Annotated in this window: 224 protein-coding genes, 2 tRNA genes, 8 pseudogenes and 1 riboswitch (2 of these 235 running past the window's edge); of the genes and pseudogenes, 114 read left to right on the top strand and 120 right to left on the bottom strand. The window is 62.4% G+C overall.

Features of this window, described 5'->3' with window-relative positions:
- Nucleotides 1-1352, bottom strand: the 5' portion of a protein-coding gene (locus AC0NID_RS26540; RefSeq protein WP_473457399.1) for a PQQ-dependent sugar dehydrogenase. Its footprint begins 1 nt before the window's first position; only the first 1352 of its 1353 coding nucleotides appear in the window; it begins with the start codon at nt 1350-1352; its stop codon straddles the left edge of the window (only 2 of its three bases are visible, at nt 1-2).
- Nucleotides 1353-1578: 226 nt separating this feature from the next.
- Here AC0NID_RS26540 and AC0NID_RS26545 point away from each other — a divergent pair, with 226 nt between their 5' ends.
- The 3 genes from AC0NID_RS26545 to AC0NID_RS26555 are packed head-to-tail and all read left to right on the top strand — an operon-like array spanning nt 1579 to nt 2294.
- A complete protein-coding gene (locus AC0NID_RS26545; protein ID WP_473457398.1) occupies nt 1579-1833 on the top strand; it encodes a hypothetical protein in 255 nt (84 codons plus the stop codon).
- Between the two features lie 51 nt (nt 1834-1884).
- Nucleotides 1885-2073 (top strand): hypothetical protein, encoded by a 189-nt coding sequence (locus tag AC0NID_RS26550; protein ID WP_473457397.1) that lies wholly within the window; start codon nt 1885-1887, stop codon nt 2071-2073.
- A complete protein-coding gene (locus AC0NID_RS26555) occupies nt 2073-2294 on the top strand; it encodes a CorA family divalent cation transporter (RefSeq protein WP_473457395.1) in 222 nt (73 codons plus the stop codon). Before AC0NID_RS26550 ends, AC0NID_RS26555 begins: the two co-directional genes overlap by 1 nt.
- On the opposite strand, the gene rarD is transcribed toward AC0NID_RS26555, so the two are convergent.
- The 7 genes from rarD to cysS form a co-directional block, all read right to left on the bottom strand.
- Nucleotides 2269-3204, bottom strand: coding sequence for an EamA family transporter RarD (gene rarD, locus AC0NID_RS26560; protein ID WP_473457394.1), 936 nt, complete (start codon nt 3202-3204; stop codon nt 2269-2271). The two genes, AC0NID_RS26555 and rarD, sit on opposite strands and share 26 nt — an antisense overlap.
- 130 nt (nt 3205-3334) lie before the next feature.
- On the bottom strand, nt 3335-4951 hold the full coding sequence (gene cimA / locus AC0NID_RS26565; RefSeq protein WP_473457393.1) for a citramalate synthase: 1617 nt from the start codon (nt 4949-4951) through the stop codon (nt 3335-3337).
- A gap of 197 nt (nt 4952-5148) precedes the next feature.
- Nucleotides 5149-6108: a prolyl aminopeptidase gene (pip, locus tag AC0NID_RS26570; RefSeq protein WP_473457392.1), complete on the bottom strand. Its 960-nt coding sequence runs from the start codon at nt 6106-6108 to the stop codon at nt 5149-5151.
- Nucleotides 6105-6581, bottom strand: a complete 477-nt coding sequence (locus AC0NID_RS26575) for a GFA family protein (protein WP_473457391.1) — start codon at nt 6579-6581, stop codon at nt 6105-6107. The genes pip and AC0NID_RS26575 overlap by 4 nt, the downstream gene beginning before the upstream one ends.
- Entirely contained in the window at nt 6578-7069 is a 492-nt protein-coding gene (locus AC0NID_RS26580) for a GFA family protein (RefSeq protein ID WP_473457390.1), read from the bottom strand. The genes AC0NID_RS26575 and AC0NID_RS26580 overlap by 4 nt, the downstream gene beginning before the upstream one ends.
- 4 nt (nt 7070-7073) lie before the next feature.
- Nucleotides 7074-7460: a VOC family protein gene (locus AC0NID_RS26585; RefSeq protein WP_473457389.1), complete on the bottom strand. Its 387-nt coding sequence runs from the start codon at nt 7458-7460 to the stop codon at nt 7074-7076.
- Complete coding sequence (cysS, locus tag AC0NID_RS26590) at nt 7457-8932, bottom strand: cysteine--tRNA ligase (RefSeq protein ID WP_473457388.1); 1476 nt, start codon at nt 8930-8932, stop codon at nt 7457-7459. The genes AC0NID_RS26585 and cysS overlap by 4 nt, the downstream gene beginning before the upstream one ends.
- Before the next feature lie 396 nt (nt 8933-9328).
- Here cysS and AC0NID_RS26595 point away from each other — a divergent pair, with 396 nt between their 5' ends.
- The gene (locus AC0NID_RS26595; RefSeq protein WP_126040534.1) at nt 9329-9484 is read left to right on the top strand and encodes a hypothetical protein; all 156 of its coding nucleotides are present in this window, start codon (nt 9329-9331) and stop codon (nt 9482-9484) included.
- A gap of 83 nt (nt 9485-9567) precedes the next feature.
- Here AC0NID_RS26595 and AC0NID_RS26600 read toward each other — a convergent pair whose 3' ends face one another.
- Complete coding sequence (locus AC0NID_RS26600; RefSeq protein ID WP_473457385.1) at nt 9568-10329, bottom strand: SOS response-associated peptidase; 762 nt, start codon at nt 10327-10329, stop codon at nt 9568-9570.
- Nucleotides 10330-10449: 120 nt separating this feature from the next.
- Here AC0NID_RS26600 and AC0NID_RS26605 point away from each other — a divergent pair, with 120 nt between their 5' ends.
- The 4 genes from AC0NID_RS26605 to AC0NID_RS26620 all read left to right on the top strand — a co-directional run bounded on the left by AC0NID_RS26605 (nt 10450) and on the right by AC0NID_RS26620 (nt 12703).
- The gene (locus AC0NID_RS26605) at nt 10450-10869 is read left to right on the top strand and encodes an NUDIX hydrolase (RefSeq protein ID WP_473457384.1); all 420 of its coding nucleotides are present in this window, start codon (nt 10450-10452) and stop codon (nt 10867-10869) included.
- A 48-nt stretch (nt 10870-10917) separates the two neighbouring features.
- Complete coding sequence (locus tag AC0NID_RS26610; RefSeq protein ID WP_473457382.1) at nt 10918-11295, top strand: TIGR02301 family protein; 378 nt, start codon at nt 10918-10920, stop codon at nt 11293-11295.
- A 314-nt stretch (nt 11296-11609) separates the two neighbouring features.
- Nucleotides 11610-11867 carry a hypothetical protein gene (locus tag AC0NID_RS26615; RefSeq protein ID WP_077381793.1) on the top strand — a complete coding sequence of 86 codons (258 nt, stop codon included), beginning with the start codon at nt 11610-11612 and terminating at the stop codon, nt 11865-11867.
- A 32-nt stretch (nt 11868-11899) separates the two neighbouring features.
- Entirely contained in the window at nt 11900-12703 is an 804-nt protein-coding gene (locus AC0NID_RS26620) for a hypothetical protein (RefSeq protein ID WP_473457381.1), read from the top strand.
- 40 nt (nt 12704-12743) lie between these two features.
- Here the strand turns inward: AC0NID_RS26620 and AC0NID_RS26625 are convergent, their stop codons facing one another.
- The 3 genes from AC0NID_RS26625 to AC0NID_RS26635 form a co-directional block, all read right to left on the bottom strand.
- Nucleotides 12744-13484, bottom strand: a complete 741-nt coding sequence (locus AC0NID_RS26625; RefSeq protein WP_473457379.1) for a nucleotidyl transferase AbiEii/AbiGii toxin family protein — start codon at nt 13482-13484, stop codon at nt 12744-12746.
- Between the two features lie 69 nt (nt 13485-13553).
- Complete coding sequence (locus AC0NID_RS26630; protein WP_097577268.1) at nt 13554-13781, bottom strand: hypothetical protein; 228 nt, start codon at nt 13779-13781, stop codon at nt 13554-13556.
- Nucleotides 13782-13834: 53 nt separating this feature from the next.
- Nucleotides 13835-15166, bottom strand: a complete 1332-nt coding sequence (locus tag AC0NID_RS26635; protein WP_473457377.1) for a dihydroorotase — start codon at nt 15164-15166, stop codon at nt 13835-13837.
- Nucleotides 15167-15270: 104 nt separating this feature from the next.
- Here AC0NID_RS26635 and ygfZ point away from each other — a divergent pair, with 104 nt between their 5' ends.
- The 3 genes from ygfZ (at nt 15271) to AC0NID_RS26650 (ending at nt 18998) form a co-directional block, all read left to right on the top strand.
- The gene (ygfZ, locus tag AC0NID_RS26640) at nt 15271-16149 is read left to right on the top strand and encodes a CAF17-like 4Fe-4S cluster assembly/insertion protein YgfZ (RefSeq protein ID WP_473457376.1); all 879 of its coding nucleotides are present in this window, start codon (nt 15271-15273) and stop codon (nt 16147-16149) included.
- Nucleotides 16149-16781, top strand: coding sequence for an HD domain-containing protein (locus tag AC0NID_RS26645; RefSeq protein ID WP_473457375.1), 633 nt, complete (start codon nt 16149-16151; stop codon nt 16779-16781). The genes ygfZ and AC0NID_RS26645 overlap by 1 nt, the downstream gene beginning before the upstream one ends.
- Nucleotides 16782-16847: 66 nt before the next feature.
- Entirely contained in the window at nt 16848-18998 is a 2151-nt protein-coding gene (locus AC0NID_RS26650; protein ID WP_473457477.1) for a putative bifunctional diguanylate cyclase/phosphodiesterase, read from the top strand.
- A gap of 38 nt (nt 18999-19036) precedes the next feature.
- On the opposite strand, the gene AC0NID_RS26655 is transcribed toward AC0NID_RS26650, so the two are convergent.
- Nucleotides 19037-19927 carry a fatty acid desaturase family protein gene (locus AC0NID_RS26655; protein WP_473457374.1) on the bottom strand — a complete coding sequence of 297 codons (891 nt, stop codon included), beginning with the start codon at nt 19925-19927 and terminating at the stop codon, nt 19037-19039.
- Nucleotides 19928-20035: 108 nt separating this feature from the next.
- On the opposite strand from AC0NID_RS26655, the gene AC0NID_RS26660 reads away from it, so the two are divergent.
- Nucleotides 20036-20983: a LysR substrate-binding domain-containing protein gene (locus AC0NID_RS26660; RefSeq protein WP_473457373.1), complete on the top strand. Its 948-nt coding sequence runs from the start codon at nt 20036-20038 to the stop codon at nt 20981-20983.
- 14 nt (nt 20984-20997) lie between these two features.
- Here AC0NID_RS26660 and AC0NID_RS26665 read toward each other — a convergent pair whose 3' ends face one another.
- The 17 genes from AC0NID_RS26665 to rpoZ all read right to left on the bottom strand — a co-directional run bounded on the left by AC0NID_RS26665 (nt 20998) and on the right by rpoZ (nt 38083).
- Nucleotides 20998-21270, bottom strand: coding sequence for a DUF3303 domain-containing protein (locus AC0NID_RS26665; RefSeq protein ID WP_473457372.1), 273 nt, complete (start codon nt 21268-21270; stop codon nt 20998-21000).
- A gap of 21 nt (nt 21271-21291) precedes the next feature.
- A complete protein-coding gene (locus AC0NID_RS26670) occupies nt 21292-22755 on the bottom strand; it encodes a RimK family protein (protein ID WP_473457369.1) in 1464 nt (487 codons plus the stop codon).
- Nucleotides 22752-23858, bottom strand: a complete 1107-nt coding sequence (locus tag AC0NID_RS26675) for a peptidase C39 family protein (RefSeq protein WP_473457368.1) — start codon at nt 23856-23858, stop codon at nt 22752-22754. The genes AC0NID_RS26670 and AC0NID_RS26675 overlap by 4 nt, the downstream gene beginning before the upstream one ends.
- 230 nt (nt 23859-24088) lie before the next feature.
- On the bottom strand, nt 24089-24880 hold the full coding sequence (locus AC0NID_RS26680; protein WP_473457367.1) for an anti-sigma factor family protein: 792 nt from the start codon (nt 24878-24880) through the stop codon (nt 24089-24091).
- Nucleotides 24877-25395, bottom strand: a complete 519-nt coding sequence (locus tag AC0NID_RS26685) for a sigma-70 family RNA polymerase sigma factor (protein WP_473457366.1) — start codon at nt 25393-25395, stop codon at nt 24877-24879. Before AC0NID_RS26685 ends, AC0NID_RS26680 begins: the two co-directional genes overlap by 4 nt.
- 156 nt (nt 25396-25551) lie before the next feature.
- Nucleotides 25552-28317, bottom strand: coding sequence for a DUF2339 domain-containing protein (locus AC0NID_RS26690; RefSeq protein WP_473457365.1), 2766 nt, complete (start codon nt 28315-28317; stop codon nt 25552-25554).
- Nucleotides 28318-28399: 82 nt separating this feature from the next.
- Nucleotides 28400-28918, bottom strand: coding sequence for a PaaI family thioesterase (locus AC0NID_RS26695; protein WP_473457364.1), 519 nt, complete (start codon nt 28916-28918; stop codon nt 28400-28402).
- Nucleotides 28915-29691: a DNA repair protein RecO gene (gene recO, locus AC0NID_RS26700; protein ID WP_473457361.1), complete on the bottom strand. Its 777-nt coding sequence runs from the start codon at nt 29689-29691 to the stop codon at nt 28915-28917. Before recO ends, AC0NID_RS26695 begins: the two co-directional genes overlap by 4 nt.
- 281 nt (nt 29692-29972) lie before the next feature.
- The gene (locus AC0NID_RS26705) at nt 29973-30908 is read right to left on the bottom strand and encodes an aminoglycoside phosphotransferase family protein (RefSeq protein ID WP_473457360.1); all 936 of its coding nucleotides are present in this window, start codon (nt 30906-30908) and stop codon (nt 29973-29975) included.
- Nucleotides 30909-30911: 3 nt separating this feature from the next.
- Nucleotides 30912-31844 (bottom strand): GTPase Era, encoded by a 933-nt coding sequence (era, locus tag AC0NID_RS26710; RefSeq protein ID WP_473457359.1) that lies wholly within the window; start codon nt 31842-31844, stop codon nt 30912-30914.
- Nucleotides 31845-31913: 69 nt separating this feature from the next.
- A complete protein-coding gene (rnc, locus tag AC0NID_RS26715; RefSeq protein WP_473457357.1) occupies nt 31914-32660 on the bottom strand; it encodes a ribonuclease III in 747 nt (248 codons plus the stop codon).
- Nucleotides 32661-32664: 4 nt separating this feature from the next.
- Nucleotides 32665-33414 (bottom strand): signal peptidase I, encoded by a 750-nt coding sequence (gene lepB, locus AC0NID_RS26720; RefSeq protein WP_473457355.1) that lies wholly within the window; start codon nt 33412-33414, stop codon nt 32665-32667.
- 77 nt (nt 33415-33491) lie between these two features.
- Nucleotides 33492-33905, bottom strand: a complete 414-nt coding sequence (acpS, locus tag AC0NID_RS26725; RefSeq protein WP_473457354.1) for a holo-ACP synthase — start codon at nt 33903-33905, stop codon at nt 33492-33494.
- Between the two features lie 256 nt (nt 33906-34161).
- Nucleotides 34162-34542, bottom strand: coding sequence for a VOC family protein (locus AC0NID_RS26730; protein ID WP_473457353.1), 381 nt, complete (start codon nt 34540-34542; stop codon nt 34162-34164).
- Nucleotides 34543-34640: 98 nt separating this feature from the next.
- On the bottom strand, nt 34641-35219 hold the full coding sequence (gene pyrE / locus AC0NID_RS26735; protein ID WP_473457352.1) for an orotate phosphoribosyltransferase: 579 nt from the start codon (nt 35217-35219) through the stop codon (nt 34641-34643).
- A 122-nt stretch (nt 35220-35341) separates the two neighbouring features.
- Complete coding sequence (locus AC0NID_RS26740) at nt 35342-37570, bottom strand: RelA/SpoT family protein (RefSeq protein ID WP_473457351.1); 2229 nt, start codon at nt 37568-37570, stop codon at nt 35342-35344.
- 111 nt (nt 37571-37681) lie between these two features.
- Entirely contained in the window at nt 37682-38083 is a 402-nt protein-coding gene (gene rpoZ / locus AC0NID_RS26745) for a DNA-directed RNA polymerase subunit omega (RefSeq protein ID WP_126040481.1), read from the bottom strand.
- A gap of 302 nt (nt 38084-38385) precedes the next feature.
- On the opposite strand from rpoZ, the gene AC0NID_RS26750 reads away from it, so the two are divergent.
- Both AC0NID_RS26750 and AC0NID_RS26755 read left to right on the top strand, forming a co-directional pair.
- Complete coding sequence (locus tag AC0NID_RS26750; RefSeq protein ID WP_473457349.1) at nt 38386-38967, top strand: LabA-like NYN domain-containing protein; 582 nt, start codon at nt 38386-38388, stop codon at nt 38965-38967.
- On the top strand, nt 38964-39641 hold the full coding sequence (locus AC0NID_RS26755; RefSeq protein ID WP_473457347.1) for a uracil-DNA glycosylase: 678 nt from the start codon (nt 38964-38966) through the stop codon (nt 39639-39641). Before AC0NID_RS26750 ends, AC0NID_RS26755 begins: the two co-directional genes overlap by 4 nt.
- On the opposite strand, the gene AC0NID_RS26760 is transcribed toward AC0NID_RS26755, so the two are convergent.
- The 3 genes from AC0NID_RS26760 to dapA form a co-directional block, all read right to left on the bottom strand.
- The gene (locus AC0NID_RS26760; protein ID WP_473457346.1) at nt 39610-40350 is read right to left on the bottom strand and encodes a glycoside hydrolase family 25 protein; all 741 of its coding nucleotides are present in this window, start codon (nt 40348-40350) and stop codon (nt 39610-39612) included. The two genes, AC0NID_RS26755 and AC0NID_RS26760, sit on opposite strands and share 32 nt — an antisense overlap.
- A 104-nt stretch (nt 40351-40454) precedes the next feature.
- A complete protein-coding gene (gene smpB / locus AC0NID_RS26765) occupies nt 40455-40934 on the bottom strand; it encodes an SsrA-binding protein SmpB (RefSeq protein WP_006202221.1) in 480 nt (159 codons plus the stop codon).
- A gap of 151 nt (nt 40935-41085) precedes the next feature.
- The gene (gene dapA / locus AC0NID_RS26770) at nt 41086-41967 is read right to left on the bottom strand and encodes a 4-hydroxy-tetrahydrodipicolinate synthase (protein WP_473457343.1); all 882 of its coding nucleotides are present in this window, start codon (nt 41965-41967) and stop codon (nt 41086-41088) included.
- 242 nt (nt 41968-42209) lie between these two features.
- Here dapA and AC0NID_RS26775 point away from each other — a divergent pair, with 242 nt between their 5' ends.
- Both AC0NID_RS26775 and AC0NID_RS26780 read left to right on the top strand, forming a co-directional pair.
- A complete protein-coding gene (locus tag AC0NID_RS26775) occupies nt 42210-44252 on the top strand; it encodes a lytic transglycosylase domain-containing protein (RefSeq protein ID WP_473457476.1) in 2043 nt (680 codons plus the stop codon).
- Between the two features lie 248 nt (nt 44253-44500).
- Nucleotides 44501-45382 (top strand): alpha/beta fold hydrolase, encoded by an 882-nt coding sequence (locus AC0NID_RS26780; RefSeq protein WP_473457342.1) that lies wholly within the window; start codon nt 44501-44503, stop codon nt 45380-45382.
- A gap of 61 nt (nt 45383-45443) precedes the next feature.
- On the opposite strand, the gene AC0NID_RS26785 is transcribed toward AC0NID_RS26780, so the two are convergent.
- Entirely contained in the window at nt 45444-46511 is a 1068-nt protein-coding gene (locus AC0NID_RS26785; protein WP_473457341.1) for a tyrosine-type recombinase/integrase, read from the bottom strand.
- Between the two features lie 240 nt (nt 46512-46751).
- Complete coding sequence (locus tag AC0NID_RS26790; RefSeq protein ID WP_474033339.1) at nt 46752-47891, bottom strand: porin; 1140 nt, start codon at nt 47889-47891, stop codon at nt 46752-46754.
- 458 nt (nt 47892-48349) lie between these two features.
- Between AC0NID_RS26790 and AC0NID_RS26795 the strand changes: the two genes are divergently transcribed.
- The 3 genes from AC0NID_RS26795 to AC0NID_RS26805 all read left to right on the top strand — a co-directional run bounded on the left by AC0NID_RS26795 (nt 48350) and on the right by AC0NID_RS26805 (nt 49941).
- Nucleotides 48350-48440 (top strand) — tRNA-Ser (locus tag AC0NID_RS26795).
- Nucleotides 48413-48694 carry a GIY-YIG nuclease family protein gene (locus AC0NID_RS26800; RefSeq protein ID WP_473522381.1) on the top strand — a complete coding sequence of 94 codons (282 nt, stop codon included), beginning with the start codon at nt 48413-48415 and terminating at the stop codon, nt 48692-48694. The genes AC0NID_RS26795 and AC0NID_RS26800 overlap by 28 nt, the downstream gene beginning before the upstream one ends.
- A gap of 95 nt (nt 48695-48789) precedes the next feature.
- Nucleotides 48790-49941 (top strand): porin, encoded by a 1152-nt coding sequence (locus AC0NID_RS26805; RefSeq protein ID WP_474033340.1) that lies wholly within the window; start codon nt 48790-48792, stop codon nt 49939-49941.
- A 283-nt stretch (nt 49942-50224) separates the two neighbouring features.
- Here AC0NID_RS26805 and AC0NID_RS26810 read toward each other — a convergent pair whose 3' ends face one another.
- Nucleotides 50225-51898, bottom strand: a complete 1674-nt coding sequence (locus AC0NID_RS26810) for a tetratricopeptide repeat-containing sulfotransferase family protein (protein WP_473457332.1) — start codon at nt 51896-51898, stop codon at nt 50225-50227.
- Between the two features lie 135 nt (nt 51899-52033).
- Between AC0NID_RS26810 and AC0NID_RS26815 the strand changes: the two genes are divergently transcribed.
- Nucleotides 52034-53146, top strand: coding sequence for a pyridoxal phosphate-dependent aminotransferase (locus tag AC0NID_RS26815; RefSeq protein ID WP_473457331.1), 1113 nt, complete (start codon nt 52034-52036; stop codon nt 53144-53146).
- Between the two features lie 31 nt (nt 53147-53177).
- On the opposite strand, the gene AC0NID_RS26820 is transcribed toward AC0NID_RS26815, so the two are convergent.
- On the bottom strand, nt 53178-53687 hold the full coding sequence (locus AC0NID_RS26820; protein ID WP_473457330.1) for a MarR family winged helix-turn-helix transcriptional regulator: 510 nt from the start codon (nt 53685-53687) through the stop codon (nt 53178-53180).
- A gap of 152 nt (nt 53688-53839) precedes the next feature.
- On the opposite strand from AC0NID_RS26820, the gene AC0NID_RS26825 reads away from it, so the two are divergent.
- Both AC0NID_RS26825 and AC0NID_RS26830 read left to right on the top strand, forming a co-directional pair.
- Nucleotides 53840-54502 (top strand): TetR/AcrR family transcriptional regulator, encoded by a 663-nt coding sequence (locus tag AC0NID_RS26825; RefSeq protein ID WP_473457329.1) that lies wholly within the window; start codon nt 53840-53842, stop codon nt 54500-54502.
- Nucleotides 54503-54607: 105 nt separating this feature from the next.
- Nucleotides 54608-55771, top strand: coding sequence for an isovaleryl-CoA dehydrogenase (locus AC0NID_RS26830; protein WP_473457328.1), 1164 nt, complete (start codon nt 54608-54610; stop codon nt 55769-55771).
- On the opposite strand, the gene AC0NID_RS26835 is transcribed toward AC0NID_RS26830, so the two are convergent.
- Nucleotides 55768-56136 (bottom strand): type II toxin-antitoxin system HicB family antitoxin, encoded by a 369-nt coding sequence (locus AC0NID_RS26835; protein ID WP_473457327.1) that lies wholly within the window; start codon nt 56134-56136, stop codon nt 55768-55770. The genes AC0NID_RS26830 and AC0NID_RS26835 overlap by 4 nt on opposite strands.
- Nucleotides 56137-56485: 349 nt before the next feature.
- Between AC0NID_RS26835 and AC0NID_RS26840 the strand changes: the two genes are divergently transcribed.
- From AC0NID_RS26840 to AC0NID_RS26855, 4 genes are all read left to right on the top strand, one after another.
- Nucleotides 56486-58093 carry a carboxyl transferase domain-containing protein gene (locus AC0NID_RS26840; protein ID WP_473457325.1) on the top strand — a complete coding sequence of 536 codons (1608 nt, stop codon included), beginning with the start codon at nt 56486-56488 and terminating at the stop codon, nt 58091-58093.
- 1 nt (nt 58094) lies between these two features.
- The gene (locus AC0NID_RS26845) at nt 58095-58637 is read left to right on the top strand and encodes an O-acetyl-ADP-ribose deacetylase (protein ID WP_473457324.1); all 543 of its coding nucleotides are present in this window, start codon (nt 58095-58097) and stop codon (nt 58635-58637) included.
- A gap of 105 nt (nt 58638-58742) precedes the next feature.
- Nucleotides 58743-59120, top strand: a complete 378-nt coding sequence (locus AC0NID_RS26850; protein ID WP_473457323.1) for a hypothetical protein — start codon at nt 58743-58745, stop codon at nt 59118-59120.
- 85 nt (nt 59121-59205) lie between these two features.
- Nucleotides 59206-61173, top strand: a complete 1968-nt coding sequence (locus AC0NID_RS26855) for an acetyl/propionyl/methylcrotonyl-CoA carboxylase subunit alpha (protein WP_473457322.1) — start codon at nt 59206-59208, stop codon at nt 61171-61173.
- Between the two features lie 137 nt (nt 61174-61310).
- Here the strand turns inward: AC0NID_RS26855 and AC0NID_RS26860 are convergent, their stop codons facing one another.
- Complete coding sequence (locus AC0NID_RS26860) at nt 61311-62432, bottom strand: ABC transporter substrate-binding protein (RefSeq protein ID WP_473457320.1); 1122 nt, start codon at nt 62430-62432, stop codon at nt 61311-61313.
- A 476-nt stretch (nt 62433-62908) separates the two neighbouring features.
- Entirely contained in the window at nt 62909-63175 is a 267-nt protein-coding gene (locus AC0NID_RS26865) for an SEL1-like repeat protein (protein WP_473457319.1), read from the bottom strand.
- Nucleotides 63176-63660: 485 nt separating this feature from the next.
- Here AC0NID_RS26865 and AC0NID_RS26870 point away from each other — a divergent pair, with 485 nt between their 5' ends.
- The 5 genes from AC0NID_RS26870 to AC0NID_RS26890 all read left to right on the top strand — a co-directional run bounded on the left by AC0NID_RS26870 (nt 63661) and on the right by AC0NID_RS26890 (nt 67419).
- Nucleotides 63661-64005: a DUF2147 domain-containing protein gene (locus tag AC0NID_RS26870; protein ID WP_473457318.1), complete on the top strand. Its 345-nt coding sequence runs from the start codon at nt 63661-63663 to the stop codon at nt 64003-64005.
- A gap of 294 nt (nt 64006-64299) precedes the next feature.
- Nucleotides 64300-64452 (top strand): hypothetical protein, encoded by a 153-nt coding sequence (locus tag AC0NID_RS26875; RefSeq protein WP_473457317.1) that lies wholly within the window; start codon nt 64300-64302, stop codon nt 64450-64452.
- 32 nt (nt 64453-64484) lie between these two features.
- Complete coding sequence (locus tag AC0NID_RS26880) at nt 64485-64679, top strand: hypothetical protein (protein ID WP_473457315.1); 195 nt, start codon at nt 64485-64487, stop codon at nt 64677-64679.
- A gap of 151 nt (nt 64680-64830) precedes the next feature.
- A complete protein-coding gene (locus AC0NID_RS26885) occupies nt 64831-66291 on the top strand; it encodes an AMP nucleosidase (RefSeq protein WP_473457313.1) in 1461 nt (486 codons plus the stop codon).
- 69 nt (nt 66292-66360) lie between these two features.
- The gene (locus tag AC0NID_RS26890) at nt 66361-67419 is read left to right on the top strand and encodes an endonuclease/exonuclease/phosphatase family protein (RefSeq protein ID WP_473457312.1); all 1059 of its coding nucleotides are present in this window, start codon (nt 66361-66363) and stop codon (nt 67417-67419) included.
- A gap of 7 nt (nt 67420-67426) precedes the next feature.
- Here AC0NID_RS26890 and AC0NID_RS26895 read toward each other — a convergent pair whose 3' ends face one another.
- Together AC0NID_RS26895 and AC0NID_RS26900 are read right to left on the bottom strand one after the other, a co-directional pair.
- Complete coding sequence (locus tag AC0NID_RS26895; protein WP_473457311.1) at nt 67427-68032, bottom strand: DUF922 domain-containing protein; 606 nt, start codon at nt 68030-68032, stop codon at nt 67427-67429.
- 142 nt (nt 68033-68174) lie between these two features.
- Nucleotides 68175-69854 (bottom strand): electron transfer flavoprotein-ubiquinone oxidoreductase, encoded by a 1680-nt coding sequence (locus AC0NID_RS26900; protein WP_473457310.1) that lies wholly within the window; start codon nt 69852-69854, stop codon nt 68175-68177.
- 248 nt (nt 69855-70102) lie between these two features.
- On the opposite strand from AC0NID_RS26900, the gene AC0NID_RS26905 reads away from it, so the two are divergent.
- The 3 genes from AC0NID_RS26905 (at nt 70103) to AC0NID_RS26915 (ending at nt 72644) form a co-directional block, all read left to right on the top strand.
- Nucleotides 70103-70747, top strand: a complete 645-nt coding sequence (locus AC0NID_RS26905; protein ID WP_473457309.1) for a hypothetical protein — start codon at nt 70103-70105, stop codon at nt 70745-70747.
- A 102-nt stretch (nt 70748-70849) separates the two neighbouring features.
- Nucleotides 70850-71737, top strand: coding sequence for a uracil-DNA glycosylase (locus AC0NID_RS26910; protein ID WP_473457307.1), 888 nt, complete (start codon nt 70850-70852; stop codon nt 71735-71737).
- A 100-nt stretch (nt 71738-71837) separates the two neighbouring features.
- The gene (locus AC0NID_RS26915) at nt 71838-72644 is read left to right on the top strand and encodes a helix-turn-helix domain-containing protein (RefSeq protein WP_473457306.1); all 807 of its coding nucleotides are present in this window, start codon (nt 71838-71840) and stop codon (nt 72642-72644) included.
- 6 nt (nt 72645-72650) lie between these two features.
- On the opposite strand, the gene AC0NID_RS26920 is transcribed toward AC0NID_RS26915, so the two are convergent.
- Together AC0NID_RS26920 and AC0NID_RS26925 are read right to left on the bottom strand one after the other, a co-directional pair.
- Nucleotides 72651-73553, bottom strand: coding sequence for a DMT family transporter (locus AC0NID_RS26920; RefSeq protein WP_473457339.1), 903 nt, complete (start codon nt 73551-73553; stop codon nt 72651-72653).
- 163 nt (nt 73554-73716) lie between these two features.
- Nucleotides 73717-76023: a xanthine dehydrogenase family protein molybdopterin-binding subunit gene (locus AC0NID_RS26925; RefSeq protein ID WP_473457305.1), complete on the bottom strand. Its 2307-nt coding sequence runs from the start codon at nt 76021-76023 to the stop codon at nt 73717-73719.
- 154 nt (nt 76024-76177) lie between these two features.
- Between AC0NID_RS26925 and pepN the strand changes: the two genes are divergently transcribed.
- Together pepN and AC0NID_RS26935 are read left to right on the top strand one after the other, a co-directional pair.
- A complete protein-coding gene (pepN, locus tag AC0NID_RS26930) occupies nt 76178-78823 on the top strand; it encodes an aminopeptidase N (RefSeq protein ID WP_473457303.1) in 2646 nt (881 codons plus the stop codon).
- 174 nt (nt 78824-78997) lie between these two features.
- Entirely contained in the window at nt 78998-81322 is a 2325-nt protein-coding gene (locus tag AC0NID_RS26935; RefSeq protein ID WP_473457302.1) for a PAS domain-containing sensor histidine kinase, read from the top strand.
- 85 nt (nt 81323-81407) lie between these two features.
- Here AC0NID_RS26935 and AC0NID_RS26940 read toward each other — a convergent pair whose 3' ends face one another.
- The 4 genes from AC0NID_RS26940 to AC0NID_RS26955 form a co-directional block, all read right to left on the bottom strand.
- Nucleotides 81408-84374: a bifunctional [glutamine synthetase] adenylyltransferase/[glutamine synthetase]-adenylyl-L-tyrosine phosphorylase gene (locus tag AC0NID_RS26940; RefSeq protein ID WP_473457301.1), complete on the bottom strand. Its 2967-nt coding sequence runs from the start codon at nt 84372-84374 to the stop codon at nt 81408-81410.
- Nucleotides 84374-85846 (bottom strand): sensor histidine kinase, encoded by a 1473-nt coding sequence (locus AC0NID_RS26945; RefSeq protein ID WP_473457299.1) that lies wholly within the window; start codon nt 85844-85846, stop codon nt 84374-84376. The genes AC0NID_RS26940 and AC0NID_RS26945 overlap by 1 nt, the downstream gene beginning before the upstream one ends.
- Before the next feature lies 1 nt (nt 85847).
- Nucleotides 85848-86522 (bottom strand): response regulator transcription factor, encoded by a 675-nt coding sequence (locus AC0NID_RS26950; RefSeq protein WP_473457298.1) that lies wholly within the window; start codon nt 86520-86522, stop codon nt 85848-85850.
- A gap of 283 nt (nt 86523-86805) precedes the next feature.
- A complete protein-coding gene (locus AC0NID_RS26955; protein ID WP_473457296.1) occupies nt 86806-88341 on the bottom strand; it encodes a Do family serine endopeptidase in 1536 nt (511 codons plus the stop codon).
- Nucleotides 88342-88532: 191 nt separating this feature from the next.
- Here AC0NID_RS26955 and AC0NID_RS26960 point away from each other — a divergent pair, with 191 nt between their 5' ends.
- Nucleotides 88533-88802, top strand: coding sequence for a CopG family ribbon-helix-helix protein (locus AC0NID_RS26960; RefSeq protein ID WP_473457295.1), 270 nt, complete (start codon nt 88533-88535; stop codon nt 88800-88802).
- Nucleotides 88799-89096 (top strand): annotated as a pseudogene (locus AC0NID_RS26965) (type II toxin-antitoxin system RelE/ParE family toxin). The gene AC0NID_RS26960 and the pseudogene AC0NID_RS26965 overlap by 4 nt, the downstream one beginning before the upstream one ends.
- Before the next feature lie 60 nt (nt 89097-89156).
- Here the strand turns inward: AC0NID_RS26965 and AC0NID_RS26970 are convergent.
- From AC0NID_RS26970 to AC0NID_RS27010, 9 genes are all read right to left on the bottom strand, one after another.
- Entirely contained in the window at nt 89157-89618 is a 462-nt protein-coding gene (locus AC0NID_RS26970; RefSeq protein ID WP_473457293.1) for a cytochrome c-type biogenesis protein, read from the bottom strand.
- On the bottom strand, nt 89615-91606 hold the full coding sequence (locus tag AC0NID_RS26975) for a heme lyase CcmF/NrfE family subunit (RefSeq protein WP_473457291.1): 1992 nt from the start codon (nt 91604-91606) through the stop codon (nt 89615-89617). Before AC0NID_RS26975 ends, AC0NID_RS26970 begins: the two co-directional genes overlap by 4 nt.
- A gap of 81 nt (nt 91607-91687) precedes the next feature.
- Nucleotides 91688-92128, bottom strand: a complete 441-nt coding sequence (gene ccmE, locus AC0NID_RS26980) for a cytochrome c maturation protein CcmE (protein WP_473457290.1) — start codon at nt 92126-92128, stop codon at nt 91688-91690.
- A gap of 3 nt (nt 92129-92131) precedes the next feature.
- Nucleotides 92132-93283, bottom strand: coding sequence for a c-type cytochrome biogenesis protein CcmI (gene ccmI, locus AC0NID_RS26985; RefSeq protein ID WP_473457289.1), 1152 nt, complete (start codon nt 93281-93283; stop codon nt 92132-92134).
- A 221-nt stretch (nt 93284-93504) separates the two neighbouring features.
- Nucleotides 93505-93945, bottom strand: coding sequence for a hypothetical protein (locus tag AC0NID_RS26990; protein WP_473457288.1), 441 nt, complete (start codon nt 93943-93945; stop codon nt 93505-93507).
- Between the two features lie 167 nt (nt 93946-94112).
- On the bottom strand, nt 94113-95561 hold the full coding sequence (locus AC0NID_RS26995; RefSeq protein WP_473457287.1) for an ATP-binding protein: 1449 nt from the start codon (nt 95559-95561) through the stop codon (nt 94113-94115).
- Nucleotides 95545-96210, bottom strand: a complete 666-nt coding sequence (locus tag AC0NID_RS27000; RefSeq protein ID WP_287201884.1) for a response regulator transcription factor — start codon at nt 96208-96210, stop codon at nt 95545-95547. Before AC0NID_RS27000 ends, AC0NID_RS26995 begins: the two co-directional genes overlap by 17 nt.
- Nucleotides 96211-96317: 107 nt before the next feature.
- Nucleotides 96318-96569: a hypothetical protein gene (locus tag AC0NID_RS27005; protein WP_473457285.1), complete on the bottom strand. Its 252-nt coding sequence runs from the start codon at nt 96567-96569 to the stop codon at nt 96318-96320.
- A 174-nt stretch (nt 96570-96743) separates the two neighbouring features.
- Nucleotides 96744-97154, bottom strand: a complete 411-nt coding sequence (locus AC0NID_RS27010) for a DUF3168 domain-containing protein (RefSeq protein WP_473457284.1) — start codon at nt 97152-97154, stop codon at nt 96744-96746.
- Between the two features lie 233 nt (nt 97155-97387).
- Between AC0NID_RS27010 and AC0NID_RS27015 the strand changes: the two genes are divergently transcribed.
- The gene (locus AC0NID_RS27015; protein ID WP_473457283.1) at nt 97388-97603 is read left to right on the top strand and encodes a hypothetical protein; all 216 of its coding nucleotides are present in this window, start codon (nt 97388-97390) and stop codon (nt 97601-97603) included.
- A gap of 266 nt (nt 97604-97869) precedes the next feature.
- Here the strand turns inward: AC0NID_RS27015 and AC0NID_RS27020 are convergent, their stop codons facing one another.
- Nucleotides 97870-98136: a DUF1488 family protein gene (locus tag AC0NID_RS27020; RefSeq protein WP_145717896.1), complete on the bottom strand. Its 267-nt coding sequence runs from the start codon at nt 98134-98136 to the stop codon at nt 97870-97872.
- Entirely contained in the window at nt 98133-98405 is a 273-nt protein-coding gene (locus AC0NID_RS27025; RefSeq protein WP_473457282.1) for a hypothetical protein, read from the bottom strand. Before AC0NID_RS27025 ends, AC0NID_RS27020 begins: the two co-directional genes overlap by 4 nt.
- A gap of 248 nt (nt 98406-98653) precedes the next feature.
- Here AC0NID_RS27025 and AC0NID_RS27030 point away from each other — a divergent pair, with 248 nt between their 5' ends.
- The 3 genes from AC0NID_RS27030 (at nt 98654) to AC0NID_RS27040 (ending at nt 101003) form a co-directional block, all read left to right on the top strand.
- Nucleotides 98654-98968, top strand: coding sequence for a co-chaperone GroES (locus tag AC0NID_RS27030; RefSeq protein ID WP_095496735.1), 315 nt, complete (start codon nt 98654-98656; stop codon nt 98966-98968).
- 103 nt (nt 98969-99071) lie between these two features.
- Nucleotides 99072-100694: a chaperonin GroEL gene (gene groL, locus AC0NID_RS27035; RefSeq protein WP_473457281.1), complete on the top strand. Its 1623-nt coding sequence runs from the start codon at nt 99072-99074 to the stop codon at nt 100692-100694.
- Between the two features lie 144 nt (nt 100695-100838).
- Entirely contained in the window at nt 100839-101003 is a 165-nt protein-coding gene (locus AC0NID_RS27040; protein WP_473457280.1) for a hypothetical protein, read from the top strand.
- Nucleotides 101004-101018: 15 nt separating this feature from the next.
- On the opposite strand, the gene AC0NID_RS27045 is transcribed toward AC0NID_RS27040, so the two are convergent.
- The gene (locus AC0NID_RS27045) at nt 101019-102572 is read right to left on the bottom strand and encodes a trimethylamine methyltransferase family protein (protein ID WP_473457279.1); all 1554 of its coding nucleotides are present in this window, start codon (nt 102570-102572) and stop codon (nt 101019-101021) included.
- Between the two features lie 170 nt (nt 102573-102742).
- On the opposite strand from AC0NID_RS27045, the gene AC0NID_RS27050 reads away from it, so the two are divergent.
- The 4 genes from AC0NID_RS27050 (at nt 102743) to AC0NID_RS27065 (ending at nt 106941) form a co-directional block, all read left to right on the top strand.
- The gene (locus tag AC0NID_RS27050) at nt 102743-103381 is read left to right on the top strand and encodes a TetR/AcrR family transcriptional regulator (protein ID WP_473457278.1); all 639 of its coding nucleotides are present in this window, start codon (nt 102743-102745) and stop codon (nt 103379-103381) included.
- Nucleotides 103382-103568: 187 nt separating this feature from the next.
- A complete protein-coding gene (locus AC0NID_RS27055; RefSeq protein ID WP_473457276.1) occupies nt 103569-105725 on the top strand; it encodes a transglycosylase domain-containing protein in 2157 nt (718 codons plus the stop codon).
- Nucleotides 105726-105815: 90 nt separating this feature from the next.
- Nucleotides 105816-106400, top strand: coding sequence for a DUF1214 domain-containing protein (locus AC0NID_RS27060; RefSeq protein WP_473457275.1), 585 nt, complete (start codon nt 105816-105818; stop codon nt 106398-106400).
- On the top strand, nt 106393-106941 hold the full coding sequence (locus AC0NID_RS27065) for a DUF1254 domain-containing protein (protein WP_473457274.1): 549 nt from the start codon (nt 106393-106395) through the stop codon (nt 106939-106941). Before AC0NID_RS27060 ends, AC0NID_RS27065 begins: the two co-directional genes overlap by 8 nt.
- A gap of 84 nt (nt 106942-107025) precedes the next feature.
- On the opposite strand, the gene AC0NID_RS27070 is transcribed toward AC0NID_RS27065, so the two are convergent.
- On the bottom strand, nt 107026-107262 hold the full coding sequence (locus tag AC0NID_RS27070) for a hypothetical protein (RefSeq protein ID WP_473457272.1): 237 nt from the start codon (nt 107260-107262) through the stop codon (nt 107026-107028).
- Between the two features lie 208 nt (nt 107263-107470).
- On the opposite strand from AC0NID_RS27070, the gene AC0NID_RS27075 reads away from it, so the two are divergent.
- Complete coding sequence (locus AC0NID_RS27075; protein WP_473457271.1) at nt 107471-108490, top strand: hypothetical protein; 1020 nt, start codon at nt 107471-107473, stop codon at nt 108488-108490.
- A gap of 45 nt (nt 108491-108535) precedes the next feature.
- On the opposite strand, the gene AC0NID_RS27080 is transcribed toward AC0NID_RS27075, so the two are convergent.
- The 3 genes from AC0NID_RS27080 to AC0NID_RS27090 all read right to left on the bottom strand — a co-directional run bounded on the left by AC0NID_RS27080 (nt 108536) and on the right by AC0NID_RS27090 (nt 111463).
- Complete coding sequence (locus AC0NID_RS27080; protein WP_473457270.1) at nt 108536-108883, bottom strand: DUF1491 family protein; 348 nt, start codon at nt 108881-108883, stop codon at nt 108536-108538.
- A gap of 101 nt (nt 108884-108984) precedes the next feature.
- Complete coding sequence (locus tag AC0NID_RS27085) at nt 108985-109743, bottom strand: peptidoglycan-binding domain-containing protein (protein ID WP_473457269.1); 759 nt, start codon at nt 109741-109743, stop codon at nt 108985-108987.
- Nucleotides 109718-111463, bottom strand: coding sequence for a sensor histidine kinase (locus AC0NID_RS27090; protein ID WP_473457268.1), 1746 nt, complete (start codon nt 111461-111463; stop codon nt 109718-109720). The genes AC0NID_RS27085 and AC0NID_RS27090 overlap by 26 nt, the downstream gene beginning before the upstream one ends.
- A 538-nt stretch (nt 111464-112001) precedes the next feature.
- On the opposite strand from AC0NID_RS27090, the gene AC0NID_RS27095 reads away from it, so the two are divergent.
- A complete protein-coding gene (locus tag AC0NID_RS27095; RefSeq protein WP_473457338.1) occupies nt 112002-112370 on the top strand; it encodes a DUF5330 domain-containing protein in 369 nt (122 codons plus the stop codon).
- Nucleotides 112371-112484: 114 nt separating this feature from the next.
- Nucleotides 112485-112913, top strand: coding sequence for a SufE family protein (locus AC0NID_RS27100; protein ID WP_473457337.1), 429 nt, complete (start codon nt 112485-112487; stop codon nt 112911-112913).
- A 153-nt stretch (nt 112914-113066) separates the two neighbouring features.
- Here the strand turns inward: AC0NID_RS27100 and AC0NID_RS27105 are convergent, their stop codons facing one another.
- From AC0NID_RS27105 to AC0NID_RS27115, 3 genes are all read right to left on the bottom strand, one after another.
- A complete protein-coding gene (locus AC0NID_RS27105; RefSeq protein WP_126040360.1) occupies nt 113067-113492 on the bottom strand; it encodes a Ros/MucR family transcriptional regulator in 426 nt (141 codons plus the stop codon).
- A gap of 261 nt (nt 113493-113753) precedes the next feature.
- A complete protein-coding gene (locus AC0NID_RS27110; protein WP_473457267.1) occupies nt 113754-113921 on the bottom strand; it encodes a hypothetical protein in 168 nt (55 codons plus the stop codon).
- A gap of 7 nt (nt 113922-113928) precedes the next feature.
- Nucleotides 113929-114297: an SH3 domain-containing protein gene (locus AC0NID_RS27115; RefSeq protein WP_473457266.1), complete on the bottom strand. Its 369-nt coding sequence runs from the start codon at nt 114295-114297 to the stop codon at nt 113929-113931.
- A 117-nt stretch (nt 114298-114414) separates the two neighbouring features.
- Here AC0NID_RS27115 and AC0NID_RS27120 point away from each other — a divergent pair, with 117 nt between their 5' ends.
- Nucleotides 114415-116529, top strand: coding sequence for a S9 family peptidase (locus AC0NID_RS27120; RefSeq protein ID WP_473457265.1), 2115 nt, complete (start codon nt 114415-114417; stop codon nt 116527-116529).
- Between the two features lie 178 nt (nt 116530-116707).
- Here the strand turns inward: AC0NID_RS27120 and AC0NID_RS27125 are convergent, their stop codons facing one another.
- From AC0NID_RS27125 to AC0NID_RS27140, 4 genes are all read right to left on the bottom strand, one after another.
- A complete protein-coding gene (locus tag AC0NID_RS27125) occupies nt 116708-117658 on the bottom strand; it encodes a cytochrome c (protein ID WP_473457264.1) in 951 nt (316 codons plus the stop codon).
- Nucleotides 117659-117667: 9 nt separating this feature from the next.
- Nucleotides 117668-118111, bottom strand: a complete 444-nt coding sequence (locus AC0NID_RS27130; protein WP_473457262.1) for a c-type cytochrome — start codon at nt 118109-118111, stop codon at nt 117668-117670.
- A gap of 247 nt (nt 118112-118358) precedes the next feature.
- Complete coding sequence (locus AC0NID_RS27135; protein ID WP_473457261.1) at nt 118359-118961, bottom strand: superoxide dismutase; 603 nt, start codon at nt 118959-118961, stop codon at nt 118359-118361.
- Between the two features lie 165 nt (nt 118962-119126).
- Nucleotides 119127-120005 carry a branched-chain amino acid aminotransferase gene (locus AC0NID_RS27140; protein WP_473457260.1) on the bottom strand — a complete coding sequence of 293 codons (879 nt, stop codon included), beginning with the start codon at nt 120003-120005 and terminating at the stop codon, nt 119127-119129.
- Between the two features lie 310 nt (nt 120006-120315).
- Here AC0NID_RS27140 and AC0NID_RS27145 point away from each other — a divergent pair, with 310 nt between their 5' ends.
- Together AC0NID_RS27145 and AC0NID_RS27150 are read left to right on the top strand one after the other, a co-directional pair.
- A complete protein-coding gene (locus tag AC0NID_RS27145; RefSeq protein WP_473457259.1) occupies nt 120316-120978 on the top strand; it encodes a haloacid dehalogenase type II in 663 nt (220 codons plus the stop codon).
- A gap of 257 nt (nt 120979-121235) precedes the next feature.
- Complete coding sequence (locus AC0NID_RS27150; RefSeq protein ID WP_473457257.1) at nt 121236-122060, top strand: L,D-transpeptidase; 825 nt, start codon at nt 121236-121238, stop codon at nt 122058-122060.
- Between the two features lie 877 nt (nt 122061-122937).
- Here AC0NID_RS27150 and AC0NID_RS27155 read toward each other — a convergent pair.
- Nucleotides 122938-124482, bottom strand: a complete 1545-nt coding sequence (locus AC0NID_RS27155) for a helicase HerA-like C-terminal domain-containing protein (protein WP_473457256.1) — start codon at nt 124480-124482, stop codon at nt 122938-122940.
- A 365-nt stretch (nt 124483-124847) separates the two neighbouring features.
- Between AC0NID_RS27155 and AC0NID_RS27160 the strand changes: the two genes are divergently transcribed.
- The 4 genes from AC0NID_RS27160 (at nt 124848) to AC0NID_RS27175 (ending at nt 129096) form a co-directional block, all read left to right on the top strand.
- Nucleotides 124848-126290, top strand: a complete 1443-nt coding sequence (locus tag AC0NID_RS27160) for a methylmalonyl-CoA mutase subunit beta (protein ID WP_473457255.1) — start codon at nt 124848-124850, stop codon at nt 126288-126290.
- The gene (gene scpA, locus AC0NID_RS27165; RefSeq protein ID WP_473457254.1) at nt 126287-128410 is read left to right on the top strand and encodes a methylmalonyl-CoA mutase; all 2124 of its coding nucleotides are present in this window, start codon (nt 126287-126289) and stop codon (nt 128408-128410) included. Before AC0NID_RS27160 ends, scpA begins: the two co-directional genes overlap by 4 nt.
- A 72-nt stretch (nt 128411-128482) precedes the next feature.
- Complete coding sequence (locus AC0NID_RS27170) at nt 128483-128713, top strand: AbrB/MazE/SpoVT family DNA-binding domain-containing protein (RefSeq protein ID WP_473457252.1); 231 nt, start codon at nt 128483-128485, stop codon at nt 128711-128713.
- Nucleotides 128710-129096 carry a type II toxin-antitoxin system death-on-curing family toxin gene (locus tag AC0NID_RS27175; protein WP_473457251.1) on the top strand — a complete coding sequence of 129 codons (387 nt, stop codon included), beginning with the start codon at nt 128710-128712 and terminating at the stop codon, nt 129094-129096. Before AC0NID_RS27170 ends, AC0NID_RS27175 begins: the two co-directional genes overlap by 4 nt.
- On the opposite strand, the gene greA is transcribed toward AC0NID_RS27175, so the two are convergent.
- The gene (greA, locus tag AC0NID_RS27180; protein WP_473457250.1) at nt 129093-129566 is read right to left on the bottom strand and encodes a transcription elongation factor GreA; all 474 of its coding nucleotides are present in this window, start codon (nt 129564-129566) and stop codon (nt 129093-129095) included. The genes AC0NID_RS27175 and greA overlap by 4 nt on opposite strands.
- 119 nt (nt 129567-129685) lie before the next feature.
- Here greA and AC0NID_RS27185 point away from each other — a divergent pair, with 119 nt between their 5' ends.
- Nucleotides 129686-131062, top strand: a complete 1377-nt coding sequence (locus AC0NID_RS27185) for a TIGR03808 family TAT-translocated repetitive protein (protein WP_473457248.1) — start codon at nt 129686-129688, stop codon at nt 131060-131062.
- Between the two features lie 10 nt (nt 131063-131072).
- Here AC0NID_RS27185 and AC0NID_RS27190 read toward each other — a convergent pair whose 3' ends face one another.
- Both AC0NID_RS27190 and AC0NID_RS27195 read right to left on the bottom strand, forming a co-directional pair.
- A complete protein-coding gene (locus AC0NID_RS27190) occupies nt 131073-132077 on the bottom strand; it encodes an asparaginase (protein ID WP_473457247.1) in 1005 nt (334 codons plus the stop codon).
- A 79-nt stretch (nt 132078-132156) separates the two neighbouring features.
- Nucleotides 132157-133323, bottom strand: coding sequence for an acetyl-CoA acetyltransferase (locus AC0NID_RS27195; protein ID WP_473457245.1), 1167 nt, complete (start codon nt 133321-133323; stop codon nt 132157-132159).
- A 231-nt stretch (nt 133324-133554) separates the two neighbouring features.
- On the opposite strand from AC0NID_RS27195, the gene betI reads away from it, so the two are divergent.
- The 5 genes from betI to betB are packed head-to-tail and all read left to right on the top strand — an operon-like array spanning nt 133555 to nt 139847.
- Complete coding sequence (gene betI / locus AC0NID_RS27200) at nt 133555-134145, top strand: choline-binding transcriptional repressor BetI (protein WP_473457243.1); 591 nt, start codon at nt 133555-133557, stop codon at nt 134143-134145.
- Entirely contained in the window at nt 134142-135671 is a 1530-nt protein-coding gene (gene betC, locus AC0NID_RS27205; protein WP_473457242.1) for a choline-sulfatase, read from the top strand. The genes betI and betC overlap by 4 nt, the downstream gene beginning before the upstream one ends.
- Nucleotides 135668-136675: a threonine/serine dehydratase gene (locus AC0NID_RS27210; RefSeq protein WP_473457241.1), complete on the top strand. Its 1008-nt coding sequence runs from the start codon at nt 135668-135670 to the stop codon at nt 136673-136675. The genes betC and AC0NID_RS27210 overlap by 4 nt, the downstream gene beginning before the upstream one ends.
- Nucleotides 136676-136678: 3 nt before the next feature.
- Nucleotides 136679-138331 carry a choline dehydrogenase gene (gene betA / locus AC0NID_RS27215; RefSeq protein ID WP_473457239.1) on the top strand — a complete coding sequence of 551 codons (1653 nt, stop codon included), beginning with the start codon at nt 136679-136681 and terminating at the stop codon, nt 138329-138331.
- A 52-nt stretch (nt 138332-138383) separates the two neighbouring features.
- Complete coding sequence (betB, locus tag AC0NID_RS27220) at nt 138384-139847, top strand: betaine-aldehyde dehydrogenase (RefSeq protein WP_473457238.1); 1464 nt, start codon at nt 138384-138386, stop codon at nt 139845-139847.
- An 86-nt stretch (nt 139848-139933) separates the two neighbouring features.
- Here betB and AC0NID_RS27225 read toward each other — a convergent pair whose 3' ends face one another.
- Nucleotides 139934-140833 (bottom strand): LysR family transcriptional regulator, encoded by a 900-nt coding sequence (locus AC0NID_RS27225; RefSeq protein ID WP_473457237.1) that lies wholly within the window; start codon nt 140831-140833, stop codon nt 139934-139936.
- A 99-nt stretch (nt 140834-140932) separates the two neighbouring features.
- Between AC0NID_RS27225 and AC0NID_RS27230 the strand changes: the two genes are divergently transcribed.
- Nucleotides 140933-141814, top strand: a complete 882-nt coding sequence (locus AC0NID_RS27230; protein ID WP_473457236.1) for an NmrA/HSCARG family protein — start codon at nt 140933-140935, stop codon at nt 141812-141814.
- A gap of 104 nt (nt 141815-141918) precedes the next feature.
- Here AC0NID_RS27230 and AC0NID_RS27235 read toward each other — a convergent pair whose 3' ends face one another.
- Complete coding sequence (locus tag AC0NID_RS27235; RefSeq protein WP_473457234.1) at nt 141919-143439, bottom strand: phosphomannomutase/phosphoglucomutase; 1521 nt, start codon at nt 143437-143439, stop codon at nt 141919-141921.
- A gap of 203 nt (nt 143440-143642) precedes the next feature.
- Between AC0NID_RS27235 and AC0NID_RS27240 the strand changes: the two genes are divergently transcribed.
- Nucleotides 143643-143719: transfer RNA gene (locus AC0NID_RS27240), tRNA-Pro, on the top strand.
- A gap of 182 nt (nt 143720-143901) precedes the next feature.
- Here the strand turns inward: AC0NID_RS27240 and AC0NID_RS27245 are convergent.
- The gene (locus AC0NID_RS27245; protein WP_128168690.1) at nt 143902-144123 is read right to left on the bottom strand and encodes a DUF6471 domain-containing protein; all 222 of its coding nucleotides are present in this window, start codon (nt 144121-144123) and stop codon (nt 143902-143904) included.
- A 91-nt stretch (nt 144124-144214) separates the two neighbouring features.
- Between AC0NID_RS27245 and AC0NID_RS27250 the strand changes: the two genes are divergently transcribed.
- From AC0NID_RS27250 to AC0NID_RS27265, 4 genes are all read left to right on the top strand, one after another.
- Nucleotides 144215-144466: a hypothetical protein gene (locus tag AC0NID_RS27250; RefSeq protein WP_473562979.1), complete on the top strand. Its 252-nt coding sequence runs from the start codon at nt 144215-144217 to the stop codon at nt 144464-144466.
- A 280-nt stretch (nt 144467-144746) separates the two neighbouring features.
- Nucleotides 144747-146048, top strand: a complete 1302-nt coding sequence (locus AC0NID_RS27255) for a tyrosine-type recombinase/integrase (RefSeq protein ID WP_473457232.1) — start codon at nt 144747-144749, stop codon at nt 146046-146048.
- A 297-nt stretch (nt 146049-146345) separates the two neighbouring features.
- Nucleotides 146346-147452 (top strand): copper-containing nitrite reductase, encoded by a 1107-nt coding sequence (nirK, locus tag AC0NID_RS27260; RefSeq protein ID WP_473457231.1) that lies wholly within the window; start codon nt 146346-146348, stop codon nt 147450-147452.
- 52 nt (nt 147453-147504) lie between these two features.
- A complete protein-coding gene (locus tag AC0NID_RS27265; RefSeq protein WP_473457230.1) occupies nt 147505-148395 on the top strand; it encodes an SUMF1/EgtB/PvdO family nonheme iron enzyme in 891 nt (296 codons plus the stop codon).
- 149 nt (nt 148396-148544) lie between these two features.
- Here AC0NID_RS27265 and AC0NID_RS27270 read toward each other — a convergent pair whose 3' ends face one another.
- The 5 genes from AC0NID_RS27270 to AC0NID_RS27290 form a co-directional block, all read right to left on the bottom strand.
- The gene (locus AC0NID_RS27270) at nt 148545-149720 is read right to left on the bottom strand and encodes an NnrS family protein (RefSeq protein ID WP_473457228.1); all 1176 of its coding nucleotides are present in this window, start codon (nt 149718-149720) and stop codon (nt 148545-148547) included.
- Between the two features lie 106 nt (nt 149721-149826).
- A complete protein-coding gene (locus AC0NID_RS27275; RefSeq protein WP_473457226.1) occupies nt 149827-150264 on the bottom strand; it encodes a pseudoazurin in 438 nt (145 codons plus the stop codon).
- Nucleotides 150265-150736: 472 nt separating this feature from the next.
- Entirely contained in the window at nt 150737-150880 is a 144-nt protein-coding gene (locus tag AC0NID_RS27280; protein ID WP_167522726.1) for a hypothetical protein, read from the bottom strand.
- A 74-nt stretch (nt 150881-150954) separates the two neighbouring features.
- Entirely contained in the window at nt 150955-151416 is a 462-nt protein-coding gene (locus AC0NID_RS27285; RefSeq protein ID WP_473457225.1) for an RrF2 family transcriptional regulator, read from the bottom strand.
- Between the two features lie 55 nt (nt 151417-151471).
- Nucleotides 151472-151936 (bottom strand): group III truncated hemoglobin, encoded by a 465-nt coding sequence (locus AC0NID_RS27290; protein ID WP_473457224.1) that lies wholly within the window; start codon nt 151934-151936, stop codon nt 151472-151474.
- 193 nt (nt 151937-152129) lie between these two features.
- Between AC0NID_RS27290 and AC0NID_RS27295 the strand changes: the two genes are divergently transcribed.
- On the top strand, nt 152130-152582 hold the full coding sequence (locus AC0NID_RS27295) for a potassium channel family protein (RefSeq protein WP_473457223.1): 453 nt from the start codon (nt 152130-152132) through the stop codon (nt 152580-152582).
- 13 nt (nt 152583-152595) lie between these two features.
- Here the strand turns inward: AC0NID_RS27295 and hemN are convergent, their stop codons facing one another.
- Nucleotides 152596-153945, bottom strand: a complete 1350-nt coding sequence (gene hemN / locus AC0NID_RS27300) for an oxygen-independent coproporphyrinogen III oxidase (protein WP_473457221.1) — start codon at nt 153943-153945, stop codon at nt 152596-152598.
- Between the two features lie 160 nt (nt 153946-154105).
- Between hemN and AC0NID_RS27305 the strand changes: the two genes are divergently transcribed.
- A complete protein-coding gene (locus AC0NID_RS27305; protein WP_473457220.1) occupies nt 154106-154834 on the top strand; it encodes a Crp/Fnr family transcriptional regulator in 729 nt (242 codons plus the stop codon).
- A 22-nt stretch (nt 154835-154856) separates the two neighbouring features.
- On the opposite strand, the gene AC0NID_RS27310 is transcribed toward AC0NID_RS27305, so the two are convergent.
- Nucleotides 154857-155318: a hemerythrin domain-containing protein gene (locus tag AC0NID_RS27310; RefSeq protein ID WP_473457335.1), complete on the bottom strand. Its 462-nt coding sequence runs from the start codon at nt 155316-155318 to the stop codon at nt 154857-154859.
- Nucleotides 155319-155524: 206 nt separating this feature from the next.
- Here AC0NID_RS27310 and ccoN point away from each other — a divergent pair, with 206 nt between their 5' ends.
- From ccoN to ccoS, 8 genes are all read left to right on the top strand, one after another.
- Nucleotides 155525-157135: a cytochrome-c oxidase, cbb3-type subunit I gene (ccoN, locus tag AC0NID_RS27315; protein WP_473457218.1), complete on the top strand. Its 1611-nt coding sequence runs from the start codon at nt 155525-155527 to the stop codon at nt 157133-157135.
- 11 nt (nt 157136-157146) lie between these two features.
- The gene (gene ccoO / locus AC0NID_RS27320; protein ID WP_473457216.1) at nt 157147-157878 is read left to right on the top strand and encodes a cytochrome-c oxidase, cbb3-type subunit II; all 732 of its coding nucleotides are present in this window, start codon (nt 157147-157149) and stop codon (nt 157876-157878) included.
- An 11-nt stretch (nt 157879-157889) separates the two neighbouring features.
- Nucleotides 157890-158039, top strand: a complete 150-nt coding sequence (locus tag AC0NID_RS27325; protein ID WP_473457215.1) for a cbb3-type cytochrome c oxidase subunit 3 — start codon at nt 157890-157892, stop codon at nt 158037-158039.
- Nucleotides 158040-158041: 2 nt separating this feature from the next.
- Entirely contained in the window at nt 158042-158905 is an 864-nt protein-coding gene (ccoP, locus tag AC0NID_RS27330) for a cytochrome-c oxidase, cbb3-type subunit III (protein ID WP_473522358.1), read from the top strand.
- 208 nt (nt 158906-159113) lie between these two features.
- Entirely contained in the window at nt 159114-160679 is a 1566-nt protein-coding gene (gene ccoG, locus AC0NID_RS27335; protein WP_474033343.1) for a cytochrome c oxidase accessory protein CcoG, read from the top strand.
- Nucleotides 160676-161173, top strand: coding sequence for a FixH family protein (locus AC0NID_RS27340; protein ID WP_474033344.1), 498 nt, complete (start codon nt 160676-160678; stop codon nt 161171-161173). The genes ccoG and AC0NID_RS27340 overlap by 4 nt, the downstream gene beginning before the upstream one ends.
- On the top strand, nt 161170-163449 hold the full coding sequence (locus AC0NID_RS27345) for a cation-translocating P-type ATPase (RefSeq protein WP_473459208.1): 2280 nt from the start codon (nt 161170-161172) through the stop codon (nt 163447-163449). The genes AC0NID_RS27340 and AC0NID_RS27345 overlap by 4 nt, the downstream gene beginning before the upstream one ends.
- A complete protein-coding gene (ccoS, locus tag AC0NID_RS27350; protein ID WP_473459198.1) occupies nt 163449-163604 on the top strand; it encodes a cbb3-type cytochrome oxidase assembly protein CcoS in 156 nt (51 codons plus the stop codon). The genes AC0NID_RS27345 and ccoS overlap by 1 nt, the downstream gene beginning before the upstream one ends.
- Nucleotides 163605-163719: 115 nt before the next feature.
- On the opposite strand, the gene AC0NID_RS27355 is transcribed toward ccoS, so the two are convergent.
- Nucleotides 163720-164235 carry a cytochrome b gene (locus AC0NID_RS27355; RefSeq protein WP_473459196.1) on the bottom strand — a complete coding sequence of 172 codons (516 nt, stop codon included), beginning with the start codon at nt 164233-164235 and terminating at the stop codon, nt 163720-163722.
- Nucleotides 164236-164423: 188 nt separating this feature from the next.
- Between AC0NID_RS27355 and AC0NID_RS27360 the strand changes: the two genes are divergently transcribed.
- A complete protein-coding gene (locus AC0NID_RS27360) occupies nt 164424-165122 on the top strand; it encodes a CBS domain-containing protein (RefSeq protein WP_473459206.1) in 699 nt (232 codons plus the stop codon).
- Here the strand turns inward: AC0NID_RS27360 and AC0NID_RS27365 are convergent.
- From AC0NID_RS27365 to AC0NID_RS27375, 3 genes are all read right to left on the bottom strand, one after another.
- Nucleotides 165106-165630 (bottom strand): NUDIX hydrolase, encoded by a 525-nt coding sequence (locus tag AC0NID_RS27365; RefSeq protein ID WP_473459194.1) that lies wholly within the window; start codon nt 165628-165630, stop codon nt 165106-165108. The genes AC0NID_RS27360 and AC0NID_RS27365 overlap by 17 nt on opposite strands.
- Nucleotides 165631-165723: 93 nt before the next feature.
- On the bottom strand, nt 165724-166536 hold the full coding sequence (locus tag AC0NID_RS27370; RefSeq protein ID WP_473459192.1) for a universal stress protein: 813 nt from the start codon (nt 166534-166536) through the stop codon (nt 165724-165726).
- Between the two features lie 155 nt (nt 166537-166691).
- Nucleotides 166692-166958, bottom strand: coding sequence for a hypothetical protein (locus tag AC0NID_RS27375; RefSeq protein WP_473459210.1), 267 nt, complete (start codon nt 166956-166958; stop codon nt 166692-166694).
- Here AC0NID_RS27375 and AC0NID_RS27380 point away from each other — a divergent pair.
- Together AC0NID_RS27380 and fixJ are read left to right on the top strand one after the other, a co-directional pair.
- Entirely contained in the window at nt 166842-168296 is a 1455-nt protein-coding gene (locus tag AC0NID_RS27380) for a PAS domain S-box protein (protein WP_473459204.1), read from the top strand. The two genes, AC0NID_RS27375 and AC0NID_RS27380, sit on opposite strands and share 117 nt — an antisense overlap.
- The gene (gene fixJ, locus AC0NID_RS27385) at nt 168286-168897 is read left to right on the top strand and encodes a response regulator FixJ (RefSeq protein WP_473459190.1); all 612 of its coding nucleotides are present in this window, start codon (nt 168286-168288) and stop codon (nt 168895-168897) included. The genes AC0NID_RS27380 and fixJ overlap by 11 nt, the downstream gene beginning before the upstream one ends.
- A gap of 1 nt (nt 168898) precedes the next feature.
- Here fixJ and AC0NID_RS27390 read toward each other — a convergent pair whose 3' ends face one another.
- Nucleotides 168899-169123 (bottom strand): hypothetical protein, encoded by a 225-nt coding sequence (locus tag AC0NID_RS27390; protein WP_473459188.1) that lies wholly within the window; start codon nt 169121-169123, stop codon nt 168899-168901.
- Between the two features lie 181 nt (nt 169124-169304).
- Between AC0NID_RS27390 and AC0NID_RS27395 the strand changes: the two genes are divergently transcribed.
- Together AC0NID_RS27395 and AC0NID_RS27400 are read left to right on the top strand one after the other, a co-directional pair.
- A complete protein-coding gene (locus AC0NID_RS27395; RefSeq protein WP_473459186.1) occupies nt 169305-169559 on the top strand; it encodes a lipoyl domain-containing protein in 255 nt (84 codons plus the stop codon).
- Between the two features lie 67 nt (nt 169560-169626).
- On the top strand, nt 169627-170013 hold the full coding sequence (locus tag AC0NID_RS27400; protein WP_473459184.1) for a translational machinery protein: 387 nt from the start codon (nt 169627-169629) through the stop codon (nt 170011-170013).
- Between the two features lie 33 nt (nt 170014-170046).
- Here the strand turns inward: AC0NID_RS27400 and AC0NID_RS27405 are convergent, their stop codons facing one another.
- On the bottom strand, nt 170047-170397 hold the full coding sequence (locus AC0NID_RS27405; protein ID WP_473459182.1) for a c-type cytochrome: 351 nt from the start codon (nt 170395-170397) through the stop codon (nt 170047-170049).
- A gap of 543 nt (nt 170398-170940) precedes the next feature.
- Here AC0NID_RS27405 and AC0NID_RS27410 point away from each other — a divergent pair.
- The 3 genes from AC0NID_RS27410 (at nt 170941) to AC0NID_RS27420 (ending at nt 172877) form a co-directional block, all read left to right on the top strand.
- The gene (locus tag AC0NID_RS27410) at nt 170941-171480 is read left to right on the top strand and encodes an Hsp20/alpha crystallin family protein (protein ID WP_473459180.1); all 540 of its coding nucleotides are present in this window, start codon (nt 170941-170943) and stop codon (nt 171478-171480) included.
- Nucleotides 171481-171677: 197 nt separating this feature from the next.
- Entirely contained in the window at nt 171678-172415 is a 738-nt protein-coding gene (locus AC0NID_RS27415) for a phosphoribosyltransferase (protein WP_473459178.1), read from the top strand.
- Nucleotides 172416-172430: 15 nt separating this feature from the next.
- A complete protein-coding gene (locus AC0NID_RS27420; protein WP_473459176.1) occupies nt 172431-172877 on the top strand; it encodes a pyridoxamine 5'-phosphate oxidase family protein in 447 nt (148 codons plus the stop codon).
- 202 nt (nt 172878-173079) lie between these two features.
- Here the strand turns inward: AC0NID_RS27420 and AC0NID_RS27425 are convergent, their stop codons facing one another.
- On the bottom strand, nt 173080-173919 hold the full coding sequence (locus AC0NID_RS27425; RefSeq protein WP_473459174.1) for a universal stress protein: 840 nt from the start codon (nt 173917-173919) through the stop codon (nt 173080-173082).
- Nucleotides 173920-174093: 174 nt separating this feature from the next.
- Here AC0NID_RS27425 and AC0NID_RS27430 point away from each other — a divergent pair, with 174 nt between their 5' ends.
- A complete protein-coding gene (locus AC0NID_RS27430) occupies nt 174094-174492 on the top strand; it encodes a c-type cytochrome (RefSeq protein WP_473459172.1) in 399 nt (132 codons plus the stop codon).
- A gap of 67 nt (nt 174493-174559) precedes the next feature.
- The gene (locus tag AC0NID_RS27435; RefSeq protein ID WP_473459170.1) at nt 174560-176128 is read left to right on the top strand and encodes a bifunctional aminoglycoside phosphotransferase/ATP-binding protein; all 1569 of its coding nucleotides are present in this window, start codon (nt 174560-174562) and stop codon (nt 176126-176128) included.
- Nucleotides 176129-176165: 37 nt separating this feature from the next.
- Here AC0NID_RS27435 and AC0NID_RS27440 read toward each other — a convergent pair whose 3' ends face one another.
- Complete coding sequence (locus AC0NID_RS27440) at nt 176166-178847, bottom strand: bifunctional acetate--CoA ligase family protein/GNAT family N-acetyltransferase (RefSeq protein WP_473459168.1); 2682 nt, start codon at nt 178845-178847, stop codon at nt 176166-176168.
- A gap of 170 nt (nt 178848-179017) precedes the next feature.
- On the opposite strand from AC0NID_RS27440, the gene AC0NID_RS27445 reads away from it, so the two are divergent.
- From AC0NID_RS27445 to AC0NID_RS27470, 6 genes and pseudogenes are all read left to right on the top strand, one after another.
- Entirely contained in the window at nt 179018-180871 is a 1854-nt protein-coding gene (locus AC0NID_RS27445) for a heavy metal translocating P-type ATPase (RefSeq protein WP_473459166.1), read from the top strand.
- A 27-nt stretch (nt 180872-180898) separates the two neighbouring features.
- On the top strand, nt 180899-181348 hold the full coding sequence (gene trxC / locus AC0NID_RS27450; protein ID WP_473459202.1) for a thioredoxin TrxC: 450 nt from the start codon (nt 180899-180901) through the stop codon (nt 181346-181348).
- 13 nt (nt 181349-181361) lie between these two features.
- Entirely contained in the window at nt 181362-182615 is a 1254-nt protein-coding gene (locus tag AC0NID_RS27455) for an MgtC/SapB family protein (protein ID WP_473459165.1), read from the top strand.
- Nucleotides 182616-182699: 84 nt separating this feature from the next.
- Complete coding sequence (locus AC0NID_RS27460) at nt 182700-183086, top strand: hypothetical protein (RefSeq protein ID WP_473459163.1); 387 nt, start codon at nt 182700-182702, stop codon at nt 183084-183086.
- A gap of 88 nt (nt 183087-183174) precedes the next feature.
- Nucleotides 183175-183297, top strand: a pseudogene (locus AC0NID_RS27465) (ornithine carbamoyltransferase); the annotation flags it as partial.
- A 1-nt stretch (nt 183298) separates the two neighbouring features.
- Nucleotides 183299-183394 (top strand): annotated as a pseudogene (locus tag AC0NID_RS27470) (carbamate kinase); the annotation flags it as partial.
- 573 nt (nt 183395-183967) lie between these two features.
- Here AC0NID_RS27470 and AC0NID_RS27475 read toward each other — a convergent pair.
- The 4 genes from AC0NID_RS27475 to AC0NID_RS27490 all read right to left on the bottom strand — a co-directional run bounded on the left by AC0NID_RS27475 (nt 183968) and on the right by AC0NID_RS27490 (nt 189812).
- Nucleotides 183968-187183 (bottom strand): efflux RND transporter permease subunit, encoded by a 3216-nt coding sequence (locus tag AC0NID_RS27475; protein WP_473459159.1) that lies wholly within the window; start codon nt 187181-187183, stop codon nt 183968-183970.
- Nucleotides 187180-188142, bottom strand: coding sequence for an efflux RND transporter periplasmic adaptor subunit (locus AC0NID_RS27480; protein WP_473459157.1), 963 nt, complete (start codon nt 188140-188142; stop codon nt 187180-187182). Before AC0NID_RS27480 ends, AC0NID_RS27475 begins: the two co-directional genes overlap by 4 nt.
- Before the next feature lie 10 nt (nt 188143-188152).
- On the bottom strand, nt 188153-188353 hold the full coding sequence (locus tag AC0NID_RS27485) for a YgaP family membrane protein (RefSeq protein ID WP_126040209.1): 201 nt from the start codon (nt 188351-188353) through the stop codon (nt 188153-188155).
- 151 nt (nt 188354-188504) lie between these two features.
- Nucleotides 188505-189812, bottom strand: a complete 1308-nt coding sequence (locus AC0NID_RS27490) for an NAD(P)/FAD-dependent oxidoreductase (RefSeq protein ID WP_473459155.1) — start codon at nt 189810-189812, stop codon at nt 188505-188507.
- A gap of 227 nt (nt 189813-190039) precedes the next feature.
- Between AC0NID_RS27490 and AC0NID_RS27495 the strand changes: the two genes are divergently transcribed.
- The 3 genes from AC0NID_RS27495 to AC0NID_RS27505 all read left to right on the top strand — a co-directional run bounded on the left by AC0NID_RS27495 (nt 190040) and on the right by AC0NID_RS27505 (nt 192136).
- Nucleotides 190040-190387 carry an ArsR/SmtB family transcription factor gene (locus tag AC0NID_RS27495; protein WP_473459153.1) on the top strand — a complete coding sequence of 116 codons (348 nt, stop codon included), beginning with the start codon at nt 190040-190042 and terminating at the stop codon, nt 190385-190387.
- A gap of 80 nt (nt 190388-190467) precedes the next feature.
- Nucleotides 190468-190854 (top strand): DUF302 domain-containing protein, encoded by a 387-nt coding sequence (locus AC0NID_RS27500; protein WP_473459151.1) that lies wholly within the window; start codon nt 190468-190470, stop codon nt 190852-190854.
- Between the two features lie 193 nt (nt 190855-191047).
- Complete coding sequence (locus AC0NID_RS27505; RefSeq protein ID WP_473459149.1) at nt 191048-192136, top strand: YeeE/YedE family protein; 1089 nt, start codon at nt 191048-191050, stop codon at nt 192134-192136.
- Nucleotides 192137-192158: 22 nt separating this feature from the next.
- Here AC0NID_RS27505 and AC0NID_RS27510 read toward each other — a convergent pair whose 3' ends face one another.
- The 9 genes from AC0NID_RS27510 to AC0NID_RS27550 all read right to left on the bottom strand — a co-directional run bounded on the left by AC0NID_RS27510 (nt 192159) and on the right by AC0NID_RS27550 (nt 200183).
- Entirely contained in the window at nt 192159-193388 is a 1230-nt protein-coding gene (locus tag AC0NID_RS27510) for a c-type cytochrome (protein ID WP_473459147.1), read from the bottom strand.
- Nucleotides 193372-194649, bottom strand: a complete 1278-nt coding sequence (soxC, locus tag AC0NID_RS27515; protein WP_473459145.1) for a sulfite dehydrogenase — start codon at nt 194647-194649, stop codon at nt 193372-193374. The genes AC0NID_RS27510 and soxC overlap by 17 nt, the downstream gene beginning before the upstream one ends.
- A 94-nt stretch (nt 194650-194743) precedes the next feature.
- On the bottom strand, nt 194744-196435 hold the full coding sequence (gene soxB, locus AC0NID_RS27520) for a thiosulfohydrolase SoxB (RefSeq protein ID WP_473459143.1): 1692 nt from the start codon (nt 196433-196435) through the stop codon (nt 194744-194746).
- A gap of 96 nt (nt 196436-196531) precedes the next feature.
- On the bottom strand, nt 196532-197377 hold the full coding sequence (soxA, locus tag AC0NID_RS27525) for a sulfur oxidation c-type cytochrome SoxA (protein WP_473459200.1): 846 nt from the start codon (nt 197375-197377) through the stop codon (nt 196532-196534).
- Nucleotides 197378-197443: 66 nt separating this feature from the next.
- On the bottom strand, nt 197444-197770 hold the full coding sequence (soxZ, locus tag AC0NID_RS27530; protein WP_473459141.1) for a thiosulfate oxidation carrier complex protein SoxZ: 327 nt from the start codon (nt 197768-197770) through the stop codon (nt 197444-197446).
- Between the two features lie 21 nt (nt 197771-197791).
- Nucleotides 197792-198247, bottom strand: coding sequence for a thiosulfate oxidation carrier protein SoxY (gene soxY, locus AC0NID_RS27535; RefSeq protein ID WP_473459139.1), 456 nt, complete (start codon nt 198245-198247; stop codon nt 197792-197794).
- Between the two features lie 25 nt (nt 198248-198272).
- On the bottom strand, nt 198273-198731 hold the full coding sequence (gene soxX, locus AC0NID_RS27540; RefSeq protein WP_473459137.1) for a sulfur oxidation c-type cytochrome SoxX: 459 nt from the start codon (nt 198729-198731) through the stop codon (nt 198273-198275).
- A 126-nt stretch (nt 198732-198857) separates the two neighbouring features.
- The gene (locus AC0NID_RS27545; protein WP_473459135.1) at nt 198858-199439 is read right to left on the bottom strand and encodes a thioredoxin family protein; all 582 of its coding nucleotides are present in this window, start codon (nt 199437-199439) and stop codon (nt 198858-198860) included.
- 9 nt (nt 199440-199448) lie between these two features.
- Nucleotides 199449-200183, bottom strand: a complete 735-nt coding sequence (locus AC0NID_RS27550) for a cytochrome c biogenesis CcdA family protein (protein WP_473459133.1) — start codon at nt 200181-200183, stop codon at nt 199449-199451.
- A 110-nt stretch (nt 200184-200293) separates the two neighbouring features.
- Between AC0NID_RS27550 and AC0NID_RS27555 the strand changes: the two genes are divergently transcribed.
- Genes AC0NID_RS27555 through AC0NID_RS27565 form a run of 3 tightly spaced genes read left to right on the top strand, consistent with a single transcriptional unit; the run spans nt 200294 to nt 202181 of the window.
- On the top strand, nt 200294-200662 hold the full coding sequence (locus AC0NID_RS27555) for a thioredoxin domain-containing protein (protein ID WP_473459131.1): 369 nt from the start codon (nt 200294-200296) through the stop codon (nt 200660-200662).
- Nucleotides 200663-200669: 7 nt separating this feature from the next.
- The gene (locus AC0NID_RS27560) at nt 200670-201056 is read left to right on the top strand and encodes an ArsR/SmtB family transcription factor (RefSeq protein WP_473459129.1); all 387 of its coding nucleotides are present in this window, start codon (nt 200670-200672) and stop codon (nt 201054-201056) included.
- 30 nt (nt 201057-201086) lie between these two features.
- The gene (locus AC0NID_RS27565; protein WP_473459127.1) at nt 201087-202181 is read left to right on the top strand and encodes a YeeE/YedE family protein; all 1095 of its coding nucleotides are present in this window, start codon (nt 201087-201089) and stop codon (nt 202179-202181) included.
- A gap of 3 nt (nt 202182-202184) precedes the next feature.
- Here the strand turns inward: AC0NID_RS27565 and AC0NID_RS27570 are convergent, their stop codons facing one another.
- Nucleotides 202185-203135, bottom strand: coding sequence for an MBL fold metallo-hydrolase (locus tag AC0NID_RS27570; protein WP_473459125.1), 951 nt, complete (start codon nt 203133-203135; stop codon nt 202185-202187).
- Between the two features lie 115 nt (nt 203136-203250).
- On the opposite strand from AC0NID_RS27570, the gene AC0NID_RS27575 reads away from it, so the two are divergent.
- Nucleotides 203251-203712, top strand: a complete 462-nt coding sequence (locus AC0NID_RS27575; protein ID WP_473459123.1) for a DUF302 domain-containing protein — start codon at nt 203251-203253, stop codon at nt 203710-203712.
- Nucleotides 203713-204018: 306 nt separating this feature from the next.
- Here the strand turns inward: AC0NID_RS27575 and AC0NID_RS27580 are convergent, their stop codons facing one another.
- Nucleotides 204019-205014, bottom strand: coding sequence for a zinc-dependent alcohol dehydrogenase family protein (locus AC0NID_RS27580; RefSeq protein ID WP_473459121.1), 996 nt, complete (start codon nt 205012-205014; stop codon nt 204019-204021).
- Between the two features lie 397 nt (nt 205015-205411).
- Between AC0NID_RS27580 and AC0NID_RS27585 the strand changes: the two genes are divergently transcribed.
- A complete protein-coding gene (locus tag AC0NID_RS27585) occupies nt 205412-206059 on the top strand; it encodes a helix-turn-helix domain-containing protein (protein WP_474033345.1) in 648 nt (215 codons plus the stop codon).
- 255 nt (nt 206060-206314) lie between these two features.
- On the opposite strand, the gene AC0NID_RS27590 is transcribed toward AC0NID_RS27585, so the two are convergent.
- From AC0NID_RS27590 to AC0NID_RS27600, 3 genes are all read right to left on the bottom strand, one after another.
- Complete coding sequence (locus AC0NID_RS27590) at nt 206315-206761, bottom strand: PIN domain-containing protein (protein ID WP_473457481.1); 447 nt, start codon at nt 206759-206761, stop codon at nt 206315-206317.
- Nucleotides 206758-207003 carry a type II toxin-antitoxin system prevent-host-death family antitoxin gene (locus tag AC0NID_RS27595; protein WP_473457482.1) on the bottom strand — a complete coding sequence of 82 codons (246 nt, stop codon included), beginning with the start codon at nt 207001-207003 and terminating at the stop codon, nt 206758-206760. Before AC0NID_RS27595 ends, AC0NID_RS27590 begins: the two co-directional genes overlap by 4 nt.
- Before the next feature lie 377 nt (nt 207004-207380).
- Entirely contained in the window at nt 207381-207521 is a 141-nt protein-coding gene (locus tag AC0NID_RS27600) for a hypothetical protein (protein ID WP_473457483.1), read from the bottom strand.
- 33 nt (nt 207522-207554) lie between these two features.
- On the opposite strand from AC0NID_RS27600, the gene AC0NID_RS27605 reads away from it, so the two are divergent.
- The 5 genes and pseudogenes from AC0NID_RS27605 to AC0NID_RS27625 all read left to right on the top strand — a co-directional run.
- Nucleotides 207555-208526 carry an SDR family oxidoreductase gene (locus AC0NID_RS27605; protein WP_473457484.1) on the top strand — a complete coding sequence of 324 codons (972 nt, stop codon included), beginning with the start codon at nt 207555-207557 and terminating at the stop codon, nt 208524-208526.
- Nucleotides 208527-208604: 78 nt separating this feature from the next.
- A complete protein-coding gene (locus AC0NID_RS27610; RefSeq protein ID WP_473457485.1) occupies nt 208605-209021 on the top strand; it encodes an HD domain-containing protein in 417 nt (138 codons plus the stop codon).
- Between the two features lie 143 nt (nt 209022-209164).
- Nucleotides 209165-209605: a CBS domain-containing protein gene (locus AC0NID_RS27615; RefSeq protein ID WP_473457486.1), complete on the top strand. Its 441-nt coding sequence runs from the start codon at nt 209165-209167 to the stop codon at nt 209603-209605.
- Nucleotides 209606-209825: 220 nt separating this feature from the next.
- Complete coding sequence (locus tag AC0NID_RS27620; RefSeq protein WP_473457488.1) at nt 209826-210962, top strand: site-2 protease family protein; 1137 nt, start codon at nt 209826-209828, stop codon at nt 210960-210962.
- A gap of 6 nt (nt 210963-210968) precedes the next feature.
- Nucleotides 210969-211439, top strand: a pseudogene (locus tag AC0NID_RS27625) (tyrosine-type recombinase/integrase); the annotation flags it as partial.
- Between the two features lie 471 nt (nt 211440-211910).
- Here the strand turns inward: AC0NID_RS27625 and AC0NID_RS27630 are convergent.
- The 4 genes and pseudogenes from AC0NID_RS27630 to AC0NID_RS27645 all read right to left on the bottom strand — a co-directional run bounded on the left by AC0NID_RS27630 (nt 211911) and on the right by AC0NID_RS27645 (nt 214052).
- Nucleotides 211911-212392: pseudogene (locus tag AC0NID_RS27630) on the bottom strand (RES family NAD+ phosphorylase).
- Nucleotides 212389-212820 (bottom strand): antitoxin Xre-like helix-turn-helix domain-containing protein, encoded by a 432-nt coding sequence (locus AC0NID_RS27635; RefSeq protein ID WP_473457598.1) that lies wholly within the window; start codon nt 212818-212820, stop codon nt 212389-212391. Before AC0NID_RS27635 ends, AC0NID_RS27630 begins: the two are co-directional and overlap by 4 nt.
- A 90-nt stretch (nt 212821-212910) precedes the next feature.
- A pseudogene (gene repC, locus AC0NID_RS27640) lies at nt 212911-213293 on the bottom strand (plasmid replication protein RepC); the annotation flags it as partial.
- 102 nt (nt 213294-213395) lie between these two features.
- On the bottom strand, nt 213396-214052 hold the full coding sequence (locus tag AC0NID_RS27645; RefSeq protein ID WP_473457489.1) for a TerC family protein: 657 nt from the start codon (nt 214050-214052) through the stop codon (nt 213396-213398).
- A 362-nt stretch (nt 214053-214414) separates the two neighbouring features.
- A riboswitch (TPP riboswitch) is annotated at nt 214415-214531 on the top strand.
- A gap of 99 nt (nt 214532-214630) precedes the next feature.
- On the opposite strand from AC0NID_RS27645, the gene thiC reads away from it, so the two are divergent.
- Genes thiC through AC0NID_RS27675 form a run of 6 tightly spaced genes read left to right on the top strand, consistent with a single transcriptional unit; the run spans nt 214631 to nt 219760 of the window.
- Nucleotides 214631-216460, top strand: a complete 1830-nt coding sequence (gene thiC, locus AC0NID_RS27650) for a phosphomethylpyrimidine synthase ThiC (protein WP_473457490.1) — start codon at nt 214631-214633, stop codon at nt 216458-216460.
- Entirely contained in the window at nt 216457-217428 is a 972-nt protein-coding gene (gene thiO / locus AC0NID_RS27655; protein ID WP_473457491.1) for a glycine oxidase ThiO, read from the top strand. The genes thiC and thiO overlap by 4 nt, the downstream gene beginning before the upstream one ends.
- Nucleotides 217428-217625 (top strand): sulfur carrier protein ThiS, encoded by a 198-nt coding sequence (thiS, locus tag AC0NID_RS27660; protein ID WP_473457493.1) that lies wholly within the window; start codon nt 217428-217430, stop codon nt 217623-217625. Before thiO ends, thiS begins: the two co-directional genes overlap by 1 nt.
- A 4-nt stretch (nt 217626-217629) precedes the next feature.
- Entirely contained in the window at nt 217630-218403 is a 774-nt protein-coding gene (locus AC0NID_RS27665) for a thiazole synthase (protein ID WP_473457494.1), read from the top strand.
- A complete protein-coding gene (locus AC0NID_RS27670; protein ID WP_473457495.1) occupies nt 218400-219005 on the top strand; it encodes a thiamine phosphate synthase in 606 nt (201 codons plus the stop codon). The genes AC0NID_RS27665 and AC0NID_RS27670 overlap by 4 nt, the downstream gene beginning before the upstream one ends.
- Nucleotides 218996-219760: a hydroxymethylpyrimidine/phosphomethylpyrimidine kinase gene (locus AC0NID_RS27675; protein ID WP_473457599.1), complete on the top strand. Its 765-nt coding sequence runs from the start codon at nt 218996-218998 to the stop codon at nt 219758-219760. Before AC0NID_RS27670 ends, AC0NID_RS27675 begins: the two co-directional genes overlap by 10 nt.
- 60 nt (nt 219761-219820) lie before the next feature.
- On the opposite strand, the gene AC0NID_RS27680 is transcribed toward AC0NID_RS27675, so the two are convergent.
- The 3 genes and pseudogenes from AC0NID_RS27680 to AC0NID_RS27690 all read right to left on the bottom strand — a co-directional run.
- Nucleotides 219821-220249: a type II toxin-antitoxin system VapC family toxin gene (locus AC0NID_RS27680; protein WP_473457496.1), complete on the bottom strand. Its 429-nt coding sequence runs from the start codon at nt 220247-220249 to the stop codon at nt 219821-219823.
- Nucleotides 220249-220494 carry a type II toxin-antitoxin system VapB family antitoxin gene (locus AC0NID_RS27685; protein ID WP_473457498.1) on the bottom strand — a complete coding sequence of 82 codons (246 nt, stop codon included), beginning with the start codon at nt 220492-220494 and terminating at the stop codon, nt 220249-220251. Before AC0NID_RS27685 ends, AC0NID_RS27680 begins: the two co-directional genes overlap by 1 nt.
- Nucleotides 220495-220595: 101 nt before the next feature.
- Nucleotides 220596-220834: pseudogene (locus tag AC0NID_RS27690) on the bottom strand (plasmid maintenance toxin (PemK-like)); the annotation flags it as partial.
- Between the two features lie 2 nt (nt 220835-220836).
- Here AC0NID_RS27690 and AC0NID_RS27695 point away from each other — a divergent pair.
- Nucleotides 220837-221043 (top strand): annotated as a pseudogene (locus tag AC0NID_RS27695) (site-specific integrase); the annotation flags it as partial.
- An 81-nt stretch (nt 221044-221124) separates the two neighbouring features.
- On the opposite strand, the gene AC0NID_RS27700 reads toward AC0NID_RS27695, so the two are convergent.
- On the bottom strand, nt 221125-221688 hold the full coding sequence (locus AC0NID_RS27700) for an RES family NAD+ phosphorylase (protein ID WP_473457499.1): 564 nt from the start codon (nt 221686-221688) through the stop codon (nt 221125-221127).
- A 9-nt stretch (nt 221689-221697) separates the two neighbouring features.
- A protein-coding gene (locus tag AC0NID_RS27705) for a hypothetical protein (RefSeq protein ID WP_473457500.1) crosses the window boundary here: on the bottom strand, nt 221698-221832 show its final stretch. Its footprint extends 204 nt past the window's final position; the window shows 135 of its 339 coding nt (coding positions 205-339); the start codon falls outside the window, past its right edge; the stop codon is at nt 221698-221700.

A 221832-nucleotide genomic window follows, 5' to 3' on the forward strand; every position in this document is an offset into this window, starting at 1 on the left:
TACCGCCCTACTGCTCCCGCAAATCGGCGACTTGCCCGGCTGACCCGCCAGATGACATTGCCGACATCGTCGGCGACGAGCAACGCACCGGCCTGATCGATAACAACGCCGACCGGACGGCCCATCGCCTTGCCATCAAGCCCGATGAAGCCAGTGAGCACATCCTTCGGGGGACCGCTCGGTTTACCACTGCGGAACGGCACGAAGATCACCTTGTAACCGCTGCGCACGCTTCTGTTCCATGAGCCGTGCTGGCCGACGAAGGCGCCGTTGCCGTAGGCCGGACCGAGCGGCGCGCCTTTGGAGAAGGTCAGTCCCAGTGAGGCGGTATGCGAACCCAGGGCATAATCGGGCTTGACTGCCCTCGCCACGAGATCGGGGCGCTGCGGCTTGACGCGTTCGTCGACGTTCTGTCCGTAGTAGCTATAGGGCCAGCCGTAGAACGCGCCGTCACGAACCGAGGTCATGTAATCCGGCACGAGATCGTCGCCGATCTCGTCACGCTCGTTCACGGCGACCCAAAGCTCGCCAGTTTCACGGTTCCAGGAGAGCCCGTTCGGGTTGCGCAGCCCCGACGCGAAGACCCGGACGCGGCGGGCGGACAAATCCACTTCAAGGACGGCGGCACGGTTCTTCTCCGCGGCCATGCCGTTTTCTCCAACGTTACTGTTGGAACCGGCGGTGACGTAGAGCTTGCGTCCATCCGAACTCGCGATCACGTCCTTGGTCCAATGGTGGTTAAGGTCTCCGGCTGGCAAGTCGATAATCTTTTCCGGCGGTGTGGTGACTCGGGTCTGGCCGTTGGAGTAGGGGAAAGCGACGATCGCGTCGGTATTCGCGACGTAGAGCTTGCCTTTGGACAGCGTCATACCGAAGGGTGAATTGAGGCCTTCCGCGAACGTCCCGCGCACATCCGCAACGCCGTCGCCATTGGTGTCACGCAGGAGCGTGATTCGGTTCGCGCTTGGGGTCGCGGCGCCGGCACGCTTCATGGCCAGGTCCATGAAGACCTTTTTAAGGCTAAAACCTTCGTCATGCTTGGCAGGAGCGTTGGTTTCGGCAACCAGCACGTCGCCGTTCGGAAGCACATAGAGCCAGCGCGGATGGTCAACGCCGGTGGCGAAGGCGTTCACCGTCAGCCCCTTCGCCGAGGTCGGCATCCCACCTTTCTGCCAGCCTTTCGCATCGGCGATGTTGACGGTCGGGATCAGCGTCGGCCTTGGTTTCGGTAAAGTGGGGTTGGGGCCATAGCCGGTTATTGCCCCGGTTTTCTGCGCCGAAAAGCCGGCGCAGCTCGCCATCACGGCTCCCAATGCCGCTATGAGTACGTTTCGTGGGAAGCCGGCATGCATCGGACGTCCTCCGCATGGATTTTGCGTCGTGCTCTTTGTGTAAACGCACGTCAACGGCGTATTATTCCAAACTGTCTCCAAACGACGGCGTTCGGAGGAGTGCCTCGGATGACAGTCAAAGTGTCAAGAAAGCGTCATACGAAACCGGGAGCGCCGTGCTAGGAATCGCCGGCGCCACGGCGCGGCGCCGTATTCGAGAACCTGGCGAAGCGACCATGAATATCGCTTGCCCGACGAGCATGGGCTGTTCTTCATCTATGATTTCGCGGCCGAAGGCGCGCGAACCAAAGACCCGGCCGCCACGCGCTGGACATGGCGTAGCGACCAGCTCTCCGATATGCGCGCCCGCCATGAGATCGCCACCGAACCTGCGCTGCCGCCGACGGTGCACGACGCCTTCCTGTCGGCTGGTCATGGCTGCCAGATCGACCTCGAGGGCGACTGGCTCCATGGCGACCTGCCGGACCTGCGCCACAACTAATCGGCGGAGGCGCGCGGGCTCGGCCATTTCCGCTTCGCCTTCAACGACACGATGCTGATCGGCGGCCGCAAGCAGCCGCTACGGTCGGTCGACACTATCCGCAAGGCGATCGACAATGGGTCGCGCAAGTTCCGCTCTCCGGCCGAACTGATCGAGGCTGTCATCGGCCAGTCGCTCGACGGCATGGCGACGGAACTCGGTGGCCTTGGCGACACGCTCGACGGCAGCAGGACGAGTTGATGGCCAAGCTGACGACGCAGTCGAACCAGTTGCTCTACATGCTGTCGGTGATGACGGCGGTGCTGTTGCCGATGACGATCATCTCCGGCCTGTTCGGCATGAATGTCGGCGGCCTGCCGCTGGTCGACACGCCGGCGGGCTTCTGGGTGGCGTCGGCGATATCGCTGGTTGTCGCGGCGGTCGTCTATCTCTGTGTCAGGCGGCTGGGGCGCGGGATGTAGCGCCGGCCTTGCGGGCCGAAGAAAACATCGACCAGGAATAAATCGCCAGCGCCGTCCAGATCAGGCCGAAAGCGATGGCCTGGGTGCTGCCGAAGGGCTCGCCGAAAATCAGCACCGCAATCAGGAATACAATGGTCGGCGCAATGTACTGCATGATGCCTATGGTCGAGAGACGCAAGAGCCTGGCGCCGAAGGCGAACAGCAGCAGCGGCACCGCCGTGATCGGGCCGCAGCCGATCAGCAGCGCGGTGTCGGTCGCGTTGCCGGAGACGAAATGGTCCTGATGGGTGGCGATGAGAAAGATGATGTAGGCCACCGCCGGCACCGACAGCAAAAGCACTTCAAGCAGGAAACCCTGGCTCGGGCCGATCGGCAGCGTCTTGCGGAAGAAGGCGTAGGCGGCGAAGGAAAAGGCAAGCGCCAGCGACACCCAGGGTAGCTTGCCGCCCTCAACCGTCAGCACAGTGACCGCAACGGTGGCAAGCGCCACCGCCGCGATCTGCAGCCGGTCGAGCCGTTCGCCGAGCAGCAGCGCGCCGACGACGACGTTGACCAGCGGGTTGATGTAATAGCCAAGCGCGGTTTCGACGGTGCGGTCGACGGCTATCGCCCAGACATAGATGCCCCAGTTGACCGAGATCAGCGCCGCCGTCAGCGCCGCCATCGAAATGGTGCGCGGCGAACGCAGTGCGGACTTGAAATCAGCGGTGCGGCCGGCCCACACCAGAACGGCAGCCGCGATCGGCACCGACCAGACGATGCGGTGCGCGATGACTTCGGCCAGCGGCAGGTGTGCGACCGCCTTCATGTAAAAGGGCAACAGCCCCCACAGGAGATAAGCGCCAAGCGCCAGCAGGAAGCCACGCCGGGCCTTTGAGTCTGCTTCGAGTTGAATTGCTGGGGCGGCCATGGCCTAATGCTATGCGCCAGCCGCCGCGCCAAAACCATCGCAAAGTTCTGATGGATCAATGGACTTTCGCTGATGGTTCAAGAGGCGGGTGCCCCTACTATGCGGCTGCCTTTGCAGAAGAGCCGAGCGCTCACTCCGCCGCGACCAGCCCGGCCATCTCGCGGTTCTTCATCAGCTTGTAGACGATCGAATCCATCAGCGCCTGGAATGAGGCGTCGATGATATTTTCGGAAACGCCGACCGTCCACCAGCGGGCGCCGGTTGCGTCATGCGATTCGATCAGCACGCGGGTGATCGCCTCGGTGCCGCCATTGAGAATACGCACCTTGAAGTCGGCAAGCTCAAGGTCGGCGATCTCGCTCTGGAACTTGCCGAGGTCCTTGCGCAGCGCGATGTCGAGCGCGTTGACCGGGCCGTGCCCTTCGGCCACCGACATCTTCTCCTCGCCGTCGACCAGCACCTTGACGATCGCCTCGGAGACCGTCTTCAGCTGGCCGTTGGCGTCGAAGCGGCGCTCGACCATGCAGCGAAACGAGGTGACACTGAAGAATTCCGGCAGGCCGTGCAGCATCTTGCGCGCCAAAAGCTCGAAGCTGGCGTCGGCGCCCTCATAGGCGTAGCCCTCGGCCTCGCGCTCCTTGACCACTGATATCAGCGCGTCGAGCCGGTGGTCGTCCTTCGGCACGTCGATGCCGCGCCGCTTGAGCTCGGCGAGGAAATTGGCCTTGCCGCCCTGGTCCGAGACCATGACGCGGCGGCGGTTGCCGACCGCTTCCGGCGGCACATGCTCGTAGGTCGCCGGCTCCTTGGCCAGAGCCGAGGCATGGATGCCGGCCTTGGTGGCGAAGGCGGAAGCGCCGACATAGGGCGCCTGTGCTTCCGGCGCGCGGTTCAGCAATTCGTCGAAGGCGCGGGACAGGCGCGATATCCCGGCCAACGCTTCGGCCGAGATGCCTGTTGTGAAGCGGTTGGAAAAGGCCGGCTTCAACGCCAGCGTCGGCACGATCGAGATCAGATTGGCGTTGCCACAGCGCTCGCCGATGCCGTTCAGCGTGCCCTGGATCTGTCGCACGCCGGCCTCGACGGCGGTGAGCGAATTGGCAACAGCCTGGCCGGTGTCGTCATGGGCATGGATGCCGAGATGGTCGCCCGGTATGCCCGCCGCGATGATCTTCTCGACGATGGCGCGCACTTCCGACGGCTGCGTGCCGCCATTGGTGTCGCACAGCACCACCCAACGCGCGCCGGCGTCGTAGGCGGTCCTGGCGCAGGCCAGCGCGTAGTCCGGATTGGCCTTGAAGCCGTCGAAGAAATGCTCGCAGTCGATCAGCGCTTCCTTGCCGGCACTGACCGCCGCCTCGACCGAGGCCTTGATCGCCTTGAGGTTCTCCTCGTTGGTGCAGCCAAGTGCGACGCGGACATGATAGTCCCAGCTCTTGGCGACAAAGCAGATGGCGTCCGACTTCGACTGGACCAGTGCGGCGAGGCCGGGATCGTTCGAAGCCGACACCCCTGCCCGCTTGGTCATGCCGAAGGCAACGAATTTGGCTCTGGTGGTGCGCTTCTCCTGGAAGAAAGCGGTGTCGGTCGGATTGGCGCCGGGATAGCCGCCCTCGACATAGTCGATGCCGAACTCGTCGAGCAGCCCGGCGATGGCGATCTTGTCCTCGACGGAAAAGTCGATGCCAGGCGTCTGCTGGCCATCGCGCAGTGTGGTGTCGAAGAGATGGAGGCGCTGTCTTGTCATGACCGCAAGGTGCTTGTGCACCCCCCTCTGTCCTGCCGGACATCTCCCCCGCAAGGGGGGAGATCGGCGGCTTTGCCGACGGCGCTCTTCCTGCAACGTAGGCGATTGGCGAAAGCGACGGCGACATCCAATCTCCCCCCTTGCGGGGGAGATGTCCGGCAGGACAGAGGGGGGTGGGAAGGATCGCCGCGCATCAGTTAAACCTTCCCCGCGAACCGGTCCGTGGTCCGGATCAGCCCGTCTAGGATGCCCGGTTCCGAATAGGCGTGGCCGGCGCCCTCGATCAGATGGACATCCGCCTTCGGCCACGCCTTGTGCAGCGCCCAGGCGTAGCGTGCCGGGCACGGCATGTCGTAGCGGCCATGGACGATGGTGCCGGGGATGTCCTTTAATTTCCATGCGTCGCGCAGCAGCTGCCCCTCCTCCAGCCAGCCGGCATGGACGAAATAGTGATTCTCGATACGGGCGAAGGCGACGGCGTAGTCGTCTTCGCCAAACGGGCCGCTGGTTTCCGGATCCGGCAACAGCGTGATCGTCTCGCCTTCCCAAAGGCTCCAGGCGCGGGCGGCCTCGACCTGTGCCTTGCGGTCGCTACCGACCAGCCGCTTGTGATAGGCGGCCATCATGTCGCCGCGCTCGGCCTCAGGAATCGGCGCCAGGAAGCGCTCCCACTTGTCGGGAAACATTTCCGAGACGCCGAACTGATAGTACCATTCGAGTTCCGCGCGTGTCAGCGTGTAGATGCCGCGCACCACCAGCTCGCTGACCCGCTCGGGGTGCGTCTCGGCATAGGCCAGCGCCAGTGTCGAGCCCCAGGAGCCGCCGAACACCAGCCATTTGTCGAAACCGCACATGTCGCGCAGGCGCTCGATGTCGGCAACCAGGTGCCAGGTGGTGTTGGCGTCGAGCGAGGCATTGGGCATCGACTTGCCGCAGCCGCGCTGGTCGAACAGGATGACGTCGTAGAGCTTCGGGTCGAACAGCCGCCGGTGCTTTGGCGAAATGGTGCCGCCAGGCCCGCCATGCAGGAACACCGCCGGTTTTGCACCCCTGGTACCAGAGCGCTCCCAATAGACCTGATGGCCGTCGCCAACATCCAGCATGCCGGACTCGAATGCCTCGATCTCGGGATAGAGGGTGCGCAATTCACTGCTCATAATTTCAGGCCCTGCTGCGGCCAGTTGGCCGTCTCGTGATCCGGATGCTGGAAGGAGATGATCGATTCCTGCCGGGTGTAGTATTCGGGATCGTCGTGGATCGGCGCGTCGAAGATCTTCTCCAACCACGGCAGCCGGGCGGCGTAATTGACCTGGATCTGTGGTGCGAGGTCGGAGCGATCATCAAAAGCGCCGATGGCGATCTCGAGCCCGCCGGGCTGCCGGTAGGTCAGCGGCGTGCCGCAACGAGCGCAGAAGCCGCGATCGATGTTGACCGACGACTGGAAATAGCTCGGCTCCTCGCGCACCCATTCGACGCCGTGCTTGGGCACCGTCACCAGCGCGCCGAAGAAGGACCCGAACTGTTTCTGGCACATGCGGCAATGGCAGATGGACGGGCGCCCGAGCGCTCCGTGGATGCGGAAACGCACGGCGCCGCACTGGCAGCCCCCGGTTCGAACGGTCTCGGTCATGATCTTTCCTCCGGCGGCCATTGTTCGGTGTCGTGGTCGGGATGCTGATAAGAGACGAGATCAGCAAGATAGGAGGCCGACGAGATGTCAGCCATCGTTTCCTCGCCCGGCAAGTCGTGGATGTGATCCACATAAGGAAGCTTTGCTTCGGTGCCCCATTGGATGGTCGGCGCGATCTCCTGCGGAGCGTCGAAGGCGGCGATGGCGAGCGCGATCCCGTCGGGCGCCTCGAAGGTCAACGGCGTGCCGCAATCGGCGCAAAAACCGCGCCATGCGGAGTTGGAGGAGCGGAAGCGTTTGGGCTCGCCTCGCGTCCAGTCGAGTTTTGCGCCACCCACGGACACCAGCGGCAGGTAGAAATTGCCGCTCGCCTTCTGGCACATGCGGCAATGGCAGACGGAGGCGTCGCCCAGTGCGCCTTCGACACGGAAGCGCACGGCGCCGCACTGGCAGCCGCCTGTGTAGACCGGTCTGTTGTCGAGACTCATCGCGTCACTCCGGGGCATGGCAGACGGCTTCGACATTGTTGCCGTCGGGGTCGAAGACAAAGGCGCCGTAATAGTTCGCATGATAGTGCGGACGCAAACCCGGCTGACCATTATCCGAGCCGCCGGCGGCAATGGCGGCGGCATGGAAGGCATCGACCTCGGCGCGGCTACGCGCGGTGAAAGCGACGTGCTGGCCGTCTTTCGGCTTGTCCTTGCCGGCATGCAGCCAGAACACCGGCCGGTCGCGGCCATAGCCGCCGACTATGGCGCCGCCGGTATATTCCGTGGGCACCATGTAGAGAAGTGAGCCACCAAGCGGCGCCATCGCCTTGTCGTAGAAGGCCTTGGAAGCGCCGAAATCGGAAACGGTGATGCCAAGATGATCGATCATCTTTTTACCTCCCAGGTCGTCACACGTTCGCCGCTGATGGGGTCCTTGCCATCCTTCAACTGTATTCCTTGTGCCAGCAATTCGTCGCGGATGCGGTCGGCCTCGGCCCAGTTCTTCGCGGCGATGAGCGCAAGGCGATGGGCGATCGCCTTGGCGATGGCGTCTTCATCAACCTTGGCCGGCGCAACATCGAAGCCGAGGAACAAAAGCGACGCCTTCAGCGAAGCGGCAGCATCGTTGCCCTCGGCAGCATCGTTGTCGCGGGCGGCAGCGACGTTGAAATCCGTCGCCTCCCCCGCAAGCTGCGTCATCACCTGGAACGCGGCATAGGTGGCGAGATCGTCCGAGAGGGCATCCACCACATCCATCGGCATTTTCTTTGCCGCCGCTGGCGCCAGATCCGCCGCCCGCTTCCATTTGCGCAGCGTATTTTCCGCCTCTTCCAGCTTGCGCACGGAAAAGTCGATCGGCTCGCGATAATGGGTCATCAGCATCGCGAGCCTGAGGACCTCGCCCGGCCATTTGCGGCCACCGAAAGTCTCTGTCTCCAGCAACTCGTTGATCGAGTAGAAGTTGCCCAGGCTCTTGGACATCTTCTGCCCCTCGACCTGCAAGAAGCCGTTGTGCATCCATACCTTGGCCATCATTTTAGTGCCGTGGGCGCAGCGCGACTGGGCGATCTCGTTCTCGTGGTGCGGGAAGATCAGGTCGAGCCCGCCGCCATGGATGTCGAAGACCTCGCCGAGATAGGCGGCCGACATCGCCGAGCACTCGATATGCCAGCCCGGCCGGCCCCTGCCCCATGGGCTTTCCCAGCCCGGCTCTTCCGGCGAGGACAACTTCCACAGCACGAAATCGCCAGGGTTCTTCTTGTGCGCATCGACGGCGATGCGGGCGCCGGCCTGCTGCTCGTCGAGTTGGCGCTTCGACAACTGGCCGTAGTCCGGCATCGAGACTGTGTCGAACAGAACTTCTCCTGCCGCAACATAGGCATGGCCGCGTTCGATCAGGCGTTGAATCAAGGAGATCATGTCGGCCTTGCCGTCTGGCCTAGGCTCGACGAATTCGGTGGCGCGCGGCTCGACCGTCGGTTCCAGGCAGCCGAGCGTCGCCACGTCCTTGTGGAACTGGTCAGCGGTCTTTTCGGTGACCCGGCGGATCGCCTCGTTCAGCGACAGCTTTCCCGAGCCGATCTTGCCGCCGAAATCGCGCAGGGCGCGGGCGTTGATCTTGTCGTCGACATCCGTGATGTTGCGCACATAGGTGACGTGCGCTTGACCGTAGAGATGGCGCAGCAGACGGAACAGCACGTCGAAGACGATCACCGGCCGCGCATTGCCGATATGGGCAAAGTCGTAGACCGTCGGACCGCAGACATACATGCGCACATTGCGCGGATCGATCGGGAAGAAATCCTCCTTCGTCCGCGTCAGCGTGTTGTAGAGGCGCAGGCCCTTCGATGCGTCAGACATTCCATGCCTTCCCGGTCCGATACTCTTGTTCGAGCTGGAGCCTTCCTTGCGCCGAGACGCAAATCAGGCTCCAGCCTGCTGGCCGGGGCGTTTGTCCACTCTAGAAGGAAGATAGGCGAAAACGTCCGGACCAGCGCGAGGCTAGCCAATAATGCAAATGCCAGAAATGGCGAAAGACGTTCTCATAGGCGGCTTTATCGCCTCACCCACTGTTGCCGTCAAGTCGCAACTTTCGGCAAAAGGGTCGCTGGATCACAGGTAATGACGCACCGAAACATTTTATTAAACATCTCGGCACAGTCATGAAACATTCGCCGGCTAGATCACCAGGTGTCACGATTTGGTCGGATTCGACCAGCAAACGCTGACACGAAGACCTTACCAGGGAAGAGAGAAATGCCCCGAACCAAGCAGGAACCCAGCGGCGCCAAGCAACCGGCGCTCGCCAGCCAATATCGGGCGATCGGCCCGGCCGCGATCGTCGCTGCCCTTCTCCACACAGCGAAGAAGAAAAAGCCGGTGCAGAAGATCATATCGCCGCGCGCTGCCTGATGTGACGTGCGGCCAGCCGGCCGCCAGTAAATGGGGCGCCGGCAATTAAGGGCGCTGAAGCGCCTCACGAATAGCAGATGCTGCTAAAACAAGGTCACCTGACTGTCGTCCGCGCCGGGCTTCTTACGCCTGGCCTTCTCGGGCTCCGGCCCCACGACGCCCCGTTCCTGAATCTCCGGTCTGGTGTTGGCGACTTTGTTGACAAGGTCGGAAACCGGGACAGACTCGAAGAAATCGAGATCTGCCGGTCTGAGCAGGCCGACCACATCACGCGGCTCCAGCGTGCGGCAATCCAGCCAGCGGGCGAAATCCCGAGGTTCTATCACCACCGGCATCCGGTCGTGGATATGGGCGATGTCGGCATTGGCGTTGACGGTCAGGATGGCGCCGGTGTCCATTTCCGAACCGCCCGGCTCGGCATAGGTCTCGATTAGCCCGGCGAAGGCGACAAGCCCGCCATGCTTCGGCCGCACCCAATAGGGCTGTCCCCTCTTGCCGCCCGATTGATGCCATTCGTAGAAGCCGGAAGCCGGCACCAAAGCGCGGCGGTGGCGCATGGCGGTGCGAAACGAGGCCTTTTCCGTTGCTCCCTCCGAGCGGGCGTTGAACAACAGCGGAAACGCACGCGTATCCTTCACCCAGGCCGGGATCAGCCCCCAGCGCACCAGCATCGGCTGCCGGTCGGGAAGGTTCGATCCCGGCGCCCGGGGCAAACCGGCAACCACCATCAGCACCGGCTGCGTCGGTGCGATGTTGTAGCGCGGCGGAAAATCCTCCAATTCCGCCAGCCCCAGAAAGGCGGCGGTCTGGTCAGGCGTGGCGGTCAAGGCAAAACGTCCGCACATGAACTAAGCTCTTCGAATTGGTGCCGTCTGACGGTGACGATGGAACCGGCGCCGCGCAACCGCTAAAGCTGTTCATCGCCGGCTGGTCCACAAGGTGATGCAGCGGTCGAACGGAGAGCCATGGACGAAGTGCGTAAGATACTCCCGGCTGTCTCAGTCGCCATCGTCCGCGGCGATACGGTGCTGCTGGTCAAGCGGGCGCGGCAGCCTTCGCAAGGCTTTTATGCGTTTCCGGGCGGCAAGGTCGAGGCCGGCGAGACGCTGGAAGAAGCCGCGCGACGCGAGTTGCAGGAAGAAACCGGCCTGCAAGCGCACAACTACCGCCCCCTTCGGGAAATCCACATCGACGGCAGCAGCGACGGACACCCGGTCGACTATCTGCTGACGGTGTTCGGCGCCAACTATGCCGGCGGCGAACCCGTGGCCAGCGACGACGCAGAGACCGCCGCCTTCTATACGCTCAGCGAAATGAGGGCGCTGCCGCTTGCCGCCTCGGTGTTTGCCGTTGCCGACGAATTGCTCAGGGATGCAAGAGCATAGCCTCCAAAATCGCCTTGCGGGCAGCAAATTGTTTCGCCACAAAGACTTATGATCCGCGCCGTGTTTTTCCTCGCAGCTTCCCTCGCCGCCAGCACGGCAATCGGGGCGCGACCGGCATTGGCCGCCGAATCGCCGTTCGAGCCCGGGCTGATGCGGCTGGCGGAGGTGCTTGGATCGCTGCATTTCCTGCGCAACCTGTGCGGCGAAAAGGGCGATCAGTGGCGGGTCGAGATGGAAAAGCTGATCGCGTCGGAAAATCCCGACCCGGAGCGGCGCGCCCGCTTCATCGCCAGCTTCAACCGCGGCTACCGCTCCTTCAGCGGCACCTACACGCACTGCACCGCTTCGGCGACGGAAGCAATCAGTCGCTACATGAGGGAAGGCGAGACGCTGTCACGCGATATCGCCTCGCGCTACGGCAACTGACCTCCCACCTCCCGACTTGTGTCCGGACACGTCTTAGTGCAATCCTTGTGTTGCACTTCCGCAACAGCATTAACGAAACGTTATCGCGCGGATGTGGAATTAACTCAAACTGAAGGTTTTCATCCCCCTCGCCGGCCTAATCGGCTAAGTTTGGGTCGGATCGAACGCAGGTTTGCAAAACGCTATCGACATTGTCGAAGACGACCCCAGAAATGTCGTATTTACAAGTACTTACTTAGCCTGCGTGTTAAAAGGGACAGCCCAAGCCTGATCCGCACCTGTCGGATCGCCGCTTGAAAAGGGTGGACATCGCAATGGAACATGGCGTCAACGACATCGACGCGCTGGTCAGGGAAGAGAAGCGCCTGACCGCCGTGGAAAGCCACAGCGAGGCCTGGGCGGAAGGACTTTCGGCCGGAATCGAGCCGGAAATCATCGCCGAGGCGGCCCTCGAAACCGCGTTCGGCGAAATGCTGCGCGCCAATGGCGAGACATCGGCCCTTGCCCTGCTCGACCGCATGCGTGAAAAGGTGATAGCCGGGGCCTTCGAACCAGGACGGCTGCGGCACTGAACCCGCATCAGGCTCTTTTGGAGAGGCAAGCCGTGAATTTTTCGATGTCTGGCCAGCCGCGTGGTTTGGTCTTCAGCATCCGGCTCGCTGTTTTTTGCGCCGCGGTTCCGCTGGCGCTTTGCCTCGCAAGCAGCTCCGTTCATGCGCTGAGCGAAATCAAGCGCGAGGACCTTCCTTCTCCGGTCGCGCCGCCCCCCGACGACGGCATGTCGCCGCCCGGAACGGCGGTGCCGATGCCTGGCCCGCTCGGCACGACACCGCCTGCGGCCAGCCAGCCGACCTCCCCCGACGAGCCGGAACAGGTCGAACCGGAGGGGCCAACGGACGATGGTGGCATGGCCAGCCCGCGTGCCGATCCGGATGAACCCTTGCCCGAGATCGTCTACGATCTCGGCAAGCTGCCGGAACCGGTCAGGCGCATGCACGACCTGATCGTCGAGGCTTGCAAGAGTGGCGACATCGAAACGCTCAGGCCGTTGATCGGCAAGGGCGACACGATGACCCAATTGTCGTTGAGCGAGATCGAAGGCGACCCGATCACCTTTCTGAAAGGTCTTTCGGGCGACGCGGAAGGCCAGGAGATCCTCGCCATCATGGAAGAGGTGCTCAATGCCGGCTATGTCCATGTCGATGCCGGCACGCCGCAGGAACTCTATGTCTGGCCCTATTTCTTCGCCGTGCCGCTGGACAAGCTCGACGCCAGGCAGCGGGTCGAACTGTTCAAGATCGTCACCGCCGGCGACTACGACAGCATGAAGCAGTTCGGCGCCTACATCTTCTACCGCGTCGGCATCACGCCGGATGGACAGTGGGCGTTCTTCGTCGCCGGAGATTGAGCTGGCGTAGTGGAAAACTACACGCCCTGACTCGACCCTGCTATTTATCGGCGCGGATCGGCGGGGCCTTGCCGATACCCGCACCCGGCCAGAGGCGAATGCCCTCATTGCGAAGAGCCGAAATAGCAGCGTCAGCCGCGTTAGTGTCCATTTGCAGGGACTCGGCTGCGTTGCGCAGTTCGTCCCTGTCCTGAAGCTTGTTCACCACCCACACGATTTTGTGCTGGATATCCGACCCATAGGCGGCCTGCGCTTTGCCCAGAGCATCGATCGGGATTTCTTGATAAGCTCTGACCAGCATTCCGAGATCGATGGCATCGCGATATGCGGTGGCACGGTCCTGACATCGATCGGCATTCGCCAACAACTTCTCGGCAAACATATCCGCGGCAATCAGGGCAGGTACATTCAAATTATCGTCGAAATGGCCTTGCAGTTCGATGCGGCCTTCGCGGATGATTTCGAATTTGATCAATTGCCCCTCGAGCCGCACAACCGTTCTCAAACCATACTGATCGATCTGTAAATCCCGCACGGCCTCGACAGGTCCTGGGAAGAACGCCCTGACGCCCCGTTCGGTCGCACGGGTTCGTAGTTCACGATAGCCATCGGCGTCCGCACATAGGAAATCCACATCCAGTGACCGTCGGTATTCGCCGAGTTTCATGACAATCGCTGTCCCGCCGCCGAACCAGCATTGGTTTGCGGTCAGGAATTCGCGATCCATTAGTCCGAGGGCTTTGGCAATGATCCGGTGTTCTGGCCTTTTGAACTCCTTCATGACTTCCGCTCGCTGTGTGTCCTGTTGATGTTATGGAAGCGAGGAGAAGATCAGGAGAGCAGAAGAACTTTACCGGGTGATCAACAGGACGCCGTGACCGAATTCGTTGGCTAGATTCTGTATAAGCAGCTTCTCGCGCGCCGTAAGACGCTTTTGATCGATAAAACGCCAATTGCGCTCATACAGTGCAAATGCTTCTTCGGCGGGAATCGGACGTGCTACGTCACGGTTCCAGGCGAGAGCCTGGAGTTCCGGAAACTCGGCGGGGACGATCATGGGCGCGATATCTGCGTTCATAACCCCAGCAACATAATGCACGGTGCCTAAAAAATCCAACACCGTGGAAACGGCTACACCGCCAGCGCCTCGGAAAACTCCACCGCCCTGCCCTGTCCGGGGGTGACGATCTCGCCTTCCCACATCACACGTTGGCCGCGCACGACAGTGCCGACCGGCCAGCCGGTGACTTCCTTGCCGTCGTAGGGCGTCCAGCCGGTCTTCGAGCCTGCCTGCGCATTGGTGATGGTCTCGCGGCGCTCCAAATCGACAATCGTGAAATCGGCGTCGTAGCCGGCGGCGATGCGGCCTTTCCTGGCCATGCCGAAGATGCGCTGCGGACCGTGGCTGGACAGGTCGACGAAACGTTGCAAGGTCAGCCGGCCGGCATTGACATGGTCGAGCATGATCGGCACCAGCGTCTGAACGCCGGTCATGCCCGACGGCGAGGCCGGATAGGGTTTCGCCTTCTCGGCCAGGGTGTGCGGAGCGTGATCGGAGCCCAGCACATCGACGATACCTTGCGCAATGCCGTGCCAGATGCCGTCGCGGTGGCGCACTGCCCGCACCGGCGGGTTCATCTGGATCAGCGTGCCCAGCCGCGCATAATCATCCGCGCTCAGCGTCAGGTGATGCGGCGTCGCCTCGCAGGTCGCGACATCCTTGTGCTGTTCGAGGAAGGCGATCTCCTCGGCGGTCGAGATGTGCAACACGTGGATGCGGGCGCGAACCTGGCGCGCGATGCGCACCAGGCGCTCGGTGCAGCGCAGTGCCGCGATCTCGTCACGCCATACCGGGTGCGAGGACGGATCGCTCTCGATGCGTTCGCCGAGCCGCTCGCGCAGCCGGAACTCGTCCTCGGAATGGAAAGCGGCGCGACGGCGCGTGTTCCTCAAAATCGAGGCGACGCCCTCGTCTTCCTCGACCAACAGATCGCCGGTGGACGAGCCCATGAACACTTTTATCCCGGCCGCGCCCGGCAGCCGCTCAAGATCGCCTGCGTCTTTCGCATTCTCGCGGGTGCCGCCGACCCAGAAGGCAAAGTCGCAATGCATGCGGCCGGTGGCGCGTTGAACCTTGTCGGCAAGGGTTGCTTCGCTGGTGGTCAGCGGGTTGGTGTTGGGCATTTCGAAAACGGCGGTGACGCCGCCCAGCACCGCTGCCCGCGAACCTGTCTCCAAATCCTCCTTATGCTCGAGCCCCGGCTCGCGGAAATGCACCTGGCTGTCGACGACCCCAGGAAGGATGTGCAGCCCGCGACAGTCGACCGTTTCGGCGGCAGATGCCTGGCCGAGATCGCCGATGACGGCGATGCGCCCGCCATTGATGCCTATGTCGCGACGGCCCTCACCATCGTGGTTGACCACCGTGCCGCCTGTCAGGATGAGGTCGTAGGTCGTGGCCATGCTGATCCGGTCTCTTGCGGGGGAAGTGTCAGCGGCTTACGTAATGGCCGACCGTTTTGCAAGATCAGGTTCCTTTTCCGCCCATGTCCTTTGCCCAGTTGCCCATGTCCTTTGCTCAGTTGAAAGACCGCGCACTCGTTTCCGTGTCAGGCCCAGATGCCGAGCACTTTTTGCAGAACATTCTGACCACCGACCTCGACGCACTGGCTGCCGGCGAAGCAAAGCCCGGCGCCTTGCTGACGCCGCAAGGCAAGATCCTGTTCGACTTCCTGATCTCGCGCGCCGGCGAGAATTCCTTCCGCCTCGAATGCCGGGCCGATGTATCAGGCGATTTCATGCGCCGGCTGATGCTCTATAAATTGCGCGCCAAGGTCGAGATCGCCAAGGCCGGTCAGGGGCTTGTCGCTATTGCGTGGGGAGATGATCCAACCGCTTCACAATTCGATTCAACGCCGGTTGCCGATACACGGTTCCTCGACACCGCCGTCAGCCGCTTTTATGGCGGCACGGCCGAGGACGGCGACCCGGCCGCGTGGCAAGTTCTGCGCATCGCCCATGGCATCGCCGAAAGCGGCAGCGACTATCAGCTCGGCGACGCCTTCCCGCATGATGTGCTGCTCGACGAAACCGGCGGCGTCGGCTTCAGGAAGGGCTGCTATGTCGGCCAGGAGGTCGTCTCGCGCATGCAGCATCGCGGCACCGCCAGACGGCGCGTGCTGATCGTTTCGGCCGAACGGCCCCTGCCCGCTCCTGGCACCGAACTGACAGTTGCCGGGCGACCGGTCGGCACGCTTGGCTCCATCGCCGGCACGACAGGCCTCGCCATAGCCCGTATCGACCGCGTCAAGGCGGCGCTCGACGCCGGCCAGCCGATCATGGCGGATGACGTCGTTGTGTCGCTCGCCATTCCTGCCTGGGCGAAATTCACTTTTCCGCTGGAAACCGCTGGGCCGCAGGAATCCGTCGGCGCGGAGGAAACCTGATGGCGGCCGACCGTGCCGGCGCGCCGCCGCGCGCCTGGCAGCGCATGCTGTCGGGCCGGCGACTCGATCTGCTCGACCCGTCGCCGCTCGACATCGAGATTTCGGACATTGCCCACGGACTTGCCCGCGTCGCCCGCTGGAACGGCCAGACCAGCGGCGAACACGCCTTTTCCGTCGCCCAGCATTCGCTGCTGGTCGAGGCGCTTTTCAGCGAGCTGGTGCCAGACGCCCCGGCCGACGCGCGGCTGGCGGCTTTGCTGCACGACGCACCGGAATATGTCATCGGCGACATGATCTCACCGTTCAAATCGGTGATGGGCGGCAGCTACAAGGAGTGCGAACTCAGGCTGCAGCGCGCCATCCATCTGCGCTTTTCGCTGCCGGTCGAACCGGGTGCGGGCCTGCGCAAGGAGATCAAGCGCGCCGATCAGATCGCCGCCTATTTCGAGGCGACGCTGCTTGCCGGCTTTTCAACCGCCGAGGCAACCGAATTCTTCGGCCGGCCGCGTGGCTTCAATGCCGTGCGCTTCGATTTCACGCCGCGTTCGGTGACCTGGGCGCAAAACGCTTTCCTCAAACGGTATGCGGCGATCGAAAAATCACGGCGCCAAACAGTGCAGCCTGCCGGCTGAAAAAACGGTAAATTAACCGGAAAAGGACACAGTGCCGTGTTCGATCACGGTCTGCAGGCACGCCTCATGTCCGTCACCCATGTCAAGGCTGATTCGCCCGCCCGCGGACGGAGGGCCAAAGGCATAGGCCTGCCGCGACGGATAGAAGACGAACTGCGCAAACAGGATGATCGTTTTTCGGCCGCCGTCGAGAACATGTCGCATGGCTTGGGCATGTTCGATGCCGACGAGCGCATGATCATCTGCAACGGCAATTACATCAGCATCTTCTGCCTGGACCCCGGGATCGTGCAGCCCGGCATCCGGTTTTTCGACATCCTCCAGCACAGCGTCGACATCGGCGTCGCCTCGCACAGCGCCGAAGAACTTTACGCCATCCGCAAGCCCTATATCGACCAGGCGAAACCCTCGACCTACGAGGAAACGCTGTCGGATGGACGCATCATCAACATCTCGCACCGGCCGCTGGCTTCGGGCGGCTGGGTGTCGATCTATGAGGACATCACCGAGCAACGGCGCGCCGAGCAGGAGTTGAAGGAGCAGCACCGCCGTTTCGACGCAGCACTCGCCAACATGTCTCAAGGCCTTTTGATGTATGACGCGGACAGTAGGCTGATCGTGCGCAACGAACGTTTCCTGGAGCTCTATCACGTGATGCCGGCCGACTTTCCGCTTGGCATGAGTCACCGCGACGCGCTTCAGCAGCTTGTGCGCCTGGGTCTCTATGCGGAGATCGACATCGACAGCGAAATCTCGAAAACCGCGGCCTGCCTTCAAGCCGGGGAAATGCGGTCGACCTACCGTCATCTTGGCGATGGCAGAACCCTTTTGGTCGTGCGGCGGCCGATGAGCGGCGGCGGCTGGGTCGTGACCTTCGACGACGTCACCGAGCGCCGGCGCGTCGAAGAGCGCATGACCCATCTTGCGCATTACGACACGCTGACCAACCTGCCCAACCGATCGATGTTTCGCGAACGGCTTGACCAAGCCTTGGGCGAGGCCGCGGACCTGGCGATATTCTCGCTCGACCTCGACCGCTTCAAGGCCGTCAACGACACCTGGGGGCACCCTGCCGGCGACTGGCTGCTGAAATGTGTGGCCGAGCGGCTGCAACGGTGCCTGCGCAACGAAACGGATGTGGTCGCCCGTTTCGGCGGCGACGAGTTCGTCATCATCCAGTTCAATCCCAAAGGTGCCGGCCCAAAAGGCGCCGGTGATGCGGAGAAATTGGCAAAATGCATTGTCGACATCATCGGGAGACCTTTTCGCGACAAAAGCCGCGATATGCATGTCGGCATCAGCCTCGGCATCGCCCTTTTCCCCGATGACGGCAGGGATGCCGACACGCTGCTGAAAAACGCCGACATGGCCCTCTACAGAGCGAAAAGCGAGGGACGCAACGTCTATCGCTTCTTCGAGCCGGGCATGGATGCGATGGTGCGGGCACGACGCGCACTCGAAACCGATCTGGAGGCGGCGCTGCCGCGGCGTGAATTCGAGCTGGATTTCCAACCCATCATGAACATCGCTTCCAGCGAAATCGTCGGCGCCGAAGCCTTGATGCGGTGGCGTTCGCCGATACGCGGCTTGGTGCCGCCAGACGATTTCATCCCGGTCGCCGAAGAAATTGGGCTGATCGTGCCGCTGGGAGAATGGGCGCTTAGGAAAGCCTGCACGGTTGCGGCGGGCTGGCCGCGTGGGCTGCGTATCGCGGTCAATGTCTCGGCTGTGCAGATCAAAAGCGGCACCTTTGCCCGCAGCGTCATCTCCGCGCTGGCATTTTCCGGCGTGCCGGCCGACCGGCTTGAACTGGAAATCACCGAAACAGTGCTGATGGACGAGAGCGATACGGTGCTGAAGACGCTCAGGCAGCTACGCGACCTCGGCATCCGTATCGCGCTGGATGATTTCGGCACTGGCTATTCGTCGCTCGGCTATCTCCGCCGCTTCCCGGTCGACAAGATCAAGATCGACCGCTCCTTCATCCGCGACATCGACAACCGCGACACGGCCGCGATCGTGCGCACGGTCATCGGGCTCGGTGCGCAGCTTGGCATCACCGTTACCGCCGAAGGCGTCGAAACCGAAGCACAACTTGAGTTCCTGCGAAAGGAAGGTTGTGTCGAGGCCCAAGGCTATCTGATCGGCGTACCGTCGAAGGCGACAGACATCCAGCGCCTGCTGAAGGCGAGCGTGGCGCTTAGCCAGTCCGGTTGAGCACTCCTGGGATCAGCCTTTAAGGGCAGGCTTTGGGATCAGTGCAGCGTCCCGATGTATTTTTCGTGGAAGCGCACATAGCCGGCTTCGATCTCGCCGAGATGTCGCTCGATCAGGACATGAAACTGCGGCAGCTGATGGAACGGCACGCCCGGATAGGCATGATGCTCGCCGTGGAAAGGCATGTTCCAGGCCAGCTTGCGAACAAACCAGTTGGTCAGCGTGGTCCTGCTGTTTTCCAGCATGTTGGCCACGAAAGGGCAGCGGCCATGTTCAGCCAGGAGATAGAGGCGCAGGAACGGCTGGCCGAGCAGCGCCGGCACGATCCAGACATAGATGAGCGTGGTTGCCCGGAACCAGATGGCCAGCACAAGCACGAGGGCATAGAAGGCGATCATGGCGCGGGCCTCGGCGCGCACCTTGGGCCGGCCCTTTGGCGGCACGTAACTGTCCCGACACTGGCCGGTGGCGTTGACGTAAAGTGTCTTGAAGTGGCCCCACCATACAGGAATGCCGGAGACGTGGACGATATATTGCCGCAGCGTTTCCGGCTTTGGAAAGGCCAGTTCCGGGTCGTTCTCCGGATCCTGGGTGAAGCGGTGATGGGCGAAATGGAAATAGCGGAACCAGTCGGCGGGCAATGCGATCGCAAGGCTGCAGACACGCGCTACGAAATCGTTCAGCCGTTGTGTTTCGAAAGCCGTGCGATGAACCGTCTCGTGAAGAACCGTGAACAGGAAAACGATAAGGATGCCTTGCGGCAGCATCAGCAGCGGCCAGAACGGCACCTTGGCGGCGATCAGCGAGCCGATAACGACGATCGCGCCCCAATGACCCGCAAGCTGCAGCAGCCCGAGACGATCCGACTTGGCCGTCAGCCGATCGCGCTCTTGCTGCGTCAGCGATGCGATCACGTCGCGATGGTCCATTGGTCTTGCTGCCCGCATTGTCGATCGGATGAACTTAATCCCCAAGATAGCTTTCGCAAAACGAGGATTTCTGCGATTTAGATAAGCTCAACTTATCTATTGGTCGCCATGTTCGCACTTCCATCCTTGCGGGGACTCCAGGCCTTCGAGGCTGCGGCGCGCTGCGGCAGCTTTGCCGCCGCGGCCGAAGAACTTTCGATTTCCCCCGCGGCGGTCAGCCAACTGATCCGGACCATCGAGGACCAGATGGGCCGCAAGCTGTTTCACCGGGTCAACCGCCGTGCGGTGCTTACCGATGCCGGTCGGGAAATGCTGCCTCGACTGACGACAGCCTTCGAGGAGATCGGCGCCGTGTCGCGCGAGCTCAGCGGCGCGGAGTTTCGATCGCGGCTCGTCGTCTCGGTGCCGCCGTCCATGGCGATGGGCTGGCTCTCGACGCGCCTGGCGAGCTTTGTCGCCAGCCATGGCGCGGTCGACATATCGCTGAGAGGCGAAGACGATCCGGTGTCGTTCGACCGCGACATGATCGACATACGCCTTTCCTATGGTCGCTCTCATTATCGCGACCAGGCAACGGAAGACATCGTGAGGGACGCCGTCTATCCCGTTTGCGCACCGGTGATGGCAAGAGGGACCAGCGATCTTGAAGGCGCCGCCGCCCTCGCCCGCTTGCCGCTGATCCATACGGATTGGGGACCGACGGGCGCGTCCTTTCCGTCCTGGCGCAACTGGTTCGAGGTGGCTGGGATCGAACCCGGCCGCGCGAGCCAGCACGGTCTGTCGGCGAATTCGTCGCGGGCGGCGCTCGACCTCGCCATCTCCGGTCTCGGCGTCGTGCTCGCGCAGGGCGTCTTCTGCGCCAAGGCGGTGGAAGACGGCAGGCTGGTCAGGCCCGTCGCACAGGCGCTGGAATTGCGCCAACCCTATTGCCTGACGATCCCGCAACGAAGCTCGAGGCGCGACGTGGTGGCAGCGTTCAGGGCATGGCTGATCGAGGAATGCCTGCGCTCGGTGGGTTCGCCGGCGTTGATCACTCGGCCATCCGAGGGCCGGTGACGGCGGTTGTTTGCTCAGAGATGTCCGCTCAATGCTGCCACCATGTCCTTGTTCGTCGCCACGGGAACGATCTCGAATTCGACCAGATCCGCCCATTCGACGACCCAGCGCTGGAGGAGCGTGACGTCATCGGCCTCCACCAGCAGGAAGCAGCGGCTCATATCCGCCGCGATCCAGCTATGGTGCACGAGAAGCGCGTCCGGCTTCAGGCGGCCCTGGTCGCGGAAGCGACGGTAGATCTCCTTGCGGTCACAGCCGCGAAAATCCTCGGTTACAAAAAACAGCATCTTTGTCCCCTATTCGGATGATTATCGCCCCGGTCGGTCCAGCCGCTCCAGGAACCATTGCGTCAGCCGCACCCAGACCTCGTCTTTTTCGCCGGAATCCTCCCAGCCATGGTCGAGGTTGGGGTTGTCGTTGACCTCGATGACGAAGACGCCGTCCCTGGTCTCCTTGAGGTCGACGCCGTAGAGACCGTCGCCGATGCAACGCGCCGCCCTCACCGCCGTCTCGACGACATGGGCCGGCGCCTGCTTCAGCGTGAAGGTCTTGATGCCGCCCTGGTCGGGCTTGCCGCTGGCCTTGTGGTTGACGATCTGCCAGTGCTTCTTTGCCATCAGATAGTGCACGGCGAACAGAGGCTGGCCGCCGAGCACGCCGACGCGCCAGTCATATTCGGTCGGAATGAATTTCTGCGCGATCAGGAGATCGGAATCCTCCAGCCATTCGGTGGCAAGCGTCTTCAGCTCCTCGAAGGTGGCGCACTTCTTGACGCCGCGCGAAAACGACGAGTCCGGGATCTTCAGCACCAGCGGGAAACCCAGCGTCTGCGCCGCCACTTCGAGGTCGGAGATGCCGGCGATCATCACCGTCGGCGGCACCGGCACCTTGTTGTAGGTCATCAGTTCGTTGAGATAGACCTTGTTGGTGCAGCGGATCATCGACAGCGGATCGTCGATGACCGGCATGCCTTCCTGCTGGGCGCGGCGGGCGAAGCGGTAGGTGTGGTTGGAGATCGAGGTCGTCTCACGGATGAACAGTGCGTCGTAATTGGCGAGCTTGGCCAGATCCTTCCTGGTGATCGGCTCGATTTCGACGCCCATCTTTTCGGCGATCTTGGCCCAGTAGCGCAGCGACGAAATCTGCGACGGCGCCAACTCCTCATGCGGATCAACCAGCGTGGCGAAGGTGTAGCGCGCCGGCGTGCGGCCCTTGGTGTCGCGCCACTCGCGGTTGGTGTAGGTCTCGAGGCACTGAAGGAAGCGCTTTTCTTCCTCCTCGGTCATCCTGGCCAGCGGATGGAAGCCGATCTTGCGGATCGACGCCCATTCGGTGCTGTCGGTGATGTGGACTTCCAGCGCCGGCGCCCGGAACCAGTCGAACAGGAGCTTGGCGAAGCGGTCCCATGTCTTCGACGGGCCGATGCCGAAGAAAATACAGACTTTTTGCGGAAAGGCGCCGCCCAGATCCTTGCGGCATTTGTTGAGCGCAAGTTCCAGTTCCGGCAGCGCGTGCTCGTAGAGCTTGCGCTCGGACAGGTCGATCATCGTCTCGACCGTCGGGATGACCTTGTGGCCGCGCGAGCCGGCGAGCAGCGAGGCATAGTAGCCGCGGCTCTGGTAGCCGTAATTGTTCGACAGGTTGATGACCTTCGGCCGCTGGCCGCGAAACAGCGCCGGGTGCGCAAGATAGTCGCGATTGGTGATGATCTTGTGCGGTGTCGCCACCTGGTCGAGATCGCTCTGCCGGCCGGTAAGGATGACCCAGGTCATTGTCTATCGCGCTTTCCGAGGATGATGGCGGCACGCAATCCGTCGCGGCCGAACTGCGCCATGTTCATGAAGATGCCGTAAGGCACCGGAATGTTGGCAGCATCAAGGATGGTCTCCTGTCTTTCGTCCTCGACCCAGGGATCGTGGATCAGGATATGGTCGCCGTCGTCGCCGATGGCCAGCACCCAGTGCGGAACCTTCTTGCCGAACATCAGGAAGCCGCTGATCAAGACCAGCACCAGCTTTCCCCCGGCGATGGCGGCGCGGATATCATCCATGGTGAATGGGCGGTAATTCACCGGAATGCCGTAACGTTCCGCGCGCCGTCGAAAGTCGACCTGCGCCAGTTCCATCACCCGGCGCTTGTCGTGGCTGCGCACCGACTGCAGGAACAGCGCGCCGTGGAAGGAGACATGGATCTCCGCAGAGAGACCGCTTTCGTGGCCGGCAACGGCGAGGCCGAACGGCTCGCAGCCGCCCGGTCCCGACATCATGAAAACGGTGGTCGCCTCGCGCCACAAACGGATCTCCATGACCGGGTCGGGTACGAAGCCGGAATCGAAATTGGCCATGGCCATCATCAGGCAGCACGGGCCGCAGGTGAATTCGCAGGTCTGCTGATAGAACGGAACCTTGGTGGCGACCGGAATGTCGCCGCGCAAGGTCTTTTCGTAACGCAGCGCAGTAGTGCCGTCCTCGTAATAGCCCGGTTCGCGGCCGATCTTACGGTAGCCGCTCTGCTCGTAAATGCGGATGGCGCGGCTGTTGTCCTCGCGTACCTCGAGGCGCAGCATCATGCGGTCATGCCCGAAGGCGACCTCCTCGGCCCGTTCCAGCAGCATGCGGCCAATGCCGAGTCCGCCGAAAAAGGGGGCAATGGCGATCGAATAGAGCCGCGCGACGCCGCTGCCCTTGCGAAACAGCACGACCGCATAGCCCGCGACGCGGCCTTCGCTTTCGGCGACCAGCATCTCGGCGCTCTCGCGTTCGATCAACTGACGAAAGGATCGGCGGGAGATGCGGTCGCCCGAAAAAACAGCCTTCTCGATGGCGGCGAGGTCATCGACGTCGGACGCGCGGGCCGTGCGAATCTCGGCAGGCATGCGGGCTCGGAAAACCTCGATTGGGTTGTGAAAAAGGCCCTGGTCGAAACCTCGATAACACCAGCTGAAGCGCCAGCATCCGTCAAGCGCTATCGCACCTCGATTCGGGCCGAATTGTGACAGTTTCGGCGGCAGCGCATGGGGGCGCGCGGCACTGTAGATCGGAGCAACGGCTTTGAACAGGATCGCTGTCTTTGAGCGTGGCGCCAGCTTCGGAAAACAGGCGCGGTTCAGCTGGCCAGCCCGGCCAGAAGCTGGCTGTAAGCGCTCTTCGCCACCGCAGTCAGCTGCGCGCGCGGCAGCGAGCCGACGACGGCGCAGCCATAGCCCTTGTCCAGCCAGTAGACGGCCTCGGGGCCGTTCTCTTCCGACCCGTAGGTGCCTTTGGCCTTCTCGGCCGATTCAGCGGTGACGAACAGCGAGATGCGCTCGCCCTTGTCGTCCTCGTAAAGCAGCATCGCAGCCTTGCTCTCGCCAGCCGGCAGCAGCCGGCCGCCGACGAGCTGGAACCCTTCCGCCATCAGGTCCGGTGCGATCAGCTTCAGGCCGACCCGATTGGACAGCCAGGTCTGCAAATGATCCTTGTCCGAGGCAGGCACTTCCACCGCATGCCGTTTTTCGGCGGCATAGATGACATGGGCTGCGATCGCCTGCTCGGCGAGTTGGTCCTCGGCGGGATCTTCAAGGCCGAAACGGTCGATGCCGGCGACATAACCGCCGACACCGCCAATGGCCAGCATCGCCGCTGCCGTCGCCGCCATCCACCAGCGCGAGCGCGACGCCGTCGTCTTGACCGGCGCTTCGCCGAACAGGATCTTCTGCAACCGCGCCGGCACCGGCTCGTCGAGCACACCGGCGAAGGCGGCACGCAGCGCTGCGCGGTCGGCGGCATAGCGGGCGCCCTTCGCCTTCATTTCGGGATTGGCGTCGAGCCAAGCGTCATACGCCAGGCGCTCGTCGCCCGGCAACTCACCGTCGAGGGCCATGTGGATGTCGCGTTCGGAAAAATCGCGCTGGGTCATTTCTCGACGATCCTTATCGCCCGGCGGCGCGCCGTGTCGTCCAGCAGCCCGCGCAATTCCTCACGCCCGCGCGCGATGCGCGACATCAGCGTGCCGGCCGGCACGCCGAGTATGTTGGCGGCCTCGGCATAGGAAAAGCCTTCGATGGCGACCATGACGAGGGCTGCGCGCCGGTCCGGGCTGATTGCCTGCAACGCGTCGATAATCTCGCGCGAGGCGATGTTCTCCACCTGCTCGGCGGGTGCTGCCTGCGCTTCGCCCGCTTCCAGCGGCAGCATCGCCACTTCGCCGCGCCGGTTCACCTTGCGGATCTGGTCGATGAACAAATGATGCATGATCGTAAACAGCCACCTCCTGGGGCTTTCTCCAGTCTGCCAATTGTCGAGCCGCACAAGCGCCCGTTCGAGACAGTCCTGAACGAGGTCGTCGGCGGAATCGCGGTCGCGCAGCAGCGAGCGCGCATAACGGCGCAGGCGCGGTATTTCGCCAAGGATTGCTGCCTTCTTTTCGTCCATGACCGCTGGTTCTGGGGCCGCCCTTCTTATCCCGATTGAACGCGCCTTTCCGGCGCGGCGCAAGCGGCCGGCGCGAAGCGGTCTACCGCCCCGGTCACCCAAGCGTTATAGTAACGCTGGCAAAGGCCGGTTTATTCCCGGTCAGATTGAAAACCGTCAGCCACTGCTCGTCTGAAGCTTTTCCCTGGCTGCTCGTGTCAGCAGCCGCTGGTAGAACAGGCCGATGCCGATCAGCACCGCCCCGAGGCCGATGAAGGACAGCGCCCTCAGCACGCCTTCCAGTTCCGACATGTCGAAGAGGAAGACCTTCAACACGGCGATCGAGATCAGCGCGGCAGAGGCGATGCGCAGCACCTGCGACTTCAACCAGACGCCGGCGGTAAGCAGCGCCACGCCGATGATCAGCCACAGCGCGGAATAGGTGTAGGTTTCAAGTTGGCCGAGGCCGCTCCACAGGCCGATGAACTCACCCTTGAACAGCCGCCGAACCGACAGCGTCGCATAGGCGAAGGCGAGCAGTGCCGCCACCAGCGCCAGCATCGCGGCATACCATTTCGGCCTGACGTCTCTGGCATAGAGCGCGAGCCCTCCAGCGGCGACGGCCGGCAGGAGATAGGCCAGGAACAGCAGGTTGAACACCGGGATCCGGCCGGTCGATTCGTCGGTAAACAGCGGGTTCAGCACCAGGAAATGCTGAACGACGACGAAGGCGGCAGAGACCACGCCCGCGGCAAGCGAACCATAGCGCAACACCGAGCTTGGCGAGCGCATGTCGATGGCGACAAGGATGGCGCCGGCGCCTATGGCGATCAGCGTGTAGATCGCCTGTTCGGTGAGCGTCGCGGCACCCGTGTCGATGACACCGCCATGCATGGCGTGGCGCACAAGCATGGCAATCGTGAGCAGCGCAAACAGCGCGGCGCCCGCTTCCATGGCGAGGCGCGGGCGGCCATTGCCAGCCATTGGTAGCGCGGGGGTGGTGCGGGCGAGCTGCCAGGCGGCAAAACCGAAGGCGAGCGCCGGCACGCCGTATCCGGGCAGCAGCCAGTTGAAGACAGGCGTCGTCGACAGGAATTCGGCGCCGACGATCGTCGGATCGAAGGCGACACGGCCGAGCACCGCGATGACCGCACCGACCGAAATCCAGCCGAGCACCGGATAGGCGCGCCGGCGGGTGGCCAACGCAGGCACGACGGCCGCGGCACCCAAGAGGATGGTGGTCCATCCGGAGCCAAAGGCCATGTAGAGCATCAGCAAGGCGGCGACTGCCGCCCCGCCGAGCGCGAACGAGACGGCAGCACCGCCCTGTAGCGGCGGCTCTTCGCCGCGCGCGATCCACTCGCCGCCGGCGGCGAAGGCCACGACCAGAAGGGCTGCCACCGCCGCGTAGGCAAGATCGCGGTCGAGATTGCCGAAGGTGACCCACAGCGCCAGGAGAACGACCAGCGGCGCGGCAACGCCCCATGCCGCCCACGAGGCGGCGCGGATTTTTGCCGACGCGGCAAGGTTGCGCGCCGCCCAGAAGCCGGTTGCGATGAAGACAAGGCCGAGAAAGATACCGATCCTCAGCATCAGCGTATCGGCCACCGCCGCCGGCAGGCCTTCGACCCCGAGAGCGCCACCCGAAAAGTCGGAAATGATCGAGGTTGGCGGAATGATGCCGAGATAGACCAGCACCGTCGCCAGCCCTGCGGCGTGCAGGAGCGCCAGCGCCAGCGGCCGGTAGAGCGCCACCGCGACCAGCGCGACGATAAGGGCCGCTCCCCGCAGAGTATCGCCGGCGGCGCCGTATGCCGGGTCGATGAACAGCGCCATCGCCGAAAGACCGACGAAGAAGCCAGGTGCGATCGAAGGCCAGTCGAAGCCCCTGGCCGGTTCTGCTTCGCCGCCGCGACGGCCGAGCCAGACGAAGGCAAGCACGGCCAAGGTGATGGCATCGATGAACAGGATGGCGGAGAGGTTGGCGCCAGGCGCATCGGTCATGTAGAAGATGGTCCAGAGGCCGGTGCCGGTGAAGGCCGCCGCCATCAGCAACCTCCAGTCGCGCATGCGGGCAATGACGCCGGTGGCGGCAAGCACGATCGAGAGATAGCCGAACAGCGCCCACGGATTGGGCGCCTGCGAAGCGACCAGAACCGGCGTCACCATGGCGCCGAGCAGGCCGATGCCGGCCAGCGCCTGACCATGAACGAGGGCTGCTGCGATCGTCGCCACGCCGACGGCGCCCAGCAGCGTGAAGGCGAGCGCCGGACCGATGAAGCCGTAAATGCCATGCGCGGCATAGACCGTGCCGAACAGGATGAAGGCGCCGGCCGCCGTCAGGATCGCGGGAATGTAGGCACCGGTCGCTCCCTGCACCGGCACCCTGAAGCCGGTGCGGCGGATGAACTCGCCGGCCGCGACCAGCACCAGCCCGAGCACCGCCGCCATGGCAAGCCGCACGCCGGGGCCGAAAATGCCGGCCTCGATCGTGTAGCGGATCAGGAACAGGCCGCCCAGCGCCAGCGCGATACCGCCGACCCAGACCGCCCAGCGGGTGCCAAGCGCCGTTTCGACATCGGTCTGGCGGGCGGCCTTCGCCGCTGCCGCGTCCTGCCTGGCGGGCTCCGCCGCCTTCGGCGCCGCTTCGCCGGAAGTCCACGGTCCCGATACGACCTCGTTGGCGCCGGCATCAGCTTCCGCGGGTGTTTCCGGCGCATTTGCCGGTAGCGGGGCAATGTCTGTCGCTGCGACCGGGGCCGCCAGCTTGTCTTCCGTCGTTGCCCGTTCGGCCGGTTGGGCCGCGGGCGGCACGACACCGGAAAGCACGAGGCTGCGCAGCGCGCCAAGCTCGCGCTCGATCAGGCCGATGCGGCTCTGCTGGCGCGAAATAATGACGAACAGCGCGATGATCGCGACAAGGCCGATCAGGCTTTCGAACATGGCGGTTCCCCCAAACCAGGCCAGTTTACTGACATTCAGTTTTCACTGACACTTAAAAGCGGCGGCCAAACGACCGGCTCATTCAACGCGCCGCCAGATTGGCAGCCGGAAAGATCGAGCATGTTTCGGTGCCGAAAGCCAGCAGCTTGCCATTGGCATCCTTCAGCGTCGCTTCCGAAACCGCCAGTGTGCGGCCCTTGTGCACGACCCTGCCCTCGCATACCACTTCACCGGTCTTCGGCGTGATCGGCCGCGTCAGGTTCACCTTGAACTCCGCCGTCGTATAGGCCTCGCCCCTCTCGAGCAGCGTCTGCACGGCGCATGCAAGGGCCGAATCCAAGAGTGTCGCGGCCCAGCCGCCATGCACCCCGCCCAGCGGGTTGAGATGGCGCTCGTTCGGCCTGCCGCGAAACACCGCGCGTCCTTCCGATACTTCCGCCAGGCCGAAACTGAGCTGGAAGGAAATCGGCGGCGCCGGGTATTTGTTGTCGATGATGCGCTGGAGCAATTCCAGGCCGGTATATTCGAGGATGTCGGCGTGCGGAATGGTGCCGAGGCCGAGCGGCGAGACCCGGCCGGGATAGAGTTCAACTTCGCTCATGTGATGATTTCTCCGGCGGCGGTGTCGGCGCCAATCTCCTTGCTCGCCGCACGGTGCTTGCGCAGCGCCGCGAGGAAGCCGGCGCGGGCGCCGGGCGGCTCGATGCCGCGCGGCTCATAGACATGGCGGGCAAAAAAGAACCCGGTCAGCCGGAAGGCGTCCTCGATCGCCGCCGGATCGGCGCGCAGGCCGGAGCCGCGCTGCAGGAAGGCGGGCAGCACCAGCATCTTGTCGCGCCATGGCGCGCCTGCCGCGCGCGACACGGCGCGCCCGGATTTCGGCGAGACATAGGCAAGGTCCTCCCTGGCGCCGGTAGCGGCACACTGGCTGAGATCGAGGCCGAAGCCGAGTTCGTCGAGAACCAAGAGCTCGAAGCGTGCCACCAGCTCGCCGGCAGCGTCCGCATCGTCGAGGTGGGCGAGCATCACGGCCAGCGTCTCGTAGAGGCCGCCATGGGCGTCGCGCTCGGGCAACAGGCGCAGATGTGCTGCCATGGTCTGCAGCCCGTAGATGGCGACGGCGCTGTCCATCAGCCGAGCGGCGTTCATCTCGATGGCCTCGGCCTGGAAGGTGCCCAGATGCTCGTCGAGCCGCGCCCGCCACAATAGGTCGACACGGTTGCCGGGCTGCAGAACGGGCTGCTGCTTGCGCGAGCGGCCGCCGCGCACAAGCCCGAGGTGGCGGCCATGCACACGCGTCATGACCTCAAGAATGGCGCTGGTTTCGCCATGCTTGCGGGTGCCGAGAATGATTCCCTCGTCGCGCCATTCCATGCACGGAGCTTGTCACCGGTTCGATGGCGAAATCAAGATTGGAGCCTTGGATGCCCGGGCTCCGAACTCGGATTAACCAAGTGCCTGTGGGCAGCCACGCCGACGAAATGGCGAAGCCTGAAACAAAAAACCGCCTCCTCGGCGGCGGTCGCTGGCGCAAATCAGCACCATGCCCAAATCAGTGGCATAACGGATGGCACAAAGCAAGAACAAACTTGCCCGCCTTCCGCTTTGGTGTCCCGTTCGAAGTCGCCCAACGCCGGAACTGACATTCGGCGTCATCATGCCGCGCGCTGGTGATCGGCAAGCACTTCATCGATCACGCGTCGCGATTTTTCAACTTCGACCGGATCGATGTCTATATGTCCGGCGAGCGTAATCAGCGCCTTCCACAGCGTCCATCCACGGCCTCGCGCCCACATTGCTTCATTGGCGGGAAGTCCGGCGCGGAACACCTCTCGGCTGTTCCCTTCGAACAGCGTCCACGCAATCGCCAGATCGCATGAGGGATCGCCGACGCCGGAAGTTCCGAAGTCGATCACGGCGCTCAACCGGCCTTGCCTGACCAACAGGTTTGCCCAACTGACGTCACCGTGGAACCAGACGGGCGCGCCATGCCATGTCGCGGCAAGCGCTGCCTCCCACACCGCGCTCGCGGCGCTGGTGTCGATCCTGCCGTCGAGGGCGGCAATTGCTTGCCGGGTTTCGCCGTCATAGACGCTCAGTGGTCCGCCGCGAAAAAAATTGTGCTGGCCCGGCGCCGGTCCGCCTGCGGGATCGATCCGTTGCAGGGCGACCAGGAACCGGGCCAGGCTGGCCGCGAACTGCGGCAGGCTGGCAATACGCCCCCGCGTCGCCGTCTCGCCCTCGATCCAGCGGTAGACGGACCAATGCCAAGGATAATTGCCGGCCGGGTTCCCCATTGCCAGGGGAACCGGGACAGGCAGCGGCAGCAGGGGTGCCAGCCTTGGCAGCCAGCGCTGTTCCTTTTCCACCTGCAAGGAATAGGCCGCTGCGCTCGGCAGCCGCACGAGCATGTCGTCTCCGAGACGAAAGGTCCTGTTGTCCCACCCGCCCGATGCAACCGGCCTGACGGCGAGATCCTTCCACCGCGGAAATTGCGTGGCGACCAACCGGCTCACGAGTGCTGTGTCGATAGTGACCTCTTGTTTGAATATGATCTTTTCCGAAAACCGGTTCCCACTTTTCGGGAACATGCTCTAATGCGGAAACTCCAGCCCCATCTCGCGGTAACGCTCGGGGTCGTCGCCCCAGTTCTCGCGCACCTTGACGAACAGGAACAGGTGCACCTTCTGTTCGAGGATGCCTGATATCTCCATGCGTGCCGCCTGACCGATGGCGCGGATCGTCTCGCCCTTGTGGCCGAGCACGATCTTCTTCTGGCTGTCGCGCTCGACATAGATGGTCTGGTCGATGCGCACGGAGCCGTCCTTCTTCTCCTCCCATTTCTCGGTCTCGATATGGGAGGAATAGGGCAGTTCCTGATGCAGCCTGAGATAGAGCTTTTCGCGGGTGATCTCGGCCGCCAGCTGACGCATCGGCAGGTCGGAAATCTGGTCTTCCGGATAATACCAGGGGCCGACAGGCAGGGTCTCGGCCAGATAGTCGAGCAGGTCCTTGCAGCCCGAGCCGGTCAGCGCCGAAACCATGAAGGTGCGCTTGAACGGCACCCTTTCATTCGCTGCCGCGGACAGGGCCAGAAGCGCCTCGGGTTTGACCCGGTCGACCTTGTTGAGGATCAGCACCATCGGCTGCCGGACATCCTTCAGCCGTTCGAGGATGGCGTCGGCGTCGCCTCGGATGCCGCGCTCGGCGTCGATCAGCAACAGCACGATGTCGGCGTCCTTGGCGCCGCCCCAGGCGGTCGTCACCATCGCCGTGTCCAGCCGTCGCTTCGGCCTGAAGATGCCGGGCGTGTCGACGAACACGATCTGCGCGTTCCGATGCGTGGCGATACCGCGCACGATGGCGCGCGTCGTCTGCACCTTGTGGGTGACGATCGACACCTTGGCGCCGACCAGTTGATTGACCAGCGTCGATTTTCCCGCATTGGGCGCGCCGATCAGCGCAACGAAGCCGGAGTGCGTGGCGGCAGCTTCCGTTGCCTGTGGGTCGTCTGCGGTGGCGGTCATGCCGCACTCCCTTCATAAGAGCGCCGCGCGTCCCTTTGGACGCGCAAAGGACGCTCCAAAAGCTTGAACCTATGCATCGAAAATCGCTTCCGATTTTTGCGCCGATGCGCTGAGCCAGACGCCTTCGCGCAGCAGCAGTGCGGTAGCGGCGGCCTGCTCGGCCTCGCGCTTGGAGCGCCCGTTGCCGATCGCCGGCGAATAGGCGCCAACCCTGACGCTGACGGTGAACAGGGGATCGTGGTCGGGCCCCTCGCGGCTGTCGATTGCGTAGACCGGCACGGCGCCTGCCGCCTGGTGTGCCCATTCCTGCAATTCGGTCTTGGCATCGCGGCGGGCAGCACCCGTGGCCTGCGAGCGCGGCCGCCAATATCTGTGGATGAAGGCGCTGGCCGCATCGAGACCGCCGTCGAGATAAAGCACGGCGATCAGCGATTCCAGCGCATCGGCGCGCAGGTTGACCCGCTTGCGTCCGTCGAGGCCGCGCACGTCCGAGCCGGCGCGGATCAGCTCCGGCAGGCCGATCTCATCGGCGATCTCCGCCAGCGCCTCGGCATTGACCAACGCGTTGAGCCTGAGCGAAAGCTCACCTTCGGCAGCGTCCGGAAACGCCGCCAGCAGCATGTCGGCGACGACCAGGCCGAGGACGCGGTCGCCGAGGAATTCGAAACGCTCATAGTCGACGCCGGCGTGGCTGCTGCGGGCGCTGGCATGGGTCAGCGCGCGGAGCAGGCGCTGGCGATCGGCAAAGGCGTGGCCGGTACGCTCCATGAGCGCTTCGGCGAGCGCGTCGGCGGTCAGCCGTTTTGTCGCCGCCATGATCCTAGTTAACGAAATGGAACAGGCGCGACGCGCGCATCAGCGACGGCCATTTCCAGATTTCGAGCGGGCTGGCGCTGCCACCGATCGAGAAGAAAATGAGGTTGGCGCGACCGACCAGGTTTTCGTCGGGCACGAAACCGACGGTGAAGCGGCTGTCCGAGGAATTGTCTCTATTGTCGCCCATCATGAAATAGTGGCCGGGCGGCACGTCGAATTCGCGAGTGTCGTCACCGATCGAGTTGGGTATCAGGTCGAGCGTGTCGTAGCTGACGCCGTTCGGCAACGTCTCGCGATAGACGTCGACCGGCCCGCTCTCCTCGGTAATGTCGCGATTGTCGATCTGCCCGACCTTCTGGCGTTGCACGCCGACGCCATTGATGAAGAGCTGGCCGTCTCTGACCTGGATCTTGTCGCCCGGCAGGCCGATGACGCGCTTGATGTAGTCGACGGAGGGGTCCGGCGGGAACTTGAACACCGCCACGTCGCCGCGCTTCGGCTCGGCGCTCCAGATGCGGCCCGAGAAGATGTCCGGCCCGAACGGCAGCGAATAGCGGGAGAAGCCATAGGACCATTTGGTGACGAAGAGATAGTCGCCTTCGAGCAAGGTCGGCCGCATCGACCCGGACGGGATCGAGAATGGCTGAAAAAGGAGCGTGCGGATGACCAGAGCGAGCAAAAGCGCCTGGACGATGACGCTGACGGTTTCGCCAAGCCCGCCGGATTTCTTCTGGGATTTTTCAGCCACGCTCATGTCGTCCTCGATTATGCGTTGGTTGGTATAGAGTCTCGGCGCGCGCTGGGCAACGTCATGCCGGTCGTCAGATGCAATCAATATGGCGCTTCTTCGACGGGCAACGCCTCGATGATCACAAAGGCTTGAGCAAGCGGAAAGTCGTCTGTGATGGTGAGGTGGATTGCCGCCCTGTGCCCTTCGGGCAGGATTTTGTCCAGCGCCGCCGCCGCCCCGCCAGTCAGCGCCATGGTCGGCTTGCCGCTTGCCAGATTGACGACGCCCATGTCGCGCCAGAAAACACCCTGCGCCATACCGGTGCCCAGCGCCTTGGCGCAGGCCTCCTTGGCGGCGAAGCGCTTGGCATAGGAGGCGGCGCGGGCGGCGCGGTTTTCGGAACGAGCCTGTTCGACCTCGGTGTAGATGCGCTGGATGAAGCGCTGGCCATGGCGCTCCAGCGATTTCTCGATGCGTCTGATGTCGATCAGGTCGCTGCCGATACCGATGATCATTCGGCGGGAACTTCCCATCCGACCGTTCCAGGCTTGCGGCGTCGAAAAAGCACTCTGTTCCCGTCCTGACATCCAAGATGCCGCTCCGACCATCCCAGGCCGGGCGCGACAAGCCATACCTTGCGCTTCGCAGCCGCGGAAAGGCAACAATGAGTTGATATAGCGGTGCGCCGGCCGCAGAACAACCGGAGCTGCGCGTGGCGCCTGCGCGCAGTCGCCTAGCGGGACCGGTGCCTCAGCGGCAACCGCGAGCTATCTACCGACCATAGTCGCTGACCTCGACGAGATTGCCGTCCGGATCGCGGAAATAGACCGAGATCATCGGCCCACGGGCGCCGATCCGCTCGACCGGGCCGACCTCTATCGCCACGCCATTAGCCGCGAGGCGGTCGCATATCTCGGAGAGCGGGCAGCCGGCGACCAGGCAGAAATCCGCCGAGCCCGGGGCAGGCGCTTTAGCCTTCGGCTCGAAAGTGTGGCCGGCCTCATGGACGTTGATCTTCTGCGTTCCGAAAAGCAGCGCCGTCGGCAGGTTCGGTGCGTCGACGCGCTCGAAGCCAAGCACGCGCCGATAAAAGGCGCAGGTGTCATCGACGGAGCGAACCGTCAACACGAAATGATCGATGCCGGTGATCACGGCAGCGCCTCCGTTACTTTTGTTTTATGCATGTCGTTGTCCCAAACCGCTGCGCACCCTCGGTTCAAGCCCATGGGCATGCTCTTGGGCGACATTCATCAGATGTTGCGGCTGCCGGGCTTGATCGCCGGTATGGCGGCGAGCTCAGGCGGCAGCCTGTCGGCCGGGTAGGCCGGAACCTCGTATTCGGCGAGCGCGATCAGCGGCACGCCGACGTCGGTCTTGCCGGCGGAGCGATCGATGATGCAGGCAGCGGCAACGACCTCGGCGCCAAGCGCGCGCAGGCAGTCGACGGTCTCGCGGATCGACAGTCCGGTGGTGACGATGTCCTCGACGATGACGACGCGCGAGCCCTTGGCGATCTCGAAGCGGCGGAGCCTGAATTCGCCTCCTTCCCGCTCGACCCAGATCGCTGGAGCGCCAAGATGGCGCGACGTCTCGTAGGCCGGGATCAGCCCGCCGATCGCCGGACCGACGACATAGTCGATCCTGCCGGGCACGGCGGCGCGGATCTTTTCGGCCAGCGCCTTGCACAGGCGCTCGGTCTTGTCGGCATGCATGAAGACCCGCGCCTTCTGCAGGAAGACCGGGCTTCGCAAGCCGGAGGTGAGGATGAAATGCCCTTCGAGAACGGCACCGGCTTCGCGGAAAATGCCCAGCACTTCGTCAGTGTTCATTGTTCGCTCCATGGCCATGGTGAATGGTGAATGGTAGCGAGTAGCGAGTAGCGAGTAGTGAGAGCACCTTCTTTCACTATTCACTATTCACTATTCACTATTCACTATTCACTATTCACTATTCACCCATTCACGCGCCGTGCATCGCTGACGCTCGAATTGTCCTTGAGCTGCGACAGCAGCCGGTTCAGGTGCTTCAGATCCCAGACTTCGAGATCGATCAGCATTTCGGTGAAATCCGGCGCGGTGCGCACCATCGACAACGTATGGATGTTGGCGTCGTTGGATGCAACGACCTGGGCGATGTCGGCCAGCGAGCCCGGCGCGTTGATGGCCGTGACCGAGACCCGCGCCGGAAACCGCTCCTTGGTGCGCTCGTCTATGTCCCAGCGCACGTCGATCCAGCGTTCGGGCTGGTCGTCGAAGGCCTGCAGCGCCGGCGACTGGATCGGATAGATGGTGATGCCGGTTCCTGGCTGCATGATGCCGACGATGCGGTCGCCGGGAACGGCACCTTCCGGCGCGAAGCGCACCGGCAGGTCGCCGCGAACGCCGCGAATCGGCACGGCGCCGTCCTTCGGCTGGTCCTTGTCCTTGCGTGCGGCGCGGCCGGGAATCTGGAACAGCATGCCGGCGGCGTTGCGGATTTTCGACCAGCCCTCCTCGCGCTGCTTGGGCGCGGCCAGCGTGACGCGCTCGTCCTTGTAGTCGGGAAATACCGCCTTCATGACATCGGCGGAGGCTAGTTCGCCGCGGCCGACCGAAGCCAGCACATCCTCGACGTCCTTGCGCGCCAGCCGGTGCAGCACCGACTTCAGGCTTTCCTTGGTAAAGGTCTTGCCGGAGCGCTCGAAAGCGCGTTCCAGTATGCGTATGCCGAGACCCGAATATTGCTTGCGGATGGCATTCTTGGTGGCGCGGCGGATCGCCGAGCGCGCCTTGCCGGTGACGACGACCGATTCCCAGGCCGCCGGCGGCACCTGCGCCTTGGAGCGGATGATCTCGACCTCGTCGCCATTCTTCAGCTCGGTCATCAGCGGCATGATGCGGCCGTTGACCTTGGCGCCGACACAGGTGTCGCCGACATCGGTGTGCACGGCGTAGGCGAAGTCGATCGGCGTAGCGCCGCGCGGCAGCGCGATCAGCATGCCCTTGGGCGTGAAGCAGAACACCTGGTCCTGGAACAGTTCCAGTTTGGTGTTTTCAAGGAAGTCCTCCGGATTGTCGCCTTCGGCAAGCTGCTCGATGGTGCGCCGCAGCCAGGCATAGGCGTTGGTCTCCTTCGAGATCGCATGCGCGGTGCCGTTCACCTTGCCGCCGGCGTCCTTGTAGATCGAATGCGCGGCAACGCCATATTCGGCGATCTTGTTCATCTGGTAGGTGCGTATCTGCAACTCGACGCGCTGGCGCGACGGCCCGACGATGGTGGTGTGGATCGAACGGTAGTCGTTCTGCTTCGGCGTGGAGATGTAGTCCTTGAAGCGGCCGGGCACCATCGACCATGTGGTGTGGATGGCGCCGAGTGCCCGGTAGCAATCCTCGACGGTGTCGACGACGACGCGAAAGCCGAAAATGTCGGACAACTGCTCGAAAGACAGCGCCTTGGCCTCCATCTTGCGGAACACCGACCACGGCTTCTTCTGACGGCTCTTGACCTCGGCCTTGATCGCATATTTGTCGAACAGCGTGGACAGCGCCTTCTCGATCTCGGACAGCACGCCCTTGTTGCGCTCGAAGATCTCGGCGAGCCGCGCGGTGACGGCGCGGTGGGCTTCCGGATTGATGAAGCGGAAGGCGATCTCCTCGAGTTCCTCGCGCATGCCCTGCATGCCCATGCGCCCGGCCAGCGGCGCATAGATATCCATCGTCTCCTCGGCGATGCGCAGGCGCTTGGCTTCGGGCACATGGTCGAGGGTGCGCATGTTGTGCAGGCGGTCGGCAAGCTTGACCAAAAGCACGCGAACGTCTTCCGAGATCGCCAGCAAGAGCTTGCGCAGGTTTTCCGCCTGCTCGGCCTTCTTGGAGACGAGGTCGAGTTTCTTCAGCTTGGTCAGGCCCTCGACCAGCTTGCCCATTTCCGGACCGAACAGCTCGTCGATCTCGGCCCTGGTCGCCGTGGTGTCCTCGATCGTGTCGTGCAGCAGCGCAACCGCGATGGTCGCTTCGTCCATGTGCATTTCGGTGAGGATGGCGGCGACTTCGAGCGGATGCGAGAAATAGGGATCGCCGGAGGCGCGCTTCTGGTGACCATGCTTCTGCATGGCGTAGACATAGGCCTTGTTGAGCAGCGCCTCGTTGACGTCAGGCTTGTAGCGCTGGACGCGCTCGACAAGCTCATACTGACGCATCATGGGCGGGATCTCGCAAAGCTGAAATGAATCATGCGCCGCACTGGCGTGCGGCGCATGTCATAGATAGCCACGAAACCGCCGACGCGAAAGTGTCGGCAGTCGTCGCAAAGATCAATAATCGTCGCTTTTCTCGGGCGGCACCAGGCCTTCGATGCCGGCCAGCAGGTCTTCTTCGGTCATGCGGTCGAAGGCGATGTTGTCCTCTGCGTCGTCGGCGTCGGTCGCCGCGACGGCGGTACCAGTCTGGTCGGCGATCGCCTCGCCGTCGGCCTCCGGCTCGTCGACCTCGACATGCTTCTGCAGCGAGTGGATCAGGTCTTCCTTGAGGTCGTCGGGCGACAATGTCTCCTCAGCGATCTCGCGCAGCGCGATGACCGGGTTCTTGTCGTTGTCACGAGGAACGGTGATCTGCGCGCCCTGGCTGATCTGACGGGCGCGGTGGCCGGCCAGAAGCACCAGCTCGAAGCGGTTGTCGACCTTGTCGATGCAATCTTCAACGGTTACGCGGGCCATGAGTTTGCCCCTTTCATGCCTGGATTTGACGGAAAACAGGCGCGGTCCATAACCCGAACGCCGTCAAAATACAAGCTTCATGGCAATCCCGGGCCGGGATCGGGAGAATACCGCGCCAATGCCGGATCGGCACGCGCGCTGCCAGCGACGATCACAATTGCTTGCAGTGCAGCATCACACCCTTGGATTGCCGTAAAACTGGCGTTATCTCGAATGATAAGAGGCCAGCAGCATTATTACGAGGCTGGCCGTTAGTCCCTGCGCATTTAGACGACCCCATATTTCAAAAAAGGATATTTTCCATGTTCGACCCGCGGGAAAAAATCGCCCTTTTCATCGACGGCGCCAATCTCTACGCCACGTCGCGCGCGCTCGGCTTCGACATCGACTACCGCAAACTCTTGGCAAGCTTCCAGAAGCGCGGCTACCTGCTGCGTGCTTACTACTACACGGCGCTGGTCGAGGATCAGGAATACTCCTCGATCCGGCCGCTGATCGACTGGCTCGACTATAACGGCTTCAAGGTGGTGACAAAGCCGGCCAAGGAATTCACCGATTCGACCGGGCGCCGCAAGATCAAGGGCAATATGGACATCGAGTTGACCGTCGATGCGCTGGAAATCGCCGATGTCGTCGACCATTATGTCATCTTTTCCGGCGACGGCGATTTCCGCACGCTGGTCGAAGCGCTGCAGCGGCGCGGGCGCAAGGTCTCGATCGTCTCCACCATGGCCTCGCAGCCGCCGATGATCTCCGACGACCTGCGCCGCCAGGCCGATCATTTCATCGACCTGATGACCCTGAAGAGCGAGGTCGGCCGCGATCCCTCCGAGCGGCCGGTGCGCCGGCCCGAACCGGCCGAAGTCGACGAGGACGACTATTGACGGCGGCGGTCTTGACCGCGCCCTTGGCCGCCTCCCCCGAGCCCGATCGCGACTGCCCGCTCTGCCCGCGGCTGCACGACTTTATCGCTGAGTGGCGGCAGCGCGAACCATCCTGGTTCAACGCGCCGGTGCCAACCTTCCTGCCACCAGAGGGCGAGGATGCCGTCAAGCTGCTGATCGTTGGGCTGGCGCCGGGCCTGCGCGGCGCCAACCGCACCGGGCGCCCCTTCACCGGCGACTATGCCGGCGACCTTCTCTACAACACGCTGATCGCACACGGCTTTGCGCGCGGCCAGTTCAAGGCCAGGGCCGACGACGGGCTGGAGCTTGTCGGCACGGCGATCACCAATGCGGTGCGCTGCGTGCCGCCGGAGAACAAGCCGGTCGGCGCAGAGATTGCCACCTGCCGGACGTTCCTGGTACCGACGATCGCGCGGTTCAAAAACCTGCGCGCCGTGCTGGCACTGGGCTCGATCGCGCACCAGTCGACCGTGCGGGCGCTGGGTGGGCGTGTTGCCGCCTATCCCTTCCGGCACGGCGGACAGCTACAAGCCAATGGCGTCACGCTGTTCTCCAGCTATCACTGCTCGCGCTACAACACCAACACCGGCGTGCTGACGGAAGCGATGTTCGTCAATGTCTTCAGCGAGATGGCTGCGTTTCTGGAGAGATAGATTCGGGCGGCGCAAGCAGTTCGGCCAGCGTTTCGTGCCCACCCTGAAGAACGTTCAGATCGACATCGCCGCTGATGCCGTCGACTCGGCCTTTGTCGTGATACTGCCAATAGATCCAGTCGTCATGCCTTGGCTGCAGCGCCAGCGAACGAACCCAGCGCGGGCGGCCGGCGATCTGGCCGGCATAGACCCGCGCGGCCGCGTCGGTCACATAAAGGATCGCCGTCTTGCCGAAGGCTGCCTCGACAGGGCCGAGAAAAGCCGAGAGTTCGACACTCAATTCTTCGGGCGATGGCCGCCGCGGACAATTGCCGACGAACTCGATATCCACCACCGGCGGCAGCAGCGGGAGATCGCGTGGCACGACCGAGATGAAATTCTTCGCCTGATCGGCGCCGGGCCTGCAGAAGGTGAAGAAATGATAGGCACCGACCGCAAGACCGGCCGCACGTGCCTCGCGCAGATTGGCGGCGAAGGCATCGTCGACATGATCGCCCCCTTCGGTCGCCTTGATGACGGCGAAGGCGACATCGTCGGCAGCAACACGCCGCCAGTCGATCTGCCGCTGGTGATGGGAAACGTCGATGCCTCTGACCGGATATTTGCCGCGGTCCGGAGAAAACGTTTGGAAGTAGAAATAGACGCCGGCCGCGACGAGGCACGCCAGGATCAGGCTGGCCGCACCCCAAAGGACGATCCGGTTCTTCAAAAGAGTGCCTATTCCCTGTTGAACCGCCCTGCCTTATGGCTCCGGGCATTCGAAACTCGAAAAGCCAATGGTCGGCTTTTTCGCCTGCTACCGCCGGATGTTTTTCAGCCACGCTCCTTCAGCAGCCGGCCCTTCTCGCGCGACCAGTCGCGCTGCTTTTCGGTTTCGCGCTTGTCGTGCAGTTTCTTGCCGCGGCCGACGGCAAGCAGCAGCTTGGCGCGGCCCTGGTCGTTGAAATAGATTTTTAGCGGCACCAGCGTCATGCCTTCGCGGTCGACGCTCTGCGACAGCTTCGCCATCTCGCGCTTGTTGAGCAGGAGTTTGCGGCGCCGGCGCGGCTCGTGATTGAAGCGGTTGGCCTGCAGATATTCCGGCAGATAGGAGTTGATAAGCCAGATCTCACCGCCCTCGACCGAGGCATAGCTGTCCTGGATGTTGGCCTGGCCCTGGCGCAGCGACTTCACCTCGGTGCCGGTCAGCACCAGGCCGGCCTCGATCGTGTCGAGCACCTCATAGGAAAACCGCGCCTTGCGGTTTTCCGCAACGGTCTTGTTGTTGGGATCGGCTTTTCTGACTTGATTCATGACGTCCAGAGTTCGTTTCGAAACTCGCTCCCGCGAGTCAGATGATGGTGGCACCGAGAACCGGAGCGGAGCGTACATATAGTACGTGAGCACCGGAAGCGCAGGTGGCGCCTTCAGATGGCCGCAGGAGTAGAGTTTCCAAACGGGCTCGCTAATTGATCAAGCCGGCGTGCTTCATGGCCGCATCGATCTTCTCGGCGGTCGACGGTTCGACCGTCACCAGCGGCGAACGCAACACGTTCTCGACCTTGCCGAGCTTCGACAGCGCATATTTCGCGCCGGATACGCCGGGTTCCAGGAAGATAGCCTTGTGCAGCGGCAGCAGGCGATCCTGCAAGTCCAGCGCCTTGGCGTTGTCGCCGGAAAGCGTCGCCTCCTGGAATTCGGCGCATAGTCGCGGCGCGACATTCGACGTCACCGAGATACAGCCGACGCCGCCATGGGCGTTGAAGCCGAGCGCCGAGGCGTCCTCGCCCGAAAGCTGGATGAAATCCTTGCCGCAGGTGGCGCGCTGCTCGGAAACCCGCTCGACCTTGCCGGTAGCATCCTTGACGCCGACGATGTTCTTGAAATCGTGCGCCAGCCGGCCCATCGTCTCGGGCGTCATGTCGACCACCGAGCGCGGCGGAATGTTGTAGATGATGATCGGCAGGCTCGTCGCCTTGGCGACAGCGGCGAAATGCGCATAGAGGCCACGCTGCGTCGGCCTGTTGTAGTACGGCGTGACGACAAGGGCGGCGTCGGCGCCCGCCTTCTCGGCATACTGGACCAGGCCGACCGCCTCTTCGGTGTTGTTGGAGCCGGCGCCGGCGACGACCGGAACCCGGCCCTTGGCCACCTCGATGCAGACCTTGACGACTTGGCGGTGCTCGTCGTGCGACAGCGTCGGCGACTCGCCGGTGGTGCCGACCGGAACCACGCCCGTCGTGCCTTCGGCGATCTGCCAGGCGATGAACGCGCGAAAGGCTTTCTCGTCGAAACGCCCGCTCTGTTCGAACGGTGTCACGAGCGCGGTAAGCGAGCCTCTCAGCATGTCGTCCAACTCCTTGGGACTTCTCTGGTTCTTGGGTATCTGTCGTGCGCGCCTTCTAGCCGAAAGCGAAGCCGCGCACCATAGTCTCGACATTGTTGCGCGACAAGCATGGCGGTAGTGCCAGCAAGCGCAATTCGAACGACCTTGATAGTCCTCTGTTTACGGGCTCTTCACCACGGCTAACTAGGCTTCAGTTGGTCTGTGCCTGTTGCTAATGTGTAAGACAGGAAATAATGAAGACGATGCCGACCAGGCAGCCTCAATTATTCGCGCTGCTTGGCGCAATCTTCCTGCTGACGGCGAGCATTGTGGCCGCCGGCACTATCGATGCGCAGGTCACGTCGGCCATCCCGATGCCAAGCCTGAAAGACGATGGCCGGCAGGATCCAGTTGGCACTCCATCCGCCAGCGTCGCCAGGCTGAAGAGCGGCCTCGACGCGCTGGCGGCAAACGACATTGCCGGTGCGCGTCAAGTGCGCGAGGTCCTGCCGGCCAATTCGCTCGACCAGCACATCCTCGCCTGGGCGATCGCGCTTTATGGCGGCGACAAGGTGCCGAGCGGCGACATTGCCGATGCTGCGAAAATGCTGCCGAACTGGCCGGGCATGATCGCCTTGCGCAAGAACAGCGAGCGCGCGCTCTACCGCGAGAACCCCGCGCCCGAGATCGTGGTGCAGGCATTCGGCGGCAGCCAGCCACAGACAGTCGAGGGCGTGGTGATCCTCGCCCGCTCCTATGTGTCGCAGGAAAACGTCAAGGCGGCGCGCTCGGTGCTGTCGCCTTTCTGGCGCACCGAAAAGCTGGAAGCCAAGGACGAAGCGGCGATCATCCAGGAATTCGGCAAGCTGATCCCAACCGCCGACCACCGTTTGCGCATGGAGCGCATGTTCTACGCCGATCGGGTCAATTCTGCGTTGCGCGTCGCCGGCCTCGCCGGCGCCCAGCAACTGGCCGACGCCTGGGCGGCGGTATCCAAAGGCGACAAGAGGGCTGCCAAACTGCTGAAGGCGGTGCCGGCAGCGCAGCGTTCGGCCGGTTATCTCTTCGCGCAAGCCGAATATCTGCGCAAGCAGAAGAAGTTCTCCGACGCTGCCGCAGTGATGATGACGGCGCCGAGCGACCGCGGCGCGCTGGTCGATCCGGACGCGTGGTGGGCCGAGCGCCGGGTGCTGTCGCGCGAACTGGTCGATCAGGGCGACATGAAAACCGCCTACATAATCGTCGCATCGCACGCCGCCGAAAGTGCCGCCAACGCGGCGGATGCGGAGTTCCATGCCGGCTGGTACGCGCTGCGCGGCCTCAACGACCCGAACACCGCCGCCAGGCATTTCGCACGGATCGCCGATCTCGCCCAGGGGCCGATGTCGCTGTCGCGCGCCTATTACTGGCTCGGCCGAGCGGCCGAAGCCGGCGGTCCCGGCATTGCGAAGGATCATTTCACCCGCGCCGCCGGTTACGGCACTGCCTTCTACGGCCAACTCGCCGGCGAGCGCGTCGGCCGGCAGACCCTCAACATCGCCTATCCCTTGCCTGATACCGCCGATCGCCGGAATTTCGCCAATCGCGAAGCGGTCAGCGCCATCAAGCGGCTGCAGGAGGCGGGCTACGGGCGCTATGCCGACACGCTCTACCGCGACCTCGCCGGACAGTTGACCAGTCCGGGAGAGCTGGCGCTGCTCGCCGCGATGGCGGAAAAGCAGGGCAATCATTTCCTGGCGCTGAAAGTCGGCAAGATCGCCGGCGCGCGCGGCATCGATGTCGGCGCGCTGTCGCATCCGCTCGGCGTCATTCCCGACACCGCCGACATTTCCGGCTCGGGCAAGGCGCTGGCCTATGCGATCGCCCGTCAGGAAAGCGAGTTCAACATCGGCGCCGTCTCTAGCGCCGGCGCCCGCGGGCTGCTGCAGCTGATGCCGGGGACCGCCAGGCAGTTGGCGAGGAAGGCCGGAATGACTTTCTCGCAAGCGCGGCTGACCACAGACGCCGGCTACAATGCGACGCTGGGCGCCGCCTTCCTCGGCGAGCAGCTCGGCCGCTTCAACGGCTCCTATGTGCTGACCTTCGCCGGCTATAATGCCGGCCCCAACCGCGCCGCCCAGTGGGTGGCTAGATATGGCGACCCGCGCGGCAAGGACATCGACGCGGTCATCGACTGGATCGAGCGGATTCCCTACACGGAAACAAGAAGTTACGTCCAGCGCGTGATGGAGAATTACGAAGTCTACAAGATGCGTATTTCCGGCAAATACGACATTGTGGGAGATTTGGTGAACGGACGGGGGTGACGGGAGGGGCATTGAGCCGGACAGCCACAGGCTGGCGATCCTTCGCGCCCCCCTCTGTCCTGCCGGACATCTCCCCCACGAGGGGGGAGATTGGCTGTTTCGCCGACGGCGCTTCTTCTGCGGCGTTGGAGGTTAGCGAAAACGGAGATGCAGCTAATCTCCCCCCCTCGTGGGTCCCTCGTGGGGGAGATGTCCAGCAGGACAGAGGGGGGCGCTGTCCCGCCGGCATCTCAGAAGGTTAGAGCCAAATGTCGAACGATTTTTCCGATTTCTTCTACGCCTCACCGGACGGCCTGCAACTTCATGCTCGCATCTACGGCGAAGCAAACTCCGGCCATTGGCCGGTCGTCTGCCTGCCCGGCCTGACTCGCAATGCCCAAGATTTTCACGAGCTGGCGCTTTATCTGTCGAGGCGGGCGGCGAGAAAAATTGTCGTCTTCGACTATCGCGGGCGCGGGCAGTCCGCCTACGATCCCGATATCAGCCACTACAATGTCGGCATCGAAGCCGGCGATATCCTCGCCGGGCTGGCGGCGCTGGGGATCGAGCACGCGGCGTTCATCGGCACGTCGCGCGGCGGGCTGATCATCCATGTGCTCGGCGCGATGCGGCCGACCATCCTACGGGCTATCGTGCTCAACGACATCGGCCCGGTGGTCGAGGCCGGCGGCCTTGCCCATATCCGCTCCTATCTCGAGCGCGCGCCGATGCCGAAAACCCATGCCGAGGCGCTCAGTGCCCAGCGCGGCACGCATGGCAGCGACTTCCCTGCGCTCGCCGAGGCGGATTGGGAGCGGATGGTGGCGGCCCTCTATCGCGAAACGGATGAAGGGCTGGTGCCGGATTTCGACCCGAAGCTGGTCGGCACGCTGGCTGGCCTCGACCTCACCCAGCCACTGCCAGACCTGTGGCCGCAGTTCGAGGCGCTGGCGGCCATCCCGATGCTCGCCATACGCGGCGCCAACTCGAAGCTGCTGTCGGCCGAAACGCTCGAACGGATGCGAAAGCGTCATCCCCATGTTGAGACGATAACGGTCGAGGGCCAGGGCCATGCCCCATTTCTCGAGACCGGCGGCCTGCCCGGCGCCATTGCCGCTTTTCTGGATCAGGCAGAACTCAAGTTCAAATAAAGTAAATCCCAAGACCTGATCGGTCTTGGGGTGGTTACAGCAGTATAGAAATGGCCTGAGATTACTTGGCTTTCGAGCTCTTCCTCGGCGCCTTTGCGGCTGCAGGCTCCGCCTTATGCCCGCTCGGCGATGCGGAAGGCGTCGTCAATGGGGACGAAAACACAGAGCTTTCGGCACCCCCAGCCGCTCCGCCGCGAGGCGTTTCCAGCACAGTGACGCAGCCATCGAGGTCATTGGTGGCAAGGTGCGCGTAACGCATGGTCATGGAAAGCGTCTGGTGGCCAAGCCACATCTGCACACGCCTGATGTCGATGCCGCCCTGGACAAGACGCGAAGCGCAGGTGTGGCGCAGGATATGCGGCACCACCTGATCGTCGGCGCCAAGGCCGATTTCGGCTTTCGCGTCGTTCCAGATGGCGCGGAACTGCGCCTGGCTGAGCTTGGTGAACGGCCCCTTGGGCCGACGGCCCTCGGTGGGCGGCAGCTTGATCACCTCTTTTACCCGCTCGGTCATCGGAATGGTGCGGCTGCGGCCGGATTTGGTGATCCAGAAACTGACGCGATGCTCCTGGATATCGTTCCAGATCAAGCCAAGCGCCTCGCCGAGACGGCATCCGGTGTCGACGAGAAAGATGGAGAGCCGGTAAGCATCCTCGCTGCGGCTCTTGATGGCGGCAAACAGCCTGGCCTCTTCGTCCCTCTCAAGGAATCGAATCCGCCCCGCCCGCTCCTTCTGGCGGCGGAACTCGGGCAGGCTATGGATATCTCCCATCTTGTGAGCCTTGCGCAGCAGTTTGCTGAGGGCAGCCATCTTCCGGTTGATGGTTGCGTTGCTGTTGCCGCGCTGGCGCAAGGTGCCGATAAGGTTGTCCAAGGTGCTTTGGTCGAAGGCGCTGAAACGCTCCCCGAGGAGAATCTCGTCTATCTCGCCGATGAAGGAGCTGACATTGTATTTATGCCGCCCGTCATCCCAAAGTATGTCCCGGTATGCTGAAAAAAGCTCTCCAACCCTGTACGACTTTACTTCTCTTACCTTGTTGTAACTGTATTTTATCTTGGAAACTTGAGAAGAAAAAACCGAAAAATGATCAGAGGGTTCATCCTCTTGAATCGCTTCGTTCGTCATCATTCGCCACACCCCCGAGTGGATGGATCAGACCTATCCGCTTGGAAGCGCCCTTTCAAGAGTTTTTGATCACGCAGTTGTGATTTCATCCGCCATCAACGGATCCCACGAAATCTTCCCACGGACCTTATTCAGCTACCGTTACCCCCTGTTCCTTCTGTTTGACCCTGTTCCAGTCACGAAACAAAACAGCCCGGGCATTGATGCGCCCGGGCTGAATTTCACTTGTATTAAGTCCAACCCTTAGAACGAGCGCTGGAAGCGGAGCATGCCGCCGAAGCTGTCCTCGTCGTCGGCATTGGTCCAGTTGTCGAAGCCGGGCTCGCCGAACTCGCCTGCGTGCACGTAGTCGACTTCGGCCGTGATCGTCAGACCTGGGACGACGTCGTAAGCAATGTTGGCAGCGATGCCGAGGTTTTCGCCTTCGTCATACGAGATCTGGGTGTTGAACGAGGTCTTCTCGTTGATGGTGTAGGTGCCACCGCCCCAGACCGCCCAGTTGCCGCTCCACAGCTTGTACATGCCGCGGCCGCCAGCAGACTTTGCCCAGGTGACGTCCGTCAAGTTGTCGTCCGTGCCGTAGCCGGCCATGATGAACAGCGACAGGTTCTCCATCGGGGTGATGTCAAGGCGAACCTTGCCGGACACTTCTTCATAGTTGCTGTCGTAAGCAATGACGCCGGTGATCGCGCCCCAGCCCTGCGTCCACTTCAAGCCGCCGACGACATGCGGAACGTAGCTGTCGATCGTGAAGAGATCGCCATAACCTTCTTCGAGCGAGATGACGGCCGAGAAGCCGTTGCCGGCGTCGAAGTAGTACTGGACGACGTTGGTGTCGAAGCCACCGTAGGGAACCAGCGTATCCTGGATGACGTTGCCGGCGTAGCCGATGAACGTATCGAAGGCCGATTCGTCCTTACCGACGCGCAGGCCGCCGAGCTGGATCCAGGCGAAGTTCAGCGAGGCGCCGCTGTTGGCGGCATCGTTGTAGTATTGGTAATCATTGGCGTTGTTGAAGTTGAACCGGGTCTCGGTGTAGGTCTTCAACGTACCGAGCTCGGTTTCCTGGCCGGTCCATGTCCTAAACGTAAAGCGGGCACGCTTGCGGTAGGTGTTCTGCAAGTCGCCGTCCTCGGCGTCGCCGTTCTCCGCACCGGTGAACGCACCGACGTCGCCGACGCCGATGTCGTAACGGACATAGCCGCCGATGCGCAGGCAGGTTTCGGTGCCGGGGATGTAGAAGTAGCCAGCGCCGTAGACGTCGCAGATGCGGACGTATTCAGCGGGCTCCGGCTCGGCAACGACGACGGCGTCGGCGGCGCGCGCACCGGAAACTGCGACCAGCGCCGCAGCTGAGCCGAGAAGAAGGCTCTTGATGTTCATTTTCTGACCTCCAGTCAAAAGTTAAAAAACGGGTCTGGGTATTCTTTGCTGAAGGACAGCGTTCCCTGCCCCATCCCCACTACCGAAAAAGATGCGCACCGCGCCGCTCCTTCGAATTCGACATTACCCATGAGGCGGCGGCGTTCAACCACCATCGTACCGGCAAAAGGTCTGTGCGGGTGCTATCCCCAAGTGTTGTTGCACAAATGACACGATTTGGCCTCACTCGGAAAGCTCCCATTAACCATCGGGCCGTTGGAAACCCCTGGGCGAGCCCTTGCAAACCGGCCGATTCCGGCGATTGCGCGCGATCATGCCCCGAGTCGGCCGGCTAAGGGGATTGCCGCAGTTCCGTCGCATGGCGAAAAAGCGGCGCTTCGGAGGAAATCGGTTTTTTCAATGATAATGGCGCGGGCTTGTTGCTTGTGGCCGCGCTTTTCTTTATCCACCGGCGAAACGGAGAGGTGGCCGAGTGGTCGAAGGCGCTCCCCTGCTAAGGGAGTAGAGGTCAAAAGCTTCTCGTGGGTTCGAATCCCATCCTCTCCGCCACCCTACGCCCTATGTGGTACGTCTATTTCCTGCAACTCCGTAACGGCGATCTCTATGTCGGATCGACCAACGACCTTCGGCGCCGTTTCGAATCGCATCGATCAGGCTTTGTGACTTCGACCAAGGCTTATCTGCCTGTCACTTTGAAGTCCTACATTGCGGTTGAAACCGAGGCCAATGCACGGCAACTCGAGCGCTATTTCAAGACCGGCTCGGGCAAGGCCTTCGCGGGCAAGCGTTTTTGGCCCCACTGATGGCACCAAGATTATCTGTTTGAAATAAAAGAGAAACAGCGCAACGAGCTGCTTTTCGTCGACCTCCGCCTTCGATTCTGACTGGAGGTCAGAAAATGAACATCAAGAGCCTTCTTCTCGGCTCAGCTGCGGCGCTGGTCGCAGTTTCCGGTGCGCGCGCCGCCGACGCCGTCGTCGTCGCCGAGCCGGAACCCGCTGAATACGTCCGCATCTGCGACGTCTACGGCGCTGGCTACTTCTACATTCCCGGCACCGAAACCTGCCTGCGCATCGGCGGCTACATCCGTTACGACATCGGCGTCGGCGACGTCGGCTCGTTCGACGGTGCGAGGGCCTTCGACCGCGAGGACGGGGACGAGCAGGACACCTTCTACAAGCAGGCTCGCTTCACGTTTAAGACCTGGACCGGCCAGGAAACCGAGCTCGGCACCTTGAAGACCTACACCGAGACCCGCTTCAACTTCGGCAACCGAAACAATTACGGCTACATAAACGACGACGGCGACCTCAACGTCGCCGAAAACAAGGGTATTTCGCTGAACTTCGCCTGGATCCAGCTTGGCGGCCTGCGCGTCGGTAAGGACGAATCGGCCTTCGATACGTTCATCGGCTACGCCGGCAACGTCATCCAGGATACGCTGGTTCCCTACGGTGGCTTCGACACCAACGTCGTCCAGTACTACTTCGACGCCGGCAACGGCTTCTCGGCCGTGGTCTCGCTCGAAGAAGGCTATGGCCCCTTCACGATCGACAGCTATGTTCCGCATGTCGTCGGCGGCGTGAAGTGGACGCAGGGCTGGGGCGCGATCACCGGCGTCATCGCCTATGACAGCGCCTACGAAGAGGTGGCCGGCAAGGTTCGCCTTGACATCACCCCGATGGAGAACCTGTCGCTGTTCATCATGGCCGGCTACGGCACGGACGACAACTACACGGACGACACCTGGGCATTGCCCGCAGGCGGCCGCGGCATGTACAAGCTCTGGGAAGGCAACTGGGCGGTCTGGGGTGGTGGCACCTACACCATCAACGAGAAGACCTCGTTCAACACCCAGATCTCCTATGACGAAGGCGAAAACCTCGGCGTCGCTGCCAACATCGCCTACGACATCGTTCCGGGCCTGACGATCACGGCCGAAGTCGACTACGTGCACGTCGGAGAGTTCGACCCTCTCGAACCCAACTGGACCAATGCCGACGACGAAGACAGCTTCGGCGGCCTCCTTCGCTTCCAGCGCTCGTTCTAACAGGCTTTGCCTGACTGAACTCAAACCCGGCGGGCAACCGCCGGGTTTTTTGTGTCACGACGGCACGGCTATCAAGTTGCGTGGATGCATGGGTGCGGCCGACACCGGCCACGGTCATTTTCTGCTGGATCGGCCCGCGCCGCCAATCGCCGACGTCTGCGATTGGCCGCCTACCCACCATGCCTTCGTCATCCCAGGGCGGAGCGAACGCGAAGCGGAGTGCAGACCCTGGGATGACGAAGGGAGGGCTGCGGTCCACGCAATGTGGACCGCAGACCTCAAGTCAAATCTCTGCGAGGTCGCCCAGCGATTGTATCAGCGGCTGAATTTCGTTTTCATAATTCTTCCAGCGCTTGACGGACGATTTGTAAATCGGCTGACGAACCTGCCAGCGGCTGGGCGTATTGACCGAACCGTCCCTGTCGAAAAAGCGCAGACAGGCATCATCCCAAGGCAGCCCGAGATACTCTATGAGGCGGCGCGACTGCGCTTCCTGGTCCTCAACCAGCGTTTCGTAGCGATTTTCGAAGATAAGGCCCGGAAAAACCTCGTTCCAATGCCGCATCAGGCGGTCATATTCGCGATAATACAGGCCTAGTGTTTTCAGGTCGGTGTTGTAGCTGTGTCCCTCGCTGAAGTTGAGGACAAAGCAAGAGACGCAATTGTCGATGGCGTCACGACGGCAATGAATGATGCGCGCGTTGGGAAAGAGAAGGCCGATAAGACCAATCATTTCAAAATTGTGTGGCATCTTGTCCACGACGCGAAGTGCAGCAGGCGCCCGCTCCCGTAAATAGGACAGATGCTCTTCGGCCAGGGTTCTGGACAGGTCTTCCGTGATCGACATGATTGGCCGGTTCAAATCTCCAGCCGATGAGGTTTTGAGGCCGATCGCATTCGCGACCCGCCTTAGTTTGGCAAGCTCCCCTGCCCCATGAACATCGGGATGGCTGGCGCAGATCTGTTCCGTGAGCGTCGTTCCCGAGCGGGGCATGCCAACCACGAACACAGGCACTTCAGAAGGATTTCCATAGCCGGCCCTGGCAGCAAAAAAGTCCGGCGTGAAGGTTTCAATCAGCGAGTCAATCCAGCGACGATGCAAGTCGATATCGAACTTGTAGCCGGAAGCCTGTTTCGCCTTGTTGAAATGGTCGAATGCATCCTCATAACGTCTGAGGTCGTTCAGCACCTTGCCGGCAGCGTGATGGAGCTTGTGAGCACCGTCCGCATCAAGCTTGGGATTGCCGAGTTCACGAAGGATGGATTGGAGCTCCTCGGGCTCTTCGGTGAACTTTTTCGTCTGCACGAGGTCGTTGTAGGCAGTCGGTATTTCGGTGCGACGTTCGATTGCTTCCTTCAGATAGACGGCGGCTTCATCCATGCGCCCCAGGCTGCTGAGCGCGCTGGCCAGTCCGGTCCGCACCTTGGGATGATCGCGCTTGATTTTCAGTGCCTTCTCGTAAAGCGGCAATGCCATGTCGGGTTTGTCAAACTGGGTGTAAGCGCGCCCCAATGCACAAAGTGCTTCGACAAGGCCGGGCTGCAGTTCCAAGGCGTACTGCATATGCTTGATTGCTGGCGTATATTCGCTGACCTTCATATAGGCCTCGCCCAGACTGAGGTGGTAGTAGGGATTTTCAGGCTCCTCGCCGACCGCCCGTGCGAAATATCGCAAAGCCGCTTCGTCGTCATAGCCCAGGCCGACGGTCCCCAGGATGTAAAGGGCGAGGGGATGGTTCGGCGTGCGCGCCAGAACCCGAAGGCATAGGTCCTGTGCCTCGTCGAGTCGCTTTGCCTGCTGAAGCATATACGCCTGTTTCAGCAGCGCGTCGTCGGCCTGCGCACGCGACTGAGCGTTTCCTTGATTCACCATCGGCTTCAGCATCGGCGCCTTCGCTTTCGGCGCGGGGGCGGGTTTGAGGTGCTTGGACCAGGCAGGTGGGAGTCGATTGTTCATGGTCTCTCGCTAGCAAAAAGAGCCGAAGGAATCCAGCACGCTGGTTGCAGCCAGGGCGGGAGCTTGCGCGGCCAACTGTGCCGCGCTAGCAAGAAGGCCCTTTTCGAACGAGCCCCTTTTCGAACGAGCATTGCCATGCGCCAGCGCCCTCCCCTCACGCCGATCATCGCTGCGCTTCCCTCGACGGTGCCATTTGTCGGCCCGGAGGCGCAGGAGCGTGATCGCGGCCGCGCGTTTCGCGCCCGCATCGGCGCCAATGAGAGCAGTTTCGGGCCCTCGCCGCGCGTCATCGCCCGCATGGCCGGCGTCGCCCGCGACATGTGGATGTATTGCGACCCCGACAATCACGATTTGAAGGTGGCTGTCGCCGCGCATCTGGGCGTGAGCGCCGAAAACGTGGTGGTCGGCGAAGGCATAGACGGGCTGCTCAGCCTGGTGGCGCGCATGTATGTGGCGCCGGGTGACGCGGTGGTCACCTCGCTCGGCGCCTATCCGACCTTCAATTTCCATATTGCAGGCGTCGGTGGCCGGCTGGTCGCGGTTCCTTACGAGAACGACCGGGAAAGCCTGGACGGCCTGTTGGCTGCGGTCGTCAAGGAAAACGCGCCGCTGGTCTATCTGTCCAACCCGGACAATCCAATGGGAAGCTGGTGGGAGGTGGCCGAGCTCATTCGCTTCGCCGAAGCCTTGCCGGAAACCACCATGCTGGTGCTCGACGAGGCCTATGGCGAGTTGGGACCGGCCTCGGCGCTACCGCCGATCGATATCTCGCGGCCGAATGTCATCCGCATGCGCACCTTTTCGAAGGCCTACGGACTGGCCGGCATACGCTGCGGCTACGCGGTGGCTGAGGCCCAGGTGATCCGCGATTTCGAGAAAATCCGCAACCATTACGGCGTCAGCCGCATGGCGCAGATCGCCGGCGTCGAGGCGCTGGCCGATCAGGACTATCTCCAAAGCGTGGTGACTCGGGTCGCGGCCGGCCGCCGGCGCATCGCTGAGATAGCCGAGGCCAATGGGCTGAAGCCGCTGCCCTCGGCAACAAATTTCGTCACCATAGACTGCGGCGGTGGCGGCGCCTTCGCGCTGAAGGTGCTGCAGGCGCTTTTGGCGCGGGATGTGTTCATCCGCAAGCCGATGGTGCCGGTGCTCGACCGCTGCATAAGGGTCAGCGTCGGCCTCGACCACGAGCTCGACATCCTTGCCGAGGAGCTGCCTAGCGCGCTGGCGGCGGCACGGGGGAACTGAGGGGCGCAAAGTCGTCGTTTCGGCCCTGCCGCTATTTCCCGCCGTCGCCGAGCAGGCACGTGACCCGCTTCAATGCGTCCGAAAGCTCGGTGGCATCGTTGTCGGCCAGGCCGGCAGTCAGCCGGGTGAGATCGCGATCCACCGCCGCCTGCAGCGTGGCCAGCTCCGAGTTGCCCCGAGCGGTCAGCGACAGGATGCATCTACGCCGGTCGTGCGGGTCGGCGCGCAGTTCGGTCAGGCCCATGGCTGCGAATTTTCTGAGGATCCGCGTGAGATAGGCGGGGTCCAGCCGGAGATCATCGGCAATCCTGGACGCCGTCAATCCGAGGTCGAGATGGAACGCCCGCGCAAGAAATCCTGCCTCCCCGCTCTGGTTGGCAGCGATGGCGGCGGCACGGTGACCCAGCTCGAACAGCACCCGCGCCTCGGTCAAAGTATAGGCGCTCTGCATCAAGGTCTCGTCGAGCAGCCCGATCAAACTGGTGTAAAACCTGTTGAAGTGGCGGATTTCGGTGACCACGGCATTCCGCTCGTCCGGCATGTTAGGCTCCTGCCAGGAGATTTCTACGCCGCAGGATCATCGCTATATTATTTGACCTAGTCAACTATTTAGAAGACGTGACCATTTTCCCATAAGGCTCAGCCTTGAATTAATTGAACGTTCGTTTTATTATGCGTCGGGATGAGGTAACCATGGCGCGCACGACCGGTTCCGACGGAGAAAAAACCGAGGCAGCGGTCCGTGAGGCGGCGGTCAACCTGATCGCCCGTCTCGGCTATGAGGCGATGTCGATGCGCCAGCTGGCCGCCGAGGTCGGGGTCCAGGCCGCGGCGCTCTACCGCTATTTTCCGACCAAGGAAGACCTCCTGTTCACGCTGATGCGCGAGCACATGGAAGGGCTGATCGAGGCGTGGGAGGCGGCGCGCCCCGCTGTGGCCGATCCGGCGGCGCGGCTTGCCGCCTATGTCGAAAACCACATCGCCTTTCACATCGAGCGCCGCCATTCCACCCATGTTTCGAACATGGAACTGCGCAGCCTGTCGCACGACCGGCTGACGCAGATTCTGCGTATGCGCACGGCCTATGAGAAGGAGCTGCGCGCCATCCTGCGCGACGGTTCGGAAGCCGGAGCCTTCACTGTCGACGATACCGGCCTCACCGCCATGGCGCTCATCCAGATGATGACCGGCGTCATCGTTTGGTTCCGACCAGGCGAGCGGCTATCGATCTCTGAAGTAACCGCCACATATCTTTCAATGACAATGCGCCTCGTTGGGGCAAAGGCCCATGGCGCGACAATGAGCTACGGCGCCGCGCATCCCTTGGGACGCTCAAAGGACGCTGTAGCACTTTGATTTGCGCATGATCCTCAGCGGACCGAGGGTCGGCGCAGTAAAAACGAGTTCGATACTCGCAGACGCGAACCTTCGGTTCGGGATCATGCGGCGGGAGGAAACTGCATGTACACGCACACGCTCAATTTCGGGCTTGATGAAGACATCGAGGCGCTGCGCGACCTTGTGCGGCGTTTCGCCCAGGAAAAGATCGCGCCGATCGCCGCCGAGATCGACCGCAGCAATGAATTTCCGGCGCATCTGTGGGCCGAGATGGGGGCGCTCGGCCTGCTCGGCATCACCGCCGATCCGGATTTCGGCGGCACCGGCATGGGCTATCTCGCCCATGTCGTGGCGGTGGAAGAGATTTCCCGCGCCTCGGCCTCGGTCGGCCTCTCCTACGGCGCCCATTCCAACCTCTGCGTCAACCAGATCAATCGCTGGGCGACGCCGGCGCAGAAGGAAAAATATCTGCCTGCGCTTTGCACCGGCGAAAAGGTCGGCGCGCTGGCGATGTCGGAATCCGGCGCCGGCTCCGACGTCGTGTCGCTCAGGCTGCGCGCCGAAAGGCGCAACGACCGCTATCTGCTCAACGGCACCAAGATGTGGATCACCAACGGGCCGGACGCCGAGACGCTGGTCGTCTATGCCAAGACCGATCCGGAGCGGCATTCGCGCGGCATCACAGCCTTCATCGTCGAAAAATCGATGGCTGGCTTTTCCGTCGCGCAAAAGCTCGACAAGCTCGGCATGCGCGGCTCCAACACCGGCGAGCTGGTTTTTTCGGATGTCGAGGTGCCGTTCGACAATGTGCTGCACGAGGAAGGACGCGGCGTCGAAGTGCTGATGTCGGGCCTCGACTACGAGCGCGCCGTGCTCGCGGGCGGCCCGATCGGGCTGATGGCGGCGTGCCTCGACGTGGCGATCCCCTATGTGCACGAGCGCAAGCAGTTCGGCCAGCCGATCGGCGAGTTCCAGCTGGTGCAGGGCAAGCTGGCCGACATGTATACGGTGATGAACGCGGCGCGCGCCTATGTCTATGCTGTCGCCGCCGCCTGCGATCGCGGCCAGACGACCCGCAAGGACGCCGCCGGCTGCGTGCTGTTCGCCGCCGAGAAGGCGACACAGATGGCGCTCGACGCCATCCAGCTGCTGGGCGGCAACGGCTATATCAACGACTATCCGACCGGCCGGCTTTTGCGCGACGCCAAGCTCTACGAGATCGGCGCAGGCACCAGCGAAATCCGCCGCTGGCTGATCGGGCGCGAAATCATGGCGGAAGGAATCTAGTGAGCGCGGGTTCGGACTTTTGTCGAACCTTCGTCGACCCGCCTTCGGGCGACTTCGGCAAGCGTGTCCGAAATCCACTGATTGATGGATTTGCCGTCGCTGGCTGCCGCCTTACCCAACAAGGCATGAATTTCCGGCGTGGTACGCAGAGCGAGCTTGCCGGAATAGGGCTTTTGGGGCTCGGTGCCATGATCCTTGCAAAAGGCAAGATAGTCGTCGACGCTGTCGTGAAACGATTTCACCAGCTCGTCCGCACTTTCGGCCTGGAAAGTCACAATGTCACGAATGCCGAGGACACGGCCATGGAACACCATATCCTCGTCATCAAACTCGATCGATCCAGCATAACCCTTGTAAAGCTTCATGGCTTTATTCCAACATTTGTCAGAAACTCGCGGAGATCCCTGATTGCCCACCGCTTGGTATCGGGTCATGGATGCGGACGATGAAGAAATAATGTCTGGCCGGCGATGGTGAACCTCACTCGAGAACTGCTTCCCTCGGACATCTCCGCTCAGAGTGCAATCAACAACGTCTCGACATCCCGCCATTTGATCGAGCCACTCACTGGGTCCGCAAAGTGTTTTCCGCGCATGACGACCTCCATGGAAAATGCCCCGGCAGGAAGCGCCGGGTTCGCCGTTGGCGGTCGCACGTCATGCGTGACGAAACTCAGATTTGATAGCGAAATATGATATCACCTCAGGTTTGTCAATGACCACCCTCACCTCGCAGATCTCGCCCGCCTCCGACACCTTCCGCGCCAATGCCGAGCGCATGCGGGCGCTGGTCGCCGACATTTCGCAAAAGGCGGCAACCGTCGAGCGCGGCGGCACGGACGAAGCGCGTGAACGCCACCAGAGCCGCGGCAAGCTTCTGCCGCGCGAGCGCCTCGCCCAGTTGCTCGACACCGGTTCGCCATTTCTTGAAATCGGCCAGTTCGCCGCATGGTCGATGTATGGCGAGGAGATTTCGTCGGCCGGCATCATCGCCGGCATCGGCCGTGTCGAAGGCACCGAAGTGATGGTCGTCGTCAACGACGCCACGGTGAAGGGCGGCACCTATTATCCTCTGACGGTGAAGAAGCATCTGCGCGCCCAGGAGATCGCGCTGCAGAACAAGCTGCCTTGCGTCTATCTGGTCGACAGCGGCGGTGCCAATCTGCCCAACCAGGACGAGGTGTTTCCCGACCGCGATCATTTCGGCCGCATCTTCTACAACCAGGCCAACATGTCGGCTTCAGGCATACCGCAGATCGCCTGCGTCATGGGTTCGTGCACGGCGGGCGGCGCCTACGTGCCGGCGATGTCGGACGAGACGATCATGGTGCGCAACCAGGCGACTATCTTCCTTGGCGGCCCGCCGCTGGTGAAGGCGGCCACCGGCGAGGATGTCAGTGCGGAGGAGCTGGGCGGCGCCGACGTGCACACTCGGCTTTCCGGCGTTGCCGACCACTATGCGCTGGACGACGAGCATGCGCTGGCGATCGCGCGCCGCATCGTCAAGAACCTGAATCGAAAGAAGGAGATCGGGCTGGCACTTCGCGAGCCGATTCCGCCGCTTCATGCGGCGGATGAGCTCTACGGCATCGTGCCGACCGATCTGCGCCAGCCCTATGACGTGCGCGAAGTGATCGCCCGCGTCGTCGACGGCTCCGAGTTCGACGAGTTCAAGCAGAATTACGGCACCACGCTGGTGACCGGCTTTGCCCATCTTCAGGGCATGCCGGTCGGCATCATCGCCAACAATGGCGTGCTGTTCTCCGAAAGCGCGCTCAAGGGCGCGCACTTCATCGAATTGTGCTGCCAGCGCAAGATCCCGCTGGTCTTCCTGCAGAACATCACCGGCTTCATGGTGGGACGAAAATACGAGGCGGGCGGCATTGCCAAGGACGGCGCCAAGCTGGTGATGGCGGTCGCCACGGCCCGCGTGCCGAAGGTAACCATGATCATCGGCGGCTCGTTCGGCGCCGGCAATTACGGCATGTGCGGACGCGCCTATTCACCCCGCTTCCTGTGGATGTGGCCGAACGCCCGCATTTCGGTGATGGGCGGCGAGCAGGCGGCCACGGTCCTGGCGGTGGTCAAGCGCGAGGGTATCGAGCGCAAGGGCGGGGAATGGAGCGCCGAGGAGGAGGCGAAATTCAAGAAGCCGATCCTGATGAAATACGAGCATGAGGGCCACCCGCTCTATTCCTCAGCACGGCTCTGGGACGACGGCATCATCGATCCGGCCAAGACGCGCGAGGTGCTGGCGCTCAGCCTCTCCGCCGCGCTCAATGCCGAGATCGAGGAGACCCGGTTCGGCGTGTTCAGGATGTGAGATGAGCGAAATCGATCAGAGGATTCGCCTTCACATCGGCGACATCACGAAGCTGGCGGTCGATGCCATCGTCAACGCCGCCAACACGTCGCTCTTGGGAGGCGGTGGCGTCGACGGTGCCATTCACCAGGCGGCCGGCCCCGAGCTGGAGTTCGAATGCCGGATGCTGAATGGCTGCAAGGTCGGCGACGCAAAACTCACCGAGGGCTACAGGCTGCCGGCACGCCACATCATCCACACGGTCGGGCCGGTCTGGCAAGGCGGCGGCAAAGGCGAAGCCGAGATGCTCGCCTCCTGCTATCGCCGATCGCTCGAATGCGCCGTCGACAAGAATTGCCGGACGGTCGCGTTCCCGGCGATCTCGACCGGTGTATACGGATATCCAAAGGACCAGGCGACGCAAATCGCCGTCGGCACCGTAAGCGCCTTCATCGGCCAGAACGCGGTTCCGGAAACCGTCGTTTTCTGCTGTTTCGACCAGCAAATGGCGGAACTATACCAACAGGCGTTGCTGCGTCTGGTGGAGTGCGGTCTTTACCGATGAGAAATCCCATCCACACCTCCCAGACTTATTTTCAACCATTGTACTGGCCACACGGAAAAATTGCGGCTATTGCTCTTTGCAAATACCAATGGGGATTGGGCGAAGATGAGACTGCAACTTTTTCAGAAAACAACTGTGTCTGTACTTGCGGGACTGCTTATATTAGTGGTTCCTGGCGTTGGCACGGCGGAATCGCTGGCGGGAAGCAAGGGCGACAGCCGTTTCGCCGTCCATTTTCCGCCGGGTTCGACGGGAGACTGCCCGAAAGCCTACAAAGCCTATGTGGCGGCCAGCGGGCATTCCGCCTATGCAACGACCTTCTATTCGCGCGTGACCGATTTGTACGTCATTTGCAGCGCGCGGCTGAACGCGCCATCCAAGAAGGCTGCGGAAGATCTGGCCCTGCGGTCCTGTCAGGCCGGCGTCAAACAATACAAGGTCAAGACCGCAAGCGGGGGCTGCGGAATCGCCGCTTCGAAATAGACGGGCGCCTGCCAGTTAGGTGGGACAGCGGCAGCGCGAAGAAGCAACCACGTCGTCCGTCGCAAACCCTGGCTGCGGAGGCTGCATGTTCGCCAAGATCCTGATTGCCAATCGCGGTGAGATCGCGTGCCGGGTGATCCGCACGGCACGCAAATTTGGTGTGCACACGGTCGCCGTTTATTCCGACGCCGACGCAGGGGCCTTACATGTAGAGATGGCTGACGAGGCGGTGCATATCGGCGCCTCGCCCGTCGGCGAAAGCTATCTGCGCGGCGACAAGATCATCGCCGCGGCTTTGGCAACAGCCGCGGAAGCCATCCATCCCGGTTACGGTTTTCTGTCGGAAAACCCCGATTTCGTCGACCAGGTGACAGCGGCGGGGCTCGTCTTCATTGGCCCATCTGCCGCCTCGATCCGCGCCATGGGGCTGAAGGACGCGGCCAAGCGGCTGATGGAGAAAGCCGGCGTGCCTGTTGTGCCGGGCTATCACGGCGAGGCGCAGGAGATCGTGCTGCTCGCCTCCAAGGCACGCGAGATCGGCTATCCCGTACTGATCAAGGCGCGCGCCGGCGGCGGTGGCAAGGGCATGCGGCGCGTGGAACATCCCGACGACTTTTCCGAGGCGCTGTCGGGGGCGCGGCGCGAGGCGAAGGCCGCTTTCGGCGACGAGCGCGTACTGGTCGAGAAATATATCGACAAGCCGCGCCACATCGAGGTTCAGGTGTTTGGCGACAATTTCGGCAATGTCGTGCATCTCTACGAACGCGACTGCTCGGCGCAGCGCCGCCACCAGAAGGTGATCGAGGAGGCCCCCGCCCCCGGCATGACGCCGGCGCTTCGCAAGGCGATGACGGAGGCCGCCGTGAAGGCCGCCAAGGCGATCAGCTATTCCGGCGCCGGCACGATCGAGTTCATCGTCGATGCCTCGCAAGGGCTGAAGGCCGACCGCTTCTGGTTCATGGAAATGAACACCCGCCTGCAGGTCGAGCACCCCGTCACCGAAATGGTCACCGGCATCGACCTGGTCGAATGGCAGTTGCGGGTGGCCTCCGGCGAAAAGCTGCCGAAGACGCAGAGCGAGATCGCGCTCTCCGGTCACGCCTTCGAGGCGCGCATCTATGCCGAGGACGCGGCGAAGGGGTTTTTGCCGGCGACGGGCACGCTGCATCACATGAAATTTCCAGACATCGTGGCCGAGGGCGCCAGCATGCGGGTCGAGACCGGCGTGCGGGCCGGCGATGCCATCCCGCCCTTCTACGACCCGATGATCGCCAAGCTGGTCCTGCATGGCAAGGACAGGCAGGCGGCGCTCGAGGCGCTGGGCACAGCCCTTTCGCGGACCGAGATCGCCGGCTCGACCGTCAACACCGCCTTTCTCGCTGCACTTGCCGCTGACGCGGATTTTTCGGCGGGCGATGTCGACACCGGTCTGATCGGCAGGCACCAGCAAGCACTGACCGCGGTCCCGCCGCCGAGCAACGAGACCGTCGCCGCAGCCGCGCTTGCGGCATCCGGCGCAGGCGCCCAGGCGCCGACCGACGACCCGTGGTCGTCGCTTGCCGGCTATGCGCATTTCCACACGACCGCGCGGCGCACGCGACTGCGCTACGGCGAGGACGATATTCTCGCGCTTGTGTCGGTGCGGCCGGACGGGCGCTTCCAAGTGGCGCTGGACGCACCTTATGACGGCGCCAACCCGCATGATCTTCGCGCCGGCCCTCGCCTCGCCCGCTGGCCAGGTCACGTCACCATGTTCGAAGGCGCCGTCGGCTACAGCTTCGCGGTGCCCGACCCGCTGGCCAGGGCTGACGAAATCGCAGCCGGTTCAGACAGCCTGCGTGCGCCGATGCCGGGCCTGGTCAAGCTGGTGCGCGCGGCAAAAGGCGACGCCGTCATCAAGGGTCAGCCGCTGCTGATCCTCGAAGCGATGAAGATGGAGCACACGATTTCCGCCACCCATGACGGAGTGATCGCCGAGATTGCGGCCGAAGGCGCACAGGTCACCGACGGGACCGTGCTGGTACGCTTTGCCGAGGAAGCCCACCCCGGCTGACGCGCCGAGTCGCCGGCCCCGGTGCCAAAATAGCTGCATGCGGCGGAACAGCGGCGGGCCGTAAAGCGCCCATTTCCAGACCAGAAATGGAAATGGCCGGGCTTGCCCGGCCATTTCCACCTGAAATACAGCATCGATTACGGCTGGATCGGCGCGTATTTGCCGTCGTGCCATTGGTTGATGTCGTAGCTGGCGTTCTTGAGGTCGCCCTTCTCGTCGAAGGTGACCGGGCCGACGACGGTGCTGATCGGCTCGCCGTTCTTCAAGGCTTCGGCAACCTTGGCGGGATCGTCGCTGCCGGCGCGCTTGATGCCCTCGGCAAAGGCCTGGATCACGGCGTAGGAGAACAGCGTGAAGCCCTCGGGCACGAAGCCGCCGGCCTTGATCTTTTCGATGGCTTCCTTGGCTTCCGGCTTCGCCTGTGGATCCGACGGGAAAACGAACATAGTGCCTTCGCCGGCCGGACCGGCAACCTGCCAGAATTCAGGCGAGGCGATCGAATCCGGCATGATCAGTTGGAACTTGACGCTCTGCTCTGCCGACTGGCGCAGGATGAGGCCGGCTTCGGGGTGGTAGCCGCCGAAATAGACCACATCAGCCTTCAGCTCCTTGAGCTTGGTGACAAGCGCCGAGTAATCCTTTTCGCCGGCGTTGATGCCCTCGTAGAGGATCTCGTTAAGACCGCTCTGGTTCATCGTTGCCTTGACGGCATCGGCCACGCCCTGCCCATAGGCGCTCTTGTCATGCATGATGACGACGTTCTTGCCGGCATATTTCTTGGCGATCCATGGACCGATGAAAGCGCCCTGCGCATCGTCACGCGTATAGAGGCGCATGATCGTCGGCCAGCCGGCCTTCGCCGCCGCGTCCGTCAGCACCGGGTTCGACGACGCCGGGCTCATCATCAGCGCGCCGGCTTCGGCGTAGACGGCGGACGCCGGGATGCTCGAGCCCGAGCAGGCATGCCCATCGATGAACTTGACCCCGTTGGCGACGATACGATTGGCGACCGAAACCGCCTGCTTGGGATCGCACTGGTCATCCTCGATGTCCAGCTTGATCTGGCGGCCATCGACGCCGCCGGCCGCGTTGATCGCGTCCGCGGCAGCTTGCGCGCCTTGCTTGAACTGGTCGCCGATGGTGGCAAGCTGACCGGTCATCGGTCCGACCACCGAAAAGGTGATGTCGTCGGCGAAGGCAACCGGCGCGCTCATCATCAGGCCCATTATGGCCGCGCTCAAAATACCCAATCTTTTCATAGCGATACGACTCCTCCACTCTCGCACGGCCGCCCCGGCCGCACCTCTTCCAGAGTGGGCGGGAGAATTTCATCCTTCGCCAGGCCTGTCTAGGCGCATCGGCGGCACTCGATTGGGCCTGCCAACGCTTCTATTGACCATGGTTTCTTCCAAAAACCGGGTTCCATTTTGGGCTCATGGCCTGAAAGCGCAAAAGCCGCGCCAGCCTTGTTCCGGCCGGTCGCGGCTTTTGTCGGTCGAACCATCCCCGAACGCTCCCGCGCCCGAAAACCGCTCCGCTTCCCTGTCTCCCTGTTGGCCATGATCTTTTCCGAAAACCGGATTCCACTTTTCGGGATCATGGTCAAAGACGCAGCTTGGCCGTATCCGGCCTGCCGCGTTGTGGTCATTGTTGGTACGACCGTCTTGCGCGGCCTTGACCTGTAGCGTCCCTGTTGGTGATCTCGGCGCCTGATGAACTCAGAAGCCCCATGAACTCAGTGCATCGTCATCCATTCGCGGGCTTCGCGCAGCGCTCTGGCGATCTCGGCCTTCGACATGGCAGCCGACAATTCCGAGCGCAGTTCCGCGGCGCGGACCGAGCCCTTGATCGCGGCAATGTTGAACCATTTGTGGGCGGCGACGACATCGGTCTCGCAATCGCGGCCGGTCGCATACATCATGCCCAGTTCGAAAAGAATGTCGGCCTGGGCAGTTGCCCCCATAGCGCCGAAGCCGGCTTCAGGCATTTCAAAACGTGCCATTTCAATCCCCTGTTCTAGCCCCTGTCAGGCTCCCGAGAGCCGCCTCGTTCTGTCCCCTGGTATCCGTTGATATCCCTTGGGGGTGACCGCTCTTTCGATGCTTTCGAGAATGGCGCGCAGGCTTGAATCCGTCGTTAAATGGCGTGCTTAATTTGAGGAAAACAAAGCTAAAACAAGAGGTAAACGCGGAAATTCGTTAAGGATACAAAGCCAGCAATTTCGCCGGTTTGCGCTCAATTTGACGAAAATTTCCGAGACGCGGATCAAGACTCCGCTAACCAAGGGAGACAAAGGCGGAGTTGCGGTCGCTTCATTTCCGGTCGACGGGACCGCTTCAGGCGGTCAAAAATCTGACGTCCAAAATCCTGAAGTCTTCCGCAGCGGCACCGCTTTTGTTTTGCCGGGAGGTGGATTAGCTTACGTTTGCGTAAAGGGCAGATCGGTGGGACGAAACATCCGACCGGATGTCTACAGGGAGGAAGAACATGGTTCGCAAAATCAGCATCGCCCTTGCGGCAACATTGATCATGGCCGGCGCGGCTTGGGCCGATCCGATCGAAGGCAACTGGAAGACGCAAGCCGGCTCGACAGCCGCTATCGCGGGCGGCGGCGGCGGATTTTCCATCACGCTCAAATCCGGCAAATTTGCCGGCAAGCGCATCGGCTCGTTCAAGGTCTCCGGCGACAACAAATATACGGGCACCATAACCGATCCGGAAACCGACAAGACCTATTCGGGCAAGGCCTCTGTCTCGGGCGCTTCGCTCAAGATGAGCGGCTGCGTGCTTGGCGGGCTGATCTGCAAGAGCCAGACCTGGCATAAGCTCTGATCGTTTTTCCTGCCACAAATCGAAAAAGCGGGGCCGCGAAGGCCCGCCCCTTTTTTCGCCGCCTATCTGCACAAGATAGGTGTGCGAGCCGGGCGCCTTCTGCGCCCAACAGCAGTTTCTTGCGCGTCTGCGTTGCAGCAAGATTGAAGGTCGTCGGCCAGATCAGGGCGACGCCCGTGGCCGGCGGGCACTCTGCACTCCGTCAATCAATTTGAACCGCAGATGAACGCCGGCATCAGAGCCGGTTCAGTTGCATCAGGGCATTCTCCTGCGTGTTGAAGGAGACACCACGCAATGCTCGCCCGCCGCTTCACCATCGTCTGCCTGCTGCTGAGCCTGTTCGGCATGATGTTTGCCATCCTCGTCGCCGAAGCCGAAGGCCCGGCCCGCGCCAGGGACGTGGCCAGTTCCTGCCAGTTCGATTGCCTGAACCATTTTCGCCCCTGAACCGACAGACACCTAGAAAGAAGCAACACACCATGAACCGCATCGTCGCCACCGCCCTCAAGACCCTACGGCTTGTGCCGCGGGCGACGCTTATCCTGATGGTTCTTGCAGCGCCGGTTCTGGCCGTACCCACGATGCGCGCCGATGCGGGTTCGACGATCGAAGCGCCGGCGTTGAGGAAGAGCGGCGTCGGCTTTGTGCTGCTGATCAGCTTGCGGCGCGGTTAGGATCAATCGATCCTTCATCGAAACCATTCAATAAGAAAAACGACGTTTTTGACAACGTTCGGGCCGGCACACCCCTCCCAACCGCATGGCCAAGCCTCTATATTGGGTCATGGAAAAGCGAATCTATCCCCAAGCCATCGAATCGGTCGTGATGCCGGAGCCATTTGGCCGGCAGAGTTTCAACGATGCCGAAAAGGCCGTCGCGGCCTTGCAGGTGCTTTACGATCGCAACACCAAATTCCTGCGCGATTCGTTCACGGCGCTCGCCGCAGGCAGCGACAACAACAAGCGCTACCGGGCCTTCTATCCCGAGATCGGCGTCACCACGAGTTCGTTCACCCAGATCGACTCCCGGCAGGCCTATGGCCATATGCCGACGCCTGGGCATTTCTCCACCACCATCACCCAGCCTGCCCTGTTCGAATGTTATCTCATCGAACAGCTGCAGCTGATCATGCGCAATCACGGCGTTCCGGTCACGGTTTCGGAATCGACGACGCCTATCCCGCTGCATTTCGCGTTCTTGGAAGGCTCCCATGTCGACGGCGCCGCTGCCGAACGCATCAGGCGGCCGATCCGCGATCTGTTCGACGTGCCGGACCTCGACGGCACCGACGACCAGATCGCCAACGGCACGTTCGAAGTGGCGTTAGGCGAAGCCAGGCCGCTGGCGGCGTTCACGGCGCAACGCATCGACTACTCGCTGCACCGGATGTCTCACTACACGGCGACCAATCCCCGGCATTTCCAGAATTTCGTGCTGTTCACCAACTACCAATTCTACATCGACGAATTCGTCGCCCGTGCGCACGAGCTGATGGCGAATGGCGGCGGCGGATACGTCGAATTCGTCGAGCCGGGAAACGTCTTCACCAAAGCTGGACAAAGCGCGCCTGCCGGTGGCGTGGCGCCGCCGCGCCTGCCGCAGATGCCGGCCTATCATCTGAAGAAGCCGAACCATGGCGGCATCACCATGGTCAATATCGGTGTCGGCCCCTCCAATGCCAAGACGATCACCGACCATATTGCAGTGCTCAGACCGCATGCGTGGGTGATGCTCGGCCACTGCGCCGGGCTGCGCAACACCCAGGCGCTGGGCGACTATGTGCTGGCGCACGCCTATGTGCGGGAAGACCATGTTTTGGACGACGATCTTCCGGTCTGGGTGCCGATCCCGCCGCTGGCCGAAATCCAGGTGGCGCTGCAGGAGGCGGTCGCCGAAGTCACCGGCCTTTCGGGTTACGACCTCAAGCGCATCATGCGCACCGGCACCGTCGCCACCATCGACAACCGCAACTGGGAACTGCGCGACCAGCGCGGGCCGGTGCAGCGGCTGTCGCAGTCACGGGCGATCGCGCTCGACATGGAGTCGGCGACGATCGCAGCCAACGGCTTCCGTTTCCGCGTGCCCTATGGCACGCTGCTTTGCGTCTCGGACAAGCCCCTGCATGGTGAATTGAAGCTGCCCGGCATGGCGACTGAGTTCTACAAGCGGCAAGTGGCGCAGCATTTGACCATCGGCATCAGGGCGATGGAAAAGCTGGCCGAGATGCCGACGGAGCGGTTGCATTCGCGCAAGCTCAGGAGCTTTTCGGAGACGGCATTCCAGTAGTGCGGCAAGAGTGCGGCAGGCCATTTCGTCATCTCGATTGGGCCGCATTTCTGCCGATAGGCGAAGCAGATGGCACGCATTCGAAACATGATGGCTTCGGTGGCATTCGTCGCAATGCTTGTCTTCTCGGTCCCGCTGGTGGCCGGGTTTTTCGGAACGCTGCATCCAGCCTTCGATTCCTTCGCCCATTTCCGCGTCCATCTTGCCGTGCTGATGGCGCTTTGCGCGCTGCCGCTGCTCGCGACCTCGTTTCGCCTGCAGGCGGCCACGGCGCTGCTCTTTGCGGTGGCTGCCATCGCCACCACGTCGAACGGCCTGCCGGTGCCGCGCCTGTGGCCAGTCCAGGCAGCCTACGAAGCCAAGCCCGGTGACCTTCTGGTCTACCCCAGTGACCAGACGGTCTATCGCCTGCTGCAAATGAACCTGCGGTTTGACAATCCGACGCCTGAAAAGGTGCTGTCGCTGATCGGCCGGACCCAGCCCGATGTGATTACCCTCGACGAGGTGTCCGACATGTGGGAGGCGAAGTTTGGCCTTCTCGCCGGCGCCTACCCCTACCGGATTCTGTGCCCCTACCCCAATAGCGTGTTCGGCGTTGCGCTGCTGTCCAGACGGCCGTTTGCCGCCGGCACGCAACCGCGCTGCGATGGCCGCGGCGCGATGGCCATCGCGACTGTCGATTTCGGCCGAACCAGCATCGACGTCGCTGCCATCCATCTCACCTGGCCATGGCCGCGCAACCAATCGCTGCAGATCGGCGGATTGTCGGGGGAGATCGCCTCGCTCGGCGAGACAGCGATCATGGCAGGCGATTGCAATGCAGTACCCTGGAGCGCCGCCGTCCGGCGCGTCGCAGATCTCGGCAACCTTACCGTGGAAGCTTCGCCGGGGCCGACCTGGCTCTATGACAAGCTGCCGGATTTCTTGCGCTTCGCCGGACTGCCGATCGACCAGGTTTTCAGCAAGGGCGCGGTTCTCATCCATTCCGTGTCGAGGCTGGAAGACACAGGCTCCGACCATCTTCCGGTGATGGTGGAATTCTCGCTCAAGCCGGAAGGGAAAAAGCCGGTCGACGACCAAGAAACCGCGACCGCATCCGTGAAACAGAACGGCGACACTCGAAGCTGAGCGATTTCTATCGCTTGCCTAATAGCGCGCCGACAAGATGCTCGACATGGCCGCCGTCGCTATGCTCGCGCGCGTCGAAGGCGTTCTGTTTCGCTTCGTAGTCGGCATAGACGGCCTTGATCCGACGCCTCGCCTCGCGGTGCGTCTTGCTGCAAAACCAGTTGTCTGCGAACTCCAGCCCCGTGATCGATTTCTCGGTGGCCCGCATCATTGTCCTGGCGATGCGGCCATGGGTATGCTCGTGGGTGCGAACGCCCGCGAAAAACCGCTTCCAGCGCTTCTGAAGCGCCGGCGTCGCGGCTGAGGCCAGATGGGGTAAGGTGTAGGTGAGATCGAGTGTCCCATTGGCCTGCCGCAGGCGGCAGACATCACCGTCCCTGCTGACATCGAGGTCCCAATTTACGGTATAGGCGGTCAGCGCGATGGCGTGCGTCGTGAAGCCGTGCCTCTTCGGACCTTTACGGTCCATGGCCTCGACCAAGGCTGCGCCCGTGGTTCCAGTGATGTTGTAGGTCCGCGTCTTGATCAGCACCTTCGTGTCAGCCGATGCCGACGCCGCGAAGCCGCACAAGGGGCCAATCACCGCAAGGCACGTCAGAACCGCCAGGCGCATGGTCATCTCTCCGGGTCAGAGGGAAAGGGAACCACAAGCGCCGCGCGGCTTCAACTTTTTTTAGACGCCGCGAATGTAGCGGGCCCTCGCCGGCTGCATTTTGGTCGGTGGTCGAGTCGGCCGGCGCGGCGGTTCTGGCAAACTACATGTTCTGGTAGACTGGGCCTTCGCCACCTTGTGGCGGCACCCAGGTTATGTTTCGGTTCGGATCCTTGATATCGCAGGTCTTGCAGTGGACGCAGTTCTGCGCGTTGATGACGAAGCGCACGTCCTTCGCCGCGGGGTCGGCGGCGGCGTTGCCATCCTTGTCGACCCATTCGTAGACGCCGGCCGGGCAGTAGCGTGTCGAAGGCCCGGCGTAGACATCGTGTTCGGAACGCTGCTGCAGATCCATGTCCGCGACCAGCAGGTGGACAGGCTCGTTTTCCTCGTGGTTGGTGTTCGACAGAAAAACCGAGGACAGGCGGTCGAAGGTGAGCACGCCGTCCGGCTTCGGATAGGCGATCTTCTTGTGCTTGGCGGCCGGCTCCAGCGTCGCATAATCGGCCTTGCCGTGTTTCAGCGTCCCGAAGGGCGAGAAGCCGAACAGCGTGTTCAGCCACATGTCGAGGCCGCCAATGCCGACGCCGACGACGGTGCCGAAGCGCGACCACAGCGGCTTGACGTTGCGCACCTTCTTCAAATCCTTGCCGATGTCGGTCGCCCGCCATGCCGCCTCATAGGAAGCCAACTCGTCATTGGCGCGGCCGGCGCCAATCGCCTCGGCGACATGCTCGGCTGCCAGCATTCCGGAGAGCACGGCATTGTGCGAGCCCTTGATGCGCGGCACGTTGACGAAACCGGCAGCACAACCCATCAGCGCGCCACCGGGGAAGGACAGTTTCGGCACAGACTGCCAGCCGCCCTCGGTGATGGCACGGGCGCCATAACCGAGCCGCTTGGCGCCCTCGAATGTGCCCCTGATCGCCGAATGGGTCTTGAAGCGCTGGAACTCGTCGAACGGCGACAGATAGGGGTTCTTGTAGTTGAGGTGGACGACGAAGCCGACCGCCACCTGGTTGTCCTCCAGATGGTAGAGGAAGGAGCCGCCGCCGGTCTTCATGTCGAGTGGCCAGCCGAAGGAATGCTGGACCAGGCCTGGCTTGTGGTTTTCCGGCTTGACCTGCCAGAGCTCCTTGAGGCCGATGCCGTACTTGCCGGGCTCGCGGCCGTCGGAAAGATTGTATTTGGCGATCAGCTGCTTGGCCAGCGAGCCGCGCGCGCCCTCGCCGATCAGCACATATTTGCCCATCAGCGCCATGCCCGGCGCGAAGCCCGGGCCGTGCGTGCCATCCTTCTCGACGCCCATATCGCCGGTGACGACGCCGGTGACCGCGCCAGCCTCATCGTAGAGCAGGCCGGCCGCGGCAAAGCCCGGATAGATCTCGACGCCCAGCGCCTCGGCCTTGGTCGCCAGCCAGCGGCAGACATTGCCGAGCGAGACGATGTAATTGCCGTGATTGTTCATCAGCGGCGGCATCAGGATGTTAGGCAGACGGAACGAACCGGCGGGGCCGAGGACCAGGAAATGGTCCGCCGTGACCGGCGTCTTGAAGGGATGACCCTCTTCGTCACGCCAGCCCGGCAACAGCCGGTCGATGCCGATCGGATCGACGACCGCGCCGGACAGGATGTGGGCGCCGACTTCGCCGCCCTTTTCCAGGACGACGACGGAAAGCTCGGGATTGACTTGCTTGAGACGGATCGCGGCGGCGAGGCCGGCCGGGCCGGCGCCGACGATGACCACGTCAAATTCCATGCTTTCGCGTTCGATATCGCTCATCAACCCCTCACTGGCTGCCGCATTTACGCATCTTGCTGGCTTATCCGCTGCATAGCGCATCAATTCGCGACGCGAAACCGGCGCTGACGTGACAATGCCGATTTCGTCAAAAAGTCGCGCATCGTACTACAGGATCGCGTTTTGGAGTCCGCCTGAACGTCGAGCCGGGCCGGCTCCATTCCAGGGCGAGCCGCCGCGCTCACGTTTTTAATTGTTCGACGGCTTGCTTATCGGCCATACTTCGAGCCATGCGCATATACGGGCCAACCGGCTTTTCATCGACGCGCTTTTTTTCCTCGCCCGGACGGATTTGCCGGGCGCTCCTTTTGGCCTTTTCGCCCCTGGCACCGGTTGACGCCAGTGCCGACCCACAAAAGGTCTGGGCGGCCGGGGCTTATTCCTTTTCCGATGAACTCGGCGGCTTCCGCATCACCGGCGCTTCGGGCATCGGAACCAAGGACGACCCGCTTGTCATCACCGAAGAACTGAATTCGGCGACGCCGGTGACGCTGACCATCCGCACGACAAAGCCGATCCAGCCCTTCGGCAAGGCAGGGGAATTCGCCAACGGCCTCATGTATATGCGCATCGACGTGCTCAACAACAGCGGCCAGGCCTGGGTCGAATTCCAGTTCGAGCTGCAGGAGGTGCTCGATCGGCCGAGCGTGTTCGGCGACGGCCTGTCGTTCGATCAGCGCAACAAGAAGCCTGATAATATCTGGTCGAGCAGCTTTGCCGATTTCGACCGCGATTTCGAACCGTATGACCAGCTGCTGTTCAGGAACGGCAAGATCGACCCGCTGAAGACGGCGAATTTCATTTTCCTGATCACCGACTACACGCCGCGCTGGACGTTCTATCTGGTGCAGGATCCGCGCATACCGTCGAGCTAAGAGTCTTTGTTTTCGTGCATGTCGCTATCCCCAAAGCCGCTCCGCGCTTTTGGGCGACATGCATCACCTTGCAAATTCCTGCCGCGCGGCCGAATGTGAAGCATGACTGCCGTTTCCCGAGACAACCGACCTGATATAGCCGACCTGCTGGCCTTCTATGCCAGCGCCGGAGTCGATGACGCGCTCGAAGGCGAGCCGCTGAACAGGTTTGCAGAGACGGCACCCAAGCTAGTGGAGCGGATGCCAGCGGCAGCCTCGCCATCAAACGGTGAAAACCCTGCACCGCCACGCTCGACGAGCGTGTCACGCGCCGAAATGGGCGAAAGCCAAGCTGCGGCACCGGCAGTGCGCGCATCGTCCGGTACGGCGACGGTGCCCGACGAGCAACAGGTGGCATTGGCGCGCCAGTTGGCGACGACGGCGGCAAACCTCGACGAGCTTCGCCAGCACATGGCGGCATTCGACGGCTGCAACCTCAAATTCACCGCCAAGAACCTGGTGTTCGCCGACGGCAATCCGAATGCTGCTGTCATGCTGGTCGGCGAGGCGCCCGGCCGCGACGAGGACATCGAGGGATTGCCGTTCGTCGGCCGCTCCGGCCGGCTGCTCGACCGGATGCTGGCCGCGATCGGCCTCGACCGGAATTCCGCCTACATCGCCAATGTCATCCCCTGGCGGCCGCCGGGCAACCGCACGCCGACACCGTACGAGACCGAGATCTGCCGGCCGTTCATCGAACGACAGATCGAGCTGGTCAATCCGAAGGTGCTCGTCAACCTGGGCGGCCCCTCGGCAAAGACCCTGCTCAACACCACCGAGGGCATCCTGCGGCTGCGCGGCAATTGGCGCGTCCACACGACCGGCTCCGGCGTTGCCATTCCCGCCATGCCGACGCTGCACCCGGCCTATCTCCTGAGAACCCCCGCGCACAAGAAGCTGGCGTGGCGTGATTTCCTTGAGGTGAAGGCGAAGTTGCGAGCGCTTGGCTGAGGTTGCTGGCCTTTCCTTCCCCGTTGTGGGACGAGGAAAGACCGTACCATTACCCCACAGGTAATTGAAATGCTTTCATTGCCGGCTTAGTCATGCGCCCATGACAATGCCCCAGACTTCCGCCGGCAGCCTCATTCGCGAATGGCGCACGCGCCGGCGCATGAGCCAACTCGACCTGGCCATGGAAGCCGAAATCTCGCAACGGCATCTGAGCTTCGTGGAAAGCGGGCGCGCGGCACCCTCGCGCGACATGGTGCTGCATCTGGCCGAGCAGCTGTCGATCCCGCTGAGGCAGCGCAACCAGCTCCTGCTGGCCGCGGGCTTTGCTCCCAGCTTCAGCGAGCGCTCGCTCACCGACACGGCGCTGGCGCCTGCAATGGCTGCCGTCGAGATCGTGCTCAAGGGACACGAGCCCTTCCCGGCGCTGGCCGTCGACCGGCACTGGAACCTGGTGTCGGCGAACGCCGCCATCGGCCCGTTCCTGGCCAACGTGGCCGAGCCCTCGTTGCTGACGCCGCCGGTCAACGTGCTTCGGCTTAGCCTGCATCCGGGTGGCGTCGCGCCGCGCATCGTCAACCTCGCCGAATGGCGAGCGCATCTTCTCGACCGGCTGAAACACCAGAACGACGCCTCGGGCGACCCCGTTCTGGCCGAACTGGAACGCGAGCTTCGCACCTATCCGTCAGGCCTGAAAGGCGGACGGCCGGTACCGGTCGAGCCGAACGCGATCGTGCACCCGCTGCGGCTTGCCCATGGCGATGCTGTGCTGTCATTCATCAGCACGATCACCGTGTTCGGCACGCCGCTTGACGTGACGCTGTCGGAACTGGCGATTGAATCCTTTTTCCCTGCCGACGAGCAGACAAGGACGGCGCTGGTGCGATTGGCGAAAGAGCGGGCCGAATGATCCTGATCATCCCTGCGGCGGGGCCGCCTGGCGGGTGCGGGCACGTTCCAGTCCAAGCTGGCGCTCACGCCAGATGATGAAGATGCCGGCGGCAACCACGATCGAGCCGCCGAAGAGCATATGGACCGTCGGGACGTCGCCGAAGGCGAGATAGCCGACGACGATACCGAGCAGCATCGACGTGTATTCAAAGGGCGCCACGACCGAGGCCTCGGCATGGCGATAGGCTGCCGTCATCAGAATCTGGGCGAGCCCACCGCAAAAACCAGCGGCTATCAGAAGACCCGTCTGCACCGGCGTCAGCGACTGCCAGCCGAACGGCAGCGAAAACAGCGCCAAGACGCTCGCCGTCACCGAAAACCACAGCACGATGGTCGCCGTCGGCTCGCTCTGGACGAGGTTACGCACGAGCAGCATGGCGACTGCCGAGATCGCTGCCGCGACCAGGGCAGCGATGACGCCAAGCACCTCCTGATCGCCGAGCGCCGCGCCCGTACTCAGCAGCGTCAGTTCCGGCCATGAGATGATCAGCACGCCCACCAGTCCGACCGCAACCGCGCTCCAGCGATAGACGCGGATGACTTCGCCAAGAAAGATCGAGCTGAAAACCACCACCAGCAGCGGCTGTGCGTAATTCAGCGTGATCGCTTCGGGCAGCGGCAGCCGTGTCAACGCGAAGAAGCCGAGGCCCATGGCGCAGACGCCGACAACGCCCCGCGCAATGTGACTGAGCGGCCGCTTGGTCGAAAACGCGGTGCCAAGCTTTCCCTGGAACGCGAGGAAGACGATCACCGGAAAGATGGCGAAGAAGGAACGGAAGAAGACGATCTGGCCCGCCGGCACCGTTCCCGCCGCCTTGATGCAGGACGACATGCCGACAAAGACCGCCACCGACACGATCTTGAGCATGATGCCGGTGAGCGTATTGTGCCCGCCGCGATGGTCTGCTGTTGTCACTTCGAGCCTGATCCATCCCGACAGAATCGGGATAGGGTTCCAACCTGTTGTTTGACCACGATCTCCAGCGAAAACCGGTATCCACTTTTCGCCGATGCGGAGCTTCGGTTCGGGATCATGGTCTGGCAGTTGCCTGTATTGCCGCCCAGATGCGTGCCGGCGTCGCCGGCATGTCGATGTGTTTGATGCCGTAGGCGCGATAGAGCGCATCGGTCACCGCGTTGAGCGCGGCCGGCGTCGCCCCGATCGTGCCGGCCTCACCGGCGCCCTTGATGCCCATCGCATTGGTGATCGAGGGCACGTTTCGGGTCTCGAAATGGAAGAACGGGAAATCGTCGGCACGCGGCATGGCATAGTCCATGAAGCTCGCCGTCAGCAGCTGGCCGTCCTCGCCATAAACCGTGTTCTCGGTCAGTGCCTGGCCGATGCCCTGGACGACGCCGCCATGCACCTGGCCGGCCAGCAGGATCGGGTTCACGGTGACGCCGAAATCGTCAACGATCGTGTAGCGGACAATCTCCGTTGTGCCGGTATCGGGATCGATCTCGACCTCGCAGATGTGGGTGCCGTTCGGATAGGTGCATTCGTCCTGCACGAACTCGCCAAAGCCCTTGAGATCGTCCGGGTCCTTGGCGGCCTTGGCGATGCTGGAAAAATCGATGGTGCGGTCGGTGCCGACGATGCGGGCAACGCCGTTGGACAATTCGATGTCGCCGGCCGAGGCTTCCAGTTCGTCCGCTGCGATGCGCTTGATCTTGTTGGCCAGATCCTCGCCCGCGCGCGAAGCTGATACACCGCCAAGGGGAATGGAGCGCGAGCCGCCGGTGCCCCCGCCGGCCTTCAGCTCGTCGGTATCGCCCTGGCGGACATGGATCCTGTCGATATCGAGATGAAGCTTTTCCGAGAGGAACTGCGCATAGGCGGTGGCGTGCCCCTGCCCGTTGGTTTGGGTGCCGATCTTCAGCGTCACCGTGCCGTCGCCGTTCAATTCGACAAAAGCCGGTTCAGAGCCTGGAAAGGCACAGGCCTCGATATAGGTCGCCATGCCGATGCCGCGGATCTTTCCTCCCGCCTTCGACTGCGCCAGCCGCTCCGGGAACGCCGTCCATTCCGCCTGTTCGATGGCGCGGTCCATATGGCCCGCGAATTCGCCCGTGTCGTACAGGCGGCCGGTCTGCGTGCGATAAGGGAACTGCTCGGGACGAATGAAATTGCGCCGGCGGATTTCTTCGACGGGAAGGCTCAGATCGTGGGCGCAGGCGTCGACCAGCTTCTCCAGCAGGAATGCCGCTTCCGGGCGGCCGGCGCCGCGGTAGGCGTCGACCGGGCAGGTGTTGGTGTAGAGGCCGGTCACCGAAACGTCGAGCGCCTGGATGTCGTAGACGCCGGTCGACATGGTGACGCCGATATAGGGGATGAACGGGCCGTATTGCGAGACATAGGCGCCGATATTGGCGAGAAGATCGACCTTCATGCCGAGGAAGCGGCCGTCCTTGTCCATTGCCATCTCCGCCGTCACGACATTGTCGCGGCCTTGCGCGTCGGTGAGGAAATGCTCGGTGCGGTCGCCGGCCCATTTCACCGGCCGGCCAAGGCGCCTGGCGGCCTCGAGCACCAGCGGATGCTCGCGATAGACGAAGCTCTTCGGCCCGAAGCCGCCGCCGACATCCGGCGTGATGATGCGCAACTGGTCCTTCTTGATCTTGAACACGTCGGCCAGGATGTACTGCATGGAATGCACGCCCTGCGAGCCCGTCGTCAGCACGAAACGGTTCTCTTGCGTGTTCCACTCGCCGATCGCCGAGCGTGGCTCCATGTAGTTGCAGACCAGCCGGTTGTTGATGAATTCGATGCGGGTGACATGCGCGGCACCGGCGAATGCCGCCGCCGTCTTCGCCTTGTCGCCGACATGGTAGCTGAAGGCGCGGTTGGAGCCGAGTTCCGGCCAGACCAGCGGCGTGCCTTCGTCAAGCGCCGTGGCGGTGCCGGACGCGGCATCCTCGCCATCGTAATCGACCTCGATCAGCTCGGCCGCATCCTGCGCCAGAGCGCGGCTGTCGGCGACGACGAATGCGACCGCGTCGCCGACGTAATTGACCCGATCGCGGCAAAGCACCGGAATGTCGCGCGTCGGCGCCTTGGTGCCGTCCGGCTGCCTCTGCATGACGCCGGATTTCAGATCGCCGAGATGAGCAAGGTCCGCACCGGTCAGCACCAGATGGACGCCGGGCGCTGCGTTGGCCGCCTGGATCGAACCGATGGTGAAGCTTGCCTTGGCCACTGGCGAGCGCAGGACATAGCCGTGCAGGATGCCGGCCGGCTGGATGTCGTCCGTATAGCGCCCGAGACCCTTGATGAAGGCCTGATCCTCGCGACGCAACACGGAGGCACCCATGCCGAATTTCGGTGTGACCACGGTCATGGATACCTCGCGATGATGATGGAGAACGAGTGCCTGAAATAGGCATTGCGCCAGTTTTGTCGAGTGACGGTTTCGTGTAAAGAGCGCGGGCTTCGAATTTTTTGGACCAGCGGCCCCACCTACCGCTGCTGGAATCGACAGGAAACCCCACGGAATGCGTACTGACACCGGCCAGGTCTTCAAGCTCGAAGACTATCGCCCCAACGACTATCTCATTCCGGAAACCAGCCTGACTTTCCGCCTGTCGCCAGAAGCCACACGCGTCACCGCGGTGCTGACGGTCGAACGCCGCGGCGGCGTGGCGGCGTCAGTGCCGCTGGTGCTGGACGGCGACGGCCTGACGCTCAGCCGCATCGCAATCGACGGCCAGACACTCGCGCCGGCGGATTTTTTTGCCACGCCCGATCAGCTGACGATCACCACCCCGCCCGCGGCAATCCGCTTCCAGCTTCTGATCCAAACCGAGCTGGCGCCGGCACGAAACGAAGCCCTGATGGGCCTCTATCGCTCCAGCAACGTCTATTGCACGCAATGCGAGGCCGAGGGCTTTCGGCGCATCACCTATTTTCTCGACCGTCCCGATGTCCTGTCGGTCTATACGGTGCGCATCGAGGCGCAGCACCACGAGGCGCCACTGCTTCTCTCCAACGGCAACCCGGCGGGAAGCGGCGAACTTGCCGACGGCTGGCACTATGCCGTCTGGTACGACCCCTTCCCCAAGCCGTCCTATCTGTTCGCCCTGGTGGCGGGCGCGCTCGGCAAGGTCGCCGACAGCTTCGTCACACTGTCCGGCCGCGAGGTCGATCTCGGCATCTACGTCGAACCGGGCAAGGAACGGCTCGCCGGTTATGCCATGGACGCACTGAAGCGCTCGATGAAATGGGACGAGGAGGCATTCGGCCGCGAATATGACCTCGACGTGTTCAACATCGTCGCCGTGTCCGATTTCAACATGGGTGCGATGGAGAACAAGGGCCTCAACATCTTCAACGACAAATATGTGCTGGCCGACCAGGAAACCGCCACGGACGCCGATTTCGCTAATATCGAGGCGATCATCGCGCATGAGTATTTCCACAATTGGACTGGCAACAGAATCACTTGCCGCGACTGGTTCCAGCTTTGCCTGAAGGAAGGGCTGACGGTCTTCCGCGATCACGAATTCTCCGCCGACCAGCGCTCGCGAGCGGTGAAACGCATTGCCGAAGTGCGCACGCTGCGAGCGCATCAGTTTCCCGAGGACCAGGGACCGCTGGCGCATCCGGTGCGGCCGCGCCGCTACCGCGAGATCAACAATTTCTACACGGCGACGGTCTACGAAAAGGGTTCGGAAGTGGTGCGCATGATCCGCACCATTCTCGGCGCCGAGATGTTCCGCGCCGGCATGGATCTCTATTTCGAGCGCCATGACGGCGAGGCTGCGACGATCGAGGACTTCCTCAGGGTCTTCGAGGATGTGTCCGGCCGCGACCTGTCACAATTTTCGCTCTGGTACCATCAGGCGGGCACGCCCAATCTGACGATCAGTTCGACGCATAATGCGGCGGCGCAGGAATTCACGCTCGAGATCGAGCAGTCGGTGCCGCCGACGCCATCCGAAAGCCGCAAGCGGCTGATGCACATTCCGCTTGCCTTCGGCCTGGTAGGTAGCGATGGCAAAGCGATAGCCTATAGCGGCGTCGAGGGCGCCGGCGTCGAGGACGGCGTCATCCATATTCGAAAGCGCCGGCACATAGTGCGCTTTTCGGGCGTGGCCGAACGCCCGGCGATGTCGCTCAACCGCGGCTTCTCGGCGCCGGTGACGCTCTCGGTCGAGCAGAAGGCCGACGATCAGTTCTTCCTTGCAAGCCATGACAGCGACGCCTTCGCGCGCTGGCAGGCGTTCAACACGCTTTTGACCGACGCGCTGATATCATCCTTCCGTCAGGCCCTTGGCGGCAAGCAGCCCGGTTTCGCATCACGGCTGACAGACCTTGCCGGCAAGATCGCCGGCGACGAGACACTCGAACCGGCCTATCGGGCGCTGGCCCTGGCGCTTCCGAGTGAAGCCGATATCGCCCGTGACATCGGCAAGAACATCGACCCCGATGCGATTCTTTCGGGCCGTGAGGCGCTGGCGACCGCGATCGCCGAGGCTAGCCGCGAGATATTCTCCCGCCTCTACGATCGCCTCGGCGACAATGGTCCGTTCAGTCCGGACGCGGCGAGCGCAGGGCGCAGGGCGCTGCGCAACACATTGCTAGACCATCTCTCGCTGCTGCCGGGAGGTGCCGCGCTTGCGGCTCGGCATTTCCAGTCGGCGACCAACATGACGGACCGTGCCGCCGCACTGACCGTGCTTGCGCTCCGCCACAGCGGTTCGCCCGAGACGGTCGAGGCGCTTGCCGACTTCGAAACGAAATATGCGGCCGACCCGCTGGTGATGGACAAATGGTTCCAGATCCAGGCCAGCGTGCCCGGCCCGCAAACCGTCGACGCGGTACGCGCGCTGACCTGCCACCCGGCCTTCTCGATGGCCAACCCGAACCGGGTGCGCTCGCTCGTCGGCACGTTTTCCAGCACCAACCAGACTGGCTTCCATCGCGCGGACGGCGAAGGCTACCGGTTTTTCGTCGAAACGGTCCTGCAGGTCGAAAAGCGCAACCCGCAGGTGGCCGCCAGGCTGGCGACGGCACTCAGATCATGGCGCTCGCTCGAACCTGTCCGGCAAGCCAAGGCGCGGGAAGCGCTGCTGGCGATTGCCAACGCCGAGAACCTGTCCGCCGATTTGCGCGATATCGTCGAGCGGACCTTGGCGTAAGCTTATTGGAAGCAGCGCCATCATCGCGCGGAAAAGCCATTATTTTAGTCGATTTTTAATCTTTTTTCGCCGCACCACTGGACAAGGCGAATCACCTTTGATTCTTTAGCTGAAGATTCGGAAGTGCGGCGTCGCCGGATCGTTAAACAGATTTGTAATCGGGGAGAGCCATTTATGGCGAAGGCGGACGCGTGGGGCGCGGCCGGAGGGACGGCTTTTGAGCGGCGTGAGGCGAGAAGCGACGGTCTCGCCGGCAACGCGCGGCTCATCGCCGAACCCGCCTACCGACGGCTTCTGGCAGCTGAGCCATTGTTGCGCCGATCGATACCGGCGCTCATCATCATTTTCCTGCTCGTCATCGCAGCGCTGCGGTTCCTGTCGCTGATGAACGAGCGCGACGACGTGGAACGCGACGCCAAGGCTATCCTCTCGCTCGCGGCGGGCCAACTGGCCAGTTCGATTGCCGCCGACGCGAAGATGGCCTCAACGCCTGGCGCGACGCAAGATCTTTTGGAGGGCGTCAGCCGTCAGGGCGGCATGGGCCGAAGCCACGTGCTTGCGGTCACCGACAGCGCGTTCAAGATCATTGCCGTGACACCGCAATCGACACGTTGGGAGGGACGGTCGCTCGACGCCATCGCCCAGGGCGGTCAACCGCTGTTCATGTTCGGCGACCGCGCCGGCGTCATGGAGGTCAGCATCGGCGGCCAGGACTGGTATGCGGCGGTGAGCCTGACAAATGGCAGGAACGGCGCTGCCGCGGCACTCGTCCCGCGCGAAGCGGTCTTCGACACGTGGCGCAAGACCGTTTCCCTCAACGTCACCCTGTTCGTTCTGACAGCCGGCGTGCTGATCATAATCCTTTATGCCTATTTCGGCCAGGCGGCGCGCGCCCAGGCCGCCGACCGCATTTATCTCGAAGCGCACCAGCGCATCGACATGGCGCTGGTGCGCGGCCGCTGCGGCCTGTGGGACTGGGACATGGTGCGCGGCAAGATGTACTGGTCGCGCTCGATGTACGACATGCTGGGCTATGAACCCTGCGACACGATGCTGTCGTTCGGCGAGGTCGACGAGATCATCCATCCCGAGGACGGTGACCTGTTCCAGCTCGCCAACAGGATCGTCGCACGCGAGATCGATCACATCGACCAGGTGTTCCGGATGCGCCATGCCGACGGACAATGGGTGTGGATGCGCGCAAGGGCGCAGGTGATCGACCCGGAAGCGCCGGAGATCCAGCTGATCGGCATCGCCGTCGATGTCACCGAGCAACGACACCTGGCATTGCGCTCCGAGGCCGCGGATCTTCGGCTGCGAACCGCCATCGAAAACATCAACGAATCCTTCGTGCTCTGGGATTCCGCCCAGCGTCTGATCATGTGCAATTCCAAGTACCAGCAGGACAACGGCCTGCTGGATCGCGACGTGATGCCGGGTGCCTCGCGCGCCGTTCTGGAAGACCGCATGCTTGCCTTCGCCTCGGAGCGCCGGCTTGCCAACACCAACGGTCTGCAAGGCGGCGTGACCTTCGAGCGCCAGCTTGCCGATGGCCGCTGGCTGCAGGTCAACGAGTTGCGGACCAGGGATGGCGGCACCGTCTCGGTGGGCTCCGACATCACCCAGATCAAGCTGCACCAGGAGAAGCTGGTCGACAGCGAGCGCCGGCTGATGGCGACGATCCACGACCTCAGCCTTGCCCGCCGGGCGGAGGAAGAACGGTCGCGCGAACTGGTCGAGCTCAACCGCAAATACATGAAGGAAACCGAGCGCGCCGAGGCCGCGAACCGGGCCAAGTCCGAGTTCCTGGCCAACATGTCGCATGAACTGCGCACCCCGCTCAACGCGATTATCGGCTTCTCGGAGCTGATGGAACAGGCTCTGTTCGGGCCTTTGGGGTCGCCGCGCTACGAGGAATACGCCACCGATATCAATGGCAGCGGCAAATATCTTCTGGGTGTCATCAACGACATCCTCGATATGTCGAAGATCGAGGCCGGCCAGTTCTCGATGGACCAGGAAGAAATCGATCTCTGCCCGCTGATCAGGGAAACAGTGCGCGTCATCTCGCTGCAGGCAGCGGAAAAGTCGATCACCGTCGAAACACGCATCCCCGATTCACTGACGCTGTTCGCCGACCGCCGGGCGATCAAGCAGATCGTTATCAATCTTCTGTCGAATGCAGTGAAATTCACCGGTCAGGGCGGCCGCATTGCGGTAAGGGCCCGCAACACGTCCAGCGCTCTGGTCCTGACGATCGAAGACAATGGCTGCGGCATTCCGAAGGAGGCGCTGAGCAAGCTCGGGCGGCCGTTCGAACAGGTGCAGAACCAGTTTTCCAAGAGCCATACCGGTTCCGGCCTTGGCCTTGCCATCTCACGCTCGTTGGCCGAGCTTCAGGGCGGCGCCTTGAAAATCCGCTCCACCGAAGGCGCCGGCACGATCGTGTCGGTGCGCATTCCGATCAAGAAACCGACGCCGGTGAAGGCTGCCGCTTAGAGGCGCGAAGCAACTCGGCAGGCCAGGACGGATTCCGGCGGCACACGCCGCCGGAGCTGTCCCGGATTTACTGCATGCTGCGCCTTCATGGCCGCTTCGCACGAAGCAAAAGGTCGAAATCCGTTCTGACCTTTTGCGACGTCTCCTTGAGGTGCGCTTCCAGCACACCGAAACCCGGCAGGTCGGTGACCGCCAGGAGCAGATCCGAAAGCCCCGGCGGGACGTCGCCCCGTTCGAATACGCCGGTGAGGCAGAGCCGCGTCATCTGGGTCAGCGCCAGATAGAGTGCATAGGCAGCGCAAAGCTCCTGTCTGACCTGTGTATCGGCGAAATCCGGCGACAGCCGCGACAGGATCTCCGCTGTCCCGGTGACCCGGCGACCTGCTTCGACCTTCCCCGTGATTGCCGCCACCTGCGCGATGAATTCCAGGTCGATAAGACCGCCCGGGATCAGCTTGATGTCCCAGAGATCGCGCGGCGGCTTCTCCTTCTCGATCATCGCGCGCATCTCGAACGCCTCGGCCATCACCTTGGCGCTGTCGCGCGGCAGGGCAAGCAGCGCCGCCACCTCGGCCTCGACCTCGGCGCACAGCGCTTGATCGCCACCGATCGCGCGAGCCCTGGACAGCGCCATATGCTCCCATGTCCAGGCGTCCCGGCGCTGATACTTCCTGAAGGCGTCGACATGGGTGGCCACCGGCCCCTTGTTGCCGGACGGCCGCAGGCGAAGGTCGAGTTCGTAGAGAACGCCTTCGGCCGTCGGCGCGGACACGGCGGCAATGAGCCGCTGCGTCATCCGGCTGTAGTAGTGGGATGGAGCGAGTGGCTTGCCGCCATCGGACTCTTCGGCATCGCTGTCGTGATCATAGAGCAGGATGAGGTCGACGTCGGAGCCGGCCGTCAGTTCGCGGCTGCCAAGCTTGCCCATGCCGAGCAGCGCAACCCTGCCGCCGGCGATGCGACCGTGGCGAAGCGCGAACTCGGCGATGACCGCTTGCAGCGCCGCGTCGATGGTCAGATCGGCTAGATCGGAAAAGGCACGGCCGGCGCGGGCCGGATCGATCGAGCCGGCAAGCAGCCTGACGCCGATCAGGAATTTTTGCTCGGACGCAAAGATGCGCAGGCGGTCGAGCACGTCCTCGTAGGCCCTGTCGCCTTCAAGGAAAGCGGCGAGACGAGCCGACAGATAGGCGCGGTCGGGCAGTTCGGTCAAAAGGGCCGGATCAAGCAGTCCGTCGAAGACGTGCGGCCGGCGCGTGATGATGGCGGCCAGCCGGGGGGCCGCGCCCATGATCGTCGCCAGCAGCTTCAGCAGAGCCGGATTGGACTGGAGCAGCGAGAACAGCTGGATGCCGGCGGGCAGGCCGGCGAGGAACTCGTCGAAGCGTATCAGCGCCTCGTCCGCCCGGCGCGTCTGGCCGAAGGATTGCAGCAATGCCGGCGTCAGTTCGGTCAGCCGCTCGCGCGCCTCTGCCGACTGGGTGACGCGATAACGGCCGAAATGCCAGCCGCGGATGACGCGGCAGATGTCGCTCGCTCGCTGGAAACCGAGGCCCTGCAAGGTCTGCAACGTATCGGGATCATCAACATCGCCGGTAAAGACCAGATTGCCGACGCCAGCCGAAAGCTCGGGCGCCGTTTCAAACAGTGCCGCGTAGTGGCGCTCGACCTGATGCAGCGCCGCACGGAAGGCTTCGGCAAAGGCGGTCGCATTGGCAAAACCCAGCATGCGGGCAATGCGTTCGAGCCCCTCATCGTCTTCCGGCAAAATATGCGTCTGCTCGTCGGCGACCATCTGGACGGCATGTTCGACGCGGCGCAGGAACCAGTATTGCAGCGCGAGCGCATCGCGCGCGTCGGCCGTGATCCAGCCGCGTGCCGCCAGCTGGTCGAGCGCCGCCACGGTCTCGCGGCCGCGCAGTTCGGGGAAGCGGCCGCCGGCGATGAGCTGCTGGGTCTGGACGAAAAATTCGATCTCGCGAATGCCGCCGCGGCCGAGCTTGACGTTGTGGCCCTTCACCGCGACCTCGCCGTGGCCCTTGTGGGCGTGGATCTGGCGCTTGATCGAATGAACGTCGGCAATCGCCGCGTAGTCCATGTATTTGCGCCAGATGTAGGGCTGGAGGTCCTTCAGGAACGCCGCACCGGCCGCGAGATCGCCGGCCACCGGACGCGCCTTGATCATGGCGGCGCGCTCCCAGTTCTGGCCGCGCGCCTCGTAGTAGTTGAGTGCAGCCTCGACCGGGATCGCCAGCGGCGTCGAGCCGGGATCGGGACGAAGCCTGAGGTCGGTTCGGAAAACATAGCCGTGTTCGGTGCGGTCCTGGAGAATGCGGGCCAGCCGGCGCGTCAGGCGCGAAAACAGCTCTGTCGCATCGAGCGGATCGACGACGGCGGGCGCTTGCGGATCGAAGAAAACGACAAGGTCGATGTCAGAGGAAAAGTTCAGCTCATGCGCGCCAAGCTTGCCCATGCCGAGCAGGATCCAGCCCGACTGGCGCGCCGGATCCTCGGGGTCCGGCAGTTTGAGCTTGCCTTGCTCATGCGCGTCGCGAAGCAGGAAGTCGACGGCAGCGCGGATGCAGCTTTCGGCAAGATCGCTCAGCCGCCGTACGGTGACGGCGGTCTCAGCCTCGCCTGCAAGGTCGGCCAACGCGATCAGGACATGTGCTTCCGCTTTCCATTGCCGCAATTCCTTCATCAGACTGCTTTCGGAGATGGCGTCCGCCCACGCGGCCTTGCCGATCGCCGCGCCGATCGCCATCAGCCGGGCCTCGATGGTCCCGTCGAAAAGCGCACCGAGGATCCGCGGGCGGCGGCGCACCGTATCACGCAGGAATGGCGACAGGTCGAATATCGCAGCGAGGAAGTCCTGGATAACGCCCTTGCCGGCTAGGAATTTCGCCAATCGGGTAAGCCCCTCTTCCTGCGCGGCGGAAGCGATCTCCGACAATTCCCGCCGGGCTCGGCTCTGATCCAAAGGAAGGAGCTTTGCCTTCGGCTTCAAGAGCCAGTTGGTTTCGACCCGTTCCGCAGCCGCCTTCACCGCCATCAGTGATCCTCCGGTTCGGGAAAACTCATGACCACGGACAATCCGGGATCGCCCGGCAGAAGATCAAGCCGCCCGTTGTGGAACTTCATGATCGCCTTGGCGAGGCTGAGACCCAGGCCGGAACCCGGCTGCGAGCGGCTTTTTTCCAGCCGCACGAAACGTTCCGTCGCCCTTGCGCGATCGGCATCGTCGGGAATGCCCTGGCCGTTGTCCGAGACGGAAAGCCTCACTTCCCTGCCAACGCGATCGAGCGCCACGCGCACCGTCGGCTTGGCTGTCGCATCGGTTGAATATTTGATCGCGTTATCGACGATGTTCGACAGCGCCTGGCCGATCAGCTCGCGATTGCCTTCGACGAAGGCATCCCGCACCGAGGTCTCGAGTGTCACGTCAGCCTCCTCCGCCACCGGCTCGTAGAGCTCGACGACATCGCGCACTGACGCAGCCAGATCGACGCGGCTGGTGCTTTCGGAGGAATAGCCCGCCTCCAGCCTGGAAATCATCAGGATGGCGTTGAAGGTCTTTATCAGCTGGTCGGACTCGGCGATGGTCCCCTCCAGCGCCTGCCGGTAGTCGGCGGTCTTCTGCTTGCCGGAAAGCGTCGCCTCGGCACGGTTGCGCAACCTGGTTAGCGGTGTCTTCAGATCGTGGGCGATGTTGTCGGAGACCTGCTTCAGCCCTTCATTGAGCGTGGCGATCCTGGCCAGCATGGAGTTGAGGTTTTCGGAGAGCCGGTCGAACTCGTCGCCTGCCCCGGTGACCGGCAGCCGGCCGGAAAGGTCACCGCCCATGATGCGGCGGCTGGCCTCCGACACCGAATCGATGCGTTTCAGCGCCGCGCGTCCGACGAAGAACCAGATCAAGAGTCCGCCAAGTCCCATCATGCCCAGCGCCAGCATCAGGGCGCGGCGGATGACGGCGCGGAACCGCTCGGGCTCGCCGAGGTCGCGACCGACCAGCATGATCATCTGGTTCGGCAGGCGCAGCACCAGTGCAATGGCGTTATGGCCCTTCTCGCCCTCCACTTGCACTTCGTTCTGGCCGGACTGCGTGTCGTTCGGATCGGCGACCGGGTTGCGTTGCCGCTCGAGCTCGCCCTCACCGAAGCGCCGGTAGGAAAACGGCTCTGTCGTCCAGCCCTCGGCCTCGAGAACGCCCGGCTCCAGGCTCTGCACGTTTCCGGTCAGTATCTGGCCATTGGCTTCGGCTATTAGATAGAGATTGGCGCCTGGCTGGCGGGAGCGCTGCTCGACCACGCGCACCAGCAGCGGCAGGCCGCCGCGCTGATAGGCCCGGGCAAGGCCGAGTACTTCGTCGTTGATTGTCTCCTGCGTCTGCGCGGTCAGCATGCGCGCCGACAGCGAGGTCATGTACAAGACTAGCAGCACCGCGCAGATAGCGAACAGCAGGAGATAGAGCGCCGAAAGCCGCGCTGCCGTCGTCCTCATGATGGCCGGCACCGAAAGAGCCATGCTACCCGCTCTTGAGCATATAGCCGGCGCCGCGAACCGTATGCAGGATCGGCTTGTCGAAGCCCTTCTCGATCTTGCCGCGCAGCCGCGAGACGTGAACGTCGATGACGTTGGTCTGCGGATCGAAGTGGTAGTCCCAGACATTTTCCAGCAGCATGGTGCGCGTCACCACCTGGCCGGCATGGCGCATCAGATATTCGAGCAGGCGGAACTCGCGCGGCTGCAGTGTGATCTCGCGCCCCGCGCGCCGCACCGAATGGGAGAGCCTGTCGAGTTCGAGATCGCCGACCCGGTAGACGGTTTCGGCTTCCCTGGCGCTGGCGCGGCGGTTCAGCACCTCGACGCGGGCCAAGAGCTCGGAGAAGGCATATGGCTTGGTCAGATAATCGTCGCCACCGGCGCGCAGGCCGGTGACCCGGTCGTCGACTTCGCCGAGCGCCGAAAGGATCAGGACCGGCGTCGTGTTGCCCCTGGAGCGCAGACCGGCGATGACCGACAGGCCATCGCGGCGCGGCAACATGCGGTCGACGACCATCACATCATAATCGCCGGCATCGGCGAGTGCGAAGCCGGTTTCGCCGTCGCCAGCGACATGCGCGGTGTGGCCAGCCTCGGTAAAGGCTTTCTGGAGATAATCGGCCGCCTCGCGATCGTCTTCTATGACGAGAATCTTCATGGAGCCGTTATACGCGATTTCGTTGGAAGATTGAGTGGCCGGCATATGCATCATGGCCTTGATCAGGCGTATCGCGAATAAAGTGATTCAAGGATACGCAGGAAGTCTTTGTTTTGGCACAGCGCCCACGCTCGGGTCAGGCCCAAGGGGCTCTGGTTGTCGCGGCAGCGGACGATGCGAAGCCCGCCGCCGCCGGGGGCGGAACACGACGACTGACTGACGTATTCAGGCCCCTGCTTCCCATGCGGCGGTTTGAAAACCGCCACACGGGAAAGTCTGGGAGTCAGCCCTTAGCGACAGGCAACGCGACGAAGCGGTTGCTGTCGTCGCGGCTGATCTGCATCAGCACCGCCTTGCGGCCCGACTTCACGGCGTCGGCCATGGCTTTGGCGACGTCGTCGGTGCCATTCACTTCGGTCGAATTGACTGAGGTGATGATGTCGCCGGGCTGGATGCCGCGATCGGCGGCATCGCTGTCGGGGTCGACATCGGTTACCACCAGCCCCTTGCCATCGTCGGACCTGGTGACGGTGAGGCCGAGATCGGCCAGCGTATCGGCCGCCGGCGGAGCGGAAGGCTGTTGCTCGACCGAGGCCTGCTTGTCGCTCGAGGGCAGCGTGCCGAGATCGACCTTGACGGTTTCACTCTTGCCGTCTCGCCACAGCGTGACGTCGACCGGCTTGCCGGGCTGATAGGCGCCGATCAGACGGGCGAGTTCCTTCGGCGAGGCGACATCCTTGCCGTCCACCTGAGTGATGACGTCACCAGCCGATATGCCGGCCTTCTTGCCCGGACCATCGTCCTGGGCGCTGGAAACGAGTGCACCCTTGTCGGACTTCAGCCCGAGCGATTCGGCGATTTCGGCGGTGACAGGCTGGATCTCGACGCCAAGCCAGCCGCGCTGGACGGTGCCGTTCTTCATCAGATCCTGCACAACCTGCTTCGCCGTCGAGGCAGGAATGTCGAAGGCAATGCCGACGTTGCCACCGGACGGCGAGAAGATCGCGGTGTTGATGCCGACGACCTGGCCGTTGAGGTTGAAGGTCGGGCCGCCCGAGCTGCCTCGGTTCACCGACGCATCGATCTGGATGAAATCGTCATAGGGGCCAGCGCCGATATCGCGACCGCGGGCCGAGACGATGCCGGCGGTAACCGTGCCGCCGAGGCCGAACGGATTGCCGACGGCCACGACCCAGTCGCCGACGCGAACCTTGGAATCATCGGCGAAATCGACATAGGTGAAATTGCCGTCGCCTTCGACCTTGAGCACGGCGAGATCGGTGCGCGGATCGGTGCCGACCAGCTTGGCGTCAAGTTCCTTGCCGTCGTGTGTCACCACGGTGAAGGACGAGCCTTCTCCGACGACGTGGTTGTTGGTGACGAGGTAGCCATCCTCCGAAATGAAGAAGCCGGATCCTTGCGCCACCGGCCGCGGCCGGCGGTTGTGGTCACGGCCTCCGAAACGCCGCATCCCATCCCGGCCGTCCTGATCGCCAAAGCCACGGAACTCCCTGAAGAAGCGGCGCAACTGCGGATCGTCGGGAAGATTGCCGAAGGCGTCGGGCAGACCTGAGCCGTCGTCGGCGGTCGATTCGACCTTGGCTTTGACACGGACACTGACGACCGACGGCGAAACGCGCTCGACCACGTCGGCGAAGCTCGGGACCTGCGGCGCCTCGACACGCACGGCCTCCGCCAGGACTGGGACGGTGCCCGTGGCAACGGCGCCGAAGCCGATCGCGCCGGCAATGGCCACTGAAGCGGCGGCTGCCATCAGGCGTCTGGGGGTGCGGCGATATGAATTGGGGGCAGTATTCATGGGTCTCGTATCCTCTTTCAAGGGATGCACTTCGGTCGGCATCCTCGGAAAAGAGAGATAGAGAGGCGCACATTACGGCGCCATTTCCGGTGGATGAAACTTTGGTAATGTTTACGGCGGCAAGGGCACACAAATCCTTTGGTTGCGCCCGCTGTCCTAAATTGTACACAGTTCAGCACAAGGCTTTCACCATGACAGCAAGCACGACCATGACAATTCGGGTTTCGTCCGAGACCAAGCTGAAGCTTGAGCGGATCGCCGCCGATACCCGGCGTAGCAGATCCTTCCTCGCGGCTGAGGCGGTTTCGGCCTATGTCGATCGCGAGCTTGAGATCATAGAAGGTATCAAACGCGGCGTGGCCGACGCGGCGACAGGCCGTGTCGTGCCCCACGACGAAGCCATGGCGGAAATCGACGCCATAATCGAAGCGGCGGAAGCCAAGCGCGCAGGCAATGCGTGAAGCGGTTTGTCACCTGGTCGCGAGAAGCGCTGGACGACATCAAACAGCTTCGCGCGGGACAATCCTGCCGCCGCCAGACGCCTCGCTGATCGCATTCGCGAAGCGGGTCAGCGTCTTGGCGACATGGCGACTGGCCGGCCTGGTCGGGTAACAGGCACCTATGAGCAGCCCATCAGTCGCCTGCCCTACATCATTGCCTATCAGTTGGGGCCGATCGCCGGCCGTGAGAGCGTCGTTATCTTGCACATCATTCACACGTCGCGGGACTGGCCGCCGGAGGGATGGCCGAATTAGAACGACGTGCGTCCATTTCGACGCGCAAAGTACGCTCTAACACGTTGAATCTACGCATCGTTAGTCACCGAGGATCTTGTCCAGCGCCGCCTGCTCCTCAGTCGAAAGTGCTGCCGTTGTCGAACGGCGCGAGCGAGCGTTGATCACAATGAAGAGTCCGCCAACGAGCAGCAGAAGGACCGGCGTGCTCCAGAGCAGCGCATTGCGCAGGCTGAAGCGCGGCTTCAAGAGCACGAACTCGCCGTAGCGGGAAACGATGTAGTCGATCACCTGCTGGTCGGTGTCGCCGGCGACGAGGCGCTGGCGCACCAGCACGCGCAGGTCGCGGGCAAGGTCGGCATCGGATTCGTCGATCGATTGGTTCTGGCAAACCATGCAGCGCAGTTCTTCCGAAAGCGTCCGCGCCCTCGCCTCCAGCGCCGGATCGGCCAGAACCTCGTCGGGTTTCACCGCAAGCGCGGCGCCGCAAAGCAACAGCGTCAGCAGCAGGATCAGCGAGGCCAGCGAAAATCTTGCGGTCATGGCAGGCTCGCGGAAGGGACAGCGCCCGACGGCTTGCGGCGGCGGGACGGCGCCCCGACGCGCAGGCGCCGGTCCATGAGCGACATCGCAGCAGCTGCCATCATGACAAGGCCGCCCCCCCAGATCAGCGTCACCAGAGGCTTCCACCACAGCCGAACCACGACGGAGCCGTCGGTCCCTTCGTCGCCAAGCGAGAGGTAGAGCTGGCTGAGCCCGATCGTTTTGATACCGGACTCGGTCGTCGTCATCTGCCGGGCCGGATAGGAGCGCTTGGCCGAGGTGATTATGGCTGATGTGCTGCCATCGGCGCCGAGCAGGGCGAAGCGGCCGCGATCCTCGCTGTAGTTAGGCCCCTGGGCCGGATAGAGCCCTTCGAAACGCAATGTGTGGCCGGACAGTTGCACGATCTCGCCCGCATGCATCGACAGGATCTTCTCGGTGCCAAAGCAAAGCGTGCCGACAATACCCAGCGTCGTCAGCCCCAGGCCGAGATGGGCGAGCGCAGTGCCGAAGACCGAACGCGGCAGGCCGGCGAAGCGCCTGAGCATGATGCCGGGCGCGACAGCTCCAAAGCCGGACTTGACGGCAATATCGGTGAGCGCGCCGCAGATCAACCAGAAGGCCAGGCCGACGCCAAGCGCGGCGAATACCGACGCGCCGTCGATGAACAAGGCCGTCACCAGCACGGCCAGAATCGCTGCGGCGAAGGCAGCCATCAGGCGCTGGGCGACCGCGAAAATGTCGCCGCGCTTCCAGGCCAGCAGCGGTCCGAAAGGGACCACGACCAGAAGCGGCACCATCAGCGGGCCGAATGTCAGGTTGAAGAACGGCGCGCCGACCGAAATCTTGTCGGCTGAAACGGCCTCGACCACCAGCGGATACAATGTGCCAATCAGCACGGTGGCAGTGGCCGTGGTCAGGAACAGGTTGTTGAGGACCAGCGCCCCTTCGCGCGAGATCGGATGAAACAGCCCGCCGGCGGTCAACTTCGAGGCGCGCAAAGCAAACAGCGCCAGCGATCCGCCGATGAACAGCGTCAAAATGCAGAGAATGAACACGCCACGCGTCGGATCCGTGGCGAAGGCGTGGACGGAGGTCAGCACGCCGGAGCGCACCAGGAAGGTGCCGAGCAGCGACAGCGAGAAGGTCAGGATCGCCAGCAACAGCGTCCAGATCTTCAGGGCCGAGCGCTTTTCCATCACGATCGCCGAATGGAGCAGCGCCGTGCCCGCCAGCCACGGCATGAAGGAGGCATTTTCGACCGGGTCCCAGAACCAGAAACCACCCCAGCCGAGCTCGTAATAGGCCCAGTAGGAGCCCATGGCGATGCCGCCGGTCAGGAACATCCAGGCGACCAGCGTCCATGGCCGCACCCAGCGCGCCCAGGACGCGTCGATGCGGCCTTCGATGAGGGCGGCGACCGAGAAGGAAAAGCAGATCGAGAAGCCGACATAGCCGAGATAGAGCAGCGGCGGATGGATGGCGAGGCCGAGATCCTGCAGGATCGGATTGAGATCGCGGCCTTCGATCGGCGCCGGATTGAGCCTGGCGAACGGGTTGGACGTCGCCAGGATGAACAGGAAGAAGGTGGCGCCGATCGCGCCTTGCACGGCAAGCACATTGGCTCGAAGCGTCGCCGGAAGATTGCTGCCGAAAGCAGCGACGAGCGCGCCGAAGAAGGTCAGGATCAACACCCAGAGCAGCATCGAGCCTTCGTGATTGCCCCAGGCGCCGGTGATCTTGTAGATCAGCGGCTGCAGCGAATGCGAATTCTCCCAGACGTTGGCCACCGAAAAATCGGATGTCGCATAGGCTATCGCCAACATCGCGAAGGACAGAGCGGTCAAGGCAAAGCCGGTCACCGCGACCGGAGCGCCGACAGCCATCATCTTGCGGTTGTTCATCCGCGCGCCGAACAGCGGCACCACCGTCTGCACCAACGCCAGCGCGAACGCCAAGACCAGGGCGAAATGTCCGGTTTCAACCATTGTGGCCAAGCCCGTCAGATTTTGGTTTTGCCGCAGGTCCTGGCCGCAAAACAGTAAGACACCTTTGCGGAACCTGCTTAGTCACTCTTGCTCTCCTGCCCACACGCCCTTGGCCTTGAGGCCTTCGGCCACCTCCTTTGGCATGTAGTTCTCGTCGTGCTTGGCCAGCACGCTGTCGGCGACGAAGACGCCGTCCGGGCGAAACGTGCCTTCGGTGATGACGCCTTGCTCCTCGCGGAAAAGGTCGGGAAGAATGCCGGTGTAGGTGACCTTGACCTGCTTCTGGTTGTCGGTCACCGAAAAGGCGACAGTGGTCCCCTGGCCACGCTCGATCGTACCCTTTTCGACGAGGCCGCCCAGCCTGATGCGCTGCCCGGGCTGCAGGCTGGCGGCGGTCAGGTCGGCGGGCATGTAGAAATAAGAGGCCTTCTGGCCGAGCGCGTAGAAGGTCAGACCAGTGGCGGCACCGAGAAAGGCCAACCCTCCGGCGATCACCGACAGTCTTTTCTGCTTGCGTGTCATTTCTTACTCCGTCGCCGTCAGGCCAAGCGAGACGGCGAAGGCGGTGAATTTCTTCGCTTCCTCACTATCGGAGCCAAAAACGGCGATACCGCGATTGAGCGCGTCGCGTGCCTGATCGGCCTTGCCCAGCACCACATAGGAACGAATAAGCTGCATCCATCCTTCCGCATCGCGCGGGTTTTGCCGAAGTTTTTCATCAAGTCCCGCAACCATGGTGTTGATCATCGTTTCCCTGTCCTGCGGCGACATCGACGAGGCTGCATCGACATCTCCGGCGCTCGGGCCTTTCGCAGGCTCTGCCGAAGCGGCGCTCCGCCTGGCCGATTCGGCCAGTGCCTGCTCGACGGTGCTGCGCCACGGCGAATCCTGCGGGAGGGCGCCAAGCATTTTTTGCCAGCCAGCCGCTGCCTCCTCAATGCGGCCTTCCTGCGCCATGCCCATCGCGAGATAGAAGCGAGCCTTCGGATTTGCCGGATCGAGCTTCAAGGCCGCCTCGAAAGCGGCCTGGGCGTCGGCCGAAACAATGCCGCCCGCCGCGTTGGCGATCGCCTCGCCAAGGCCGGCCTGGCGGGCGGCGCTGTCGCCGTCGAGGCGAATGGCGTTGCGATAGGCCGTCACCGCATCGGAGAACCGCTGCAAGCGCAGATAGACCGGAGCCAGAACGTCCCAACCCCTGCCGTCGCTCGGATTGGCGGCAAGATGGGCCTCGGCGCGCGCCACCAGTTCGTCCACCGAACTGTCGGCGGGATTCTTGGCCAGCCGATCGCTGAGGGGTTGCGAAGGCAGGTCGGGCGAGCCGAGCTGGCTGTACAAGCCCCAGCTGACCAGGGGAACCGCCAGGACCGCGGCCGTGGCAACCAGCCTGGCCGCCATCGACGGCTGCCGCGCCGCTGCCTTGTCGGCCGGATCGGCCCCGGCCCCGGCATTGTCCAGACGAAGGATGCGGCGAGCGATTTCGGCACGTGCCTCTTCGGCCTCGGCCGGCTGGATCAGTCCGCGCGCGACGTCCCGATCAAGCTCGGACAGTTGGTCGCGATAGACTTCGAGGTCATGATCGCTGCTCGCAGAACCACCCTTCGGGCCGCCGGCCAGCGGCAGCAGCACCGCCAGGCTTGCACCCAGCGTGAGAACGGCGGCTATGACCCAGAACAGCATGTTTTATCCAATAGCGGCAGAGCCCTGCCCTGCCAACACAGGCGTCCTGCGACGCTTTGACGGTGAGCGCGCCGCGTGTCCTTGATCAACGTCAAACAGACCCTGGTCGATGTCCCGTTTCCAAAGCTCGTCACATTGAACTCATGTGGCGAGCTTCAGATCCTTTCTTTCAAGCATTTCGTTGTCCCAATCGCTGCGCACTTTTGGGCGACATGCATTGATCAGGTCAGCGGCGTCCAGCTGCCATCGGCGTTGCGGCATGCGGTTCCGCGCGCGGTGGCCCCGGCGGCGCCGGTAAAGACCGTATGCGTGTATTGCCGGCAGTCCTGCGAGCCGACACGATAGGGCTGGGCGGGCACGACCTCACCGTAATGCGCCGACCGGTCGCTCTTCCAGGTCACCTTCTGGCCGCTGGTCGTATATTCAAGCGCCTTGTATTCGGCCTCCAGCGCCTTGCGCTTCTCGGGATCGCTCAAGCCGGTGCCGATCGATCCGCTGACGAGACCGCCCCCCATGGCGGAAATGACCGTGGTCGCGATCTTGCCACTGCTCGGCGGCGTCGCGGCAGGCTGTGGCGCCACCGTCGCACTCGGGCTCCTGCCCAGCGTCGTGCAGCCGGAAACGGCCAGCAGTACGGAAACGAGCGCGACGCGAATCTTCATGCAAACAACCGGTTTTCTTGAGTTAAGGCTGGAGCCGCGCCATGGGAAGTCGGCGTGGCCATAGTGTTGATGTTTGTCGGAAATTTGGCCGCGCCCGACGGATCCGGGACCAATCGACATGCCGCCATATCACGCATCGTCGATCAATTGTCGATGGGGCAAAACTGTCACTGGAGGCTCCGCAATCGAACCACCGCCTTCAACCCGCCCAGGCCGGACCGTTCCAGAGCCAGAACGCCTCCATACTCGTTGACGAGGTCGGCGACAATGGCAAGTCCAAGCCCGGTCCCCGGTTTTGTCTCGTCGAGGCGCTGTCCTCGCTTCAGCGCTTGGCGTGCCTTGTCTTCGGGAATGCCCGGGCCATCGTCCTCGATGCTGATCTCGAACAGATTGACAGCACTCTCCTTGCCAGCGCCACCCTTCTTGCCGGAGATTGGTGTCACGGACACGGCGACTGCGCTCTTTGCCCATTTCATGGCGTTGTCGAGCAAATTGCCAAGCAATTCTTCCAGATCCTCGCGTTCGCCGGCAAAGACGATGTCGGCTGCCGGCAACGAAAGCGAGAGATCGGTCCGCGGGTTGAGTTTTTGCAGCACACGCACCATGCGCTGGACCAGCGGCGCCACCGGGGTGCGGTAGACGACGCTGTCGCGTTGCGCCGCGACGCGGGCGCGCTGCAGATAATGGTCGACCTGCTTCCGCATCGATGCGGCCTGCTCGGCTATGAGCTTGCCCTTGGCGCCACCGAGCGCCCGCCCCTCGTTGATCAGCACCGCCAGCGGCGTCTTCAGCGAATGGGCGAGGTTGCCGACCTGCGTGCGCGAGCGCTCGACAATACGCCTGTTGTTTTCGATCAGCGCGTTGGTCTCGTTGGCGAGCGGTTCGATCTCGGCCGGGAATCGGCCATCGAGCCTTTGGGCGGTTCCTTCCCTCACCAGGGCGAGAGCGTTCCTGACCCGGCGCAACGGCTGCAGACCCACCAGGATGGCAATGGCGTTGATGGCGATCATGCCGACGCCGAACAGGGACAGATAGGTCAGCAGGCGGCGCTGGAAAGCGCCGATCTCCTGTTCGAGCTCGGTCTGGTTGCCCATGACGCGGAAGCGCGCCGCACGGTTCTTCGCGTCGAGAACGAATTCACTCTCGAACACTGCCAGTTCCTCGCCATTGATGCCTTCCGTCGCATAGCTGCGCTGGAAACTGGCGTTGAAAGGGACCTCGGCGACGCTTGGCGACGGGATCGCCCTCGTCATCGAGGAAGAGTGCAGATCACCGCGCACGCCCTCTGAAGCAGGTTCCACCGACCAGTACCAGCCGGAGTTCGGCTCCGAGAACCGGAGATCGCCAAGGTCGGGAGCGCCGGTCAGCGAACCACCTTCGGAGACGCCGACCGACCCGATCAGGTTGAACAGATGCGCCGACAACAGGCTGTCGAAACCGCGCTCGTTCGCCTGGCGATACAGCGTTGTGATGAGCGTAAAGATGACGACGAGGGTAAGGATCGCCCAGACCGTGGAAAAGGCGATCACCCGAAACGCCAGCGAACGCGGCCAGAACCGCGAAAGAGACGTCCCTGCAGTCTGTTTGAGCGGTTCCGCCTTACGCCTCCGGCTCACGCATCCGATAGCCCATGCCGCGAACGGTTTCTATCATGTCGATGCCCATCTTCTTGCGAAGCCGTCCGACAAAGACCTCGATTGTGTTGGAATCGCGGTCGAAATCCTGATCGTAGAGGTGCTCGACCAGTTCGGTCCGGGATACGACCTCACCCATATGGTGCATCAGATAGGCAAGCAGGCGAAATTCGTGCGACGTCAGCTTCAGCGGCACGCCGTCGACATCGGCCTTGGAGGCCTTGGTGTCGAGCCGCAGCGGCCCGCAGGTCAGCTCGGACGACGCATGGCCGGCCGCGCGCCGGATGAGCGCCCGGACCCTGGCCAGCACCTCTTCGATGTGAAACGGCTTGGTGACATAATCGTCGGCGCCGGCATCGATGCCCGATACCTTGTCGCTCCAGCGATCGCGCGCTGTCAGGATCAGAACCGGCATCTTGCGGCCGCCGCGCCGCCAGCGCTCGACCACGCTGATGCCATCCATCTGCGGCAGGCCGATGTCGAGCACCACGGCGTCATAGGGCTCGGTTTCGCCGAGGAAATGCCCTTCCTCGCCGTCGAAGGCCCGGTCGACGACATAGCCGGCATCGACCAGCGCGTCCGATATTTGTCGGTTGAGATCCTTGTCATCTTCGACGACGAGTACGCGCATGCTGGATCACTACCTGTTGAAGAGCTCGGCCTGTCGACGCGTTAAGCCTGTCGTCGGGTCCGGTATCAGATATAGGCCGATTCCAGCGGCCTGGGAAACGGCCGGGATCAGTTCAGCGGAACGACGATCTCGGAACGGCGCGGGCGCTGCCCTTCCTTGCCCGGGACCAGCACGACGATGACGCAGACCGGCTGGCCGCCGCGCGTCGACTGCGACGCCTTGGCCAGCGTGCCGCCATTCTGCTGGGCGACCTGCTGACCGATCGCGTAGCAGTCGGCCGCCGTCGCCTGCGACGCGAAAAGACCGGCAATGCAGAGCGCCAGTGTCGCGATTGGTAAATGGGAGCGAAGCGTTTTCATGATCAGCGTTCTAACGCATCGGTGCTGAACGTGAAATGAACAGTGAACGCCAGCAATCCATGCCTATCTCACCCCCGAAACGCGAGACAACCGACCTCATGATTTCGCCGCCCCAACCCGGCAAAATCATCCCAAACCCAGTCTAGACTGTCTTGCAGCCATATTGAAAGCACGTCAGTCGTTTTCTTCCGTCACGGCGCGAAAGCGCAGCAGCCCATGATAGGCCGAAAGGTCCTCGTCGTAACGGGCCTCGGTGAATTCGAGCCTGACATTGACGCGATGATGCTCGTCAAGCGCGAGCGCCGCATCCTGGAGGCGGGCGCTGACCAGATCCATCGCATCGATCATTTCTGTCCTGGCCTCGGACTTAGACCAGAAGTGCAGCGTGAAAAGCTGCTCGGCGCCGTTCTCCATGCCTGTTGCCCAGTCGTACACGCTGGTTCGGCCGAAGGTCACATAGGGAAACGGCACATTTTCCGCGACATGGTCGAACAGTTTTGCTCCTCCCAATGCCGCCGACAGGGAACCGTCACCGTTCAGCACTTCAAACAAGGCCTTCTGCAACGCGGCAGCCGGCGCGGTCATCGTCTTCTCTCCCGCCCGTCACGGCTGAACAGGCCTTTGCGCCGTCAGCGATTCCTGCCTGCAGCCTAGCCGCGTTGAAGTTCTTGCGCCAGATCGCGGGATCTCCGGCGCCGCGGCCTCTTCGCGTCAGGAATGTCGGTGGCCAACCTCGCGCCTTCTCATTTGGCATGCAAGGCGTTTGAAAAACGGTGCTATGAAGGGGATTGTTTCTCCGGACATTCGAGGTCGTTTTCGTGCGTGAGCCACCGCTGCTGCCTGTCTTTGGAAAGCTTGGGATCAAGGCACCGGTTGTAACCGCTGTGGCGCCGACCATGTCGAAGAGCGTGAAGAGCATGGCGACCCGCATGAGGGAGGTTCTATCTTCACACGGGGGCATGGCCTTGAAGCTGTTCGTCGTCGTGTGGACGATCCTTGTCCTGGCGGCGGTTTTCTTCATTACGCAGGCCTGACCAATCGACATCCATCGATCGGGGGCTGAAACCGAAAGGATGCCGGAATGGCAAACCGTTACGCGCTGCCCATGGAGCATCCGCACAGCTGAACCGTCTTCGATGTCTTCACTGGCCAGCCCGTTGAACTCAAGCGCCAGGTCATGGTCGGCATGAACACACGCAATGCGGGCGCGCTGGTCGACCGGTTGAATACCCGGGACGTCAAGCGGCGGGCCAAAGCGGACCGCAAGCCCTGCGCCAGCCTCAGCCAGGCACATTTGGACCTAGCGAAAATCGGCTGCCGTCAGCACATATATGCTCTTGCGGGTCCGGGCATAGGCATTCCTGGCGATCTCATGGATGGAGCTGGACGCCGTATCGAACGCCGCCAGATAGGTGGCTTCGGCAGTTGGTGCCTCTGATGGTGCCTTCGAGATCGCATCCGTGGCGACAGAAAAGGAAATCTGAAACATGCCGTCATGGCCGACGAAACGGATGCGTTTGCCCGCCTCGTCGTAGCTGCGGCTTGGATTGGGAAATGTCAGGCTCATGACTTGACCTCCGTCGATGCAACGTCTGCTTTCTTGACTGCCCGCGACGCCCGCTTTTTCTTAGGCGGAGCGGGATTGAGGGCCTCCGCGGCGCGGTCGGCCTCTTCCTTGGCCAGCCGCAACGCCCGCAATCTTGCGGTCTTGATGTCCCTGGCCTTCGCCTCGGAAACATATTCAGCCGTTGCCTGGTTTCGTTCCGCGGTTTTCTTCTGCTTTTCCATGAAGCGCGCTTCAGCTTTTTCCATGATATTTTGACTGAATTCCGCCATCGGTAAAATCTCCTGTTTGGGTTGAAATGCTGAAAGGGAGTTTACCAATTAAAATAGTAGCTCGGAGTCGAGAAATCAATTTCTGGCCTATTTTTGATTGATCAAATTCCTGAAACGGAAACTGCGAGATAATACTATTAAACGTTTTTCGAGGATCAATTAATATTTTTTGGCACTCCTATCAATCGAGTGCCAACGCGCCTATATAAGGAGAGCGGCCGCCTAAGCCGGCCCCAGAAAGAGTTCCCATGAAATTCCGGCCACTCCACGATCGCGTCGTCATTCGGCGCGCCGAAAGCGATACCAAATCCAAGGGCGGCATCATCATCCCCGACAATGCCAAGGAAAAGCCGCAGGAAGGCGAGGTAATCGCCGTCGGGCCGGGCGCGCGCGATGAAAGCGGCGCGTTGATCGCGCTCGATGTCAAGGCCGGCGACCTCATCCTGTTCGGCAAATGGTCGGGAACCGAGGTCAAGATAGACGGCGAGGACCTTCTGATCATGAAGGAGGCCGACATCATGGGCATCATCGAGAAGACCGTGGCTGCCAAGAAAGCCGCCTGATTGGAGCGCTGCGCGTCCACTTGGCCGCGCAAAGGACGCTTCAAGTTTTGATTCAGGCGGCGCTGCCAGCGCTTCGCCACAACCAATCGAACTGGAAAAAATCATGTCTGCCAAGGAAATCAAATTCTCCACCGATGCGCGTGACCGGATGCTGCGCGGAGTCGAAATCCTCAACAACGCGGTCAAGGTGACGCTCGGCCCCAAGGGCCGAAACGTCATAATCGACAAGGCCTATGGCGCGCCGCGCATCACCAAGGACGGGGTGACAGTGGCCAAGGAAATCGAGCTCTCCGACAAGTTCGAGAACATGGGCGCGCAGATGGTGCGCGAAGTGGCCTCGAAGACCAACGACCTCGCCGGCGACGGCACCACCACCGCCACGGTGCTTGCCGCTTCCATCTTGCGCGAGGGCGCCAAATTCGTTGCTGCCGGCATGAATCCGATGGACCTCAAGCGCGGCATCGACCTTGCTGTTACCGCTGTCGTCAAGGAAATCCAGGCACGCGCCAAGAAGGTCAAATCCTCCGGTGAAATCGCGCAGGTCGGCACCATTGCAGCCAATGGCGATGCCACCGTCGGCACCATGATCGCCAAGGCGATGGACAAGGTCGGCAATGATGGCGTGATCACTGTCGAGGAAGCCAAGACCGCCGACACCGAACTCGACGTCGTCGAGGGCATGCAATTCGACCGTGGCTATCTCAGCCCCTATTTCGTCACCAATGCCGAAAAGATGCGCGCCGAGCTGGAGGACCCTTACATCCTCATCCATGAAAAGAAGCTCGGCAATCTGCAGGCGCTGCTGCCGATCCTCGAAGCCGTGGTGCAAAGCGGCAAGCCGCTGGTGATCATCTCCGAGGACGTCGAGGGCGAAGCACTGGCGACGCTGGTCGTCAACAAATTGCGAGGCGGCCTCAAGGTTGCAGCCGTCAAGGCGCCGGGCTTCGGTGACCGCCGCAAGGCGATGCTGGAAGACATCGCCGTGCTCACCGCCGGCCAGATGATCTCGGAAGACCTCGGCATCAAGCTCGAAAACATCACAATCGACATGCTCGGCCGCGCCAAGCGCGTGCTGATCGAAAAGGACACGACGACGATCATCGATGGCGCTGGAGAGAAAGTGACCATCCAGGCGCGCGTCCAGCAGATCAAGGGGCAGATCGAGGAAACCACTTCCGACTACGACAAGGAGAAGCTGCAGGAGCGGCTGGCCAAGCTCGCCGGTGGCGTCGCGGTCATTCGCGTCGGTGGTGCGACCGAGTCCGAGGTCAAGGAAAAGAAGGACCGTATCGACGATGCACTGAACGCCACGCGCGCGGCGGTAGAAGAAGGCATCGTTCCCGGCGGCGGTGTCGCGCTACTGCGCGCCAAGGCCGTCCTGAGCGGGCTGACCGGAGCCAATGCCGATGTGACGGCGGGCATTTCGATCGTGTTGAGAGCACTCGAAGCGCCGATCCGCCAGATCGCCGAGAACTCCGGGGTTGAAGGTTCGATCGTTGTCGGCAGGCTCATGGATAGCAAGGATCACAACCAGGGCTTCGATGCCCAGAACGAGATCTATGTCGACATGATCAAGGCCGGCATCGTCGACCCGGCAAAGGTGGTGCGTACCGCGCTCCAGGATGCCGGCTCGATCGCGGCATTGCTGATCACTGCGGAAGCCATGATCACCGACATTCCAGCCAAGGATGCCGCGCCTGCGGCCGGCGGCGGCATGGGCTACTGATCATCGCCTAGACACGCTTGCAGCGCTGTGCGGTCGCTCTCGCCGCCTGATATCCTCGAGTTCTCCCAGAGAAGCGAAAAAGCCTGAAAGAAAGCCGCCGGGGCATCTTCCCCGGCGCACGGCCGCCAGCAAGGAGATCTATCCATGATTGCATTTGTCCCGAAGCCAAGTGCTGCGGCCAAGATCAAAGTGGCCGAGGAAAGCCGCTTCGATCGCATTCGCAGACTTGCCGCCGATAAGCACAGGAAATCCGATGCCGGCGCGATACGCCGCGACCTGCCGAAGACCGGGGACAAGCGCCCTATCTGAGGCGCGCGCTGCCCCTCACGAAACCGGTGCCGCGCCGCCCTCTTCAGTGCGCCGCGCTATGAATTCGTCGAGGACATCTGATGTGGCCGCGGCAGAAGCCGGCGGCCGGAAGTCGGCAAGCAGCCGTTTCCAGACGCCGGTGGCGCGCTCAGTCGCGGTTTTTGACCCGGCCTCGGTCCAGTTGCCGAAATTCGACCAGTCGGCCACCAGCGGCTCGTAGAACGCGGTGCGGTAGCGCGCCATTGTATGTCCGGCCGAAAAGAAGTGCCCGCCCGGCTGCACTTCGGCGATGGCCTCGAAGCCGATCGCGCTCTCGTCGCCGGGTGTCGCCGTACAGAGTTCGGCGATCGTCTGCAGCGCCTCGATATCGGTGATCAGCTTCTCGAAGGAGACGCTCAAGCCGCCTTCGAGCCAGCCCGCGGCATGGATGCAGACCGTGGCGCCAGCAAGAACCGAGCCCCACAGCGCGAACTGCGTTTCGTGGGCCGCCTGCGCGTCCGAAATGTTGGCGGCGCTGCCGCCGCCGGACCGCCAGGGAAGACCGGTGAAGCGCGCAAGCTGGCCTGCGCCGAGCGTCGCCTTGACGTGCTCCGGCGTGCCGAAGGCCGGTGCGCCGGACTTCATGTCGACGTTGGACGAGAAGGAACCATAGACGACCGGCGCACCCGGCCGCACCATCTGTGCCAGCGTCAGCCCGGCCAGTGCTTCGGCGTGCTGCAGCGTCAGCGCGCCGGCGACGGTGATCGGCGCCATGGCGCCGGCCAGGCAGAAGGGCGTGATGATCAACACCTGCCCCGCCTTGGCAAAGTCGATGATGCCTTGTGCCATCGGTATGTCGAGCTGACGGGGCGAGTTGGTGTTGATGACGGTGTAGCAATGCGCGCCCGAACGGAATTCGTCCTCGGACAGGTTGCGCGCCAGCCGCAGCATCTCGAACCCATCCTCGACCTGCGGCGTGCCGCGCGCGAAGACGAACGGCAATTTGTCCGACAGCGTCAACTGAGCGCGGTTGACGGCATAGTGGCGGAAGCGGTTGTCGACATCCTGCGGTTCGATGCAGGGGCCGAGAAAATGCAGCACGTCGAAATGCTGCACCAGCCGGATGAGATCCTCGAAAGCGGCAAGCGTGCCCGGCCGCCGGCCGCGTTCGAGATCGGTGACGTTGGGCGCTCCTGAGCCCGCCAGGAACGTCATCGAGCCGAGTTCGAGCGTCAGGTCGCGGCCACGGTCGCCGGCATGCGCCCGGATCGATTTCGGTGCCGAAGCCAGCGCCGCCGCAACGATGTCGCGGCCGATGCGCACCATCTGGCTGTCCTCGTCGACCGATGCACCGGCGCGGGCAAAGCGAGCGCGCGCCTCAGGCAGCAGCACCTTGATGCCTAGTTCCTCGAGCACGCGCAGCGCCGTATCGTGGATCGCGGCGACCTGATCGGTCGAGAAGACCGGCTGCGGCAGAAACGGATTCTTCAGCAAGCGATAGTCCGGCCGGCGGCTGGTCTCGCTGCCGGCCTCGCCGCTTCGTCCGCGCCGGTGTTCGCGCCTGAGGTTGCGTGCGGCGTCATCGACCATGGCGGATACTCCTCATTGCCGTTTGCCTTGCCTGGGGATCGTAGGGAGAGGCCGCGATGACGCGCGCCGGCCGCTCGGCACAGCTCGTTGAAGGCGAGCAGGATACTTGCACTGTACATATGTGTCTAGTACGATTGTATGCAGCTTCCCCTCATGCCAATTGTGCGGTCATGATCACGATTGCTCCGCAGGACGAGCCGACGCCCGGCAACATCAAGGTGACGCGCTGGGACTGGATCAATCTTGCGCTCCAGACACTGATTTCAGACGGCATCGAAAGCGTGCGCGTGCTGCCGCTCGGCCAGAAGCTCGGGGTTTCGCGCTCAAGCTTCTATTGGTATTTCGAGAGCCGCCAGGACCTGCTCGACCAGTTGCTTGCCTATTGGCGCAACACCAATACCAAGGCGATCGTCGCACGCGCGATGCGGCCGGCCGAAAGCATCATCATGGGCGTCATGAACGTGTTCGAATGCTGGGCGGACGAGCGGCTGTTCGATCCGCGGCTCGACTTCGCCATTCGGGAATGGGCGCGTCGCTCCGACGACGTGCGCCAGGCCATCGACAAGGCCGACAATGACCGCTTGACCGCAATCCGCGACATGTATCGCCGTCACGGCTATGACGAAGAGGATGCCTTCATCCGCGCTCGCGTGCTCTACTACATGCAGATCGGCTATTATATGCTCGACCTCAAGGAGCCGGTCGAGGCGAGGGTCAGCCATCTCGCTGCCTATCTACGCAGTTTCACCGGCCAGGAGCCCAGCGAAGCCGACGTGGCGCATTTCCTGCGCTTTATGGCCGGGCGGTGACATCGGAACCGAGCCGCAAGTCGAAGGAGCGGCCTTGGATCGCCATCGGATCGACAAACCGCACCGCATAAACCTCCCTCGCCCTTGTGAGCGACGGAAAAATGGACGAATAATCTTGGCTGGGGGCGCAGCCTGAAATTGCCCGCATGCAGTTTATCAGCTGACGGCGCCGCCGCAGATTCCTGGAATGGGCAGTCCTTTGGAACCACGAAAGAGAAGAGGTCCGATTGCCGCAAGACTGCTGGCGGCGGATGCGTGGTTCGATTCCTCGCTCTACGACATCGGCTTCAAGGCGCGCCGGTTCTGGGAAGCGGCCACGATTTTTTTCCGGCGCTTCCGCGTCTCCGGCTGGCGCCGCGGCATTATCGAACTTTTGAGCGAGGGCTTCACGCTCGGCGCCGGCGGTATCGTCGTCATGCTGGCGCTCGCCTTGCCAGCCTTCCAGGAGACCGCCGGCGACTGGCGAGCCCAAGGCGACTTCGCCGTTACCTTCCTCGACCGCTACGGCAACGAGATCGGCCAGCGCGGCATCATTCAGCGTGACTCGGTGCCGGTCGACGAGATGCCCGACCAGGTCATCAAGGCTGTGCTGGCCACGGAGGATCGCCGTTTCTTCGATCACCACGGCATCGATGCGCTCGGCCTTTCCAGGGCGATCTTCGAGAATGTGCGGGCGAATTCCGTGGTGCAGGGCGGCTCGAGCATCACCCAGCAACTGGCCAAGAACCTGTTCCTGACCAATGAACGGACGTTGGAGCGCAAGATCAAGGAAGCCTTCCTGTCGCTGTGGCTCGAGGCCAACCTGTCGAAGAAGGAGATCCTGCAGCTCTATCTCGACCGCGTCTATATGGGCGGAGGCACCTTCGGCATCGAGGCGGCCGCCGATTTCTATTTCGGCAAAAGCGTCAAGGATCTGAACCTCGCCGAAGCGGCGATGCTGGCCGGCCTGTTCAAGGCGCCGACCAAATACGCGCCGCACATCAACCTGCCCGCTGCCAGGGCGCGAGCCAATGTGGTGCTGTCCAATCTCGTCGACGCCGGTTTCATGAGCGAGGGCCAGGTGCTGCAGGCGCGGCTGCATCCGGCCGAAATCGTCGATCGCGGCGAGCAGAAGAGCCCGGATTACTACCTCGACTGGGCATTCGACGAGGTCAAGAAGATCGCCGCGAAGTCCGGCCAGCATTCGCTGGTCGCTCACACCACTTTCGACGCCAACATCCAGAAGGCGGCGGAAGAATCGATGGAGTTCCATCTCCGTCAGTTCGGCAAGGAATACAACGTCACCGAGGGTGCCATGGTGGTCATCGAAACCAATGGCGCGGTCAGGGCGATTGTCGGCGGCCGCGACTACGGCGCCAGCCAGTTCAACCGCGCCACCAAGGCGCTGCGCCAGAGCGGTTCATCGTTCAAACCCTACGTCTATGCAACGGCGATGGAGCATGGCTTCACACCGGACTCCGTCGTTTCCGGCGCGCCGATCTCCTGGGGCAACTGGTCGCCTCACAATTACAATGGCGGATCGGCCGGCAACGTCACGCTGCTCACGGCGGTGGCCAAATCGATCAACACCGTGCCGGTACGGCTGGCCAAGAATTATCTCGGCATCAAGCCGATCAAGGCGATGGCGGAGGCCATGGGCGTGGAATCGCCGCTCGAATCGCACAAGACGATGGTGCTCGGCACATCGGGCATGACCGTGATGGACCAGGCGACAGGCTATAGCGTGTTCGCCCAGAACGGCTTTGTCGGCTCCCGGCATGGCATCACCCAACTCGTCACCCGTAACGGCGAGGTGGTTTACGATTTCGCCAAGGATGCGCCGCCGCCGCACCGTGTGCTGTCGGAACAGGCGCTGAAATCCATGAACACCGTGCTGGCGGCGGTGCCGGTGATGGGCACGGCGCGCCGCGCCGCGCTTCCCAACATCGTTTCGGCCGGCAAGACCGGCACCACGCAGTCTTACCGCGACGCCTGGTATGTCGGCTTCACCGGCAACTACACGGCTGCCGTGTGGCTCGGCAACGACGACTTCAGCCCGACCAATAACATGACCGGCGGCTCGCTTCCGGCGATGGTGTGGCAGCGGCTGATGGTCTATGCGCACCAGAATATCGACCTCAAGCCGATCCCCGGTCTCGATCATCCGTTCGTCGACGAAGAGGTCGCGGCCAAGGCTGAGGAAGCGGAAAAGAAGAATGCCGATCAGGCAGCAGCGAACGCCGCCGAGCGCCCGCCGGTGCTGTCCAGCCAAACCACGCGGGCGCTGAGGGACATCACGAAGCTGTTCCAGTCGGCGCCCGTCCTCCAGACACCTGCGTCGCCGGAGACCCTGTCGGCGCTTTGATTGGCGCGGCAAATCCGCGGCCCGGCGGCTTGCCATCGCCCCCTGCCCCGCGATATCCCCGAGCGGCATTCCTCTTTCCCGCGGCTCCTCATGCTCAAGAACGCATTCCTGACGCTCCTCGCGCTTGCCATAGCCATCGGCGGCGGCGGCGGCAGCGTCTGGTCCGCTCTCAAGACGCAGGATGGCATCGGTGCGATAAAGATCGGCCAATGGACGGCGTTCCCCGATATCGGCACGCAGGCGGCGGACCCTTATTCGAAAGCCCGCGTGGCGCGCGAGGGGGTCCTCGCACTCGGGCAGGCGGAAGGCCTGTCCTTTGTCGCCGAACGCGATTCCGGCGGCGAACTATTGAATCGCCAATGCGCCTATGAAATCGAAGGCGGATTCCCCACGGCGCGGTTCTGGACCCTCTATGCCGCCGATCGGTCGCTTGGGGTCATCGAGACCGGCAAGCCAAGGCCTGCGGCACTTCAATCCTACCAGGTGCTGCGCCAGCCGGACAATTCGGTGATGATTTCCGTCGGCAACCGTCCCGCGCCCGGCAACTGGCTGCTTTCCGACGGCGTCGGCCGGATGTATTTCGTGCTGACATTCTACGATACGCCGATCGCCAGCAGCACAGGTCTTTCGGACGTCACGCTGCCGCAGATCGTGAAGGTCGGCTGCAATGCGTAAACTGCTGCACGCGATCCTGCTTGGCTTGCTTGGCGCCGGTATCGTGCACGTCATCGTGTTGCTGCTCGTCCCGGAATTTTCCGAACGCGATGCCTGGTCGCGGCTGGCCATGACCTCGGACCTCTATAGGATGACCAGGCTGGACGCGGAGGCCGGCGGGGCGCCGGTGGTGAAGTCCGTCGATCCGCTGTTTTATGCGGCGGCCTGCCGATTCGATTTGTCCGAGGGGATGGTGCGGGTCAAGGCACCGGGAGATGTCCCGTTCTGGTCCGTATCGGTCTATGACCGCAGCGGCCACAACATCTACTCCTTCAACGACCACAGTGCGACGGGAAGGGTTCTGGACACTATCGTACTGACGCCGGCGCAGATGATCGAGATCCGCAAGGGTCTTCCCGAGGAATTGCAAGGGGCGATCTTCGTCGAGGCGCCCATCGACGAAGGTATGCTCGTCATCCGCTCCTTCGTGCCCGACGACAGCTGGAAGCCGGTCGTGTCACGGTTTCTCCAGCAAGGCTCCTGCGAGTTGCAGGACTACTGACGTCGGCCGGACTATGCGGCGGCCGACCTATACCGAATTCAAAGTCAGAGCGTCCTTTGCGTGTCCAAGCGGACGCGCGGCGCTCTAATGATGCGGAACAGGCATCGTTCCGGACGAGCCCGGCATCGTCCCCGACGAGCCCGGCATCGTTCCGGACGAGCCTGGCTTGTCCGGACCGGCGCCTGGCCGCGTCTCGCCCGTCAGCTGCCGTTGTTCGTAGCGGACGCCGGGGAAAATGATCACCGCCGCCGGCGTGCCGGTGTTTCGTTCTGCTCGATTGTTTGCCGCCGCTCGCGGCACGAAAGACAGTACCATGCCCATGGTTCGCGCATTCCTCTCGGTTGCCCCGGAGCACAACGCAACGCCTCCAATCTGATTAAGGAGGCAGTAGGTTAACGGAACGCTAACGGATCGCCGCTAATTTGATCTTTGTCTGAGGTCAGGGCGTCCTGACCCGAGGCAAATGCGAAACCGACATAGTCCCGGTCGCGCGTGGTTCAGATTGTGTCGAGCGTCAGGCGTATCCTTCGTGTCATCTTCGGATTTCCGGCAAATCGCTATACGGGCTGAACCGGGGAAGGCCGAAAGGCTGTTCCGCGCCGCGGTGTCTGCGTTCTGTTCGCTCACCCGCCCTTCGCGCCGCGAGATAGCGCAACTTGAGGATCTGACACTTCCGCTCTTCGACAATGTGTCGGTCGAATCGCGCCGCTACGTCGCCGCCGCCCTTTCCGAATGCGAATATGCGCCCGCCGCACTGGTGCGGCGGCTTTGCGAGGAGCCGGTCGACATCGCCGCCCCGCTGCTCATCCGCTCGCGCGCGCTCAGCGATATCGACCTCATCGCGCTGATCGGACGTCACGGCCTGCCGCACGCGCGCGCCATCGCGCGCCGCAAGGATCTGAACCCGACCATTTCCCACCTGATCAGGGCGCTTGAAAAGCCGACACTGGTGAGCGTGCGGCAGCCGGAGGCGGTCGCCGAGACGGCGCCCGAAACCGCCGAAGTCATTGTGCCCGGTCCCGACAGACAGCAGATGCCCGGCGCCGCCGGCGAAAATGCACGGCGCCGGCTGCGGTCGATGATGCATGCCGACCGGGTGGGCGGCGGCGCGACCATCAATTCGCTCGCCGGTGCCGAAACCTATGTCAAGCTGCGCGAGACGGCGCTGACCGGCAACGCCGCATTCTTTCAGACAGCACTCGCCGATGCGCTCGAAATCGATTTTTCAACGGCGCGGTCGCTCACCGCAAATCAGAACTACACGTCGCTGCTGGCCGCCCTGCGCGCGCTCGATCTCGGCGAAGACAGGGCCTTCCTGATCACCGTCGCCGTCTATCCCGCGGAGTTTCCGCATCCGCAGGCTATCCGCATCTTCCTCGACCAGTACCGACTGCTGCATCGCGACGCTGCCCTGGACAGGTTACGCGGCTGGAAAGCCGAGACACTGTCGAAGGCCATTCATACCACCTGGCCCGCTGCGGCGAACGCTGACATCCGCAAGGCGGACAGCGACAATGCAGCCGCCAGCATTAAAGCGCGACGCTTCTGAAGAGATTCAAGTCAACGCCCTAAGCCTTTGTTTTCTTGCGTATCGTTAGGGCGACTTGACCGAAAGAAGGTCCTCGACGGGAACAGAGCCGGCCTCGATCTCGACCACCCAAATGTCGGGATCGAATTTCTTCTCCTTTTCCAGTCGTGCGTCAAAGACGGCGGCATCGTCGCCGGCGCCAAGCAGACTGAAGAAACGGTCATCGGGCTTGGCCGAATCGTAGCTCGTCTGCGGCGCTGGCCCGAACAAGGCAACCTCGCCCAGCCGGCCACGCGCCAGCACGAAGACGGCGCCGGCCTCGGTCGCGCCGCGCTTGACCACGGCGGCAAAGCCGCCGGCGCCGAAAACCCGGCGCAACAGGGCCGACACCCAAAGATCGGTGGTTATGCGCATGGCAGGATTCTGGGCGACATCGGACGGTACTTAGACCAAAGGCCCGCAAACCGAAATCGGTTTTTGCCCGGCCGGTTGGCGAGGCGGCCTCAATCATTGCATCAATTGGTCAGGCCGATCTCGCGCATCTTGGCGTAGACGACCTCGTCGGGCTCGCCGGTCTCCGGCAACCCGAACAGCGACTGGAACTCCTTGATCGCCGCCTTGGTGCGTGCTCCGACCACGCCATCAAGTTGCATGTCGTCATTGCCGAATGCCTTCAACCCGGCCTGGATCTTGATGATGCGGGCGTCTGGTGCAGGAGCTGATGCAGCCGGCACCGAAACGGGAACGGCGCTCGTGTCGCCCGGCCGGGGTGCCGGACGCGGCACGACCGTCGAGGCGGTTGGCGTAGCGCCCAGTTGATCGAGCAGAGCGCTGTCGATCTCGCCGGAAGCATTGAGCCCGACCTTCTGCTGATAGGCTTGTATGGCCTTGCGCGTGGCCGGACCGGGAATGCCATCGACCGTGCCGGTATAGAAATCGAGGTCCTCCAATATGTTCTGGACTTGCTCGACGACCGGATCGCTCTTGATCGGCTCCGGGCCGGGCCGCACGATGTTGATGGTGGTTTCGGGCTCGACGGCGGCCGTTCGAGGAAAGCCCTCCATGCTCCTGGTCACGAAAAACGCGCCGGCATGGGGAAAGGGCTGGTACCAGAGAGCGTTCGCCGAGACGTAGAACAGCGTCACCAGAAAGGCGGTCGAACCGCCGACCAAAACCGGGTTGCGAGAAATCAGGCTGCCGACCGCGACCGCGCCGCCCTGGAAGGCATTGCCGCGGCGCTTCACCGCCTTAGGCCGTTTTGCGGAGCGAGCCATCCCTGTCCCCTTTCGTCTCCCCTTCCGTTCTGGCCGCAGGCATCGGCAGCACGCCAGGCTTGTCCGCCGAACGCCCCCTCGGCCCGTCCACCGGCAAGCTGATCGTTACCGTGGTGCCCTCGCCCGGCATGCTTTCGATCGACATGGTGCCCTCATGCAGCCCCACCAGGCCCTTCACCAGCGATAGGCCGAGCCCGGTTCCCTCGAAGCGACGGGTGTAGTCGTTCTGGATCTGCGTGAACGGCTTGCCGAGATTGGCAAAATCTTCCTCGGCTATGCCGATGCCGGTGTCCCTGACCCAGAAATGCAGTCGCGAACCGATCCGCTTGGCGCCGATGACGACATCGCCGCCATCGGGCGTGAACTTGATCGCATTGGAGACGAGGTTGATGAGGATCTGCTGCACGGCACGACGATCGGCGTTTATCTCGCCTGCATCCGGTGCGATCTGAGCCTGCAGATCGATGTTCTTTGCCTCAGCCTGCAAGCGCATCATCGACTGGCACATTTCTACCGCTTCCACGAAGCGGAACGGTTCCGGCTCGGTTGCGTAGGCGCCGGCTTCGATCCTCGACACGTCGAGTATCGAAGTGACGACGGCAAGCAGATGCTGGCCGGACTCCTTGACCAGGCCGACATATTCCTTCTGGCGCGGATCCTTGAAGGTACCGAACATTTCATGCAGCAGCATGTCGGAAAAACCGATGATGGCGTTCAGCGGCGTACGAAGCTCGTGGCTGACGACCGCCAGAAACCGGCCCTTCGCAACTTCGGCAGACGCGGCCGCCTCTTTCGCAGCGGCAAGCTCGTCGCGCAATCCGGCGACTTGGTCGTTTTCGCGCAGGACGAAGGTGAAGACGTCCTCCTGCTGTTCGGCCCGCGTCAGTTCAAGGGAAAACGGCCGGTAATTGTCCGCTGTCGGGCCGTTGCCGTTTTGCGGCAGCCGAACGCGAAGATCGAGCCGGCGCGCTGGCGCGCCATCGCGCATGTCGGCCAACGCGCTGAGATATGCGACGCGATCGGACAGATGGATACGATCGAACAGGCCGGTGCCGAACAGCAGTTCCGGCTGCAGCTTCAGGATCGTGCGCGCCTTTGCCGACGCATCCAGAACCTCGCCATGCCTGCCGACCCGCAGGACAACGGCGTCGATGAGGGTCTCGAGCCGATCGTCGGTCGCCGGATCAATCTGCGCGCCGGCCGGGTTGCCAAATGCCGCGACACGCGGAACGAGGGTGAACGCCCAGGCCAGCGGCAGCAGCCAATGCCACGCGGCGATTTCCGCCGCACCGAACGGGAAGACAGACCCGGCAAAAGCCTGCAGCACGATAGCGACACATGCGGATACCGAACCCCATAGTGCAGCGCGACGTGACGCACCGATCCACCAGGCTTCGAACGGCAGCGCCACGACAAGCATGGCCACCGGCGAGGCAAGACCTCCCGCCGCGGCAATGACACCGGCAAGAGCAAGACTGCCCATCGCCAGGGCGACCTGGCCGGCGAACGCCATCTTGCCCGATGCGGCCACCAGCAAAGCGGTAAACCAGCAAAGGCCGAAAGTCGCAAAGATCGCAGCCATGGTCACCGCCGCGCCCAGGCCCGAGGTGACCAGCGTGACTGCCGCACCCGCGGCGAAGAACGGAGCGGCCAGCATGACACCGATAAACCGGCGCTGGCGCCGGCGGTCGTTCTGTTCGAGGACCGACGGATGAACCATACGTTCGCAACCGGCTGCCATCGCGCCGGGTAATTCAACGTATCTGGCCCTTATCGAACTCAACTCAACGCACTCGCACCCGGTCGTGAACAGCCCTGCTTCGCAGGTCGCTTCTTGTTGGTCTGAAACTCGCATCCAGCGTTTAAGGAATGAATAAGGCGGGGCCGGCCGATGCCCGGCCCGAAGCAAAATATTGGAAGGCCGGCGCGGCAAAAGCTGGGCAATTGAAGCCATAGTAAATGGAGGGTTATCCGGTCGGACCGCCCCTTTGCCTGCCACATTCGCCATCGACTCGCCGCGTTTTTGGGAAATAACTATAGAAAACAGCTAGATGGATGGTTAACCTTACCTGAAGAAAATCCGCTGGATTTAAGGCAAATCCATTGCAAAATGTTCCGTTTCGAATTTGCGTAAAAATTGAGGAAAATTTTCGCTGACCGGGCAAGCCGTCCTTTGCGCGGCCATGCCACTATCGTATCCATAAAAGAGGTCATGCCGCACGAATGCATGATCCGGTCACGGATGAGAGGGCATGCAGATGGGCTTTCTGATAAGGATGGCTTTCTGGTTTTCGCTGGTGCTTCTGGCGCTGCCGCTGAATGTCGGCTCCGACGAGGAAGGCTACCAAAGCGTCGGGCCGATCCAGGCCTTGTTTGCGGCACGCGAAGCGGTCGGCGACATTGCCGGCATATGCGAGCGCAAGCCCGACGTCTGCGAGACCGGCAAGTCCGCAATGCACACGATCACCGTCCGGGCCAGGGAGACCGCCAAGATCGCGGCCGCCATGCTGGACGATAAGACCGCCGAACCCGACACGGCGACAACGACCGGCAGCGTGCCCGAGGCTGTCGTCTTGCCCGCGAAAGTCGACTTGCCGGTGAAAGTCGAGTTACCGGCGAAAAACTGAGCTATTTTCGGCTGTATCTGTCGCTGCACCGCAGGTCGCCCGCGCTGTCGACGCCTATGGTGTTTTTCCTCTTTTTCCGTGACGCGGCGGCGCCGGATGACTATATCCGGGGAGATGACCACGACGATCCAAACGATCCGCGACGACTTCTCCCTGCTCGACGAGTGGGAAGACCGCTATCGCTATGTAATCGAATTGGGCGAGGCCCTGCCGCCGTTTCCCGATGAGGAACGCACCCCCACCAACAAGGTGCCCGGCTGCGTCAGCCAGGTCTGGCTGACAACTGACTATGGGCCGGGCGCCGACCCGGTCGTCACCTTCGCCGGTGATTCGGACGCCCATATCGTGCGCGGGCTCGTCGCCATCATGCTGGCGCTGTTTTCGAGACGACCCGCCAGCGAGATCCAGACAATCGACGCGGAAGCCACGCTGAAGGCACTCGGCCTCGACGAACACCTGTCGCCGCAACGCGCCAATGGTCTTCGTTCGATGGTCAAGCGCATCAAGCGCGATGCCGAGGCGGCCCTGAGGCAGACCGCCTGATCAGACGAGCAGCGTGCGATTGTCCGCGCACGGCGGCAAGCTCTGCACATGGCTGACGCCTGTCGATTGATCCAGCAATACCTCACCTCAAAGTAAAAACGGCGCCCGGAGGCGCCGTTGATTATTCGACACAGGTTGGAAAATGAACCTGCTTCAGCGCCCCTTGCGCTTGCGGCCGAGTCCCATCTTCTTGGCAAGCTGCGAGCGGGCAGCAGCATAGTTCGGAGCGACCATCGGATAGCTCGCGTCCAGATTCCATTTTTCACGGTATTCGTCGGGCGTCAGACCGTAATGGGTCATCAAATGACGCTTCAGCGACTTGAACTTCTTGCCGTCCTCAAGACAGACGATGTAGTCGTCATGGACGGAGCGTTTCGGGTTTACTGCCGGCTTCTGCTTGTCGGCAGGAGGTTGTTCACTGGCCCCGCCCACGCGCCCGAGGGCAGCATGGACATCGGCGATGAGGCTCGGCAGCTCGCCGACCGGCACCGGATTGTTGCTGACATAGGCGGCTACGACGTCGGCCGTCAATTCGATCAGCGCATCACTATTTCTGGAAGGTGTTTCGACAATATCCATGGCTTTATGGCCCCAACGAGAATTGTTTCTATCTGAGCCCTATTTTTTGACAGATCGGGCATCGCGCGAAATTTTTCGCAGGAAGAGCCTCTGCGATTCGCGTCGCGGTATCCTAATGAGGCAGTGAACCAAGTAAGTCAATTCGCTTCTTGTGCTATATTCATCATCGTTAGTCGAATATTCCGCGGTCAGCTTCAATCTTTCGTGCACTCTGTAACTTTTCGATATTTTCTGGTCAGACCGGCGAGGGCTGACGCTGCGTCACGCTTCCGTTACATCCATGATGGTCAGTAAAAAGGATGTCAATGCTTGGCTTTGCTTGATTGTGGCGCAGGCTATCTGGTTGCTTTCATAATCCACGAAACCATAGGTTGCGATTTGTTTCTGCTGTCTGCGAGCAAGCCAGAAATCAGCGCTGCTGACGGCCACCGATCCATCAATATGGGGTGATGTAGTTTCCATAAACCCAGCCGGTGACAAAATCGCCGTTCCGTGCCGGATCATGCCAGACTTCGCACCAGCGATAGCGGATCGTCCGTTCCTGCTTCCAGGCCGGCTGAGTGGCGATGTCGAGCAGGTTTGTGCCGCCGGTGCATTTCCCGGTCATTTGCAAAACGGCACCGTTGGGATAGGCGGCCTGCTTCTGTGATGACCCCGCCGGATACTTGCGCACGTTGAGCGTGTCGCCAAAGGGCACGTTGGTCACTTGCCAAGCTGCGAACGCGGTTGCATGAGACTGGCCGGTAAGGACCAGAACTGTCGAAGCGACGGCGAGAGCCGCGGCAGCGTGAAAACGGAATTTCATCTTTCTCTCTCCTCCGGCTCATCTTCTGGAGCCCGGCGAAACATACGTTCCGGCTCTTGAACCCGCGCTGATCGGCGTGTTCATTCGCCGTTCAAATAACTTCCACAGCGAGGCGCAATGACCAGAACACCAGTATTTCCTACTGTCAGCCCACCGCAGCCAGAGAAACGACCGGTTTTCGACATACATCATGGAGTAACCCGGACGGACGACTATGCCTGGCTGAGAGCCGACAATTGGCAAGAGGTGTTCAGGGACCCGTCCCTGCTCGACAGCCGGATCCGCGCCCATCTCGAGGCCGAGAACGCCTATCAGGCGGCGCTGATGGCCGACACCACCCAGTTGCGGAAGCAGCTTTTCACGGAGATGAGGGGCCGCATCAAGGAAGACGATTCTTCCGTGCCGATGAAGGATGGGCCATACGCCTATGGGTCATCTTTCAAGCTTGGCGGCGAGCAGCCACGTTACTTCCGCACGCCGCGCGAAGGCGGCGACGAGCAGATCCTGCTCGACGGCGACCTCGAGGCCGAGGGCAAGGCCTATTTCCGCCTCGGCGGCGTCGACCATTCGGCCGATCACGGCAAGCTGCTGTGGGCGTTCGACGACAAGGGCTCCGAATTCTTCACGCTTCGTGTGCGTGATCTCGCCAACGATAGCGATCTGGCGGACCGGATACCTGATACCGGTGGCGGCGGCGTATGGGATGCCGGCAATGACGGGTTCTTCTACACCCGCCTCGATTCCAACCATCGCCCCTCCAAGGTGCTGTTCCATGCCCTTGGCGACGACCCGCAGAATGACCGGCTGATCTATGAGGAAATCGATCCCGGCTTCTTCATGAACGTCGGCGGCACGCGCTCCAACGAGTGGATCATGATCGGCATCAACGATCACGAGACCTCGGAGTACCGACTGATGAGCGCCAGCGAACCGTTCGCCGAACCGAAGCTGGTTTCGTCGCGCGAGACCGGCCTGCAATACGACCTCGAAGAGGGCGGCGACATCTTCTTCATTCTCACCAATGCCGACGGCGCCAAGGATTTCAAGATCATGACGGCACCGGCGAGCGATCCGGCACGCGCCAACTGGCGGGAACTGGTGCCGCACGAAGCGGGCCGGCTGATCCTCTCGGTGATCGGCTTCAAGGACCATATGGTCAGGCTCGAGCGCAAGGAAGGCCTGCCGCGCATCGTTGTGCGCGACCGCAAGAGCGGCGAGGAACACCTCATCTCTTTCGACGAGGAAGCCTTCTCGCTCGGGCTGTCGGGATCGTATGAATACGACACCGAGATCATGCGCTTCTCCTACTCGTCGATGACGACGCCGGCGCAGGTCTTCGACTACAACATGCGCACCCGCGAGCGCATGCTGCTGAAGACGCAGGAAGTCCCGTCCGGTCACGACCCGGACCACTATGTGACGCGGCGCCTGATGGCGCCTGCCGCCGACGGCGAACTGGTGCCGGTCTCGCTTATCCATCACCGGGAAACGCCGCTCGACGGATCGGCGCCCTGCCTGCTCTACGGATATGGATCCTACGGCATCACGGTGCCGGCCGCGTTCAACACCAACTGCCTTTCACTGGTCGATCGCGGCTTTGTCTACGCCATTGCCCATGTCCGCGGTGGCAAGGACAAGGGCTATGGCTGGTACGACGACGGCAAGCGGGCGCACAAGATGAACACGTTCACCGATTTCATCGCAGTCGCACACCACCTCGTCGCCGAGCGCTACACGGCCCATGACCGCATCGTCGCACAGGGCGGCTCGGCCGGTGGCATGCTGATGGGCGCGATCGCCAACATGGCGCCGGAATGCTTCGGCGGCATCGTCGCCGAGGTCCCGTTCGTCGACGTGCTCACCACCATGCTCGACGCGACCTTGCCGCTGACGCCGCCGGAATGGCCTGAATGGGGCAATCCGATCGCTTCGGAGGAAGATTACCAGACGATCGCCGCCTACTCGCCCTATGACAATGTCGCCGCGCTCGACTATCCGCCGGTCCTGGCGCTTGCCGGTCTTACCGACCCGCGCGTCACTTATTGGGAGCCGGCCAAATGGGTGGCGCGGCTGCGCGAGCGCAAGAGAGGCGACAATCCGGTGCTGTTCAAAATCAACATGGACTCAGGCCATGCCGGCGCGTCCGGCCGGTTTTCCAGGCTCGAGGAAATCGCCTTCACCTACGCCTTTGCGCTGAAGGTGGCGGGCAAGGCCGATCTGCGAACTGCATAGCTTCGACGTCGACGACGCGCTACGGTACCGGCGATGAGCAATAGCACCAGAGGCGCAGCGAGCGCGAAGTGTCTGAATAGAAACGCTCTGTAACGATAGACAGAAAGGGTAGCGATCCTTCGCGCCTCCTCTGCCCTGCCGGCGCCAAATGTTCTGCACCACGGCAGCAACCAGGCGTTCAGTTCGAAGGCTGTTTGCCCGCCGGATAGCCGTTGGGATGCGGCGGTATGGCCTTCAGATAGGCTGATATCGCCGCCCGGTCCTCTGGCGTCAGCTCGGCCATGTTTCTCTGCACATCGACCATGGCGCCACCTACGGAATCGAAATCCGGCGTGAATCCGGTTTCGAGGAAATAGGCGATGTCGGCTTCCGACCAGTCACCGAGCCCGCCTTCGCCCGAGGTGATGTTCGGCACGATGCCGCTGCCCTCGGCGGCAATGGCTCCGGCCAGCCACGCGCTCTTCCTGGTGCCGCCGGTGAACGCGCGCGGCGTGTGGCATTCGCCGCAATGGCCCGGCCCTTCCACCAGGTAGCGGCCGGCCACCACCGGATCCGGCGTGCCATCGGCGAGGGAGACCACCGGCTGGTCATCCAGATAGAGACGTTTCCACAGCCCGATACCGCGACGGATGTTGAACGGGAAGCCCAGCGAATTGGGCGGCGCCTTGCCGGCGACCGCCGGAAGCGTTTTCAGGAAGGCATGGAGATCGGCAATGTCGGCCGGCTTCATGCGCGCGTAGGATGCATAGGGGAACGCCGGATAGAAGTGCTCGCCGCTCGGCGACACACCCTTCAGCATGGCGTTGGCGAGGTCTTCGACCGACCAGGCGCCGATACCGTCCTTGACATCCTGCGAAATGTTCGGCGGCACGAAGCTGCCGTACGGTGTCTTGAGTTCGAGACCGCCGGCCAGTTGAAGGCGGGCGTCGCCTTGCGAGCCCGGTTTCGCATGACAGGACGTGCAGCCGCCGGCATAAAAGATGCGCTTGCCCCTGGCCGCATCGCCGGGGCCAAGCCTGGCCAGGGTCTCAGCGTCGAGCCTGATCGGCGCCGACAGGAACCAGCCGGCAACCGCGCCGGCGGCCCCCAGAACGAGGGCGGCGCCGACGATTCTTCTCAGCAGGCGCATCGCCCGCTATCAGCCCTTCTTTATCCTGTATGTCTGGTGGCAGGTGCCGCAATCGCCGCCTATCGTGTTGAACTGCGCCTTCAAGGCATCGGCGTCAGCAGGGGCGGCTGCCGCCGCAGCCTTGACGTTGGCGAGATACTTGTCTTCAACCGTCTTGAAGCCGGCCATATCTTCCCAGATCCTGGGAGCAGCCGTGGTGTCGCCGGTGTCGCTGCCCGCCGGGAAAAGAGTGTCGACATCGGCATGGAATTTCTCGGCGTTGGCCTGCAGCTTCTGCAACGCCGTCAGCACGGCCGCGGCGTCGTAAGGGACCTCGCCCTTGACCACTTTGGACAATTCGCCGGCGATCTTTCCACGTTCCTTCATCAGCGCCTGCCGTTCCTGGATCGGATCGGCAAACGCCACTGAGCCGGCGAAGGCGAGCATCGAGATGGCGAGGATAAGCTTTCTCATTCAATTGGCTCCATAATGAAGGCGTTTCGGGTGAAGGCATTCCGGGACAGATCGATAACGGCAAAGGTGGCTTAAAAATTCCGGAAATTCGCCTCACGCTTGTGTGAATTTTTGCGACAGTCGTTCTTGTGCTGGAAAAGGGCGGCCGATCTCCAGCCAAAAAGAAAAGCCCCGGTTTTTGCCGGGGCTTTTCTTTAACAGGCGATTACAGCGCCGCGCGCCGTTTCCCGGCGCGCAAAACGAGGTGTCATGCGCTGGCCTTTTCATATGCCTCAAGGACGTAGTCCCAATTGATGAGACTGTCGACGAAGGCTTCGAGATATTTCGGCCGGGCGTTGCGGTAGTCGATGTAATAGGAGTGCTCCCAGACATCGACGCCCAGGATCGGCGTCGCGCCATGCACCAGCGGGTTCTCGCCGTTCGGCGTCTTGGAGATCGCCAGCTTGCCGTCCTTGACCGAAACCCAGGCCCAGCCCGAACCGAACTGGGTTGTTCCGGCGGCGATGAAATCCGCCTTGAACTTGTCGTAGCCGCCAAGGTCGCTGTCGAATGCCTTTTGCAGCGCGCCCGGCAATTTGTTGCCGCCACCGCCCTTCTTCATCCACTTCCAAAAATGTATGTGGTTGTAGTGCTGGGCGGCATTGTTGAAGAGCCCGGCATTCTTGCCGAAGGACTGTTTTACAACGTCTTCGACCGACAAATCGCCCAGGCCGGCTTCGGCAGCCAGCTTATTGCCGTTGTCGACATAGGCCTTGTGGTGCTTGTCGTGATGGTACTCCAGCGTCTCCTTCGACATGTAAGGCTGCAGGGCCTCGTAGTCATAGGGCAATGCGGGCAGTTCAAAAGCCATCGGTCGTACTCCTCGTGGAAAAAAATCCGGTGTCGATATCGGACTAACATAGGTCTGGATTGATGTGGAACAACTCCGGAATGAAGCGCCGGTTCCCTTCTAAGCAGGTTCCGGAAAAGTGTCACACGGTTTCCGACAAGAAGCTGCGTCAAGACAACAGGCTAGTCAGCCGGCCGAAGTCGAATGCGCCCAATCCCAATAAAGTTCGCGCGCCTTCTTGGCTACAGGCCCGGGCTGGAGGTTGCGGTCCTCGATGCGGGTGACCGGCACGACTTTCGAATGGTTTCCCGTCGAGAATATCTCGTCCGCTTCGAGGAATTCGCGCACCGACAGCGCCCTTTCGGTGGTCTTGAACCCGTACTCGTCAAGCAGCGTCATCGTCCGCAAGCGGGTGATGCCGGACAGGAACGTGCCGTTCGGCGCCGGCGTCAGGATATGACCGTCCTTGACCAGGAAAATGTTCGAGGTCCCGGTCTCGGCGACATTGCCCAGCATGTCCAGCACCAGAGCGTTGTCGAAGCCGCGCATCTTGGCTTCGAGGATGGCACGGCCATTGTTGGGGTAGAGGCAGCCGGCCTTGGCATTGGTCGGCATGGTTTCGATGGTCGGGCGCCGGAACGGCGAGACAGTGACCGAAAAGCCGGTGGGTGAGATCATCGGCGATTCGTAGAGGCAAAGGCAGAAACGGGTCGAGGCCGGATCGGCCGGCACGCTCATGTAGCCGCCATGCTCGGCCCAGTACATCGGCCTTATATAGACCGCCGTCTTGCCGTCGAACTTTTTCAAACCATCCCAGGTCAGCCCGACGATCTTTTCGGTGCTCATGGACGGCTTGAGACCAAGCGCGATCGCCGAAGCGTTCACCCTTGCGGCGTGGCGGTCGAGGTCGGGGGCGACGCCCTCGAACCAGCGGGCGCCGTCGAACACGCTGGTGCCGAGCCACATGGCATGGCTGCGCGGGCCCAGAATGGCGACGTTGCCTTCATACCAATCGCCATCCACGAAGGTCCATGTCGCGGATTGCGCCGCAGTCGCCAGTGTCATCGCTTGGTTCCGCGTTTTTAGAACTGTCCCGTATCGCCATTGGAAGATGCTTTGGCGTGCGCCGTCAACCGGCATGGCCGAGATTTGTTGAGGCCAGCGGCATGTGAATTGCAATCCGTGCTTGCACGGATTGCGCCGCAGTCGCCAGTGTCATCGCTTGGTTCCGCGTTTTTAGAACTGTCCCGTATCGCCATTGGAAGATGCTTTGGCGTCCGCCGAAACCGCCATGGCCGAGATTTGTTGAGGCCAGCGGCATGTGAATTGCAATCCGTGCTTGCGCCTTGCCTTGCCGCGCCGCAAAACTGTCACAATGCATCACGCGGCTTACGTTTTCGACGCCTACGGCACGCTGTTCGACGTGCATGCCGCCGTACGCCGTCATTCCGACCAGATCGGACCGGACGGCCAGCTCCTGTCGGAGATCTGGCGCGCCAAGCAATTGGAATATTCCTGGGTGAGGACGCTAATGGGCGCCTATGCCGATTTCTGGCAACTCACCGAACAGGCGCTCGATTTCGCCCTGCGCAAGGTTCCCTCCGCGGACCAGGGGCTGAGGGCCAAGCTGCTCGACGCCTATTGGCGGCTGGACTGCTATCCGGAGGTACCGGCCGTACTCAAGGCGCTCAAGGCATCGGGCGCGAAACTGGCGATCCTCTCCAACGGCTCGCCTGAAATGCTGGAAGCGGCGGTCAAATCCGCGGCGCTCGACCAGGTTCTGGACGACATCTATTCCGTCGATGCCGTCAAGCGCTTCAAAACCGATCCGTCGGTCTACGACATGGTCACGACAGGCTGGCGTCTCTATCCAGACGCGGTGTCGTTTCAATCGTCCAACCGCTGGGACGTCGCCGGCGCCACCAAATTCGGCTTCCGGACGGTCTGGATCAACCGCTCCAACCAACCCGAGGAATACCGGGACTTTCCGCCGGCCCTGATCCTGCCCTCGCTCGAAGGCCTGCTGGCCGGAGGTTGACGCGGGACCCCAAAAATCTCAACCGATTTTGGAAAGGATCATGCGCAAAGTAAAATTGCCACAGCGTCCTTGATGCGCGGCGCTGTAGGCCTGTTGCCCCGGCGCAACAGCGACGGCGCCGTCACAGCTTTGCCTTTGTTTGTCCACCCTCAGGCCAGAATCGGAACCGCCTATCGCGCCGGGCATTGATAGGGCTGGCGCCGTACCGGTCCAGCGTATTCATGTTTTGTTTCGACTTGAGACTTAAAAAGGCAACCATGTTCACAACCGAAATCGGATCCCGTCGCCTGACCCGTCGCGGCTTTCTCAATGCTTCCGCGCTCGGCGCCGCCTCGATTGCGGTTTCCGCCTGCACCACGACGGGACGGCGGCCGGTCGAGCCTCCGCCTCCAGCCAATGTCGAGCCGCCGCTCCTGGACTATGAAACGATGTACGCTCCGGTCAGCGACGGTGGGTTCGACCTCCCGGGCATACCCTTCGAGAAAATTGATCCGCAATTTCTGCGGCAGATCGTTCCCGATCCGACCGGCGAGAAGCCCGGCACCATCGTCGTCGACACGGCCGGCCACCACCTCTATTTCGTGCGTCCCGGCGGACAAGCCATCCGTTACGGCGTCGGGCTGGGTCGCGCCGGCTTCGAATGGTCTGGCGACGCCGTCGTCCAGTGGAAGCAGAAGTGGCCAAAATGGACCCCGCCGGACGAAATGATCGCCCGCCAGCCCGAGCTGGCAAAATACAGCGCCGACAATGGCGGCCAGCCCGGCGGACTTACCAATCCGCTCGGCGCGCGGGCCTTGTATCTCTTCCAGGGCAACCAGGACACGCTTTACCGACTGCACGGCTCGCCGGAGTGGAACTCCATAGGTAGATCGGTATCATCCGGCTGTGTTCGCTTGATAAATCAGGACATTATCGATCTCTATGACCGTGTGCCCGGCAAGACGCCCGTGATCGTTACCGCCGGCGTCGGTCAACCGATGGATGCCCCGGTAAACCGGAAGGCCATTCCGATCGATGACGGCGTGCCGGAAGGATCGATCCTGCTCGGCGCGGCAAGAACGTTCTCGGACTCGATCTTCTGAGCTGGCCGAAGCGCTGGAGCGGCGGATTTTGCTGCTCCGGCTGGTCTTTGTGGAGTACCCTCAAAATCGGTGCCCATTTTTGAGTCCGACCGCACGGGAAGCAGCCTAAGTTGGCGCGCCGCGGTCGTTTGGATCGATTACTGGCCGGCAGCTGACACTTTGCGCAGTTGGTGCACCGAACTTACCTCATCGACATCAAGTTCGCGATCAGAGCTGCCTTGACGACGTCCTGCGCTTGCGGATGACCGATGTCCTCCAGCTGATCGGGCGTCAGATCTGCTAGTGCCCTGCGTCTTGCGACGTTTCCTCGCCACTTCCTGAAGGCAACGATCAGTATTGCTACGCTTTTCAGCCTAAACCCGAACAAGCGGCGTTTGGATGCGCTGCGTCCGGCTCGCGTTTCCGAGTGAGCCATTTTTTAGTCTCCAATTTCGAGTTTGGGGGAGCGTGCCACGCGGATGTCTTCGGGCTGTTCGGCCTTGCCTGAACAAAAAGGAGAGTCCCTTCGCGCTCCGCTACTCTCATGTCGAGAACGTCGTTGTCTCGGAATCTCGCTACGGAATGATTTCGGCGAGACGGAATTTGGTTACGCCTGTAACGGTGCATGGCCAAGGCTGAGGAACTCCGGACATACATCAACCAGGGTGGCGAGGCAGGGCGGTCGCGGCTCGCCCTCATTTCGCGCGTGCTGGCGCCGGCAACCCGAGCACTTCTCGACCGCTTCGAACCGCTGAACGGAATGTTGGCGCTGGACGTCGGATGCGGCGGCGGCGACGTCAGCTTCGAGCTTGCAGCTTCAAGCGGCCGCGTCCGGCACCATTTGGGCACCCTATATTTTGTGCCCGAGCATCGTTACCCACTTTTGGGCCTGATGCCCTTACCGCCCCCTGGCCAGACTGCCGAGAATGCCGCGCACGATCGCCCGTCCCACGGACGAGCCGACCGAACGAACCACCGATTTGATCGCCGCCTCCGCCACCGTCTGGCGATTGGACGGTCTTGGCGCCGGCGCCCGCCTGCCGCCGGTGGTCTGGGGGACGGGATCGTCATTGCCAAAGCCTGGAATGGTCCAGCGTGAGCGGCCGCTCTCCTGCTGCTGCGCCTCTGCTTCCTGAGCGTCCTTGGCTTTCTTCTGGAGCATCTCGAAGGCCGATTCACGATCGACGGTCTGGTCGTACTGCCCCGCGACCGGGCTCTCAGCGATCAGCTTGCGACGCTCGTCAGCCGTGATTGGGCCAAGACGCGAAGACGGCGGGCGAATCAGCGTCCGCTGGACCATGGACGGAACACCTTTGGCTTCCAGCGTCGAGACCAGCGCCTCGCCGGTGCCGAGCTGCGTGATCACGGTCGCACAATCGAAGTCGGGATTGGGCCTGAACGTCTCGGCGGCCGTCTTCACCGCCTTCTGTTCCCGCGGCGTGTAGGCGCGCAGGGCGTGCTGCACCCGGTTGCCGAGCTGGGCCAGGACCGTTTCAGGGATATCCAGCGGATTCTGGGTGACGAAGTAGACGCCGACGCCCTTCGAACGGATCAGCCGGACCACCTGCTCGACCCGGTCGATCAGTACCTTCGGCGCGTCGTCGAACAGAAGGTGCGCCTCGTCGAAGAAGAAGACCAGCTTTGGCTTGTCCGGGTCGCCGACTTCGGGGAGTTCCTCGAACAGTTCCGACATCAGCCACAAGAGGAATGTCGCATAGAGCCGGGGATTCATCATCAGCTTGTCGGCGGCCAGCACGCTGATCGCGCCGCGTCCGTCGCGGGTGGTGCGCATGATGTCGGCGATCCGCAACGCCGGCTCTCCGAAGAAATTCGTCGCTCCCTGCTGCTCCAGGACCAGCAGCGTGCGTTGGATCGCGCCGACCGAAGGCTTTGTGACATTGCCGTAGCGAGCGCCGATCTCTTCGGCGCGCTCGGCGATATTGGCGAGAAGTGCTTGCAGGTCCTTCAGGTCCAGTAGCAACAAGCCTTCCTCGTCGGCGATGCGGAAGGCGATGTTCATGATGCCTTCCTGCGCCTCGGAGAGGTTCATCAGGCGCGACAGCAGCAGAGGTCCCATCTCCGAGACGGTGGCGCGGATCGGATGGCCCTGCTCGCCGAAAAGATCCCAGAAGATGACCGGAAATTCCTGGAACTCGTAAGGATCGAGCTTGACCTGCTCGGCCCGCTTGACCAGGAAATCCTGGGCCGTGCCCATCAGGGCGATACCCGACAGGTCGCCCTTGATGTCGGCGCAGAAGACCGGCACGCCGGCATTGGAGAAACCTTCCGCCAGAACCTGCAAGCTCACGGTCTTGCCGGTGCCGGTCGCGCCGGTGACCAGGCCATGGCGATTACCGTACTGAAGCAGCAGATTTTCGGCGCGCTGGTAGCTGTCATCGGACTTGCGGCTGGCTCCTATGAAGATACTGGTGTCGTCAGCCATGTGTCGGGTTCTCCGCAACCTGAAGTGTTGAAAGCCCTGACGTATTGAAAGTAACGGGGCTCGCCGCAGGTATAATGAGGTCATTGCGCAGCGACAATAGCTATGGCCGAAAATGGGTTTTTGGAGCTTGCGGATTTTGCTCGTGTTTGGCAATCGGTTGGCGGTTCATCGTCGCAGGACGCCTGTTGCATTGTGATATAGGACGGGGAACCATAGACTAACGTTGCAGGCCTACGTGGCCGACAAGCGCATGACCCCAGAAAATCGGAATCGATTTTCGCCGGGGATCATGCGCAAGATCAAAAGTGCTACAGCGTCCTTTGAGCGTCCAAAGGACGCGCGGCGCGGTAGACGAGGAAAAGCGGATGGGCGCCGGTGCCTTGATCCAGGATGCTGAAGTTCCAAACCCTGACCGGCAGCGGTGGCTGGCCCTGGTGGAAAAAGCCTTGGCCGGCGGACCCTTCGAGGAAAAGCTCGTATCCCATACGGATGACGCAATCCGCATCGAACCGCTCTATGATCGTTCGGTCACCGCAGAGCCTCTCGCGCGGGCAAATCCCAGATCGCCGTGGATCGTCAGCCAGCGTATCGACGATCCGGATATCGGCCGCGCCGAAGCCCAGGCCCTGGACGACGTCGCACATGGCGCCACCGGATTGTCGCTTGTCTTCGAAGGCGCGCCGAATGCGTTCGGCTACGGCCTGCCGAGGACTGCGGAGGCGCTCGAGACCGTGCTGGACGCCGTGCCGCTCAACCGCATCCAGGTCCGCATCGATGCGCATCCCTGGAGCCGCGCCGTGGCCGACTGGCTGGTGGCGTTCCTGACCAAGCGCCGGTCCGACCCGGCAAAGCTCAACCTTTCCTTCGGCATCGATCCGGCGGCGATCTTTGCCGGTACCGGCCGGTTGCGCATGTCGATCGAGGCCCTGCAGGCGTCGATGCCGCAATCGCTGGCGCATTTTTTCTCGATGGGCGTGCCCGGGGTTCTGCTGGAGGCGGACGGACGCGTCTTCCACAATGCCGGCGCCACCGAAGCGCAGGAGCTGGGCACCATGATGGCTTCGGCGGTCTCCTATCTCCGGATGTTCGAGGAGGCGCGACAGCCGCTTGTCTATGCGGCGCCCCATATCGGCTTTGCACTGAGCGTCGACCAGGACCAGTTCGTGTCGATGGCCAAGATCAGGGCTTTGCGCAGGTTGTGGGCGCGTGTGCAGGAGGCCTGCTCGATCGCCGCCTCCACCGCCAACATCCATGCCGAGACGTCCTTCCGCATGATGACTGCGGCGGATCCTGAGACAAACATCCTGCGCACCGCGATCGCCGGTTTTGCCGCGGCAGCCGGCGGGGCGGATTCGATCTCCATCCTGCCGCATACGATCGCGCATGGTCTGCCGGCGGGCTTTGCCCGCCGTGTCGCCCGCAATACGCAACTGATCATGGCCAATGAAAGCCATATCGATCATGTCGCCGACCCTGCTTGCGGTTCGGGCGCAGTCGAAGCGCTGACTGGGGACCTTTGCGAAGCGGCCTGGGAAGAATTCCAGCGGATCGAGACGGAAGGCGGCGTGCTGTCCAGCCTGCAGCAAGGACACATCCAGAAACGGGTCCAGGCGGCCTCCGCGCGCCGCGATGCCGCCTATCGGGCCGGCGATCGGGCCATCATCGGCACAACACTTTACCCGTCGAAGACCGAACGTCCGGTCGAAACGCTGGTGGCTGAGCGGCGGCCCGCCATCACCGAGAGCGTGGCGGTGTGCGAGCCGCTGTTTCCAACCCGCATCGATCAATCGGTCGGAGCAGCACCATGATCCCGGATTTCAGCCAGATCGGTTGGTCGCCGCCGCGCCGGGCGCCAGTCGAGGTCAAGGGCCAGCGGATGACGCCGGAAGGCATCGCCGTCAAGCACCTATACAATCAGGGCGACCTCAAGGGATTGCCGCATCTCGACACCTATCCGGGCCTGCCGCCGTTCGTGCGCGGTCCCTACCCGACCATGTATGTCCAGCAGCCCTGGACGATCCGGCAATATGCCGGCTTCTCGACGGCGGAAGAATCGAACGCCTTCTACCGGCGCAACCTTGCGGCCGGCCAGAAGGGGCTGTCGGTCGCTTTCGACCTCGCCACGCATCGCGGCTACGACAGCGACCATCCGCGTGTTGCCGGCGATGTCGGCATGGCCGGCGTCGCCATCGATTCCATCCTCGACATGCGCCAGCTGTTCGAAGGCATCCCGCTCGGCGAGATGACGGTGTCGATGACCATGAACGGTGCCGTGCTGCCGATCATGGCGCTCTACATCGTGGCGGCGGAAGAACAGGGCGTTGCGCAGAAGGATCTCACCGGCACCATTCAGAACGACATCCTGAAAGAGTTCATGGTGCGCAACACCTACATCTATCCGCCAAAGCCTTCGATGCGGATCGTGTCGGACATCTTTTCCTACACCTCTCAGCATATGCCGAAGTTCAATTCGATTTCGATTTCCGGCTATCACATGCAGGAGGCAGGAGCGACCGCAGACCTCGAGCTTGCCTACACGATCGCCGACGGCATCGAATATGCCCGCGCCGGCGTCGCGGCAGGTCTCGATGTCGACCGTTTCGCGCCGCGCCTTTCGTTCTTCTGGGCGATCGGCATGAACTTCTTCATGGAAGTGGCCAAGCTGAGGGCGGCGCGCCTGTTGTGGACCAGCCTGATGCGAAAGAATTTTTCGCCGAAGGACGAGCGCTCGCTGTCGTTGCGCACCCATTGCCAGACATCGGGCTGGTCGCTGACGGCGCAGGACCCTTACAACAACATCATCCGCACCATGATCGAGGCTATGGCGGCGACGCAGGGTCATACGCAATCGCTGCACACCAACTCCTTCGACGAGGCGATGGCACTGCCGACCGATCATTCGGCCCGCATCGCCCGCAATACGCAGCTCATCCTGCAGAAGGAATCCGGCACCGCGCGCATCATCGATCCTTGGGGTGGCTCGACCTATGTCGAACGTCTGACGCATGATCTGGCGGCGCGCGCGCTTGCCCATATCGAGGAGGTCGAGAGCCTCGGCGGCATGGCCGCGGCGATCGAAAAAGGCATACCCAAGCTGCGCATAGAGGAAGCCGCCGCGCGTACCCAGGCGCGCATCGATTCCGGCGAGCAGATCCTGGTCGGCGTCAACGCTCATCGGCCGGGCACGGACATCGAAGTCGATGTGCTGAAGATCGACAATGCCGAAGTCAGGGCCCGGCAATTGTCGAAGCTGCAAAGGCTGAAAGGCACGCGCGATGTCGCCGCGGTCGAAAGCGCGCTCGATGCGCTGAGCCGCGCCGCGGAGAGCGGCGAGAACCTGCTGGAATTTGCCATCCGCGCCGCGCGTGCCAATGCCACGGTCGGTGAGATTTCGCTGGCGCTGGAAAAGGTCTTCGGCCGCCATGTCGCCTCGGTGCAGACGATCTCCGGCGTCTATCGCAAGGCGCTTGGCGACAATCCGGTGGTCGACCGGCTGCAGGACAAGATCGTGGCGTTCGAGGAGAAGTCCGGCGGCAAGCCGCGCATTCTGGTCGCCAAGATGGGACAGGATGGCCATGACCGCGGCCAGAAGGTCATCGCCACCGCCTTTGCCGATCTCGGCTTCGACGTCACCGTCGGGGCGATGTTCCAGACGCCGGAAGAGATCGCGAAACTCGCGGTCGAGCATGACGTGCATTTCGTCGGCGCTTCGTCGCTCGCGGCCGGACATTTGACGCTCATTCCCGAACTCAAGGACGCGCTGAAGAAGTTAGGACGCGGCGACATGCTGATCGTCGCCGGCGGCGTCATCCCACCTCAGGATTACCAGGCGGTGCTGCAGGCGGGTGCCGCGGAAATCTTCCCGCCGGGCACGGTCATCCCGGAGGCGGCGGAACGGCTCATGGACCGGATGCTGCAGGCCATGTGACTCTGTTATAATACCCGTTGCAACAACAGACCGAGCGAGTTATAATCCTCGTTGCAACAAGGTGCAGCACCCATGAACACGACCATTCGCAAGATCGGCAATTCCGAAGGCATCATTCTGCCCAAGGAAATTCTCGACCGCCTGAACCTGAAAGCGGGCGACAGCGTCGTTATCGTCCAGGAGGGCGATGAGCTTCGCCTGCGCCGCACCGAGGACACCGCCGAAGAGTTCGAGCGCAAGATGAAGATCGCGCGAGAGCGGATGAAGAAGTACGAGGTTGCCTACCGCGCGCTCGCAAAATGACCGAGTATCATTCGAGGGAATTCGTGGAGGCGCTTCACGCCGAGCAGTTGCGCCTTCACGGTGGCGCGCCGGGAATCCGTGACGAAGGGATGCTAGAGTCGGCGCTCTACCGGCCTCAGCAGCGTGAGATCTATGGCGAACCCGCTCTCTGCGAGCTGGCATCCGCCTACCTTTTCGGCATCGCCAAGAATCATCCATTCGTCGACGGCAACAAACGCACCGCTTTTGCCGCAGCCGATCTTTTTCTTTATTTCAATGGGCTGAGTGTCGAAGCCGAGCAAGCGGACATCATTCAACTGGTGCTGATGGTCGCCGCCGGCGAGATCGACGAGGCAGGCGCGGCGGCTTTCTTCCGCGACCATGTCGTCAAGATCGAGGACTAATTGGCGGAGAGCTTGACGATCTCCCATTCCTTGCCGTTCACCACGGCAATTTCGCCGACCCTCTTGCCGAACAGGGCCACGGCCATCGGCGACACGTGGGAAATGGTCCCCTTGGCCGGATCGGCCTCATCCTCGCCGACGATCTTCCAGTGCACCTTCCTGCCGTCGTCGCCTTCCAGCGTGACGCCCATGCCGAAGCGAACCAGGTCGCTGCCCGGTTCCGGCGCGGAAAGCTCGGCGCTTTCACGCCGCGCGGTCCAGTAGCGCAGGTCGCGCGAAATCAGCGCGATGCGCTCGCGGTCGGCCCTCTTCTCCGCTCTGCCCAGGTCATCGCGCAGGGCAGCCAGTTCGGCCTCGATCAGCGCAAGGCCGCGATCCGTAACCAGATTGCGGTGTTGGCTGATCGGCCGCTCGCCGATGCCGGCGATGGCATTTTCGCTATCCTCTTCGCGCGTGAAGGCCCTGCTCATTGATTGAACTTATGCCTCGCGCGCCGACTTCACAAGCCATTGCCGGCAAACCGTATCGGGCCAATCCGGCCTGGCACGATTCCTGCGGCGCAACGGCCGAACGCTGGGTATCTGTACCGATGTTGAACAGACGAAAATTGCTTACGCAGACCGCCGGATTTGCCGTCATGGGCCTCTCGCTCGGCAAGGCTGCGGCCGCCAGCCTGCCCACCATCGACAATGCCTCGATGCGCGGCTCGATCAACGCTGCCGACCTCGGCGTGCAGCCGGGCGCGCCTGACGACCAGAGCAAAGCGTTCGCCAGGCTGCTGCGCGACGCGAACGACCGCGACATGCCGGTGTTCCTGCCGCCGGGAACCTATGTGGTATCCAACCTGTCACTGCCGAGCCGTATCAGACTTTCCGGCGTGCCGGGGGCATCGCGGATCGTCTATGGCGGCAACGGCCATCTGCTCATGGCAGAACAGGCCCAGCACATCGAATTCACCGGGCTGGTGTTCGACGGCACCAACCGCTGGATGGGCGACTACACGCAAGGCCTGCTTGATCTGCGCCGCGTCAACCATCTCGTCATCGACAATTGCCAGATCACCGGCAGCGGCAAGAGCGGACTGGCGCTCGAGCACGCTTCGGGCCGCATCGAACGCTCGGAAATTTCAGGCGCGGCCGATACCGGCATCTATTCGGTCGAAGCCGCCGGCCTGGAGATATCAGGCAACACGGTGTCCGACTGCGCCAATGGCGGCATCCTCGTGCACCGCTGGCAGGCGGCCGAGGACGGCACCATCGTCAGCGGCAACCGTGTCGAGCGCATCCAGGCACGCAGCGGTGGCACCGGCCAGAACGGCAACGGCATCAACGCGTTCCGCGCCGGCAACGTCATCATCTCGGGCAATATCGTCTCGGACTGTGCGTTTTCGGCCATCCGCGCCAACAGCGCCAGCAATTTGCATATCACCGGCAACACCTGCTCGCGATCGGGCGAAACGGCGCTCTATTCCGAATTCTCCTTCGAAGGAGCGATCGTCAGCAACAACATCGTCGATGGCGCCGCCAATGGCATCTCGATCGTCAATTTCAACGAAGGCGGCCGCATGGGCGTATGTTCCGGAAACATCGTCCGCAACCTCTCGACGTCAGGCCCCTACCCTGCCGATGCGCCCGGTTTCGGTGTCGGTATCGGCGTCGAGGCGGACACCACCGTTTCCGGCAACGTCATCGAGAATGCGCCGCTCTATGGCATGCATATCGGCTGGGGACCGTTCATGCGCAATGTGGTCGCCACCGCAAACATCATCCGCAAGGCCGGAACCGGCATCGCCGTCACCGTGGTCGAGGGCGCCGGCACGGCGGTCATCTCCGATAATGTCATCGACGGCGCCCAAAACGGCGCCATCGTCGGCCACCGCTGGGCCGAGCCGGTGACCGGCGACCTCGCCTCATCAGGCAATGCCGGCTACGCGCATCTGACCATCGAGCGCAATCATGTGAGCTGAATGCAGGTTCTCAGCTCAGCGCGGCAGTGGGCCTGACAGCACCGACCTTGGCGCCGATCCTGCTTTCGACCGGCGGATTTGCCTGTTCGATCAGTTTTGCCGCCAGCGCCTTGTCGGCGTGCAAAAGCCCGGCAATGCATGCCGCGACCATGACTTCAGCCGCCCGGCCGGCGCCATCATCGCATTTGAGCGCGATGCCGAGGCCAAGCTCCGGAAGGGCCGCGCAATAGACGCCTTCGGCCCCTACCTTGGCGAAAATCCGGCCTGGCGCGGCTTTCATCAGCGCAACATCGGCCCTGCCCGTGCCGGCGACCAGAAAGGGCTCGGCCATGCAGGCCGAAAGCAACCGCTTTGCGGCCTTGGCGCGTACCGGTTCAAAACCGACACCGGTCGCCATGCGGGCAAAGCCGCGCGCGAAGCTGCGCAGCGGCACGGCATAGGTGGGGATCGAGCAACCGTCGGTGCCGCAATGGTCGTAATCATGGGCAGCCCCGGTTACGGCTTGCATCGCGTCGTGCACCAGTTCCTGCAGGGCATGGCCTGATTTGACATAGCCGCGATGAGCGATGCCGGCGTGGACGCAGGTGCAGAGGAAGCCCGCATGCTTGCCAGAGCAATTGTTGTGCAGTGCGTTTGGCAAGTTCCCGGCGCTGGCCAGCGCAATCGTCGCATCATGGCTCGAGGGCCAATGCGCGCCGCACTCCAGCGCCGCCTCCTCCAGCCCGGCCTTCGCCAGCATCGCCCGCGCCAGTTCGACATGCGCGGGTTCGCCGGAATGCGATGCGCAGGCCAGCGCCAGTTCCCGGTCTCCGAAGCCAAAAGCATCGGCGGCACCGCTTTCAACCAGAGGCAGCGCCTGGATCGCCTTGACGGCCGAGCGCGGAAACACCGGGCGTGCCGTATCACCGATCTCCAGGAACGGCTTACCGTCGGCATCGAAGACCGCAATGGCGCCACGATGGGCGCTCTCGACCATTGCGCCGCGCAAAATCTCGACCAGAACCGGATTTGTCATGAATTCCCCGCTAAGATCAAAGTGTTACAGCGACCTTTGCGCGCCTGGAAGGCGCCCGGCGCTGTAATGCGGGCCGCTTCTATCTGATCCGGTCGAGAATGGAAACGTAGTTGGCGACCGCGGCGCCGCCCATGTTGAAGATGCCGCCGAGCTTTGCTCCCGGCACCTGGATGCCGCCGGCCTCGCCGACAAGCTGCATGGCGCTCAGCACATGCATCGATACTCCGGTGGCGCCGATCGGATGCCCCTTCGACTTCAGCCCGCCGGACGGATTGACCGGCAGCCGGCCGTCCTTCGCCGTCTCGCCGTCCAGTGCCAGTTTGGCGCCCTCGCCCGGTTTGGCCAGCCCCATCGCCTCATATTCGATCAGCTCGGCGATGGTGAAACAGTCATGCGTCTCGACGAAGGAGAGATCGTCGAGCGTCACGCCGGCGCTTTTCAACGCCTGGCTCCAGGCGTGTTCGCAGCCTTCGAACGCCAGGATGTCGCGCTTCGACATTGGCAGGAAATCCTGCACATGCTCGTTGGCGCGGAAGGCGACGGCGCGGCGCATCTTCAACGCCGTCGCCGTGTCGGCAAGGACAAGGGCGGCGGCGCCGTCGGAAACCAGCGAGCAGTCGGTGCGCTTCAGAGGGCCAGCGACGAAGGGGTTCTTCTCGCTCTCGTGCCGGCAGAACTCGTAGCCGAAATCCTTGCGCATCTGCGCGTAGGGATTGTCGACGCCGTTCTTGTGGTTCTTGGCAGCGATCATCGCCAGGGCGTCCGACTGGTCACCATAGCGCTGGAAATAGGCCTGCGCGATCTTGCCGAAAACGCCGGCGAAGCCTGCCGGCGTATCGCCCTCCTCGGGCAGATACGAGGCCTTGAGAAGGTTCTTGCCGATTTCCGGACCGGGCGTCGTCGTCATCTGCTCGGCGCCGACCACCAGCACGATGCGCGCCGCATTGGCGTCTATGGCGCGGATGCCTTGCCTGACCGCCGCCGAACCGGTGGCGCAGGCGTTCTCGACTCGCGTCGCCGGCTTGAAGCGCAGCCGGTCGTCGGCCTGCAGGACCAGGCTTGCGGTAAAATCCTGCGCGGAAAAGCCGGCATTGAAGTGACCAAGCACGATCTCGTCGACCTCGTCCGGACCGATACCGGCATGGTCGAGCGCGTCTGCTGCAACCTTGGTGATCAGGCCCTCCAGCGTCTCGCCTTCGAGCTTGCCGAAGCGCGAATGCGCCCAGCCGACGATGCATGCTGTCATGGCGAACTCCATCTTCCGCGCCAGCCGGTCCGTGGCGTCACGGCGCATTCCATCAATATTGTTCAGCTATGAACCGCTTTCCAGATCATGTGAAGGGCCAGAGGCACACAATCGGTTGATCCGACCGGTCTTGCCCCAACGCCCGACCTCGAGTTGCGGAAATCGGGCTGGATTTTTGTTGATTGATCCGTCAATAAAAAATAAAACTTGCCGCAAGAGGTCGGAGCAAGAATGCCGAAAATCGGAATGGAGCCATTGCGCCGCAGGGCGCTCATCGATGCAACGATCTCGGCGATCGGCGAGCGTGGCTCGCTTGATGTGACCATGTCGGAAATCGCCGGGCGCGCCGGCGTGTCCTCGGCGCTTGCCCATCACTATTTCGGCGCCAAGGACGAGCTTTTGCTGGCGACGATGCGGCACATCCTGGCCGAGCTGACGGCCGATATGCGGCGCGCGCTTCGATCGGCCAGCACGGCACGCCAACGCGTTTCGGCCGTGGTCGCCGTCAATTTCTCCGACGTCCAGTTCCAGCCGGAAACGATCGCCGCCTGGCTTGCCTTCTATGTCGAGGCGCAGAAATCGTCGGCACTGCGCCGGCTGCTCAAGGTCTATGCCCGGCGCCTGCATTCCAATCTGTTGAGCGGACTGACCGGCATCCTGCCGAGGAGCGAAGCCGACCGCGTCGCCGAGGCGACAGCAGCACTTATCGACGGGCTCTATATCAGGCGCGCGCTGAAGGATGGCGTGCCCAATGCCGCGACCGCGATCGCGCTGGTCGAGGACTATCTCGAAACCAAGCTCAACGAGCGGAGCGCGCAGTGACGTCCAAACGACCCAATTTCCTGATCGTCATGGTCGATCAACTCAACGGCACACTGTTTCCGGACGGGCCGGCGGAATTTCTGCATGCGCCGCATCTCAAGGCGCTGGCCGCACGCTCGGCACGCTTTGCCAACAACTATACAGCGTCGCCGCTCTGCGCGCCGGGCCGCGCCTCGTTCATGAGTGGCCAGTTGCCGTCGCGCACCGGGGTCTACGACAATGCCGCCGAATTCGTCTCGTCGATCCCGACCTTCGCCCATCATCTGCGCGCCGCCGGCTACTACACCTGCCTGTCGGGCAAGATGCATTTCGTCGGGCCGGACCAGCTGCACGGTTTCGAGGAGCGGCTGACCACCGACATCTATCCCGCCGATTTCGGCTGGACACCGGACTATCGCAAGCCCGGCGAGCGGATCGACTGGTGGTATCACAATCTGGGCTCGGTGACCGGCGCTGGCGTCGCCGAGATCACCAACCAGATGGAGTACGACGACGAGGTCGTGTTCCTGGCCACGCAGAGGCTCTATCAGCTTTCGCGCGAAGAGGACGATGCGAACCATCGGCCCTGGTGCCTCACCGTTTCGCTGTCGCACCCGCACGATCCCTATGTCGCTCGTAAACAGTACTGGGATCTTTATGAGCATTGCCAGGCGCTGGATCCGGAAACCGGGTTCATCGCCCATGACGAACAGGATGTGCATTCGCAGCGGCTGTATCGCGCCAGCGATTACCCCTCTTTCGAGATCACCCCTGAGCAGGTGCGTCGTTCGCGGCGCGGCTATTTCGCCAACATCTCCTATGTCGACGACAAGCTCGGCGAGCTTCTGGACGTTCTCAAGCGAACACGCATGCTCGACGATACCGTCATCCTGTTCTGCTCGGACCACGGCGACATGCTCGGCGAACGCGGCCTGTGGTTCAAGATGAGCTTCTTCGAAGGCTCGGCGCGGGTGCCGCTGATGATCGCTGGCAAGGGCGTACAAGCAGGACTGATCCAGGCGCCGGTTTCCAATCTCGACGTAATGCCGACGCTTTGCGACCTCGCAGGCATCGACATGAGCGCGATTTCGCCGTGGACCGACGGCCAGTCGCTGCTGCCGCTTACCAACGGCGGGCAGCGCACCGCGCCTGTGTTGATGGAGTATGCAGCGGAAGGCTCCTGCGCGCCCTTGGTGGCGATCCGCGACGGCAGATACAAGTTCGTCCACTGCGAGCTCGATCCGCCGCAGCTGTTCGATCTCGAAGCCGATCCGCTCGAGCGAGACAATTTAGCAGCCGACCAGGCCAATGCGGGCTTGGTGGCAACGTTCATGGACAAGGTCCGGGCGCGCTGGGATATGGCCGGCTTCGACGCCGCCGTGCGCGAGAGCCAGGCGCGCCGCTGGGTCGTCTACCATGCGCTGCGCAACGGCGCCTACTATCCTTGGGATTTCCAGCCGCTGCAGAAGGCGTCGGAGCGCTACATGCGCAACCACATGAACCTCGACAATCTCGAAGAGAGCAAAAGGTATCCGCGAGGCGAATGATGACAACCCTCGTCCCCTCCCTCGATCACCTCAGGCAGGCCTATGCGGTCACCGGTAAGGCGACGCAGGTCACGCCATTGCTGGAATCGGCGGCGCTCGCCAGGGAGACCGGAGCTGCCCGCGTCTTCGTCAAGCCGGAGTCGCTGCAATGGGCCGGCTCGTTCAAAGTGCGCGGCGCCTATTGGAGGCTGAAGCGGCTGTCGCCCGATGAAGCCAGGAAGGGCGTCGTCGCCTATTCGTCCGGTAATTTCGCGCAAGGGCTGGCCGCCGCCGGGCAGGCGCTGGGCGTCCCGGTCACCATCGTCATGCCGAACGACGCGCCGGCCGCCAAGCGCGACGCAACGGCCGGCTATGGCGCGCGCGTGGTGCTGACCGACCATGGCGAACGCGCGCGTGAGGAGGTTGCCGCCGCCAGGGCGCGCGAGATCGCCGAGACCGAGGGGCTGGCGCTACTGCATCCGTTCGACGACCCCGAGATCGTCGCCGGCCAGGCTGGTGCCGGGCTGGAGGCACTCGAGCAACTCGATGCCAGGGATGCCAGCGCCGATTTGCTGTTTTGCGCGGTCGGCGGCGGCGGGCTGATCGGCGGCGTTTCGCTGGCTTTCCACTATCTGTCGCCGGCGACCAAGATCATCGGCGTTGAGCCGGAAGGTTTTAACGGCATGGGCTCGTCGCTGGCACATGGCGCGATCGAAACCATGCCGATCGGGCCGAAATCGATCTGCGACGGGCTAATGGCGCGCAAGCCAGGCGACGCGCCGTTCGCGGCAGTCAAGACCGCCGGCGTTCGCGGCATCACCGTCGACGATCAATCGGTGCGCAGTGCGATGCGGATCGCCTTCGAGCGGATGAAGCTGGTGCTCGAACCGTCGGGCGCGGCATCGCTGGCGGCGCTGCTCGGCGGCAAGGTGGATGTGAGCGGCAAGAGCGTGCTCGTGGTAGCAACCGGCGGCAATGTTTCGCTCGCCGATTTCATTGCGCATATGAACCATGGGCGCATTTGAACCATGCTTGAAGCGGATTTCGTCATCATCGGCTCCGGCTCGGCCGGCTCGGCCATGGCCTACCGGCTGTCGGAGGACGGCAAGCACTCGGTGATCGTCATCGAATTTGGCGGCAGCGACATCGGCCCGCTCATCCAGATGCCATCGGCGCTGTCGATCCCGCTCAACATGAGCCTCTACGACTGGGGCTTTGCCAGCGAGCCGGAGCCGCATCTCGGCGGCCGTGTGCTGGCGACGCCGCGCGGCAAGGTCATCGGCGGCTCGTCCTCGATCAACGGCATGGTCTATGTGCGCGGCCACGCACGCGATTTCGACCATTGGGCCGAAGAGGGCGCGGCCGGCTGGGGGTTTGCCGACGTGCTCCCCTACTTCAAGCGCATGGAGGACGCCAATGGCGGCGAGAATGGCTGGCGCGGCCACGGCGGCCCGCTGACCGTGCAGCGCGGCTCAAGGACGAACCCGCTCTACGGCGCCTTCGTCGAGGCGGGCCGTCAGGCCGGTTTCGAACTGACCGACGACTATAACGGCGCGAAGCAGGAAGGTTTCGGGCCGATGGAACAGACCATTCGCGGCGGACGCCGCTGGTCGGCGGCGAGCGCCTATCTGCGGCCGGCGCTCAGGCGACCAAATGTGAGTCTGATCAAAGGCTTCGCCCGGCGGGTGATCATCGAGAATCAACGCGCCATCGGCGTCGAGATCGAATTGCGCAAACGAATTCAGGTGATCAAGGCGCGACGTGAGGTGATCGTTGCCGCGTCCTCTATCAATTCGCCCAAGATCCTGATGCTGTCCGGCATCGGGCCGGCAGAACATCTCAGGGAACACGGCATTCAGGTTGTCGCCGACCGGCCGGGCGTCGGCCGCAACCTGCAGGACCATATGGAGCTTTACATCCAGCAGGAATCGACGCAGCCGATCACCCTGAATTCGGTGCTGAACCCATTCTCCAAGGCATTGATCGGCGCGCAATGGCTGTTCTTCAAGTCGGGTCTCGGCGCGACCAACCATTTCGAGGCGGCTGCCTTCGTGCGCTCGCGCGCCGGTGTCGACTATCCCGACATCCAATATCATTTCATCCCGGCGGCGGTTCGTTATGACGGCAAGGCGGCGGCGAAGGCGCACGGTTTCCAGGCGCATGTCGGACCGATGCGATCGAAGTCGCGCGGCTCCGTCACGCTGCGCTCGCCCGATCCCAAATCGAAGCCGGTGATCCGCTTCAACTACATGTCGCATCCGGACGACTGGACGGAATTCCGCCACTGCGTTCGGCTGACCCGCGAGATCTTCGGCCAGTCGGCATTCGACCCTTATCGCGGCAAAGAGATCTCGCCTGGCTCGCACGTCCAGTCGGACGACGATCTCGACGCCTTCATCCGCGATCACGCCGAAAGCGCCTATCACCCGTGCGGCACTTGCAGAATCGGCCGCGCCGACGATCCGATGAGCGTCGTCGATCCGGAATGCCGTGTCATCGGCGTCGAGGGATTGCGGGTCGCCGATTCCTCGATCTTCCCGCGCGTCACCAACGGCAATCTCAACGCGCCGTCGATCATGACCGGCGAGAAGGCCGCCGACCACATTCTCGGCCGTACGCCGCTGGCGCCGTCCAACCAGGAACCATGGATCAATCCGCGCTGGCAGGTGTCGGACAGATAGGCCATGATCCGGCGGACTGCTCCGCCCTAGCGAAGACGATTGGAGAACAGCCATGCGCGCGCAGCCGACGGCATCGCACTATGTCAACGGACGCTACATCGACGACGAGCAGGGTGCGCCACTGCCGGTCATCTATCCGGCAACCGGCGAGACCATCGCGATGCTGCGTTCGGCGACGCCGAACGTGCTGGAACTCGCGATCGAAGCAGCGCGCACCGCACAGCCAGCCTGGGCGCGGCTGAAGCCGGTCGAACGCGGACGCATCCTGCGCCGCGCCGCCGACATGTTGCGCGCGCGCAACGCCGATCTGGCCCGCATCGAGACGTTGGATACCGGCAAGGCGTTCCAGGAAACACTGGTGGCGGATGCCCCCTCGGCAGCCGACTGCCTCGAATATTTCGGCGGCGCTGTCGCATCCTATAACGGCGAGGCCGTCGACCTCGGCGGGCCCTTCGCCTATACGCGGCGCGAGGCGCTTGGCGTCTGCGTCGGCATCGGCGCCTGGAACTACCCGATCCAGATCGCCGGCTGGAAATCCGCACCGGCGCTCGCCATGGGCAACGCCATGGTGTTCAAGCCGTCGGAGAACACGCCGCTGTCGGCGCTGGCGCTCGCCGAAATCTATACCGAGGCCGGCCTGCCCGACGGCCTGTTCAACGTGGTGCAAGGCTACGGCGATGTCGGCGCCGGCCTCGTCGGGCACGATGTCGTCGCCAAGGTTTCGGTGACCGGCTCGGTGCCGACCGGCCGCAAGGTGCTGTCGCTCGCCGGCTCGAAGATGAAGCACGCCACGATGGAGCTCGGCGGCAAGTCGCCGCTGATCGTCTTCGACGATGCCGATCTCGAAAACGCCATTGGCGGCGCCATGCTCGGCAACTTTTACTCCTGCGGCCAGATCTGCTCCAACGGCACGCGGGTGTTCGTCCAGAAAGGCATCCATGACCGTTTCGTCGAACGGCTCGTCGAGCGGACAAAGAAGATCCGCATCGGCGATCCGCTCGACCCGGAAACGCAAATGGGGCCACTGGTCAACAAGGCGCAGCACGAGAAGGTGATCGGCTATATCGAGGCCGGCAAGCAGGATGGTGCCGTGCTCGCTTGCGGCGGCAACGTGCCTTCGCTGCAGGGCTTCCAGGGCGGCTTCTTTGTCGAGCCGACGGTCTTCACCAGCGTCACCGACACCATGCGCATCGCGCGCGAGGAGATTTTCGGGCCGGTGATGAGCGTGCTGAAATTCGACGGCGAAGACGAGGTGATCGAGCGCGCCAACGACACCGAATTCGGCCTTGCCGCGGGCGTGTTCACGCGCGACCTGCCGCGCGCCCACCGCGTCATCGCCGAGCTACAGGCCGGCACGTGTTGGATCAATGCCTACAATCTGACGCCGGTCGAGATCCCCTTCGGCGGCTTCAAGCAGTCGGGCATCGGGCGGGAAAACTCGCTAGCCGCGCTGGCGCTGTATTCGCAGTTGAAGTCGGTCTATGTCGAGACCGGCGACGTGGCGAGCCCGTACTGAGGTCGCTGGCTGCAAAGCTGTCGGCGGTCAGATCCAGATATTGCGCCAGGGCGCAGACGTTGGTGGATCAGGTACCACGCATGCCTTCAAACGGTGTTTACCCGATCGGAAATCCGCCCGGCCGCCAGCTCGATGAAGGCCTTGACGATGGGCGAAAGATGCCGGCTGCTCGGATAGAGGACATACAGTCCGCCCGCCGGTGTCGCGTAGTCCGGAAGAACGCGGCGCAGCCGCCCCTCGTTGAAAAGCGCTTCGGCGATGCTGTGGGGCAATTGGGCGATGCCGAAACCAGTGACCGCCGCCGCAACGACCGCCTGCATTTCATTGGCGGCGAAACGCCCAGCCACGGTGGCGGTTTCCTGGCCGTGCGGCCCGTCCAGCACCCAATGAGCGCCCGAGGTCGAAGGGCCGGCGATGACGCACTGGTGGTGCGTGAGATCCGCCAGGCTTTCCGGCATCCCGTGCCTTGCGAGATAGTCCGGGCTGGCGCAGAGCAGCCTGTGCGTAGGGCCAAGTTTGCGGGCAATCAGCGTGGAATCCTGAAGAACCCCGGTGCGGAAAGCGAGGTCTATGCCGTCCTCGACCAGATTGAGCTGGTCGTCGGTCAAGCGTAGCTCGACCCTGGTTTTCGGATACACCGCCAGAAAGTCGACGACCGCCTGGGTAAGGAAATAGCCGCCGAAGCCGACGGGAGCCGAAATGCGGATCGTGCCCGATGGCTCCGCTCTTGCTTCGGCGAGGCGCAGATTTGCGTCCTCGAGCGTCCGCAGCGCCTGGCTGCTCTGCTCGTAATAGAGGCGCCCGGCGTCCGTCATGTTGAGGCTGCGTGTCGTGCGCTGCAGGAGGCGAACCCCGACCTCGCGTTCGAGTGCAGCAACACGCCGACTGACTGTTGTCTTCGGCATGGCGAGCATGCGCGCGGCAGCGGTGAAGCTTCCGGCCTCGACGACGCGAGCGAATACGACGATATCGTTGAGATCGAGCATTGTATCCAAATATGGGACAAAGTTTTCCAATTATAGGCAATTACGCATCAATGTGACAGGCCTTAATTTTGCTCCACCTGAACAAGAAGGAGCAAACATATGACGACCATACAAAGCGTTCTGGTTACTGGCGCCACCGGCCAGCAGGGCGGCGCGGTTGCGCGTGCCTTGCTGACGAGGGGACATCGCGTCAAGGCACTGACCCGCAAGCCGGACAGCGATGGCGCACGGCAACTGGCGGCGGCGGGTGCTGAAATCGTGGCCGGCGATCTCGGCGACTCGGCTTCCGTCGTGGAGGCGGCAAGCGACGTCGACACCATGTTCCTGATGGGCAACAGCTACGAAGCTGGCATCGCAGAGGAAACCCGCCAGGGGATTCTTGCCGCCGACGCGGCGAAGACTGCCGGCATCGGGCATTTGATCTATTCATCCGTTGCCGACGCCGACAAGAATACCGGCATTCCGCATTTCGAAAGCAAATATCTTGTCGAGCAACATGTCGCCGGGCTCGGCATCCCCTACACGATCAGCGCACCGGTTGCCTTCATGGAGAATGTCGTCGCGCCGTGGTCGATTGGCGCGCTCAGCCGAGGCACGCATGCCTTTGCGATGCCTGCCAAACGTGTCCTCCAGTTGGTCGCCCTGGCCGACATCGGAGCCTTCGTTGCCGCCTTGGTCGAGCGGCGGGAGCGTGTGTTCGGCAAGCGTTTCGATATCGCCGGGGACGAATTGTCGGGCGAAGACCAGGCGAGGATGCTGGCGCAAGCCATTGGCCGCCCGATCGGCTACCACGAAATCCCGATCGCCGCGGCCCGCCAACAGAGCGAGGATGCGGCACTCATGTTCGAGTGGTTCGACCGCGTCGGCTACGACGTCGATATTGCTGCCTTGCACAGGGATTTCCAGGAGGTTCGCTGGCACAGTTTTGCCGACTGGACGAGAGCGTTCGACTGGAGTGTGCTTGAGCAGTCAACCACCTGAGTTCACCTGGGGCGTCCGGGTCAATGGAACCCGGAGCCGGAGCACGGCAGATGCTGGGGTCCGCCTCTCTTATGCCTTTCGTCGCGATGCGACGAAAGGCGAATCTAGAAAGTCTGGTTGTAGGCGCCGACCTCCGGGCTGCGGCGCAGCACCGCGTCAACGGCTTCGAACATCTGCCGGCGCCGCTCGGACGACACCGGGCTTTCCACCACCACGACAAGCTCCGGCTTGTTCGACGACGCCCGCACCAGGCCCCAGGTGCCGTCCTCGGCAACGACGCGAACGCCATTGACGGTGATCAGCTCGGCGATCTTCTGGCCAGCGAAGATGGCGCCGTCCTGCTTCATCGCCTGGAAGTCGGAAACGACACGCTCGACGACGCCGTATTTCAGCTCGTCGGCGCAGTGCGGCGACATGGTCGGCGTGCCGAAGGTCAGCGGCAGGTCGCGATAGAGATCGGCCATGCTGCTTGTCGGGCTGCGATCGAGCATCTGGCAGATGGCGATGGCTGTGATGAGACCATCGTCATAGCCGCGCCCGATCGGCGGATTGAAGAAGAAATGACCGGATTTCTCGAAACCGGCTATGGCGCCGAGCTCGGCCACGCGCCGCTTTATGTAGGAGTGGCCGGTCTTCCAGTAGTCGGTGACGGCGCCATCGGCGCGCAGCGCGGCATCAGTGTTGAACAATCCGGTCGACTTGACGTCGACGACGAAGGTCGAGCCCGGATAAAGGTGCGCAATGTCGCGTGCGAGCATGACGCCGACCTTGTCGGCAAAGATCTCGTTGCCTTCATTGTCGACCACGCCGCAACGGTCGCCGTCGCCGTCGAAGCCAAGTCCGACGTCGGCTCCTGTTTCCAGCACCTTGTCGCGGATCGCGTGCAGCATTTTCATGTCTTCGGGATTGGGATTGTAGTTCGGAAACGTATGGTCGAGCTCGACATCCAGCGGGATCACCTCGCAGCCGATCCGTTCCAGCGCCTCAGGCGCAAAGGCGCCGGCGGTGCCGTTGCCACAAGCGGCGACCACCTTGAGCTTCCTCGATATGCGCTTGTCCCGGGTCAGGTCGTCCAGGTAGGTTTTGCGGAAATCCGGCACGAAGTCATAGGAGCCGCCGCCGACAAGGTCGAAGTCGCCCGCAAGCACGATCGTCTTCAAGGCGCTCATTTCCTCCGGACCGAAGGTCAGGGGACGCGCGGCCCCCATCTTGACGCCGCTCCAGCCGTTCTCGTTGTGCGAGGCGGTGACCATGGCGACGGACGGCGCGTCGAGCGCGAACTGGGCGAAATAGGCCATCGGCGACAGCGCCAGCCCGATATCCCTGACCCGCGCGCCGGCGGCCATCAGCCCGGAAACCAGCGCCAGCTTGATCGCCAGCGAATAGGAACGGAAATCATGTCCGGTCACGATATCCGGCCCGGCGCCCAGGCGCCGGATCAGCGTGCCGAGCCCCATGCCGAGCGCCTGAACACCGATCAGATTGAGCTCCGGCGGTTCCGCTGAGGCCGGGTGGCCGAACCACCAGCGCGCATCATACTCACGAAAGCCGGACGGCTTGATCAGCGCCGAGGTTTCGAACTCGAAGGTGTTGGGACGGGCTTCGCTAACGATCTTCAGGGGCAAGACAGCAACTCCAAGCGACTGGAACCAGAGTGTTTCAAGGCAGGTGGCCGATGCGTATTACACCAGCCTTTAAGCCGTGTTTATCGCTCGGGAAACTGAAACCTGTATGACCTTAAGGCGAAAGCGTAACAAATGCGACAATAGCACCGCCATTGACGCTTGCAGGAACGAAGTGCGGCGGCTATAAGCCCGCGGTCTGGTCACGGAGTGTAGCGCAGCCTGGTAGCGCACATCGTTCGGGACGATGGGGTCGCAGGTTCAAATCCTGCCACTCCGACCAGAAAAAACAATGACTTAGGCATCCCGATACTGCCTACCCCACAGATATCCCCACGGAAAAGACTAAAGGGCATCTGGGTTGCGGCGGCAGACGCGTGATTATTGAACCGCGGCGCCTGTTGCTACCCGAGCTGCGATTGCTTAGATCACTGCACGGACGAGGCGCCGGCGCCCCGACAAATGTCAGTCGAGCTTCAGCCTTTGCGACCCTATCGCCTTGAGGCACTGGGCGAAGAACACGGCGCTGAAGCGTCCGCGTGATAGCTTGTTGCTGATGTTCGCCTCTTTCTCCTCGACCCCGATAGCGGCCAGCTTTTCGACCAAATCGGCATAGCTCAGGCCCTGAAGCTTGAGCTCGGCCTTCAGGAGCCCGCTCACCAGCCGCTCCCACTCTGTCTCGGTCATCCGAACATCCTCCGCCAAAAAAATCTTGCGCAGCCCATTGCATTCCTCATCTTCACCGTTATGTATCTTATACAGTAGAATTCTGCTTTAAATGATATGTATCTACTTTCACTCGACCCACCACATGACCATCGACCAGACTACGGCAAACGTGCTGACGGATTTCTTGCGCGAACTCTCCTCGGAGCTGGACCTGCACTACGACGACGAAGACCTTCACGCCCTCAAGCCAACGATCGAAACGTTGCGACGTGCCGCGACACTGATGGCTGACACCGGCTACGAGGCCCCTGAAGTCTACCACCATGTCATGGGCCGCTTCGAGCGGATGACTCGCTCCTAGCATAGCGATCCGACATCAGAATTCCACGGCGCCCAACCATCCTCTTCCACAGGACTTTCAAGATGACTGAACCATTCGACTCCTCCATCTCGAGCTCCGACTATCTGGCCCCTAGCGCGCGAAGGACGGGTTAGCGGCGGGTATGGTCCCGTCCGCATCGCATTCCCAGATGGTACGATGGGCGCACCTGGCCTGCGCAAGGAGCGAGATGCGGGACTGGCACTGAAATGATCGCGGGCAAAGAGTAAACCTTGGCGGCGATCGCCGACATGAGGAAAAGATGTCAAGGACTTCGAAAGGGGCACGCCTTGTCTGGCGCGACGAAAGCAGGAAACGGGACGGTTCCTTACGCAGCCGAGCCGGCTGGTTCATCCGGGACGGCGCGACCTTCATCAGCGCTTGCAGCGGCACTGGCGACCGCGAACGCGCTGAAAAGCGGCTCGCCAGCTACATCACCGAAAAGTACGAGCCGGTCCGCGAGCGCGGTCGTGATCCCACTACCGTCGCGATAGCCGACGCTGTTAATGTTTACCTAACAGACGTCGCGCCCGGTCACGCGAAACCGAAAGAAACCGCTGCTCGTATGGTCGCGGTGCTTAACTGGTTCGGCGACATGAGGATCGGCGACATTAACGGCAAAATCTGCCGTGACTATGCCAAGGCGCACGGTGATGGTGCGGCCGCCAGGCGGCAACTGGAGGACCTACGGTCGGCGCTAAACAGCTATCATCGAGAAGGCTATATAACTTCGACGCCTGCGATCGTGCTGCCACCCAAGTCCGCGCCGCGGGACCGATGGCTGACGCGTGACGAAGCGGCTGCTTTGATCCGCGTGGCTTGGCGCATGCGTCAATCTTGGAAAGGAAGGCCTAGCGACCGTCGCACAGGACGCCACGTGGCGCGCTTCATCCTAGTTGCTCTCTACACCGGCACTCGTTCCGCCGCGATCTGCGGCGCCGCCGTCCGACCGACCGAGGGGGCGGGCCATGTCGACCTTGAACGGGGCGTGTTCTATCGTCGTGCAGCCGGTCGCCTCGAGACGAAAAAGCGCCAGCCGCCGGTGCGCCTGCCCAATCGCCTGCTTGCCCATATTCGGCGATGGGCGATTACGCCACTGGAGATCAAGACCAAGGGTCGCGGCAAAAGCGCAAACACCGGCCGAATGATCGCCCATGACTATGTCGTCGAGTGGAACGGTAAGCCCGTCCAGTCGATCAAGAAAGCCTTCCGCTCAGTGGTCGAGGCTGCCGGGCTCGGCTGGTACGACGATGTTGTAGCGCCGGACGGCAGAACCAAGCGCGTGTTCCGTACGGACGTGACCCCGCACATCTTCCGCCACACCGCTGCTACCTGGCTAATGCAACAGGGATCTGATCCCTGGGCGGCCGCCGGCTTCCTCGGCATGAACGTCGAGATGCTGATCCAGACCTATGGCCACCATCACCCGGACTACCAAGCGGATGCCGCAGAAGCGATCGTCTCCAAGGCGGGCTCGCGAAACATTCCGAGAAAAGTCGTCCGAATGCCGGGGGGCACAGAAGGCACAACGCTCTCACTGTCCCCAAACAAACCCCACAGGTAAGTCAGAATTAATGTGAACAGAGGCCACCGCTCGTAGGCCCGGAAATCCGGGCTTTTTCTGGCAAGATGCCTCCTTCGGGACGATTGGGTCACAACCCTGCCACTCCGACCAGAAAAGGAGTACTTAGCGGTTTCCGAAACTCGCTACGCACCTGGATTCGACAAACGCGCGGCGCAAATTCGAATGGCGCCCGCCGTCCTGCGACACGCCTTCATACAGTTTGCGCCAACGCAAAGAAAAGGCGCTTCACGTCCGGTAGTTTCCCCTCATAAGCAACGATTGAGATAGGAGACTAAAATGCTCACGCGACGCGAAGCCCTCTTCGGCGCAGCGATTGGCGCTGCCGCCGTGGCGGCGATGCCCGCATTTTCCGCAACGGCCGACCAGGCGGACATCGGCACGCTTGCCCGCGAAAGGATCAAGCTCGTGGCGCCGCCGTTCGTCCATCCGCACGATCAGGTCGCCAAGGGGGGCCCGAAGATCGTCGAATTCACCATGACGATCGAAGAAAAGCCCGTTGTCATAGACGCCGACGGAACGACGCTCAATGCGATGACCTACAACGGCTCGGTTCCCGGCCCGCTGATGGTCGTGCACCAGGACGACTACGTCGAATTGACGCTCGTCAATCCCGATGCCAACACGCTCGCCCACAATATCGACTTCCATGCCGCAACCGGGGCGCTGGGCGGCGGCGAGCTCACGCTGGTCAATCCCGGCGAACAGGTAACGCTGCGCTTCAAGGCAACCCGAACGGGAACGTTCGTCTATCACTGCGCGCCCGGCGGCTCGATGATCCCCTGGCATGTCGTATCCGGCATGAGCGGCGCGATCATGGTCCTGCCGCGAGATGGCCTGAAGAACGACGAAGGCAAGCCGGTCAAATACGACAGCATCTTCTATATCGGCGAGAACGACTTCTATATCCCGCGTGACGAGAAGGGCAACTTCAAGAGCTATGAATCGGCCGGCGACGGTTACGACGACACTATGAAAGTGATGCGCGGACTGATCCCGACGCATGTGGTGTTCAACGGCAAGGCCGGGTCGTTGACCGGCGACAACGCGATGAAGGCGAAAGTCGGCGAAACGGTATTGATCGTCCATTCGCAGGCCAACCGCGATACCCGCCCGCACCTGATTGGCGGTCACGGCGACTACGTCTGGGAAGAGGGCAAATTCGCCAACCCGCCGGCCAAGGATCTGGAAACCTGGTTCATTCGCGGCGGATCGGCGGGCGCGGCGCTCTACACCTTCCTGCAGCCGGGCGTCTATGCCTATGTCAACCACAATCTGATCGAGGCCGTGGAACTTGGAGCGACCGCTCATTTCATGGTCGAGGGCGAGTGGAATGACGACCTGATGACGCAGGTCGAAGCCCCGAAACCCATCGTCACGAACTGACGATGGCGCAATTTGCCCGGACAGCGCCGCTGTCCGGGCATGGACAAAAGCCATGCCGCTCCACATCTTGAAGGTTGCATCGGCCGCCATGGCGGCCGCAGCGGTTCCCGTGGGGTTTTCGATACAAGCTGTCGGCGACTGGGGTGGGCATCGACAGTCCTATCCCGCGGCCCATCCCGCGGCTATGACCGTTTCCCTGCTTCCCGGTTCGATCGTCTATCCGATGCCGGGCGAGTTCCTGAAGGACGGGCGCCCGCAACGCAATCCCCGCCTCAGGCAGCAGTTCGACGAGCGTCTCGAGATCATGACCTATCAGGTCAGCGCGGCCGACTACGCGGACTGCGTGGCGGCCGGCGGATGCCAACCGTCACAGGAGACACGCGCGATCCCGGACGATGCTCCGGTAACCGGAGTGAGCTATCTCGATGCCGACGCCTACGCGCGGTGGTATTCGGAGGCGACCGACGATCACTGGCGGCTGCCATCCGACGAGGAGTGGGCGTTTGCCGCGGCGGAGCGCTTCACGGGCGAATTCGAGGGGGTAGAAGACGACGCCGACAACCCCGCCAGGCGCTGGCTTACCAGCTACAGGGCCGAGGTCGCTCTCGATCGCAGCCCGGACCCCTTGCCCAGGAGCCGAGGCTCCTTCGGCGTGAACTCCCGTGGCCTCGCCGATCTTTCCGGCAACGTCTGGGAGTGGACATCGACATGCTATGTCCGCGCGACGTTGGCGGCAGATGGAGTTGGTGTTGAGAGTTCGATTGACAATTGCGGTGTCCATGTCGTCGAGGGATTTCACCGGACCTACATGTCGAACTTCGTCAGCGACGGCAAAAGCGGGGGCTGTGCCGTTGGGACGCCTCCCGACAATCTGGGGTTCAGGTTGGTGCGGGACCAACCGGGGTGGGCCAAACGGATCCTCAGCCGCCTAGGGATCATCTGACAAAGAGGAAAGCGGCGGCCGCGCATGTTTTAGAGCGTGATGCGTTCAAATTAACTGAGCATCCCGCTCTATCTAATTGTTTTAGCATAATTTCTTCGACACCACTTGATTCCACCTGACTGCAGAATGCTCTATCGCTGCGGCCTGTTTCACCGCGCCCTTGGCGTCATCAGCGCGGTTCCATAGACCAGGATGAAGCCGGCAAATGCCGCCACCCATGCGGCGCCGGCCAGATGGATCACCCCGTCATGGGGAACGAAGGCGCCCAAGGTTCTCAATGATCCCGCAAGAAGGATGGCCGCGAAGACAAACGACGCTCCTCTTCCAGCCTTGAGTGCTCGCCCAGTGTGCCCGAGCGTTGCGCGGGCCATCACGGCGAGCGTCATCGAGCCGATCGCGCCGGCGCCAAGGGCGTGTAAGCCCGCCGCGGCAGGCACCGCGTCGGGAAAGAATATCGATGCCGAGACCAAGGCAAGACCGACCGGCACAAAGGCGTATGCGGCATGGAGCACAAGCACGAGCGGATCCCGCGTGGTGCGCTCTCCCGCCCATCGCGACAAACGCCATGCCTGGCAGATTGCGGCGACCGCCATGAGCACTCCGGAGATATTGCTGTCCGGGATGACCGTCCATGCTCCCAGCGCGGCGATGGAGACGGCGATCGACGCAATGTCAAAGCGATCGAAGGGCGCCGGAAGCCTGCCCGGATTTTCGCGGACGAGCCAGTTGCGCGTGAAGCTCGGAATGATGCGCCCGCCGATGAGCGAGATGAGGATGATCGCCGCGGCAATGCCGAGCCTGCGGCTGATGTCCGATATGCCCTGCAGATGCGTCTCCACGTGGAACGCGCCGTTGGCACAGGCCAGAATGGCCAGCGGCAGCAACACTTTGAGATTGCGCCAGTTCCTTCCAGCGACGATTTCGCGGGCCGCCGCAGCCGTGACCGCAAGCAGAAAAGCCACGTCGATCACAGCGGCTGCTGCCCAGCCGATATCCGCCGAGAAGAAGACGGCGGCGCGTCCGGCAATCCAGAGAACAACCAGTACCAGCAATGGCGGACCTTGCACGGGCAGCCGGCCGGTCCAGTTCGGGATCGCGGTCAGCAGGAACCCTGTAACGATCGCCGGCAGATAGCCGAACAGCATCTCGTGCACGTGCCAATCGACCGGAACAAATGCACTGTGAGCATCGAGTTCACCCGCATACATCGGCAGCCAAAGCATGACCGAGAGCCCGGCCTGGAGCGCCCCGAGGAAAAAGAACGGCCTGAACCCGTAGGAAAGAAATGCAGGCCCGGAGTAGGCCCGAAGACGTGGAATTCCCATGATTTGTGTCTCCAGAAAAAAGGAGGGCCGGATGAACCGCCGCCGCTCGGTCCGTCCGACCTAACCTGCCCTTACATCTGGCAGGCATGGCTATATCGGTGACTGATCAGTTAGCCGGAACCTGGCCGAGCAGATCCGCGAACACCTTCTTTGCTTTCCCGGCATGCTTGACCGCCGTGGCTGCATCGAGGTTGACCGGCTTGCCGACAGCGATCAGCGCGACCATGCCCATGCCGTAGTGGGGCGCGCATTTGACGCCGTAGACACCCTCCTGGGTCAGCGTGACGGTGATTTCCTCGTTCGTTTTTCCCTTGAACGGTTCTGCGCCATCCGGAATCATGCCCTTGATCGACTGGGCGTCGTGGCTCTTGTCGGTCGGTACGAACTTGACGGTGTCGCCGGGCGCAGCCTGGACGAGGGCCGGCTGGAAGACCATCGCGCCTTTTTCGCCCTTGTTGAGCATCTGCACCACGTGCTCCTCCGCGCTTGCGCCGCCGGCGAGCGCGAGGATGGAGATGGCGGCAGCCAGGATAGAGAGTTTCATCGATTTGTCCTTTGTTGCGTCTTGGCGGCAGTTGGCCGTTACATGCCATCTAGCCTGATCTGCCCCAGGAGAATTTGCGCTGGCGCAAACTCGGGGCAGGAAGGTCAGGACGAGGACGGCTTTTGGTCCTTTCGGAGAGCCGGCCCAAGGGCTGACCGTCACCTACCAGCTTGAACAGCCGATTCCAGATCCAACAGGAAGATCGGGCAACCGACGCAATGCATCCTGTATCTCAGCACCACAGCCACCGTTGCCGGCCATTTTCCTCATGATCTCGTCGACGACCATGTCGGGATCAGGATCGGGTCACCTCGATTGCAAGCGTCATCATAGCTCCCCGACGCCGCCTTCGTTGCGAACCCGAAGCATTGCGGCCGATTGCGGGCTAAAAGCGCGTCGGGTTAGATCGAATTCATGCGAGGCGCTTATGCATGTTGTCCCAAAACCGCTGCGCACTTTTGGGCGACATGCATTAGACAAACGTCATAACCGCTACCGCCCCGACGACAATCAGAACGAGCCCGCCGATCAGCATCGGGAGCAGCGTATTGTCCAGGTCGATGCCCGACTCGAAATGGTTGGTAATCGGCGCATCGTCCTTCTTCGGCTCAGTCATGGCTCGTCTCCATTCGAGGAAAGCGGATTGGTAGCGGGTGGATTACGTGGCGCTGAGGTTGCAGGTCGGGTCCCTTACCCGCCGTTTAGCGGCACGCCGGAACTGCGGGACGCTGGCGGCCTGCCGAGAAAGTCGTGGGGCATCAGGATGATGTCGGCTAGCGTGTAACCGTCGAGGACGTTCTGGAAGGCGACCATCGCTTCGCCAAACATGCCTGAAAGCTTGCAGGAGCCGGTGACCACGCATTGGTTTCCAGTGGCGAAGCACTCCACAAGCGCGAAATCCGGCTCGGTTAGCCGCACGATATCGCCTATGCGGATCATTTCGGGCCGACGCCCCAGCGCAAGCCCACCCGAACGGCCGCGGACAGCTTTCAGGTAGCCGCTGCGCGTCAGGGTATTGGCGACCTTGTTGAGGTGCGTCTTGGACACGTTGAAAGTGCGTGCGACCTCCTCGATCGTGATCAGGCGGTCGCCGGCAGAGGCGGCATACATCAGCATCCTCAAGGCGTAGTCCGAGAAATTGGTCAGCCGCACAAATGGTTCCTCCGATGAATCACGGCGCCTTTGCAGGGGCCACGCCATTCCGGCATCACAGGTCTTTCTCGACGATTGGTTCTATGCCCATCGTGGTCTCGCCACGGTTGAAGGCGACCGCCAGGCGGAAACTGTGCGCGACGCGCAGCGCGCGATCCATGAACAGCGCCGCAACCTCGGGTGGGCAGATGCGGCGCACCGTTGCGCGAAACAGCCTCAGCCAACGCCGGAAATGCGCCTCGCCAAGGCCGGAAATCGTCAGGTGTGGCGGCAACGGCCGGCCGTCATATCGGGACGTCCGGAGCAGTGTCGCGGACCAGAAGTCGCACATCTTCGCGAGATGGCGCGGCCAGTCGCTGGGCTCGATCCTGTCGAGGAAGATTGGGCCGAGAAGTTCGTCGCGGCGAATCTCGTCGTAGAAGCCGTGAACCACACTGCGGATCATGGTCTCGTCAAGCACGTCCGGCAATGGAACCCCGTCGACAACGATCGTTCTCCTGCTGCGACCATTCACGGTCATGTGCGTGCTCCTGATGTGCCTGCAGTCCTGCGATTTGCTTTCGAGGAATGTCCTGTTCGGGGTCAGCCGGCATCCCACGTAAAAGATATATTGTCAATATATGTTTATCCCAGCCGTCGGATTGCTGCCTGCCAAGGCCGCATGGCCGCCGGCGTTCACCGGCCGGGTTTGATTTTGCGCAAGGAAGGCGCTGTTGCGATTGCTATTTTTGTGCATGGTTCTCAATCTGCTCATCGGCACCGTGGTCATAAGTCTGACGGTCCTGATCCACACCTTTGGCCTGATCGCCGTCACGCATGTGATGGGGCATCTTGTTGCGCGGTTTCGCATGCATGGACGGCGCAGCCGCACAGTCGCGATGATCAGCGTGGTAATGGGCCTCTTCGCCGTGATGACGACGGAGGTATGGCTCTGGGCCGGGCTTTACCTGGCGCTCGATATCTTTGCCGACTTCGAAACCGCCCTGTACTTCTCGACCATTACCTTTTCGACCGTCGGTTATGGCGACATCGTGCCCGCGCACGGATGGCGTGTGCTTGCGGCCCTCGAGGGCGTGAACGGCTTCCTGCTGATAGGCTGGTCGACCGCCTATCTGGTCGCGGCCGGAACCCGGATCGGCCCGTTCAAGGCCGGGGAGCATTTCTGAAGTCGAGAAGCACTCAAACAGCCGCCGAATGCCTGGCTTGGCCGACCGCGAGATAATGATCGAACTTGGCCGCGATCGACCTGACAAACGGACGGCCGCTATCGGTCACCAGGAAAACGTCGCCGGAACGCTCAAACAGCCCATCCTGATCGGCTCGGGCAATGGCGACCGCGTCACCAATCACCGACACTGCCGCATTGCCGAAACGGGCGATCGCCTCGCGGCCGGAAAAGGCGAAATCGCACATCAGCCGCTCGATGACCCAGCCGCGAACGCGATCGTCATCGGAGAACGCGATGCCGCGGACAGCGGCCAGCCCGCCACTTGCGACCATGCGTCCGTATTCGGCGGTCGAAGGCATGTTCTGCACGTAGCCCTGGCGAAAACGACCGATGGAGGAAGGACCAAGGCCGATCAGTGTTTCGCAGCGATCCTCGGTGTAGCCTTGGAAGTTGCGATGCAAGGCGCCACCGCGGGATGCAACTGCCAGCGCGTCGCCCGGCTTGGCGAAATGATCGAAGCCAACGGTTTCGTATCCCGCGTTCAACATCAGACAGGCGGCGATTTGCGATTGCGCGAACCGTTCGGCCGGACCCGGCAACCATGCCTCGTCGATCATCGTCTGATGCTTCTTGAACCAGGGCACATGCGCGTAGCCGAAAAGCGCCATCCGGTCCGGCTCCAGGGTCAGCGCCTGCGCCACGGTGGAACAGACGCTCTCCCTGGTCTGATGCGGCAGGCCGTAAAGCAGATCGAGGTTCACGGACCCGACGCCGCGTGAGCGAGCGCCGTCGACCACTGCCTTGGTCTGCAAAAAGCTCTGCTCGCGGTTGATCGCCTTCTGCACCTTCGGATCGAAATCCTGCACGCCGAGGCTGGCCCGCGTCATGCCGATTTGGGCGAGTGCGTCGAGGCGTGCCTCATCCATGTCGTTGGGGTCGATTTCGACGCTGACCTCGGCGTCCGCAAGAACATCGAAGCTGTCCCGCAGGACAGTTCCCAGCGCCATCATATCCCCGGGCTTCAGCATGGTCGGCGAGCCGCCGCCGAAATGGACCGCGCGGACGCGGCCCTTGCCGCTCACGAGGCTGGCAACCGTGGCGATTTCCGCATGCAGCGAGCGGAGATATGCGGTTACCGGGCCATACTGACGCGTCTGCTTGGTATGGCATGCACAGAACCAGCAGAGCCTGTCGCAGTAAGGGATATGCAGGTACAGCGAAATCTCGTCACCGCTTTCGAGCGCCTCCAACCAGCCTCGGTAAACGTCGGCGTCGACGCCGGCATGGAAATGCGGCGCGGTCGGGTAGCTGGTGTAGCGCGGGACATTCTCGCCAAGCCTTGCAGCTAATTGCGGTCGCATATCGCCATCCACTGTGTTTGCATGGTTGGAACTTTGGTCGCATTGGTGACCCGAAACCTTGATTTCGGTCAAAGCGCTGGGCTGAGGACAAACTGCCGCAAGGATTTTTCGGCAGCCGATGCTATCTTGCCGGCACTTTGGCTCCGTCGGGACGATCATGATGACAGTGCGGCAGGACGTTCACAGCGCCGGCATTCCCGTGCTTTGCCAGTCTTGCGAGGCACGGCATCGCGGCGTCTGCGGCGCGCTCGATCCCGACCAACTGGTCGCACTCTCCAAGACTTCGTCGAGGCACAAGATCGAGCCGGGAATGGAGCTGATAGGCGACGCCGAGGCCGTCGACAGCTATTCGAATGTGCTTTCAGGCGTGGTGAAGCTGACGAAGAGCCTTTCGGACGGCCGCCAGCAGATCGTCGGGCTACAGTTCGCGCCGGATTTTCTTGGACGGCCGTTCAAGGTGGAAAGCGCGATCAATGCGGAGGCCGCGACCGCCGTTTCCCTGTGCACATTTCCGAAGGCGACCATAGACCGGATGATGAAGGAATCACCACAGCTCGAGCATCGTCTGCTCAAGCAAACGCTGAACGAACTTGACGAAGCACGCGAGTGGATGGTGACGCTGGGACGCAAGACCGCTTCGGAAAAGGTGGCGAGCTTTCTCCTGATGATCGCCAGGAATATCGACCCGACGGTTGATCCCACCGCCAAGTCGGCGACCTTCGATCTGCCGCTGACGCGCGCCGACATTGCCGATTTCCTCGGCCTGACGATCGAGACGGTGAGCCGCCAGTTGACCAGGCTAAGAACGGACGGCGTGATCCGGATCGAGAACAACCGGCATATGACGGTCGACAACCTGAGCCGGCTGGAACGACGTTCCGGCACCTAGAGCGTCGGACACGAATCCGGTCCTAGCCCTGGTCGATGATTCCGATCGCCGGCAAGACGTGCTCGCGTTCGAACGCGATGTGCCGACGCATGCTTTCGAAAAAACCGCGCAGCATGAAGCCGACGGCTTCGGCATTCCCGACCGTCTCGCCATGGCCGATCGCCAGCAGGATCTCGGTCACCTCGCCGGCAAAGCATTCATCTTCGACGTGTTCGGCGCGCAATCGCCTGATTGAGGCAAGGTTGGCATTGCTGCCGCCGGTAGCCGCCTCATAGGCGGGGAAGATGATCGTCTCCTCATATTGATGAATATTGCGCAGCAATGGGACGATTGCATTGGCTGTGCCGAGGCATTTCAGGCGATCGACGTTCGGCAAGGTGTCCGCGATCTTCTCCAGGGCATCGCAGAGCTTTAGTTTTTCCTCATACGCGCGCCTCATCACCGCACTCGGGACTGCCGCTCTGCCGGACAGGCCAGCTGGCATCGAATTCTCACAGCGTTTCTCGAACAGCGTCGATCCCCGCTCTTTGTCTTTATTCAATGGTCGCCTCCCTTCGTTCGTCAGATCGACGCTGCCCAATCCAAAACTGGGCATCTTTGATTTGGATCAAGGCGGCGGCGATGTAGTCGCGGAATTGGTGTCGCTGCGGATTGGCGTCCGCGCATTGGAATCCGAGTCGGGGACATGTCATGAAATTTGGCACGGAAATCGTCGTAATGTGCGTCTTCACCTTCCTGGCGCTCGTGGCGGCAGGCTTTGGTGTGGATGAGCCGTTTCGCCAGCACATGTGGGTGCTTTTCTTCGTGCTGCTTGGCTTTGTCATCGTCCTTCTGCGCAACACCAGCTTTGCGCCGGCGGCACCGGCCGATCCTTCCGCCTACATGGATGGGCCAGTCCGCTACGGCGCCATCGCCACCATGTTCTGGGGTATTGTCGGCATGCTCGTCGGCGTGGTCATCGCGCTGCAGCTCGCCTACCCGGATCTCAACATCGAGCCCTGGTTCAACCTCGGCCGCCTGCGGCCACTGCATACGTCCGGCGTCGTTTTTGCCTTCGGCGGCAATGCGCTCATCTGCACGTCCATGTACGTCGTGCAGCGCACCAGCCGCGCCCGGCTGTTCGGCGGCAATCTCGCCTGGTTCGTGTTCTGGGGTTATCAGCTTTTCATCGTCATGGCCGCGACCGGCTACCTGCTCGGCATCACCGAGAGCCGCGAATACGCCGAGCCTGAATGGTACGTGGACCTGTGGCTGACCATCGTCTGGGTCGCCTATCTCGCGCTGTTCCTCGGCACCATCCTGAAGCGGAAGGAACCGCATATCTACGTCGCCAACTGGTTCTATCTGTCCTTCATCGTCACCATCGCGATGCTGCATGTCGTCAACAACCTGTCGATGCCCGTCTCTCTCCTGGGCTCGAAGAGCTACTCCGCTTTCTCCGGCGTACAGGACGCCTTGACGCAATGGTGGTACGGTCACAATGCGGTCGGCTTCTTCCTCACAGCCGGCTTCCTCGGCATGATGTATTACTTCGTGCCCAAGCAGGTGAACCGGCCGGTCTATTCCTACCGCCTCTCGATCATCCATTTCTGGGCGCTGATCTTCCTCTACATCTGGGCAGGCCCGCACCACCTCCACTACACCGCCCTGCCCGACTGGGCGCAGACGCTCGGCATGGTATTTTCGATCATGCTTTGGATGCCATCCTGGGGAGGCATGATCAACGGCCTGATGACGCTGTCGGGCGCCTGGGACAAGCTGCGCACCGATCCGATCGTCCGCATGATGGTGATGGCAATCGCCTTCTACGGCATGTCGACCTTCGAAGGTCCGATGATGTCGATCAAGGCGGTCAATTCGCTGTCACACTACACGGACTGGACCATCGGACATGTCCATTCCGGCGCGCTTGGCTGGGTAGGCATGATCTCGTTCGGCGCGATCTATTACATGGTGCCGAAGCTCTGGAACCGTGAACGTCTCTACTCGCTGCGGCTCGTCACCTGGCACTTCTGGCTGGCGACGCTGGGGATCGTCGTCTACGCCGCGGTGATGTGGGTTTCCGGCATCATGCAGGGCCTGATGTGGCGCGAGTACGACGAGCAGGGCTTCCTGGTCTACTCGTTCGCCGAGACCGTGGCCGCCATGCATCCCTACTACGTCATGCGCGCGGCGGGTGGGGCGATGTATCTCGCCGGCGCCGTGATCATGGCCTGGAACATCGCCATGACCATCCTCGGCTACCAGCGCGAGGAAGAACCGATGCCGGGCTCCGTCCCCGCCCTTCAGCCTGCACAATAAGGAGCCAGAGAATGGGCTTGATGGACAAACACGCGATCATCGAGAAGAACGCGACGCTTCTTCTCGTTGGTTCCCTCCTGGTGGTGACGGTCGGCGGTATCGTCGAAATCGCACCGCTCTTCTATCTCGACAACACGATCGAGAAGGTCGAAGGCATGCGGCCCTATTCGCCGCTCGAGCTCGCCGGACGCAACATCTATGTGCGTGAGGGCTGCTATCTCTGCCACAGCCAGATGATCAGGCCGTTCCGCGACGAGGTCGAGCGCTATGGTCACTACAGCCTGGCCGCCGAGTCGATGTACGATCACCCGTTCCAGTGGGGATCGAAGCGCACGGGGCCGGACCTCGCCAGGGTTGGTGATCGCTACTCGAATGAGTGGCACGTTCAGCACCTTGCCGAGCCGCGCTCGGTGGTGCCGGAATCGATCATGCCGAGCTATGCCTTCCTGAAGGATACGGCGATCGACGTGAAGGACTTCTCGACGCACCTTATCGCAAACCGGCGCGTCGGCGTCCCCTACTCCGATGAGATGATCGCTCGCGCCGGAGATGATCTGATGGCGCAGGCCAATCCCAATGCCGACACATCCGACCTGGAGGGCCGCTACCCGAAGGCCAAGCTCGGCGATTTCGACGGCAACCCGCAACAGGTCACCGAGATGGACGCCCTGGTCGCTTACCTGCAGATGCTCGGCACGCTGGTCGATTTCAAGACCTACGACGAAGCCGCCGGCTACCGCTGAGGAGAAAGATGATGGACTACAATTTCATGAGGGAGTTCGCCGACAGTTGGGCTCTGCTCGCCATGACCCTCTTCTTCGTCGGCGTCGTCGCCTTCACGCTCCGTCCCGGCGGCCGAAAGCAGGCCGATGAGGCCGCCCGCATCCCCCTTAAGGACGACTGATCATGAGCAACGAGCATATCGACGAAGTGTCGGGCGTCGCCACAACCGGACATGAGTGGGACGGCATCAGGGAACTCAACAACCCACTTCCGCGCTGGTGGGTCTGGACGTTCTACATCACCATTGTGTGGGCGATCGGCTACACCATCGCCTATCCGGCATGGCCGATGCTGACCTCGGCGACCAAGGGCGTGCTCGGCTATTCGAGCCGCAACGACGTCAAGACCGAGCTTGCCGCCGCCGAGGTCGCCAAGGCAAAATATGCCGCGGCGGTACAGTCGAAAACCGTCTCGGAGATTGCCGGCGACGACGCGCTGCGTGAATTTGCTGTTGCCGCCGGCAGCGCCGCATACAAGGTCAATTGCGTGCAGTGCCACGCCTCCGGGGCCCAGGGGTCCCAAGGCTTTCCCAACCTCAATGACGACGACTGGCTGTGGGGCGGCACGGCCGAGCAGATCCAGCAAACAATCACGCACGGCATCCGCTTCGCATCCGCCTCGGATACACGCCTGTCGGAAATGCCGGCTTTTGGCGAGATCATCACCGGCGACCAGATCACACAGGTCAGCGCCTATGTCGCCAGCCTGTCCGGCCAGGTTCAAAATGCAAGCCTGGTTGAGCCAGGCGCCCAGGTTTTCGCGGAAAACTGCGTGGCCTGCCATGCTGACAATGCAAAGGGCAACAAGGAGCTCGGCGCGCCCGATCTGACCGATGCGATCTGGCTCTACGGATCCGGCGAAACAGCCATCGCCGCGCAGATCCGCGCACCCAAACACGGCGTGATGCCGGCCTGGGTTGAGCGTCTCGGCGAAACCAAGGTCAAGGAACTCGCGGTCTACATTCATTCGCTGGGTGGTGGAGAATAGAAAAGGGGATTCTATTCTCGACCTTAACCACCATGGCGACGAGGCCCGGGCTTGCCCGGGCCTCGACTGCGTTCGGGCGTCCCGCAATTGACCTGCATCAACGCGCGACAGCCTGCCCTGCGGCAAGGCTTGTCCAACGCAGCAATTCGCGCGCCTGCCAATATTCGACTGAGCGCGCGCCCCGAAATCATAAGCTGCGCGACTGGAGATGCTCGTGCTGGATAACACACAGGTAGAACGGCTCGAAGCCGAGGCGGTCAACTCCGCAAAGATCCGCCAGCCGCTGTATGCACCGCGCAAGAAGATATTTCCCAAGCGGGCTTCGGGCAGTTTTCGCAGCTTCAAATGGCTGGTGATGGCGATCACGCTGGGCATCTATTATCTGACGCCCTGGCTGCGCTGGGATCGAGGTCCGTTTGCTCCCGATCAGGCGGTACTGATCGATCTTGCCAACCGCCGCTTCTATTTCTTCTTCATCGAGATCTGGCCGCAGGAATTCTACTATGTGGCCGGCCTTCTGGTCATGGCCGGCATCGGCCTTTTCCTGATCACGTCCACAATTGGCAGAGCCTGGTGCGGCTATACCTGCCCGCAAACCGTATGGGTCGATCTGTTTCTGGTTGTGGAGCGCGCGATCGAGGGGGATCGTAACGCCCGCATGAAGCTCGACGCCGGACCGTGGACCGCGCGCAAGCTTGCGCTGCGCGTAGCGAAGCACGCCATCTGGCTGGTCATAGCGGCTGCCACCGGCGGCGCCTGGATCTTCTATTTCGCCGATGCGCCGACGCTGGCTGGCGAGGTCTTCACCGGCACCGCCGCGCCCGTCGCCTACATCACCATCGCCGTGCTGACGGCGACCACCTACACATTCGGCGGGCTGATGCGCGAGCAGGTCTGCACCTACATGTGCCCATGGCCGCGCATCCAGGCGGCCATGCTCGACGAAAATTCGCTCACCGTGACCTACAACGACTGGCGCGGCGAACCTCGGTCGCGTCATGCCAAGAAGGTCCAGGCTGCGGGGCAACCGGTCGGAGACTGCGTCGATTGCAACGCCTGTGTCGCTGTCTGCCCGATGGGGATCGATATTCGCGACGGTCAGCAACTCGAATGCATCACTTGCGCGCTCTGCATCGATGCCTGCGACAGCGTCCTGGACAAACTCGGCAAGGAGCGCGGGCTGATCTCCTACGCAACGCTGTCCGATTACAACGCCAACATGGCGGTGGCGACCGCAGGCGGCTCCTGTTCGGTGAACCCGTCGCTCGTCCGCACCGACGGCGGCGCTTTCTCCGACAAACTAGCCCATTTCCATCTCCGCAAGATATTTCGGCTGCGCACCTTCATCTACATGGGCGCATGGTCGGCGATCGGTCTTGCGCTGCTCTATTCGCTGCTGACCCGCGACCGGCTCGAGGTCAACGTCCTGCACGACCGCAACCCGCAATTCGTCACGCTGTCGGACGGTTCGATCCGCAACGGCTACACCGTCAAGCTGCTCAACATGATCCCCGAGCCGAGAACGATCGTCGTCACGATGCAGGGATTGCATGGAGCCGAAATGAACGTCGTTGGTGTCGACCTTCCAGCTGACCGGTCCTTCGCCGTCGCGGCCGAACCCGACCGGCTGAAAACGCTGAAGGTTTTCGTGCGCCAGCCGGCGGATCAGGTGGGAAGCGCAACGCAAACGTTCAAGTTCCGCGTCGAGGACAAGGCGAGCTTCGAAACGGACGAATACACGGCCACTTTCAACGCACCGGAGGCCGCCAGATGAGCAGCAAAACGCAAAAATCCCGCGAATTCACCGGCAGGCACATGTTGGTCACCATTCTCGCCTTTTTCGGCGTGATCATCGCGGTCAATCTGACGATGGCGACATTCGCCAGCACGAGTTGGACCGGGCTTGTCGTCGAGAACACCTATGTGGCAAGCCAGCAATTCAACCGAAAGGCCGAGGAAGGGCGTGCGCAGGCGGCACTCGGCTGGGCCGGCAAACTGGCGATCGCTGGGGGTGAGGTCCGCTACAGATTGAGCGATGCCACCGGCAAGCCGGTCCCCTTGCATGGCGTGAAGATACTGTTTCGACATCCCGCCTACGAGGCAGGGGACAAGGCCATCACTCTCGCCCTCGCCTCGGACCAGGAATTTGCCGCGCAGCACTTGCCAAGGGATGGCGTCTGGATCGTCGAAGTCGATGCCGATGCCGGTCTGACAGAGCCCTATCGCGACGTTCGCCGAATCATGATTTCTGGGGGAGCGCTGCAATGAGCTGCTGTGCGCCGGGCGCTGAAATGGCGCTGGATCTGAATGGGGTTACATCCGTTCTGCCGTCGAGCCAGGAGATCAGGCTGGCAAGCCGCTCGCTTGGCGGCGACCTTCGCCAGACCGATCTGTCGGTACCGACGGTTCACTGCGCGGCTTGCATCCAGACGATCGAAACGGCTCTCGGAAAGCTCGACCGCGTCGAGGGCGCTCGTGTCAACCTTTCGACGAAACGGGTATCCGTCCGCTGGCGTGGGGATGAGGTGCCGCCATTCGTCGCCGCGCTTGGACGGCTGGGCTACCCGGCGCATCTGTTCGACGCCGAGATCGGCGAGAAGGACAGAACGCTTTCGGAGCTGATCCGGGCCGTGGCGGTCGCCGGCTTTGCGGCAGGCAACATCATGCTGCTTTCGGTCTCGGTCTGGTCCGGCGCTGAAGGTGCGACCCGAGACCTGTTCCATTGGGTCTCGGCGCTGATCGCCATCCCGGCGCTCGCCTTCGCCGGCGGCATCTATTTCCGCTCGGCCTGGAATGCGTTGAGCCACGGCCGTATGAACATGGACGTGCCGATTGCGGTTGGAGTCTCGCTCGCCTACGCGATGAGCCTCTATGAGACCATCAACCATGGCGATCACGCTTATTTCGACGCGTCGGTATCGCTGCTGTTCTTCCTGTTGATCGGCCGCACACTGGATCATGTGATGCGGGAGCGTGCCCGGACCGCGGTCAACGGCCTGTCACGGCTGGCGGCGCGCGGCGCCATGGTGCTGCGCGGCGACGGTTCGCGCGATTATCTGCCGGTTAACGAGATCGAACCAGGCATGCATCTGCTGATCGCGGCCGGCGAAAGGATCCCCGTCGACGGCAGGATCGTTCAAGGCACGTCGGATCTCGACTGTTCACTGGTTTCCGGCGAAAGCACGCCTAGAACCGTTGCATCGGGGGAATCGGTGCAGGGCGGCACGCTCAATATCACCGGCCCGCTGACCATCGAAGCCACGGCCGCCGCGAAGGATTCCTTCCTGGCCGAAATGGTTCGGCTCATGGAAGCCGCCGAGGGCGGTCGCGCGCATTATCGCCGGATCGCCGACCGCGTTTCGGCGCTCTATGCTCCGGTCGTCCATCTGACCGCCTTCGCGACGTTCCTTGGCTGGATGGCGGCCACCGGCGACTGGCACCGGGCCATGACGATCGCCATCGCCGTTCTCATCATCACATGCCCATGTGCGCTCGGCCTCGCCGTGCCGATCGTGCAGGTGGTCGCGGCGCGGCGTCTGTTCGAAAGCGGCGTCATGGTCAAGGACGGCTCCGCCATGGAGCGCCTGGCGGCGATCGATACGGCGGTGTTCGACAAGACAGGTACGCTTACGCTCGGACAGGCCCGGCTCGTCAACGCGGCGTCCATCGATCCCGCCATGCTGGCAATCGCGGCTGCGATGGCCGCGCATTCCCGCCACCCGTTTTCAAGGGCCCTAGCCGGCTCTGCCGGCTTTGCCGGTCAGCCGAAACTCGAATCCGTCAGCGAGCACCCGGGTTTCGGGGTCGAGGCCACCGCCGCGGGCAGCATCTGGCGGCTTGGCCGGCGCGGCTGGGCCGGATGGACGGCGCGAACCGATGGCGAAAGTGGACATGGCGGAACAGTCCTGGCGAAAGACGGGATCATTGTCGCATCCTTCGTTTTCGAGGATGCGCTGCGTGCAGATGCCGGGGCCGCCCTGGCGGAGTTGAACGACGCTCAAATGTCGTTGGAAATGCTGTCGGGCGACACCGCGGCCGCCTGTGGCGAGGTCGCGGGAATATTGGGTATCGACCGCTTTGTTCCAGCACTGCTTCCCTTCGGCAAGGTCGAACGCATCGAAGCGCTGGCGCGAGCCGGCCACAAGGTGCTGATGGTTGGCGACGGGCTCAACGATACGCCCGCGCTGGGCGCAGCACATGTCTCGATCGCTCCAGCCACCGCCGCCGACATTGGCCGCAACGCCGCGGATTTCGTGTTCCTGCGCGAAAGCCTTCTGGCAATACCCCTTGCCGTGGACGTCTCGCGCAAGGCCGGACGGCTGATCCGCCAGAACATCGCCATCGCGATCGTCTACAACGCCGTTGCCGTGCCGATCGCTATTCTGGGGCATGTCACGCCGTTGATCGCCGCGATCGCGATGTCCGCCTCGTCGCTGCTGGTCATCGGAAATGCGCTGCGCCTGCAGGGCTTTGCGCCAAGCGCACCGGAAAGAATTGCACCGCAGGACAGATATTCCAACGTCAGCTCATTGGCACAATCCTGATGACGACGCTTGTCTATCTCATACCGGTGGCTCTGTTTCTCGGCGCGCTTGGGCTGTTTGGCTTCCTGTGGGCCTTGAGGAGTGGTCAATACGAGGATCTCGACGGAGCCGCCGAGCGGATCCTCATCGACCCGGATGACAGGCTGAACGACTGACCCAGATCACAGTGCCGAGGCCGAATGCGGCGCACACTGCCGGCCGATGCGCCGCACGAGGCGGTTTTCGCCATGCAGGCGGCTGATGATGCCCGAAATGCGCTCGCCTCGACGATCATGACAAGCGCCGCGCCGGTCGCAACATCCTGACGAGCACATCCGATTTCACATAGAAGTGCTGCCACAGGGCGGCGGCCGCATGGAGGCTGACGACAATGACGATGACCGGCTTGGCAAGTTCATGGACCTCACCCATGGTGCCGAGGCCGAAATACCATGCTAGCGCCCCGGTAACCGGCATGCCTAAAATGACAAGATAAAGCACGAGATGGCTTGCAGCCGCGATGCGCTTCAACATGACGCTTTCTCCGGGAGGCGCGGCCGGGGCGCCGCCTTGCAGACGGATGGCAAGGCGCCAGATCGCCAGCACCAGGACGGCCAGGCCGAGATACACATGAATATTTGCATTGAACATGTCCGCCGCCGCCGGCTCGGTGCCGCGTGAGAAAGCGCGGTGGGCCGGCTTGATGTCCTCACCGAGCACAAGCTGCGCGACGATCAGCGCGGCGATCGCCCAATGCAGAAGGATTTGGGTTCTGGTATAGCCGGATGGCTTAGCGGCAACGGTCATGGCAGCTACCTCGCTCGAGAAAACTCCTCCTATCTCGCCGTTCATGCGAGCGGCTTGATCTATGACAACTCAATCTTGCCGGCGGCGATGCTGCTTGCATGATGTTGACAGGCCGGAAAATGACTCAGATCAAGGCACGCCGCGCACAAGGCCTCGATAAACGAGGAAAGGCATCTGTGGAGGTTGGCGTGCAAGCCGAAGCCATAATGACAACAACGGTTATCGGGATCAAACCGTCGGCTTCGGTCGCCGATGCGGCAGGGCTGATGCTTTCGAAGAAGATCAGCGGCCTTCCCGTCATTTACGATGACGGCGCGCTGGTGGGGATTGTCAGCGAGGGCGATTTGCTGCGCCGGGGAGAACTGGGCACGCAACGCAAGCGCTCGCGCTGGCTGGAGTTTTTCGTCAGCCCGGGAAGAGCTGCCGATGAGTATGTCCACGCCAATGGGCGGCGAGTCGACGAGGTGATGTCAGGCGTAGTCGTCACCGCGTCTCCCAGCGCGTCGCTCAGAGAGATTGTCGAGTTGATGGCGCGCCATCATGTCAAACGCGTCCCGGTCGTCGACGGCGGTAAAGTTGTCGGCATTATTGCCCGCTCCGATCTTCTCCGTGCCTTGCTTCGCGCCCAGCCAAGCACGGCCCCGACGGCCATGGGCGACGAACAGATTCGCCAGAACATCATTGCCGAACTGGCGGCTCACAAATGGGCCAGTACCGAGATGATCAGCGTCACTGTGGACAAAGGCGTCGTGGAGCTGAGCGGCGCCATCTTCGACGAACGCGAGCGCCAGGCAGCTATTGTCGCGGCCGAAAACGTCGCCGGCGTCAAAGCCGTGAGAGACAATCTCTTCTGTGCCGGGCCGGTATCCGTCATTTTGGTTTCCTAGGCATTGCGATCAAACACGACCGAGCTGACGGCAGCTGTCGGCGTTGAGGCTTCTCGACAGACGCCGCAAGCCGGTCGAGAAAAGGCCGCTGGCCGACAAGCATCTTTTCCCGAGCCGCCTCGAGGCCGAACCACGCCGCGCGATCGATCTCCGGAAACAACTGCATGCGGCCGCTGCGCGGCGGCCATTCCATTTCGAACATGTTGCTTCGCAAAGTGCCGGTGGCAAAATCGCCTTCGACGCCGAAGGCCGTAATGAGCTTGCCTGCGCGCTGAACCAGCTCTCCCAGGGGAAGCAACGCTCCCTTGAGCTCCCAGCCGGTTTCCTCGGCAAATTCGCGCCGCGCCGCAGCTTCCGGCGGTTCGTCATCACCATACTCACCCTTGGCGATGGACCAGGCACCGAGATCGCGTTTTTGCCAGAACGGACCACCCGGGTGGACAAGCAACACCTGCAACCCGCCCGATGACGTGCGGTAAGGCAGGATGCCCGCACTTCTTTTGGCCATGGCGTCACGCCTCAGTCATACAGCATGTCACCGCAGCCAGGCTGAACGGACATGTTTCGTTTGTCGCTCTGTCTGGCGACAGGCTACACACCGTCAATACGACATCAAGCGATTGATGCCGCTCTCTGCGATCAGCGTACGGGTGACGCCGCCGAACGCCCATTCCCGCAGGCGACTATGACCATAGGCGCCGGAGACGATCAGGTCCGCATGAATCGAGCGCGCGAATGTCGACAGCCGGTCGCCATCGGCCTCGCCGGCAATCAGTTCGGTTCGCGCCTTGATGCCGTGATGTTCAAGAAAGACCGCAACATCGGCGAGGCTGTCACGAATGCCCGCTTCGCGCTCGGTAGCTATCGTGGCGACGACGACCTCGTTGGCCGTGACCAGAAAAGGCAGCGCATCCGCAATCGCCCGTCGCGCCTCCCTGGTGTCTTTCCAGGCGACAAGCACGGTTTTCGCAAGGATGTGTTCGATATTGCCCGCCGCGACCAGCACCGGGCGGCCGGCGTCGAGTGCAAGACTGCCGATATCCACCGCGCGATAGATGTTTTCCCCTTCCCCGCTGCCGGTAACGATGAGGTCTGCTGCCCGGGCGGAGGCGCCGAGAAAGCGGGTCGGGCCGCAAATGGCTTGCCTCCATTCGCTCGTGATCGAGGCCGGAACCAGCCTCTCGAATTCTGCACGCAGTTCGGCAAGCCGCTTTTCGATTTCGGTTCGCTGGATCTGCATGATCTCGCCTTCATAGACCATGCCGTCGCCTGTCGCGATCAGCGGCGGGACATCCGCTGCCGCCAGGCCGATAAGATGGGCTCCAAACCGATCCGCAAGCTCAATCCCGACCTTCACCATGGCTGCAGGAGGCGCATCCACGGCGAGGTTCACGATGATCGATTTGAAGGACATTGCGAACCCCTTTCGATGGAGCGGTTGAATGCAATGATGAAATGCATCGTCTGGCGCTCGGCGCCTTGATGCGTGTCAAAAACACTACCTGCCGACTCGATTGCGACGCCCTGCCTTGATCGGTTTTGCATTGCGGGAAGAGAGATCAGTGATAATTAGACGCGGGTTCCCCGATCAAAGGATTTCATTTGGACAACAAACGAACACCTGACATGTCGACCGGCGTTCGCGACGAAGAGCGGGCCGCGGCCGAGCGCGACCGGCTGGCCCTGATGTTCGAGCGGGCTCCGGGTTTCATGACGCTGTTGCGTGAGCCGGGTCACGTCTTCGAGTTGACCAATGCTGCCTATCAGCGGCTGATCGGCCACCGGCAAGTAGTTGGAAAATCGGTGCGCGAGGCCCTGCCCGAGCTTGAAGGCCAAGGCTTTTATGAGCTGCTCGACCAGGTGTACGAAACCGGCGAGCCCTACAAGGGTCAGGGTATCAAGATCGCCCTCCGCAACACGGACGAGGGACCGACCGAAGAGCGCATTCTCGATTTCGTCTATCAGCCCATCAAGGCCGACGACGGCAGCATCACGGCAATTTTCGTCGAAGGCACTGACGTCAGCGAGCTTTCCTTTGCAAATGCTGCCCTTCAATTGCGCGAAGATCATCTGCGCTCGATCCTGGCGACGGTGCCCGATGCAATGGTCGTCATCGACGAACAAGGTTGCATTCAATCCTTCAGCACGGCTGCCGAAACGCTGTTCGGTTACCAGTCGGACGAAATCATTGGCCGGAACGTCAAAATGCTGATGCCGCCCCCCTATCGCGACGAGCATGACGCCTATCTGCACCGCTATCTGACGACCGGGGAGCGCCGGATCATCGGGCTCGGCCGCACCGTCACCGGAATGCGCAAGGATGGCTCGACCTTTCCGATGGAGCTTTCCGTCGGCGAGATGCATCCTGGCACCGGCCGCTTCTTTACCGGCTTCTGCCGCGACTTGACCGAACGCCACAGGGCGGAAGCCAGAATACAGGAGCAGCAGTTGGAGCTTCTCCACATGGCACGGTTTACCGCGCTCGGCGAAATGGCTTCGACATTGGCGCATGAGATCAACCAGCCGCTCACAGCCATTACGAATTACCTCAAAGGCAGCCGACGGCTTCTCGAAAAAAGCACGGATGATAATGCACCGATGCTGCGCGAGGCCGTTGAAAAGGCGGCCGACCAAGCCTTGCGGGCCGGAGACGTCATTCGCCACCTTCGGGACTTCGTCGCAAGAGGCGAGAGCGAGCGTCAGGTCGAACGCCTGCCGTCAGTGATCGAAGAGGCCGCGTCCCTGGCCCTGGTCGGGGCAAGGGAAATAGATGTGCGCGTCAGCTACAGGCTTGATCCCGCCGCCGAACTGGTCTTGACCGACCGCATCCAGATTCAGCAGGTTCTGCTCAACCTGATGCGAAACGCGGTGGAAGCCATGCAAGAAGCGCCTCGCCGCGAGCTGCACGTCACGACTGTTGCCAGGGATGACGGCATGGCGGAGGTGAGTGTGATCGACACCGGCACCGGCCTTGCGCCTGAAGTCTCGGCCCAGCTCTTTCAACCATTTGTCACAACAAAGAAGCACGGTATGGGGGTAGGCCTTTCCATTTGCCGTACTATCATCGAATCGCATGGCGGCCATATCTGGGCCGAAGCAATGCCGACAGGAGGAACCGCTTTCCGGTTCACCTTGCGCATCGTTGAGAAAGAAGAGGTCGCCGATGGCCGATAATCTTGTGCACGTGGTCGACGACGACGTCGACGTTCGCAAGTCTCTTGGTTTTCTTCTGGCGACCGCTGACTTCGCTGTGCGCCTGTACGAATCGGCGACAGCTTTTCTGGCTACCGCGACAGGCGATCTCGATGGGTGCATCGTGACCGATGTGCGTATGCCCGGCATCGACGGCATCGAGTTCCTGCGGCAGCTCAGAGCCCGTGGACATACGCTTCCGGTCATTGTCATGACGGGTCACGCCGATGTCGCGCTCGCCGTTCAGGCGATGAAGGAAGGTGCTGCCGATTTCATCGAAAAGCCGTTTGACGACGAGTTGCTGATCGGTGCGATCCGCTCCGCGTTGGACAACCGCAACCCGGTGCATGCAGTTCACCCTCAATCCGCGGAAATCAACGGCCGTCTGTCGACGCTGTCGGAGCGGGAGCGCCAGGTGCTGGATGGTCTTGTGTCAGGGTTGGCCAACAAGACGATTGCCTACGACTTGGGCATCAGCCCGCGCACGGTCGAGATCCATCGCGCCAATGTGATGAGCAAAATGGGCGCGAGCAGCCTGTCGCATCTCGTGCGCATGGCATTGGTCGCCGAATCCAAGCACTAAACTAGGGAAAGTCACCGACGGGCTTATCGCCGGTTGCCGGCACCCCTTCCGACTGCCAGTCGCGCCAGTGGGTCGGGTGGATGTCGATCCGCGCGCCGGTCGCGGCGCTCTTCCAGCCTTCCCGTCCCCTTATGCAGGGAAATACAAGCGCGTGTTCGCCGTCTTCATTGAGGACGGCGAGTTCGAGATCCCGATCGAACGGAGCGCTTAGAATTGGTTTCCACATTTTGCCATAATGCGTGAGGCGGCATGTCCCGCCTTGATTTGAATCATTTCTGAAATTGCTTAGCCGAGATCGACCTGCACCCATGCGCGTCGCCGCTGGGATGCCGAACCGATACCCTTGATCGTGATCAAATGACCGCCTTGGCGGGTGGGATATGGTCCCGGTTCAAAGGAGAACCGCCATGCAGGATATCAAGATCGATGAAGCACTATGGGCATCAAGCATGCTGCCGGAGGGCATCGTGGAGCGGTGGTTCATCGCCAGCGGTGCTGCGATCAAGGCTGGCGAGCCAATAGCGGAAGTTCGAATTGAGGATGCGCTGCACGAGATCGTCGCGCCGGCAACCGGGCGCGCGACGATCGTCGCCACCGTGAATGCCATTATCGAGCCTGGCTCGCTTCTGGCAACATTGGACGACACGCTGCAGCCGCGCTGAGTGCGCTCGACGTCCAACAGTTCAGGACTATGCCTTTATCTCAACAGCAATCCAAGGACGTATCAACATGCAGACCCGACATGCCGTCGCATGGCTGGACCATCGCCAAGCCAAGGTGTTCTTCTTCGATCGCAGCGCCGTCGAAAGCTTGAGGCTTGCAACCACGCTGACACATCACCAGACCCACAACAAGGCTGGAACCATCGATGGAAAGCGCGCGCCGGAAAACCAGTCCTTCTACCATGATATCGTCAGCGCTCTGCAGCCGGCAAAGGAGTGGCTGATCGTAGGACCAGGATCGGCAAAGGACGAACTGGTCAAACATATCCGCAGCCGTCATCCGCATATGGAGGATCGCATTGTCGGCGTCGAAACGGCGGATCATCCCACGGAAGCACAGATCGTGGCGCACGCACGCACATTCTTCCGGGCCGCCGACCGTATGTTGCCCTAGCCCGCCTTCCCCGTGCGCTTGCTTGGGTAGCGGTCAGGGCCGCTGCAGGCTCTCAATATAGGCGATGATTGCCGCGATCTGATCGGGGCTAGCAACCCATTCGGGCATGTCGGGATGGCCGGTCGAAATGCCTTCGGCGAATGCTTCCTCGAGATCGGTGAGCGGATAACGCTGAGAAAGGATGCGAAACGCCGGTGCGTCGGGATGGCTGCTTTTATCTGTTTTTCCAACCGCATGGCATCGAGCGCAATTGGCTTCGATAAGCGCTTCTCCGCGCGAAACAGGATCGGCGCTCGCCAGCGCGGTAGGCAGACCAAACACTGCAGCAAGGATTGCCGCACGCGCAGGATACGCCGAAACATAGGTTGGGACTCCGAACTTCATCGAGACCACCTGTCCGGCCGGCTATCGGCGGCTTTGATTCCCATTGGTCAGCCCACCGTGCCGGCGGTCAGTACGGCGAATTGCGACCGCTCAAGTTGTGTTTGCATGATTGCGCTCCAATGTTACCCGCGGCTACGGACGTAGTTGTCTATTAGACAACATTAACGCCAGGCTGCGACGCTTTTGTTGATCGACGTCAACAAGCGCCGGCACGCTTGGTCCTCCAGGCCGGGTCGTTTCTTCCGCTTATCTCCAATTGAGTAAAACACACGCTCGTGTCGCAGATTTGTTGACGTCGATCAAAGCCGGCCCCTCTTACAAGCGCTTTGATGCAATTCTTGTCAGGCTGAGCCAAAAACTGGTGACGCGGGCGCGATGGATCGTGGCAAAACCGCGGATTCGCGAAGCAAGGGATCCAGTTCGGCGATGATGCTGGCGAGCGGGTCAGCTGACCTCCAGTTCTAGCGCCTCTTGGGAGACCTAAGGTGGAAGGGCGGAGGCGGCGCCGCCTGTCCGATCAACCGACTTTTCGAGGATAGAACCATGGCCGAAGCTGCCACCAAACTGCCCATCAAAACAGAGAAAAGCACTGCGCCGGCGCCAGCCGGCAACTGGACCGCTCCGTTCGAAAGCCTGCGTCGCGAAGTCGACCGTCTGTTCGACGACTTCCATCCGTTCGATTTTCGCCTGCCGTCGACACGCTCCCTGTTTGGCCGTGAATTGCCGACGCTCCGTAACGCCGGTTGGCCGGTCGCGCCGGCGATGGATCTTGTCGAAAAGACCAAGGAGTATGAGATCACGGCCGAACTGCCTGGCATCGATGAAAAGAATGTTGAGATCAAACTCTCCAACAAGACGCTGACGATCAAGGGCGAAAAGACCGAAGAGAAGGAGGAGAAGGACAAGGATTACTATCTGTCCGAGCGCCGTTACGGCTCCTTCCAGCGTTCGTTCCAGCTGCCCGAAGGCGTCGACACCGACAAGATCGAGGCGAGTTTCGCCAAGGGTGTGCTGACGGTGAAACTGCCGAAGACCGCCGCAGCCCAGAAGGCTGAGAAGAAGATCACGGTCAAAGCTGCGTGAAAAAGCAACTCGATCGTTTCCTCAGCGCACCGATTGGCGCTGAGGGGGCAAATTCAGGAGCAATGGTCATGGCGAAGTCGATTTCAAAGCGGTGTTCAAGCGCCTCTGCCGCCATATATCTGTCTTATGGCGAGACCGCGCAGGTAAGAAACTCCATGAAGACGTCGCTTCGTCAATTCTGGCCGGCGGCCTGACCGATGTTCCGCGACAGGCAGGAAGCTGGAGAGAAGCTCGGCATCGAACTGGGCAAGCTTCAACTGCGCCAGCCCGTCGTACTGGCACTGCCGCGAGGCGGCGTTCCTGTCGCGGTGGAAGTGGCCAAGGCCCTCGGCGCGCCTCTCGACCTGCTCATCGTCCGCAAGGTCGGTGCACCGGGCAATCCGGAACTGGCGGTCGCCGCGATCGTGGACGGCGATCCACCCGACATCGTGCTCAACCGGGAGATTGTCGAGACCTACTCGCTGGACAATTCGGATCTTGCCTCGTTGATCAATGGCGAGCGCCCGGAAGTCGAACGCCGGCGCGCGGCCTATCGGGGCAAATGCAGACGCTTGTCGGTCGCCGGGAAGACGGCGATCATCGTGGATGACGGGGCTGCCACCGGCACGACGATGAAGGCCGCGATCCGCGCGCTCAAGCGCCGGTCACCACTGGAAATCCTGGTAGCGGTTCCCGTTTCGCCGCAGGACACGGTGGCTGATTTGGCGCGGGAAGCCGACCGCGTTGTCTGCCTTAGTCAGCCTGGACAGTTCCGCGCCCTTGGCTATCATTATCTGTATTTCCCTCAGCTTTCCGACGACGAGGTCATCGCCGCGCTGGACGAGGCCGTCCAGTCGCGAAAGACCAGCCAGCACCGAAACCAGAAGCGCGCCCCGGGCGCGGCCGGAGAAACAACGACGGCCAGAGAAACTACCAAACCGGGCAGTCGTGAATAATAGGAGTTCGCACCGATGCTGATCCGCACACTTTCCACCTTGGAATGTACGAAATTGCTGGCCGCCAATCGTGTCGGCCACCTGGCATGCGCGAAGGACGGGCAGCCCTATATCGTTCCGTTGTACTACGCCCATTCAGACAATCATCTCTATGCGTTTTCCTTGCCGGGCAAGAAGATCGACTGGATGCGGACCAATCCGCTGGTGTCGTTCCAGGTCGACGAACGCGGCCAGGGGCGCGGCTGGAGAACCGTGGTTGTCGATGGCCGATACGAAGAACTGCCGGATCGGATCGGTCACAAGGTTCAACGCGATCATGCATGGTCGGTGTTGAGCAGGCACGCGGACTGGTGGGAGCCTGGCGCCCTCAAGCCGGCCACACCTGTGGTTTCGGACTGCACGCCGCACGTTTTCTACCGGATCGTCATCGAACAGGTGTCGGGTCGGGAAGCAAGCGAGTAGGCTGTTTCCGCCAGTTGATGCCTCGCGCGGAACAGCACGTGGCCTCCAAAGCCAGGGCCGGCAGCAGATCGCGCCGGCCCAGCCGCTTTCAGTCCTGAAGCATCGGACCCAGAGTGGGTACCGGCTTTGGGAAAATCCGATGCTCAAACAAGAAGATGGAGCGGCGGTACGCCTCGACTTGGAGGTCCGCCGCTCTGGATCGTCACCGCGCCATAAGGATCGGCATCGGCGGATCTTCAAGCATCGAGTTGGTGACGCCGCCGAAGATGCGCTCGCGCAACCGGGAATGACCGTAGGCGCCCATGACCATCAGCTCGGCGGCGCTGTCAACGGCGTGCCGACGAAGCACGTCGGCGACCGAATGGTTCGAGCTCGGCAGCCGGTCGACAATGACTTTCACGCCATGCCGCGCAAGATAGGCAGCGGCATCGGCTCCGGGTTCCGCCCCGTGGTGGTATTGGTCCTCCACCGGATCGACCATGACGAGGTGCACCTCGTCGGCGCCTGTCAGCATGTCGAGGGATTCGCGGACGGCACGCGAGGACTCCAGACGGGCGTCCCAGGCGATCAGCACGCGTTTCGGCTTCAGCGTCGGGCGCGATCCCTCGGGGATGAGCAGCAAGGGCTTACCGGAAGAAAACAATGCGCCTTCGATCGTTTTGCTCTTCAGCGTTTCGCCGGCAAGCAACTCCGGTCCAACAACCGTAATGTCGGCGTAGCGGGCGCGGCGGCCGATCGTTTCGTCTGCCCAGCCGGCTTCCGGATATTCGCTGGAGACATCGGCCGAAAGTGCCCTGCCTGCGAGAAAAGCCGACACGGCAGCGGTTCGCTTCTTCAACAGGTTCTCGTCGGCCTGACGCTCCTCGAGCCAGGCTTGTGAAACGACCGCGGCATACTCTCCGACTGGTGGTGGCGCAGCAATGGCAACGACGAGAACAGCAAGATGGGCGCCGATTTCGTTGCACAGGTCGGCGGCGAGTTTGAGATCGCCGTCACCCTGGCCCGGTCCGGTAATCGCAAGTATCGTCTTTTTGAAAGCCATGGTGGCTGCTCCCGTTTTTGCCTCAAGATCCAATCGCAACTGCAACAGTAGCGAGGCGGGCTGGGTGCGGTCATTGCGCTGAGTCAAAAACGTTGCAGCGCATCATTTGATCCGTATCAACGTGTCCACATGCCGACCCTGTAGGCTTCATGCCATCAATCGGTGGACACGCAGATGAAACTCCTGATCGCGGCAGCTCTCGCAACCATGGTCTGCCAAACGTCCTCCGCGCAGGAAATGAGCTCTGGCAAGGCGGAGTATCTGAACTCCTGCGCGGTCTGCCACGGTCCCGAGGGCAAGGGCAACGGGCCCTTGGCAGATGAGTTGCTGAAGCGTCCAGCCGACCTGACACAGCTCTCCAGACAAAATGGCGGCGAATTCCCCTATTGGCGCGTTTTTGCGATGATCGACGGCCGTTACGTCGTGCCGGAGCATGGCGAGCGCGACATGCCGGTCTGGGGCCGTCAATTCCTCCCCGGCGACGCCAAGAAATATGGCCCAAACGCCGGAGAAATCGTCACCACGGAACGGATCCACGAACTGGCCGGTTATGTCGAGAGGCTGCAGCGATAGTCACAAATGGCGGAGCTTCTTGCGATATCGCCCATGGCCGCGGCCGCACGCCAACAGGAGACAGACAATGATCGTTGACGACCAAGAGGCCACGATCGCGTTTCTGCTCGATCCCGCCGCATATGGCGAGACCGGGCTTGTCGAGACGATCGAAACCCATATTTCGCGTATCTTCCTGGTTGGCCGGCGCGCCTACAAGATCAAGCGAGCCGTCGCGCTTCCCTATGTCGACTTCTCGACCCCGGTCCTGCGGCTCGCCGCCTGCGAGAAGGAGGTGGAGCTCAACTCCAAGACCGCGCCCGGCCTCTATCTGGGTGTGCGGCGCATCACGCGAGAGGCCGGCGGCAAGCTCGCCTTCGACGGACGCGGCGAAGTGGTCGATGCGGCGATCGAAATGGTTCGTTTCGATCAGTCGAAGCTCCTCGACCGAATGGCAGCCGGCGGCGAACTGACGCCTGCGCTGATGACGGCGGTCGCGCGCATGATCGTGCGCTATCATCGCGGCGCGCCGGTGATCCACAACGGCAGCGGATCCTCGAACCTGGCAGGTGTGCTCGACATCAACGAAGCCGGCTTTGCCACCAGCCATGTCTTCGATAGAGCCGAGATCAAGGCTTTCACCGGGGCGTTCCGTACCGCCCTCGCCCGCTATTGCGAGCCGCTCGACCGGCGGGAGGCAGCAGGCAAGATCCGGCGATGTCACGGCGATCTGCATCTGCGCAACATCTGTCTCTTCGACGCAGAGCCCCGCCTCTTCGACTGCATCGAATTCAATGACCAGATCGCCAGCATCGACGTGCTTTACGATCTGGCCTTCCTGCTGATGGACCTTTGGCATCGCGGCTTTCCGGAACTCGCCAATCTGGTGATGAACCGTTACCTCGACGAAGCAGACGACGAGGACGGCTTCATCCTGCTGCCCTTTTTGATGGCAGTGCGGGCCGCGGTGCGCGCGCACGTCCTCGCAACCCAGATCGAGGAAGGCAGTGCCGATCCCGGCGGGCTGACTGCCGAGGCCAGATCCTATTTCGAGCTCGCCCGCAAGCTTCTCCAGGCAAAGTCGCCCCGGCTGATCGCCATCGGAGGTTTGAGCGGCTCCGGCAAGACGAGCGTCGCCGAGGCGCTCGCCGCACATGTCGGCGCGCCGCCGGGTGCGCGCATTGTCGAAAGCGACCGCATCCGCAAAGCCATGCATGGGGTACCTGCAGAAACGAAACTGCCGGACAGGGCTTACCGACCGGAGGTATCCGATCGCGTCTACGGCGAAATGGCATGGCGTTCCGGCCTGATCCTTTCCGAGGGCGGTTCGGTGGTCGCCGACGCCGTATTCGACAGGCCGGCCGATCGCAACCGGATGGAAAAGGCGGCAAGCGACAGGGCCGCCGCTTTCGCCGGATTCTGGCTGGAGGCCGATCCGCTCGTTCTTTGGCGACGGGTCAGCGAGCGCAGTGGCGGTCCTTCCGATGCAACCGTCGACATCCTGTCGCGGCAATTGCAGCGCAATGCAGCCCCGGCCACCTGGCGCAAGGTCGACGCCGATCGAAAGCTCGCCGATATCGCGGCAGAGCTGGCGAGCCTTTCGGACGCGGCCGCTTCTGCTTCCACACAGGGCGATTCACTCAAGACAGCATCCTGACGCACAAATCTTGTCAGATGCGACGCGCTTTTAGAGTTCAACCGATGTCCAGCGTTGCCAGCGACAGGCCTGGCTGGCTGGGATGATGCGTGATCGAAAACCCGAATTCGCGGCACATGGCCAGCATCCTGATGTTTTCGCTGAGCACCATGCCTTCGATCCGGCCGATCCCGTCCGCCTTTGCATAGTCAACGATCTGGCTGAGCAGTTCCCAGCCAAGACCATGACCTTGCAGGTCCGTGCGCACGAGCAAGGCGTATTCGGCAACGGTGCGGTCCGGATTGCAGGAGAGGCGACTGACACCCGCCAGCGCGCCGCTGCTCGCTTCCAGCGCGACGAACGCCATGTCGCGATCATAGTCGAGCTGGGTGAGCCGTTTCAGCATCTGGTCCGAAAAATTCTTGCGCGGCGACAGGAAACGCAGGCGCAGATCGTCTGGCGAAATGCTGGCGAGGAATGGCGGATAGAGCGCAATGTCGGCCGGTTTTATCGGGCGGATGTGATAGTGGCCACCGTCTGCCGAAAACGCCCTTTCCCAACCTGACGGATAGGGCCTGATCGCGAGCGCAGGGTTGGGGCCCTGCTCCTCCACGCGCTCCGGCTCGATCTCGATGCGGGCGTCGAGCGCGATGACGCCGTCGGCGTCGGCCAGCAATGGATTTATGTCCAGGGAGACGACGCACGGAAAGTCGACAATCATCTGCGACACCCCATTGAGCGCAGTGACGATTGCCCCACGATCCGCCGGCTTGCGATCGCGGAACCCGGCAAGCAGGCGGCCGATCCGCGTCTGCTCGATCAAGTCGCCCGCAAGCACATCGTCGAGTGGCGGCAACGCCATCGCCGTATCGTCCATCACCTCGACCGCGACGCCGCCCGCACCAAACAGGATGGCCGGACCGAAGATCGGATCGTGACTCACGCCCAGGATGAGCTCCTGCGCCTGTTTTCGCGCGATCATGGGTTGGACAGCATAGCCTTCGACAGTGGCTTGCGGAGCTTTTTTGCGCACGCGCGCCTCGATTGATCGGGCGGCGTCGCCGGCCGCGGCGGCAGTCGCGAGGTTGAGCACAACGCCGCCGATGTCGGACTTGTGCGAGATCGCCTTCGACATCAGCTTGACGACGACCTGTTGCGCCCCCTTCAAAAGCCGGCCTGCAGCCTTTTCCGCTTCATCAGCGGTTTTGACGACAACGGTCTCGGGCACCGGAATGCCATAGGCGGAGATCACCGCCTTGGCTTCGGGCTCGGTCAGCATTCGTCGGCCCTCCGCGGCAACCTGCCTGAATATGGCAAGCACGGCTTCACGATCGCTGATCGTGTCCTCGCTGCGGCTCGACGGCGTGCGCATCAGCGACCGCTGGGCTCGTGACCAATCGCTCAGGTAGGAGATCGCGGTTGATGCGTCGGCAGGCGTCTCGAGACTGGCCACGCCGGCATCCTGCAGGATCCGCCGACCGTCGCGCGCAGTGTGCTCTCCAAGCCAGCAGGTCAGTACCGGTTTCCCGCCGATTTTGCCCGCACTGGTGAGTTCGGCGACCGCCCTGGCCGCAGCCAGTGGCGAGCCAAGCCCGGTTGGGCAGTTCATCACGAGAACGACGTCGGTTCCCGGATCGGCCGCGACGGCTTCAACCGCGGCCTTGTAGCGCTCGGGCGGGGCATCGCCAATGATGTCGGCCGGATTGGCATGCGACCAGGTCGGCGGCAGCACGGCGTCCAGACGTGCCAGGGTTTCCGGTGAAAACGCGGCCAGTTCGCCCTTGCAGTCGACGAGTTGATCGACGGCGAGCACGCCGGCACCGCCGCCATTGGTCACAATGCCGACGCGGGCTCGTTCGAGCGGAGCAAAACGGGCGGTCGTTTCAGCGGCATCGAACAACTCGGCCAGTCCCTTGACGCGCAAGATGCCGGCGCGCAGCAGTGCTGCCTCGATAACCCGGTCGGCGCCCGACAGGGCGCCTGTGTGGGTCGCCGCGGCTTTCGCGGACTGCTCGTGCCGGCCCGACTTGATGGCGATGACCGGCTTGATGCGCGCCGCCGCCCGTGCCGCCGACATGAATTTGCGTGGATTGGTTATGGTTTCGAGATACATCACGATGGCCCGCGTCCGTGCGTCGCCCGCCAACATGTCGAGGCAGTCTCCCACATCGACATCGGCCATGTCGCCCAGCGAGACGATCTGGGAGAAGCCGACATTGTTGTCCGCCGCCCAATCGATCAGCGATGTGGCGATGGCGCCGGATTGCGACAGCAGCGCGATGTTGCCGGGCTTGGCTGCCATGTGCGCGAACCCGGCGTTGAGCTTTACAGGCGGGATCATCAGTCCAAGCGTATTGGGGCCGATGATGCGCAAAAGGGTGGGCTTGGCGGCGTCGAGCATCGCCTGGCGCAATCCGTTCTCGCGCGTCAGGCCGGCGGTGATGACGACCGCCGCCCGTGTGCCCTTTTCACCGAGTTCGCGTACGATGCCGGGGACCGTCTGCGGCGGCGTCACGATGACGCCGAGGTCGGGAATGCCCGGCAGGTCGGCTGCCTTTGCATAGCAGGGCCGGCCGGCCACTTGTGAATATTTCGGATTGACCGGCCATATCTCACCTTCGAAGCCGCCATTGACGATGTTGTCGAAAACAACACGGCCAACGGAACCGTCACGCACGGACGCGCCAAAGACGGCAACCGACTTCGGGCCGACCGCATATTCGAGATTTCGGATGGTCACCCTCTGGTCTCCAGTTCGTGGTAGTAATCGCCGAGCGATACTGCCCATTCATTGCGTTGGATCAAAGCCCCCTCAGGCGATCTCGACTAGCGGTTGCGCAAGCTCGAGGCCACGTGCGCTCGCGAAATTCGGATCTCAGGAAGGCACCGGTCAGAATCGAAAGGTATCGCATGAACGAGTCGGCCCTGCGACGCGCATTGCTGGCCATCGCCGTGCTGGGCCTGGCCATTGGAATCGGCGTCTGGCGAACCGGCTATGGCTCCGTTCAGGCCGGCACTATCTGGGCGGTGGCGACCTTGCCCGTGGTGGCGGCGCTCGCCATTTCCATATTGCGCGATTTCTGGATCGGGCGCTTCGGCGTCGATGCGATTGCGCTGGTATCGATGTCCGCGGCACTGTTGCTCGGCCAGCCTCTCGCTGCGGTGGTGGTGGCGATCATGTATGCCGGCGGCACGGTGCTCGAGGATTTTGCCCGTGGCCGGGCGGAACGGAACCTCAGGGCATTGACCGACCGGTCGCCGCGTGTCGCGCACCGCAAGTCGACACAAGGAACAGACACGATTTCCGTGGACCAGGTTGCCGTTGGCGACGAACTTCTGGTGCGCGCCGGCGAACTGCTGCCTGTCGACGGGATACTGCTCGATGCTATGGCCTCTCTCGACGAGTCAGCGGTAACCGGCGAGCCGCTGACGGAACGGCGGCGCGCGGGCGATATGCTGCGCAGCGGCACCCTGAATGCCGGGGAGTCCTTCAGCATGCGCGCTTCGGCCTTGGCCGAACAAAGCACCTATGCCGCGATCGTGCGCATGGTCGCTGCGGCGCAGACCGCGAAAGCACCGTTCATCCGCATGGCCGACCGCTTTGCCTTGTTCCTGCTGCCAGCCACTTTGTTGGTTGCCGGCACCGCCTGGTACGCCTCCGGCGATCCGATCCGGGCGCTCGCCGTGCTGGTGGTCGCAACACCTTGCCCGCTCATCCTCGCGGCTCCCGTTGCCTTCATCGGCGGGGTGTCGCGCGCCGCGCGGGCCGGCATCCTGATGAAAGGCAGTGCGGCTCTGGAGACCCTCGCGCAAGTTCGGACGGCGATTTTCGACAAGACGGGCACCCTGACCGTTGGCGGTGCCGAACTCATCGAAATCGATGTGGCGCCGGGCGGTGACGCCGACGCACTGCTGCAGTTGTTGGCATCGTTGGAACAGGCCTCGCACCATGTGCTCGCCGACTCGATCGTGCGGGCGGCGCGTGGCAAAAATCTTGGCTTGTCGCATCCATGCAATGTTCGTGAATATCGCGGCGCCGGCCTGAAAGGCCGGGTCGACAAAGTATCGATCGCGGCGGGATCGCGAGCACTCGTGCTGGCCGACAAACCGCTGCCTCGCTGGGCCGAAAGCGGTGAAAAGCGATACCGGGACGAGCCTGTGCTGAGGGTTTTTGTTGCGCTCGATGGGCGACTTGCCGGTATATTCACTTTCGGGGACGCTCTACGCGTGGATGCTCGTGATGCACTGCGCAACCTGCGCTCGGCCGGCATCACACGTATGGTCATGCTTACAGGCGACGATGGCGTGGCGGCGAAGCGCGTTTCGGCCCTGCTCGCCCTCGATACCATCGTCGCAGATGCGATGCCTGCCGAAAAAGTGGCGGCGGTCGAGGCCGAGAAAGCGTTGGCACCAACGATGATGGTCGGCGACGGCATAAACGATGCCCCCGCGCTGGCGGTCGCAACGGTCGGTGTCGCAATGGGGGCGCGCGGTGCCAGCGCATCCTCGGAGGCCGCGGACGTCATCGTGCTGACCGACAGGCTGCAGCCGGTCGCCGATGCGGTTCGAATTGCGCAGCGCACCCGCACGATCGCCTTGCAAAGCATCATAGCCGGGCTGGCACTCTCGGCCGTGGCGATGGCCGCGGCGGCCATGGGGCAGATCACGCCTGTGGCGGGAGCATTGCTTCAGGAGGGCATCGACATAGCGGTTATCCTCAACGCATTGCGCGCTCTTGGCGATGGGCGCCCCGAACGCGCATAATTGATGAATAGGAATGGGTGAATGGCCATGGCGCAGGAAAATCTGGTGGTTTGCGGTAAATGCGGTGGGGTCAACCGCCTGCCGCCGGCACGCAATGCCGGGGACGCGAAATGCGGAAAGTGCGGCACCAAGCTGTTCTCGGGTCATCCCGAAGACGTCGACGCTCAGACCTTCGATCGCCAGATAAAGCGAAGCAGCCTCCCGGTTGTCGTCGACATCTGGGCACCGTGGTGCGGCCCTTGCAAGATGATGGCGCCGGCATATGAGGCGGCAGCAAACGAACTGGAGCCGCATGTCCGCCTGATCAAGCTCAATTCCGACAACGAACAGGCTATAGCCTCCAGGCTCGGCATTCGCGGCATCCCGACCATGATCCTCTTCCATGGCGGACGCGAGCTTGCGCGCACATCCGGCGCAATGACGGCGGGGCAAATCGTCAGCTGGGTTCGCGACCACCTGCCGACGGCCGCAGCCTGAAAGCAGACACAGCATGGACCCGCTCATCGCTCGGCTCGGACTGGCGCTGGCAATTGGCCTCCTCGTCGGACTGGAGCGTGGCTGGCAGGAGCGGGACGCGCCCGCTCACAGCCGCACTGCCGGAATTCGAACGTTCGGCATATCCGGCCTGCTCGGCGGCATTCTCGCGGCACTGGCCGATGCGCTCGATGCAGTTTCCGTGCTGGTCGGCGGCTTCATCGCCTTTGCGGCAATCTTCGCCTGGTACAAGGCGCGCGAGGCTGCTCATGACGAGGATTTCAGCGTTACGGCCGTGATCGCGGGCCTTGGCGTGTTCGCGCTCGGTGCGCTTTCCGTCGCCGGCGATTATCGGGCCGCGGCCGCCGGAGGGGCGGCACTCGCAGCGGTCCTTGCCAGTCGAGAGGTCCTGCACGGCCTCTTGAAGCGACTGACCTGGATCGAACTGCGTTCGGCGCTGATCCTGGCGGTGATGACCGCGATCGTTTTGCCCTTGCTGCCAAACCGGACGATGGATCCGTGGGGCGGTTTCAATCCGTGGGAGGTCTGGTTCCTCACGGTGCTGATGGCGTCGATATCGTTCGCTGGCTACGTCGCCGTTCGCGTCCTGGGAACCACGCGCGGCCTGCTCGTCAGCTCGCTTGCAGGTGCCATCGTCTCGTCCACCGCCGTGACCGTGGCGCTTGCCCGCAACGCCACATCGGCGAGCAATCCACGGCCGCTTGCCGGCGCTGCTTCTCTGGCTGCCATGGTCTCGCTGCTGCGCGTTTGCGCCGTCGTACTGATCGTCGAGCCAAGCGTGTTCGCTGCGGTCGGCATTCCAGCGATTGCCGCGTCGCTTGTCTTCGCAGCCTGCGGAGCATTCCTGTTGGCCCGTGCCGGCGGTGATGCCAAAGGTGGCGCACTGGCCCGCAATCCGTTCGAATTGGGACCGTTGCTGCTGTTTGCCCTGCTCTTTGCGGTTGTCGCCACCGCGAGCGCTGCATTGGCTGCTCAATTCGGCGGGCGTGGCTTGCTGGCAAGCTCGACGCTTGCGGGCACGTTCGATGTCGATGTCTCGGTGCTCAGCGCGTTGCGCCTGGTCAAGCAATCGATCCCGATCGAGACCGTGGGCCAGGCGGTGCTCGCGGCGCTGGCTGCAAACGCGGTCGGCCGCCTGTCGCTGGCGGTATTTGCCGGCCCGGTCAGGTTTTGGTTGCCGCTGGCTGGCGCAACCCTGATCGCCGCAGTTGTCGGCTATGGCGCGATGTTGCTGCCGCCAATCCCCTGACAACGACATCCCAGCTGCCTTTGATGCGGATCAAGGGTCGAGCCCGGTCGCCGCGCTATGAAACTCCGTCAAAAGGAGTTCGCCATGACCGATCTGAAGGATCTCACCCCGAAATTCCGGCATGTCCGGCTGCTGCTTGCCCGCGAAAAGGACCACCCGGGCGGGGAACGTGAAGAGGGCTACGACGTGCTCGCTCCGTTGACGAGCGACGGCCGGATCGATGCGGAAGAATGGAAATCGCACAGGGCTTCCTGCCGCGTTCGCCGTTTTCGCACCGGTGACGAGGACCTGATCGGCCGGCTGCGACGCAAGCCCGGCGGGCAGTGGTACTTCGATTATGCCGAAGGCGACCGCGACGACGAGATCGGTTTCCATTTCGGCGACGAACGCTTCGTGACCGGTGAATACGTCTCGATCGAACGCAACGGCGCCATGCACACCTATCAGGTGGCACGGGTCGAACGGCCCTAGTACTGGAGACAAGGCGCCTCGGAGCAGCTTCTGGACGCATCCTGGTTGTGGTCGGGTATCCCGACCCATCTGCGGCCCGCTCTGCCGCGGCATCGACTGCATGGAGGTCACCGACGAGGTATTCGAATCGGATGCCTCGATCGTCTTCGACCAGGCCGAAAACCGCATGCATACGATCAAGGCCCTGCTCGTCGCCACGATCGGCAACTGAGATGCGCATCATCGTTGCGCTCGGCGGAAACGCGCTGCTGCGTCGTGGAGAACCGATGACGGCCGAGAACCAGCGCGCCAACATCGTGCGTGCCGCGGCGCAGCGTCACGCAAACAGCCGGGCATAGACAGGCCCGGCTGCAGCGGCAATGCACCGGCCTGCACTCGTCAAGGATTTGGTCCATAAAAAGTTCACAGGGGCTCTTCACGGGCCATTTATGGATCATTTCTGAAAATGGCTGCCAGTGCCACGACACCCGGCACGGTAACTGAGTGTTGGCGGCTTGGAGGTGATTCTTGCCCTCAGGCAATCGAGGATTTCTGCGGGCTGCAGCGGCGCCCATTTGTGGCAAGAATTCCCGCTGAAGATGACCAAGCAAATGGTAACCGGGACACAAGTCGTGCGGATGGCTGCGTCTCCGGCGCAATCAGCCAAAGCTCCATTCACGTGAACTGGCCGAGGTGATCTTTGTGAAACCCCTATTGCCGATCGGCGACCTGGTAGCGGCCGGCCTCGAAACGCGCAGGCGACATCACTCTACCTGAAGACCCTAGCCAAAAGGGCCTGCTGCAAGGGATGAAGGCCGTTCGGGAAAATCCCTACATCAATGTGCAGCTTCGTGCCACCTACCGAGCTGCCGGTTGCTCCGCATGATCATCGCCCTGCTGCCTCACGTCCTCAAAACCCGATAGATAGCCGGGATGACCAGCACCGTCAGCAAGGTCGAGGACGCAAGACCGAACAGCAGCGAAATCGCCAGCCCCTGGAAGATCGGATCGGTCAGGATCACCGCCGCGCCGATCATGGCGGCGAGCGCGGTGAGCAGGATCGGCTTGAATCTTATCGCACCGGCTTTGATCAATACCTCTTGCAAGGGCCTGTCCGGCGAGGCGGCATGCCGGATGAAGTCGACCAGCAGGATCGAATTGCGCACGATGATGCCCGCCAGCGCAATGAAGCCTATCATCGAGGTGGCCGAGAACGGCGCGCCGAACAGCCAGTGTCCACCAAGGATGCCGATGAAAGTCAGCGGGATCGGCGTCAGGATCACCAGCGGCACCTTGAACGAACCGAACTGGGCGACGACCAGGATGTAGATGCCAAGCAGCGCGACGCCAAATGCCGCGCCCATGTCGCGAAACGTCACCCAGGTGACTTCCCATTCGCCATCCCACAGCAGCGTCGGCTTGCTTTCGTCCTCCGGTTGGCCATGCAACGCGATCGAAGGTTTTTGCAGCCCCGTCCAGTCCTGCGCGTCGATTGCCTGGCTGACGGCAAGCATCCCGTAAAGCGGTGCCTCGAAGCTGCCAGCAAGTTCGGCCGTCACCATTTCGGCGGCGCGGCCATTGTGCCGGAAAACCAGGAACGAGGCGCGTTCCTCGGCAACCCGCACGACATCCCCCAGTTCGACCACGCCGCGGTCGCCGGGGAGCACATTTGCCGGTATGGGCGTGGTCAGGAAACGCTCGTCCAGCGTCCTGTCGCCCTTCGGCCGCTCGACGCGGATCGGTATTGGCTGGCGGCCGCCGCCGCGATGCGAGTAGCCGACGGTCTCGCCGCCATTGAGGATGGCGATCGTGTCGAACACATCGCTTTCCTCGACATGGAAGAACTCGGCATCGTCGGTGGAGATCGTGGTGCGCAGCCGGCGTGCCGGCTGCCCGTAGGAATTGTCGACATCGACGATGAAGGGAACGGAACGGAATGCGGTCTCGACTTTTTCCGCAACCTTGCGCCGCGTCTCGCCGTCGGGCCCGTAGATCTCCGCCAGCAGTGTGGCCATCACGGGCGGCCCCGGAGGCGGCTCGACGACCTTCAGGCTGGTACCGGCGGGAACGGCGATCGATGCGATGCGTTGGCGGATGTCCAGCGCGATATCGTGGCTTGAACGGGTGCGTTCCGATTTCGGCGAAAGGTTGAGCGCAACATCGCCCTGCTGCGGTTCGCTGCGCAGGAAGGAGTGCCGCACAAGTCCATTGAAGTTGAAAGGCGCCGCGGTTCCGGCATGTGTCTGGGCCGATCGCACCTCGCCCAGCTCAAGAACCTTGCTGGCGACCGCCTGCGCCACCGCGTCGGTCGCCTCGACGGAGGAGCCTTCCGGCAGGTCGATGGTCACCGAAAGTTCGGACTTGTTGTCGAAGGGCAGCAGTTTGACCGTGACATCCTTGGTGTAGAACAGGGCCAGCGAGCCAAGCGTGAGCACGCCGATCGCCAGCAGGAATGCCCAGCTTGCCGTCTTCGACGACAATATGGGCCGGGCAACGGCGCTGTAGACGCGGCCGAGCATGCCGCCGCCGGTCTGGTCGGCATGGGCATGCGCCGGCGCCCGTCCGGCGAACTTCAGCATCAGCCACGGCGTCACCATCACCGCGACGAAGAAGGAAAAGATCATCGCCGCCGACGCATTGGCCGGGATCGGACTCATGTAGGGACCCATCATTCCCGAGACGAACAGCATCGGCAGCAGCGCGGCGACCACGGTCAAGGTGGCGACAATCGTCGGGTTGCCGACTTCCGCCACCGCCTCGATCGCCGCTTGCCGGCGATCGCGCCCGTCGCCCATTGCCCAGTGCCGGGAGATGTTCTCGATCACCACGATCGCATCGTCGACGAGGATGCCGATGGAAAAGATCAGCGCAAACAGCGAGACGCGGTTGAGCGTATAGCCCATGACGCGCGAGGCAAACAGCGTAAGCAGGATGGTGACGGGAATGACGATGGCCACCACCATGGCCTCGCGCCGGCCTATGGCGATCCAGACCAGCACAATGATCGAGATCGTCGCCAGCCCGAGATGATAGAGAAGCTCGTTGGCCTTCTCGTTCGCCGTCTCGCCGTAGTCGCGCGTGACTTCGACCGACAGGTCGCCGGGGATCAGGCTGCCTTTCAGCATCTCGACCCGGTGCAGGATCGTCTCGGCGACCGACACCGCGTTGGAACCGGCGCGTTTGGCGACCGCGACGGTCACCGACGGCACGCGCGTCACCCCCTTCGCGGACCTTGTAAGCGTCGAGACAAGCACGTCGCCGGTATCGGTCGCAAAGGCGACATCGGCCACGTCGCGGACATAGACGGGGCGGCTGTCGCGCGAAGTCAGCAGCAGGTTGCCGATCTGGTCCGGCGAGCCCAATGTCTCGCCGGCCACGATGTCGATCTGCTCGCCCGCATTGCGCACGCGTCCCGCCGGAAAGGCCTTGTTCGCACCGGAAACCTTTGCCGCAAGCTGCTGCAGCGTCACGCCGTGGAGAGCAAGCTTTTCGGGATTCGGGTTGACGCGGATGATCTCTCCGCTGTCGCCGACCAGATAGGTCAGCCCGACATTGTCGATCTTGGCGATCTGCGTGCGCAGCTCGCGCGCGATGCGGGTCAGGTCGTTTGCCGTCAGGCGGCCAGCTGTTTGCGGTTTTGGCGACAGCGTCAGCGTGACGATCGCGACATCGTCGATGCCGCGTCCGACGATGAGCGGCTCGGGCACGCCGACGGGAATGCGGTCCATATTGGCGCGGACCTTGTCGTGGACGCGCAGCACCGCGGCGTCCGACGACGTGCCGACGACGAAGCGCGCGGTGACCAACACCTGGTCGTCGCGGCTTTGCGAATAGACGTGCTCGACACCGTCAATGCCCTTGACGATCGTCTCCAGCGGTTCGGTGACCAGCTTGACGGCGTCCTCGGCCTTCAGGCCGTCGGCGCGGACGAAGATGTCGACCATCGGCACCGAGATCTGCGGCTCTTCCTCGCGCGGCAGCGTGAGCAGGGCCACCAGCCCGAAGGCGAAGGCGGCAACCAGAAACAGCGGCGTGAGCGGCGAGGCGATGAACGCCCGGGTCAGTCCGCCCGCAATACCGAAGGCAGCAGGACCTTTGAAGACGGCAGGATCTTTCATGGCGTGACCACGACATCGCCGGGTGCGAGACCGGTCAGGATCTCGACATGTTCGCCGTCGGCGCGCGCCATCCGTTCGCCAGTGACCACTGCCCGCTCGGCTTCAACGCCGGCGGCAACAGTGCGGACGAAATCGATCCCCGATCGGGTCTCGACCGCCGCTGCCGGCACCAGCAGCGCGGAGCGCTCTGCGACCGGCAGCTCTACCAGCACCCGGGCATCGATGAATTCGGTATCGAGATTGTCGACCTCGACATCGGCGATGACGCGGCCATTGTCGATCTGCGGATAGATCTTGGCGAGGCGGCCGGCAGACTCCCTGCCGCTTGCATTGATGCGGATGGCGGCGCCCTGCTTCAGTGTTGCCGCATACCGCTCCGGAACGGCCAGCCGCAGGAACACGCCGCCGCCACCGATGGTCGCCACCTCCTCACCGGCCATGACCACCGCGCCGCGCGTGACCGGCACGGTCAGCACGCGTCCGTCGCCGGGCGCGAAAACATCTCCTTCGGCTCCCTGCTGCACGATTACCGAACGCTGCGCCTCGGTCGCGGCAAGCTGGTTGCGTGTGACGTCGACTTCGGTCCTGAGCTGATCGACCCGCTGCACGGTCACGACGCCCCTGCCGACCAGCGTCTGGCCGCGGGCGAGTTCAGACTGAGCCGTTGCCAGCTGCGCCTGCAGGGCGCGAAGCTGGGCGTCCAGCGCTGCGACCTGAAAGGCGATCTTGTCGTCCTGGACGGTCGCGATCTTCTCGCCCGCCTTGACCAGATCACCCTCGGTGACGACCAGGTCGACGATCAGGCCGCCGATGCGCGCCCGCGCCGGAATGGTGTTGCGCGCCTCGACCCGGCCATAGACCGCCTTCCATTCGGTCACCGTCGTCGGTGCGAGTGTGAGCGTGCCGGCCAAGGCCGGTGAGCACGCAAGCAGCGCGCCGAGGAAAAGGAACTTGCGCATTCTGCTGCCCCTAGAATGCGCATCCCGGCTTGATGCCGAGCTTGCGGAAGATCATCGCCGCCGGGCAGAAGCCGGTGAACGCCGACTGCAGCATGTTGAGCCCGACGAAGACCGTCAGCCAGACAAACAGCGGCGAAACCCAGACGGTGAGCACGACGGACAGCAGCACCATGAAGCCTGCGAACGCAAGAACGGAACGGTCAAGTGACATTGTCATCTCCATTTGTATATGATCATATCTAAATATAATAATGCTTCCGCTCACCGCAAGAGGCAATGTCGATTTTGTCGTTCGCGCTGCAGGCCGCTATGCCCCGCCCGTCGCCGTCAAGCCAAAGGCTGGCTGCGCTTGCCGGTTTCGATCAGGCGCCCGGTACGCCCACATCCGCCTCGACCTTGATTTCCTTGAGCTTGTCGATGCCGAGCACCTGCAGCGCCAGGCGCTCATAGAAGGGCTCGGACTTTCCTGACCTGATCTTGTGGAGGAAATACTTCTCGAAACCGACCTTGGCGGTGTGCACCCATTTGCCGGAGGACGACCAGTTGACGTTGCGCGGCGGAATTTGCGGCTGCGCCACGAAGGCGACGCCGGAATCGCCGAAATCGGCGAGGCAGACCGCGTTCCATGTACCCTGTGCGTCGGGTTGCATCCCCTTTACCAGCCGGCCGATGTTGCGGGCCGTCGCCGTGACCATGGATTCGATCATGAAGCCGGTCTTCGGGACGCCCACCGGAACCGGCGTCTTGCCGACCGGCGGAATGGCGACACAGACGCCAACCGCAAATATCTCGGGGAAGGCAGGATTGCGCTGGTGCTTGTCGACGAGGATGAAGCCGCGCGGGTTGGTGAGGCCTTCGATGGCGCGCACCGCCTCCACGCCGCGGAATGCCGGCAGCATCATCGCATAGGCATGCGGCAGTTCGTGCGCCTGCTTGGTCGAACCGTCTTCGGCGATCTCCGACACGAACATCTTGCCCGGCTCGACCTTGTCGACCTTGGCGTTGCAGATCCACTTGATGTGGTGCTGGCGCATCTCGCTCTCGAGCAGGCCCTTGGTGTCGCCGACGCCGTCGAGACCGAGATGGCCGATATAGGGTTCCGAGGTGACGAAGGTCATGGGAACGCGATCGCGCACCTTGGCGTCACGCAGCGCCTTGTCGAGGATGAAGGTGAATTCGTAGGCCGGCCCGAAGCATGAAGCGCCCTGGACCGCACCGATGACGACCGGGCCCGGCTCGGCAACGAGCGCGTCGAAGGCCGCCCTCGCCTTGAGGGCGTGATCGATATGGCAGACCGATTGCGTGTTGTGCTCCGGGCCGAGACCGTCGATCTCGTCGAAGGCGAGTTCGGGGCCTGTCGCGATCACCAGATAGTCGTAAGGGACCCTGCCCCCGTCATTGAGTTCGATGGCGCGCTCGCCCGGATGGATACGCCTGGCTCCTTGCGGATGAAACGCAATGCCGCGGCGCGCCAGAACCGGAGCGAGGTCGACTTCGACCGCCTCCTTCTCCCGCCAGCCGACGGCAACCCAGGGATTGGATGGCACGAACGAGTAGTGGCTGCCGTTGTTGACGACGGAAACCTTATGTTCCTTCGCCAGTTCGTCGCGAAGCTCGTAGGCCATGATGGTGCCTCCCAGTCCGGCACCCAAGACGACTACATGGGTCATGCTCTTTCCTCCTTGTGCGGCGTCGTTTGCAAGGCGACGCCGACCTCCTGTTTCCACGCCGACGGGGTGAAATTGGCCAATCCTGCGCCAATCCGGCCGGCTGCGAATTGACGCGTGTCAAACAAGCCTGCCGCCTGGATCTGCCGTGCGGTATCGATTCATCGGCTTGACAGGCGCCAGCGCCACACTAATATTATTCGTAACTCTTAATATGATAATGTGTTCATATGCGCAATATAAAAATCACTGAATTGGGCGAGATGGCCCGCGAAGCGTCCGAACTGCTCGCGGCGATGGCCAACGAGAAGCGCCTGATGATCCTGTGCCATCTGCTGGAAGGCGAGACGAGCGTCAACGAATTGGCGGAACTGGTCGCGATGAACCAGTCGGCGCTTTCGCAGCAATTGGCGAAGCTGCGGGCGCTGAAGCTGGTCGATACCCGTCGCGACGCCCAGCAGGTTTACTACCGGCTGGCTTCAGTCGACGTCGAGCGTATCCTGCAGACGCTCTACGGCATCTATTGCGATCCGAAGACGAAGACGGCGAAGATCAGGTCACAGCAAGCTCGAACATGATAGCGACGCTGTGAGCGTTCCTACACACCTTGGGAACGCTTTGCGCATCCTGTCGTTGATCGGGTAAAACAGGAGCTTCCATGACTTACACCATCAATCGCAAGTTCGACAGCGCCAGCTTCGATGACGTCGTCGACAGGACCCGCGCGGCGCTGGCGGATCAGGGTTTCGGCGTGCTGACTGAAATCGACGTCAAGGCGACAATGAACAAGAAGCTGGACGTCGACATGGATTCCTATCTCATATTGGGCGCCTGCAATCCGAAGATGGCCCATCAGGCCATTGGGATGGAACCGCGAGTGGGAGCCATGCTGCCCTGCAACGTCATCGTGCGACAAGTCTCGGATGCGGTGGAGGTTAGCGCCATCGATCCCGTGGCTTCCATGGCCGCGATCGACAACCAGGAACTCACCCGCGTCGCGGGCCAGGTCCGCGATATGCTGGCCGAGGCAGTCAAGCGGATCTGAGGCCTGTGCGCCAACTGGGTTCCGACAGCACTATTGGCCAAGCCTCGATCGCGACCTCAAAGGAATACTTTTCTTCGTGTTCGCGCTACGCAGGCAAGGTTTTGCTTGGCTCGCCGGAAAGCATGGAACCGCCGACCAGGCGGGGGAAGGCATGTGTCGGTAAAATCGGTGAGGACTGGCCGAGGTATTTTGGATGGATCTTGTGCCCCTCATCGATGCGGTGGGCGAGCCCGGCACCGCCGTTGCAGGCGGAGCGTTGCTGGGGATAATGTTCGGCTTCCTTGCGCAACGCAGCAGCTTTTGCACCCGATCGGCTGTCCTGGACCTGACGCAAAAGCGCGACGGTGCAGCGCTGGCCACTTGGCTGGCGGGTCTGGCAACAGCATTGCTCGCAGTCCAGCTTTCGCGTTACCACGGACTCGTTGACCTGGCCGAGACGCGGTTTTTCGCCACCCCTCAGAGCCTTTCAGGTGCGGCTGTCGGCGGTCTGCTTTTCGGTGTCGGCATGGTGCTGGCGCGCGGATGTGTATCGCGACTGCTGGTCCTGAGCGCGTCGGGCAACCTTCGCGCCTTCTTCTGCGTCGTCGTTATCGCGGCTGTCGGCCTGGCAACTTACAGCGGATTTCTCGTTCCCGTGCGCGAAGGCGTCAGTGGGATTGTCAACACGGCCGATATCGGCGGAAACGATTTCTTGGCCCATCTTGGGCTTGGTCAGTCCGCGGGAGTAATTGTCGGCGGCGTAGCCTTCTTGGCCGCCCTGGTACTGGCGATGTGGACGAGAACGACGGTTTGGCGGCTAGCCGGCGGAATCGGCGTCGGAGCGACGGTAGCCGCAGGCTGGTATTTCACTTATCAGCTTTCAACACAGGTATTTGAGCCGATCCAGGCAGAAAGCCTCTCCTTCATAAGGCCGCTCGCGACAACCTCTTCGATCTGGTTCGGTAGCGAAACCGGCCTGGGTATGGACCAGGGTCTTGTTTTGGGAGCCGTCCTCGGCGCTTTCCTTGCGTCGGTGTTCGCGCGGCAATTCCGCATCGCCACCTTCTCGGAACCTGGAACTGCGTCCATCCTTCGCTATGCCGCCGGTTCCACACTCATGGGATTCGGTGGCATCCTCGCTGCGGGGTGCACGATCGGCGCGGGATTTACCGGCGGTTCCGTGCTTGCAGTAACCCCGCTCGTTGCGATTGTGTCAATGCTGGTTGCCGCAGCCGTCGCCGACCGAGTTATTGACGGCGGCCGTGAAGCGCGCGAGAGCACACCCTTCGTTCCGGCCGAGTGACGTTTGCTGGCGCCAGGGCCGGTCATTCTATGCCGGCGGCGGGCGCTTCGCTGTCGTCCGTCCCGGCATCCTCCGGCGTCACGTCAAGTACCGCCGCATGCGTGGTGATCTGCGCCTTGCCAGGGACGCAACTCGACATGCAAGGGTCTCTCCTGTTGGCATAGTGCGGCTCTGACAATCGATCGTCCTGGGTAAAATTCGCCTCATTGGGAAGACGCACAGCCGTGAAGTTCTCATTCGAGAGCTCGAACTTGTCGTCTTGCACGACATCGTTCAGGTACAGGACATAAGCAGTAAGCGCGTAGACCTCGTCGTTCGACAACGAGCGTGGGTTGGTGAACGGCATTGCCCGCCGAACATAGTCATAGACCGTCGAAAGATACGGCCAGTAGGAGCCGATTGTTTTCTCCGGCCTGTCGTTCTGCAGCGTGCCTTGGCCGCCGGCAAGAACCGGCCAGCGCCCGACGGCTTCGCCGAAGTCGCCGTGGCAGGACGCGCACTTCTCGTCGAATATCTGTTCGCCCTGGCTCACCGTCCCGTGCCCGACGGGCAGGCCGACGCCGTCAGGACGGACATCGATGTCCCATGCGGCGATTTCGTCCTCGGTCGCCGTGCGGCCGAGCTTTAGGACAACGCCATCGCCAACGGCTTGCGACGGTTGCGCCCCATCGCTCTCGGCCGCTGCCGCGACGGGCTGCCCGGCCGATGAAGAGGACACTTGTTCATTTGGCTGCTTTGCCGGTTCGACCGCCACACCCGGCCGTTGCGCCGGAGCCGGTTCGATGCGTCTGGTGGATGCGGTCTTTTCCTGCGAGGGCGGCTGCGCGGCAGCGGGAGCGGCTTGCGCCTTCTTTTCGGCTCCGTCCTGCGAGAAGGACGCCAGATAGGCGATGACATTCGCCACATCGGCGTCTTGCTTGAGGCCGGCAAAGGCCATCTTGGTACCTTTGACGATCTTTTTTGGGTCGACGAGATAGGGCTTGAGCGTTTCTTCGCTCCAGACAAGGCCCCCCTCGCCCGCCTTCATCATCGCCGGCGAGTACCTAAAACCCTCCGCAGTGCCCGCAGTGCGGCCGATGAGATCGTTCAGATGCGGGCCTGCGCGATGTTTAGCGCCGCTACCGACTGCGTGACATGCTTTGCATTTGGCAAAAACCTTTTCACCAGCAGCCGCATCTTGCGGCGAGGCGGAACCAGCCGATGCCAGAAGGCCAAGCAGGCCGGCGGCGAGAACCTCACGATATTTCGACATTCTCGACCACTCCGTCTTTTCCCACATGCCAGGTCTGGATCCCATTGTTGTGATAGATCGAGTTCGCACCACGCACGGACCGCAGCTCATCCTTGGTGGGCTGGATGAAGCCTTGATCGTCCATCGCGCGCGACTGCAGGAAGAGTTCGGAGCCGTCCCAATCGAACTCATGGTAGAAGCGGTGCAGCGCCTTGGAGAAACTCGGTCCATCGAGACGCGCCGTCTTCCAGTTGCGACCGCCGTCAATTGAGATGTCGACGCGGCTGATAGCGCCAGCTCCCGACCAGGCAAGTCCGGTAAGCACCGTGTGGCCCTTACCGTGCGTGATCGGTGACTGGGGGCTGGGATTGGTGATCACCGATTTCACGTCCATGGCGAAGGTGAAGCGACGTGCCTTTCCGTTCGGCAGGAGATCGGTGTACTTCGACGTCTCTTCGCGCTGCTGCCAGGGCTGATCGCCGACTTCGAGGCGGCGCAGCCATTTGACCCACATATTGCCTTCCCAGCCAGGAACGACGAGACGCAGCGGATAACCCTGTTCCGGCCGAAGCGCCTCACCGTTCATTGCGAATGCGACGATGCAGTCGTCGAGAGCCTTCTCGATCGGAATTGACCGTGTCATCGCCGAGGCGTCGGCGCCTTCCGCGAGGATCCACTTGCCGGCGGTTCGCAGGCCCGCTTCATCAAGCAGATGCTTCAGCCTCACGCCCGTGTGCATCACGCAGTGGAGCATCCCATGCGTGAACTGGACGCCGTTGAGCTGGGCGCCGCGCCATTCCATGCCGGAGTTGGCGGCGCATTCGAGGAAGTAGACACGGTTTTCCCGTGGGAAGCGCTTCAGGTCGGCCATGGTGAAGACCAGCTGTTTCTCAACCAGACCGTTGATCATCAGGCGATGATCGGCCGCATTGATCTCGGCGATACCGCCGTGATGCCGCTCGAAACAAAGGCCGCTGGGTGTGATGATACCGTCAAGCTCGTGAAGCGGTGTGAAGCTGACGGAGGAGATCGCATCGGCGGTGAGCCAGGGAACTGTCTTGCGCACGACGTGCTGCTCGAACTGCGACGGCTGGCCGTACGGTCGCGTGCCTACGCCCTCTCCTGGGAACTGGTTCCACTCCTGAACTTCGGTAATCAGCGGCTCGCCCGCCGCCGCGGCACGACCGCTCGCTGCCGCCCCCGCGATCGCTACCCCGCCCAGCAGGCCGGATGTGAGGAATTGCCTCCGGGACGAGGCTTGAGATTGTGGTCGGTCTGTCATGCGTTCCTCCGCGAACCGCATTGGTAGATATATAGGAATTTTTCTATGTATCAGGGCATGCCCCGGCATGCAACCGGACAGTGCACCTTATTGGCTAGCCGATGATTTCAACGGAACGGTTTTCTTCCAGCCTTACCGCCTTGTGGCTCGTCAGGTAGGTCTCGACGACCTCCCAGATCGGCGGCCCTTCAGTGGCCTCATTCACCGAAGCCCAACCGGCGACGGCATATTCCTTGGCAGAATCGATCGCCTCGCCCGTTTTCAGCAGCGTCATCTTCGAGACACGCGACCCCATGGCGCCTTCGGGATCAATGGCGTAGCCCATGCCGCCGACGCGAACCATGTCGCCACCCTGCTGGTAATAGGGGTCCTTGTTGAACAGGTTGTCAGCAACGTCCTCGAGGATGTCCTTGAGCATCTGCCCCGTCATCGTCGAGCGATAGGCTGCCGGGTAGGTCATCGCGCAGGCGTTGTGCAGATCCTCCACTGTAATCGCCTGTCCCGGCAGCACCGAGGTGCCCCATCTGAAGCCGGGGGAGAGCGCTATGTCGGCTTCCCGCACTTCAAGCAGCGCCTGACAGATCAGGTCATCGAATGTGCCGTTGAAGTTGCCGCGGCGGTAGAGCAGCCCTTCCGTCGTTGCCAGTTCCCGCTTCAGCTCCGCCTCGTAAGGCGCCCGCAGATCGGCCACGAGCCTGGTCATGTCGGCATCGGGCGTGATCACGTCGGAGAATACCGGAATGAGCCGGTGGCGGAAGCCCTTCACCTCACCACCACCGACATCCAGATCAAGCCGTGACAAGAACTTGCCGTGAGAGCCCGAGGCGATCAGCAGCGTCTTACCAACCAGAACCGGCTCGGGAAGTGCGTCGTGTGTATGACCGGTCAGGATGACATCGATCCCGTCAATGCGGGAAGCCATCGCGCGGTCGACATCGAAGCCATTGTGTGACAGCAGGACCACCAGTTCCGCACCTTCGGCGCGAGCCGACTCGACGTTTTTGGCAACATCTTCTTCACGGATGCCGAATGACCAGTTCGGGAACATCCAGCGCGGATTGGCGATGGGCGTATAGGGAAAGGCCTGGCCAAGGACGGCGATCTTCACGCCGCCTTTTTCGAACATTTTGTAGGCATCGAACGCCGGTTCGTTCCATTCGGCATCGTAGATGTTGCCGCCGAGGAACGGAAAGGAAAGCCCCTCAATGATCTCCTGCACCCGGTCGGCGCCATAGGTGAATTCCCAGTGGCCGGTCATGGCGTCGGGTGCGAGCGCGTTGAAGGCATCGACCATGTCCTGGCCTTTGGTCTTGAGCGAGGTATAGCTGCCTTGCCAGGTGTCGCCGCCGTCCAGCAGCAGCATGTTATCGCCGCGCGCGGAGCGGATGCGCTTGATGATCGTCGCGATCCGGTCGAGGCCACCCATCTTGCCGTAGGTCTTGGCAAGGGCGGCAAAATCCTCCGACGTCAGCGCATAAGCGTGGGGCGATCCCGGCTCGATCTTATAGAGCTTGAGGAGGTCGGACCCGCTGACATGTGGCGGCAGGCCCGCTGCCGCGCCAGCGCCCAAATTGATTGATGGCTCGCGGAAATAGACCGGCATCAGTTGCGCATGGATGTCGGTGATGTGGACCAGGGTCACATTGCCGAACGGCTCGAACTCGAGCAGGACGTCTTCGGTCAACGCCTGCTGTGCTGCCGCGCGGGACCATCTGCCGACCAGCCCCGGACCGGTAATTGCCGACAGGGCGGCGGTAGCCATAAGAAATTCGCGACGGGAAAGCATATGCCTACCTCCAATACGCAAGGGTGCCGCCGCGCCTCGGGAGCCGGATCCGAACACCGTTTGGGGTGCAGGCGGTACCCGAAGGCACCGCAAGATTTACTGTCTTACAGCTGGGGTCTCGACGGACAGGCCGGTGCCGCGCCAGGTGACATAGACTTCCAGTGCCATCAGCTCATCTGAAAAGGCCTTCGGCATTTCAGCGCGGGTATCTCGGATACAGCCGCGGAACCGGTTGTGTAGCGAGACCATGCCGCCCGTATTGAAGCGGTAGGTCGGAAAGCCGTTGGCCTGTCCCTGGCTCAGATGATCGGCGCGAATGTACTTGCCCATGCTCGCCTCGTGGCAAGACGAGCACGAGAAATTCAGCTGGCCAGTTCGGTTGTAGTAATTGTCCTTGCCCTTGTTGAACCAACTTTGCATCTCGCCTGAGGCGAGGTCGAGCTTCACCGGCTGGCCCAACGACTGATGCTTGATGTATGTGGCAAGCGCTACCTGCTCGGGCGCATCGAACTTATAGGGCTCGGCGCCCATGTTCTTGACCCGGCATTTGTCGATCTGCAGCTCGACATTGATCGGCTTCTTGGAGTCCGGATCCCATTTCGGAAAGCTCGCTCCGACCGACTTCATGCTTTCGGCAGCATCATTGTGGCAGGATGCGCAGGACTTGCCCGCCGACCCTTCGACGGTATTCCAGATCTCCTCACCCTGCTCCACGGCAAGCATGCCGGGGTTGGCAAAGGAATCCGCCTCGGTGGCGCGTGTTTCGGCTTCGCGGAAGAGCCAGCCAGACATCACCTCCTCGAAGGGGTGCCCTTCCGGCGCAGGCGCCCTGGTGATCATCTCCTGGTCGTCTATCACCAGCTTGTCGTCGACGGGGTCCGCCGCCGCGGTCAAGGCAGAACCGGAAATCACCGCCACGGCTGCCAAAGCCGCCAAAACAATTCTTTTCAAGACCTGCCTCCTCCCACCTTTATTGCGGAATCGGTGGCGCTCCCCCGCCAGCTCCGATCACTTCACTTCGATCTTCTGCTCGTCGGTGTAGGTCGAGCCATCGTCGTCCACCCAGGTGAACTTGAACGTCCCGCTCTCCGGCACCTTGGCGCTGAACTCGAAATAGGGGTTGGCCGAGATCGCCGGATCGATATCGCAAGAAAACACCGGCTGGCCGTTGAACTCGCAGCTGAACCTGTTGATGATCTTGCGCGCAATGACGTTGCCGTCCTTATCCTTGCGCTGGCCAGACTCCATTTCGTGGCTGATCAGCGTCTTGATGACGACCGTCTCGCCGGCACTTGCCGTCTTTGGAACTTTGACGCGTGGCTTAGATGTTGCCATGTTCTTACACTCCTCGTGACCTCAGCCGCCGCAGCCGCCGATGGTGACCTTGACTTCCTTCTTGTCCATGAACACCGAACCGTCCGCCATCTTGGCGACGGCGATCACATTCTGCGTCTTGGCAAGGCGCATGCGGGTGGTGGCAGCCGCGGTCCCGCTCAGTGCGGTAAAATTGAACGTTGCGACTTCCGGGTTGGGATTTCCGTCGGCAAGGATAAGAACCGACTGAACCATGTCATCACCGGTCATGGCGCTCTCCACCTCGACCGTGATGGGAACAGTGTTGCCGTTCTCGGCGATTTCCGGTGCGGTCAGGGAGATCTTGCCGGACGCGGGCGCCTTGCCGCCGGTGAAATCCATGATCTTTTTCTCGGTATCTTCCGCAGCGGCGGCCGCAGGGCCTGGGCCAAGTCCCGCCATTGCGATCAACGCGGCGCTGCCGGTCAACACAAGAGCCTGTCTTCTATCGAGTTTCATCGATGTCTCCTAAACTTAGCCGGAGCTATTCCTTGAGTGTCGCCAGGTAGGCGACGACGTCCTCGACCTGCTGCGCGGTCAGGATGGGCCTGCCCACCAGATCCTTGCGTACATTGTCGCCTGTTTCCAGCGAGTAGAACCCGGGCATGACGGTCTGCTCGCCGAAAACCTTCTTTGAATCCGCGACGATGGCCCTGAGTTCTTCCATCTTCCAGCGGCTCGCTGCGCCATCGAGGGCCGGCGCCACGTTTCCGTGGAACTGCTCCTTGCTGAGCGACTTGACGCCATGGCAGGCAAGGCAATTGCCAAGGCCCCGGTTGACGAACACCTTGACCCCTTCGTCGGGGTTGCCCGGCGCATCGGTGAGCGAGGCCGCAACCATGCTGTCTTCGAACTTAACCTGATCCGGCGCCACTTCGGCGGCCTCGGCGGCCCAACCGAAACAGACCGCCGTGACCAAGGTCGCCACCCCTGTCAGCCTCATGCTGCGTTTCCTCCACTTCATTCGGCCGATCAGCCGGCCGCCTCCGAAAGCACTGTTACTCACAGTTTCGCTCGCGATCAATCGAAAAATATGATTTTTTGAATATGTCGCGATGCACAACGCGATTCATTCTGCATCCAGGCGCCCCGCAGCCTGCATCTTCTGAATGACGCGGGCGTGATAGGTCTGAAAATGCTCATCTTTTTGGTAGCCCTTCTCGTGCACCCAGCGGAACATGTTGAGAAAGGTCCATTTGCCGAAGGCGCCTGGCATCGTGGCGACGGCGGCGTCGCGAACGCTTACGTGCTGCGGCGCTTGTTCCGGCAGGAACACGATCGTCGGCGTGAAGACGTACCCCCATTTGCGTGCGGCAGTCTTTTCCGTGAGCATTTCGCCGTCGAGATCGGTGACGTCCTCGTCGCCGAACATGTTGTATTGGACAAGCTTGAAATTCGCCTTGATGAAGTCGCGCACCTCGGGATCGGCGAGGAGCTTCTCATGCATGTCGCGGCAGTAGATGCACCCGCGCTGCTCGAAGATAATGACGAGGCGCTTGCCCTCCTCCTTTGCGGCGACAATGTCCTCGGCGACGTCGCGGAACGTGATCGAAAACCAGTCCTCCTTGTGAAGGCCGTCGTCGCCCATTTCCGCGGCGCCGGCCACCGAGTTCCAGCCAAGCACCAGAAACAGAAGCACGATCCTCAGCATTTTGTCCTCCTACCCTACCGATTGGAACGCTGGAAATGTCTCGAGCAGCCAATAGGCCATCGTCGACATCTGTCCTGTCATGAACAGCACGCCGGTAACGACCAATAGCGCTCCCATCGCCATCTCGACCTTGCGCATGTGCCGCTTGAGCCTGGCGGCCCAGTTCAGGAAACGGCTGGCAAACAGCGCGGCCAGCAGGAACGGAAGCCCGATTCCAGATGAGTAGAGGGCGAGCAAAAGGGCGCCTTGCGCCGCCGTTCCTTCCGATCCAGCCACGAAAAGGATTGCCGCCAGCACGGGTCCAGCGCAAGGGGTCCAGCCGAAAGCGAAGGCTAGTCCGATGACGTAGGCGCCCAGGAATCCCGCTGGCCTGCGGACAATCCGCACCCGCGCCTCGCGATAGAGCAGCGCGAGGCGGAAAACCCCAAGGAAATGCAGCCCCATAAGTATGATGATGGCCCCGGCGATTACCGACAGCACGTCAAAATACTGTGCGATCGCCCGGCCGATGACGCTCGCTGTCGCGCCAAGGGCGACAAAAACCGTGCTGAAACCGAGCACGAAGGTCAGCGCGGCGAAAACGACACGCTGGCGCTGAGCCGCGTTGGGCTGTTGCGCGCGAAGCTGCTCGAAGCTGACACCTGCCAGCCAGGCAAGATAGGGGGGAACGATCGGCAGCACGCAGGGCGATACGAAGGACAAAAGCCCCGCCAGGAACGCGCCGCCGAGACTGATATCCAGCATATTCGAGCCCACCACCGCTGCCGTTGACAGGGCGCCATCGTCCGGCCACCGCCCCGCTGGTAATATTCAGATTTTTATATATATTGCAAATGATGGATTGGAGATCGAACATGGCGCGCATTGTCGCGGCCGCGATCGGCGCCATGGCGCTGGCGCAAGTGACTGCCAGGGCCGAGGCCGCCGAGTTGCTGATGATGGAGCAGCCGGGCTGCGTCTGGTGTGCCCGTTTCGATGCCGAAATTGCGCCGGCGTGGGCAAAGACGGCCGAAGGGCGCCGAGCGCCGCTTCGCCGCGTGGACATTACCGAACCGTGGCCGCAGGATCTGGCGGGCATTCGGAAGGAACGGTTCACGCCGACCTTCGTGCTGCTTCATGAAGGTGCGGAAGTCGGCAGGCTGCGCGGCTATGTAGGCGATGTGTTTTTCTGGTATCGTGTCGGCGAACTTCTCGCCAATCTGCCGCAAGAGAATACGAATTGATTTTCAGATGATGCTTCCAAAACTCGGCGAAAGCCAATCGCCTGCCGATTTCAACGAGCTGCTGGAGCAGGCCCGCAAGGCAAGCGATCTGCTCAAGGCGTTGTCGCATGAGAGCCGCCTTCTTATCCTTTGCCTGCTGGCGGAAGGTGAGCGATCCGTCTCGGAGCTCGAGGACATCATGCGCATGCCGCAGGCGACGGTGTCGCAGCAACTCGCCAGGCTTCGGTTGGACGGTCTGGTGAACACGCGCCGCGACGGTCGCGCCATTTATTACTCGATCGCGAGCCGTGAAGTGGCTTCGGTCATCGGGGCGCTTTATGATCTGTTTTGCGCTCCGGTGAGGAGTCCGGAGCAACGCGGCGATCGCGCCGCTTCGGTTAGCGGCGTGGAGTAGCTGGAAGGCTGTTGCGCCAGGGAGGAGACAATGGAACTGGCGACCTCGCCATGGTTCTTGCCGTTCGCCGGCCTCGCCGCCGGGGCGGTGATGGGCTATTTCGCGCGGCGGGAGCATTTCTGCACCATGTCGGCGCTGGAACGCCACTGGTATGCGGGCGATAGTGCCGGCCTGCGCACCTGGGTTTTGGCCGCGGCAGTGGCCCTTGCCCTGACGCAGATCCTGGCTGCCGCCGGTTACGCCGATATCGGCGCGAGTTTCTATCTCACGTCGGACTTCGTCTGGACCGGCTACGTACTCGGTGGGCTCGCCTTCGGCTTTGGCATGGCATTGGTCGGCACATGCGGCTTTGGTGCGCTTGTCCGCACCGGAGGCGGAAGTCTGCGCTCGATTGTGGTGCTCTCGATGCTCGGTGTATCGGCGCTGGCGGCGCAGAAGGGTCTGATCGCGCAAGCGCGGGTGCCGGTCGTCGACAGCCTCGGCATCGACATGTCGGGGATTGGTGGCCAGTCGCTTGCATCAATCGCCTCCGCCGCCGTGGGAGCCGACGTCCGTTGGCTCGTAGTGTTGTTGGTCGCACTGGGCATGCTCTGGTGGGTCTTCCGCGACGGCGGGTATCGATCGAAATGGGGCAGTATCGCGGTCGGCACGATCATCGGCGCAGCGATTGCATTCGGCTGGGCTGCCACAACCTATGCCGCGCGTCACGCCTTCGAGCCCGTGCAAATCGAGGCCGGTTCCTTCGTCGTGCCGGTCGCCGACACCATCCTCCAGCTCATTACCTTCACCGGCGAATTCCCCGATTACGGTGTCGGACTTGTGGTCGGCGTGGTTGTTGGAGCAGCAGCCTGTGCCTTTGGACGAAAGGATGTGCGCTGGGAGGCCTGCGACGACGCGCGGGAATTGGGCCGTCATCTGGCCGGAGGATTTCTCATGGGTGTGGGCGGCGTTTTCGCGATGGGCTGCACCATTGGGCAGGGCGTGAGCGCCGTCTCGGCGTTGGCGATCTCGGCTCCGGTGGTTCTGGTTTCGATTGGAATTGGCGCGCGGATGGGGCTTGCCTACCTGATAGAGGGCTCGCCCTTTGCTGCCTTCCGGGAATTCAGGCGCGAGCCCGCCGAGTAGCGTTCATGCCGGGACGAAGCGATAGGTGTTGTCCTTTCGCTCGATCAGGCCAGAGGCGGGATGCGGAAAATGAAACGCGATCAGCCGCATCTTCTCTGTCGCAATACGGTCCAGAAGCCAAGAACGCGTGCTTGCTCCTGCCTGCGGGTCCTGGTCGCTTGCCATCGGCCAGTCGGGGCGTGCAAGTGATATCGCGACATTGACGATGGCGTCGCCCACAATCAGCACCGGCTCGGTGCTACCGTGCACGGCGAAGGAGACGTGCCCCGGCGTATGGCCCTTCGTGTCCACCGCTTCCACACCCGGAAATACCTCGTCGCCCGGCTTGAAGAAGCTGACAACGTCTTCGATCGCAGCAAACCTGTTTCGAGCGCCGATGGCAAAGGCTTTGCGATCCTCGGGCATGACCTCCACTGCCTTGGGTGACGACCAGAAATCCCACTCGTCCGCGCTGATCTGATACCGGGCATTGGAGAAGACCAGTTCGTCGAACTCGTCTAGGAGGCCCCAGAGATGATCCGGGTGGGCGTGCGTGAAGATAACATCGGTGACGTCCTTTGGCTCAATGCCGGTCTCGGCAAGGTTCTCGAGCAATTTACCCGTGGTCGGCAGAAAGTTCGAGCCCGCGCCGACATCGAAGATGGCAAGCCGGTCGCCACGCCGCAGCAAAGTGATGTTGCAATCGTTTTTCAGGGTGTCCCTCGACAGGCCGGCATCCGACAGGAGCATCTTAAGATCATCTTGTGGAGCGCCCGGGAAAGAAAAGCCGACCGGAAGTTGCATGAACCCGTCGCTGACCACGGTGAGGTCGCCATCGCCCAGCGAAATGTGTCCGATGGCCGAAGACCGTGTGGTTGCGAGGGAAGACAGGGGCGCTGCGAGCAAAGCTTTTGCCACACCAGACAGGAACTTGCGACGATCGACAGCGTGAGCATTGGTCGCAATGGGGGACATTTGTTCGGATTCCTGGCCAGCGGAACATACATAGAGATTTTTGCATATTTGTGCGACATGCGCTAGCATTGCAAGGCTGCCGGTGCACAATTCCCGGCGGACAGGGAGGACGCCGATGAAACGCTTTCTACAATCAGCAACGATCCTCGCATCGGCATGGTTGGGGCTCGCATCCGCTGCTGCTGCACAGGCCGATGTCACGACCTACACGGTGGCCGCCGAATTCACCGACGTCATGGGCGACCTCGAGGACGGCGTCGTCAATCGCGGCTATGTCGTCGACTACCGAGGCCGTATTGGCGAAATGCTGAAACGGACATCCGAAGACGTCGGCGGCGCGAAGCCGCTTTACCGCAACGCCGAGTTCATCCAGTTCTGCTCCGCAGTCCTTTCACGCAGGGCCATGGAGGCCGACATCGGCAACATCGCTTACTGCCCCTACATCCTTTTCGGCTACGAAACTGAGGAAAAGCCAGGTGAAGTGACCATCGGCTTTCGCAGGCTGCCCGACGGCAAGGGGCGCGACGATGTGAACGATCTTCTGGACGAGATTGCCAAGGACGCCGCGGGAAAGTGAGCTTGCTGTGGCGCTGGCTAGCTGTGAACTTTCAAGGGCCGCCTGAAGGAACCAAGCCGAAAGCAAGCCGTGACCATAGCGGTTGAGCCGGCACCATGGCGTGACCCCACCCAGCTGCGATTTCAATGCCTCGTCGAGCCGATCGGGGCGGAGACCTCACGCCGATTGACACTGTGCCTGTGCGAACGGCCTCTGATCAGGATGCTTTTGGGGCTCCCTGAGAATTCCATGCGCAGACGAAGACGGCGAAGATCAGGTCACTAGCTCCGCGCTTTCGCCGATGGTCTCGGTTGGGTCGATGCCGGACTAGATGCCCAATGACGGGACCAGGACCGCGGCGCCTTTGAGTCTGCCGGCGCGCAGGTCGTCCAACGCCTGATTGGCCTGTCCCAGCGGATAGGCCCTTGTGTGCGTGCGAACCTGCGCACGCTTGGCAATGGGAAAGAATTCTTCCGCGTCGCGGCGTGTAAGGTTTGCAACCGACACCAATTCCCGTTCCCCCCAAAGCAATCCATAGGGCATCGCCGGAATGTCGCTCATATGAATGCCCCCGCACACCACCCGGCCGCCTTTGCGCACGGCACGCAGCGCAGTCGGCACCAGAGCGCCGACGGGAGCGAAGATGATCGCAACGTCGAGCAGTTCGGCTGGACGTTCGTCCGAGCCGCCGGCCCACTTCGCGCCGAGCGAGCGTGCAAATTCCTGAGCTTCTCTATCGCCTGGACGCGTGAACGCGAAAACCTCACGACCTTGCCAGATCGCGACCTGGGCGACGATATGCGCGGCAGCGCCGAAGCCATAGATCCCGAGCAGCTTGCCGTTGCCTGCCTTGTTCAGGCATCGCCAGCCAATGAGGCCGGCGCAAAGCAGCGGCGCCAGCGATATGGGATCGGCGTCCGCATCCAGATCGAAGGCGAAGTGTTGGTCGGCCACGACATGGCTGGCGAAGCCGCCATCGTGTGTATAGCCGGTGAACAGTGGCTGATCGCAGAGGTTTTCAGTGCCTGCGGCGCAATAGCGACAGCAGCCGCAGGTGTGCCCGAGCCAGGGCACCCCTACCCTTTGACCAAGCCGGGACCGCGCGACCCCTTCACCGACCAAATCAATGATGCCAACAATTTCATGCCCTGGGACGAGCGGCAGTTTTGGATGAGGCAGATCGCCGTCGACGACATGCAGGTCAGTGCGGCAGACCGCGCATGCCTCGACCTTCAGCCTGATCTCACCAACCCCGGGTATGGGATCGGGCCGGTCGACCGGCTTCAAAAGGGTGCCGACGCTTTCGAGCACCATCGCTTTCATGACGTTTCCCACCACTGCAAACGGAAGCGGATCACGATCCACCTCTCTTTGGTGTCCAGTACATTACCAAGCGATCGTCATGCGGTCTTCGACCACGCGCACGCCGGGCATGCGCACGCCGGCCATGCGAGCCAGTCGCCAGGCATTTCTTGCGAAGTCGACCTGTCGCGCAAAGTTCGATTGCCTTCCTTGTCCTGAGTCAAACCCATTTCGCGTCCTGAGCCGCTAGGCCAACCGTGCATATGTTTGCCGAACGCGACAGATATACTTTGCCGATATTAGCGGCCGCGGGGCCGCCCGGTCGAGCTCTAGGTAGTTTCCCGTAGGGACATAACCGAATTTCGCGATCTGCCGATTCACGCGATTGCTGTGTCACGGACCAACCGGGAGAACAGCCATGCACGCCTACACGAGCTCAAGGATTGCCCTGCCCTCGCACGCCGCCCAGCCGAGCCAGCCGGCGGCGTTCGACACCGCACCGCTGCAACCGCTCAGCTTCTTTCCCGCCGGCGCCGAAATCTATGCCCAGGGCGAAAAGGCCGGCGCCTTCTACCAGGTCGAGTTCGGCGCCGTCCGCGTCTACCGCCTGCTGGCCGACGGCCGCCGGCAGATAAGCGCTTTCCATCTGGCTGGAGAGACCTTCGGTTTCGAAGCCGGCGCCACGCATCATTTCTTCGCCGAAGCGATCAATGCCACCGGCGTGCGCGTCTTCCGCTTCGCCGCCGGGGCTGACATGTCGCATCAGTTGCTGCCCCTGGCGCTGAAGGGACTGACACGGGCCCAGCAACACCTCCTGGTGCTCGGCCGCCAGAACGCCATCGAACGCATCGCCGCCTTCCTGGTCGACATGGCGGAGCGGCAGGGTGGATTGCGGCAGGTCGAACTGCCGATGTCGCGCATGGATATCGGCGACTATCTCGGCCTCACCATCGAAACCGTATCGCGGATCTTCACCCGGCTGAAGGACAAGGGCGTCATCCGCCTGCTCAACCTGCGCAGCATCGAAATCCTCAAACACGACGCGCTTCGTTATATGAGCGAATGATCGGCGGTCTCGACAGCATCGGTGCAGAGCGCACGAAGCGGTTCGGGAGGCCTTGCGATTTCCAAAGCGTCCCGGTCTGGTTTGTCATTCGCCCCGCATGGTCGCCTGGAGCGCCGGCAGATGCTTCTTCTGCGCCTCGAGCATCCGCTCGCGATAGACGCCGTAGATGGCGTCCGTGTCCTCGACCATAGGGAAATCCTTACGGTGCCTGCGCGAACTGGTCTTCTTATTGCAGGTTATTGCTGGCTGCTTCTGTCAATCGCGCAAAAGTGCCTCAAACAGCGCGTGTGGCTCTCCAGCAAACGGGTTAATTACCGTGACCCCTCCCCACGTAAAACCTTCCTGAAGGTCTTCGGACAGGAGCAAGCGACACTTAGCCTGCGACGATGCCGACAGGATAATGGCATCCCAGATGCCCAACCGATGGTCCGTTGCGAGATCGGCCGCCGCCTGCATGACCTCTACAGATGTCTGAACGACAGCAAATGCGTCACGCCAGCCAAGCAAGGCGTCACGCGCTTCCACGCGCGTCTTTCCTGCTTTGCGGACGAGAACGTTGAACAGTTCGCCGAGTACTTGAACTGGTATGATTGCAGCATCCTGTGGCAGGCGCCGCACAACATTCAGCGCGACCGTCCGCTTGTCGGCCCCGTTGACGCCCTCAGCGTAAGCGAGAACGTTGGTGTCGAGGGCAACCTTCACGGTTCATCCTCGTACAGTTCATCGCGCGTCCAGCGACCGACATTCACGACGGCCTGCTTCTCAAGCCGGGCCAAGAGGGCCGCCCGCGTGCCACCGGCCACGTCCCGGTATTCACCGGCAGGAACGATGCGCGCCACCGCCCGGCCGTGGCTTGTGACGACATAACTATGCCCCTCGCGAACGCCACGCAGGATGAGAGAGAACTTGCGGTTTGCCTCCGCTGCAGAGACAGCTTCATCCATGACGGGCCTCCTAGAGTAGTTATTATACCTACTTAGCCAGGCAGGAGTAAACTTTCAAGAGCTATCACTGGATCGCTCGGTGGGTCGCGGCCGAATTGGAGGCGCGATTTTCATCGGCGCTTTGTCGAACCAGCTAACGCTCATCAATCAGAACAAAACAGATGTTCCTTTTGATTTGCACATCGTTCGATGCGGCACCTGGATAACGCCTGTCGGTAATTTCTACGCCAGCCCATCTAATGCTACGACGGTTCGTCGGTACCTTGCGACCCGCCAGACGCTTCGCCGAAGGCACGCTGGCCGGCTTCACCGCCGCGCGCCGAGCGGTGGGAAGGCGGTGGATCACGCTCGGCGAACGCGTCATTTCGGCGGCGCAATCAGGCGATGGCGTCATGCAAACGTTCAGGAACGCCGGCTTGTGTATTGTCGGACATTTGCCGCGGCTGCAACGGCCGTTTCTCGAGCGCATCGCCCGAGCGAAGTAATGACGCCATCGCATAAACCTTTTTGCCGGACATGCGTTGTTCATTCTCCAAACCAAGGAGATAGCCATGCAGATGAAATCCGAGATTGCCGGCGAAGCTGCGAAGCAGCGCCACATCCAGCGTCGCATCGATGCCAAGGACAAATCGAAATCCAGAGGCAAGCAGCAAGGCGCCATGCAGGCCGGAGCGCGCAAATATCCCGAACCGCCCTTTCCCAAACAGCACCAGCCGAAGCCGGGGCACGAATGGGCAATCGAGCCGGCGCCCCTCTATGATGCGCCGTTCTATATCGGATCAAAAAAGCTCGACGGCAAAGTGGCTGTCATTACCGGCGGCGATTCAGGCATAGGCCGAGCCGTGGCCGTGCTCTACGCGCGCGAAGGCGCGGACGTGGCGATCGTCTATCTGTCCGAGGACAAGGATGCCGAAATGACGAAGGCGGCGGTGGAAGCCGAAGGCAGGCGCTGCATGCTGGTCAAGGCCGACGTCAGCGAGCGCGACCACTGCCACAATGCGGTGGCTGAGGTGGTGAAGGAGTTCGGGCGGATCGACATATTGGTCAACAACGCCGCTTTCCAGATCCATTCCAGCGAATTCGGCGATCTGACCGAAGAGCATTTCGACACCACGCTGAAGACCAACCTCTACGGCTATTTTCACATGGCGCAGGAGGCCGTTCCGCATATGAAGCCCGGTTCGGCGATCATCAACAGCGGCTCCGTAACCGGCATCGAGGGTTCAAAGCAACTGGTCGATTATTCGATGACCAAGGGCGGCATTCATGCCTTCACGCGCGCGCTCTCGGGCAACCTGATCAGCAAGGGCATAAGAGTAAACGCCGTGGCGCCGGGACCGGTGTGGACGCCGCTCAATCCATCAGACAAGCAAGCCAGTGACGTTTCGAAGTTTGGCGCGGACACGCCGATGAAACGGCCGGCGCAACCGGAAGAGATCGCGCCAGCCTACGTGTTCCTCGCCTCGCCGCACTGCTCGAGTTACATCACCGGCGAGATATTGCCGATCATCGGAGGCTATTGACGGCGGAAATACCGGCTCGCCGGGATGGCGGGCCGGAACTCAAGGATCTCGGCGGCGGCAACGCAAGGGCCAGACACGATGAGCATGTTTTACCGCGCGGCGAAAATCGCCGAACAGGTTCATGCCGGGCAGACCGACAAGACCGGACGGCCCTATATCGAACATTGCCGCCGGGTCGTTGACGCCGTCGAAACGCTCGACCAGAAGGCCGTTGCCTACCTTCATGACGTGCTTGAGAAGGCCGACGACTGGGACCGCGATCGGCTCGAGGCGGCTGGTTTCGGAACCTCCATCGTGTCGGCCGTCGATGCCATGACACGCAGGCCAGGCGAGGACGACCTCGCTTTCGTGCGCAGGGCAGCAGCCAATCCCTTGGCGCTGCCGGTCAAGCGCGCGGATCTCGCCGACAATCTGTGGCAGGCACGACAGATTGGCGCCTCGACGTCGAAATATGAAGACGGCCTGCGGATCCTCGATGAAGAATTCGACGACTGAGGCAAAGATTGCCGTGTGCGGTGGCGTGTCAAAGACATAGCGCGATTCAATCCAGATTTGAGGGAACGTTACCGCCGAAGAGTTCGTTCCCCGCTTATCGACACCAAATCGGCGGCGGGTTTTGCACGTGAAGGGAGATTGCCATGAAAGTCGGTAACTGCATGACCAGGAATGTTGAGATCGCGAACCCCGAACAATCCATTGGCGAAGTGGCGCAGATGATGGGCAGGCTTGACGCGGGGGTGATGCCGGTGGGCGATAACGATCGGCTGGTCGGGATGATCACCGATCGTGATATCGCGATCCGCGGCGTAGCATCGGGCAAGGGACCTGACACCAAGGTGCGCGATGTCATGAGCCCGGAGGTCAAATACTGCTTCGAAGACGAAGACGTCGAGCATGTGCTCGAGAACATGGGCGACCTGCGGGTGCGACGGCTACCGGTTTTGAACCGTGACAAGAGGCTTGTCGGCATCATCTCGCTTGGCGATCTCGCGACCAACGGCGAAGCGGCAGAAGCCGGAGAGGCTTTAAGCGGCATCTCGGTGCCGGGCGGCGAGCATTCGCAAACCGCTCACAACTGACGCCGTGACACATTAGGGCGGGATCAACGTATCGTTGCGCGGAGCGTCGGCCGGCGCGGGCGCCCCGTTGGCTCGTCAGCCAGGCGCCGGTCCAAGGGCATCTCGCAGCCGGGGTGGCCCGCGGTTCGCGGTTGCAGACGACAAGCATGAGCGCAGATATTCGCGGACGATTGCAAGCGTCCCGCCAAGGCCTATGATGAAGGGTGGCCTTTCGGAGTGGATGGATTTGGGTTGGTCGCTGAACCTCGGGACGATTGCAGGCACGACCGTGCGCGTCCATTTTACCTTCCTGCTTCTGCTCGTCTGGATTTGGCTAACGCATTATCGGATCGGCGGCGCGCCGGCGGCGTGGGAAGGCGTTGCCTTCATCATTGCCGTCTTTGCCTGTGTGGTCCTGCATGAGTTCGGCCACATCGCCGCGGCACGATATTTCGGCATCAGCACGCCCGACATCACGCTTTTGCCGATCGGCGGCGTGGCCAGGCTCGAACGCATGCCGGAAGAGCCGGGACAGGAATTCGTGATCGCGGTGGCGGGACCGCTGGTCAATGTCGCGATCGCCGCGCTGATCTTCGCCTTGCTCGGCGGGTGGGCGGGTGTCGAACAGATGGCCGGGATCGAGGATCCGCGTACGAACTTTCTCGCCCGGCTTGCCGGGGTCAATGTCTTCCTGGTGATTTTCAACATGATCCCGGCCTTCCCGATGGATGGCGGCCGTATCCTGCGCGCCGCCCTTGCTGCCCGCCTTTCCTGGTCGCGCGCGACCCAGATCGCGGCTTCGATCGGGCAAGGATTGGCCTTCGTCTTCGGATTCCTTGGGCTGTTCTACAACCCGCTGCTGATCTTCATCGGCATCTTCGTCTATCTTGCCGCGGCGGCGGAAGCACAGAACGCACAAATCCGGCAGGTTGCCACAAGCGTGCTGGTCGGGGACGTCATGATCACCGAGTTCGCCCGGCTGGAACAGTCGGCGACGCTCGACGAGGCAATCGAAATGCTGCTCGCCACCACGCAGCACGAATTCCCTGTCATCGACCTGGCTGGCCATCTCCAGGGATTGGTGACACGCGACGACATGATCCGGACATTGAAGGAAAAGGGACCTGCTGCACCGGTTACGAGCGCAATGCGCAACGATATCCCGAAAATACATCACCGCAAAAGCCTCGAGGAAAGCCTGCGGCTCATGCAGCAGGCAGATGTGCCTGCCATTGCCGTCGTGGACAGTTCCGAACGGCTGGTCGGGCTCATGACGCACGAAACCATTGGCGAGATGCTTATGGTCCGCTCTGCCGTTTCGGACACCTTCCGTTTTGGCCGTTTGCGTGGGGCCAAGCCGCGACTCACTCGGATCTGAGCACGAGGGTTTTCTGAGACCGAAGACGGCCGCGGCTGGATCGAGGTCCTCGACAAGGGCATGCTCGTTTCCCTTCGCGGCAAGACCGGCTGGCGGCAGGTCGAAGTCGGGCGCGGCTCGTCCGATGCCACCTGCCCGGTTGTAACCGTGGAAACCTGGCTCAAACTCGGTCCCCTCTTCCGGCGCATCACCGGCCAGGGCAAAGCGGTCGGCGCCGATCGGCTCAACGACCAGGAGGTCGCCCGCCTCGTCAAGCGGACCGCGCTGGCGGCCGGAGTACGCGGCGACCTGCCGGAAGGCGAACGCGGAAAGCTCTTTGCCGGCCATTCGCTGCGCGCCGGCTTCGCCTCCTCGGCCGAAGTCGACGAGCGCTATGTGCAGAAGCAACTCGGCCACACGAGCGCCGAGATGACCCCCAGGTATCAGCGGCGGCGTGACCGCTTCCGGGTCAATCTCACCAAGGCGTCCGGGGTCTGAAGGCGCCTCCCCTCCCCGCCTGATGTCGCAACGTGACGGTCCGGGAGAGCGGGATTTTCACCTTAGCGCTTCAACTGAAATCGGGAAGTAAAACCGACAACCCCAAAGTCGGACGGGCTATTCATGCTCCATGGTGGCATCCAGACAGCGAAATAATCTTATGGCGTGGCGATCGATGAAAGATGAAGGCAGCAACGCGTGGATTGTTTGCTCAATCTGACACGAGGTGAACATCTGCCTCAATCTTCACTGAACGCATGGTGGATCCAATCAGCAAGGGGTTTTACGCGATAAGAAAGCATTGTGTGCGGTTTCCCTTTGAAAGAAACACGATTTTCCTCTGGTACGACAGGGATGCCGGTGGCTACGGCAGATGCAGAGCGCGCTTTCTGGGGTGGCAGGCGGCCACCGGGCAAGGACGAAACAAGCCGAGATAGCGGCTGTAGCCGACAGAAGCCCCTCCCCTCCTCGTCACGCGCCAAACAGCCGCCGGTCCCAGTAGACGGGCTGGTGCAGACTTGTCTGGATCCTTGAAAACTCCGGATGCGCCGGATTGATCAGCACATTGCAATCGAAACGCGCCACGACACTCGGCACCAGCAGGATGACGCTGCGCCGTTCTAAACACCAGGTTTCGCCAATCCCTTGCTCACCGTCGCCGGCATCGTGTCCCAGCCGGGCAGTGACGGCTGGGAAAAGACCTCATAGCTCAGCCCGTGCGGGATCGTGATTTCGATGTAGTGCTGGTTCGGCGGCAGTCGGCCGCTGCCATGCGCCAGCTTTTCCAACAGGCCGGTCGAATAGTGCTCGCTGGTGTAGATGATGGGACTTCCGGGCGTGTTCCATCGGCCTGGCGCAATTGTCGAGCCGGTCGCGTCAAAGATCGGGTAGGTGCCGGCCGGATCGCCGATGCGAAAGGACGATAGCGTGCGATCGAGAGTCTGCGCCGTCACGCAGCGCTGCCGTACTTCAGACTTGCGAGGATATCCACCACCATTTCGGCGCCGAACTCGCTCAGGATAACGACGTCGATCGGTCGCTTGTCCTCGATCATCGGGTGCGGCCGAAACAGGAAATCGCGCGCTTCCTCTTCGTTCTGCCAGACATCGACAGCAAGGCCCCAGACGCGCGCCACGCGGGCCAATCGTGTGCCCTCGTCCGACGATAGGCGATGGACCGCCTTGCGCCGCTCGTAGGTCGCCTTGGGGATCAGCCGGTATTTGAACTGAGCATCGCCAGGCGCCAGAAGATGCGCAACGCGCTCGAGCGCCCCGATGGGAAGTCCATTCTCGATCCGGGAGATCAGCCCGAAAGGCGACCGCGCCGCCACCTCTTCAACGGGCAGCCCCAACACGTCGGCGACATTGCCGAACGCTAGCATCACGCTCCACTCCATTTGAGGCAAAATATAGCCTCACATGGTGCGCCGTGCAAGCCGCTTGCATCAGCGCGAACCGATCCGCCAACAGTTTTAACCTGCCATCCTTGCGGTGGCGCCGTTCGCTCGCAACGCGGCCATCAGCATCGTCCCGGCCGAAAACTGCCCTGCCCTCGCCTTCTCGGTGAGAACGCGCAGATAGCCACCAGCTGACTCCATGTGCTTTGCCCGCTGCAGAATGCAGGCAATCACCACCGCGGCGATTTCCTGCCCCATGACATGGCAGGCATCCTCATACGCTGACGGCGAAACACCAGGTATCCTCGCACCTGGGCGGCGGTTCTCATGAAATCGCGCCAGTTGCCGATCCCCTCAACGGCGTAGTCTGCAATTTCGGGGCAGGCCTTCAGCACTAGCCCCAGCGGATAGCTTTTCGGCGGCTCTGCGGTCCTCGTTAGTGGCTCGGCCGCCGCCCTACCGCCGGATCGAGCGAGAGCGCCTGGTCGTCGGCGTAGAGCTGGTCTCGAACAGCTGCAGGCCGGAACGACGCTGTTCCGGCCTGCCTGCCTTTTGCATTTTTAAGAGCCCGCGACGTGCGGCAGAAGTTCAACCACACCGCGATAGATCATCTCGCCGGCTACGTAGAGGATGATCACCAGCCCGACATAGGCGATCCAGCGATGCTTCTGGAGCAGATTGGCAATGAAGCTTGCGGCAATGCCCATCAGCGCGATGGAGAGGATAAGGCCGAAGATCAACACGTTCGGGTGCTCGCGCGCGGCACCCGCTACCGCCAGGACATTGTCGAGCGACATGGACACATCGGCGATGACGATCTGCCAGGTTGCCTGCGCCAGGGTCTTGCGTTGAGCTTTGCCGGCTACGATGCCGTCGTGGTCGACGTCATTTTCGGAAAGCGCTTCGATCGCCTGTGCTTCCTGCGCATGGTTTTGCCGGAGTTCGCGCCACATCTTCCAGCATACCCACAACAGCAACACACCGCCGGCCAACAGTAAGCCGACGATCTGCAGGAGCTGGGTTGTCGCGGCCGCAAAGCCGATGCGCAGAACGGTCGCTGCGACAATGCCAATGAGGATCGCCTTTCTGCGCTGCTCTTTGGGCAGCCCGGCCGCGGCAAGGCCGATAACGATGGCGTTGTCGCCGGCCAGCACCAGGTCGATCATGATGACCTGCAAGAGAGCGGTCATTGCTTCGGGACTGAAAAATTCTGTCATACGGCACCCTTGCGTTCAGCTAGGGGTGACGCGGCTTGCGAGCAAAACCGTAGAGCAACGCGGACACCGCGTATGACAGGAGAAATGCCGCTACAGCTGAAGAGATCTCAAAGCCAGGCCACCCGGATTAAAATTCCAGTCCGACATCACAGTCCTGATGGACTGCCAGAGGGGCCCGGCCTGGTAGCACCTAGCTAATTGCGGAATGCGACAAACTCAAGACTTAAATGTGCTCCGGCATATGCAAGACCAGGTCTCACGCTCATGGCTGCGCGGTACTGCGATCGGTTTCTTCGGGTGCTCTTCCCGCCAGCGGCAGCCCGAAGGCGCTTGACAAGATAGCGATCGCCCGCTCAACTTGACGCATTCACCAGGGGAGTCCCGGCAAGGGGCTGAGATACTGCTGGCTTTTGCGGCGCAGTGACCCGTTGAACCTGATCCAGTTCATACTGGCGTAGGGACGGTGCAAGCGCTTTGCGGGGCCTCATGCCCGAAAACCTGTAAGCAGGCAGGAAAAGCGTCTTTTCATCCTTCCGGCACAGAACTGGGTCTCCAATGCATGAGCAAAGGAGCCTCAAATGAATGCCATTACCCCCGCCGTCTCGACGGGACCGTTGCCCGCCTCGAGGAAGATCCACAAACCCGGCACGATCCACCCGCAAATCAGGGTGCCGATGCGGGAAATCGCCGTCCATCCGACGGCCGGCGAACCGCCCGTCACCGTCTACGATCCGTCCGGGCCCTATACGGATCCGAGCGTCGAGACGAATATCGAGAACGGACTTTCCCGGTTCCGGCACGCGTGGATCAAGGCGCGCGGCGATGTCGAATCTAGGGAAGGCCGTAATGTCAGACCGGAGGACAACGGCTTCGCCTCAGGCGAACGGCTGACGCCGGAATTTCCTGTCCGCCACCGGCCGCTGAAGGCCTTGGCAGGCAAAGCGGTGACGCAGCTTGCCTATGCGCGCGCCGGAATCATCACCCCGGAGATGGAGTTCGTCGCCATTCGTGAAAATCTCGGCCGCGAGAGCCTGCGCGGCGGGATGCAGCGCGACGGCGAGTCTTTCGGCGCGGCGATCCCTGATTTCGTCACGCCGGAATTCGTGCGCGACGAGGTGGCGCGCGGGCGGGCGATCATTCCCGCCAACATCAACCACCCGGAGAGCGAGCCGATGATCATCGGCCGCAATTTCCTGGTCAAGATCAATGCCAATATCGGCAATTCGGCGGTCACCTCCTCGATGGCCGAAGAGGTCGAAAAAATGGTCTGGGCGATCCGCTGGGGAGCCGACACGGTGATGGATCTGTCCACCGGCCGCAACATCCACAACATCCGCGAATGGATCGTCCGCAATTCGCCGGTGCCGATCGGTACCGTTCCGCTCTATCAGGCGCTTGAGAAGGTCGGAGGAATCGCCGAGGACCTGAGCTGGGAAGTCTACCGCGACACGCTGATCGAACAGGCCGAACAGGGCGTCGACTATTTCACGATCCATGCCGGCGTGCGGCTGCACTACATCCCGCTGACAGTCGACCGGGTCACCGGCATCGTCAGCCGGGGCGGCTCGATCATGGCCAAATGGTGCCTGCATCATCACCGCGAAAGCTTCCTTTATGAGCATTTCGAGGAAATCTGCGATATCGCCAGAGCTTACGACGTGTCGTTCTCGCTTGGCGACGGCCTTCGTCCCGGCTCGATCGCCGACGCCAACGATGCGGCGCAATTCGCCGAACTGGAAACGCTTGGCGAGCTGACCAGGATCGCCTGGGGCAAGGATTGCCAGGTGATGATCGAGGGGCCGGGCCATGTCCCCATGCACAAGATCAAGCAGAACATGGACAGGCAGCTCGAAGTCTGCGGCGAGGCGCCGTTCTACACGCTCGGGCCGCTGACGAGCGACATCGCGCCGGGCTACGACCACATCACCTCCGGCATCGGGGCGGCGATGATCGGCTGGTACGGCACGGCCATGCTCTGCTACGTCACGCCCAAGGAGCATCTCGGCCTGCCTGATCGCAACGACGTCAAGACCGGTGTCATCACCTACAAAATAGCCGCTCACGCCGCCGATCTCGCCAAGGGTCATCCGGCAGCGAAGCTGCGTGACGATGCATTGTCGCGGGCGCGGTTCGAATTTCGCTGGGAAGACCAGTTCAACCTGTCGCTCGACCCTGAAACCGCGCGCTCCTTCCACGACGAGACCTTGCCGAAGGAGGCGCACAAGCTGGCGCATTTCTGCTCCATGTGCGGGCCGAAATTCTGCTCGATGCGCATCTCCCACGACATTCGGGCCGAGGCCCAGAAAGAGGGCATGGCGGCGATGGCGGCGAAATACCGCGAGGGCGGTGATCTCTATATGGCGGTGAACGGCGACCCGCCTGGACCGGAGGTGTCGGAGCCGTCATGAGGGTTCTGGTCAAGGGGGCCGGCATCGCCGGCCTCACCGCCGCTTGCGAACTCGCCGCCCGCGGTGCGGCGGTGACCGTCGCCGAAATCCGCGATGGCCTTAGCGGCAACGCCTCATGGATGGCCGGCGGCATGCTGGCGCCCTGGTGCGAGCGCGAAAGCGCCGAGCAGCCGGTGCTGGATCTCGGACGCGACGCCGCCGAGTGGTGGGATGCGGCGCTGCCGGGCCGTGTCACGCGGGCCGGAACGCTGGTTTTGGCGATGCCGCGGGATGCGGGCGAACTCGACCGCTTTGCAAGCCGCACCTCGGGCCATCGGCTGGTCGACGAAGACGAAATTGCGCTGCTGGAGCCCGATCTCGCCGGCCGTTTCGGCCGCGGGCTGTTCTTCCCCGGCGAAGCCCATCTCGATCCACGCCGTGCAATGGCGGCGCTGCATGAAAAGCTCGCCGGAAGCGGCGTCGAATTCCGCTTCGGAGTGGACGCCCAATCTATGACGGGGTTCGACCGCGCGATCGACTGCACGGGCATGGCTTCCCGCGATGACAGGCTGCGCGGCGTTCGCGGCGAGATGCTGATCCTGCATGCGCCGGATATTTCGCTGTCGCGCCCGGTCAGGCTGCTGCACCCGCGCTTGCCGCTCTATCTGGTGCCGCGCGCCGACCACCATTTCATGGCAGGCGCAACGATGATCGAGAGCCTGTCGGCAGGACCGGTCACGGCGCGCTCGATGATGGAACTCCTGAATGGCGCCTATTCGGTTCATCCCGCCTTCGGCGAGGCTGCCATCGTTGAGACGGCCGTCGGCATTCGCCCGGCCTTTCCCGACAATTTGCCGCGCGTCCAGATGAGCGGAAAGACAATCGCCATCAACGGACTCTACCGCCACGGTTTCCTGCTCGCCCCCGCCATGGCGCGCCAGGCGGCCGAGCTTGTTTTTTATTCCGACAGACCAGTGGAGCTTTGCTGATGAAACTGACAGTCAACGGCGAAGCGCATGAGATCGCCGCCGCCACCCTGGCGGAGCTTCTCGCTGCGCTCGACTACGAAGGCAGCTGGCTTGCAACGGCCGTGAACAGCGACCTCGTGCATGCGACTGAGCGGACACTGTTCCAGTTGAAGGACGGCGACCGGATCGAAATTCTCTCACCGATGCAAGGGGGTTAGCAACGTGCTCGAGCTTTACGGAACGAAGCTTGCCTCGCGCCTGCTTCTCGGCACCGCGCAGTACCCCTCGCCGGCCATTCTGGCCGATGCGGTCAAGGCATCGCGCGCATCGGCGGTGACCGTCTCATTGCGCCGCGAAATGGCAGGCGGCAGGGGTGGAGAGAAATTCTGGTCGCTCATCCAATCATTGCAGTTGCACGTCTTGCCCAACACCGCCGGTTGTCACTCCGTCAAGGAAGCCGTCACCACCGCAAAGATGGCGCGCGAGATCTTCGGCACCAACTGGATCAAGCTCGAGGTGATCGGCAATCATGACACGCTGCAGCCTGACGTGTTCGGTTTGGTCGAGGCCGCGCGAATCCTGTGCGAAGACGGTTTTGCCGTATTCCCGTATACCACGGATGATCTCGTCGTCGCCGAGCGGCTGCTGGGGATAGGCTGCAAGGTTCTGATGCCGTGGTGCGCGCCGATCGGTTCGGCGCTCGGACCGGTAAATGTCACCGCGCTGCGTTCGATGCGCGGCCATTTTCCGGATGTCCCGCTGATCGTGGATGCGGGCATCGGCCGCCCATCTCACGCGGCTGTGGTGATGGAACTCGGCTTCGACGCTGTGCTCCTCAACACGGCGGTGGCCAAGGCCGCAGATCCGGTCGGCATGGCGCGCGCATTCGGCAAGGCGGTCGGCGCCGGCCGTGAGGCCTATCGCTCGGGCCTGCTCGAGCCGCGCGACGTCGCCGTCCCATCGACGCCGACGATTGGCCAGGCTGTCTTTCAATGAAACTCGACCCTTTTTATCTGATCGTCGACAGCGCCGCCTGGATCGAAAGGCTGGCGCCGCTCGGCGTCAGCCTGGTGCAGCTTCGCGTCAAGAACCTCGACGAGGCTGCGCTGCGCGCCGAGATCCGCAAGGCGAAGGCCTTGTGCGCCCGCTACAAATGCCAGCTCATCATCAATGACTTCTGGCGGCTGGCGATCGAGGAGGAATGCGACTTCATTCATCTCGGGCAGGAAGATCTGCAAGCGGCGGATCTTGCCCGGATAAGGGCTGCAGGTCTCCGTCTCGGCCTCAGCACGCACGATCATCGCGAACTCGAGACAGCCCTTGCCGCAAGACCGGACTATATAGCGCTCGGCCCGGTCTATCCGACCATCCTGAAAAAGATGAAATGGGCGCCGCAGGGGCTTGAGCGGATTGGCGAATGGAAGCGCCGGATCGCGCCGACACCTCTGGTTGCGATTGGCGGGCTCAACCCCAACCGGCTCGAGGGGGTCTTCGGCGCTGGTGCGGACAGCGCCGCGGTCGTGACCGACATAACATTGAACGCCGTTCCGGAAGCGCGAACGCGCGAGTGGATCGAAAAGACAGACCGATGGCGTTGAGGCGCGAACCGCATGTGCTTGTCGTTGGCGGATCCGACTCCAGCGGCGGCGCCGGCATAGCCCGCGACATCGAGACGATCTCGACGCTTAGCGTGCGCACCTGCCTTGCCGTTAGCGCCGTCACGGTGCAGACGCATGAAGCCGTCACGCAAATCCACAATCTGCAAGCCGATCTGGTGGCCGACCAGATGTGTGCGGCGCTGCAAGCCAACGAGGTAGGAGCGATCAAAATCGGCATGCTCGCAACGGAGCAGATCATCGTCGCCGTCGCCGATGTGCTGCGCCAAAACCCACAGATACCGGCAGTCATCGACCCGGTGCTGGTCTCTTCTTCGGGCAGGCCGCTTCTGGAAACAGGTGCCATCGACGTCCTGAAGCATGAACTCATCCCGCTTTGCCGTCTTGTCACGCCCAACCTCATCGAGCTGGCTGTGCTTGCCGGCTCGGAACTGGCCATGGACGAGGACGGCGCATTGCAACAGGGTCAAAAACTGCTGAGCGCCGGGCTGCAGGCCTTGCTGATCAAGGGCGGCCATGCCGCAGGATGCCGATCCACGGACATCCTGCTGCGCTCAGGTCAAGGACCCGTCCGCTTCGATGCGCCGCGTCTTGCCGGATCGATGCGCGGGACGGGTTGCATGTTAGCCAGTGCCATTGCCGCGCATCTGGCGAACGGAAGCCTGCTTGAAGACAGCGTGCGCAATAGCAAGGTGTTGGTTTTCGAGAAGCTTCGGAAAATCGGTTCTCGGGATTGAGGACTTCACGGAGATTGGAGTGGTCCCATCCGCCGCGGCACCCCGTCGTCGGTAGCCACGCTATGCGAGATCGGTGTGGGCGAAATCATTACCCTTGTAGAGAAGTGTCACGCCCAGCACCTTGGCACATGCGTAAGCGAAACAGTCGCCGAAGTTGAGATCAGCGACATGCCCAACGGCTTTTCCATAGGCCACACTGGCGTTGATCGCTTGCTTGCCGATCTCTGGCGAGATCGGCACCTCTTGGGCATCGAGGTCATCAACGAACGCCCTTACCGCAAGTTCTGCCTGCTGCAGCAGGGCCGGCGACGGCTTGGTGTTCGGTGCGGCCACGAATGCCTTCTGCCGCGCCAAGGCCACTGATGCCTCGAACGTCACCAGAGGCGAAACGAAAAACGCCCCGTCGGACACTGACAACCGCTTTTCTATTTCCTCGAATCCGGGCTCGCGACCAAGGATCGCGACGATAACAGATGCATCGAGGAACATCAGGCCTCGCCCCACATCTCGTCGGTATAGGCCTTCATGTCGAAGGTGGGATCGCTGGGGCCCATGGCATCGGCCAGCGCCTTGGAACGGGCCAGCCGCTCGTTGACGGGGAGTAACCGCCGCGCATGCGCGAGCTGCGTTCGCAGGGCCTGCCGCACTGCTTCGGTCTTTGTTCTCGTTTTGGTGAGCTTTCGGACTTCTTCCGCCAGCGCGTCGACTTCGGCATCCCGAATAAAAAGAGCCATCTGGATATCTCCTTTGGATATCTATATAGCGCATCATCGATATATCCGCTAGGCTTTTTCGGGCGACACCGCTCCTCCGCTATCTAGATGGTCGATAAACCCGACCGCTCGCCGTCGAACCGCAACCGCAGCTTGACCGCAGCCGGGATCTCGATGGCATCTTTGGGATCGGACGGCGGCGTATGGGTGATCGGCAGGACGCGGACGACCGGCGTGCCATCCTCCTGCATGGCGACCAGTGCCAGCACGAGGCACGGCCGGTCCTTGTCACCTTCCTCCCGCCCTCGCGGTGTTGCCAATGCCAAAGACAGGAATAACGGAAGACCTGGCCGACCTTGATTTCAGCGTCGTGTTGCCAAGGCCGGGTTCGACCCGACTGCGTTTTCCGCCCACGGCCTGCGCTCCGGTTATCTCAGCGAGACCGCACGTTGCGGCATTCCGCTGCCGGAAGCCATGCAGCTATCGCAGCATCGCTCGATCAGCCAAGCCTCCAACTACTACAATGACGCGGAACGGACGCACGGGCGGGCGGCGCGGGTTCTTGCCTGACCAGATTGGCAGAGGCCTGAGATACTCTTGGTTCAAGCGCGTTCACTCCCACGGCTTCGGCACTCGGCATCTTCCCTCACCTCAACGATCGTTCGTTCGTTTGAGTTCGTTTCTCCGAGCGCGCCAGTCTGCCCAATCAACCGGCTCGGAGTTGACGACCCTTAAATCGGCTGGAGTAAACCGCTCTGTGAACAGCACCAGGTTCTGACATGGCCAGCGTGCACTCGGCGCCAAGATGCCGTCGAAGCCGAGAAAGGCGGCTGCATCACCGATCTCCTGCGTTCGTTCGTAGCTGAGCGATCCATAGGTTTCGGGCGAGACTCCTAGGCCTTCCAATGCAGCAAGATCGGCTATCCTCAGCGTTCGTTGGGTGCGGACCAAAATTCGGTGAAGAACCGACCGAATTTTCGAGGGAAAGACAGGTTGCCGACTGAGGTGGAAGTGGATCTCCTCTAGGGCGCCTTCGCGCTCGAGCGAGGTGTAAAGAACATCGAAGGTGCCCGGATCCCATCGAGCGCGAGACGGATAGCCCTGTAAAGGTTCCCGCTCTTCCCGCACAATGCGCCACCCTTCACCTTCAAAAGAAACGCCGTCATGCGCGTCGAGCGCGTCGAGCAGATCCGGATCGCGCGCGCGCCGCTCCACCCGACAATCTTAGACGTATGCGCCGGCGTCGAGCCGCTCAATTACAGCCAGAACTTCCTGCGTCCGGTCCGCATTGATGAGATCAATGGCACGCTCATTGTTGAGGAGCGGATGACGCGAATGCAGCCAAAGCCGCGTTTCGTC

This window comes from Mesorhizobium sp. WSM4821 (genome assembly GCF_055901555.1).

Excerpts from the sequence above, each read along its gene's own strand:
- AC0NID_RS26550 (WP_473457397.1), top strand. The coding sequence starts at position 1,885 with ATGCTGATCGGCGGCCGCAAGCAGCCGCTACGGTCGGTCGACACTATC.
- AC0NID_RS26555 (WP_473457395.1), top strand. The coding sequence starts at position 2,073 with ATGGCCAAGCTGACGACGCAGTCGAACCAGTTGCTCTACATGCTGTCG.
- rarD (WP_473457394.1), bottom strand. The coding sequence starts at position 3,204 with ATGGCCGCCCCAGCAATTCAACTCGAAGCAGACTCAAAGGCCCGGCGT.
- cimA (WP_473457393.1), bottom strand. The coding sequence starts at position 4,951 with ATGACAAGACAGCGCCTCCATCTCTTCGACACCACACTGCGCGATGGC.
- pip (WP_473457392.1), bottom strand. The coding sequence starts at position 6,108 with ATGAGCAGTGAATTGCGCACCCTCTATCCCGAGATCGAGGCATTCGAG.
- AC0NID_RS26575 (WP_473457391.1), bottom strand. The coding sequence starts at position 6,581 with ATGACCGAGACCGTTCGAACCGGGGGCTGCCAGTGCGGCGCCGTGCGT.
- AC0NID_RS26580 (WP_473457390.1), bottom strand. The coding sequence starts at position 7,069 with ATGAGTCTCGACAACAGACCGGTCTACACAGGCGGCTGCCAGTGCGGC.
- AC0NID_RS26585 (WP_473457389.1), bottom strand. The coding sequence starts at position 7,460 with ATGATCGATCATCTTGGCATCACCGTTTCCGATTTCGGCGCTTCCAAG.
- cysS (WP_473457388.1), bottom strand. The coding sequence starts at position 8,932 with ATGTCTGACGCATCGAAGGGCCTGCGCCTCTACAACACGCTGACGCGG.
- AC0NID_RS26595 (WP_126040534.1), top strand. The coding sequence starts at position 9,329 with ATGCCCCGAACCAAGCAGGAACCCAGCGGCGCCAAGCAACCGGCGCTC.
- AC0NID_RS26600 (WP_473457385.1), bottom strand. The coding sequence starts at position 10,329 with ATGTGCGGACGTTTTGCCTTGACCGCCACGCCTGACCAGACCGCCGCC.
- AC0NID_RS26605 (WP_473457384.1), top strand. The coding sequence starts at position 10,450 with ATGGACGAAGTGCGTAAGATACTCCCGGCTGTCTCAGTCGCCATCGTC.
- AC0NID_RS26610 (WP_473457382.1), top strand. The coding sequence starts at position 10,918 with ATGATCCGCGCCGTGTTTTTCCTCGCAGCTTCCCTCGCCGCCAGCACG.
- AC0NID_RS26615 (WP_077381793.1), top strand. The coding sequence starts at position 11,610 with ATGGAACATGGCGTCAACGACATCGACGCGCTGGTCAGGGAAGAGAAG.
- AC0NID_RS26625 (WP_473457379.1), bottom strand. The coding sequence starts at position 13,484 with ATGAAGGAGTTCAAAAGGCCAGAACACCGGATCATTGCCAAAGCCCTC.
- AC0NID_RS26630 (WP_097577268.1), bottom strand. The coding sequence starts at position 13,781 with ATGAACGCAGATATCGCGCCCATGATCGTCCCCGCCGAGTTTCCGGAA.
- AC0NID_RS26635 (WP_473457377.1), bottom strand. The coding sequence starts at position 15,166 with ATGGCCACGACCTACGACCTCATCCTGACAGGCGGCACGGTGGTCAAC.
- ygfZ (WP_473457376.1), top strand. The coding sequence starts at position 15,271 with ATGTCCTTTGCTCAGTTGAAAGACCGCGCACTCGTTTCCGTGTCAGGC.
- AC0NID_RS26645 (WP_473457375.1), top strand. The coding sequence starts at position 16,149 with ATGGCGGCCGACCGTGCCGGCGCGCCGCCGCGCGCCTGGCAGCGCATG.
- AC0NID_RS26650 (WP_473457477.1), top strand. The coding sequence starts at position 16,848 with ATGTCCGTCACCCATGTCAAGGCTGATTCGCCCGCCCGCGGACGGAGG.
- AC0NID_RS26655 (WP_473457374.1), bottom strand. The coding sequence starts at position 19,927 with ATGGACCATCGCGACGTGATCGCATCGCTGACGCAGCAAGAGCGCGAT.
- AC0NID_RS26660 (WP_473457373.1), top strand. The coding sequence starts at position 20,036 with ATGTTCGCACTTCCATCCTTGCGGGGACTCCAGGCCTTCGAGGCTGCG.
- AC0NID_RS26665 (WP_473457372.1), bottom strand. The coding sequence starts at position 21,270 with ATGCTGTTTTTTGTAACCGAGGATTTTCGCGGCTGTGACCGCAAGGAG.
- AC0NID_RS26670 (WP_473457369.1), bottom strand. The coding sequence starts at position 22,755 with ATGACCTGGGTCATCCTTACCGGCCGGCAGAGCGATCTCGACCAGGTG.
- AC0NID_RS26675 (WP_473457368.1), bottom strand. The coding sequence starts at position 23,858 with ATGCCTGCCGAGATTCGCACGGCCCGCGCGTCCGACGTCGATGACCTC.
- AC0NID_RS26680 (WP_473457367.1), bottom strand. The coding sequence starts at position 24,880 with ATGACCCAGCGCGATTTTTCCGAACGCGACATCCACATGGCCCTCGAC.
- AC0NID_RS26685 (WP_473457366.1), bottom strand. The coding sequence starts at position 25,395 with ATGGACGAAAAGAAGGCAGCAATCCTTGGCGAAATACCGCGCCTGCGC.
- AC0NID_RS26690 (WP_473457365.1), bottom strand. The coding sequence starts at position 28,317 with ATGTTCGAAAGCCTGATCGGCCTTGTCGCGATCATCGCGCTGTTCGTC.
- AC0NID_RS26695 (WP_473457364.1), bottom strand. The coding sequence starts at position 28,918 with ATGAGCGAAGTTGAACTCTATCCCGGCCGGGTCTCGCCGCTCGGCCTC.
- recO (WP_473457361.1), bottom strand. The coding sequence starts at position 29,691 with ATGGAATGGCGCGACGAGGGAATCATTCTCGGCACCCGCAAGCATGGC.
- AC0NID_RS26705 (WP_473457360.1), bottom strand. The coding sequence starts at position 30,908 with ATGTTCCCGAAAAGTGGGAACCGGTTTTCGGAAAAGATCATATTCAAA.
- era (WP_473457359.1), bottom strand. The coding sequence starts at position 31,844 with ATGACCGCCACCGCAGACGACCCACAGGCAACGGAAGCTGCCGCCACG.
- rnc (WP_473457357.1), bottom strand. The coding sequence starts at position 32,660 with ATGGCGGCGACAAAACGGCTGACCGCCGACGCGCTCGCCGAAGCGCTC.
- lepB (WP_473457355.1), bottom strand. The coding sequence starts at position 33,414 with ATGAGCGTGGCTGAAAAATCCCAGAAGAAATCCGGCGGGCTTGGCGAA.
- acpS (WP_473457354.1), bottom strand. The coding sequence starts at position 33,905 with ATGATCATCGGTATCGGCAGCGACCTGATCGACATCAGACGCATCGAG.
- pyrE (WP_473457352.1), bottom strand. The coding sequence starts at position 35,219 with ATGAACACTGACGAAGTGCTGGGCATTTTCCGCGAAGCCGGTGCCGTT.
- AC0NID_RS26740 (WP_473457351.1), bottom strand. The coding sequence starts at position 37,570 with ATGATGCGTCAGTATGAGCTTGTCGAGCGCGTCCAGCGCTACAAGCCT.
- rpoZ (WP_126040481.1), bottom strand. The coding sequence starts at position 38,083 with ATGGCCCGCGTAACCGTTGAAGATTGCATCGACAAGGTCGACAACCGC.
- AC0NID_RS26750 (WP_473457349.1), top strand. The coding sequence starts at position 38,386 with ATGTTCGACCCGCGGGAAAAAATCGCCCTTTTCATCGACGGCGCCAAT.
- smpB (WP_006202221.1), bottom strand. The coding sequence starts at position 40,934 with ATGAATCAAGTCAGAAAAGCCGATCCCAACAACAAGACCGTTGCGGAA.
- dapA (WP_473457343.1), bottom strand. The coding sequence starts at position 41,967 with ATGCTGAGAGGCTCGCTTACCGCGCTCGTGACACCGTTCGAACAGAGC.
- AC0NID_RS26775 (WP_473457476.1), top strand. The coding sequence starts at position 42,210 with ATGCCGACCAGGCAGCCTCAATTATTCGCGCTGCTTGGCGCAATCTTC.
- AC0NID_RS26780 (WP_473457342.1), top strand. The coding sequence starts at position 44,501 with ATGTCGAACGATTTTTCCGATTTCTTCTACGCCTCACCGGACGGCCTG.
- AC0NID_RS26785 (WP_473457341.1), bottom strand. The coding sequence starts at position 46,511 with ATGATGACGAACGAAGCGATTCAAGAGGATGAACCCTCTGATCATTTT.
- AC0NID_RS26790 (WP_474033339.1), bottom strand. The coding sequence starts at position 47,891 with ATGAACATCAAGAGCCTTCTTCTCGGCTCAGCTGCGGCGCTGGTCGCA.
- AC0NID_RS26805 (WP_474033340.1), top strand. The coding sequence starts at position 48,790 with ATGAACATCAAGAGCCTTCTTCTCGGCTCAGCTGCGGCGCTGGTCGCA.
- AC0NID_RS26810 (WP_473457332.1), bottom strand. The coding sequence starts at position 51,898 with ATGAACAATCGACTCCCACCTGCCTGGTCCAAGCACCTCAAACCCGCC.
- AC0NID_RS26815 (WP_473457331.1), top strand. The coding sequence starts at position 52,034 with ATGCGCCAGCGCCCTCCCCTCACGCCGATCATCGCTGCGCTTCCCTCG.
- AC0NID_RS26820 (WP_473457330.1), bottom strand. The coding sequence starts at position 53,687 with ATGCCGGACGAGCGGAATGCCGTGGTCACCGAAATCCGCCACTTCAAC.
- AC0NID_RS26825 (WP_473457329.1), top strand. The coding sequence starts at position 53,840 with ATGGCGCGCACGACCGGTTCCGACGGAGAAAAAACCGAGGCAGCGGTC.
- AC0NID_RS26830 (WP_473457328.1), top strand. The coding sequence starts at position 54,608 with ATGTACACGCACACGCTCAATTTCGGGCTTGATGAAGACATCGAGGCG.
- AC0NID_RS26835 (WP_473457327.1), bottom strand. The coding sequence starts at position 56,136 with ATGAAGCTTTACAAGGGTTATGCTGGATCGATCGAGTTTGATGACGAG.
- AC0NID_RS26840 (WP_473457325.1), top strand. The coding sequence starts at position 56,486 with ATGACCACCCTCACCTCGCAGATCTCGCCCGCCTCCGACACCTTCCGC.
- AC0NID_RS26845 (WP_473457324.1), top strand. The coding sequence starts at position 58,095 with ATGAGCGAAATCGATCAGAGGATTCGCCTTCACATCGGCGACATCACG.
- AC0NID_RS26850 (WP_473457323.1), top strand. The coding sequence starts at position 58,743 with ATGAGACTGCAACTTTTTCAGAAAACAACTGTGTCTGTACTTGCGGGA.
- AC0NID_RS26855 (WP_473457322.1), top strand. The coding sequence starts at position 59,206 with ATGTTCGCCAAGATCCTGATTGCCAATCGCGGTGAGATCGCGTGCCGG.
- AC0NID_RS26860 (WP_473457320.1), bottom strand. The coding sequence starts at position 62,432 with ATGAAAAGATTGGGTATTTTGAGCGCGGCCATAATGGGCCTGATGATG.
- AC0NID_RS26865 (WP_473457319.1), bottom strand. The coding sequence starts at position 63,175 with ATGGCACGTTTTGAAATGCCTGAAGCCGGCTTCGGCGCTATGGGGGCA.
- AC0NID_RS26870 (WP_473457318.1), top strand. The coding sequence starts at position 63,661 with ATGGTTCGCAAAATCAGCATCGCCCTTGCGGCAACATTGATCATGGCC.
- AC0NID_RS26875 (WP_473457317.1), top strand. The coding sequence starts at position 64,300 with ATGCTCGCCCGCCGCTTCACCATCGTCTGCCTGCTGCTGAGCCTGTTC.
- AC0NID_RS26880 (WP_473457315.1), top strand. The coding sequence starts at position 64,485 with ATGAACCGCATCGTCGCCACCGCCCTCAAGACCCTACGGCTTGTGCCG.
- AC0NID_RS26885 (WP_473457313.1), top strand. The coding sequence starts at position 64,831 with ATGCCGGAGCCATTTGGCCGGCAGAGTTTCAACGATGCCGAAAAGGCC.
- AC0NID_RS26890 (WP_473457312.1), top strand. The coding sequence starts at position 66,361 with ATGGCACGCATTCGAAACATGATGGCTTCGGTGGCATTCGTCGCAATG.
- AC0NID_RS26895 (WP_473457311.1), bottom strand. The coding sequence starts at position 68,032 with ATGCGCCTGGCGGTTCTGACGTGCCTTGCGGTGATTGGCCCCTTGTGC.
- AC0NID_RS26900 (WP_473457310.1), bottom strand. The coding sequence starts at position 69,854 with ATGAGCGATATCGAACGCGAAAGCATGGAATTTGACGTGGTCATCGTC.
- AC0NID_RS26905 (WP_473457309.1), top strand. The coding sequence starts at position 70,103 with ATGCGCATATACGGGCCAACCGGCTTTTCATCGACGCGCTTTTTTTCC.
- AC0NID_RS26910 (WP_473457307.1), top strand. The coding sequence starts at position 70,850 with ATGACTGCCGTTTCCCGAGACAACCGACCTGATATAGCCGACCTGCTG.
- AC0NID_RS26915 (WP_473457306.1), top strand. The coding sequence starts at position 71,838 with ATGACAATGCCCCAGACTTCCGCCGGCAGCCTCATTCGCGAATGGCGC.
- AC0NID_RS26920 (WP_473457339.1), bottom strand. The coding sequence starts at position 73,553 with ATGCTCAAGATCGTGTCGGTGGCGGTCTTTGTCGGCATGTCGTCCTGC.
- AC0NID_RS26925 (WP_473457305.1), bottom strand. The coding sequence starts at position 76,023 with ATGACCGTGGTCACACCGAAATTCGGCATGGGTGCCTCCGTGTTGCGT.
- pepN (WP_473457303.1), top strand. The coding sequence starts at position 76,178 with ATGCGTACTGACACCGGCCAGGTCTTCAAGCTCGAAGACTATCGCCCC.
- AC0NID_RS26935 (WP_473457302.1), top strand. The coding sequence starts at position 78,998 with ATGGCGAAGGCGGACGCGTGGGGCGCGGCCGGAGGGACGGCTTTTGAG.
- AC0NID_RS26940 (WP_473457301.1), bottom strand. The coding sequence starts at position 84,374 with ATGGCGGTGAAGGCGGCTGCGGAACGGGTCGAAACCAACTGGCTCTTG.
- AC0NID_RS26945 (WP_473457299.1), bottom strand. The coding sequence starts at position 85,846 with ATGGCTCTTTCGGTGCCGGCCATCATGAGGACGACGGCAGCGCGGCTT.
- AC0NID_RS26950 (WP_473457298.1), bottom strand. The coding sequence starts at position 86,522 with ATGAAGATTCTCGTCATAGAAGACGATCGCGAGGCGGCCGATTATCTC.
- AC0NID_RS26955 (WP_473457296.1), bottom strand. The coding sequence starts at position 88,341 with ATGAATACTGCCCCCAATTCATATCGCCGCACCCCCAGACGCCTGATG.
- AC0NID_RS26960 (WP_473457295.1), top strand. The coding sequence starts at position 88,533 with ATGACAGCAAGCACGACCATGACAATTCGGGTTTCGTCCGAGACCAAG.
- AC0NID_RS26970 (WP_473457293.1), bottom strand. The coding sequence starts at position 89,618 with ATGACCGCAAGATTTTCGCTGGCCTCGCTGATCCTGCTGCTGACGCTG.
- AC0NID_RS26975 (WP_473457291.1), bottom strand. The coding sequence starts at position 91,606 with ATGGTTGAAACCGGACATTTCGCCCTGGTCTTGGCGTTCGCGCTGGCG.
- ccmE (WP_473457290.1), bottom strand. The coding sequence starts at position 92,128 with ATGACACGCAAGCAGAAAAGACTGTCGGTGATCGCCGGAGGGTTGGCC.
- ccmI (WP_473457289.1), bottom strand. The coding sequence starts at position 93,283 with ATGCTGTTCTGGGTCATAGCCGCCGTTCTCACGCTGGGTGCAAGCCTG.
- AC0NID_RS26990 (WP_473457288.1), bottom strand. The coding sequence starts at position 93,945 with ATGAAGATTCGCGTCGCGCTCGTTTCCGTACTGCTGGCCGTTTCCGGC.
- AC0NID_RS27000 (WP_287201884.1), bottom strand. The coding sequence starts at position 96,210 with ATGCGCGTACTCGTCGTCGAAGATGACAAGGATCTCAACCGACAAATA.
- AC0NID_RS27005 (WP_473457285.1), bottom strand. The coding sequence starts at position 96,569 with ATGAAAACGCTTCGCTCCCATTTACCAATCGCGACACTGGCGCTCTGC.
- AC0NID_RS27010 (WP_473457284.1), bottom strand. The coding sequence starts at position 97,154 with ATGACCGCGCCGGCTGCCGCGTTGCAGAAGGCCTTGTTTGAAGTGCTG.
- AC0NID_RS27020 (WP_145717896.1), bottom strand. The coding sequence starts at position 98,136 with ATGAGCCTGACATTTCCCAATCCAAGCCGCAGCTACGACGAGGCGGGC.
- AC0NID_RS27025 (WP_473457282.1), bottom strand. The coding sequence starts at position 98,405 with ATGGCGGAATTCAGTCAAAATATCATGGAAAAAGCTGAAGCGCGCTTC.
- AC0NID_RS27030 (WP_095496735.1), top strand. The coding sequence starts at position 98,654 with ATGAAATTCCGGCCACTCCACGATCGCGTCGTCATTCGGCGCGCCGAA.
- groL (WP_473457281.1), top strand. The coding sequence starts at position 99,072 with ATGTCTGCCAAGGAAATCAAATTCTCCACCGATGCGCGTGACCGGATG.
- AC0NID_RS27040 (WP_473457280.1), top strand. The coding sequence starts at position 100,839 with ATGATTGCATTTGTCCCGAAGCCAAGTGCTGCGGCCAAGATCAAAGTG.
- AC0NID_RS27045 (WP_473457279.1), bottom strand. The coding sequence starts at position 102,572 with ATGGTCGATGACGCCGCACGCAACCTCAGGCGCGAACACCGGCGCGGA.
- AC0NID_RS27050 (WP_473457278.1), top strand. The coding sequence starts at position 102,743 with ATGATCACGATTGCTCCGCAGGACGAGCCGACGCCCGGCAACATCAAG.
- AC0NID_RS27055 (WP_473457276.1), top strand. The coding sequence starts at position 103,569 with ATGGGCAGTCCTTTGGAACCACGAAAGAGAAGAGGTCCGATTGCCGCA.
- AC0NID_RS27060 (WP_473457275.1), top strand. The coding sequence starts at position 105,816 with ATGCTCAAGAACGCATTCCTGACGCTCCTCGCGCTTGCCATAGCCATC.
- AC0NID_RS27065 (WP_473457274.1), top strand. The coding sequence starts at position 106,393 with ATGCGTAAACTGCTGCACGCGATCCTGCTTGGCTTGCTTGGCGCCGGT.
- AC0NID_RS27070 (WP_473457272.1), bottom strand. The coding sequence starts at position 107,262 with ATGGGCATGGTACTGTCTTTCGTGCCGCGAGCGGCGGCAAACAATCGA.
- AC0NID_RS27080 (WP_473457270.1), bottom strand. The coding sequence starts at position 108,883 with ATGCGCATAACCACCGATCTTTGGGTGTCGGCCCTGTTGCGCCGGGTT.
- AC0NID_RS27085 (WP_473457269.1), bottom strand. The coding sequence starts at position 109,743 with ATGGCTCGCTCCGCAAAACGGCCTAAGGCGGTGAAGCGCCGCGGCAAT.
- AC0NID_RS27090 (WP_473457268.1), bottom strand. The coding sequence starts at position 111,463 with ATGGTTCATCCGTCGGTCCTCGAACAGAACGACCGCCGGCGCCAGCGC.
- AC0NID_RS27095 (WP_473457338.1), top strand. The coding sequence starts at position 112,002 with ATGGGCTTTCTGATAAGGATGGCTTTCTGGTTTTCGCTGGTGCTTCTG.
- AC0NID_RS27100 (WP_473457337.1), top strand. The coding sequence starts at position 112,485 with ATGACCACGACGATCCAAACGATCCGCGACGACTTCTCCCTGCTCGAC.
- AC0NID_RS27105 (WP_126040360.1), bottom strand. The coding sequence starts at position 113,492 with ATGGATATTGTCGAAACACCTTCCAGAAATAGTGATGCGCTGATCGAA.
- AC0NID_RS27115 (WP_473457266.1), bottom strand. The coding sequence starts at position 114,297 with ATGAAATTCCGTTTTCACGCTGCCGCGGCTCTCGCCGTCGCTTCGACA.
- AC0NID_RS27120 (WP_473457265.1), top strand. The coding sequence starts at position 114,415 with ATGACCAGAACACCAGTATTTCCTACTGTCAGCCCACCGCAGCCAGAG.
- AC0NID_RS27125 (WP_473457264.1), bottom strand. The coding sequence starts at position 117,658 with ATGCGCCTGCTGAGAAGAATCGTCGGCGCCGCCCTCGTTCTGGGGGCC.
- AC0NID_RS27130 (WP_473457262.1), bottom strand. The coding sequence starts at position 118,111 with ATGAGAAAGCTTATCCTCGCCATCTCGATGCTCGCCTTCGCCGGCTCA.
- AC0NID_RS27135 (WP_473457261.1), bottom strand. The coding sequence starts at position 118,961 with ATGGCTTTTGAACTGCCCGCATTGCCCTATGACTACGAGGCCCTGCAG.
- AC0NID_RS27140 (WP_473457260.1), bottom strand. The coding sequence starts at position 120,005 with ATGACACTGGCGACTGCGGCGCAATCCGCGACATGGACCTTCGTGGAT.
- AC0NID_RS27145 (WP_473457259.1), top strand. The coding sequence starts at position 120,316 with ATGCATCACGCGGCTTACGTTTTCGACGCCTACGGCACGCTGTTCGAC.
- AC0NID_RS27150 (WP_473457257.1), top strand. The coding sequence starts at position 121,236 with ATGTTCACAACCGAAATCGGATCCCGTCGCCTGACCCGTCGCGGCTTT.
- AC0NID_RS27155 (WP_473457256.1), bottom strand. The coding sequence starts at position 124,482 with ATGGCTGACGACACCAGTATCTTCATAGGAGCCAGCCGCAAGTCCGAT.
- AC0NID_RS27160 (WP_473457255.1), top strand. The coding sequence starts at position 124,848 with ATGGGCGCCGGTGCCTTGATCCAGGATGCTGAAGTTCCAAACCCTGAC.
- scpA (WP_473457254.1), top strand. The coding sequence starts at position 126,287 with ATGATCCCGGATTTCAGCCAGATCGGTTGGTCGCCGCCGCGCCGGGCG.
- AC0NID_RS27170 (WP_473457252.1), top strand. The coding sequence starts at position 128,483 with ATGAACACGACCATTCGCAAGATCGGCAATTCCGAAGGCATCATTCTG.
- AC0NID_RS27175 (WP_473457251.1), top strand. The coding sequence starts at position 128,710 with ATGACCGAGTATCATTCGAGGGAATTCGTGGAGGCGCTTCACGCCGAG.
- greA (WP_473457250.1), bottom strand. The coding sequence starts at position 129,566 with ATGAGCAGGGCCTTCACGCGCGAAGAGGATAGCGAAAATGCCATCGCC.
- AC0NID_RS27185 (WP_473457248.1), top strand. The coding sequence starts at position 129,686 with ATGTTGAACAGACGAAAATTGCTTACGCAGACCGCCGGATTTGCCGTC.
- AC0NID_RS27190 (WP_473457247.1), bottom strand. The coding sequence starts at position 132,077 with ATGACAAATCCGGTTCTGGTCGAGATTTTGCGCGGCGCAATGGTCGAG.
- AC0NID_RS27195 (WP_473457245.1), bottom strand. The coding sequence starts at position 133,323 with ATGACAGCATGCATCGTCGGCTGGGCGCATTCGCGCTTCGGCAAGCTC.
- betI (WP_473457243.1), top strand. The coding sequence starts at position 133,555 with ATGCCGAAAATCGGAATGGAGCCATTGCGCCGCAGGGCGCTCATCGAT.
- AC0NID_RS27210 (WP_473457241.1), top strand. The coding sequence starts at position 135,668 with ATGATGACAACCCTCGTCCCCTCCCTCGATCACCTCAGGCAGGCCTAT.
- betA (WP_473457239.1), top strand. The coding sequence starts at position 136,679 with ATGCTTGAAGCGGATTTCGTCATCATCGGCTCCGGCTCGGCCGGCTCG.
- betB (WP_473457238.1), top strand. The coding sequence starts at position 138,384 with ATGCGCGCGCAGCCGACGGCATCGCACTATGTCAACGGACGCTACATC.
- AC0NID_RS27225 (WP_473457237.1), bottom strand. The coding sequence starts at position 140,833 with ATGCTCGATCTCAACGATATCGTCGTATTCGCTCGCGTCGTCGAGGCC.
- AC0NID_RS27230 (WP_473457236.1), top strand. The coding sequence starts at position 140,933 with ATGACGACCATACAAAGCGTTCTGGTTACTGGCGCCACCGGCCAGCAG.
- AC0NID_RS27245 (WP_128168690.1), bottom strand. The coding sequence starts at position 144,123 with ATGACCGAGACAGAGTGGGAGCGGCTGGTGAGCGGGCTCCTGAAGGCC.
- AC0NID_RS27250 (WP_473562979.1), top strand. The coding sequence starts at position 144,215 with ATGATATGTATCTACTTTCACTCGACCCACCACATGACCATCGACCAG.
- AC0NID_RS27255 (WP_473457232.1), top strand. The coding sequence starts at position 144,747 with ATGTCAAGGACTTCGAAAGGGGCACGCCTTGTCTGGCGCGACGAAAGC.
- nirK (WP_473457231.1), top strand. The coding sequence starts at position 146,346 with ATGCTCACGCGACGCGAAGCCCTCTTCGGCGCAGCGATTGGCGCTGCC.
- AC0NID_RS27265 (WP_473457230.1), top strand. The coding sequence starts at position 147,505 with ATGCCGCTCCACATCTTGAAGGTTGCATCGGCCGCCATGGCGGCCGCA.
- AC0NID_RS27270 (WP_473457228.1), bottom strand. The coding sequence starts at position 149,720 with ATGGGAATTCCACGTCTTCGGGCCTACTCCGGGCCTGCATTTCTTTCC.
- AC0NID_RS27275 (WP_473457226.1), bottom strand. The coding sequence starts at position 150,264 with ATGAAACTCTCTATCCTGGCTGCCGCCATCTCCATCCTCGCGCTCGCC.
- AC0NID_RS27280 (WP_167522726.1), bottom strand. The coding sequence starts at position 150,880 with ATGACTGAGCCGAAGAAGGACGATGCGCCGATTACCAACCATTTCGAG.
- AC0NID_RS27290 (WP_473457224.1), bottom strand. The coding sequence starts at position 151,936 with ATGACCGTGAATGGTCGCAGCAGGAGAACGATCGTTGTCGACGGGGTT.
- hemN (WP_473457221.1), bottom strand. The coding sequence starts at position 153,945 with ATGCGACCGCAATTAGCTGCAAGGCTTGGCGAGAATGTCCCGCGCTAC.
- AC0NID_RS27305 (WP_473457220.1), top strand. The coding sequence starts at position 154,106 with ATGACAGTGCGGCAGGACGTTCACAGCGCCGGCATTCCCGTGCTTTGC.
- AC0NID_RS27310 (WP_473457335.1), bottom strand. The coding sequence starts at position 155,318 with ATGCCAGCTGGCCTGTCCGGCAGAGCGGCAGTCCCGAGTGCGGTGATG.
- ccoN (WP_473457218.1), top strand. The coding sequence starts at position 155,525 with ATGAAATTTGGCACGGAAATCGTCGTAATGTGCGTCTTCACCTTCCTG.
- ccoO (WP_473457216.1), top strand. The coding sequence starts at position 157,147 with ATGGGCTTGATGGACAAACACGCGATCATCGAGAAGAACGCGACGCTT.
- AC0NID_RS27325 (WP_473457215.1), top strand. The coding sequence starts at position 157,890 with ATGGACTACAATTTCATGAGGGAGTTCGCCGACAGTTGGGCTCTGCTC.
- ccoP (WP_473522358.1), top strand. The coding sequence starts at position 158,042 with ATGAGCAACGAGCATATCGACGAAGTGTCGGGCGTCGCCACAACCGGA.
- ccoG (WP_474033343.1), top strand. The coding sequence starts at position 159,114 with ATGCTCGTGCTGGATAACACACAGGTAGAACGGCTCGAAGCCGAGGCG.
- AC0NID_RS27340 (WP_474033344.1), top strand. The coding sequence starts at position 160,676 with ATGAGCAGCAAAACGCAAAAATCCCGCGAATTCACCGGCAGGCACATG.
- AC0NID_RS27345 (WP_473459208.1), top strand. The coding sequence starts at position 161,170 with ATGAGCTGCTGTGCGCCGGGCGCTGAAATGGCGCTGGATCTGAATGGG.
- ccoS (WP_473459198.1), top strand. The coding sequence starts at position 163,449 with ATGACGACGCTTGTCTATCTCATACCGGTGGCTCTGTTTCTCGGCGCG.
- AC0NID_RS27355 (WP_473459196.1), bottom strand. The coding sequence starts at position 164,235 with ATGACCGTTGCCGCTAAGCCATCCGGCTATACCAGAACCCAAATCCTT.
- AC0NID_RS27365 (WP_473459194.1), bottom strand. The coding sequence starts at position 165,630 with ATGGCCAAAAGAAGTGCGGGCATCCTGCCTTACCGCACGTCATCGGGC.
- AC0NID_RS27370 (WP_473459192.1), bottom strand. The coding sequence starts at position 166,536 with ATGTCCTTCAAATCGATCATCGTGAACCTCGCCGTGGATGCGCCTCCT.
- fixJ (WP_473459190.1), top strand. The coding sequence starts at position 168,286 with ATGGCCGATAATCTTGTGCACGTGGTCGACGACGACGTCGACGTTCGC.
- AC0NID_RS27390 (WP_473459188.1), bottom strand. The coding sequence starts at position 169,123 with ATGTGGAAACCAATTCTAAGCGCTCCGTTCGATCGGGATCTCGAACTC.
- AC0NID_RS27395 (WP_473459186.1), top strand. The coding sequence starts at position 169,305 with ATGCAGGATATCAAGATCGATGAAGCACTATGGGCATCAAGCATGCTG.
- AC0NID_RS27400 (WP_473459184.1), top strand. The coding sequence starts at position 169,627 with ATGCAGACCCGACATGCCGTCGCATGGCTGGACCATCGCCAAGCCAAG.
- AC0NID_RS27405 (WP_473459182.1), bottom strand. The coding sequence starts at position 170,397 with ATGAAGTTCGGAGTCCCAACCTATGTTTCGGCGTATCCTGCGCGTGCG.
- AC0NID_RS27410 (WP_473459180.1), top strand. The coding sequence starts at position 170,941 with ATGGCCGAAGCTGCCACCAAACTGCCCATCAAAACAGAGAAAAGCACT.
- AC0NID_RS27415 (WP_473459178.1), top strand. The coding sequence starts at position 171,678 with ATGTTCCGCGACAGGCAGGAAGCTGGAGAGAAGCTCGGCATCGAACTG.
- AC0NID_RS27420 (WP_473459176.1), top strand. The coding sequence starts at position 172,431 with ATGCTGATCCGCACACTTTCCACCTTGGAATGTACGAAATTGCTGGCC.
- AC0NID_RS27425 (WP_473459174.1), bottom strand. The coding sequence starts at position 173,919 with ATGGCTTTCAAAAAGACGATACTTGCGATTACCGGACCGGGCCAGGGT.
- AC0NID_RS27430 (WP_473459172.1), top strand. The coding sequence starts at position 174,094 with ATGAAACTCCTGATCGCGGCAGCTCTCGCAACCATGGTCTGCCAAACG.
- AC0NID_RS27435 (WP_473459170.1), top strand. The coding sequence starts at position 174,560 with ATGATCGTTGACGACCAAGAGGCCACGATCGCGTTTCTGCTCGATCCC.
- AC0NID_RS27445 (WP_473459166.1), top strand. The coding sequence starts at position 179,018 with ATGAACGAGTCGGCCCTGCGACGCGCATTGCTGGCCATCGCCGTGCTG.
- trxC (WP_473459202.1), top strand. The coding sequence starts at position 180,899 with ATGGCGCAGGAAAATCTGGTGGTTTGCGGTAAATGCGGTGGGGTCAAC.
- AC0NID_RS27455 (WP_473459165.1), top strand. The coding sequence starts at position 181,362 with ATGGACCCGCTCATCGCTCGGCTCGGACTGGCGCTGGCAATTGGCCTC.
- AC0NID_RS27460 (WP_473459163.1), top strand. The coding sequence starts at position 182,700 with ATGACCGATCTGAAGGATCTCACCCCGAAATTCCGGCATGTCCGGCTG.
- AC0NID_RS27475 (WP_473459159.1), bottom strand. The coding sequence starts at position 187,183 with ATGAAAGATCCTGCCGTCTTCAAAGGTCCTGCTGCCTTCGGTATTGCG.
- AC0NID_RS27480 (WP_473459157.1), bottom strand. The coding sequence starts at position 188,142 with ATGCGCAAGTTCCTTTTCCTCGGCGCGCTGCTTGCGTGCTCACCGGCC.
- AC0NID_RS27485 (WP_126040209.1), bottom strand. The coding sequence starts at position 188,353 with ATGTCACTTGACCGTTCCGTTCTTGCGTTCGCAGGCTTCATGGTGCTG.
- AC0NID_RS27490 (WP_473459155.1), bottom strand. The coding sequence starts at position 189,812 with ATGACCCATGTAGTCGTCTTGGGTGCCGGACTGGGAGGCACCATCATG.
- AC0NID_RS27495 (WP_473459153.1), top strand. The coding sequence starts at position 190,040 with ATGCGCAATATAAAAATCACTGAATTGGGCGAGATGGCCCGCGAAGCG.
- AC0NID_RS27500 (WP_473459151.1), top strand. The coding sequence starts at position 190,468 with ATGACTTACACCATCAATCGCAAGTTCGACAGCGCCAGCTTCGATGAC.
- AC0NID_RS27505 (WP_473459149.1), top strand. The coding sequence starts at position 191,048 with ATGGATCTTGTGCCCCTCATCGATGCGGTGGGCGAGCCCGGCACCGCC.
- AC0NID_RS27510 (WP_473459147.1), bottom strand. The coding sequence starts at position 193,388 with ATGTCGAAATATCGTGAGGTTCTCGCCGCCGGCCTGCTTGGCCTTCTG.
- soxC (WP_473459145.1), bottom strand. The coding sequence starts at position 194,649 with ATGACAGACCGACCACAATCTCAAGCCTCGTCCCGGAGGCAATTCCTC.
- soxB (WP_473459143.1), bottom strand. The coding sequence starts at position 196,435 with ATGCTTTCCCGTCGCGAATTTCTTATGGCTACCGCCGCCCTGTCGGCA.
- soxZ (WP_473459141.1), bottom strand. The coding sequence starts at position 197,770 with ATGGCAACATCTAAGCCACGCGTCAAAGTTCCAAAGACGGCAAGTGCC.
- soxY (WP_473459139.1), bottom strand. The coding sequence starts at position 198,247 with ATGAAACTCGATAGAAGACAGGCTCTTGTGTTGACCGGCAGCGCCGCG.
- soxX (WP_473459137.1), bottom strand. The coding sequence starts at position 198,731 with ATGAGGCTGACAGGGGTGGCGACCTTGGTCACGGCGGTCTGTTTCGGT.
- AC0NID_RS27545 (WP_473459135.1), bottom strand. The coding sequence starts at position 199,439 with ATGCTGAGGATCGTGCTTCTGTTTCTGGTGCTTGGCTGGAACTCGGTG.
- AC0NID_RS27550 (WP_473459133.1), bottom strand. The coding sequence starts at position 200,183 with ATGCTGGATATCAGTCTCGGCGGCGCGTTCCTGGCGGGGCTTTTGTCC.
- AC0NID_RS27555 (WP_473459131.1), top strand. The coding sequence starts at position 200,294 with ATGGCGCGCATTGTCGCGGCCGCGATCGGCGCCATGGCGCTGGCGCAA.
- AC0NID_RS27560 (WP_473459129.1), top strand. The coding sequence starts at position 200,670 with ATGATGCTTCCAAAACTCGGCGAAAGCCAATCGCCTGCCGATTTCAAC.
- AC0NID_RS27565 (WP_473459127.1), top strand. The coding sequence starts at position 201,087 with ATGGAACTGGCGACCTCGCCATGGTTCTTGCCGTTCGCCGGCCTCGCC.
- AC0NID_RS27570 (WP_473459125.1), bottom strand. The coding sequence starts at position 203,135 with ATGTCCCCCATTGCGACCAATGCTCACGCTGTCGATCGTCGCAAGTTC.
- AC0NID_RS27575 (WP_473459123.1), top strand. The coding sequence starts at position 203,251 with ATGAAACGCTTTCTACAATCAGCAACGATCCTCGCATCGGCATGGTTG.
- AC0NID_RS27580 (WP_473459121.1), bottom strand. The coding sequence starts at position 205,014 with ATGAAAGCGATGGTGCTCGAAAGCGTCGGCACCCTTTTGAAGCCGGTC.
- AC0NID_RS27585 (WP_474033345.1), top strand. The coding sequence starts at position 205,412 with ATGCACGCCTACACGAGCTCAAGGATTGCCCTGCCCTCGCACGCCGCC.
- AC0NID_RS27595 (WP_473457482.1), bottom strand. The coding sequence starts at position 207,003 with ATGGATGAAGCTGTCTCTGCAGCGGAGGCAAACCGCAAGTTCTCTCTC.
- AC0NID_RS27600 (WP_473457483.1), bottom strand. The coding sequence starts at position 207,521 with ATGTCCGGCAAAAAGGTTTATGCGATGGCGTCATTACTTCGCTCGGGC.
- AC0NID_RS27605 (WP_473457484.1), top strand. The coding sequence starts at position 207,555 with ATGCAGATGAAATCCGAGATTGCCGGCGAAGCTGCGAAGCAGCGCCAC.
- AC0NID_RS27610 (WP_473457485.1), top strand. The coding sequence starts at position 208,605 with ATGAGCATGTTTTACCGCGCGGCGAAAATCGCCGAACAGGTTCATGCC.
- AC0NID_RS27615 (WP_473457486.1), top strand. The coding sequence starts at position 209,165 with ATGAAAGTCGGTAACTGCATGACCAGGAATGTTGAGATCGCGAACCCC.
- AC0NID_RS27620 (WP_473457488.1), top strand. The coding sequence starts at position 209,826 with ATGGATTTGGGTTGGTCGCTGAACCTCGGGACGATTGCAGGCACGACC.
- AC0NID_RS27635 (WP_473457598.1), bottom strand. The coding sequence starts at position 212,820 with ATGCTAGCGTTCGGCAATGTCGCCGACGTGTTGGGGCTGCCCGTTGAA.
- AC0NID_RS27645 (WP_473457489.1), bottom strand. The coding sequence starts at position 214,052 with ATGACAGAATTTTTCAGTCCCGAAGCAATGACCGCTCTCTTGCAGGTC.
- thiC (WP_473457490.1), top strand. The coding sequence starts at position 214,631 with ATGAATGCCATTACCCCCGCCGTCTCGACGGGACCGTTGCCCGCCTCG.
- thiO (WP_473457491.1), top strand. The coding sequence starts at position 216,457 with ATGAGGGTTCTGGTCAAGGGGGCCGGCATCGCCGGCCTCACCGCCGCT.
- thiS (WP_473457493.1), top strand. The coding sequence starts at position 217,428 with ATGAAACTGACAGTCAACGGCGAAGCGCATGAGATCGCCGCCGCCACC.
- AC0NID_RS27670 (WP_473457495.1), top strand. The coding sequence starts at position 218,400 with ATGAAACTCGACCCTTTTTATCTGATCGTCGACAGCGCCGCCTGGATC.
- AC0NID_RS27675 (WP_473457599.1), top strand. The coding sequence starts at position 218,996 with ATGGCGTTGAGGCGCGAACCGCATGTGCTTGTCGTTGGCGGATCCGAC.
- AC0NID_RS27680 (WP_473457496.1), bottom strand. The coding sequence starts at position 220,249 with ATGTTCCTCGATGCATCTGTTATCGTCGCGATCCTTGGTCGCGAGCCC.
- AC0NID_RS27685 (WP_473457498.1), bottom strand. The coding sequence starts at position 220,494 with ATGGCTCTTTTTATTCGGGATGCCGAAGTCGACGCGCTGGCGGAAGAA.